Source organism: bacterium (assembly GCA_016716565.1).
GTDB lineage: Bacteria > Bacteroidota > Ignavibacteria > Ignavibacteriales > Ignavibacteriaceae > IGN2.
In genome coordinates, this window is sequence record JADJWC010000002.1 from 173,014 (window position 1) to 403,699 (window position 230,686).

A 230,686-nucleotide genomic window follows, 5' to 3' on the forward strand; every position below is an offset into this window, starting at 1 on the left:
ACTTACACTTTACGCTTTGTTTCTGCTTTTTGTTTCGGGCAGACTTGTCGATGCGATCATTGATGGCTTTGATTATGCTCGTGCTGCATATATAATCTCTGATAAAAACGATGAAATTGCCAAAGTAATTATGAAGGATTTTAGCAGAGGAGCAACGGCTGTTAAAGCCCGTGGTCTTTATAGAAATGTTGACAGAGAAATTATTTTTACCGTTGTGGCTTTAAGAGAACTCGGAAAACTTACACATACAATTAAGCAAATTGACCCTCAAGCTTTTGTTACAGTCAATAATGTTCACGAAGTATTGGGAGAAGGATTCAGAAGAAGAATTTAGTTTTTTATATCCAACGGAACATACTTCTCTCGCAAACGTCTGAAATTTATAATTCTATTTTGTCTTTAACAATCGGAGGATCAAATGGGAAAATTTTATCTAAAATTAATGCTTGGCTGCCTTAGTTTATTCTTCATCTTCACTAACGCAAATGCACAGGAAAACCTAAAAGAAAAATTAAACAAAATTGAAGGTTCAGTCGATAAGATCACTATCACAGCCGATGGCAAAGAGTATTCATTTGAAGGTGATGAGGCTGAAAAACTTTTTAAAAATTTAAAGCGGAGCTCAAATCACAGTTTTATGTGGAATACTTCGGAGGACAAATCGGGAAAGAAAAAAGTAATAATACTCGATGCAGATTCAGATAGTGATGAAATAGAAATTGAGAGCGATGATGATAACATAGTAATCGTAAAAACTGATGGTGATTTTGATGATGTGTCAGACGGTATTCAGAAAAAAGTAAAAGTAGAAGTTGAAGACGGAAATAAAACCGTTACTGTAACGACAAAAGAAAATGGCGAAGAGAAAACTGAAGTTTATTCAGGAAAAGAAGCTGACGAATATATCGAAAAGATGAAAGCTGAGAACAAGGATTTTGATATCTCAATTGAGAAGAAAACTGACGGTAAAAAAGTGAAGAAGATTATAATAGAAACCGATAAGGATGTAGAATAATTTTAGAAATCAATTAAGAGGCGGAAACTTTTTTAAGATCTGTCATCACGAGTCCGGTATTTACCGGACGAAGTGATCTCTAATATGAATATTAAGCAAAAGATTGCTTCGGTCGTTCCTCCCTCGCAATGACAGATTAAACGGAAACCACTCGCACACTCAAAACGTAAAATGCTTTATGTGCTCGCCCTTTTCACCGATCTCGGTCATTGCTTCAATTCCAATTTCAAGATGAACATCCGAATATTTCTGAGTTACTTCTTTATCTGATTCTTCCGTCTTGATTCCTTCAGGCAGCATCGGAACATCCGAAACTAAAAGCAAAGCACCACGCGGAATTTCATTTACCAATCCAACGATAAAAAGAGTTGCTGTTTCCATATCGATTGCAATAGTGGAAAGTTTGCGCAGATAATTTTTGAATTCATCATCCCATTCCCATAATCTTCTGTTGGTTGTATAAACAACTCCTGTTCTGTATTCAAATCCTCGTTGAACAATTTTATCCGAAACAAATTTGTGCAGTTTAAACGAAGGCAGTGCGGGAACTTCCGCTGGTTTGTAATCATTGCTTGTCCCCTCGCCTCTTATTGCGGCTGTTGGAAGAATAAAATGTCCAAGCTCAGTTGATTTTTTTAAGCCGCCGCATTTACCAAGAAATAAAACACCTTTTGGTGCTCGTGCAGAAAGTAAATCCATAATAGTCGCGGCGTTTGCCGAACCAATTCCAAAATTTATTATTGACAAACCATCTGAGTTTGTTGCTGTCTGCATTGGCTTACCGAGACCTTTAATATCGGTCTTAAATTTAATTGCAAACTTCTCTACATAATCATCGAAGTTTGTGAGCAGCATATAATCGCCGAACTCATCTATCTTTGTTCCCGTGTAACGCGGAAGCCAGTTTTTTGCTATGTCAAGTTTTGTTTTCATTCTGAACGAAAAATAAACAAAATTAATCTAATCCTTGCTTTTACAATTATTATTTATTTAGTTTGTAAAAAAAACTTGGGGTCAGAAGTGAAAACATTGAGTTATTTATCACTTGTTACAATCATTTTAGTCTCTTCAGAATTATTCTCACAGTCTACCTATCTTGGGTATATGTTCATACCGACCGAGTACGGAAATTACTATTATTCAGAAATTATGGGCGGAACAATCAGTTCTGCAACAGGATTTGATGGAGCGGAAAATATAGACCTACCTTTTCCTTTTGAATACATGGGGGTTACATATTCTACTGCGAGAATTTCTGTCAATGGTTGGATTGAGATGGGACAAACTTACACTGGTCCTGGTGCATTTAATGAACTTGAGAGTACTGTGAAGAAACCTTTGATTTGCCCATTATGGAGTGATTTGTATGCTGATGCACAAAGTGAGATAAGATATGAAACTATTGGAGAATATCCTGCTAGAATATTTGTTATTCAATGGAAAGACTTAACCTGGTATGGGAGTAGTACATCTAGGAAAAGTTTTCAAGTTAGGATTTGGGAATTGGATGGAACAATTGATTTCGTGTATGGTCCGGGAACCTCAGCCAGTTCTTTCTTTTCAGTTGGAATGAATAATCATATCGGTGGTATGGAAACTTCATTAGCGTTACACCGATGCCATTTCCCTATGGTTTTACTGTATCAACTGTAACTGCCAACAATTCTAACTACGACCTTTCTCTTTTACCAGAAAACTTGATTATTAGCTTTGTACCTCAACTATATCACTATTACGGATCAAAAGTACCCAAACGCCGGATAGTGTTTTTGTTGGAAATCTAAATCAGAAAATTCTAGCAATTATAATTCCAAGTCATGACGGAGGAGTGTTGACTCCACCACAAGTATTAAAATTTTACTTAAGTACCTACGGAACAAACAATCTAAATGATATTGTTAATGCCAAATTATTCTCTACAGGTTCATCACCTTATTTCAACACCAATCATCAGATAGGTGAAACCTTTGCAAACCCAACTGGTTTGTTTGAAATAAATAATATGACATATGAATATCTGATTAATAATGAGCCCAATTATTATTGGTTAGCTTACGATATTTCTGTTGATGCAACTGCTGGCAACTATGTTGACGGGAATTGTTATAGAATTGATTTGACCGGACCGCAAATTTATCCGGATTCTTTACTCACGGGTCCAAAATTGGTTGTCATTGAAAATACACTTCCAACCAATTTAACAGTTGGATTAGGAGGCAATTTCAATAGCATAACAGAAGCTTTCCAAGCTTTAGAGAATCAATCGATTAGCTCACCTACGATTTTAGAAATATTAAGTACATACAATCCCACAAATGAAATTTTTCCAATAGAGATTCCTTTAATAAATGGAAGTTCACAGAATAATACTATCACTATTCGTCCAGCCATAGGTGCAACTAATATTAATCTCATTAGTAATTCAACAATTTTACTTTTCACAATAGTACTTTTACAACAATTGATGGCAGGTCGGGTGGAACTGGTGAAGAGAAGGAATTATCACTTATAAATACATCCTTAAATTCCAGTACAATTCTTTTCCTCGATGGCTCTTCTTTCAACTCAATTATGTATTGTAACATTCTCGGTAGTGATACAAGTTCAACAGATGGTGTGGTTTCATTTAAACCTTACAATAACACTAATAACACTTTAGCAAATTGTCTAATTGCAAATTATGATAATAACTTACCTTCGTTTGGGATAAAAATCTTTAATGATTACCAAAGTGGTCAGGGTGGTTCTCATCAAACTGTAATAGATTGTGAAATTAAAAATTTCAAAAAAGCAGGAATAGAAATTCACATAGCAGATAATTCGTCGTTAATCGGGAATATTATCCACAATGAATTAGAAGTATCAAGTAATTCATTATCAGGAATTAATTGTTACGCTAGGCATGTGACAATAAGTAAGTGTAAAATCTATGATTTGATTTCCAGTGAATTAAATTCAAATGATGTATATGGGATAAAGATTTTGAGAGGTTGGGGCGGAGTTGTTGACAATAATTTTATTTCTCTCTCAGGTAATGAACAATCATCTATTACTGGAATTTATTTAAAGGGAGAATTATTTATTGGTTATTATTTCTACTATAATTCAATTAACATTTTTGGAAATTGTGAAAATTCTGAGGGTAGTAGTTGCCTTAAAAGGGATTGGACTTTGACTGAAAATCCTTCTTTGTACCCACCATGGTATTTACTCAATAACATTCTTGTAAATAAAAGAGTGAATACATCAGGTAATGGAATACATTTGGCTATTGATTCTAATGATCCTTATTATTCAGCAGATTATGACTACAATAATTACTATGTAGCACCTTCAAATAATTATATCGGGAAGTGGATAAACACTTATGCTTCAAATATCGAAGAATGGAAAATATTGAGTAACCGAGATCCGAATTCAGTGAGTACGGATGTAATTTTTATTTCTGATACCGATTTGCATTTGACTGGGAGTTCTATTGGAGACAGTTTGTTAATTGGAATTCCAATAAGCGGAATAACTCATGATATAGATGGTGAATTAAGAGATCCCATTTCACCATATAAAGGTGCTGATGAAGTGGATAGTCCAGTCGTTATTACAGAGACTATTAAAAAACCATCGAATTATTCTCTTTTTCAAAACTACCCTAACCCATTCAACTCATCTACAACAATTGCTTATGGATTGCCTAAAGCAACATATGTTTCGCTAATCATTTATGATTGCTTGGCGAACAATGTTAGAACATTAGTTAATGAAGTTCAAGCAGCTGGGACACATTATGTAGTTTTTGAATCAAATAATCTTTCCAGCGGAATATACTTCATGAGAATTCGAGCAGAGAATTGGGATGAAACGAAACGAATAATTATCTTAAAATAAGAGTAAGGCGCTGAATAAATCTTACTCTTTCTCTTACTCATACGCTGAGTGCTTTACTCGGTATACTGTTCAATTACTTTTACAATGTGTGCTTCACAAACTTTACAGAATGGTCGCTCCCCTTTTGAGAACATAATGCAATCAAGCATTGGTCGATACATTCCATTCGCAACATAACCTGCACCTTCAAAAGCACCAACTTTGCCGTAGTTGGCATTTTTCCTGAGGTATGAATCAACAAGATCGGAATGTGCCTTATCTTTTCTTGCGTAAGCATCTTCAGCAGCTTTTATTAAATCAGCAGATTGGCGTTCTCTTTTTAACTGTGCAGTTCTTTTATTCATCTCTCTTCTTTCTGCCTGCCATTTGTAATCCATTGAATCGTATTTTGCTTTGTCCCATCTGGATGGAATTTCAATTCCCGGAGTTAAAAATTCTTTCCACTTGATATTTACAGGATCAATGAGTGCAGTAATGTTTGGCTCTAGCGGATCAAGTCCAACCGGATAAAAATCATTATACTGAACATCTGACGTATAATATTCATCGGCAAGTCCAGAAAACGAATGACCAAACTCGTGAAGGAAAAGATAATCTCTGAACTGATTATCAGTGGTAAACGTGCAGAAGAAATTATAAATACCTCCGCCGCCGTAACGTGGATGATTCACCATAATATAAATTGCATCGTACGGAACGTGAGCAGCTAAATCTCTCACAGCCTTGTTATCTTCAGTCAGAATATATCTTTCCGATCCCATTGAATTAAAAGTACAGTTCAAAATAGTATTGCTGTACTGATCTGCAGGTGGTTCATCAATACCGCTGTCACCCGATGGTTTGTAAACACCATGAATATTAAACTTGTTTTGATTTGAATTGTATGGTTCTAAACCAAAGAAAACGTTTGTAAAATATTTGAGGTCCTTTTCGAATTTAGTTTTCTCATCAATTGTATAGCCTTCTCCGAGAATTACAACATCAACCCTGTTATGCGGATCGCCATTTGTTTCCTCATTGTAGACTGTCACCATCTTGTCTTTTATCTGATCCCTGATGATCATAATGTTAGCCGGATCGATTTCTTTTTCAAAAAATTCAAAAAGATTTTGTTTAGCATCCCGTCTTTCCATTACAAAGATGATTTTATTTTTTGGATAAGGAATAATTGCTGATTCGTGGAAAGTTTTTTTGATACCCTCTAATCCTTCTGTGCTGGTTTTGTATTCGCCGAAGTAACTATCGAATCCTTTTGAGTAAATTAATTGATTCGAAGCAGCATCGTAAATTTTGACGCAATATCTTCCAAGATTCATTTCATCAATGAGATGAACTCTGCTACCTGCCCAGATACCGTATTTGTAAATCTGATCGAGAGTGATGAACTCATCTTTGGCGTCACCAACGTGGTGGTAATCAATCCGCATCGTTTCATCCAAAAAATATTTATTGAATTTTGCGAAATCCTGACTGATTGAAGGTGAAATTAAAATTGAAGTTAGGAATGCAATTATGATCAGCTTTTTCATTTTTGTTCCTCTCTCTTTGATAAATCGATTTTGATAATGCAAAGATATTGAAATTAGTTGAGATGAATACTTGATACCGGACCTTGCCTACCGGCAGGCAGGTTCCTGATTCCGTATGTTGGAATGCGTTTAAGTTCTGAATTCGCATAAAAAATAATTTCATAATTCTGATTCTGAATTCTGTCTCCTGACTCCTCAAAAAAGCGGATTTTCTCGCCAAAAAGCCTTAAATTTGACAATGATTTTATAAGATTTAATCCAACCAAAAAACCAAAGGAGATTCTTTATGGCTCGCAAAAATGTTTTGATTATGGGTGCGGCTGGTCGCGACTTTCATAACTTCAATGTGTTCTTCAGAAACAACAGATCATACAACGTAGTTGCTTTCACTGCAACTCAAATTCCGAATATTGAGGGAAGGACTTATCCCAAACAGCTTTCCGGAAAACTTTATCCCAAAGGAATAAAAATTTACGAAGAGAAGGATCTCGAAAAATTAATTAAAGATTTAAAAGTTGATGAAGTTGTGTTTTCATATTCAGATGTTCCGTTTGATTATGTGATGGCAAAAGCTTCGATTGTAAATGCTGCTGGAGTTTCATTCAGACTTCTTGGTGCAGGAGAGACACAAGTGAAAAGTAAAAAACCAGTTGTCGCAGTTTTAGCTGTTAGAACTGGCGCGGGAAAATCCCAGACTTCCAGAAAAGTTGTAAAAGTTTTAACCGAAGCTGGAAAGAAAGTTGTTGCAATCCGTCATCCAATGCCTTACGGCGATCTAGCAAAGCAAAAAGTTCAACGCTTTGCAACTTATGCCGATCTTACAAAACATAAATGCACAATAGAAGAAATTGAAGAATACGAACCGCACGTTGCCCGCGGCGGTGTTATCTATGCAGGAGTTGACTACGAAGCAATTCTTCGCGAAGCAGAAAAAGAAGCGGATGTTATTTTGTGGGATGGAGGAAATAATGATTTCTCATTCTACAAAGCTGATGTAACTTTCACTGTTGTTGACCCGCACAGGCCGGGACACGAGCTTTATTACTATCCGGGAAATACTTCATTAAGAATGGCTGATGCCGCCGTTATTAATAAAATTGATTCGGCAGATAATGATGACATCCTCGAAGTAATTGAAAACACAAAGTTGATAAATCCCGATGCAACAATTATTGAAGCAGCCTCGCCGATTACTGTTGATAAACCATCGGTAATAAAAGGAAAAAAAGTTCTGGTTGTTGAAGATGGTCCAACATTAACTCACGGTGAAATGCAGTACGGTGCCGGAACAATCGCTGCGCAAAAGCTTGGTGCCAGGGAGATTGTTGATCCGAGACCATACACAGTGAAAACAATTTCAGATACATTCAAAAAATATCCGAATATCGGTACGCTTCTTCCTGCAATGGGTTACGGACCTGCACAGATGAAAGATCTTGAAACAACTATTAATAAAACTGACTGCGATTCAGTTGTAATCGGTACACCGATAGATTTGAGCAGGTATATCAAGATAAACAAACCATACACTCGGGTTAATTATGAGTTGCAGGAAATCGGGCAAAACACGATTGAAAGCGTACTCAGAGAAAAGAGAATAATTAAATAAAAATGGCATTCAGGACGGTCCGGCAATTGCCGGATCGATCCGTAACTATTCTTTATAAACTAGCATTCAACAACTTATAACTCCACTCATCAAAATCTTTTTCCGAACAATTGTAATTAAACATCTTTCTGCTTTAATTTATCACAGTTTAATAAACAATTTTCCTACAATCAGTAAATCAATATATCATACAATACTTCCTGCTGATGCACTTCTGCAGCGGAATATTTTTTCATCAATAATTTCGGATTACTTCTATGCAAAAGTTATTTAACATTTTCGTGTCAATAATTTTCCTTGCACTCTCAACAAGTCTGTTTTCTCAGGAGAGTAGTGGATCAGATTCACTAAAAAATATATCACTTACCGGACTTTCATTCAGAAGCATTGGTCCTGCGGTAACCGGAGGACGAGTAGTCGACATCGCAGTAAATCCTTTTAACTTCAGTGAGTATTATGTTGCTTCGGGACACGGTTCACTTTGGAAAACGACCAACAGTGGAGTTACATTCTCTCCTGTGTTTGATGCGAATAAATCTTATGCAATCGGTTGTGTTAAAATTGATCCGACAAACACAAATGTAGTCTGGGTCGGAACCGGTGAAAATAATAACCAGAATAATGTGATTTTTGGTGATGGTATTTACAAAAGTGAAGACGGCGGGAAAACATGGAATAATATGGGTCTGAAAGAATCACATCAGATTGGTGGCATTGCAATCGATCCGAATAATTCAAACATTGTTTATGCAGCTGCTTATGGTTCATCGAGAGTCTCAGGCGGTGACAGAGGTATTTATAAAACAACTGACGGCGGAAAAACATGGGAAAATGTATTGAAGATTAGTGAATACACAGGCTGTTACCAGGTTCATATGGATCCAAGATTCTCAAATATTTTATATGCAGTTGCTCATCAGAGGATGAGAAATTTATACACAGGAGTTTATGGTGGACCTGAAAGCGGTATATACCGAAGTCTTGATAATGGAGTAACCTGGGATAAATTGAAAGGTGGTTTACCTTCGGAAGATGTTGGAAGAATTGGAATGGCAATCTCACCGGTGAATCCTGATTATCTTTTTGCAGTTGTTGAAGCGACTGAAAAAAATAAAGGGACTTATAAAAGTACTGACCGTGGTGCAAGCTGGACGAAACTAAATAGCTACAATGCATCGGCTGGGTTTTATTATCACGAACTTTATTGTGATCCTATTGACTTGGAAGGAGTTTACAGCGATGATACATTCCTTCAGGTTTCTGTTGATGGAGGAAAGACGTGGAAAAATCTTGGTGATGATAAAAAGCATGTTGACAATCACGCACTATGGATTAATCCAAACGATAACAAACACATTCGTGCTGGCTGCGATGGAGGAGTTTATGAAACTTTTGACCAAGCTAAAAACTGGGATTTCAAATCAAACATTCCCATTGCTGAAATTTATAAGGTCACAACCGATAATGCCGAACCATTTTACAATGTTTATATCGGGACACAGGATAACAATAGTCTCGGCGGGCCTTCACGAACAATAAGTTCTGCCGGTATTGTGAATTCAGATTGGCTATTCACAAATTCAGGTGATGGTTTTGAAACACAGGTTGACTGGAAAGATCCAAATATAATTTACTCGCAGTCACAGTTTGGTGGACTTGTCCGCTTTGATAAACGAAGCGGAGAAAATCTTTTCATCCAGCCTCAGGATTTTGCGGATACCGCTTATCGTTTCGATTGGGATGCAGGATTTATTCTTTCAAAGTTAGATAACAAAAGACTTTACTTTGGTGGAAATAAATTAATGCGAAGCGATGACCAAGGAAGTACGTGGAAAGAAATTAGTCCGGATTTAACCAGAGGTGTTCCTCAGGAAATGCAAAAGTTAATGGGACAAAGCTGGAGTATTGATCAGCTTGCACGTAAAAGTGCAATGGCACAAATTGTAACTATAGCTGAATCTCCTCTCGATGAAAATATTTTGTTCGTCGGTTCCGGTGATGGATTAATTCACGTTACAAATAACGGTGGAACAAACTGGACAAAAGCAACTACTTCAGGGTTGCCCGAGTACACAAGAATACATCACATCGTTGCCTCAAATTTTGATAAGCTGGTTGCATATGCTGCCTGCCATAATTACGTTGGCGGCGATTATAAACCTTATATTTATAAAACTTCTGATGGTGGTAAGAGCTGGTTTTCGATCAATAACAATCTTCCTGAACTTGGAAGCACTTATTCAATAGCCGAAGATCACGTCGATAAAAATCTCCTATTTCTCGGAACTTTGTACGGAGTTTATTTCTCTAATGATTGCGGAAAGGAATGGATACCTATAAATAACGGAATGCCTCCGGCCTGCGTAATGGATCTTGATATTCAGAGAAGAGAAAGTGATCTGGTTGTTTCCACATTTGGAAGAGGTGTTTTTATACTTGATGATTATTCCCCACTTCGATTTATGTCAAAAGAAACTTTACAAAAAGAAGCCGAAATATTTCCGGTTAAAGATGCTCTAATGTTTATTCAGTCAAATCCATTGGGATTCAGAGGTGTTGCATTTATGGGTGCAAGTTATTATTCAGCACCAAATCCGGAGGTGGGAGCTGTATTTACTTATTATCTGAAAGATGAATTTAAAACTCTCAAAGAGAAACGAAGAGATGAAGAGAAGAAGAAACAGAAGAATAAAGAAGACATAAAATATCCTTCGTATGAAACATTAAAAGCTGAGCAGGAGGAACCGGAAGCTTATCTTCTATTTACAATTTCAGATGAAACAGGAAATGTTGTTCGTAAAATAAAAACTGATGCTGTAAAAGGTGTTAGCCGAACTGTTTGGAATTTCAGATATACTTCTCCTACTCCAATTTCACTTGAACCATTTGATGATTCTGTTCCGTGGATTGAAGCTGATAAAGGTTATATGGTTGTTCCGGGCAAGTATTTTGTTTCACTATCAAAGTTTCAGGATGGGAAATTCACTGAATTAGTTGCACCAAAAGAATTTATTTGTAAATCGCTCAACAACACTTCTCTGCCTGCTGAAGACAAGATTGCTCTTGACGCATTCAATAAAAAAGTCGCTGAACTAACAAGAACTATCACAGGTGCAGATGCATTCAGAGGTGAGCTTGTTGATAAAATCGCTTATCTTAAAAAAGCAGTTTTAGATGGAGCGGAAGTGCCCGCATCAACTTACAATAACATTATTAGTTTAGAAGCTGATCTTAGGGATTTAAATAAAAAAATAAATGGCGATCCTTTAAGAGCAAGATATGAAGGAGCCTCTCCAACTTCTATTAAAGGCAGAGTCAATTTAGTTACTGCTGCACTTTGGAGTACGACAGCAGCGCCGACGAACACTTTTATAAAATCTTACGATATTGCAGCAGCAAAGTGTGAAGAAATTTTAGGCGATTTAAAATCAATCGATGCTTCGATTAATCAAATAGAATCTGAATTAGAAAAATCAGGAGCACCATATACACCGGGAAGAATTCCTGAATGGAGAAAAAATTAAAAGTAAATTCGTGAACCTGTCCCGACTCTTGACGGGATTAGTAGCAATAAAATTAGCCACGAATGCACGAATAATAGACTGGAATAATATTTAATTACTTAAAAATAAATTAAAAGAGGGTAAAATGAAAAATCTGATTGTAACTTTCCTGCTAACGATGTTGATTACATCATTGTCTTTTTCGCAGACAGTAGATGAAATTTTAGAACAGCACTTTGCTGCTATTGGTCAGGAAAAACTGCTTGCAACAAATACAATGTCAGCAAAAGGAAAGATTGTTCAGGGACAATTTGAAATTCCTTTCACATCATTCCAGAAAAGACCATTCAATTTCAGATCGGAAGCTGAGTTCCAGGGAATGAAAATTTCTTCAGGTTTTGATGGAATGCAGGGATGGTCAATCAATCCAATGATGGGCTCGACTGATCCTCAGCCGATGACTGAAGAGCAAGTTGATCGTATGAAAATTCAATCGGATTACGATGGTCTATTCTACAATTATGCAGAAAAAGGTTACACGGTTGAATTCACAGGCAAAGAAACAATTGATGATATTGAGTCGTACGTTTTGAAACTGACAAGACCTAATGGTGATGTTATTACTTCATACATTGACGCTGAGAATTTCGTCATGCTAAAGATGAAATCCAATTTGAAAATGCAGGGAGTAGAAACAGAAGCTGAAACTATTTTCAGCAACTACAAGTTTGTTAATGATGTACTTATCGCTCATTCAATGGAAACTAAAATGAACGGTGAGACAATGATGCAGATGGTCCTTGAAGAAATAACATTCGACTCGGAGATGCCGGATTCATTATTTATGATGCCGGAAGTTTTAGCACCATCGGATTCGACAAAATCTGAATAAAATTTAAGGTGAGTAAAATGAAAAGAATATTTGTTTTTGCTTTATTTGCAATGCAGGTCATTGCTTTTCAAAATTTACACCCACAAACCACAAAACTTACTCCAAGTTTCTTTGGTTCGATGGAAGCAAGAGAGATTGGTCCCGCAGTAATGAGCGGAAGAATTACTGCAATCGATGCTTTCAATGCAGATTATAGAGTAGTATACGTTGGTGCTGCCAGCGGCGGTTTATGGAAAAGCACAAATGGCGGAACAACTTTCAAAGAAGTGTTCAAAGATCACGTTCAGACAATCGGTGCAGTTGCTATCAACCACAAGAATAAAGACATCGTTTGGGTTGGTACCGGTGAAAGTCGCACACGAAACAGCATTAGCATCGGAAACGGAATTTATAAAACTACAAACGGCGGTGAAAAGTGGGAACACCTTGGATTAGAAAACACTGAGCACATCTCTAAAATCGTCATCAATCCTGAAAATACTGATGAAGTTTATGTTGCTGCACTTGGAAAAGTCTGGGGTCAGAATGAGGAACGTGGTGTGTTCAAAACAACAGACGGCGGAAAAACCTGGAACAAAATTCTATTTGTGAGTGACGGAACGGGCTGCGCTGATCTTGCTATGGATCCTTCCAATCCAGATGTTCTTTATGCAGGAATGTGGGATTTCCAGAGGAAGGCTTACACTTTCAGATCAGGCGGACCGGGAAGTGGTTTGTATAAGACTACTGATGCGGGAAAAACCTGGAATAAAGTTGATGTCGCATCAGACAGAGGCGAACTCGGAAGAATCGCCATTGCATTCTCTCCAGTTAATCCTAAAATTATTTATGCTTTAATTGAATCAAATAAAACCGGACTTTATCGCTCGACTGATTCCGGCCAGACATGGGAACTCAGAACAACTGCGCAGGTAGTAGCAGACCGTCCATTCTATTTTTCGAATATAGTTCCCGATCCTGTTGATACAAACAGAGTATATAAACCTGGATTCTTTCTTGTAGTTAGTGATGATGGAGGATTTTCTTTTACTTCTCCTTTTATTGAAGGCGGAAATGTTCACGGGGATCTTCACGCACTCTGGATAAATCCAAAAAATAATTCTCAGATGTATCTCGGTACTGATGGTGGTCTCTATATCAGCTATGATAAAGCAAGCACTTGGGTTCATGCACAGAATTTACCTATCTCACAATTTTATCATGTCGCAGTTGACAATGAAAAGCCATACAATGTTTACGGCGGATTGCAGGATAATGGTTCATGGGCTGGTCCTTCTGAGGGAATTGGTGGCATTTCAAATTCTGATTGGCAAAGCGTTGGATATGGAGATGGTTTTAATGTTATACCAGATCCTTCAGATAAAAATATCATCTACTGGCAGTATCAAGGTGGCAACCTGATGCGTTATTATAAAAATACCGGTGAAATAAAAGAAGTAAAACCTTTCTCAGAAAATGCTGATGAGAAACTTAGATTCAACTGGGATACACCGATCGCCTTCTCACCAACCAATGATGGAGTTATGTATGTTGGTGCTCAATATCTTTATCGAACTTCAAACAGAGGCGATTCCTGGCAGAAGATTTCTCCTGATCTCACAACAAACGATCCTGAAAAACAAAAACAGGAAGAATCAGGCGGTCTGACTATTGATAACTCGACAGCTGAAAATCATTGCACAATTTATACAATCAGCGAATCGCCAAAAGACAGTAAGATAATCTGGGCAGGAACTGATGATGGAAATCTTCAGGTAACTAATAACAGTGGTGAAAACTGGAAAGTTGTTACATCAAATATTCCCGGACTTCCGAATAGCACCTGGTGTGCAAAGGTTCAGGCAAGCAATCACGATGCGAATACAGCCTATGTTGTTTTCGATGGTCACAGAAACGGCGATAAAAATGTTTACGTTTATAAAACAACGGACCTCGGTGAAACCTGGATATCACTCGCAACAGAAAATATAGAAACATTTGCAAGAACAATCACTGAAGACTTCGTTAATCCAAATTTATTATTCCTCGGAACTGAATACGGTTTGTATGTTTCTATCGATGGAGGAAAAGAATGGGTACGTTTTGAAGGAAAAGTTCCAAAAGTTCCTATTTATGAAATGGTAATTCATCCAACTGAAAATGATTTGGTTATTGCAACTCACGGAAGGGGCATTTTAATTATAGATGATATTGAACCATTACGTTTATTAACTCCGGAAATACTTGCTTCAGAATTAACTGTATTTCCATCAGAAACTTTCACAATTTCCAATCCGAGATATGCAACCGGTTTATCGGGTGATCAGGAATTCTGGGGAAGCAATCCAAAATCTTCAGCACTGATAACTTATTATATGCAGAAGCGTCACGTGTTTGGTGATATGTCTGTTGAGATTTATAACTCAAGCGGCGAACTTATTAAAACACTTCCAGCAGGGAAAAACAAAGGCATTAATTATGTTGAATGGGCTGTAAGAAAAAAACCACCGAGAGTAAAAGCAACTTCTCCAACACTTGCTTTCAGGACTGCATTCGGACCAACATTTCCGCCGGGTGAATACACAGTGAAAATCAAGAAAGGTGAAAATGTTTACGAAGGAAAGATAACGCTTCAAACTGATCCATCGACAGGACACTCAGCAGAAGATATGAAACTTCAATATGAGACTCTAAACAAAGCATATTCTCTTCTCGAAGATATTTCATTCACTGATCGACAAGCAACTGACTTGATGGAAAAGCTCAATAAAGCCAAAGAAAAAGTTTCTTCAGATGAATTGAAAAATTCAATGACTGATCTGGCAAATAGACTTGATAAGATGCACAAAGAATTGGTTGCTACAAGCCCGAACCGATTATCCGGGGAAGTAAAGTTAGCTGAAAAGTTGCAGATATTTATTCAGGGATTATCAGTTACTCGGGCAAACCGACTGATTCTCAGATGCAGGGTTTGAATTTATACAGCGGAGTTTATGACAATTACCGTGATCAGATGAATAAAATACTTAGCGAAGACTTGATGAAGATTAATTCAGAACTTAATAAATCAGACTTAGAAGAAATAAAAGTTATCACAAGAGAAGAATACGATAAGAGTTAATACTTATTCGTAACATAAATATTCACAATATATTATAAGAGTTACTATCCAAACGGTAACTCTTTTTTATTTATATAGTAACAGGCAACAGTTTATTATTGTTAATTGAAACTTCAATAAAAATATAATAAGTTAACATTGCAAGCAGTGAATTATTTTCACAGCTAAATTCTTGCATAACTTGTAAGTTAAAATTATAGGAGGCAAAAAATGTTAAATAGAAATTTAACTTTGCTTTATTCTTTCTTCTTAGTTCTCACCATTTCTTCTATCCAGATTTGTTTTGCACAATTGCCGGATACAATCTGGACAAAAATATACGGCGATACCGATAATGAGTATGGATATTATGCGGAGCAGACTAATGATGGCGGATTTATTTTAGTAGGATACATGGATATTTCCGGGAATGACGACGTATGGCTTATTAAAACCGATGCTAGTGGCGATACTCTTTGGACGAAAATGTACGGAACTTACCATTACGACTATGCATCTTGTGTTCATCAAACGGCCGATGGAGGTTACATCATTTTTGGTGAAACTGATTCGTTCGATCCAAATTTTTGGGAAGGCTGGCTTATCAAAACAAATTCTTACGGCGATACTATCTGGACAAAACATTTAGGCGACTATGCATATTACTTTATTGATGACGGTTTAGAATTGCCTGGAGGAGGTTATGTTTTTGTTGGATCCACAAAAATTAGTGCAGGTGCTCCTGAAGATATTTGGCTCGTTAAAACTGATTCTTACGGCGATACCATCTGGACAAAAACTTTTGGTGGTTCCGAAAATGATATTCCCACATCCATTTGCAGAACTTCAGATGGCGGTTTTATGATCGGCGGAGTTACTAAATCATTCGGTTCGGGAAATTATGATGCATGGTTAATAAGAACAAATTCTGATGGAAATCTGGTCTGGACAAAAACATACGGAGATGATAGAAGTAATCATGCCAGTGATGTTAAGCAAACAGATGACGGAGGATATATTATCGCCGGCTCAACAGAGGCATCAAATCACTATAACGATGCCTGGCTTGTTAAGACTGATTACAATGGTGATACTCTTTGGACGAGAAACTGGGGTAGCGATGAGCACGATGGAGCAATGTCAGTTGTTCAAACTTCAGATGGTGGTTATGTCTGGACAGGTTATAGAAAAATAAGCACTTTCACCCAGGATCTTTGGATTCTTAAAACAGATGAAGATGGAAATACTTTGTGGTCAAAAACTTACGGTGGAACTTTTAACAATATCGGCAGATCAATAAATAAAACCAGTGATGGTAGTTTTATAATTGCAGGTGATTATTATTCAGAAGACACAAATACACGCGATGTCTGGCTGTTAAAAGTTGATCCGGATATAAGTGATGTTGAACGAGATGAGCAAGCAGAAATTCCGGAGACAATCATTCTAAAGCAGAATTATCCTAATCCTTTTAATCCTTCAACAACTTTTGAATTCGGAATACCTGAGATTCAATTTGTCTCGTTATCAGTTTACAATCTGCTTGGTGAACAAGTTGGATTATTAGTAAATGAAATTCTTTCTGCCGGAAATTATCGAGTAGATTGGGATGCAGGTGATTTACCAAGCGGAATTTACATTTACAAACTAATTGCTGGAGAATTTAGTTTATCCAATAAAATGATTTTAATGAAGTAAGGAATTACATTTCGGTAAGTAGTGATTGAAACAGTTTTGGTTTTGTCATTCCGTGCTTGACACGGAATCCATATAAGTAACTAATTTATAGATTCCGGTTCTTCGCTTTGCTCGACCGGAATGACAAACTGCATCTAATCTCTACTCTGATTCGCTCTTCTTCTTTCGTTCGGATCGAGATAAAGTTTTCGCATTCGAATTGACTTTGGTGTTACTTCAACAAGCTCATCATCTTTTATGTACTCAAGTGATTCTTCAAGACTGAACTTTATTGCTGGTGCAATCTTCGCGGCTTTATCGGAACCGGATGCACGCATATTCGTCAACTTCTTTCCGCGTTGAACGTGAACTTCAATATCATTTTCTTTGTTGTATTCACCGACAATTTGTCCCCGGTAAACAACATCTCCCGGATCAATAAAAAATTCACCGCGATCCTGGAGTGAATCAATTGCATAAGCTGTTGATTGTCCTTCGTGCATTGAGATCAAAACTCCATTCGATCTTTGCACAATAGAGCCTTTAAAATATTCGTACTGGTAAAAACGATGATGCATAATTCCCTCACCGGCAGTTACAGTGAGAATTCTATTCCTCAATCCCATCAAGCCACGTGATGGAATATGAAACTCAAGCGTAGTCAGACTCCCTTTCTGCTCCATCTTCGTCATCACTCCCCTTCTCTGTCCAACAAGCTCAATAACTTTTCCAGTCATATCATTCGGCACATCAACAACAAGTATTTCAATCGGCTCTGCTTTCTTTCCGTCAATTTCTTTATAAATAACTTTCGGCGGACCGACAGCAAACTCGTAACCTTCTCGCCTCATATTCTCTATTAGAATTGAAAGATGAAGCAAACCTCTTCCGGAAACTTTGTGTGTATCGGGCGAGCCGGTTTCTTCCAATCGCATCGCAACATTTTTCTCAAGCTCTTTGTATAGTCGGTCACGGAGGTGACGCGATGTAACATATTTCCCTTCTTTCCCGTAAAAAGGAGAAGTGTTCACAGTAAAGTTCATGCTTATTGTCGGCTCATCAATATCGATGATTGCCAGTGGCTCAGGATTTTCTGCATCCGAAATTGTATCGCCGATATCAATATCTTCAACTCCAACTATTGCGCAAATATCTCCCGAAACAACTTCATCAACTTCTTCGCGTTCAATTCCTTCAAACACAAAAAGCTGTTTAATATTTATTGGATGAATATTTCCATCTCGCTTGATGATACAAAGAGAATCAGTTTTTCGAAGTGTGCCGCGGAAAACTCTTCCGATACCAATTCTTCCGACATAATCGTTGTAGTCAAGAGAAGTAATTTGCATCTGCACAGTTCCTTCTTCAACTTTTGGCGGAGGAATTTTTTTAACAATCTTTTCGAGAAGCGGAACCAAATCTTTTCGTTCATCTTTAAGATTTTTAACTGCCCAGCCGTTTCTTCCGCTTGCATAAACTACCGGAAACTCAAGCTGTGCATCGTCTGCACCGAGATCGATGAACAGATCATAAATTTCATTAAGCACTTCTGCAGGACGGTTATCCGGTCTGTCAATTTTATTTATCACAACAATCGGTTTCAAATGAAGATGCAAAGCTTTCTCAAGAACGAATCTTGTCTGTGGCATCGGTCCTTCAAAAGCATCGACTAAAAGCAGAACTCCGTCTGCCATTTTAAGAACGCGTTCAACTTCACCGCCGAAGTCTGCGTGTCCCGGTGTGTCGATCAAATTAATTTTTACATCTTTGTAAGGAATGCTGATGTTCTTTGCAAGAATAGTAATTCCTCTTTCACGTTCGAGGTCGTTTGAATCGAGAAAGCAATCCTGCACAACCTGGTTTTTTCTGAAAACGTTGCTTTGTTTTAGAAGCTGGTCAACTAAAGTAGTCTTGCCGTGGTCAACGTGAGCAATTATGGCTATGTTTCTTATTTGTGTCAATTTTTCCTTTAATAATCATTAAAAAGTGAGGCGTAAATATGTGGTTATTTGGAGGAGAATACAATGGAAAATACAGGTAGAATTGAAGCTTTAGTCGATTTGATTTAAGTTTCAGTTGTTATTCAAAACGAATATGGGAAAGCAATGAAATATTATACAGATCTTTTCTCCCCAGAAACATACCAAGCATTTTCAAATTCCGATAGAACTATTTCAGGTTTTAGAAAAAGACAAAAAAGTTTTGTTCAAAGATTGGAGGTTGGTGACAAATTAATATGCTATGTAACAAGAATTTCTAGGTGGTTTGGTGTGCTTGAAGTTATTAGTGAGTGGTTTGAAGATGATAAACCATATTTTGTTGGGCAAAATGATCCATTCGTTATGAGAGTAAAGGTGAAACCATTGGTTTGGTTACCACTTGACCAATCTATCCCTATTCATGAAGATTTTATCTGGAACGAATTAAGTTATACTAAAGGACTACCTAAGAATTCAACTCATTGGACAGGTATGATGCGAAATAGCTTAAACGAATTAAAAACGAGAGACGGTTCTTTTCTTTTAAAAACGTTGATTGAACAAAGTTCATCAACTAAAAATTATAAATTAAATGATAATGATTTGGCAAAGATAAAACGAACTACGGTGAGAACTCACGATAAAGAAATTGATGTGGTTGTCCCAGAAGATGATGAAAAAGTCGAAGATGAAAAAGAGACACCCGAATCGATTAGAATTCAAGCTACTATTGCAAAAATAGGTGAAAGAATGGGACATAAGATTTGGTTACCTAGACGGGATAAAGGAAGGGTTATGCAACACTGGTCTCCAGATAAAGAAGAAAGTCTATTAGAAAATTTACCACTTAACTATGATGATACCACATTAAAGACGATAGAAAACATAGATGTTATATGGATCAAAGGAAGATCAATAGTTAGAGCATTTGAGGTTGAGCATACGACTTCAATCTATTCAGGAATTTTGCGAATGGCTGATTTGATGGCACTTCAACCAAATCTAAATATAAAGGCACATATTGTTGCACCAGAAGAACGAAAAGATAAAGTACTAGATGAAATCCGAAGACCTGTTTTTTCACTTTTAGAAAAGGGTCCACTCGCAGAGTCTTGCACCTATCTATCGTATGATTCAATTAAAAAAATTGCGAATGATAGAAGCCTTGGTCATCTGAAAGATACTGTGTTGGAAGATTATGAAGAAATAGCTGAAGAGTTCTAATTATTATAATTGAAGAGTAAACTAAATGAATGACATTTCAACAAAAATTGCGTTTCAAGAAAAAGTATATGAGACACTTCATAATCTAATTTCATCATCTGACAACAAGGCAACTCTCGCACTGACGATTCAGACATTTTTATTAGGGTCTATTATTGGGACTTCAATTATTACTGATATAATAGAAAAGAATATTTGTGTTAATTTTCTTTTTATCGATATCAGTTTAAAATCATTGATCATTCTATTTGGCATTTCATCTATGGTTGGCATTGGAATTTCCATTTTAGTACTCTATCCAAGAAAACCTAAGGAAAAAAACGAATCAACGAGACAAGGTCTAACATATTACTTGCATATATCTAATTATGAATCTTCCACGGAATATTCTACAAAATTGAAAAATCTAAATAACGAAGACATCTTGGAAGAATATAATAGACAGAATTTTAACCTAGCTCATATAGTCAAAAAGAAAATGCTATTAGTTAGAATAGTATTTATCTTAATTCTACTGAACATAGCACAATCTATCATCATTATTTTTTTAATATAAATTTTGGAAATATCAAATATGGGATTGCTCACTGATCTTAATAAAGAAGTTGAACAAATCTTGAAAGAACAATGGAAAACAAGAGAAGGCCAAGTTGTTCCTGAATCTGAAGACTTAAAACTTTCAAATGATGCTGTAATCCTAGAAGGAACTGTTCTATATGCCGATCTTTCAGGATCAACATACTTAGTAGATAATTACAAGCAACACTTTGCAGCTGAAATATATAAAGCTTATTTGCATTGTGCAGCAAAAATTATAAGATCTGAAGGTGGAGTTATTACAGCATATGATGGGGACAGAGTTATGGCTGTTTATATTGGGAATACTAAAAATACTTCTGCTGTGCGAACTGCACTAAAAATAAATTATTCCGTACAATACATAATTCCTCCAGCGATGAAAAAAGTCTACCCCGATGAGAAATACACAGTCTCACAAGTTGTTGGCATAGATACTAGTAACTTATTTATAGCACGTACAGGTATTCGCGGATCAAATGATCTTGTTTGGGTTGGACGAGCTGCTAATCATGCTGCTAAACTAACCTCATTGTCAGCAACCTATTCGACATATATAACAAAAGAAGTTTATGATGTCATGCTTGATTCAGTAAAGACTTCAAATGGTCGATCAATGTGGGAAATTGTTCGTTGGTCTGAAATGGATAATAAAACTATTTATCGATCCAATTTTTGGTGGACAATCGAATAAATATTGTCTAATAAATTTAGGCTAATAGTTGTATTACTTCACCAAATACAACGGTCCATCTGGCCCTAATGGCAAACCGAGAAGCATCCAGATAATTAATAATATTATCCAGAAAACTAAAAAGACAACCGTGTAAGGTATCATAGTTGAGATGATTGTGCCTATGCCGTACTTTTCATCGTACTTCTGTGCAAATGCAACAATGAGTGCAAAGTAGCTCATCATCGGTGTAATAAGATTTGTAACGGAATCCCCTATCCTGAAAGCAGCCTGCGTTAATGCAGGATGATAATCGAGAAGCATAAACATCGGCACAAAAACCGGAGCCATAATTGCCCACTTTGCAGAAGCGCTTCCCATAAACAGATTTATAAATGCAGAGACAAACACAAAAGAAACGATCAAAGTAATTCCTGTAAAGCCAATGCTTTTTAAAAATTGTGCGCCGTCAATTGCAATGATAAGTCCAAGCTTGCTGTAATTAAAAAATGCAACGAACTGTGCAGCGAAAAAAACAAGCACAACATAAGTAGCCAGTGTACTCATTGATTTGATGATGTGCTTCATCATCTCCGAATCGTTCTTAATTGATTTAGTAACTATGCCGTAAACAAGTCCGGGCACAAAAAACATAATGAGAATACCTGCAATAATGCCATTTAAGAATGGTGAATGACGCCAATCTTTGGTTTCGGGATTTCTGAGTAATCCATCTTCGGGAATAATTGTGATTGCTAATGCGACAATAAGGATAAAAAGCCATATCCCTGCCCACTTTAAGCCTTTCTTTTCAAGTGAAGAAATTTCGTCAACAGGGATTTTATCTGCGTTGCCTTCGTATTTTTTCAATCGAGGTTCAACTATCTTTTCTGTAACAAGGGTTCCAAGTATTACAATCATTATTGCTGAGACGAACATAAAATAAAAGTTTACAACAGCATTGACTTTCATAGTTGGATCGATAATCTGTGCAGCTGATTGAGAAAGCCCGGCAAGAACAGGATCAATTGAACCAACTACGAAGTTCGCACCGAATCCGCCGCTTACTCCGCAAAAAGCCGCTGCAAGTCCAGCCATCGGGTGTCTTCCCAGAGCATAAAATATTACAGCCCCAAGTGGAATAAGAACTACATATCCAGCCTCAGAAGCTACGTGAGAAAGAACTCCAGCAAACACAACTGACATTGTTATCAACCTTTTGGGAGCTTTCAAGACCAGTGCTCTTATCCCTGCATTAAAAAGTCCTGAACCTTCTGCAACACCAATTCCTATCATAACTGCAAGTACATATCCTAGTGGAGGAAAATTTACGAAGTTGTGAACCACATTTTCGTAAATCCATCTTAAGCCATCCCCGTTAAGAAGATTCTGAACTTTAACCACTGAACCATCTGCAGGATGAATTGCTGTCAATCCAACCCAGCTTCCAATCACAGAAATTATTGCAACGATGACAGCAATCAATGCAAACAATGTGGCGGGATGTGGTAGTTTGTTACCAACTTTTTCAATGTAGTCAAGCGATTTGTTGAATATTCGTGAAGCAAGAGACTTCAATTTTTCCTCCGATATCTGAAAAAAATATTGGCAAAGATAGGGGTGTGAATTTAGAATAAAAAGAAAAAATTAGTGTTATTGGACCGTCATTCCTGCGGACGCAGGAATCCATCACTAAGTGGATTCCCGTTTTCACGGGAATGACAAAACGTTGTTGTTAAAGTTTAAGAGTAAGATTAAGTTTAGCAAAAAGAATTAAGGAATAATTTTATGAACTACTACGCACTTAATTATCATCTTACCGATGATTATATGCAAAGACGACCACAATTCCGCGAAGAACATTTGAAGCTTGCAAAAGAATCAAATGAAAAAGGTGAAATGATTCTCGCTGGTGCTTTCAGCGATCCACCGGATAAAGCATTGCTCATCTTCAAAGTTGCAGACAAATCTGTTATTGAAGATTTTGTAAAAAAGGATCCTTATGTTAATAACGGTTTGATAGCGAAGTGGGAAATCAGACCGTGGACGGTAGTTATTGGTAAATAAGCAAATCGTCATTCCGGCTTGTCCGGAATCTGAGGCTAAAGATGGTTATCAGATTCTGGACTCACTCGTTGATACGAGTTCGCCAGAATGACACAAATTATTTTTTCATTTAATGCAAAAATAAATATGATGGGTAAAAAAAAACTTTAAAAGATGGCAGAGAACACTAATAACATTCCGGGTATATTTAATTACTGCGACCGATGGTGTGAGCGATGTGCTTTTACTTCACGGTGTTTGAATTTTCAGATGAGTGAAGAAATGAGAGAAGGAAAAGAAATCAATGATTTAGAAAATGAAAAATTCTGGGAGGATATGGACAATATTTTTAACATCACTCACGATATGCTCGATGAAATGGCAGAAGAACAAGGAATTGATTTGACGGAGATCGAATGGACTAAAGAAGATAAAGAGCACGAACAGGAACTTGAAGAATCGGTAAGGAAACATCAATGCGTAATTGCATCTAAAAAATATTATGAGTTTGTCAGCGGATGGTTTGAAATAAATGAAGGAATCTTCAAAGAAAAAGAAGATGAGTTGAACGAACAATTGATGCTTGAACTTTCCTCCGCCGAACCTAAAAAAGAAGCAATTACTCTTAAAGATGCAATCGAAGTAATTACATATTACCTGCATTTTATTAATATAAAATTAATGCGGGCTATTCACGGACAAATTGAAGACAGATACGAATTGCCGGATGATCTTCCCAAAGACTCAGATGGTTCTGCGAAGATTGCACTTCTTGCTATTGACAGATCAATATCTGCATGGGGAAAATTATTAAAACATTTAGAAGAAAGTGAAGACGAAATTTTAGAATTTCTAGTACTCCTCGAGCAGCTGAGGAATATGACTGAAAAAGAATTCCCTGATGCGCGGAAATTTGTAAGACCGGGATTTGATGAGTAAATCTCTGTGGTGCTGTGTGCTACTTGGTGATCTCTGTGTAACTTTTTTCTTACACAGAGAACCACTGAGAAAACACCGAGAACCGCAGAGAAAATTATTCCATAAAAAATCCGCTCACTATTGCATAATTATTCCGGAGGCCTTAACTTACAATTAAAATTTCGGGACTAACTCTTCCGTCATAGCTTTGTTTTCTCTCGCATCTCCGAATGCGTATGAAATAGGTCACAAAATCTTCATTTCAAAAACATAAGGAGGAATAGTTATGTTCCAAACAATTTACAAATCCGCATTTTTTTTAATTGCGGTAATTCTACTAAACTCATCGGATATTCACTCTCAAAATCCTGATTGGATTGTCTTCGATTCATCAAACTCAAATCTGTTGGATGATCGTATACTGCAAATCGCAGATGAAGGTAACGGTAATAAATGGCTCGCAATGGCTTTTGCTGGGGTCAGTGTATTTGATGGAGTTAACTTTACAAATTATACTACTGCTAATTCAGGGCTGCCATCAAATGCAGTTTATAATGTCGCTATTGAAAGTAATGGTGTTAAATGGTTTGGGACTCTTGGCGGCTTAGTAAGTTTTGATAATTCAACATGGACGGTTTACAGTACATTAAATTCAGGCTTACCTGAGAACTCGGTCCTGGCACTTGCTGTTGATGCAAATGGAAATAAATGGGCAGGCACAGATAGCGGCCTGGTAAAATTTGATGGAGTCAACTGGACTGTTTATAATACGTCAAATTCGGGTTTACCTCATAACAGCGTTTTTGCAATTACTATTGATGCAAACGGAGACAAATGGATTGGAACTTTTGGTGGTGGTATTGCCAAATTTGATGATGTAAATTGGACAGTTTACAATACCTCCAATTCAGGATTACCAAACAATTTTATTTGGTCGATCGCAATAGACAGCAATGAAGATATCTGGTCTGGTAATACTAATAGTGGATTAGTCCACTTCAATGGCACAGACTGGACGATATATAATACTTCCAATTCCGGGTTACCACAAAACCAGGTAAGAGCAATTAATTTTGATGATAATGGTAACAAGTGGATCGGAACTAATGGCGGTGGCGTAGCAATGTTCGATGACAATAACTGGACAGTCTTTAGAACTTTTAATTCAGATTTGCCCAATGATTACATTCGTGATTTTTACATCGATTGGAATGATAATAAATGGATAGCAACACACGGTGGTGGGCTTGTAGTTTACAGAGCAGGTGGAGCAACATCTGTTGAAGAGATCTCTGATAATGTTTTGCCAGAACAGTTTTATTTAGCACAAAATTATCCTAATCCATTTAATCCATCTACAAAAATTCAATTTCGAATTGTGGGATCAGGATTTGTTAGTTTGAAAGTATTTGATGTATTGGGTAATGAAGTTGCAACACTAATCAGTGAAGAGAAACCAGCAGGTGCTTATCAGTTCAACTTCGATGCATCTAACTTATCAAGCGGCGTATATTTTTATAAACTGACGAGCGGTAACTTATCCGAGACCAGGAAAATGATATTGTTAAGATAATTTTTATTAACTAATCTCTGAGGTTCTTTGTTGACTCTGTGTTACTCCCTCTTTTTGTTACACAGAAAACCACGGAGATACACAGAGAATCTCAGAGGTGATTAATCCAGATAAATCCTTGGAACACGAGTGTTAATGTTAGTGAGTATTTCATAAGGAATTGTTCCAGCCCATTCTGCAAGATCTTCAGCAGTAATAGAATTTTTTCCATCAGTTCCGAGTAATAATACTTCGTCACTATTGTAAGCTGAATCATTCTCGATATTCACAACGATCTGATCCATTGAAATATTTCCAACAACCGGATAAAGTTTTCCGTTCAACAGAACTTTTGCTTTGCGCGACATGCTTCTGAAATATCCATCTCCATATCCAACAGGAACAGTAACCGCTCGAATGTTATGATCTGGTTTCCACGTCAATCCGTAACCTACAGCATTTCCTGCTTTAATCACTTTAAAGTAAACAACAAGTGATTTCCAGGTTAATGCAGGTTTAACAGGAATTGCTTTCTTAATATTCTTCGACGGATAAACCCCAAACAACATTATTCCCGGGCGCACCATATCAAAATTTGCTTCGGGTTGTTGAAGAATCGCACCGGAATTTGCAATGTGTTTGATTGTTGATTTTATTGAATGTTTATTAAAATGTTCCAGAACTTCATTAAATCTTTCAAGCTGAAGTTTGGCAAATGTCAAATCATCGGATTCAGCAGTTGCAAAATGCGAGTAGATTCCTTCAACAAAAATATTTTTATAAGAAAAAGCTGCATCAAGAAACTTTTCTGAATTATAGTAATGAACACCAATTCGTTCCATTCCCGTATCGATCTTCAGATGAACGATCGCTTTCTTTTTCATTTGTCCTGCAGTTTCATCAATCTGTTTTAGCTTATCGATGGAAGAGGCAGTGATGGTCAAATTATTTTTCAGGAATAATGGGATCTGATTTCCCCAAACTCCTCCCAAGACAAGTATTGGAATTTTGATTCCCATCTCACGAAGCAGAATTCCTTCTTCAACAACAGCTACTCCAAGATAATCAGCTTTTAATTCTTCATAAAGTTGTGCAACTCGCACAAGTCCGTGTCCGTATGCATTCGCCTTAAGAACAGGCATCATTTTGGATTTGCCAACGTGAGCTTTTATTGCTTTGAAATTATCAGCAAGAACCTTTAGATCAACTTCGACTCTCGTTGGGCGAACAATCTCATCAACACTAATTACAGGATGGTTTGTATGTTTCTTCACTTAATATTCAAAGAATAATAATAGTTTGTGCTCCAAAGATAAAATATTTAACAGTTAAAATATCAGATACTCATTGATGATTTTATCTATTTTGTTTACGTTATTATCAGTAATAATTTTTTATTAATTCTATCCCCTTCCGGAAGTAGTTTAACAATTAATAAACAGGGAGTAAATTATGATCGAAGTAGCATTCACTTATGATTTCATTCCAAATTTTGATGTGGCGGCTTACACCAAAGTTGCAAGAAGTGCAACCCAAATTATGGTTTCATCAAAAGGATTTATAGAATTCCGGGCTAACAGAAATATTATGGGTTCGCCTAATGTCCGGAGAACTTCTGTCTGGCAGAGTCTTTCTGATTATGCAGCGATGGCTCAGACACCGGAATTTCAGAAAATCACAGAAGATTTCAGAAAGTTTGTTACGAATATTGATGTTCAGATATGGGGTCCGTCGCCTATTAGTCCTGAACCGATTCGTCCCTGAATAATTTTCAAAGAAATATCAGATAAACTGCAGCATTTTATTTTTCACTGGCTGCAAGTTGAAAAATTATCTAAAAATTTCCAGCAAGAAATTTATTTTGCAATAATATGCCGACAAATCTTCCACCGGAATATTTCAGAGCCGAGCAGACCTTTAGAGAAGCTGAATCGACTTCTTCTAAAGTTGCAGCGCTTGAAGAAATGATGAGCACAATTCCAAAGCACAAAGGAACTGACAAGCTACGGGCTGAACTGAGAAGAAAAATATCAAAGCTGAAAGAAGATCAGCAAAAGAAAAAAGGTGCGGGCAAACACGAATCGGAATATCACATTGAAAAAGAAGGTGCAGGAAGAGTCGTTTTAATTGGTTTTGAGAATACAGGCAAATCATCCATAGTTGCTGCACTGACTCACGCAGCGCCAAAAATTTCCGAAGCACCGTTTACAACCTGGCAGCCTATACCCGGAATGATGGAATTCGAGGATATCCAGATACAACTGATTGACACTCCGCCAATAAGTAAAGAACATTCGCAGCCGGAATTATTTGATTTAATCCGCAGCTCTGATTTAATTCTAGTTATCGTTGATCTGCAAACAATTCCATTCCAGCAGCTTGAAGATTCGCTTAGTATTTTAAATCAACACAAAATCATCCCGAAACAATGGGAAGATAAAACTAACGATGAAAGAAGAATTGAGTTTATTTCTGCTGTGGTCATTGTTAACAAGGATGATGATGATAAGTTTGATGAGGATTTCATTGTTTTTAAAGAGTTGACGGAAATAGATTTACCGCTTTTACCTATCTCCGTAACGAATAAAAGAAATTTCAGTAAGCTTAAGGATGAAATATTTGAAAGTCTCGGTATCATCAGGATATATTCAAAACCACCAGGAAAAGAACCTGATTTATCAAAACCTTTTATCCTGAAAAAAGGAAATACAGTAGATGAACTTGCAGGTAAAGTACATCACGATTTTATTCACAACCTAAAAACGGCGAGAGTTTGGGGCAAAAATGTTTTTGACGGACAGATGGTTGGAAGAGACCATATTCTCCACGATAAAGATATTGTTGAGCTTCATTTGTAACAATGTTACAAATGTTATTCCTTGCTTGACACGGAATCCAGAAAATAAATTACTAAATAGATTCCGGTTCTTCACCCGATAAATCGGGATCGACCGGAATGACGAGCGAGCTAAATAAATTTAAGTGAAACTATTTGAACATTATTATTATTTTACTTACGTTTTGAGTGAAATAACGGAGGACAAAGCAGATGGGGATAATAAAGAAGTTTATAGGTCCATCTTCAAAATATGATGACAGCATTCCCTATACTTACATTGCAAAAGTAAGAATTATTGACCGGGATGATAATCTTGTAAACCACTACTTTTCTGATACAATTTGCGGTTTGGTTGAATACCTGAGCAACAACAATATTCTGCCAGAGGATGCTGAGTTATTCGCGTGCTATCAGAAAAAAGAAATCCCGATAGATAAAAAATACTGTCTATCTGAAAAAGGCAAATGGCTGGAGCGACCTGAAATCTGTCATTCACTTGAAGAGCATTACAAACAAACTATGGAAGAACAATTCAAAGGTCATGTTGAGCTTGGTGAATGTTCTTTCGAAGACCGAGACCGTGAAGGAAGCGGTCCGTATTAAATTAATTTCAGCAGTGAATATTTGGAAACATTTACTTCAATACTTCTAGGAATAGGACTAAGTGCTGCGACCGGATTCAGGATATTTGTTCCGTTTCTTGTTGCAAGTATTGCTTCAATTACAGGATATCTTCCCCTTTCATCTTCATTTGAATGGATTGGTACCTATCCAGCGTTAATTTTATTTGGCGTTGCAACTATCATTGAGATTGGTGCTTACTACATTCCATGGCTGGATAATTTGCTTGATTCTATTGCAACACCTGCAGCTTTTATAGCAGGTGCAATTTTAATGGTTGCAGTTGTAAGCGGATTACCGCCATTAGCAAAATGGGCATTGGCAATTATTGCAGGAAGTGGTGCTGCAGGAATTGTCCAAACCGGAACAACAATAACTCGAGCAGCATCAACAACTACCACGGGAGGATTAGCCAATCCTGTTGTGTCGACTGTTGAAGCCGGATCATCATTTGGATTGTCATTGCTAGCGATAATGCTTCCAGTCGCTGCAGGCTTGATAACTATCGTACTGCTTGTCTGGTTAAGCAGCAAGGTGATAAAGAAATTTATAGCAAAGAAAATCTGATTTCTTTTTAAAATATCTATCAGTAGATCATATCTCAGAACAGAATTTCCGAAATATTTGTCATTTATCAATTATATTTTTAGTTTCCCTTCGCAGACTCATCAGATAATATAAATTCACATCTGAGGGCTTAATAATTCACTAACAAAATTATAGGAGGCATTTATATGCTTAAGCAAAAGCTTATTTACTCACTACTTGCCGGGTTACTGTTTTTTTCTGCTTTTACACTAGCTCAGGAGGAGCCGAAGGATCAGCTATACTGGGTTCGGGAAGAAGTTGCTAAAGTAGATATGTGGGATCAATACGAAAAAACTTCAAAAGAGTGGGTTGAAATGATGACTGGTGCTGGTTTGGATCTACCCTACATGTGGGCGTCGCAAAGAGATGACGGACATTATTATTATCTTTTTCCATTAGATAATTATGCGGCAATAGATAAGCTATCAGGAGTATTTGGTGCTGCCATTGATAAAATCGGAAAAGACAAATGGGCAAAATTTATTGCAGAGAATGAAGCAAGTATGGAAACCCATAGAGATTTTATTGTGACAAGGTCAGCTAAATATTCATACTGGCCTGAAGAACCAAGACTAAAACCTGAAGAAAGAAAGTTTATCCACTGGATGTTTTTTCATTACAAAATGGAAAATCGAAAAGAGGTAATGGATATAATGACAGAATGGAAACAATTATATCAGGAAAAGAATATTAAAAACGGGTACACTATCTGGCTTATGGAATTGGGTCGCGATAACAACATGATAGTTCTGACAGAAAATTACAAAGATGGTGCTGATTTCTATGCTGAGATGGAAAAAGATAACGCAAGCATGGAGGAAGAAGCCAGTGCACTATGGGCAAAGATGTCAGTCTTTATAACTTCTGTTGAAAATAAATATGGTAATCAAAGACCTGATTTAGGATTTGTAAAAGAATAATATTTTATTTCAAAAACATTCTTAAGCCCTCTGATTGAGGGCTTTTTAATTCTTTCATACCGATCGAATGGTAGAGTTAAGATTTTACACTTTTCAACAAATAAAATTCATTTATGTTTGTAGTTAGAAAAACGGATTACTCTCAACAGTTTTATAAATAATGACGTGGAGATTATTCTAATGAAAACTTCATCATTCCTCACCTGCATCGCTTTTTTAAACTTATTTTCAGTCACTAACTTTGCGCAGGGAGAAGCAGCAGTCCCATTTTTGTTGCTAAATCCATCACCATCTCTTAGTGCAATGGGTGCAACTGGAACAGCATTACCGACTGAAGACCCATTTGCATTTCTTTGGAACCCGGCACAGTTGGGATACACAAGCCAGACAAATAATCTTTCATACATTTTCTATCCTGCAAAATTAGAATGGCTTCCAGCTTTTAACTTAGATTTAGAATTAAGATCAATTGCATTCAACGCTGGATATAATTTCAAAGACTTAGTTGGCTTGCCGCTCAGTTTTGGTTTTGGTTATTCAAATTTTGAAGTCAATTTTGGGGAATTTGTCAGAACTGATGAAAATGGAAATGTTATTGGCACTTTTGAAGCGAAAGATTATTACGATGCATATTCTTTTGGATTGGGTTTTGATATCGGCGTGCAGTTAAGTGTGGGATACACGATAAAAGATGTAACCTCAATCCTCTCCGATCAACCTACTGGTGAGGAACAAGGCACTGGAATGGCTGAAAAAACTGTAAATGATTTAGGTTTACTATTAACTGTTCCGGTTCTAAAATTAATCGATGATAAAATGCAGGTTCAGTTGGATGAAGACCTTTTCGCTCAGCCCAAATTTAATTTTTCTTTAGGCTATTCAAAATCCAACATTGGTGATTCTATTTCATATATAGATCCGGCTCAGGCTGATCCGCTTCCACGGGTAGAAAGAACCGGTTATGGCATCGCAACGGGTTTTGATCTAGTCACTGATGACTTTAGTATAAACGCATTTAATCTTTCATTTACTGTCGAAGCAGAGGACATTCTGGTTTCAAGAAGTTCAATGAATCAAACTCATTGGGAATATCAGGATGATCTGGATTTCTGGAAAAATATTGTGCAGATTGAAGGTGATGAGAAAATTGTTTCCCGGACAGGAACAAAGCTAGAATTTGCAGAGACAGTTACTTTAAACTTTGGACACTTTTCTGGTAAAGGCTATGGTCAGAGAAAGACAAATGGATATGAATTCAGATTAAAGGGTTTGTTAAAAGTAGCAGCTTTGTGGGCAAACGAACCCATAATGGATTTTATAAAGGACCACTTTGACATCCGATATTACAACACAAATTATTTTGCCGATCACGACTTGGAAACAAATATGACCGGGCTGGCATTTTATGTTCATAATTTGAATGAGTTGTTTTAAGTTAAAATCAAAGTTTGTTCAATCAAGTCAATTAAGATTTTCAAGGAGAATCTCGATGAAAACTAGATGCTCTTTAACCATCCTTATTCTATTCCAATTATTTTTAGTTACAAACTTTGCGCAGGGCGAAGCTGCAGTTCCATTTTTATTGCTAAATCCTTCTCCATCACTTAGTGCAATGGGTGCAACCGGAACTGCATTACCAACAGATGATCCATTTGCATTTCTATGGAATCCAGCGCAATTGGGATACACAAGCCAGACCAATAATCTCTCTTACATTTTCTACCCATCAAAAGTAGATTGGCTTGGATTTGGTTGGCTTGAATTAAATGGAATAGCATTTAATGTAGGTTATAATTTTAATGATATAATTGGATTCCCTCTGAGTTTTGGTTTTGGGTATGCAAATTCTGATTTTGATTATGGCTTCCAAGGAATATTCGAACCTCCTTTAGGAGAAGTCAAAGATTTTTATAATTCATATTCAATCGGTTTAGGAATTGATTATTTCGTTCAAATTAGTATTGGATATTCTATTAAAGAAGTAAGTTCAACAATAGTTCCAGATCTTGGTGAACCAAGCAGTCTAACAAGAAAAACAACTGTGAATGACTTTGGGATTCTATTAAGTATTCCCGTATTAAGATTAATCGATGAAAAGCTACAGTTTCAGTTAGATAAAAGTTTTTTTGCAAAACCAACTTTTGACTTTTCACTTGGCTATTCGAAATCGAATATCGGAGAAGAATTTTATTACATTGATAAGAATCAGGCTGATCCTCTTCCTAGAACGGATAGACTGGGTTATGGAATTTCAACTGGCTTTGATTTGGTATCAGATGATTTCAGAATTAATGCATTCAATCTTTCATTTACAGTCGAAGCAGATGATATTTTGATTAAAAGAGAATCAATGACAAGTGATTGGGAGTATCAACCAACTTTAAGCGATCTGAAATTCTGGAAAAACATAGTTCAAATCGAAGGCAACGAAAAAATCGTAACACGTACAGGAACCAGGCTCGATTTTTTTGAAACATTCACTTACACTTTTGGTCACTTTTCTGGTCGGGGTTATCCTGATCTACAAAAAACAAATGGATACGAGATAAGAGCAAAAGGATTGCTGAAACTCTATGCATTGTGGGCTCGAAATCCTATCACAGATTTTTTAAGAGATCACTTTGATATTAGATATTATAATACAAACTACTTCGCTGATGCATGGAATGAAACAAAAATGACCGGGCTTGCATTTTATGTTCACAATTTAAATAAGTTGTTTGAATAGGAGATAAATGGAACCTGTCATTCCCGTGAAAACGGGAATCCACTTTATTTCTTAGATTCCTGCTTCCGCAGGAATGACACAGACCTACTGCGGCGCATCAGCAGTGTATTTCTGTTTGATTTTTTCTTCCGCTTCGATATCCTTCACACCTGATATTCTTTGAGCAAGTGACTTACCATCCAGTTTATGAAATTCAAGAACTTCAAGCGGAGTTCCGCATTCGGGATATTCTTTTAATCCGAAGTTTATAAATTCTTTGCCACTAATTGCACGAATTGACACTAATTCGTTTAGTAATCTATCTCCTAATCCACCAACAGCAGAATGATCTTCCAATGCAAATATTTTCTTTTGATCACTGACAACTTTCTTCAGCCATTCTTTATCAATTTTATTAAGCCATGGCATATTAACAACCTTCAAACTGAATCCAATCTTTTTCAAATAATCTGCAGCAACTAAAGCTTCGTGAAGCATTACCGGTCCGTATCCAAATAAAATTGCATCGTTGCCTTGAGTTAATTCAGCACCAACACCGACTTTGAATTTATAATCTTTCGGTAACTGAATTCTTTCTGGTGAAGGACCAATTACCAATCTAAGCACACAATTTTCTTCTGAAATATTAATACAATAATCGGTTGCCCACTCTGTTTCTTCAGCATTGCACGGTTGAATGATCGTAACATTAGGCAAAGCTCTAAACAAGGAAATATCACGTACACTTTGATGCGACTTTCCCGGTCCTGCTGGAATCATCCCTGAAAAATGACAGGTGTAAATAATTTTAGTTTTCTCACCTGCGTTATTATAAATCTGCTCATTGGCCCTTGCCGCAAGAAAGCTGGCAAATGTATTCACAATCGGTATCAATCCCATTCTTGCTAATCCGCCAGCCATTGAAACCATATCCTGTTCAGCAATTCCATTTTCAATAAATCTATCCGGATAAGTTTTCTCGAAGTTACGCAGTTTGCAATCCGCAGAGAGATCACCGTCGAGCACAACAAATTTCTTGTTTGTCTTTGCAAGTTCAACCAACGCTTCACCATAAGCTTCTGTGACAAATTCTTTATCGAGCTTTGTTATTGGTTTACCCTCTGATTTGTTCTCCGGAATCTGAATTTTTCCAACTCCAAGTTTTTCAGAAAGTTTGTTAATTGTTTCAGTCAGTTCAGCCAGACCCTTTTCATAGCTTTCATCATCCGGTGCACCTGAATGCCATTTGTAAAGAGTCTTTCCCTGGAAAGTTTCAGTAAGAGGTTTTTCCATAAAGGAAACTCCCCTTCCCTTAATTGTATCTGCAATAATCATTTTTGGTTTATCAGTTAACTTCTTCATCGCATTGAATGTATGCTTGAGCATATTATAATCGTGTCCATCAATTCGAACTACATACCAACCAAATGCTTTAACTTTTTCAACAACATCTTCAATATTATTTACATCTGCAACGAGCATATCAGTTTGATACTTGTTATGATCCATAATTGCAATTACATTATTGACTTTTTGGTGTGCAGTTGCCTGGAGAGATTCGTAAATCTGTCCTTCCTGGAATTCACCATCACCTGTTAAAACATAAACGTGACCTTTGCTCTTGTTATAATTTTTTGCCCAGGCCATTCCTTTTGCTTTAGAGATTCCCATTCCGAGTGAACCGGTACTTGCTTCAATTCCTGGCTGACGAACTTCAGGATGACCGTCAAGACCATGCAATCTTCTGAGCATTAATAATTTTTCTTCAGGAATAATTCCGAGTGCATAAAAGAGAGAATATAATCCTGGTACATCGTGACCTTTCGATGAGAAATAAATATCTCTGTCATGCGAATCGAGTCCAACTTCTAAAACGTTCATTTCATTTAAATAAAGATAAGTTGTAATATCCATCGCACTGAGTGAAGAGCCAAGATGACCTGAACCGGCTTTCTTTACTGCAACGAGAGTGTTGTATCTGCACATATCGGCAAACAATTCCATCCTCGTTGCCCAAGCACTGCTGGATGATTTTACTTTATCGAATTCTGATTTTTTTATGAGGTTAAAATTCATTGAAATGCTCCAATAAAATCGTCTGTTTTGTAGTTAAAAGTTGAATAAAAACGCTTCGTAAAATTACCATAATAGACGGTTAAAATGTAATCTTTGTCGCTTTAACAGATTGTTAAGTTGCTGAAAATCACTTCTGGTTAAAATATTTACTCCTTGTGATCTGGTATTCTAATTGTCTTCATTAAATAATATATAAAATGGAGAAAGCATATGAAATCAAAATTACAAATCATATTAACGATTGCTCTAATTGCCAGCTTAAGTTTCACCACTTATTCAACGAATTATTATGTTTCAGAATCAGGAAGTAACAGTAATAATGGATTAACTCCTCAGACTGCATTTGCAACTCTGCAGTATGCAGCGGATATGGTTTCTGCGGGAGATTTCGTCTTAGTGCTTGAAGGAAATTATGTTGGTTTTGATATAAGAACAGATGGAACTCAAAACTCACCAATAGTTTTTAAAGCGATTGAATATAATGTTGTAATCGATGAAAGAAATTCTGTCACCCCCGATGGAATAAACATTGAAAATGCTGATTGGATTGTAATTGATGGATTTGAAGTTATGGAACAACCAAGAGCAGGAATAAGAATAGTACTTTCAGATTTTGTTGTAATCAGAAATAACGACTGCCACAACAACTATCGATGGGGAATTTTTACTGGATTTACAGATGATATCATAATCGAAAATAATTCGTGTTCTTTCTCTGAAGATGAACATGGAATTTATCTTTCCAACAGCAGTGACCGGGCAATTATCAGAAACAATCATTCATTCAACAATAATGGATGCGGCATTCATATGAATGGAGATATATCTATGGGCGGCGATGGAATTATCAGTAATGCGGTTGTTGAAGGCAATATTATACACGATAACGGATATGGCGGCGGTTCAGCAATAAATATGGATGGAGTTCAGGATTCCGAGATTTTCAATAACCTGATTTACAACAATCACGCAACAGGAATTGCAATGTATCAGATAGATGGTGGTGATGCTTCGAAGAATAATAAAGTTTATAACAACACTGTCATTCAGCCTTCCGATGGAAGATGGTGTATCATTTCTGTTAATGGTTCAACCGGAAATACACTCTACAATAATATTTTAATTAATCATCACAGTTTCAGAGGAAGCATTTCTGTGGACGCTGCTTCGATGAATGGATTTACAAGCGATTATAATATTCTTGTAAACAGGCTGAGTGACGATGACGGAAATTCAAATATGAGTTTGTCTCAATGGCAATCGCTAGGATATGATCTACATTCAATGTTAGCTGATCCGGAAGATCAAATATTTACTGATCACGCGAATGGCAATTATCATCTACTGCAAAACTCGCAAGCTGTTGATGCAGGGACAAATTTAGTTTTACCGACAGTATTCGAAGATCTTGATAAAATTACACGTCCCCAGGGAAGTGGATTTGACATTGGCTGTTACGAATACACAAGCACTACAGAAATTATTGAAGAAAATTTTCCTCAATCATTTCAGTTATATCAGAATTATCCTAATCCGTTTAATCCCAGAACAGTGATCGGTTATCAGTTATTGGTGAGCGGTAATGTAAATTTAAGTGTTTATGATTTACTTGGAAATTGCGTCGCAACTTTAGTAGATGAATACAAACCTTCTGGTAGTTATAAAGTTGAGTTTAATGCTGTTGATCTTCCAAGCGGGATTTACTTTTATCAATTAAATTGCGGAGATTTCAGACAGACAAAAAAAATGTTATTGCTTAAATAAGCAATCATCAAATTATTAAAGATACTTTACTTTGAAATTTTCACGCATAAGTTTTCATTTCACAATCTGGGTACTATCCATTTCGATTTTGGTAACTGGTTGTCATACATATTTCACTATACCAAAAGATGATTACAATAAAATCGAATCAATGGAGGATATTAAAATTGTCTATATGAACGGAAAAGAATTCGTTGTTGAGAAAAATGATACTAACTATGTGAAAGTAATTAGAGATTCATTAACAGTGCATAAAGGGATCGAAGAGACCTCTATAGATATGGACGAAGTCGATAAAATAAAAGAAATGAGATTTGATTTGGGCGGAACCATTACTTTAGTATTATTAGGACTAACACTGATAGTGATTGGGTTCTACTCAACTTTTGATACAGGAGGCTAATTAATTTTTGCATATTTGAGCTAATGATCTCCAACAAGTATCGAAGTACTCTTCTTTAATTGATATTCACCGCAATAATTACATCACCACGCTATTCTTTCTTTGCTTCACCTAACAGCTGACTTTCAAAAATTGTGTTTAAGGATGATTTTCACACGAATTACTGTATCAAAATAAGCAGCAAAGCTGGTATTGTTATTGAATAAAATTGCTCGTGGTTGAGTAATATTTTTTAAGAAGAGAACAAGGATGCGGGTTTCCCGTAAATTAATTTCATTCTATTTATTCTTTGTTTTAATTCCTGCGATTGGAGTTTTAACAGCAGAAAACAAGATTCAGAACAATCCAATTGAACCTGATTCAAATTCCTTTTCATTTTTTTCTTCGGAAGAATCCGGATTAATTTTCGAAAAGGAATTTACTTACCGCTCAGATGACAGTTCTTATACTGATATAATTCAATTAAAAAATCTTACAGGTTATGCCCACGCCATTCAGTTTCGAATTCAAGTTAATAAAGTTGAAAATGATAGTACAATTCTGGTTTTTCAGGATTTAGAAAAAGGTACGGACCTTCAACATATAGGGTGGATATTAACTTATAATATTATCCGGGGTACAATTTTAGAGAATGGTGCTTCCAAGGACGAAGTATTAATCCTGATTTATAATTTAAATCAAAATGGCTCACTGCAACCAGGAGACTATAATGAGCTTGTTAAAGTAAATTATAGAGTAGCTAATATTGCGGTATTAGAAGATAGCGTAAAATCATCAATGAGAATCACTGATGCTCTGGCAAGCACACCTCAGGGTCAGCCAATTGACATAACTCCTTCAAGAGATGAATTCAAAGTAGTTATTAAAGGGATTCCAACTATACCGACCCAGGGATTAATTTTTGTAGAAGATACTGTTTATCGGCTAGAAGATGATTCATATGTAGATCTTTTACAACTTAAAGGATTATCCTATAAAGCTCAGGCAATACAATTCAGATTATTAGTTAACCAGGTCATCGATGATAATGTAATTCTCACATTCCAGAATATTCAGAAAGGTGCTGATGTAATTGATCCGAGCTGGGTGCTAACTTACAATGTCATCCGTGGACCTCTTACCGGCAATGGAGCATCGGTTGATGAAATTCTGGTTCTATTGTTTAATCTCAACCAGAACAACGGATTGCCTCCAGGTGACTACAACGAACTGCTGAAAGTTAAATATCGGGTAGCTGATTTGCCTGCGTTGCAGGATAGCGTTAAATCTTCAATAAAAATTTCTGATGCAGAAGCCAGTACTTATCAGGGTTTTCCGATTGATATAACTCCATCAAGAAATGAATTAACGGTAATCGCACTTAACAGAGTAGCTGCTTATGGTGATGTTAACGGCGATGGTTGTTTAGATATTCTTGATATAATTTTAGTTGTTGACCACATTGTAGGAAGAGATTCTCTTGATGCTGATGAATTTATCCGGGCAAATATAGCTCCATGGATTCCGGGAGAACCAGCTCCAAACCCGGATGCTTACGTCAATGTGCAGGACCTTTCCCTGCTTCAAAATATTATTTTAAATGGTGTTTATCCAAATGGCGTTTCTATAAATGCATGTTCATTTACAAGCCTGCCTAAATCGAATGGAGAAGAATATAAAGTAACATTTTATATTCACGATAATGGTATTTCTGCTTACCTAAATTCAACCGTAGATGTTAGAGCCGTTCAAGTCGAGTTTAATGGAAATTTTCAGGTGTTGAACAATATGGAAATCAAAACTGATCTCGGGCATGGCTATTATACCAAGGATGATGATCTTTTGAGAGTTTTACTTTACGATAGAAAAGGATTAAAAACCATAAAATCAGGAGAAAATTTTATTTCTGATATCCCATTATTTATAAGCAATCCTGCCGAAGTAAGCATTGAAAAACTAATTTTGATCGATATCAACAGACAAAGGATTTTTGATGCTGAAATCGAAATAGTTTATGGAACTCCGCTCTATATTCCTCTGGATTACATTCTTTATCAGAATTATCCGAACCCGTTCAATCCAACAACAAGTGTTAAATTTGAAGTACCCGTTGACAGTAAGGTATTAATAAAAATTTATGATATACTGGGACGGGAAATAAAAACATTATTCAATGATGAAGTGCAAAGAGGCCAATATACAATGGAATGGAATGGACTAGATGAATCCGGAAACCAGATGAGTTCGGGAACGTACATTTATAGAATGATTGCCAATGAATTCGTACAATCGAAGAAGATGCTTCTCCTAAAGTGATCAGATAAGTTTTTTCGAAGTTATATAATCTAATAGCACTTTATCCCTGTCATAAACATCCGCTCTCAATTGTAAAACTCCATCTTCGTTAATCCAGGCAGTGTAATAATCGATGTAGAGAGATGTTTTTTGTGCAAGCATAACGTCCGTAGTTTCACCAAGACTTGCATATTTTCGCAACGACTCCCGTTTCTGCCAATATTCTGAAACGATTGTTTTATCATTGACCTTTTGTCCAATCTCAATTTTCAGATAATCAATATTCCACTTTGGATGATTTCTCAAGAGGAATTCTGCCAGATGTAATGGTTTTTCAACTCGCACACAGCCGTGGCTCACTGCCCTGTTTGATAAATTGAACGGAGGTCTGTTGGGAGTATCGTGAAGATAAATACCAAATGGATTGTTAAACATGAATTTAATTTTTCCGAGAGCATTTCCCGCACCCGGATCCTGGATAATTCTATATGGAATTTTATCGGAATACAATTCATCTAACGTAACTTCGAGAGGATTTATTTCAACTCCATCTTTATATACTTTAAAATTTTTATCAACTAAATACGTGGAATCCTTTTTTATTTTATAGGCGATCTCTTCTCTCATTATGCTAGGCGGAACATTCCATGTCGGATTGAGAACCAAATACGAAATTTCTCCGTACATATTCGGAGTTTCCCAATCGTCAGGTTTATCTCTCCAGCGTTTTGTTTTTTTGTAGACCTTCATTCGCTCCTGAAAATGAATGGAACGTTTTGAACCTGTACATACTTTTGTGCTGAAGATTTTTTTACCATTATCAACTATAAACAGCATAAAATCCGGGATGTTCACTAAAATATATTTTCCGGTATCGGCATATTCATTCCATCTGAATCTTTCAAGGTTCAATTTTATTGTTTCCAGATATTGCTGCGGTGAGATGCTAAAACGCTCGATAGTATTTTTCCCTATAATTCCATCGTCTACTAAACCATTGTTCCGCTGGAAAGCTTTCACTCGTTCGACAAGTACTGAATCATAAAAAGTAAAGTCACTGATTTTAATTTTGGAAGTATCAAGATACTCCAGTGCAATAAGTTTTTCTATTATCTTAGATACAACTGAGTCTTTATTCCCAGGTTCAATCTTTTTCGCAGGAATTGGAATGATAGCCCATTGAAGATCTTTGAATTTACTGTAATGTGTCAGAGCTGTTTGCAGTTCCGTATATCTCTTGCTTTTAGGTTGAATATCAGCCAGGTATTGTAAAATGTTTTCCTGCCTGAGAGGTTGGAACAAGTCTCCTTTTGAAGAATCATCCAGTGGCAGGTAGTAAGAGTCAGAAAATATTTCCTTTGGATTGACTGCACCATATCGAAGGTGATAGCTGTACTTTAATACTGCATCACTCAATAATACTTCTACATTAGCTAGCTGTGAATATCTTAAATTGTTCGGCAATGTGTCTATTGCATTCGTAAACTCACTTGATATGCTGCTAAAATGATATTGTTCGGGATTTAATCCGTGTTCAGGAGCTTTTTCTAATACAGATAATATTGAATAAACAATATCAGCATCATCAAAATTTTTTACAAAGAGTGGTTCAAAGTTCCTTGAGAGGTAAAAGCTTCTAAGAGTATCGTAGTATTGGATAAGTGTATCAAGCTTAAAGAGACTGGAATCAATAGCGATCAACTTTTTTCTGAAAGCTTGTGAATATTCAGTGCTATTAAAATTTAACTTTTCATTAAGAGTCTTACTTTCTTCCGATACTTCTTTAGTACAGGAATATAGAAGAATGAACAGTAAAATGGTTAAAACGGAATATTTTGTAAATGATTTTATAATTATACCCTGATACGATTACTGTAATTTCAGAAATTAAATGACACGCAGGAAACACTAAAACAACACTAAGTAAAAATACTAAATTCCTTCGAATGAAGTTTTGATATTGGACAATCTCCTTGAATACCGATTTAAAAAATAAAGGCTCACTACAGAAGTGAGCCTTAAAATAACACAGCAAACTAATTTAACGTAGTAAGACCATCTTCATAACATTGACATAATTACCGGCACTTAATCGATACAAATAAATGCCGCTGGACAATTGACTACCCGCATTATTCTTTCCATCCCATTGAACCTGATAATATCCGTTTTCCTGTATTTCATTTACCAGAGTTTTAACTTTTTCACCGAGTGAATTATAGATTTCCAGAGTAACAAATTCACTCTGCGGAATCTGATAAGAAATTACCGTTGACGGATTGAATGGGTTTGGATAATTCTGTTTTAAATCAAATGTTATCGGTAAAGTTCCTTCATTGTCGCCCTCAACTCCAACAGGTTGATCTGAAACATAGGCAGTAACCATAATATCTACATTCGTCATTTGAACCCAACCACCTGAGTTTGTGTAATACATACTTCGTGAATCTATTGGAGGATCAGCATCTGCACCAATACCAGGAGCACCCGGAGTAGCTTCTAACCAATTTATGAGTACCCAAAAATCACCTTGAGTGATTTCCGGTGGATCTATACCAGGAATATTTTTAATTATAGTACCAACTGTTGCAGGACTTGTATCAAATACTCGATATGGTCCAGCAATAATATCTCCTGGAATACCGCTATTATCTTTATTGATTGTAAAATCAAATGGATCATTACCATTTACAATTGTTTCGAGTTTTCTTACGTAAGCCGGATAACTGGTTGGTGTAAATCGAATTCCGAATTTATTTTCATACCATGTAAAATCAACGACATAAAATACATCATATTCACCATCATCATAACATATTGGAACAAGTGTTGGGTCCTGACAAGCATAAGCCCCAAACGGTGCTGTCATTGGACCGTTTAGTGTATCGCTTCCACTAATTATATAGGCTTCGAATTGGTACTCATACCAGGCAACACAATAGACATCGTTATCAAGATATGATTCAACACCAGTTTGGAATGATGTTATGAATTCACCGTTCTTATACATATTAATCGTAGGTGAAACTGTTAACGGGTCATTATTTATTCCTAGTGTCGGATCGTCCCACGTAATTAGTAGATCCTGACCTTGTCGTGTTACAGAAATATTGGACGGAGGTTGTGGTGCTGCCAGCAATGAGACATCAATACCAACATCACCGAAGTATTGCGGATTAAAAACGGTATTCATAGTCTGTGGCCACCAACCGCTGTAAACAGGAGTTGTTCCTTGTCTCGCAATAAGAAATGCTCCTAATCCAACAATTTTATCTGGACCAAAAACCTGAAGTTGATAGCCTTCTATAAATCCCATAGGAATACCGAATTCGCCTTGCAGATGACCATTCACATCTGAAAACTCTACTTCAGCATCAAATAAGGGAGTGATGATGTATGTCGGAATTTCTCTGAAACGGAGATCAGCTCCACCCGGATGCCAGTATGCCCAGAAATTTCCTTCCCTGATAAATGGTGGTTGGCCATCAAAAACATTATTATTGTTGTCATCGATATATAAACCAAAGCCTTCATTATCATCAAGCGTTGGGTTAAGAAAATCTTCACCAGCTACATACAGCATATCGGTTGCATCATCAAATTTTAAGTAGAGATATGCCGAACCCTGCGGTCTTGGTACACCACCACCATAACCAAATATATCTGAAATATCAAGCTTGAATGCATCATCCCATTCGCCGGGTGATAATACTCCATCAATGTTTGGAATGGATGCTTCAGGAACTTCGAGACTAAAAGTTAGCAGAGAATCACTGACTTTTCCCATAGCTTCATTTGAATATATGCTTTGACCTGTTTCATTAAAAACATTTATGACATAGTAATAATTTCTAAGTGCAAATACATCCATATCATTATAACTTGTTTCTGTTGCAGGAACTCTTGCAATTCTTTGATATGGTCCTCCTGAAACTAAGCTTCTGTAGATAGCGATACTATCTGCTAAAATTGCATCAGGTAACTCGCTGATAAAATTAATTTTGTTTTCTTGCTGAAGTATTGATCTGGTATCAGATTGTAACAAATCCATTCTCTCTGTATCACCAACCATGAGTGCAATTTCTTTTTCTCTTTCAAGATTTCTAAATAATGAGCTCCAACTAAGTAATATCGTCTCTGTGAGATTTGTTGAAGCACTAAGTGTTGGTGGTTGAATGGTAAACGGAGTCAGTGACATGTTTACTCCCGAAGTTGTTCCTCCTTCAGTTACAACAACATTTGCAACAGATCCAAAATTGTATCCGGGTTTTTCTGCGTGAACTGTATATGTACCTGCCGGAACGTTTTCTAGAATATAATTTCCACTCATGTCAGTAATCGCAGTACGAGTTGTTCCTACCGCTTTAACTAAAACACCGCTGTCGTCACCTGTATTTGTCAGATTTACTGTTCCGCTGATTGTTCCTCCACCGAGTAGTATTTCACAGAGATATATTCTTCCACCACTTCCCATTTCACGTGCATGGACTGCTTTTCCTCCAGCGAACATTCGCTTACCGTCCGGGCTTAGATCACAAGTAAAAAATGAACCTGGTGTAACTACATTAAATGTTAATTCACCAGTTTGCGTATCGAACACCATCAGGTCCGGGCGTGTATGTGCCAAATCACCCCATGTAACTGCAGTTGCAACCTTCCCATCATCGGAAACTTTTATATCATCTACGAGATCTCCTCCACCAGCAAAAACCCATTTAGGTAAGCCATCACCATAAGTGTCAAAGCATATAACAGTACCATCATATACATTGTTTGCAGGATCGACAAAAATTAAAGAACCAGCAACAATGGTTTTTCCATCAGCAGAAATCCCTACTGAAGAGGCCCAGTTCGTAAATGCACCAACAGGAACACGATATTGCCAGAGTTTAAAGTATTCATTTGTTAAAGAATCAAAATGCCAGGTTTGAACGAAGCCACTGTTATCAGCTGTGGCCACAACTTTACCATCTCCACTAATTGCAGGCGCTGATTCTGTGTTATCAAGAAAGTGTTTCCAGATCAATTACCATCAATGCTATTAAACATATAAAGATGATATCGACCTGTTACTGCAACATTAGAACCATCCGCTGAAAAGTTAGCACCTGCCCAATTAGTAATTTCACTTCCCGGTACATCATAAGTCCACTTAATTGATGGTGTGCTTCCTCCAAGATCAAATGCATACGCTCTATAGGTAGTAGAGCTCCCAGACGCATTTGCAAGAACGACAGCCAGTAAACCATCACGGGATACTGTCACCGATGAAGCATAAAAAGAATCAGGCAATTCGAATTGATAATCAATATTTCCATTTGCCGGGTTTAGCAGATAAAAATCTGAGCCTGCAGTAGCTGCTATTATTGATCCATCACCTGAGATATCTATGTAAGGATCAACTTGTCCGGTTGGAAATTCCCATATTGGATTGGAATTAGCATCAGAGTAAAGAGAAACTCTCATATTATTCAGTCCCCATCCCGTTAATGCCGAGGTACCAGCTGAATTAATTCCAACAACATTAGCTATCGCTACAGCATCCTGTGTAGACCAGATAACATTTCCACCGAGAACATATTTATCACCCTGAGCTTTATTCATACCATATATATGGTCATTGAGGTTCTCTAGCGTACCAATATTTTTTTCAGGGATTGTTTCAAAGGCAAGATTGCCATCCTGATAGATTGATTTGGTACCTATAAAATTTTTATCCTGGGTAAATGCATTGTTGGTGAGAAATGAAAATACTGCAATCCCTACTGCAACAACTAAGAAATGTACAGATTGAGATTTCATACGAACCTCCATAAATTGAATTGAGAATTTGTGAGTACGCAGAATTTATTTAATCGACCTTATCAAACTTATATTTATTCGTTATAAATTAAAACCGAAAGCAGATATATCGGATATGTCTTCCCTGCTTAATATAATGTGATTCAAAACTTGTTTTTATATTATGCGAAAATTCTTCCGCACGATCTTGATATAAATTGCTACTTGTAAATACAATTTTGCATCCAAATTCCGAGATTGTCTTTAATGCGTAATCATATAATTCTTTATTGTCTGTTTTGAAATGAATTGTTCCGTTTGGTGTTAATAATTTCTTATAAATTTTGAGAAAATCCGGAGAAATTAGTCTTCTATTATGATTCGCTCTTCGAACATGTGGATCGGGGAAAGGTATATAAATTTCTTCAATGGACTTTTCGGGAAAGATTTCATTTAAATTTTGAGCTCGGGCAACAACAAAAGCTACATTATCCAGTTTAAGATTTATTGCTTTTAATGCTCCGTTATAAATTCTGGCCGCTTTTACATCAATTCCAATAAAATATCTCTCCGGGAATCTCAAAGCTAATTCAACAGAATACTCTCCGCTTCCACAGCCTATTTCAAGTGTGAACTTTCCTGATTTATTAAAAAAATCGTTTAGAGATTGTCTTATATCATGATTTCTTGTGTTGAATACATTCTTAAGTTCTTTCGCAGCTTCTATTCTTTTATATTTTGTTCGTGCCATCAGTAAGGATTTAGCATTAACTCAGATGCATGATTATATTTTTTATTAATAAGTATTGCAAAAACAAATATAAATTCTAACTTTGTATTAATAGAATATCAGATTTCATATCTTTTAGACAAAATAAATTCCTTAACTTAAATAGCGGGAGGAAACATGTCATTCAAAATAAGAAAAGTGGATTATTTTTATTGCTCAGTTGTAGACCAGCCCGGAGAAGCTTATAAATTGCTTTCTCAACTGGAACAAAGCGGAATTAACCTGCTTGCATTTACAGCAATACCTGTTGGACCTAACAGAACCCAGCTTACACTTTTTCCTGATACTCCCGATAAACTCGTTGCTGACGCAAAGAGAGCGGGACTATCTCTTGACGGGCCGCATCCCGCAATTCTGGTTCAAGGAGATGACGAACTTGGTGCTTTAGCTGAGCTTCACCAGTTACTTTACCGTGCAAATGTTAATGTATACGCATCTAACGGTGTGACTGATAACAGAGGCAGTTTCGGGTATCTGCTGTATGTGAGACCAGAAGAATATGAACGAGCAGCTGCTGCATTAAAAGTGTAGCCTTACCTTATTCATCTCTATAAATATTTATTATTTATTCACTAAAGGATTCTATGAAAAACAGAACCCCCTTCCCTTTCGTATTCTGGATTGCAAATGGAATAGAAGTGCTTGAAAGGTTTGCTTATTACGGAATCTATCTGGGATTTGGCATTTATATGGAATATCTGGGATACAGCAAAGGTCAGCTGGGGATAGTTCAAAGTATATTTTTATTATTTTCTTATGCCACTCCAATATTCTCAGGAACATTTGCAGATAAATATGGATTCAAAAAAGTTCTGATCATTTCTTACCTCGCCTATTTACCGACGATTCTTTTACTCATAGTCACAAAATCATTCACAGGTATCGCACTTACAATGCTTGGGATAGGATTAGCTGCTGGAATTTTCAAGCCGCTTATATCGAGAACTGTTAGAGTTACAACGGATTCAACTAATAAAACACTTGGCTTTGGAATTTTTTATGCAATGGTAAATATCGGTGCATCATTTGGACCTGTGGTCGCCGGAAAATTAAGAGCAATATCCTGGAATCACGCTTTCATTGCTGCTGCAATCGGGATTGGGTTGATGCTTCTGATTACAATCTTTTTTTATAAAGAACCAAACCGGGATATCGGAAATGTAACACTTAAACAAAAATTCAAGGATATGTATGTTGCTCTATCAGATGTAAAATTCCTCATCTTTTTGATTTTACTCGGACTGATGTTCTGGCTGCCGTTATGGGCATTCTTCAACCTGGTTGCAGTTTATATTGATAGAAATCTTGATACCGTGCGATTGTTCATAATTATAGATAATATTTTTCCAACGTGGTTTTCAAATATACTTTCTGCGGAAGATGAGAATGGGACAAGAAGACTATTAGGAGAAACCATTGCACATACGGGATATATAATTATGATATTCCAGATTTTCATCTCGAGAATTTTTGAAAAGTTTAAACCAATACCATCATTTAATATTGGATTGTTTGTCGCCGCACTTGGAATGTTCACGATCGGGTATGCTTATTTATCTGTTCCCGAAGTAGTCTTTCTCGGTATTTTTTTATTTGCAGTCGGAGAAATGATTTCATCACCACGTATTCAGGAATATATAATGTGGCTTGCACCAAAAGAAAAAGCGGGATTGTATATGGGCACAAACTTTTTAGCTACCGGGCTGGGTGGTGCATTAAGCGGGGTAATTTACACTTCCTTATACGGATATTTCAGGGATACAGGCAATCCTGAGTATGTGTGGTTTTGCCTTGCTGGAAATTTTATTTTAGGGATAATATCTATTTATATTTTTACAAGAACTGCTGGTGAATTCAAAGAATTGGAACACTAATTAAGGATTTTATTTATGCCTAATATTATTTCAACACCAACAATAATTGAAGCTGCCGGTAACAAACCAAAAATCATTCAGGAATTTTTTGGAAGAGTTAACTCGAAGACAGGAAACGTAAGCATTGCTAAAATGACGAGTCCTGCCGGTTGGGAAGAACCCGGACAAACTCCTGAGTTCGATGAGTATACACTTGTATTGAAAGGAATGTTAAGAGTTCAAACTAAAAATCAAACATTTGATGTAAAAGCAGGACAAGCAATTCTAACCCAGGCAGGTGAATGGATAAAATACAGCACACCAGATCCTGAAGGTGCAGAATATATTGCTGTTTGCATTCCTGCATTTTCACCGGATACAGTTCACAGAGATTAATTAATTCATTTAATCATTATTAAGGAGAAGCTATGAAAAAAATAATTCTTGTTTCGATTCTTTTACTTCTTGCATTTGCAGCATCATGTTCAGAAAATAAGATACAGAATTCAAATTTAGTTGAACAGGAAGTCGAATACGTTTCGGATAGTACAGTTTTAAAAGGATTCCTGGTCTACGATAATAAACTGGACGGGAAGCGACCCGGAGTTCTGGTAGTTCACGAATGGTGGGGTCATAATGAATACGCACGCAAACGTGCAAGGATGCTTGCAGAATTGGGATATACAGCTCTTGCCATTGATATGTTTGGTGATGGCAAACAAGCTAATCATCCGGAAGATGCACAAAAATTTACCTCGGCTATTTTCAGTAATGTGAAAATGGGCGAAGACAGGTTTTTAGCAGCATACGATTTCCTGAAAAAACAAGATACAGTTGATCCGGAAAAAATTGCTGCTGTTGGCTACTGCTTTGGTGGTGCTGTTGCTCTACATATGGCAAGAATCGGTACAGATCTTAAAGCTGTTGCAAGCTTCCACGGCGGAATTCAACCGATAGTACCCGCAGAGGAAGGTAAAGTTAAAGCATATTTACTGGTTTGCAACGGGGCTGATGATCCATTTGTCACTCAGGAACAAATAGATGCATTCAAGCAGGAAATGGCTAATGCAAAAGTACAGTATGAATTTATCAATTATGAAGGAGCCATTCACAGTTTTACAAATCCGATTGCAGATAGTGTTGGAAAGCAGTTCAATATGCCGCTTGCTTACAATGAGAAGGCAGATAAAGAATCCTGGGAGGAAATGAAAAAAGTTTTCAGTCGGGTTTTCTCTAAATAAGACCAGGTAATTGCAAACGTGAAAAAATCGGCAAAATCTTAAGCGGAATTATTTGTTTGTAAAAAGTTGCGTCGAGTAAATTAATTTGTTGACGAAATTCTGCCTTTATTATTAATACTTTTTCACCAATATTTGGATTAGAGAAAAATAATTCTCCTCCCAAGGGTCTGATTACCTCTTTTTATAAAGAGTAGCCTCCTAGTAATCAGATTCGGGCGGTCGGGAAACTTTCCAACAATGTTATGCCCTCACTTTCATTGTGATAAAAATTTCCGACCGCCCATTTTTATTTCTTATCACTTTTTTGTTCAAATATTGAATCCGGCAATCCTTTGTTTACCTTATAATTGGAATAAGTGAGATAAACTTTTCCGGTTTCAACCTTTTTTGAATCATCTTTCTTCTGTTTGTCATTTGAACCCCGGTCATCTCCAAATCTTTTTGGTAAACCGGAACCATCGATTGAAAACTCAAAAAGAATTGATGATGGCAGCCAAAACCCATCCGTGGTTTTCAGATAATCGAGATTGACAACAAAATTACCCTGCGGCTTTCTTGACGATTCAACTTTAAGAATAATATTTCTTTGAGTATCAACCCAGAGTGTGCTGATTATAACCTCAGCACTGCCTTCCAGCGGAATTACTTTTATTACTGAGACAGGATTTCCTTTGATTGTATCCTCTCTTTCGTAGAAAGCTGTGTATTTATAATTGAGAAAACCGAGTGGTGAGAAATTCAGTCCTGACTTCGGAAGCATAGCAAAATTTTCTGTATCGATGTGAAACTTATCCGGTTTTTTATAATAGATTGTTGCTTTCCTGTCAGGCATTTTCAGAAAGCTTACATCAATTTTTGTCTGAACATCAACCTGGTAATCTTCTACTTTATCGAATTCAGCTTTAACTTTTTCCAGAATCGCTTCCGGATTTTTTGTCTGGTTGAATACTGTTGCATATAAAACTAAGATCAGTATAAATATTTTATTAGTCATTTGTCTATTGAATTTATTAGCTGAGAATATCTTTTTTATTAAATATGAATGAGGTTGCTGAAAAGAACACCACTATGTGACCAGCAAGAACAAATACTGATTTCATTATTTCGCTATAATTCATTGGATCATCAAAAAAATCTCTCCAATTCATCATATAACTTGTGAAAAGATACGGTTTTAATTCCCTGAGTATTTCAACATCAAATGCAGACAGAATAATAAAAATGATGATTACTGCCATTGTTGCAACTATCGGACCGATGGCATTTTCGACAAGTGAAGAAAAGAAGATTGCAAGACTTGCAACGACCATCATACTCAAAATTGCAAATCCATAAGCTAAAGCAAACCTCCACAAAATATCGCTTTTCTCGAAAATTATAATTGCCTGGCTTCCTGCAACAATCAATTCCCCGCTGCCGAAAATGATTAGCCCGATTACGAGACTCATAAATGCCAGGAAAAGGATTAATGAGCTTGTATAAATCAACCCTCCAAGAAACTTTGAGGTTACAATCTGCATCCTTGATACAGGTCTTGTAACAAGCAATCTGTATGTTCCGGCTGTAGCTTCGCCGGCAAGCAGATCACCCGCAACCAATGTTATTAAGAAAGGAATATGAATAGTTAATGCATTCAGTATTATGTACGAAATCCAGTATCCGTTAAGAAGATTCCCCACCAGCACGAATGAATCCCGCAAACCTCTCGTGACAAAATTTATTGATTCTTCCCCTTCCAGATACATTGCCAGATGAAGTAAAGGAACAAGAATTCCGATTGCGATAAATCCAATGTAGGTGCGCCATTTCCTGAAAATTTTTAACAGCTCAATTCTAACAAGTGTGTTAATCATTTGGCACCGGATGTTATGCTGAGGAAATAATCTTCAAGCGAACGAACAGGAACTAGTGCATTTACCATAATTCCGTTTTCAACGAGATATTTATTGATGATCGGAATTTCATTTTGTTCAAGATTTAAACTGATTTTATTTCCGGTGAATGTTTCAACTTGATTTATCCATTTAGTTGTCTCAAGAATTTTCTTCACAGATTCAACGTTTTCAACTTCGATTGTTACTTTAAGCTTGTTTGAATTAAGAAGTTTGCTTACTTCTCCCTCAACAATCTTTTTACCTTTGTTAATAATTATCATACGGTTAGCAACGAGCTCAATCTCAGATAAAATATGCGATGAAAGGAATATTGTCTTGTTTTCTTCTTTACTTAAACGAATAATTAAATCTCTGATTTCCTTCATCCCTTGTGGGTCAAGTCCGGTTGTTGGTTCATCAAGAACTATAAGTTCGGGATCGTGCAATAAAGTCTGAGCAATCCCTAATCTCTGCTTCATTCCGTGCGAATAAGTTTTGACTTTGCTTTTTGCCCTGTCTTTTAATCCGACAAGTTCCAACAATTCCATTATTCTCTTTCGGGATACCTCTTTTCCTGAGATTTTAGCCAATATTTCAAGGTTTTTGATCGCAGGCAGATATAGATAAAAATCTGGTTTTTCTACTATCGCACCGATGTTAGTGAGAATCTCTTTTCGATTTTCTAAAAGAGATTTTCCAAAAATATTAATAGTTCCCGATGTTGGAGAGATTAATGAAAGAATCATTCTGATTGTAGTGCTTTTACCAGCACCATTCGGGCCAAGAAATCCGAACACGTCTCCTCTGTTTACATTTAAATCCAATTCATCAACAGCGAGTACGTCTTTGAACCTTTTACTTAATGAAGAAATCTCAATTACTTTTTCAGATGAACTCAATTATTCACTTAATATTATGGATGTCAATTCAAAACTAATGTAAAATTTTCTGGCACGAAACTAATTTTAGATGAGCGGCAAACGGTCTCCATAAAAATTTTAGATTCAAATCAAAATTTAAAACGAGAAAACAGAAAAAAAATTTTTCCAAACGTGGCAAATTTAATTTGCAATTTTTAAAAAATATTATGAAGTTAGCATTGCCTTGTTGGAGTAAAAAAATTTTGAAAACTTGTTATGCTGTTTCTTCTTCAAAGAAGTTTTACTTCCTTTAGACTCCAACTCAAAATCAATTTAATAGTTTTTTTGTTATTTTAAAATAATTACTTATTAAGTGAATATCCTTCTTCTTTTAAATAACTTTTATTCAATAATTTTTGACCAACTAAAAACCGGGAGAGTTTGATGCAGGTAAAAAGACTTTTCACTACAGCTGGTAAAGACCCTCTTTCAACAATCAAATTTGCAAAGCGCAGATCCGAGATAAAAAATCCCGATGGCTCAATTGTATTTAAAATGGAAGATGTATCTGTCCCTGAAAGCTGGTCACAGGTAGCCACAGATATCATCGCACAAAAGTATTTCAGAAAAGCCGGCATCCCGAAACTCCTGGTAAAAGCTTTTGAAGAAGGTGTTCCTGAGTGGCTGCAGCCATCAGTAGCTGACAAAGATCGACTTAATACTCTCCCCGAAGATGACCGTTTTACCTCCGAGCGTGATTCCCGCCAGGTTTTCCACAGATTGGCTGGCTGCTGGACTTACTGGGGCTGGAAAGGCGGTTATTTTGATACAGAAGAAGATGCCAAAGCTTTTTATGATGAACTAATGTATATGCTTGCAAACCAGTATGCCGCTCCAAACAGCCCACAATGGTTCAATACGGGCTTAAATTGGGCTTATGGAATTACCGGACCTTCTCAGGGACATTATTATGTCGATTACCAAACCGGTGAATTGGTTTCATCGACAGATGCTTACACTCACCCTCAGCCGCACGCCTGTTTCATTCAATCTGTGAGTGATGACTTAGTAAATGAAGGCGGAATAATGGATCTCTGGGTTCGTGAAGCCAGGCTATTTAAATATGGTTCCGGAACTGGTTCAAACTTTTCCGATTTAAGAGGAAATAACGAGCCTCTGAGCGGCGGCGGCAAATCCTCAGGTTTGATGTCATTCCTGAAGATAGGTGATCGCTCTGCTGGTGCAATTAAATCAGGCGGAACAACCAGAAGAGCAGCAAAAATGGTCACACTTGATCTTGATCATCCTGATATTGAAGAATTTGTTAATTGGAAAGTGGTTGAAGAACAGAAAGTTGCTTCACTTGTTGCAGGATCGCAGCTCGCTAATTTCCATTTAAATAATATTATGTCAGCCTGCCATTCCGAGCATCCTGAAAATGACAGATTCAACAAGCATGTAAATAAAAGATTAAAAGCAGCAGTTCTTGAAGCCCGCAAAGCAATGATACCAAATAATTACATTGAGCGGGTTATCCAGCTTGCAAAACAGGGTTTCAAATCAATTGAATTTCCTGAATATGACACTGATTGGAATTCAGATTCTTATGCTACTGTTTCAGGACAAAATTCAAATAACTCCATCAGAGTTACTAACGATTTTATGAATGCAGTTCTTGATGATAAAGATTGGAATTTGTACTGGAGAATAGAAAAACGAAAAGCAAAAAATGAAAACCGGAATCCAAAGCCATGTAAAACTTTAAGAGCAAGAGATTTATGGAATGATATTTCATTCGCTGCGTGGTCTTCTGCTGATCCCGGAATCCAATTTCATAATAACATTAATGATTGGCACACCTGTCCTGAAAGCGGTGAAATTCGTGCATCAAATCCTTGCAGTGAGTATATGTTTCTTGATGATACTGCGTGCAATCTCGCTTCACTCAATCTTGTTAAGTTCTACAATATCAAAGAAAAGAAATTTAGTGTTGATGAATACCGTCACGCTTCGAGGATATGGACAATAGTTCTTGAAATCAGTGTTACGATGGCGCAATTCCCGAGCAGAAATATTGCAAAATTAAGTTATGAGTACAGAACTCTTGGTTTAGGTTATGCAAACCTCGGAACTTTACTTATGCTTCAGGGAATTCCTTATGACAGTAATGAAGGATTTGCGATCTGCGGAGCTTTGACTGCAATAATGCATATGTCAGCCTATACCGCTTCCGCAGAAATGAGCAAAGAACTTGGATCTTTCCCGGGTTTTAAGCAGAATAAAAAACATATGCTTCGTGTAATCAGAAATCATAAACGAGCAGCTTACAATGTTCCAAATGAGGAATATGAAAACCTAAAAATTTATCCGGTTGGAATTAATCCCAAACACTGTCCATCAGATTTGTTGAAAGCAGCAAGAGAAGATGCTGACAGAGCGCTGGAACTTGGTGAGCAGTTCGGATTTCGTAATGCACAGGTTACCGTTATCGCTCCAACAGGAACAATAGGACTTGTGATGGATTGCGATACTACCGGTGTTGAACCAGACTTCGCACTTGTGAAATTCAAGAAGCTTGCCGGCGGTGGTTATTTCAAAATTATCAATCAGTCCATTCCACCTGCCTTGGAAAGATTAGGATATAATAAAGACCAGATAAACGAAATTGTGAAGTACGCAAATGGTCAGGGAACGCTGCAAGGTTGTCCATATATCAACCCGGAATCATTGAAAGCTAAAGGTTTTACTGAAGAAGCCATTTCCAAAGTTGAAAAGACGCTACCAACAGTATTTGAAATCAGCTTTGCTTTTAATCAGTTTACGTTGGGAAGAGATTTCCTTCTCAACAATCTTGAAATTGATGAATCTAAAATTGACCGCTTTGATTTCAACCTTTTAGAAGAAATTGGATTTTCCCGGCAGGAAATTGCATCTGCAAACGATTACGTCTGCGGGACTATGACGATTGAAGGCGCTCCATTCCTAAGACACGAACACTACCCTGTTTTCGATTGCGCTAACAAATGCGGAAAGAAAGGGACAAGATTCATTCGTGCATTGGCACATATTAAGATGATGGCTGCAGCACAGCCGTTTATTTCCGGTGCAATTTCAAAGACAATCAATCTTCCTAACCAATCAACAATTGAAGATGTAAAAGATGCTTATATGCAATCCTGGAAGTTGGGAGTAAAAGCTAATGCGCTTTACAGGGATGGTTCAAAGCTTTCGCAGCCGTTGAATACTTTGAGTGAAGAAGATGTTGAAGCATTGATTGAAGACAAAGAAAAGCACGATATGGTAAAAGTTGCGGAAAGAATAATACACCGCTATATAGCAAAGAGGAGAAGGTTACCGGACAGAAGATCTGGTTATACACAGAAAGCAAAAATTAACGGGCAATCCGTTTACATCAGAACCGGTGAATATGATAACGGACAGATTGGTGAAATATTTATCGATATGCATCGTGAAGGCGCAGCATTCCGAAGCTTGCTGAACTGCTTTGCAATTTCAATTTCGCTTGGATTGCAGCACGGCGTTCCATTAGAAGAGTTCGTGGATGCATTTGTATTTACAAGATTTGAACCGAGCGGAATTGTAACCGGCAACGAAAAAATTAAGATGGCTACTTCTGTAATTGATTATATATTCAGAGAGCTTGCGGTTACTTATTTAAATCGATTTGATCTCGCACATATTGAGCCTGAAGAAATTAAATCAAAAGCTTCTCCGGGGATTGTTAAGAAGTTTGCTGAACCTGATTTTATAAGCGAAGAAATCGTAAGTGAAAGACTTGTCGAGCTTGATAAAGATAATGTGGATGATTTCTCTAAACCCACAAGACCTCAAAACTCACACTTAAAGCGTGATATGCCAACTGCAACTAGTAAAAAAGCTGAATTGAATACACAAGTTAAAATGGCAATTGAACGCGGTTACACTGGCGATATCTGCACAGAATGCCAAAGTATGACAATGGTAAGAAACGGAACCTGCCTGAAATGTATGACCTGCGGCTCTACTTCGGGTTGTAGTTAATTTCTAAGAAATATTAGTTACGTAAAAGCCATTCTCAAAAGGAATGGCTTTTTTATTAACGGTGTTGTGCCTAAGCTGCTGCCCATAACAAGAATGCAGAACTAAAACACAACAGCCAATGATTAAGCAAACTGTGCTTATCTTTCTTTGCAAGCACGGTTTGCAAGTTAATTAATTAGAACGAACACCTTGAACAGCAAACTTTACACGAAACGACAAACCCGAAAACCTCTAAAATGCCAAATGCGAATTGGCAGTCAGCTTGAGGCACGGGTTAGGTGTTTATTTAATATAACCGTTTCCATTCTATACAATTAAAAATTTCTGTTAATCGTCCTACATAGTTTAAGCCAGTTTCACTACTATCTACCACGTTTGATGGGTTTGGTAAATAAGTTAAATCTTTATTTAGGTTGTTTACTAATACACAGATGACTTGCTTATCAAAGCAATCTGATTTGATTTCATCGACAGTTTCGTAATATGTGTAAGTCACACCTTTTTGATGATCAACGCTATTAGGATCATAAACTAAAACGTATTTACCTGTTGTATCATTTTTAAATTTTTCAATCTCAACTGTTCTTAATGCAATACAACTATTTAATTCAACCGTGTCTAATTAAGTCTTACTATTGTTATTTTGTAAAATATCATTTGATAATGAATTTATTGAATCAACAATAATAGAAAAGTCTGATTGTGATAAACTGGCTATGCCCTTGTAAATGAATTTACCGTGAGATTCAGTGGCTAGATTAAGTATAAAAAGAGAATCTTTTTGTTGTGCTAAAACTGTCGTGAATTTTGAGAAAATACCATAAGGACCTAAAAGTGCAGCAAAAAGAATGTGTTTATCATTGTAAAATGTATCAATAAATTCATACTCATTCGGATAATATTGATTTGGCAAGTATGAATCCAAATAACATATTTTATCAGTTGGTTCCGCGGTTCTGATTTCATCAAACCAGTATTCTTTAATTTCCTTTTCGGTTTTAGAAGAAACCATATTACCTATTCTCTTAAAAGTACAACAAGCAGAAATTAGAACTGAAATAAGAATTAAAATTGAGATTGGTATTTTCATAAACACCTAACTAATACTTATACTGCAATGATTTATTGCTTAAAGAACGTAGATATGCGTACAGTTGCATATCAACGTTCCATTTGTGTTAAAATTTCCTCAAAATCTTAATATTTAAAAATAGTTCGTGCATATCTATCATCCGGATTAATTTCAGTAATACAAACCAAATAATCAATTTGAATTTACAATACCCATCATTGCGTTTTCTCCGTCAACCCATTCGATTCAAACCGTCTCGCACCCATATAGGTTCTTGAGTAATAATCATAATCAAGCGCAGTTATAGTTACACCTTTTTTTGTGCTTGCGTGCGCAAAGAGATTATCGCCAATGTAAATACCAACGTGCCCGGGCTTTACTCTTTTTCGTGTGTTAAAAAATACAAGGTCACCAACTTTCAGCTCTTCGCCTTTATCAATTACGCTTCCCTGTGTGTACTGTAATCTCGCAGATCGTTCGAGTGGAAGATTGAAAACATCCTTAAAAATTATCTGAGTAAATGCAGAACAATCCATTCCGGCTTTTGTGTTCCCGCCATATTTGTATGGAGTTCCTAGGTATTTGATAATTTCCATTAGCATCTTTTCCCTAATAGTCGTATAATCATATCCCGGAACATCAAATGTGTATTCAGTTTCTTTTACTGCGAGAAGACTTGAAACGTCAACATCCGGTTCTTCTAATGGTAGTTCGCTTGGATCTTTTAAATCCAGGTTAAGATCTACGATCATTGAGTCATCTTCGGAAGTAAACCTTACAGAAGATTTATCTTTGTCTTCGTCGGGAGTTTTTTTACCAAAACGGATAGTGTTGCTTGATGAGCAGGAGAAAATAAGCAGCAATGAAAAGAAGAAAATGAATATTTGCGCAATTGGGATTCTCAACTTCAGCCAAGATATTTTTTTAATTCCTTGCTTCGGGTTGTATTTCGCAGCCGTCGAATGGCTTTTTCTTTGATCTGGCGGACTCTTTCACGAGTCAGATTGAACTTTTCACCAATCTCTTCCAGAGTTAGCGGTTCATCACAATCTATTCCGAAATAAAGTTTTACCACTTCTGCTTCTCGCGCTGAAAGCTTGGATAAAGCTCTCTGAATTTCTTCTCTGAACGATTCATTCATTAAAGTGTCGTCGGGTGAAGGTTCGTCCGGATTTTCAAGTACATCAAGAAGACGATTTTCTTCGCTTGATGAAAAAGGTGCATCCATTGATAAGTGTTTTGCTGACAAATTCATTGCTTCAGAAACTTCCTCAACGTCCATTTGGAGTTCTTCTGCCAACTCTTCGGGACTCGGTTCTCTTTCGAATTCCTGCTCCAGATTACTGTATGCTTTACCGATTTTATTTAAAGCACCGACACGATTCAAAGGAAGTCTTACAATTCGTGATTGTTCTGCAAGCGCTTGCATAATTGATTGGCGAATCCACCATACAGCATACGAAATAAATTTAAAGCCGCGCGTTTCATCAAATCTTCTCGCAGCTTTAATTAGTCCGAGATTGCCTTCATTTATCAAATCGCCAAGTGAAAGCCCCTGATTCTGATATTGCTTTGCAACACTAACCACAAACCGCAAATTTGCCTTGGTTAATTTTTCGAGAGCACCTGCGTCGCCTTCTTTGATTTTTCTTGCAAGCTCTATCTCCTGCTCGGCAGTAAGCAGAGTAACTTTCCCGATGTCGTGGAAATATTTATCCAGCGCCTGCGAATCTCTTTGTGTAAATTGCTTTGTGATTTTCACGACTTGCTCTTACCCGATTTTTCAGAGTTAACTGAATCAACAATTCCAACAATTGATGCGTCAACTGGAGCCATGTCAACAGGCAACGGAATCACAGCTTCAGATGCTGTTATGTAATAAATAATTTCACCTGGACCTGAACCAACTGTATCAACAGCAATAATCGGATCTCCGGTTTTCTCCAGTTCACCATTTAACGGTTGTACTATCATCAGCTTAAAATTGCTCAATGACGGATGCTTCCGCGTTGCCCAGATATTTCCAATTACTTTTCCGAGGAACAATTTCTGCTCGCTAAATTTTAAATTTATTTTTCTGCCACATCAAGCTTATCTACAATGCCCATAATTACTGCATCAACAGGCTTATCTTTCGTAAAGCTGGTCATTCTTGAGGAACTTCCTGTTGCAACCAGAACAACTTCTCCTTCTCCGGCACCAACACTGTCTACTGCAACAACGAATCTATCTTTCTCTTTCAAATCAATAGTAAGTTCACGGACAATTAAAAATTTTGCACCAACAAGATTTTCATCTTTTTTTGTTGACCAGACGGTCCCAATAACTCTTCCAAGAAACATTTAAGCTCCCACTTCTTGTGGATGAATGATTTTTAAACCTGTTTTAATGTACCGATCTGGATTTAAAGTTACAATCGGCAGTTTATTTATTGACGAAACAACAGCAAACAAAGCATCACGATCATTAGTGGTTTTACCGGCAAAATCCGGAACACTTAACGCATATCGTGAATGCAGACCAAGCACCTTTAATGAATCCAGAACGCTACGAACTGCAGATTTCTCTTCATCGATTTTGCAGACAGCTAAAATTTCAGCAGCATTCAAAACGGTAGTAAAGCAAATTCCGGTCTGCATCAGGTTCATTAAATAATTATTTTCATTTGATACCAGATAATCAACCAACACATCAGTTTCTAATAGATACTTAGTCATTCAGAAACCGGTCTTTAAAGCTGCTTTCTCTCAATGAACCTGCAGCAAGAATTAATTTAATTATAACCCAATCCGGTAAGTCCTGGATTTCTTTTATCTTTTTGAACTGAATCAGATCCAATTCAATTTCGTTCTCTTTTTTTTGAAAAGTAGACCTGATACCCAGCTTTACTGATTTATAACCAGAGCTTATTAAATCACCAATTCTTTCGGAAATAGTATTATCAGAGCTTTTATCATCTATATCAATGAACAATTCCTGCTGTTGCATTCATTCCTACCTATTCATTTAAGAAACTGACGCCATTCAGATTATTTTTAACGCTAAAAAAATCTGCTGCTGTTTTTGCTACGTCCGAAAACGTTTTTCTTACACCAAGATTTTTTCCTGTAACACCTTTTTTGTAATAAAGCAAGGGAACATACTCCCTGCTGTGATCAGTACTTGGAGTAGTCGGATCGTTACCATGGTCAGCTGTAATAATCAGTCTGTCACTCTCATCAAGCTTATCTAAAAATGCTGGAAGAAACTGATCGAATTCCACCAGCTTTTGCGCAAAACCTTCCGGATCATTTCTATGTCCGAAATACACATCGAAATCTACAAGATTTGCAAAAATAAAACCACCCTTTGATTCGACTGCACATTTCAATAGTTGTTCACAGCCTTCTTCGTTTGACTTCGTCAACAATTGTTTCTTAATTCCTTTATAGTTGAATAGATCGTTTATCTTACCGATACCTACTGTGGTAATATTATGAGTTGAAAGAATATCAAGAATTGTTGGCTCAGGTGGATCCAGTGAAAAATCTTTTCTGTTTTTAGTTCTGGTAAAATTTCCGGGAGTTCCTATAAAAGGACGAGCAATCACTCTCCCGACTTGCAAAGGATATTCTAAAACTTTTTCACGAGTAATGGAACAGATTTCATAAAGCTTCTTGAGTGGAATGACTTCTTCGTGTGCTGCGATTTGGAAAACAGAATCTGCTGAAGTATAAATTATCGGGAAACCAGTCCCGATATGTTCCTCACCAAGTTCATCAATTATTACAGTTCCGGAAGCAGGTTTATTGCCTAAAATTCCTTTGCATCCAGTCTCCTTTATAAATCTGCTAACAATATCGCTGTTAAAACCTTTTGGGAAATAAGAAAAATCAGTAGTAACGTGGAGTCCGGCAAGTTCCCAATGACCTGTTGTTGAATCTTTTCCTTCAGATATTTCAGCCATTTTGCCGAAAGATGCTTCGGGTTTGGTAACTGTTCGGATACCTTTTACTCGCTCAATATTTCCAAGACCGAGTGATTCCAGATTTGGAAGATGTAAACCATTGACCGCTTCAGCAATATTGCATAATGTGTTGCTGCCTTCATCTTTGTATTTATGAGCATCAGGAAGTTCGCCGATTCCAACTCCATCAAGAACAATTACAAAGAAGTTTTTCATCTCAGTGAACGAAATATTTAATTTACATTGAGGACGGCGTTTCCGCCTTTTTCGAGAGCTTTAGTAAGAGCGAGATTAGCATTGTGCAGCACTTCATCGACATTATCTTTATTTGTAGTTGAAGCAATGCCAATAGATACTGTGAAAGTTGTTTGTTTGGAGACTACTGCTATTGGTTTGCGGGCAATCTTAACACGAATTTTTTCAGCCCAGACGAACACATTCTTTGTTGAAGCATTAAAAAAGTAGATGGCAAAAATCCTGTCATCAAGTCTTCCAAAAAGATTCAAGGGAGTCATTTCATCGGAAATAATTTCTGAAATTGTCGATACTACTTTTGGCAGCGGGTTATCATCGAAGAGAGATTCCTGTTCAATAAAGTCATCAATTTTAATCAAAGCAATAGTTCCAGGGACTTCCAGCTGTTTTGATTTTATTAAATCAACAAGTAATCTTTCTTTGAAAGAAGAGGCATTGAGTGCTCTTGTTTCAAAATCAACCGAAGTCAGGTTCTTCAGCAGCTTTTGAGTGGAATGCGTGTAAATAATGTAAGCCAGAACATTGAGAGATTTTTTGAGGAACTGAACATCATTATTACTGTAAGCATTTTTCTTTAAGCTCTCAAAACAGATTACACCATAATTCTGTTTATTGTATATCAATGGTATTGTAAGAAATGAACCATCAAACGAAACATCTTCTGCGCGAGAGAACCTCTTATAGTTCCCTGTTGAAGTATCATCAATTTTCACCGGAATGCCTGTTACAATTGATTTACCTACCAAAGTCCCGTTAATATCAATCTGTAATTCAGTCCCTATATATTTTAGTGCGGTTGTGTTTTCAACTTTTATAGTTTTAAAGATTTTCTCAATAGGTTCAAAATAGATAAATACGAATGCATCCCATTTGATCATGCTTTTCAACGCTTCTGGAAGTGCATTAATCATTTCCTTTTCATCTTCAAATTCATTCTCAGGTCCTAAGATTTTCAACAGCCCTTCAAGTCTCTTCTGTGAAATCGTATCACTGTATTTTTCTTCAAAGATTCCAATCAGCATTGTTATTAGTCTTATAAACCTGCCGAGAGAATAAATAGTTTCTATACCAAATGCATCTTCAACTTTAGAATCAATTGCTATTATTGCTACCAGCTCATTATTGTAGAAAACCGGCACACCGGCAAAACTTTTTATTCCCTGCGGTGCGTCATAATACCTGATAACATCGGCTTCGGCAGCACGTGATATATCCGTTAATAGTTCTGGTTCACCTGATTCAACTATTTTACTAAGTACATCATCCTCGATATCAAATTTTCTTTTTGTAAGCTGGTTGGAAGATGATATTGATTTTTCGATAATTAATTTTTCTTTTTTCTTATTATACCAGAAGTATATCGCGGAATGAGCGTTATAAAGTTCTGTCATTACCGTGAGCATTCTTTCAATCACAAAGCCAAACTGCTCATCGTGGCCGGTACCGGGAGGCAGTGTTTCTTTTACTATTTCGTCAAATCGCTCTTTAAGATCATGAGGTTTTAAAGTAGTCTTGGAAACACCGTATTCAGGTCTATATGTCTCATCAGTTATTACATCAATGTTTCTGTTCTTTGACACGATTTTAAAAGACTCTTCGTGATCAGAATGACCTGTCGGTACAGTTTCTGGAATTGTCTCTTCGGCTTCTGAGATGGAATACCCGCCAGAAAATCTAATTGAGTCACGTAAAAAGATTATAAATGCAACATAAATTACGAGCAAACCAATTATGATCAGACGGATGATAAGATCGTCACTAAAGAAAAGACCGGACGCAAGTATAGGAATTACAAGGAAAATTAAAATTCTTTTGCGTTGTCTTTTATCCAGCATGTGACGATTAAATAGGAAAAAATAATTTGTAGAATAAATTTAACAACTAAATGTTAAAAAATAACATTCACTTCAAATTAAAAGAACAGTTCGGCAATTTTTTTTTGAACCGGCTTCTTCCACTTACCGGTTACAGATGAATAAAGAAACAGATTTTTATTAAGCTCAAGCTCGGGGAAAACAGAAATAATTTGTTTAACCGCTCTATGATTTTCAGACTGGTTGAGCTTATCTGCTTTGTTAAGAATTACAGAATAATCTTTTCGGGCACTTTTCAGCCATAAATTCAGTTGCTTATCCAGCTCTGTTGGTTTATATCTCGGATCAATCAGGTGAAAAGCATGATGTATTTGCTTCGATTCAAGTATGTATTTTGAAACAAGTTTCCCCCACTTTTCTCTTTCCTTCTGACTGGTTTTTGCATAACCAAAACCAGGTAAATCAACGATTAGAAAAGTTTTGTCCGCTTCATAAAAGTTTATTGATCGTGTCTTGCCCGGAGTTGAGCTTGTCCTGGCAAGTCCTTTCCTGTTAGATATGCTGTTAATGAATGAAGACTTGCCAACATTAGATCTGCCACAGAGTATCAGCTGAGGTAATTCAATCTTCGGCAAATCAAAAGTTTCAAATACCGATTTTACAAAATGAATATCTTTAAACATTATTAATAAAAAAAGAGTAACCGGAAATTCGATTACTCTTATAATACAAAAAATATGTTAAATTATTTTTTAGGAACTTCAGCAGCTTGTTCTTCAAGCATCTGATTTTCTTTTTCAGACTTCGCTTTTGCTTCTTTCTCTTTAGCCTTTGCTTCACGTTTCTCTTTCTGCTGCTCCGCTCTGGCTGTAACTACTTCATTGTAGTCAACAAGTTCAATTATCGCCATCTGAGCTGCATCACCCATCCTATGACCTAATTTAATAACCCGTGTATATCCACCGGGTCTTTCACCAATCTTTGGAATAATTTCAGAGAATAATTCTTTAACTACCTCTTTATCCTTTATTATATCCATCACCTGCTTCTTTGATGCAAATCACCTTTGCGGGCTTTTGTTACAAGCTTCTCAGCAAAAGTTCTGGTCTCTTTTGCTTTGGCAAGCGTTGTCTTTATTCTTTTATGCTTTAAGAGAGAAGTTATAAGCGAATTAAGAGTAGCTTTCCGATGGCTGGCAGTTCTACCTAATTTTCTTCCCTTAACATTGTGTCTCATCTGATTACCTTTATCGTTTTATTTAGCTTCTGCTTCTACTTTAAGATATTTATCTACATCCATTCCGAATTCAATTCCGAGGTCTTCAACAATTTCCATAAGTTCAGCCAGAGATTTTCTTCCGAAATTTCTGAACTTCAACATTTCAGCTTCATCTTTTTTAACCAAATCTCCGAGTATTTTTATGTTTGCTGCTTTCAGGCAGTTATGCGATCTCACACTCAATTCGAGATCATCAACGGGTGTAAGAAGGATCTTCTTGATTCGATCAAATTCAGTATCCTTTTGAATAACAGGCTGCTCTTCTTCCTGTTCAATATCGAAATTAATAAACAACTGCACATGTTCACGGAGAATTTTTGCTGCCTGTGTAAGTGCGTCATCAGGAGTGATTGAACCATCAGTTGAAATTTCGAGCATAAGTTTTTCGAAATCATTCTTATCGCCAATTCTAACATTTTCAACTGTCATCTTCACATTTCTAATCGGGGTGAAGATAGAATCAATCGGGATAACACCGATTGCCTGATCAGGTGAAGAATTTTCAACTGCAGGAACATAACCGGTTCCTTTACCTACCCGAAGTTCGACGTCGAACTTAGCACTCTTACTTAATGTGGCAATATGAAGTTCAGGATTAAGTATTTCAATTTCGTTGCTTGCTTTTTGAATATCAGCTGCAGTCCAGTTTGTATCGCCATTAAATGATAGATCAATCTTATTAGGCTTTTTTGTTAAAAATTTCATTCTAACCTGTTTCAGGTTCAAAACGATTTCAGAAACGTCCTCAACTACACCCGGAATGGTTGTAAATTCATGCAAAATTCCACTGAATTTAACTGAGGTGATTGCAGCACCAGGCAGAGATGATAGAAGCACTCTTCTTAAAGAATTACCTAAAGTAACTCCGAATCCTCTTTCCAGCGGTTGAAGTGAAAATCTACCAAATGTATTTGAGTAGTTGGCTTCATCTAAAACCACTGACTCCGGCATAATTAAATGTGATGTATTCATTAATAAATCCCTCTAAGATTTCAAAAATTAATTATTTAGAATAGAGCTCTACAACCAATTGTTCATTGGCGTTTAGAGGAACATCTGCTCTTTCCGGAACCTGAAGAAATGTTCCGGTCAATGTTGCTTTATCGATAGTAAGCCAGGGGTACGCACTTTCTTTCACACGCTTAAGTGAGTTATGAATTGCGTCGAGTTTCTTACTTTTGTCTTTTACTTTAACAATGTCACCTTGTGATACGAGATAAGATGGTACGTCTACAAGTCTTTCATTAACTATAAAATGTCTATGCTTTATAAGCTGTCTTGCCTGACTTCTGGAAGCAGCAAATCCCAGCCTGTAAACAACGTTATCCAATCTTCTTTCAAGTATCTTAATCAGGTTTTCACCAGTAATACCTTTTTGCTTATTAGCTTTCTCAAAATAATTTCTGAATTGAGTTTCCAGCAAACCGTACATTCTTTTGATTTTCTGTTTTTCTCTCAGCTGTAATCCATATTCAGATACTTTTGCCCGTCTGCTGAGGCCATGCTGACCTGGTGCATAATTTCTTGATTCAATCGGGCACTTTTCAGTATAGCATTTCTGACCTTTAAGAAAAAGTTTTTGTCTTTCTCTTCTGCATAATTTGCAAACTGAATCTGTGTGTCTTGCCATTTAAAAATAACTCCTTCTTTAAACTCTTCTACGCTTTGGTGGCCTGCATCCGTTATGAGGTATTGGTGTTACGTCCTTAATAGATGTAATTTCCAATCCGGCAGTATGCAAAGATCTGATTGCCGCTTCTCTTCCTGAGCCTGGTCCTTTTACTTTTACTTCAACTTTCCGAAGACCAAGATCATATGCTTCTTTAGCTGCAGCTTCGGCAGATACCTGTGCTGCAAATGGTGTATTTTTCCTTGATCCTTTAAAACCATTTTTACCTGCAGATGACCAGGATAATGTATTTCCATAAATATCCGTAATCGTGACAATAACATTATTAAATGTTGCTTTAATATGAGCAACACCGTTCAGGTCGACCTGCGTTTTCTTCTTTACTTTTTTTACCGATTTAGCCAATCAAAATCCTCCGATTAACAAAAATTATTTCTTAGTTGGTGTTTTCTTTTTGCCGGCAACAGTTTTACGTTTGCCTTTCCTGGTTCTCGAGTTTGTTCTGGTTCTCTGACCTCTTGCCGGAAGTCCTTTTCTATGTCTTATTCCTCTGTACGCTCCGATATCCATCAAGCGCTTAATGTTCTGCTGTACTTCTGAACGAAGTGCACCTTCAACTTTAAACTCAGATGTAATAACAGCTCTGATTTGAGCAACATCTTCTTCTGTCAGATCACCAACTTTTTTGTTCGGATCTATCTTTGCTTTCTCCAGAATTTCAGAAGATGATGTCGGTCCGATTCCATAAATGTACTGCAGACCGAATAAAACTTTTTTATTTTTAGGTAAATCAACACCTGATATACGAGCCAAAATATAACTCCTCTTTTAAAATTTAACCTTGTCTTTGCTTGTGCTTTGGATTAGAGCAAATTACTCTAACAACGCCTTTGCGTCTTATTATTTTGCACTTATCACATATTTTTCGCACTGATGATCTAACTTTCATATTAACACCTGTTATTTATATCTGTAAGTAATTCTTCCCTTGGATAAATCATAGGGAGACATCTCAATTGATACTTTATCACCAACCAGAATTTTTATAAAATGCATTCTCATCTTGCCCGAAATATGAGCAAGTATTTCGTGGCCGTTATCTAACTTTACCCGGAATGTAGCATTCGGTAAAGTTTCAGTTATTACGCCATCTATTTTTATCGGACCTTGTTTTGCCATTAACAAACAGTTAATATTTCCGGTGAATTATCCATTATCAAAATTGTATGCTCAAAATGTGCTGATGGTGAACCATCTGCAGTTAAAACAGTCCAGCCATCCGAAGCAGACATAACCTCATACCCACCAGCATTAACCATTGGCTCGATTGCTATCGTCATTCCTTTTTTCAGTTTTGAGCCTGTGCCTCTTTTCCCGAAATTTGGAACTGCCGGATCTTCATGTAAAAACTTTCCGACTCCGTGACCACAGAGGTCTCTGACGACTGAAAATCCATTTTGCTCAACATAATCCTGAACGGCTGCTGATATATCGTGGATTCTGTTTCCACTTTTGGCTTGCTCAATTCCAAGGTACAATGATTTTTCCGTTACTTCAAGAAGTTTTCTTTTTTCCTCGGAAATATTTCCCACTGCAACTGAAATAGCCGCATCGCCATAAAAATTATTTTTAAGAACACCAACATCCAGAGATATTATATCTCCGTCTTCAAGCTTTACCTGTCCCGGAATTCCATGAACAACTGCATCATTGATTGAGGTGCAAACTGATCCCGGAAAACCAGGCAAACCTCCCTGCGAATATCCTTTAAATGCAGGGCTCGCATTATTACTTCTTATATAATCTTCAGCTATTTTATCGAGTTCAATTGTCGTAACACCAATTCTAACCTGACTTTTAACTAATCGAAGCGTTTCAGCAACAATTCGACAACTTTCCTTTATAAAATCAATTTCCTTTTGAGTCTTTAAATAAATCACAAGTGCTAACTAAGCTCTGCGTCCTCTGAGTTTACCGGACTTCATAAAGCCATCATAATGTCTCATCAGCAAGTGCGATTCTATCTGCTGCAAAGTATCCAAAGCAACACCAACGATAATCAGCAAGCTTGTTCCTCCAAAGAACTGTGCGAACTGTGGTGATACGTTGAATCCGGATATGAATGCCGGTAAAATTGCAACAATTGCCAGGAAGATTGAACCCGGCAGAGTAATTTTCGTTAAAATATTATCAATGAACTCAGAAGTCTGTTTTCCGGGTCGGATACCTGGAATGAAACCTCCCTGCTTCTTCATGTTATCGGCAACGTCTTTCGGATTAAATGCGATTGCTGTATAAAAATAGGTAAAGAACACAATCATCAAAGCATAAATCACGGAATATACCGGCGAATCATAAACAAAATAACTTGATAAGTTCTGTAAAAATTCGTTCTCAGGAAAAAATGATAAAACTGTATTTGGAATAAACATTATCGATTGAGCAAATATTATCGGCATTACGCCGGCTGTATTAACTCTTAAAGGAATATACTGGGTAACACCACCGTATATTTTTCTTCCGACAACTCTTTTTGCATATTGAACAGGTATCCTTCGAGTACCCTGAGTGACAAGAACAACTCCAGCAATAATGAAAAACATAAAGATCAGAATAATTATCTCAATAATAATTGATCTCTGTCCAACACTGATTAATCTAATTTCATCAATTATTGAGTGCGGAAACCGAGCAATAATTCCAATAAAAATTATCAAAGAAATTCCGTTACCTATTCCTCTTTCTGTTATCTGTTCTCCCATCCACATCATGAAGATAGTTCCTGATGTAAGAATAATTATTGTAGAAAGAACCCAGGCAAATCCATTAACAGCCTCAGGAACAATCGGTAAACCCTGAACTTGAATATTTAATAACCTTATCGTTACTCCCCAGGCTTGCATACCCGAAATAGCTACGGTCAAGTACCTGGTCCATTGGGTAATCTTCTTTCTTCCTTCTTCACCTTCCTGCTGTAATTTCTGCAGATACGGCCAGACAGCACCCAGCAACTGTAAGATAATAGAAGCTGAGATGTAAGGCATAATACCAAGTGCAAATATAGCTGCATTTGAAAATGCACCACCAACAAACAGATCATACAAACCAAAGAGGTTGTCGCTGGTTGCATTTTTCATGCTCTCAGCAAGGAGTGTTGTATCAACACCCGGGATAGTAATATGTGCACCTAATCGAACAAGAAACAACAAAGCCAGCGTATAAAAAATCCTCTGGCGAAGTTCATGTATCTTGAAAATGTTCCGGAAAGTTTCTGTAAGTCTCGACATTTAATACCGCATTAAATTAACTTTATTGAACCGCCAGCTGATTCGATTTTTTCTTTAGCGCTTTGACTTATAGCATTAACCTCAAGGTTTAGTTTTACTTTAAGCTCGCCTTTACCTAAAATCTTAACGGGTTTTTTCGTTGTTGAAATCAGACCTAAGTTCTTCAATTCCTCAATATTTATAACGCCATCAAGTTTACTATCGCTTGCAACTCGTTGCAAAGCATTAAGATTAACTACCTGATAGGTTTCCTTAAAAATATTCGTGAATCCGAATTTCGGAATTCTTCTTTGAAGAGGCATCTGACCACCTTCAAACCATGGTTTTTTCTTTGAGCCAGAACGTGAACGCTGACCATTCATACCTCTTGTCGCCTGACCGCCGTGACCTGAACCTTCACCTCTGCCGACTCTCTTACGTTTTTTCTTTGATCCTTCAGCGTATTTTAAATTACTTAAAATGTCCATCTTTTAGTTTCCTTACTCCTTAACTTCTTCAACTCTAACGAGATGTGTAACTTTGTTTATCATTCCCCGGATCTGCGGAGTATCGTTATGAATTCTTTCCCAGTTTGGTCTTCCCAAACCCAACGCTTCGATAATCCTTTTCTGTTTCTCGGGTCTGTCGATTACACTTTTAGTTTGTATAATTTTTAACTTTGCCATAAATCCTCTATTAAGAAGCAAAAATTTCCTGAATAGTTTTTCCTCTTTTATCTGCCATAGTTTTTGCATCAATCTGCATCATCAATCCATTTAATGTCGCTTTAACCTGATTATGCGGATTGCTTGATCCTAATGATTTTGTTAAAACATCCTGTACACCTGCAGCTTCAAGAACTGCTCTGACTCCACCGCCAGCAATAAGCCCGGTACCTGGGGAAGCTGGTTTTAGTAAAACTTTCCCGGCGCCGTATCTGCCGATAATTTCATGCGAAACTGTTCCTTTACGCACTGTTACCTTAACAAGACTTTTCTTTGCATCATCAATGCCTTTTGAAATGGCATCAGTTACTTCGTTAGCTTTGCCAAGCCCGACTCCAACGGTTCCGTTTCCATCGCCAACAACCACAATAGCATTAAAGCTGAACCTGCGTCCACCTTTTACAACTTTTGCAACACGATTGATGTGAACAACTTTTTCTTTTAATCCTTCTATCTCAGTGGATTTAACTCTTTTCAATTTATCTCCTAAAAAAAACTTTCGTTAATTGTATGGAAGCTGCCGGGAGAGGATTCGAACCTCTACAGACGCCTCCAAAGGGCGTAGTCCTACCATTAGACGACCCGGCAAGAATCATTAGAATGCAAGTCCTCCCTCACGGGCACCATCAGCTAAAGCTTTTACACGACCATGATATCTAAAGCCGCCTCTATCAAATACAACTGATTTGATATTTTTTTCCAATGCTTTCTTTGCCAGCATTGTTCCTATCAGCTTACTCTTATTTATTTTACCTTTGACCGAATTTACTTCAGCTTTAGCTTCTTTATTTAAACTTGACATTGCAACCAATGTAGTTCCTGTTGAATCGTCAATGATCTGAGCATAAATGTTATCAAGACTTCTGAATACTGAAAGACGTGGTTTTTCAGTAGTTCCCGAAATCTTTTTCCTGATTTTTATTTTTGCTCTTTCTCTTGATGTTTTCTTTTTCATTACAAAATAAACTCCTAAAAATTATGCACCAGCAGTCTTACCGGCTTTCCTGATGATTCTTTCATCAGAATATTTAATTCCTTTACCCTTGTATGGTTCTGGTTTCCTGAATGATCTGATCTTTGCAGCAACAAGTCCGACTAATTCTTTATCATTTCCTGAAATGTTGATCTGTGTCGGTGCCGGCACTTCGAGCTTAACTTCATCCGGCGGAACGAAATAAATAGGATGAGAATAACCTATAGTTAGAAGTAAATTCTTTCCTTTTAATTCTGCTTTATAACCAACTCCAACTATTTCAAGAGATTTTTTATAAGAATCTGTTACACCAACAACCATATTCTGGACTAACGCACGTGTTAAACCATGAAGAGATCTTGTTTCCTTCAGATCATCAGGCCTGCTAAACTTAATTTCGTTATCCACGATTTCAGCTTTGATAGATGGATGAATTGATCTATGCAATTCGCCCTTTGGTCCTTTAACTTTAATCGTCTGACCATCCAAAGTTATTGTAACACCCTTCGGAATCTCTATTGGTTTTTTACCTATTCTGGACACTCTTTAATCTCCGACTTTAAAAATTTACCATATATAACAAACTACTTCGCCGCCAACGAGGTTATTCCTTGCATCCTTATCGGTCAATAAACCCTTCGGAGTAGAAATAACAGCAGTGCCTAATCCGTTTAAAACTTTAGGCAGCTTATCAGCTGATCTGTAAACACGAAGACCCGGTTTACTAATTCTCTTCAATCCATTAATAGCTGGTATTCCGTTTTTATACTTGAGAACAATATTCAACTTTTTCTGCTTATTATCATCAACAACTTCATAATCTATGATGTAACCTAAATTCTTCAGAATTTCTGATAATCCTATTTTAGTTCTCGAAGCCGGAATTTCGACACGTACTTTTTTAGCTTTAGTAGCGTTTCTTATTCTTGTTAAATAATCTGCAATGGGGTCTGTAACTGGCATTTACACTTTCTCCGTTTACCAACTTGATTTTTTTACGCCTGGAATTTCACCTCTGAGAGCCATCTCTCTGAATACCAATCTTGAAACTCCAAATTTTCTATAATAGCTCCTGGCTCTTCCTGTAAACATGCAACGATTTTTCAATCTGGTCGGAGAAGAGTCACGTGGGAGTTTTTGCAGCGCTTCGTAATCACCGGCTGCTTTCAAATCCTCGCGAATTTTCTTGTACTTTTCGTAAAGTCTGTGTCTTTTATCTTCTCTTGCTATTAAACAGGTCCTGGCCATTAAAATCTCCTAAGCTTTTTTAATTTCTTTTTTAATGAAAGGCATTCCGAATGCTTTTAAAAGCTCGTAAGCTTCGTTGTCACTTCTCGCTGAAGTAACTATTGTAATATCCATTCCGAGAACACGTGTTATTTTATCGACATTGATTTCTGGGAATATAATCTGCTCTTTTACACCGAGAGTATAATTACCTCTTCCGTCAAAAGATTTATCTGATAAACCTCTGAAGTCACGTACTCTTGGTAAAGCAACATTTATGAGACGATCAAGAAATTCGTACATTCTGTCTTTACGAAGAGTTACCATTGCACCAATGCTGATTCCTTCACGTAATTTAAAGTTTGAAATTGCTTTCTTTGCTTTCCTGATGCTCGCTTTTTGCCCGGTTATTGATTCCAACTCTCTAACGGCTTCTTCAAGAATTTTCGGTTCGGCAACCGCAGCTCCAACACCCATATTGACAACTACCTTTTCAATCTTCGGAACCTGCATCGCATTTTTATAACCGAATGTCTTTTTAAGACCAGGAACTACATCACTGTGATAGAAATTAAAAAGTCTGCATGGAATTTTAACATCCTTTACAGCGGATGGTTTTTCAGCATCTTTTTTTGGTTTCTCTTTTTTCTCTTTTGATTCTTTTACTTGCTTTTTTTCTGCCATCTTACTAACAATAATTTAAATTCTTATTGAATCATTTCGCCGCTTGCCTTAGCAACACGGGCGATTTTCTTTGTACCAGTTTTTTCATCAAGAATAACTCTTGAACCAATACGAGTCGGTTCATTAGTCTTAGGATCCAAAATCATCACATTTGAAGCATGAATTGATGCTTCTTTTTCAAGAATTCCGCCTTGCGGATTTTTCTGATTTGGTTTTGTATGCTTTTTCCTGAGATTTATTCCTTCAACTATAATACGATACTTCTGAGGAAATACTTTTAAAACTTTTCCGGTTTTACCACGGTCGTTGCCGGATATAACCATTACCATATCATTTTTTCTGATTTTCATTTTAAACCTTTTACAATACTTCGGGTGCTAATGAAACGATTTTCATAAATTGTTTATCTCTAAGTTCACGAGCAACAGGTCCGAAAATTCGTGTACCTCTTGGTTCATTCTGCGGATTAATCAATACTGCTGCATTTTCATCAAACCTGATATATGAACCGTCTTTTCTTCTTACTTCTTTTTTAGTTCTTACAATCACCGCACGGGAAACTTCACCTTTTTTACTGTGCCGTTTGGCATTGCAGTTTTAACGCTAACCACAATTGTATCTCCAACAGTAGCATATCTTCTTCCGCTTCCGCCCAAAACACGAATGCATCTTACTTTTTTTGCACCCGAGTTATCAGCTACTACCAGATTTGTTTCTTCCTGAATCATCGCCGTAATTCTCCTGCCTACTTGGCTTTTTCAATAATTTCAACTAATCGCCATCTCTTCTTTAAGCTGAGCGGGCGTGTTTCCATAATTTTTACTTTATCACCAATGCCGCATTCCTTCTTTTCATCGTGAGCCATAAGTTTTGTAGTCTTCTTAAAATATTTTTTATAAATAGGATGAGCTACTTTTCTTTCGATGGCAACAGTGATAGTTTTATCCATCTTATTGCTTACGACAACACCGATCCTTGTCTTTCTTAATCCGCGTGTTTCCATTTTTTTAAGCGTTTACTCCTTTCGCTGAAGTATCTGCAGCTTGAAATTCTCTTTGCTTAAGAACGGTCTTCAGTCTTGCAATATCTCTTTTAACATTTTTTATTTTTGAAGTATTTGTCAACTGTTTCAATTGATGAGAAAACCTTAAATCTACTAAGTTGCGTTCTTCGTCTTTTATTCTTTGAATTATTTCTTCAGTTTTCATTTCTTTTATTTCATGAATCTTCATTTCAATATCCTTGCTTATTCAAAATCTGGTCTGGAAACCACTTTAGTTTTAATGGGTAACTTGTGCGAACAAATTGTAAGCGCATCATTTGCAACTTCTCTGGTAACGCCGGAAACTTCGAAAAGAATTCTTCCCGGTTTAATTACAGCTACCCAGAATTCCGGGGCTCCTTTACCCTTACCCATTCTGGTTTCCAAAGGTTTTTTAGAAACTGGTTTGTCTGGGAAAATTCTAATCCAAACACGACCATCTCTCTTCATTTTTCTTGAAAGAGCAACACGGCAAGCTTCAATCTGCCTGCTGGTTATCCATGCTGGTTCGAGAGACTTTAATCCAAAATCTCCAAAAGCAACCGAACTGCCACGTTTCGCATTACCTTTTCTTCTACCTCTATGTGCTTTTCTAAATTTTACTCTTTTCGGCATTAACATATTGTTAGCTCCTGCTCAAAATTATTCACTAGCTCTCTTGCCGAGAATTTCACCACGGCAAATCCACACTTTAATTCCAATTGAGCCATAGATAGTTTCTGCTCTGCCATTTGCATAATCTATATCAGCTCTTAATGTGTGAAGCGGTATTCTTCCATCTTTATATTGTTCAGTTCTTGCGATTTCAGCGCCACCTAATCTTCCAGCACACATAACACGTATTCCTTCAGCACCCATTCTCATTGAAGCTGTAATCGCCATTTTCATGGCTCTTCTAAATGAAACTCTTCCTTCAATCTGACTTGCAATATTTTCTGCTACAAGATAGGCATCGAGTTCGGGTCTTTTTATTTCCGAAATCTGAATTTTAACTTCTTTGTTAGAAATCTGTTTTAATTCTTCTTCAAGTTGAGTGATTTCTTTACCACTTTTACCAATTACAACACCCGGTCTTGAAGTGTGAATATTCAGTATAATACTTTTTGATGTTCTGTCAATTATAATTTTCGAAATTCCTGCCTTCTTCAATCTGTTCCTTACATAATCACGAAGCTTATTATCTTCTTTCAACTTTGTAGCATAGCTTTTACTTTCATACCAATTCGAATTCCAGCCTCTTATCAAGCCTACTCTTAAACCTACCGGATTAGTTTTCTGTCCCAAAAATTCCTCCTGAAATTATGCTTTTTTTGCTACAACAATTGTTAAATGACAGGATCTTTTTCTTATCCTGTATGCTCTGCCCTGCGGTGCAGGTGATATTCTTTTCAAAGTCGGGCCAACATTTACATAGGCTTCTTTTACAAAGAGATCGGCTGGCTCAACTCTCACAGTTTCTTCTTTATTATTAATCAGATTTGAAACTGCTGATCGTAAAGTTTTTTCTGCATCCTTTGACGAATGTTTTGGAGAGAAGTGAAGTATCTCCAATGCTTTATCAACTGATTCACCTCTTATTAAATCGATTACCAATCTCATTTTTCTAGGAGATGATCCAATAAATCTGTTTCTTGCTCTTGCTTCCATCGTAAATAATCTTTCTTAATTAACCTGCTTTTACAGCTTTTTCTGCTTTAGTTCCCGGGTGACCTCTGAAAATCCGGGTGGGTGCAAACTCGCCTAATTTGTGCCCGACCATATTTTCAGTTATAAAAATCGGAATCATTTTATTTCCATTGTGAACTGCAATTGTGTGACCTACAAAATCAGGAGTAATAATGGATGCACGTGACCATGTTTTTACTATTTTCTTCTGATTTGCATCATTAAGCTGCTTGATTCTCTGTAACAGCTTGTAATGTATAAACGGTCCCTTTTTTACCGATCGTGGCATAGGCTAAACCTAACTTTTCCTTCTTTTAATAATGTATTTATTAGATGGATTTTTTCTCTTTCTAGTTTTCAATCCTTTTGACTTTTGACCCCAGGGAGAAACAGGATGTCCGCCGCCTGAAGTTTTTCCTTCACCACCACCCATTGGATGATCAACAGGATTCATTGCAACACCTCTAACATATGATCTTTTACCAAGCCATCTCGTTCTACCTGCTTTACCAAGACTGATATTTTCGTGCTCTGAATTTCCAACCATACCATATGTTGCGAGACAGTTAACGTTTATAAGTCTAACTTCTCCGGAAGGCATTTTCAACTGTGCAAAGTTTCCTTCTTTTGCCATTAGCTGAAGAGAACTTCCGGCACTTCTTCCAAGCTGACCACCTTTACCCGGTTTAATTTCTACGTTATGAACAAAACTACCCAATGGCATTTCCTTTAGAGGCAAAGCATTGCCAACTGAAATTTCACTTCCAGAACCTGAAGAAATTTTGTCGCCAACTTTCAATCCATTTGGTGCAATGATATATCGCTTCTCGCCATCAGCATAATGCAGCAATGCTATTCTTGCTGACCTGTTAGGGTCATATTCTATTGAGAATACTTTTGCAGGGATACCATGCTTATTTCTTTTGAAGTCAATAATCCTATAGCGTCTTTTATGACCGCCACCTATGTGACGTGCGGTAATTCTTCCAAGGTTATTTCTTCCGCCAGATTTTCTTAAAGCAACAGTAAGAGATTTTTCAGGTGTAGATTTAGTTATCTCTTCAAAAGTATAGTCGCTTTTGAATCTTGTTCCTGGTGTTACTGGTTTTAATTTTTTAATTCCCATTTACTTACCTGTTCCTATCAGCTATACTGCTTCAAATAGCTCAATTTTTTCCCCTTCTTTAAGGGTGATAATTGCTTTCTTATATTTTGCCGTTTTTCCGGTGAACCGTCCACTTTTTCTAAACTGCGTTTTGGTTTTCCCCTGATGATTAATAGTCTTTACATCGGTAACATGAACATTAAACTTCTCTTCAATTGCTTTTGCAATCTGAATTTTATTTGCTTTTGGATTAACGAGAAATCCATACTTACCTTTATCAGCAGTTATATTCGTCATCTTTTCAGTAATGAGAGGACTGATTAATATTTGGTGCATTAGTTCACCGCCTTTTCTTCTTTTTCACTGAATGTCTTTGAAATAGCATCAACAGCCGTCTGCTGTAAAACCAGAATTTGGTTATTAAGTATGTCATAAGTTGAAGCTTTGCTCGCTTCCATCACACTAACCTTACTAATATTTCTTCCTGATTTATAAACATTGGTCTCATTTTTACCCGTCAACAAAAGAATTTTTTTACCGCTGAGTTTCAAAGCATTCATCATTGACACAAATTCTTTTGTCTTTGGTTTATCAAACGAAAAATCCTCAACTACGATTAACTGTTCATCTTTTGCTTTATAGCTCAATGCAGATTTACGAGCAAGTTGCTTTACTTTTTGAGGAAGCTTCTGACGGTAATCTCTTGGGCGAGGTCCGAAAATAGTTCCGCCACCAATCCAAAGAGGTGAACGAATCGTACCTGCTCTTGCAGTTCCTCTTCCTTTTTGTCTCCAAGGTTTTTTACCACCACCGCGTACTTCAGATCTCTCTTTTGCTTTGTGAGTTCCCTGTCTCTGATTTGCAAGGAATGCTTTTACAGAAAGATAAATCGCATGATCGTTTGGCTGAATACCAAAGATTTCATCATCAAGCTTTACTTTCTTACCTGAAGGTTTGTTATAAATATCTAAATTCATTTTTGTTCAGTCATTAATTCTTTATCAGTTCAACTATCGAATTTATTGAGCCAGGTACAGCGCCCTTTACCATTATCAGATTATCTTCGGGGATTATTTTAATCACCTTAAGATTGCGGACAGTAACATTTTCAAATCCTTTTCTTCCAGCCATTCTCTGTCCTTTAAATACTCTTGAAGGCCAGGAACTTGCACCAATCGAACCAGGAGCTCTTAATCTATCGCTTTGACCGTGTGTGGTTCCACCAACACCGCCAAAATTGTGACGCTTCATTACACCCTGAAATCCTTTTCCCTTGCTCTTTCCTCTAACCTTTAATGTATCACCTTCCCGAAATATATCGACTTTAATATCATCACCAACTTTGAGGCTTTCAATATCGAATCCTTTAAATTCTCTCACAGTTTTTTGAGGAGTAACATTGCTTTTCTTAAACTGTCCTAAAACAGGTTTACTTACATGTTTTTCTTTCTTCTCTTCAAATCCCAATAGAGCAGCAGAGTAACCATCTTTTTCTTTGCTGCGAAGAGAGACAACTTTGCAAGGGCCCGCTTGAATTACAGTTACTGTAACCAAATCACCTTCAGCATTAAAGATGCTTGTCATTCCTATTTTTTTACCTAAAATTCCAGGCATATCAAACTCAGCGTTATATTATAATTTAATTTCTATATCAACACCCGCCGGAATATCAAGCTTGCTTAATGAATCGACGGTTTTGTTATTTGAGTTATGAATATCAATTATTCTTTTGTGAGCGCGCGTTTCAAATTGCTCACGTGATTTTTTATCAACGTGCGGAGATCTGAGAACAGTATAAACTGTCTTTCTGGTCGGAAGAGGAATTGGTCCTGAGACCACTGCTCCTGTACTCCTTACAGTTTTAATGATCTTTTCTGTTGACTTATCAATCAATATATGATCGTAAGATTTCAACTTAATTCTTATTTTCTGACCAGGCACTTAGAAACTCCTTTAATTTTACAAATGAAAAGGGAGATAAGGTCTCCCTTTTCTTAAAAGAATATTTGTTTATTATTTATAAATTTTAGTTACTACACCAGCACCAACGGTTCTTCCACCTTCACGAATAGCGAATCTTAATCCTTCTTCCATAGCGATTTCAGAAATCAATTCAACTTTAAGCTTAACGTTATCACCAGGCATAACCATTTCGGTTCCTTCAGGAAGAGTAGCAACACCGGTTACGTCAGTAGTTCTGAAATAGAACTGAGGTCTGTAACCATTAAAGAATGGTGTATGTCTTCCACCTTCATTCTTTGACAGAATATAAACTGAACCATCAAATACTGTATGAGGAGTAATCGATCCTGTTTTAGCCAGAACCATTCCTCTTTCAATTTCATTTTTATCAACACCTCTTAAAAGAATACCAGCGTTATCTCCAGCCATTGCAGAATCAAGTTCTTTTCTAAACATTTCAATTCCTGTCACAACTGTTTTCTTGTGAATACCTAATCCAATAAGTTCAACTTCCTCTTGAATTTTCACTTCACCTCTCTCAACTCTACCTGTAGCAACTGTACCACGTCCAGTAATTGAGAATACGTCCTCAACAGGCATTAAGAATGGTTTTGTAGTTTCTCTCTGTGGAATAGGAATATAGGAGTCTACAGCTTCCATAAGTTTCCAAATGCAATCAAGTCTAGGATCATCAATTTTAGTTTCATTACTTGATGCAGCTTCCAAAGCTTTCAATGCAGAGCCCTGAATAATTGGTATATCATCACCAGGGAATTCATAAGAAGTAAGAAGGTCTCTAAGTTCAACTTCTACAAGTTCAAGTAGTTCAGGGTCATCAACCATATCAACTTTATTCATGAAAACAACAATTTTAGGAACACCAACTTGTCTTGCAAGGAGAATGTGTTCTCTGGTCTGAGGCATTGGACCATCTGTAGCGGCAACAACCAGGATTGCACCATCCATTTGAGCAGCACCTGTGATCATATTCTTAACGTAGTCAGCGTGACCAGGACAATCTACGTGAGCGTAGTGTCGATTTGCAGTTGAATATTCAACGTGTGCGGTAGCAATCGTAATACCTCTTTCCCTTTCTTCGGGTGCATTATCGATACTATCGAATGTTCTTACCTCTGATAAACCCTTCTTATTGAGGGCCATAGTGATGGCGGCAGTTAAAGTGGTTTTACCATGATCGACGTGACCAATTGTTCCAACGTTAACGTGCGGCTTACTCCTGTCAAATTTTTCTTTTGCCATCGTATTCTCCTTTTAGTTTTGTTCCTTTTTTTGTTTATTCTTTTGTTAATTAAACTGCTGTTGACTTCTTACCTAATGATTTTTCAGCGATCTCCTCTGCTATTGATTGAGGAACCTGCTGATAATGATCAAACTGCATTGTGTAAATTGCTCTTCCCTGTGTCATAGAGCGAAGTATTGTAGCATATCCAAACATTTCAGAAAGAGGGACAAGTGCTTTAATAACCTGTGCATCCTTCCTTGCATTAAATCCTTCTATTTTTCCTCTTCGTGAGTTAAGATCTCCCATCACATCACCTAAGTAATCTTCAGGAGTTACAACTTCAACCGACATAATTGGTTCGAGTAAAATTGGTTTGGCTTTTTGAGAGCCACTCTTGAATGCCATTGAACCAGCTACTTTGAAAGATAATTCATCGGAATCAACATCGTGATAAGATCCATCGTATAGTTTGGCTTTAATGTCTACGACTGGGAAACCAGCAACTACACCGTTACGCATTGCTTCCTGTATTCCCGCAGATACTGCAGGTATATATTCTTTAGGTACTGTGCCACCGACAATCGCATTAATAAATTCGAATCCTTTACCTGGTTCATTTGGTCCAAGTTCAATTTCAACATGACCATATTTACCACGTCCGCCAGATTGCTTTATAAACTTACCTTCTACCTGAACAGTATCAGTAATAGTTTCTCTATAAGCAACCTGAGGCTTACCAATATTTGCTTCAACTTTAAATTCTCGCTTCATTCTGTCAACTAGAATTTCAAGGTGAAGTTCTCCCATTCCACTTATCAATGTCTGACCTGTTTCCTGATCAACATTCACACGGAATGTAGGATCTTCATCTGAAAGCTTTGCGAGTGATTCAGATAATTTATCCTGATCAGCTTTCGTCTTTGGTTCGATTGCGATTTGAATAACTGGTTCCGGGAACGACATTTTTTCCAGAATTATTGGATCATGCTCATCACATAAAGTATCACCAGTCCGTGTATGTTTTAACCCAACGGCAGCGGCTATGTCACCAGCTTTAACTTCATCGATATCCTCACGATGATTTGCATGCATCTGCAAAAGTCTTCCAATACGTTCTTTCTTCTGGCTTACTGAATTATAAATATATGAACCTGCTTTCAGAGTTCCAGCATATACACGGAAAAAGCATAATTTGCCAACGAAAGGATCATTCATAATTTTAAATGCCAAAGCAACAAACTTTTCCTTCTCATCAATTTTTCTTGTAACTAAATCATTTATTCCGATGTGATGAGCTTCTATTTCCTTAAAATCAACCGGTGATGGAAGAAGTTCAACTACATAATCGAGTAATTTTTGAACACCTTTATTTTTAAATGCAGAACCGCACAGTACCGGGATTATTTTTAGTTCAATGGTAGCTCTTCTTAATACTTTGAGTACTTCATCCGCAGTAATTTCTTTACCTTCAAGATATTTTTCGAGTAGCGTATCATCAACATCAGAGACAGCTTCCAGCATTTGAGTTCTGTACTTTGTAGCAACTTCCATCAAATCTTGAGGGATTGCTATCTCATCGTATGTTGCACCAAAAGTTTCTTCGTGATACATCCGAGCATTAAAATGGATAAGATCGATTACACCAACGAACATATCACCCTGACCAATTGGTAAATTTATCGGAACTGCGTTCGCTTTTAATCTATCTTTCATCATTTGAACGGCGTTATAAAAATCAGCACCGATTCTGTCAACTTTATTAATAAAGGCAATACGTGGCACACCATATTTATCTGCCTGTCGCCAAACTGTTTCGGATTGCGGCTCAACGCCACCAACTGCACAGAATAGTGCAACCGCTCCGTCTAATACTCTCAGTGAACGTTCAACTTCCACTGTAAAATCAACGTGTCCAGGTGTATCAATAATGTTTATCTGATGATCGTTCCAGTAACAAGTAGTTGCAGCGCTGGTAATTGTAATACCGCGTTCTTTTTCCTGTTCCATCCAATCCATAACTGCAGCACCATCGTGCACTTCACCTAATCGATGAAGTTTTCCGGTATAAAACAAAATACGCTCAGTCGTTGTGGTTTTACCCGCATCGATATGCGCCATTATCCCAATATTTCTTACTTTTTCTATTTTTACTTTCTGAGACATAAATTCTTAGCTTATTCTTACCATTTAAAATGAGCAAAAGCTTTATTAGCTTCAGCCATTTTGTGAGTATCATCCTTTTTCTTTACAGCCGATCCTTCATTGTTAGATGCTGCGATTAATTCTTGAGCTAGTTTCTGTGCCATTGTTTTATCACCACGCTGACTTGCATAAGTTTTAATCCATCTCATTGCAAGAGCTGTTCTTCTTTCAGGTCTAACTTCACTCGGAACCTGGTAAGTTGCTCCACCAACTCTTCTGCTTCTTACTTCGATAATAGGCTGAACATTTGAAAGTGCCTGTTTAAAAACTTCCAGCCCTGGTTTTTTAGTTTTGCCTTCTATTAAATCAAACGCACCATAAATAATTTTTCTGGCTGCGGATTTCTTTCCTTCATTCATCAATACATTGATAAACTTAGAAACTGTAATATCGTTAAACTTTGGATCTGGTTTTATATACCTTTTTTCTGCTCTTCTTTTTCTCATACTTCATTAAGATTTAGGTTTTTTAGCACCGTATTTTGATCTTCCTTTTTTTCTGTCTTCAACACCACTTGTATCAAGAGTTCCACGAATAATATGATATCTTACTCCGGGCAAATCTTTTACACGCCCTCCCCGTATCAACACAATCGAATGTTCCTGAAGGTTATGTCCTTCACCGGGGATATAAGCAGTCACTTCCATATGATTAGTAAGCCTGACTCTTGCTACTTTTCTTAAGGCTGAGTTTGGCTTCTTAGGAGTCGTTGTATACACACGTGTACATACTCCACGCTTTTGAGGGCAAGCACTCAAAGCCGGAGCTTTATTCTTTGATAATATCTGAACTCGTCCTTTTCTGACAAGTTGATTAATAGTTGGCAATACTTTCTCCTAAGTTTTATTCATATTAAAAAATTCGGATTTCAAATATACTTGTTGATAACTATTAAGTCAAGAAAGACAGTTAATCAAGGTGCTATTCAACACCGCTTTCCTCAACTTTTATTTCTTCTTCCTTAACCTCAACCACCGGTTCTAACTCACTTGATAACTTCAAATTCTTATATTTCTTCAATCCAGTTCCAGCCGGTATTAAGTGTCCCATCACTATATTCTCTTTAAGACCAATCAATCTATCAATTTTAGCCTGAATTGCTGCGTTTGCAAGAACTTTCGTTGTCTCCTGAAACGAAGCTGCCGATAAGAAACTTTCGGTTGAAAGGGCAGCTTGAGTAATTCCAAGAAGTACGTGCTCAAAAGTAGCTGGCATTGCATCTCGTATTTCCATCAACTTTTTCTCTCTCTTCTTGAGATCCACGTTTATTTCCCGTGCTTTAGTTTTAGGAAGGATTGAGCCATTCTTTAATCTAGAATCACCTTTTTCCTCAACTACGACGAGATTCGACATTTTATTGTTTTCTTCTAAGAATTCTATTCGATCAACCAAATCTTCCTCAAGAAACCTAGTATCACCCGGCGATACTACCCTAACTTTCTGAAGCATTTGTCTAACGATTACTTCTATATGCTTGTCGTTTATCTTAACACCCTGCAATCGATAGACATCCTGAATTTCATTTACCAGATATTCTTGTACTGCACTTGTTCCTTTAATTCTAAGAATATCATGAGGGTTCATTGGACCGTCGGTAATTTTTTCACCTGCCGGGATATCATCACCTTCCTGAACCAATATATGTTTCCCTAAAGGAACAGCATATTTTTTTTCATCAGATTCATCATGAGCTATAACTGAGATTTCTCTTGAGCCTTTCTTTCTACCACCAAACTTAACCAGTCCTTCTATATCCGAAACAATCGCCGGATCCTGAGGGCTTCTTGCTTCAAATAATTCTGTAACTCTTGGTAAACCACCAGTAATGTCTCTTGTCTTTGTCGTTTGCTTTGAAATTTTTGCAAGCACAGTACCGGCAGTAATTGATTCACCTTCTTCCACAGCTAAATAAGATCTGGTTGGAAGATTAAACGATTTCTTATCTCCATTCTCAGCAACGATAACTATACTGGGTGTCAGAGTTTTATCTTTTGAATCGGTTACAACTTTTTGTACGTGACCTGTTTGCTCATCCGTAACTTGCTTCAGTGTTGATCCATCCACTAAGTCAACAAAACCAACTTTACCTGGTATATCAGAAATAATTAATGCGTTGTACGGATCATGATGATAAAGAGCTTCGTTTCTTTTAACAACCTGACCATCATTTACAGTAAGTTCGGCACCGTAAGGCACATCATATTTCTTTAACTGCCTATTATTTTCATCATAGATTCCAATCGCACCTCTTCTTCCTGTGACTACTTTTACCGAAAAATCTTTCCCGGAAAAAGGGTCCTGAATAACTTTTTCTACAAAATTTACTTTTTCAAATTTTGCCGTTCCTTCAATATTTGTTTCAACTTGCGATTGAGTTGCAATTCTTGATGATGTACCACCAAGGTGAAACGTTCGAAGTGTAAGCTGAGTACCTGGCTCGCCGATAGATTGTGCAGCAACAATTCCAACAGCTTCACCTACTTCAACGAGTTTGCTTGTCGTGAGATTTCGGCCATAACATTTTGCACATACACCTTTCTTCGATTCGCAAGTTAATACAGTTCTAATATAAACCGAATCAATATTTGCATCTTCAATTTTTTCAGCGATATCTTCAGTGATTATTTCACCAGCTTCGATAATTAATTCTTCAGTAATTGGATGATAGACATCTTCCTGAACTACTCTTCCGGTGATACGTTCGCCCAAAGGCTCTCTTTCCTGTTCGACATCTTTAAGTGCTTTTACTTCTATTCCGAGAATTGTCCCGCAATCAATTTCAGTTATAATCACATCCTGCGAAACGTCAACTAATCTTCGCGTCAGATAACCAGCATCTGCTGTTTTGAGAGCAGTATCAGCAAGACCTTTTCTTGCACCGTGAGTTGAAATAAAATATTCAGATACGGTCAATCCTTCTTTAAAATTAGCAACGATTGGATTCTCGATAATTTCGCCTGCTTGACCGGATAATGTTTTCTGAGGTTTCATCATCAGACCTCTCATACCAGCAAGCTGTCGTACCTGTTCCTGCGAACCTCTTGCGCCAGAGTCAACCATCATATGCAAAGAGTTGAATCCGCCTTCAGCTCTTTTAATTTTTTCCATCAATGCCCGGGATACATCATTCGTAGTATGAGTCCAAACGTCAATTATTTTATTATATCTTTCTGCATCTGTAATTACACCTTGCTCGTGTTCATTTAGAATTCCATCAACCTTTTTGTTAGCCTTACCAATAAGATTTTCTTTTTCTTCAGGGACAACCATATCTGCGTAGCTAACGGATAATCCACCTTCGCTCGCGAATTTAAATCCAAGATCTTTCAGATCATCCAAGAATTTAGCAGTTACTTTGTTACCCAATTGGATATACATTTTTCCAATTATTCCACCAAATACTTTTTTGATAAGAAGCTGGTTGATGTAACCCATTTCTTTTGGAAGTATTTGATTGAATATTACTCTTCCAGTAGTAGTCTCTATAAAATTCCCATCTATTTTCACTTTAATCTTTGCATGCAGACCAACCTTTTTATTATCATAAGCGATAATCACTTCCTCCGGTGAATAGAATACCATTCCTTCACCTTTATCACCTTCTCTTTGTTTCGTCAAATAGTAGCATCCGAGAACTATATCCTGAGTAGGGACAACAATCGGACTTCCATTTTGTGGAGAAAGAATGTTATGACTGCTCAACATTAATAATGCAGCTTCGAGCTGAGCTTCGTAGGAAAGAGGAACATGCACTGCCATCTGGTCACCGTCGAAGTCAGCATTAAAAGCAGTACATACCATGGGATGTAACTGAATAGCTTTCTCATCAATTAATATCGGCTGGAAAGCCTGAATACCGAGTCGGTGCAGCGTGGGAGCTCTGTTTAAAAGAACAGGATGTGCCTGGATAATTTTTTCAAGTATATCCCAGATCATCGGGTCTTTTCTGTCGACAACTTTTCTGGCACTTTTAACTGTTTTGTTATGTCCTCTTTCAATTAATTTTCTAATTAAGAAAGGTTTGAATAATTCAACAGCAATATCTTTTGGAAGACCGCATTGATGAAGTTTTAATTCGGGTCCAACAACAATTACAGAACGTGCAGAGTAATCAACTCTTTTTCCCAACAAGTTCTGACGAAATCTTCCCTGCTTACCTTTAAGCATATCACTTAAAGATTTTAGAGGACGATTACTGTCACTTCTAACTGCACTTCCTCTTCTTGAATTATCAAAGAGAGCATCGACTGCTTCCTGAAGCATTCTTTTTTCATTTCGAAGAATTACTTCCGGGGCTTTGATATCCATCAGTCTTTTCAGACGATTATTTCGAATGATGACCCTTCTGTACAAATCATTCAAATCACTTGTGGCAAATCTTCCGCCTTCAAGTGGCACGAGTGGTCTTAGTTCAGGTGGTATTACGGGAATAAAACTTAATACCATCCACTCTGGTTTATTTTCAACTTTGATGTTTTCTAATTTGAAAGCTTCGATAACTCTTAATCTCTTAAGAAGGTCAGCCTTTTTTTGCTGAGATGTTTCTACTTTGACTTGCTCACGAAGTTCTTCAGATAGTTTTTCAATATTCGTATTCTTAAGAATTGTCTTTACCGCATCGCCACCAATTTTAGCAACAAATTTATCGGGATGAGTATCTTCAAATCTTTGGTTTTCAGAAGGCAAGGAACTCATCACTTCAAAGTATTGATCTTCAGAAATCAGATCACCTTTTTTCAAGCCGGTTGGTCCGGGATTGAGTACGATATACGATTCATAATAAATAACTTTCTCAAGCTCTTTAAGGCTTAAGCCGATGATGTTTCCGATCTTAGATGGCTGTGCTCTGAAGAACCAAATGTGTACTACAGGAACTGCAAGACCAATGTGTCCCATTCTCTCGCGACGCACACTCTTCTGAGTTACTTCAACACCGCAGCGATCGCAAATGATTCCTTTGTACCTGATCCTTTTATACTTTCCGCAGAAACATTCCCAATCACGTGTTGGTCCAAATATTTTTTCACAGAAGAGTCCGTCTTTCTCCGGACGGAATGACCTGTAATTAATAGTTTCAGGCTTAGTTACTTCCCCATAAGATCTTGATAAAATATCATCGGGACTTGCAAGACTAATAGTAATGCTGTCGATATCCATCATTGCGTGTTCTTGGATTCTGAAAGCCATATTTTATCTCCTAAGTTCTATTAAAATTCTTTTTAAATAATTCAATTAGTTAATCGTAACATCGAGCCCTAATCCCTGGAGCTCTTTAATTAAAACATTAAACGATTCAGGGATATTCGGCTGCAACAGGTTATCACCTTTAACAACTGCTTCGTACGCTTTTGCTCTTCCAGCAACGTCATCACTTTTAATCGTGAGGATTTCCTGCAATGTATATGCAGCACCGTAACCTTCAAGTGCCCAAACTTCCATTTCACCAAAACGCTGACCGCCAAATTGAGCTTTCCCACCAAGCGGCTGCTGCGTAATTAATGAGTAAGGTCCAATTGAGCGGGCGTGAATCTTATCATCAACGAGATGGCTTAGTTTCATCATATAGATAAATCCACAGGTAACTTTCTGATGGAATTTCTCACCTGATCTGCCATCATACAAATCTGTTTTTGAACCCAACTCGAGCCCAGCTTTTCCAAGCCATTCTTCGACGTCTTCAACTTTGGCACCGTCAAAAATCGGAGTTGCAAATTTTACTCCGAGTTTGTGACCAACCCATCCAAGTGCAGTTTCGTAAAGCTGACCGAGGTTCATTCTGGATGGTACACCAAGCGGATTCAAAATAATATCAACCGGTGTTCCATCTGGTAAGAAAGGCATATCTTCAACAGGAACTACTTTTGCTACTACACCTTTATTACCGTGTCTTCCTGCCATCTTATCACCAACGGAAACTTTTCTTTTCTTAGCAACATATACTTTTGCAAGCTGAACTATTCCTGGTGGAAGTTCATCACCGCTTGCAATCTTAATTTTTTCGCGCTTGTAGTCTTCACCAATCTCGGCAGATTTATCGAAATAATTTTTAAATAAAGTCTTTATATGCTGATTGGTTTTTTTGCTGTCGAACCAATCAAGAGTATAATCGAGCTTTGTTACATCTTCGATAGCAGAGAATGTGGTATCTTTTATTGTCGTATTAGCTCTTAGCGCAACAGTACCATCGAGATCTCTTATACCTGTAGTAACTAATCCTTCGCAGAGCTTAGTAAGTTTTTCAACAAGTTTTGCGTAATGTTCTTTTAATCTGTGATTGTGTTCGTGTTCGAGACTATCGAGCATTGCTTTCTCGGCTTTCTTCGATTCAGCATCTCTTTTCTTTCTGCTAAATAGCCGGGTTTTAATTACAGTGCCTCTTAGCCCGGGAGGTGCTTTCAATGAAGCATCTTTCACGTCGCCGGCTTTATCTCCGAATATTGCTCTTAGTAATTTTTCCTCCGGAGTTGGATCCGATTCACCTTTCGGAGTAATTTTTCCTATTAGTATATCACCTTCTTTAACTTCAGCACCTTCTCTAACAATTCCATATTCATCAAGATTTTTAACAGCTTCTTCGCTAACATTAGGAATTTCCCTTGTTAATTCTTCTTCACCGCGTTTGGTCTCGCGAACCTGAAGCTCGAATTCTTCAATATGCAGAGATGTAAAATCATCATTCTTAACAAGATTTTCGCTGAGTATTATAGCATCTTCAAAATTGTAACCACGCCAGGGCATAAATGCTACGAGAACATTCCTACCAAGTGCTAGTTCTCCTTGGTCGGTTGCCTGACCATCGGCTAATACATCACCTTCTTCAACTCGTTGTCCTTCTGAGACATAAGGTTTTTGATTTATGGATGTTTCCTGGTTTGTACCATGAAACTTTATAAGATTATAAGTAACTCTTCTGACATCATTGAAAGAAGTAATTGCTTCAATGCTGTTTGGATTAATATCGTATCTGACGGTTATTTTTGTAGAATCGACAAACTCTATTACGCCACTGTTTTCAGCAACGATTATTGTTCTTGAATCACGGGCAACTCTTCCTTCCATACCAGTACCAACGATCGGTGTCTGTGGTTTTAACAGAGGAACGGCCTGACGTTGCATATTTGATCCCATCAATGCTCTATTCGCATCATCGTGTTCAAGAAAAGGAATAAGTGCAGCAGCAGGGCTTACAATTTGTGCTGGGGCAACATCCATGTATTCTACCTGATCGGGAGCTACTATCGGAAATTCACCTTTTAATCTTGACTTAACTCTTTCTCTAACAAATCTTGACTGTTCATCTAGTAATGCATTTGCCTGAGCAATTGTAAAAATATCTTCCTGCTCAGCACTTAAAAATTCAACGTCCTTTGTTACTTTACCTTTGCCAACTTTTCTGTAAGGTGTTTCAAGGAAACCATAACGATTAACTCTTGCAAAAATCGTCAATGAAGAAATCAGACCGATGTTTGGACCCTCAGGTGTTTCAATTGGACATAGTCTGCCATAATGTGTGTAATGAACGTCTCTTACTTCAAAGCCTGCTCTTTCTCTTGTCAATCCACCCGGTCCTAATGCTGACATTCTTCTCTTATGTGTAAGTTCAGCCAATGGATTTGTCTGATCCATAAACTGCGAAAGCTGGTTCGTACCAAAGAAAGCATTTATCACACTCGTAATAGTTCTTGCATTAACAAGATCCTGAGGAGTAAAGTTTTCGGTATCACGCATGTTCATTCTCTCCTTGATCGTCCTTGCCATACGCGCCATTCCAACATTAAATTGTTGACTCAATTGTTCACCAACAGTTCGGACTCTTCTATTTCCTAAATGATCAATATCATCGACTGGCTCTAAACCATTTTTCAATTTGATCATATATTTTATTATTTCGATGATATCCTGTACAGTAAGAACTGTTGTTGTTTCGGGAATATCTAATTTCAATTTGTCATTCATTCGATGACGACCAACATCACCTAAATCATATCGCTTATCGTTAAAAAATAATTTTTCGATCAACTGTTCAGCAGTGTCAAGATCCGGTGCTTCACCTGATCTGAGCTGTCTGTAAATAGCATACAGAGCTTCTTCCTTTGACTGGGAAGTATCTTTCTTTAATGTATTTACAATCAGGTCCTGTTCCGGTGATGTATCACGCGATAAAAATCTTATAGTTTCAATTTCGGCTTCTGTAAGTCTTTCAAGATCTTCTTCTGTTAAATAACTTCCGCCACTTAAGAAGATTTCACCGGTTGACATATCAAATACATCGCTGGCAATTGCTCTTCCGATGTAAGATGTTAAATCAGTTTTATTAACTTTTACTTCTTCAACAAGATTAAAGAGATTGAATATCTCATCGTTGCTTGTATAGCCAAGTGCTCGAAGCAAAGTTGTTGCGGGGAATTTCTTTCTTCTATCGATATAAACATTTAACACATAATTAATATCGGTAGCAAATTCAACCCACGAACCACGCAGAGGTATTATTCTTGCTGAATAGATTGGAGTTCCGTTCGGGTGAACGGTTTCCGAAAAAGCAACACCAGGTGATCTGTGAAGCTGAGACACAACAACTCGTTCAGCACCATTAATAACGAAGGTACCTTTTTCTGTCATGAAAGGAACACTTCCTAAATAAACTTCCTGTTCAACACTGTTTACAAATTCTTCTGTGTCAGGGTCTTTTGCTGATAATCTTAATTTTGCTTTCAGAGGAGCTGCAAAAGTCAAGCCTCTTTCCATGCATTCTTCAACTGAAAACCTTGCTTTCTCAACGCTGTAATTGATAAAATCCAGTCGATAATTTTCTTTATTATCGAAAATCGGGAAGTTATCAATAAATACTTTTTGAAGACCTTTATTCTCTCTATCTTCAGGGAGTTTATCGAGCTGAATAAATTCTTCGAAAGTTTCAGTCTGGATATTCAGTAAATCGGGCACATCCATAACTGATTTGATAGCTCCAAAGGAAATGCGGTTATTGTTCAATTATCCTACTCCTTTTGTTAAAAAACTTGTTTTTTTTAAGCATAAAATTGCAACATCCTAAACGCAAAAAGCGATAGAACGGAAAACCGTACTATCACTCTTTACAAAAAGGATTTAATATCGGCTGTAAAATGATTATTTCAGTACTACTGTAGCGCCGGCTTCTTCAAACTCTTTTTTGAGCTTTTCAGCTTCGTCTTTTGAGATACCCTCTTTAACTGTGTTTGGGGCACCATCAACCAGATCTTTTGCTTCTTTTAATCCTAAACCGGTATGAGCTCTTACAACTTTAATAACGTTTATTTTCTTCTCACCAGCATTCTGTAAAACTACTGTGAATTCTGTTTTTTCTTCAACAGCAGCTGCTTCGCCAGCACCACCACCCATTGGTCCAGCCATCATCATTGGTGCTGCAGCAGTTACTCCGAATTCATCTTCGAGAGCTTTCTTTAATTCAGCTGCTTCCATAAGGGACATACCCTTAATTATATCTAATGCTTGTGTTACTTTTTCTGACATTTTATACTCCTGATTTTTAATTTCTATAAAAATTTATGCTGCTTGCTTTTGAGAAATTTGTTCGACGACACTGACAAGATCTCTCATTACTGCATTGATGGCTCCGACAATTCCTGATACAGGCGAATTTAGAGAGCCCATTATTCCTGCTATCAATTCATTCTTGCTTGGAAGTGTTGCTAATGCTTTTAGCTGGCTTCCATCGAAATACTCGCCCTCAACGTAGCAGGCTTTGAGAGAAAGTTTTTCTTTATCACCAAAATATTTACTGATGATTTTTGCCGGTGCGAGCGGATTCTTTGTAGCAAAAGCAAATCCGGTCATTCCAGTTAAGTGATCTGCAATTTTATCGTACTTGCCTGATTCATCAAGAGCTCTTTTAACAAGAGTATTTTTAAATACCTTATAACGAACTCCTTCGTTTCGAAACTGCGTACGAAGCGAACTAATATCTTCGACATTAATTCCGTGATAATCAGTTAAGTACACTGCAGAAGAACTCTCCAGGAGTTCTTTTATCTCAGAAATTATTTCTGACTTTTCGTTTCTGTTCATTTACTCCCGTTTTCATTAATAAGTTTACGTGTCGGTTAGAAGCATTTATTTTTTGAGTGCGTAAAACTTTTTAAGCCTGACGAACGGTATATTCATCCTTTGAAATTCTTAATCCCGGTCCCATTGTGCTGGACAAGAATAAACTTTTAACATATTGTCCTTTAGCTGAAGCAGGTTTCATCTTTATTATAGTATTGATGAAAGCTTTCGCATTGTCAACCAGTTTATCATTTTCAAAATTTAATTTACCAACAGAAGTATGGACAATTCCTGTCTTATCCACTCTGAATTCAATTTTACCAGCTTTAATTTCTTTCACAGCCTGAGAAACATCCTGAGTAACTGTTCCACTTTTCGGATTCGGCATTAAACCTTTTGGCCCCAGAATTTTTCCAAGTTTTCCTAGTTCACTCATCGAATCAGGTGTTGCAATAATCACATCGACATCTGTCCATCCACCTTTTATTTTTTCAAGATATTCTTCAAATCCTGCGTAGTCAGCTCCTGCGTCCAGAGCATCCTGAGCTTTAGCACCTTTTCCAATAACCAGTACTGAAACTTGTTTGCCGGTACCATGCGGAAGCGAAACTGTTCCTCTAAGCATTTGATCAGCCTGACGCGGATCAACTCCGAGACGCATAGCACAATCAAGCGATTCAACAAATTTTACTTTTGAGGCTTCTTTAAGAAGAGCTACAGCTTCCTGTAAAGTGTACTCTTTATCGCTTTTTACTTTTGTTTGAAATTCTTTTTTTCTTTTTGAAGTTTTCATGTTAGAACTAAAAATTTATTAAATTATAATTAATCTTCGACTGTAAGTCCCATACTCCTAGCAGTTCCTGCAATCATACTCATTGCATGATCAACATCGAAAGCATTTAAATCTTTCATTTTAATTTCAGCAATTTCCTTGAGCTGTGCTTTGGTAACTTTGCCAACTTTTTACGATTGGATTCGGCAGATCCTTTTTCTACTTTCGTCAATTTCTTAAGAAGAACTGCAGCTGGAGGAGTCTTTGTAATAAACGTGAAGGACTTATCTGAATAAACTGTTATTACAACCGGAATGATCATTCCATCTTTATCCTGAGTTCTTGCATTGAACTGTTTACAAAACTCCATAATGTTTACACCTTTTTGACCAAGTGCTGGTCCAACCGGTGGAGATGGATTAGCTTTGCCTCCGGGTATTTGCAATTTTATAAAACTATCTATTTTTTTTGCCATAACGTATTACCTTATTCGAATAAAATTTATTTCTCTAATTCTGCTTGAACGAAATCGATTTCAACAGGAGTTTTTCTTCCGAAAATAGAAACCATAACTTTCATTTTCATTTTCTCTTCATTTACCTCCTGAACGGTTCCGCTAAAATTGTTGAATGGTCCATCAATTATTTTGACTATATCACCATTCCTGAAAATTGTTTCCATTCTTTCAGTGGATTCGTTCTGAGTAATTCTTCCTACAATTCTTCTTACTTCTTCCGGTTGAAGAGGATTTGGCACATTACCCGTTCCTAAAAAACCCATTACGGATTGTGTTCTTAAAATGAATTCTTTAACCTGATTGTCAAGCTCAGCTTGAACGAGTATATATCCCGGGAAAAAGTTTTTTGTTTTACTCCGTTTCTTTCCATCTTTCACTTCAAATACTTTTTCCGTAGGAACAAGGATTTCCTTGATCTTCGACTTTAACTGTTCGTTCTCCTGAAGTTCAGTTTCGAGCATTTGCTTTACTTTATTTTCATGCCCGGAAAAAGTCCTGACAACATACCACTTTGCTTCCATCAACATTACCTGTTAAAAAATTCCTTGCATTACCTGACTAATGAGCATATCAATTACATAAGCAAATCCAGCTAAAATAAGGCAAACAACAATTACAATTTTTGTTGATTCCATTAATTCTGCTTTTGTTGGCCAGGTAACTTTTTTCATTTCCTTAACCACATCTTCAAAAAAGAGTTTTATTTTTTCTTTCATATCGAATTACTCTGATTATTGCTCGCACGTCAGGAGGGACTCGAACCCCCAACCTGCGGTTTTGGAGACCGCTGCTCTAGCCAATTGAGCTACTGACGTATTATTTAGTTTCTTTAAATATTACGTGCTTACGAACCACAGGGTCATATTTTTTATATTCAACTCTTGCAGGATGAGTTCTTTTATTCTTGGTTGTAGTATATCTATAACCAGTTCCTGCTGTGCTTTCTAATGTTATAATTTGTCTGATGTTACTTTTCGCCATAAAAAACTCCTACTTTTTTTTTGAGCTGACGACCGGGATTGAACCGGTGACCTCATCCTTACCAAGGATGTGCTCTACCAACTGAGCTACGTCAGCGATGGTGTAGAGCGGGAGACGGGACTCGAACCCGCGACCAACAGCTTGGAAGGCTGTGACTCTAGCCAACTGAGTTACTCCCGCCTGGAAATAAACAAAGAACCAAGCATTCAAAAGAAGGAATTGAGCACAAAAATTTACCTCAAAAAATAAATTTTGAGAAAAAATAAAATTCAATTCAGTTTTGAAGCGAGTAAAAGGAGAATTAAAAATTTTGTGTAAAAAATACACTCAAAAACTCCGTGGGCGGCGAGGGATTCGAACCCCCAAAGGCATTCGCCAACGGATTTACAGTCCGCCCCGGCTCTCCAACTCCGGCGTCCGCCCGATTTTTCAAAAATCGAGCATCAAATATATTTCATGGGTTGTAAAAATGCAAATAATTCGCAGTTCATTATTTAATCGCTTAGTGTTTCCACAATTCCCTGTCTAAACTGCGATATTGGATTGCTTCACTAACATGTTGGGGTTGGATATTTTCTGAGCCGTCCAGATCTGCAATGGTTCGACTAACCTTCAAAATTCTATCATATGCCCTCGCAGATAGCCCTAATTTGGTCATAGCCATTTTTAGCAATTCTTCACCAGAACTGTCTAATTTGCAATATTTTCTAACTTCTTTGGAACCCATATCTCCGTTATTAAAAATGTGTTTTAATTCCTGAAATCTTTCAATTTGAATCTCACGGGCTTTAAGAACACGATCTCTGATTACTTCAGATTTCTCTGCAGATGATTCTGTTGCTAACTCTTTATATTTAACCGCTGGCACTTCAATATGAATATCGATCCTATCTAGCAATGGTCCAGAAATTTTTGCCATATATTTCTGGATCGAAGGAGGTGTGCATGTGCATTCTTTATTAGGATCTGTAAAGTAACCGCAGGGACATGGATTCATCGCAGCTGCTAACATAAAATTCGCAGGAAATTCCAATGATAATTTTGACCTACTAACAGTTACACGAGAATCTTCCAGCGGCTGTCTCAATACCTCTAAAACATTTTTCTTGAATTCCGGTAATTCATCAAGGAATAAGACTCCGTGATGTGCAAACGATACTTCTCCTGGTCTTGGAAAACTTCCACCGCCAACAAGTGCTGCATCTGAAACAGTGTGATGCGGACTGCGAAATGGACGCTCTGTAACAAGTGCAGTATCTCTCGGCAATATTCCTGCAATGCTGTGAATTTTAGTTGTCTCTAATGCCTCATCGAAAGAAAGAGGTGGAAGAATAGTTGGTAAACGTTTCGCCAGCATTGTTTTTCCGGAACCGGGAGGTCCGATCATCAGGATGTTGTGCGCACCTGCTGCGGCAACTTCGAGGGCACGTTTGACATTCTCCTGCCCTTTTACATCAGAAAAATCCAGATGGTATTTGTTTACTCTCGAAAATATTTGCTGTCTGTCAGATTTTACAGGGACAAGATCCACTGATCTATTGAGAAAATCTACAACTTCATTCAATGTAGAAACGCCAAACACTTCTATCTCATCAACGATGGAAGCTTCAGCCGACGATTCAACGGGTAGAATAATTCTTTTGATTCCTTTCTTTCTAGCTTCAACTGTAATAGGTAAAGCTCCTTTTACAGGTCGAAGTTTTCCATCAAGCGAAAGTTCCCCTAAAAAAACTGTGTCATCCAATTTATCTGATTCGATCAGTCCAGTCGCTGAAATCAAACCGATTGCAATGGGAAGATCAAATGAGCTGCCCTCTTTTTTAATATCTGCCGGAGCCAGGTTAACAGTGATTTTCTTCAGCGGATAGTCGAGTCCGCTATTCTTAATAGCTGCAGTAACTCTTTCTCGGCTCTCTTTTACAGCACTATCCGGGAGACCGACAATAATAAAACCCGGTATCTGTTTTTCTACATGAGTTTCAACCTCAACAAGATATGGATCAATTCCATATGTAGCACTTGATAATATTTTCGAGAGCATTAAACGGTGTTAGTTATTTTAAATGAAATTCTGGTGTTTGATTATTTAGCTAATATCATCTTTCTTGTTTGAGATGATAATGTAGTTTTAATCTGATAAAGATATATACCGGACGGAAGGCCTGTCGCGTCAAATTTGAATTTGTGGGAACCCGAGGATAAAAAACCTGTATAGAGTATTGCAATTTCTTTACCGGCTAGATCATATATTATTACTTCCACATCGGAATCCTGCAGAAGATCAAACTCAATTGTAGTAGTTGGATTGAATGGATTAGGGTAGTTCTGACCTATTATTAAATCTTCAATTAATCCCTGACCAACTTTAACAACTTCAGAGCAAACAATAGACCCATCCTTATTCACCTGCTTGATTCTGAAATAAATTATTTCTGTTTGATCAATATGTTCACTCAAAAGCGAATAAGTTTTTTCCCTATCGTTGACTGCATCGACTTTACCTGTTTCTGTAAAAGCACCGTTGCCAACTGCTTTCTCGAGCACATAATAATCGGCATCACTGAAACTTCCACCGCTCCATTCGACTTCGTAAAAATTATTCATCATTTTCACATTGGCCTTTGGTCCTCTAAGGAAAACCGGTGCATCAGACTTTATAAATTTGATTTGTTCATATGATATTTGTTTATCAGTTCTCAATTCATTCATTTCAGTTTCTGAAAAATCCATCTGGAAAATAACTTTAGAACTATCATCATAATAATCTTCATAATTACTGTTCCTGACAATTCCGGAAGAAGATCCATTACCTTCAACTATGCGAAACTGCTCCAACAATATCTCTCCTGATGATTCATTATTCTGAAAATGAAAGACAAGATTATCTGGATTTATATAGTTCCTGATTCTCGTTTGAGAAAGCTGAGTACCATTAATGTAAAAATTGAGTTCATTTGTAATCCTGTTAAGGCTTAAGTGAAAATGGTACCAGATATTATTTGATACGAAGTATGGTTTTATGGGAAGTAATTCTTCATCTTTTGAGTCTATAGCTAAAATCTGATTATCATTAATTGAGATTGAGTACTCAACCCAATTCGTTTCCCAATCTATTATTTTGAAAAAATCTGATCTGAAATTTTTTGCCTTCAACCAAAATCCTATCTCTAAAGTTTTTTCGAAATTATACATCTGTGCGATGTTCAGATAAGAATTGTAACCTAAAGAGATAGCATTTTCTGCAATGGATGATTTTTGATAGTATTGAAGCGAAAGAATGTAAAAATCTGAAGTGTTAAAGTCTGTCTCTAAATCTGAATTAACCAGCCGTCCAATGACCTTTTCATCATTAACATATTCACCAAAAAATTTAAGTGAGTTAGATTTTGTGTTTCCTGGTTTTAAAAATAAAACCAACTGGAAAAATTTTTCCTGATTGAAGATGCTGGTATCTGAAAATTCCACCGTCATCTTTTTGAATTGTTCAGAATAATCTGAAATTAATTCACTGGTTATTGGAAGTTCCCTTTTAATATTGTCAACCCAGAATTCAATTTTAGTTATAGTCAGATTTTGTTCTGCGAGAAAGTAAATATTTAATTTATCAGCTTCGGAAAATTTATTTGATGTGATGATGGATACTTCAAAGCCGGCTCTTTCAGGAATGAACTTTGGAATAAAAATTTTAAAATTATCCTGAGAAGATATTGTATCAAAAGCGAAGATAACAGAAAGCCACAGTATTATGTTTATTCGTTTAAACATACTGCTAAAGTTAACTTAATTAATTTGATTAGTCCAACTACTTGTATTGACGCAGGAAGTCAATACGATCCTGCAGCTGTTTTACAGGCACTAAAAGCTTATCTTTTCCATAGATTGCATCTTCCCGGTTGGTAAATGCTAATTCATAATCTTTACTCATTACAATCGCTTCTTCCGGACAAACTTCTTCGCAAAATCCACAGAAAATGCATCTTAGCATATTTATTTCAAACTTTTCCGGATATCTTTCCTTTTCCAATTCAGTTTCAGAAGCCTGAACTTCAATGGCCAAGGCCGGACAAACTCTTGAACACAAACCGCAGGCAACACATCTTTCAACTCCGTTTTCTTCCTGAACAAGTACAGGTCTTCCGCGGTACGAACCCGATGGTTCGAACTTCACTTCCGGATATTCCATAGTGAATTTCGGTCTGAACATAGTTTTCAGAGTAAGTGAAAGCCCTTTAACGATTTCCGGGATATAAATCTTTTCCCAGAAATTTAAGTTTTTAATGCGTCGTCTTTTTGTTTTGGTTTCCATATTGAATTATAATTTTTTCAATTATATAATTATTTAGTCATCAACTCAATACAATAATTTATTACTAGCCAAATATCATAATTAGTACAGCGACCCAGACAATATTAATAAGTGAAAGAGGAAACATTACTTTCCAGCCAAGATTCATTAGTTGATCGTACCTGAACCGGGGTAAAGACCATCTTACCCACAAGAAGAAGAAAAGTAATGCAGCCATCTTAAATAAAAATGCACCGAAACTTAACAGAGTGAAAACGATTGGTGGTAATCCTAATTTTTCAAGATAAGGAATTTGCCATCCGCCTAAATAAAGTGTAACAATGAATGCACTTGCAATGATCATATTTGCGTACTCTGCAAGGAAGAATCCTGCAAACTTCATACTGCTGTATTCGGTATGAAATCCACCGACAAGTTCTGGTTCAGCTTCGGGCAAATCAAATGGTAGTCTGTTAGTTTCCGCAAATGCTGAAACAAGAAAAGTTATAAATCCTATGGGTTGAACAATTGCATTCCACATCCAACCTGATTGCGATTCAACAATTGCTACTGGTCTAAGTGATTCAGATAAAAGCAGAACTCCGGCAACTGAAAATCCCATTGACACTTCATAAGAAATCATCTGTGCAGAGGAACGAATTCCACCAAGTAAAGAATATTTACTGCCTGATGACCATCCCGCAAGTGTTATTGCATACACACCGAGCGATGTTAAAGCAAGAATAAATAAAACTCCAATGTTTACATCAGCGACGACCATCGATATATTATATCCGGCAATTTCCAAATCGGGTCCGAATGGAATTACAGCATATGTGGAAAGTGCAACAAGCAATGCAATGATTGGTGCAATTGCATGAATTCTTCTGTCAGCATTGTCAGGCACTATATCTTCTTTAAGTACAAGTTTAAAGAGATCAGCAAACGGCTGAAGTGCACCATGCCAGCCAACTCTGTTTGGACCAATTCTATTCTGTGCCCAGGCACTTACCTTCCGCTCAAAGTAAACGAGGTAAGCAACAGAGACTAGCATTACACTTACAATGAGCACTATTTTTATTAATGCTACAATTAGTATTTCAAGAATTTCCATTATTAAACTTTGACTTTATTTGAAATATCTGATTTTATTTTAGTACCCAGTTCACCGATCTGATCATAATCCAATCCCTTGAATGCATCGATTGAATTTGAGATTTCAGCAAAAACTTCCTCTGCCATATTAAACTTTATTTTGCTTCCCATAGCTTTTGAAATCGCTATTAATATTTTCCAGGTTGGAAGCGCATCTATTTTTTTACCCGAAGCCCATCGATCCCACTTGGTTCCAAATTTATCCAGCCTGCTCATACTCATTCCGTCAAGTGCACGATCCGCCTCAACAACAGAAACAGCAGGACGAATTCTTTGAACCATTCCATTCACATTTACGAAAGTCCCGTTCTTCTCAGCATAAGTTGCAGCAGGAAAAATAATATCAGCCAGTGCGGTACTTTTATTTTGATTTGTTGAATGCATAATGAATAGATCAAGTCCGGCAATAGCATTTTCAAATTCAGGATACGCTTCAATTATATCATCTTCAATTAAATAAAGAGCTTTTATTTTTTTCTCTTTGATTGCATTGAGAATTCCGTGAATATCCATTCCTGATTTTGATGGTTGAATCCCAATCAATTCTGCACCGAGTGAGTTTGGAGTTACATCTTCCGTTCTAAGGATATCATCAGCAAAAAGAGGATCAATGTGCCGAATGTAATCGAGATTAGCTGTCTGCAAAACTGTCCGCGCAAACTTCGCAACAAGATAATTATCTTCACAAGATGCATAAGGAGAACCGATGACAGCAATCTGATCCTTGTTGAAAGTTTTTAATCTTGCTACTGTTTCATTAACTGCTTCATCCATAGTAACATCGTTCAACTGTCCGTTTTTTCTGATTTGAGGAGAGGTGATCCTTGTATCGGCATTTACAAATTTGAATGTATTTAATCTTCCATGATCACACATCCAATAGCTGTTAACATGCTCGTTGTGGCGGGGAGTTAATCTTAAAATCTCATTATTCCTGACCCAGATTTCCGTATTGCATCCTCTTGAACATCCTATGCAAACGGAATTTGTTGATGACATATCCCATACACGCGCTTTAAATCTGAAATCGCGGCTTGTTAACGCGCCAACAGGACAGATGTCAATAACATTCATCGAGTATGGATTATCCAGTTCTTCACCGGGATAAGTTACGATCGTAACCTTGTCCCCTCTTTTCACAAATGTGAGTTCAGGATCTTTTGAAATTTCATCACAAAATCTGATGCAGCGTGAACAGGAAATACATCTTTCACCATCGAACATAACTCTCGGACCGAGTGCAACGCGTTTATCTTTATGAACTTTTTCTTCCACAAATCTGCTTTCACCTACACCATATTTGTAAGCATAATCCTGAAGTTTGCACTCGCCTGCTTCATCACAAATAGGACAATCGAGCGGATGATTGATCAGTAAAAATTCCATTACTGCATTTTGTGCTGCAATAACTTTCTCGGATTTTGTATGAACAACCATTCCTTCAGATGCAAGAGTTGAACACGCAATTACAAGCTTCGGCATCTTTTCAACTTCGACTAAACAAATTCTGCAGTTGCCTGAGACAGAAAGTTTCGGATGCCAGCAGAAATGAGGGATCTCAATTCCGTGATCGCGTGCAGCCTCAATTATTGTCTGACCTGATTTGAACTCGATGGTTTTTCCATCAATATTAATATTCGGCATAATATTTTTTGTTTGCTAAAATTATTTTGAGTCTGATTTTAAAATTACTTTAATAAGTTTTGAATCATTCAGCAATTCATTCGCTGTTTTCTGAACATCTTCAATTGTTATTTTTTCAATTTTCGAAAGATAATCTTCAACAGAAAAAATTTTATCGTAATACAGTATCGAGTTTGCGATTCTCATCATACGGTTGGTTGTGCTTTCAAGACTGAGAAGCACTCCGCCCTTTAAATATTCTTTTACTTTCTTCAGTTCCTTCTCCGAGATTGGAATGTCCTTCAACTTTTTGAATTCTTTATAAACGATATCAATTACTTTCGCATACTGATTCTGATTTGTTGAAAAATAAACTCCGAATGCTGAAGTATCGTTGTATGAATTCAGGAAAGAATTAATCTGATATGTGATTCCAAGCTTTTCTCTTACAGCTAAAAACAGACGTGAGCTGCTTCCCTCACCGAGTAAGGCAGATAAAAATCTTACCGGAATTCTTCTTTTATCATTATAACCAAAAGTAGCTCTGCCGATGATCGTATGAACCTGCTGAACATCTTTTTCTATAAAAGTGTCTTCAACTTTTTTTGTTTGAAAACGCTCTCTGTTCTGTCTTCGTTTTGTTTTTCCTTCAGTAACATATTTTTCAGTAAGCTTTATCAATTCATCGTGCTTTAAATTTCCTGAAGCGACTATCAGTAAGCCATCCGTATTATAATTTGTTCTGTGAAAGTTAAACAGATCATCAGAATTGAAATTTCTGATATTATTTTCTTTGCCAATTACGGGATAACTGAGCCTGCTTCCACTGAAAATAATTTCTTCAAACTTATCGTAAAGTAGCTCTTCGGGATTATCATCAATATCTTTAAGCTCATCAATAACAACTCCGGCTTCTTTCCTGATATGAGTTTCTTTGAAAAGTGGATTCTGAATTAAATCTGATAAAACACTGAACGTTCTTCCAAGATTTTGGGTTAATCCTTTTGAATAATAACAAGTGTGTTCTTTGGAAGTAAAGGCGTTGAGATAACCGCCGTAAGATTCAATTTCTTCAGCAATCATTTTTGCTGAACGCTTTTTTGTTCCTTTAAATAGCATGTGTTCAATGAAATGCGAAATTCCATTGTTACGCAGCGATTCATCACGGGCACCAACGTTGAACCAAAAACCAAGCGTAAATGACTGAACGTGCGGAATATATTCCGAAACAATTTTCGTTCCGCTGGGAAGTGTTGTTAGATAGTAATTGTCCACAAATTTGCTGATTAGTAATAGAATTTACGGGCAAATATAAGCACAAATGATATAACGGGAAACGGATTTATCAGCCAATTAGCTTCTTGATTTTTGCCGGGAGAAGGGTAGTAAGATTTGGATATATTTCCACCAATCGCATAATATCTGCCAAATCTTTTTGCCGCTTACTTTTCCTTCTTTCTTCATCTGAATAAGCCCAGATTTTGCCTTGTAATAAATCTTCCAATGAGGCTACTTTCATTTCGTATCCAAGGACTTTTTTAACTACAGCATTCTTAATAAACGGTTGATATATCTCGTCGGTCTGAATTTGAATTCGCAAATCTGAATCGGGATGCTCTAAATTTAAACTGTGAGAAAACTTCTTAATTGAAAATTTTTCTTTAGACAGTTCAATCTGATTCAGCAATTTTTCAATATCTCCAATTGTCAACACTAAATCCAGATCAAGGCTGGCAACAGGTTCAGCATATGCATTGACTGCAAGTCCGCCGATCACACAATAATCTAACTTAAGATTTTCCAGCATATCCAGAAATAACTGAATTACGTCGCTCTTTCCATTTGCAAGACTATTTAGAAATTTTTTGCCTGTCATTTAGCTTCCATTTTGACTGGATACTTCTTCATATACTTTTGCAAAAAATCTCCAATTGAATTGTATGCCTTCTCCAGAATTTTTTCATTCGGCAGAAATACAACTCTGAAATGATTCGTACCCGGAACTTGCCCGAATCCACTTCCGGGGACAACCACTACACCTGTTTCTTTAATCAACTCACTTACAAAATGTGCATCCGATTCAATTCCGTGTAATTGCGGGAAAGCATAAAAAGCACCCTCAGGTTTTACGCAGGAAATTCCGTCAATCGAATTCAACATTTCAACAGTCATATTTCTTCGTGAAGTTAATTTTGAATTTGCTTCAATGAGATGCGATTGATCACCTTCTAGAGAAATTTTAATTCCATACTGCTCAGGATGATTTGCAGAAAGTCGTGCTCGCAAAATTTTATTTATTGCTTCGATATAGTCAGATAGAATTTCTTTTCTGCCGCTGACAATTCCCCAACCTATCCTGAATCCCGGGACCATATAATTTTTTGAAAGTCCGCCAAAAGTAATACAAGAAACATCTTTATTCATAGATGCTATTGAGATGTGCTTCTTGCCATCAAATAAAAGTTTATCATAAATTTCATCAGCAAAAATTACAAGATCGTTTTCAAGTGCAAGATCAATTATTGCCTGAAGATTTTCAGTTGTATACAGTGAACCTGTCGGGTTGTTCGGATTTATGAGAATAATCGCTTTTGTTTTTTTGTTTATTTTACTTCTGATGTCATCAATATCTGGTAGCCAGCCATTTGATTCATTCAAATAGTATGGGTTTTCCATCATTTGCAACTTGCTTGCAATCGCAGTGTAAAGCGGATAACCGGGAGTCGGCGTTAAAACATTTTCCCCATCGTTTACAAGAGCAGTAAGACAAATATCAATCGCTTCGCTTGCACCGGTTGTTACAAAAATATCGTGGACATTCGATATTCCTTTTCTATGTGCTTCACCTTCAATTGCTCTAACGGCTTCTTTAATTCCTGAAGATGGGGCATAGCCATTGAAATTTTTTATCATCGCATCGTAAGTTGCTTTTACAAGATGCTGCGGCGGCTGAAAGTCGTAAAGATTCGGATCGCCAATATTCAGATAAAGCATTTCCTTTCCTGACTTAGCAACTTCATTTGCGAGAACGACTATGTCTCTAACTGCATACGTGATATTGTCTGTTCTTATTGCGGGAATTATTTTTCTTTGGTCCATGACAACTCCAGGTTTACAAGACTTGAATTAAATTCAGTACAAATTTAAGGGAAATAATTTAGTAATGCGATTAGCCAAATCACATCGGGCAGAATTAAAATTATTTGGAGAGCATCAACTAATTAAACTGTAATACTTATATTTGCCTCAAATTTTACTAAGGAGTAGAACAGACTAAATGAAAGTTCTTAAATTCGGCGGCACTTCGGTTGGTTCTGCAGAGAGGATGAAGGAAGTTGCCAGATTAATTAATAGAGAAGAAAAACAACTTGTTGTTCTTTCCGCTATGTCCGGCACAACAAACGCACTTGTTCAGATTGCTGAACACCTGTATTCAAAAAAGAATTCAAAAGCCAACCAACTGATCAATCAACTTGAAAAAAAATACAAGCAGGTTGTGTCCGAATTATATTCCGATCCTGTTGTCAGCAAAGATGCAACGGCACTGATCGATTCTCATTTCAATTACATTAGATCGTTCACACAGGATATTTTTACAATTCATGAGGAAAGAGCAATACTGGCTCAAGGCGAATTGATTTCGACGGCACTTTTTCATCAGTATTTAACTGAACAAAAAATTGATTCAATTCTACTCCCCGCTTTAAATTTTATGAGGATTGACACAAACGGCGAACCGGATAATTATTACATAAAAGAAAATCTCGAAAGAGAATTAACAAAACAACCGGATAAAAAATTGTTCATTACTCAGGGTTATATATGCAGAAATCTTTACGGTGAAGTCGATAACTTAAAACGTGGCGGAAGTGATTATAGTGCTTCGCTGATTGGAGCTGCAATCAGTGCAGAGGAAATTCAAATTTGGACAGACATCAGCGGTTTCCATAACAACGATCCAAGATACGTTGAAAATACTTATCCAATCGAACGATTGTCATTTGATGAGGCAGCTGAGCTTGCTTACTTCGGCGCAAAGATTCTTCATCCTTCAAGTGTGCTTCCAGCAAAACTTGCAAACATTCCGGTTCGCTTAAAAAATACAATGAAGCCAGAGGATCCCGGTACCTTAATTTCCGCTGAATCAAACGGATCAGGAATAAAAGCTGTCGCAGCAAAAGACGGCATCACTGCGATCAAAATTAAATCAGGCAGGATGCTTCTTGCTTACGGATTTTTAAGAAAAGTTTTTGAAGTATTTGAGAGATTCAAAACACCGATTGATATGATTACAACTTCGGAGGTCGCTGTATCGGTCACAATAGATGACACAACTTATCTCGCCGAAATAACGGAAGAACTAAAATATTATGGTGCAGTTGAAGTTGATTCGGATCAAACAATAATTTGCGTTGTTGGAGAAAATCTGATCGAGCAAAAAGGAATCATCAACAAAGTTTTGGAGTCATTAAAACGTTTTAATCTGAGAATGATTTCCTACGGAGGTAGCAGACACAGCATTTCAATTCTGGTCAATTCGTCAGATAAAAAAGAAGCCCTCATTTCATTGAATAAAATCTTTTCCAACTAATATCGACAAGAAAAATGTTCAATAAAGCATTAGTTGAAAAATTTGAAAAGTTGGAAACACCGTTTTATTACTACGATCTGGAATTGCTTAATTCAACTTTATCACTTTTAATTAAGGAAGCATCAGCGAGAAATTATAAAATTCATTATGCACTTAAAGCAAATTCGAATGACAAGATTCTGAAAATAATCAGTGATTCAGGTTTAGGTGCTGATTGTGTTAGCGGAAACGAAATCACAAAAGCCTTCTCAACAGGTTTTAAAAATGATAATATAGTTTTTGCTGGTGTAGGAAAATCGGATAAAGAAATACTAACCGGACTAAACAAAAACATTTTCTGCTTCAATGTGGAATCTATCCAGGAACTGGAAGTAATAAACTCATTCGCGTCTTCACAAAATAAAATGCACCATTAGCAATTAGAATTAATCCGAATGTCGATGCAAATACACATCACTACATAACAACAGGTCTCGAGGAAAATAAATTCGGAATAAATACCTGGGAGCTTTCAACAATTATTGAGAAACTTTCATCATTAAAAAATATTAATTTGATTGGATTACATTTCCATATTGGTTCTCAAATAACTGATCTTAATGTCTTCAAGGGATTGTGCGTACGGATAAATGAAATTCAAAATTGGTTTGACGAACACCATCTGAGATTGAAGAATATAAATGTTGGCGGCGGATTAGGAATCAATTACGAGGATCCCGACGCCGAATTGATTCCGGACTTTAAATCATACTTTGATGTATTTGAAAAATTTCTTGAAATTCGTCCACAGCAGGAAGTTCATTTTGAAATTGGAAGAGCAATAGTTGGGCAGTGTGGTTCATTAATATCAAGAGTGCTATACATAAAGGAAGGTGTCAGTACAAATTTTGCGATTCTTGATGCAGGGATGACAGAATTAATCAGACCAGCATTATATCAGTCATATCACAAGATAGAAAACATTACTAAATCCGAAACCTTGCCTACCGGCAGGCAAGCCAACAATCCGAAATCCGAAATCAAGAAATATGATGTAGTTGGCCCGATCTGCGAATCATCCGATACATTCGGTAAATCAATCCTTCTTCCGGAAACAAAAAGAGGAGATTTGATCGCCATCAGATCAACAGGCGCGTACGGTGAAGTGATGTCATCTGGATATAATCTTCGAGATAGGATTCAGACCTGCTTTTCTGATCAACTGTGAAATCAAACTATTTTCTTCCGAATCATGTAAACCACCAGGTAAACGTAAATATATTCATACAACGTATCAGTTTAATTTGTTCAAAATTTTATAAGTCCAAAATTGTCGCCTTACGAATTTATTGACGGCTGAAATCAGTCACTATTATCCACAAAATTTGATTTTTCGTAAATATTACAAACGAACTTATTATTTCATTTTAATTTTTAGTAATAATAGTTGACCTACCTTGGCATAGATGGTGCATAATCACATAATAATTGACGACAAAGACAAGAAATAAATAACAATGGATCTTTTCGAACGACATAGAATTTTTATATCAATAACACTTGCAATGGTAATACTTGCAGTTGTCGGTGTTACCGTTTCAAGTTTCTCGCCTTCAAAAAAATCTGAATACTTCCGGGAGTTGAAAGAGATTTATACTACCGTTAATAATTATGACAAAGTAATCGACAGCTGGGAAAGTGCAAGAAATACTTTGGTTGATTTGAATTATTGGTTTGATTTTATTCCGAGATATGATGCGATTAGTGAGGAAGACAATGATGTTCTAATTATGCAGGAAAAGGTTAAAGAATTAGCTATAAAACACCAACTGAGATTTCTCCCTGAAATACGGAAATATTTTGGTGAATATCTTAGCGATAGATTAAACGGTCTAGATTACAAGATAACAATCCTGAATGATGAACGGAATAAGATTGTAGTCTTCACGCATGACAGTTTTACAAAACGCAATCTGTTAGAAAAATTTCACAACACCGTTACAAACGATTTGAGAGTACTTGGTTTCAGGCAGATACGTTACAAGTGGCATGAACTGGAAAAATTGCAGGATGAAAAGTATATACTTTACAACTTCAGCGACCTACCGGATAACGAAATTAGAAAGTATACAATCACTGCAATAAAAAACTAATTCCCCTGAACTTCTAAATTACTCATTAATTTTTTTTCTTTTGTCCAAAAACTCCTTCAATAATTCTATGGAATTACAACAAGGTATAATCCCCAGGTTGTACTTCCCCAGGCAGTAACTGATTGTAATATTGAACCTGATAAAACTGCATCATCAATGTTAAAACCTAAGCCTCCATTCCAAGTACTATTGATGTTTTCATTAACAAATTCTACCCAGGATTGACCATCCCAGTAATATACGATCATATTTTCGACAATTGTGGTATTTTCATCAACATCAACGTAATCATCTCCATTACTTACAAAGTGACTGCCTTTCGGATTAAGCGAAAGAGTACCAACTCTAACAATTCTTGATTGACCATTATTTTCATCTGCGTTATATGATAAAGTTCCTGTACCAAAAGTTACTTTACCATACTTATCAATATGAACATCAACCTGTGTAGTTTCATCAAATGATGGAAACTCATTAGTAAACCTCAATTGTAAAAATCCATCGTATTCAACATTAAAAACCTGAGGTGGACCGGCAGGGTCCTCCTCCGAGCAGGCAATTGCAAACAATACAGGAATCATTAATAGAATCAGGATTACCTTTTTTGTAAACATTTTTTTTCTCCTAACTTTTTTATTAAGACCTTTTCATCAAATTGACGATAATAGACAAAGTACTGATGTGTTGTTTTTCGTTGCTATAATTCTCTGCATTAAAATCCCGGCATTTCCGAAAATTTTATGTTCTTCGGTATTTCAAAATACTTGGAATCAACAGGCACGTTAGTTTTTATTGACGTAACTTCCTGACGTGATTTCATTCCGCCATAGTTCATGTCCATCAACATAAGTATTCCGTTCCAAGTTAATACCTTTCCCATATCACCTTTGAAGCAGACACAATCTTTATCCAGAAATTTTTCGTTAGCCGATCTTTTCATACCCATTTTTGAATATAGATCCTCTGCTACTTTATCATAATCCTGTTTATCCATTTTCATCAATGATTCAATCATTGGATTTTTCATCTTTAAGCCTTCGTCAGGTTTTGAAGGATCGAATATGTACTGATATTCTTTATATGAGATTACCCAACCTTTATTTAATTCTTCTCCCCTTTTAGTATCGAGATTCATTGCTGTTTTCGTTCCATATTCATCGAAATACATAACACCTTTTCCTGTTTCGGAGCCGGTATATTTATATTCGATTATTCCTGATTTGATACCGTATGGTTTAAGAGAAATTTCTTGTGCATGCAATTGAGTCCCAATAATGAATGCAAACAAGTGGAATAGTATTGCTACAGAACATTTTGATAAATTTTTCATTTTAATTTCCTTCCTTTGAAATTATTTTTTAATCAGTTCGACTCTTCTGTTTTTTGCTTTACCCTCTGCGGTAGAGTTATCAGCAATCGGTTTTTCCTCTCCAAAGCCTGCCGAGCTTAATCGTGCAGCATCAATACCTCCTTTAGTGATCGCTTCCACAACTGCCTTAGCGCGTGCTTCAGAAAGTTTTAAGTTGGATTCATTACTCCCCTCTGAATCCGTATGCCCCTCCACACTTATTTTAATATCAGCAGCCTGTTTCATCATTTCAATTATCTGTTCAACAACAGGCATTGATTCTTTTTTTATCGTTGATTTTCCTGAATCAAAATTGATATAAAGAATTGCTTTCCCTGTTTCATTGAGTTCTTTGAGAATTGCATTTGCTGTTATTTCCTGTTCAACCTCGCCTTTTTCAACTATTGTCAGATCATAATAATAGTCGCCTGCATAAACTTCTGCCCATGTTTCTTTATTCCCCTGCTTTAAAAACATATAACCACGGTTTTTGAAAGGTTCATAAATTTGCCCGCCAATATTTTTCATTGCATTAGTAAAGTTCCTTACAATCTTTAGCGGAGCTTCTTCGCAATCGCACTCATAATGAATTGTAGTTAATGTGCCTTCAACAATACTCTCAGTTTCACCATCCAGTGTAAACGTGTAAGTTCCGAATTCTTCAACATTATATTCCGTAATATTGAATCCGGATATTCTGTTGAACATAGGATGATCTTTACTGCCGGAAATATCTTGTGAGAATGATGGTGAGTAAAGGAGAATAAAAAATAGACAGATTAAAACAGTGATTCTCTGTTTCATTTGATGACCTCCTTAAAAATGTTGAAAAAGTTATTTTCAAAACTTCTGTTTCGGAAGAGCTGGCTGGAACTGAATCTCTACTTGTCCTCCCGAAGCAGAGAAAAATTATCACTTGTTAAAATGATATTTTTTTGATAAAAGTCAAGCAGAATCGATTTGTAATTAGCAAACAAAACTGCTTCAAGCATTTACTGAAAGGAGTTTAAGCATAAAATTATTTCGCTCTTATTTTAAAAGTATCATCTTCTTCGTTTCTTTAAAATCTCCCGTCTTGACTTGATAAAAATAAACTCCACTTGTTAAGGACAAGTCGCAACCTGTCCCTACAGCATTAAATTTAACTTCATAACTCCCTGCTGGCTTGTACTCATCAACGAGTGTCGCGACTTCATTTCCCAACAGATCATAAACTTTCAAACTGACATATCCGCCATCGGAAATCCGAAATCCGATATTTGTTGTTGGGTTAAAGGGATTTGGATAATTCTGATGCAGAACAAAATTTTCAGGAGATTTTTCTTCGTTAACAACAAATACAGGATCGCTTGTGTTAAAGAATAAATAATTTCCTTTGTTCTGATCCCAGTTTGTAACTCCCATATCAATATCCCATGAAACTACTGCTTCAACAGTTATCACTGCCCCGGAATCAGGTTGTTCGGCAAGCATTATCCATCCGTTCTCAAGATCGTAACAATATTCGTTCAGTTGGAGAGTATCTTCATCGACAATCACCTGATGGATTGCCTGAACTGGTGTACGCTGCAGGTAAAATATTTTCTTTGTGCTGTCACTAATAAATACTTCCTGAATATTTTGAAGCGCATCGTTATCAGCATCACCCATAACAATAACTTCAACGACACTTGTGCTGGTCGATGTGTACTGCGGAGTTGCTGAGAATGTACCGCTATTGTTCAAATAGATTCTTATTGGCTGCCACCATCCGCCTGTTATTAAATCCAGATCGAGATCATTATCAATATCTGCAAGATTGATACCTGAGCCATATCCGGAAAATGATGATGTCCAGTATGGAGTTGTGCTTAAAGTGCCGTTGTTATTCAAATAAATTTTGAATTTACCCGAGCCGCCAAGCTGATTATTATCTGAAATTGCCAGATCAAGAAATCCATCGTTATTTACATCACCCACAAAAAGAGAATTTGCGTACTGACTTGCATCAGTTGATTGCCAAGTTGGAGTTGTGCTTATCGACGTTCCCGAGTTCGCAAAAATAAAATTTGGGTTGCTTTCTCCGGCAAAGACTACATCAAGATCTCCATCATTGTCAAAGTCTGCCCAATTTACATCATAACTATAAATCGAAGCAGTTCCTTTCCACGAAGGTAGTGTTTCAAGCATACCACCATTGTTGTAGTAAATTCTTGGTTGAGCAGGATTGTTGTAGTATGCTTCACCACCTGCAACTGCAAGATCGAGATCACCGTCTCCATCAGCATCTCCAAATGCACAACTGAAAGTATAAAAAAGGTCACCTGAAATCCAATCGGGATTTGATGATAGAGTTCCGTTGTTGTTTAAATAAAGTTTTACTTTTCCCGGAGTACTGAAACCTCCTGTTCCGATATAAACGGAAACTGCAACATCAGGCCAGCCATCTCCGTTGATATCGCCAAAATCAAGATGACCGTGATAATCTGAATCCGTTGCTTGCCAGTTTGGAGTCGAAGGAAAAGTACCATTTCCGTTATTGTAATAAACGACAAGTTTTTGAATTGAAATATCATTTCCGTTTGCAACAACAAAATCCAGCCAGCCATCTTTATTAATATCTGCGAAGGCACCGCCGGTAGATACACTTAAAATATCAGTCGATATCCAATCAGGATTTTGCGGGAAAGGTACTTGTGAATAATTGTATGAATACAGAAGCAGGAATGAAATAACCGAAGTGAACTCTTTCATTTTAAACCCCGAGTTGATGTTTAATCTGAAATCTAATTTAATCCAATGGTAAATTAGTGATTTTCTGTATTAAACTCATTTAAAAATAAAAAACCCCTCCTTTTGGGAGGGGCTGATCAAAAAAATGCAAATTATTTTATGATTATCATCTTCTTAACATCGACAAATTTATCAGCTTCAAGCCTGTAGAAGTAAATACCTGAAGTTAACGAAACGGCATCAAAATCTACTTCGTGATATCCTTCTTTCAATCTGCCATTCAAAATTTCAGCTACTTCCTGACCAAGTGTGTTATAAACATTTAACCTTACATCTGTCTCAACAGGAATCGAAAACCTGATTGTCGTACTTGGATTGAATGGGTTAGGATAATTCTGCTCAAGCGAGAAGGTGCTCGGGGCAGTTACTTCCACTTCAATAACATTCGAATAGCTGAATGAACCATCGTAATCTATTTGTTTTAATCTATATGAATAATTACCTGAACCTGGTTTTGAATCAGTGTAAGAATATGATTTTGGTTCAGTGGTTGTTCCATATCCAGGAACAAATCCGATCATCTCAAAATCACCTGAAGAAGTTATTCTCTCTACTTCAAAACCTTTGTTGTTAGTTTCAGTTGCAGTTGTCCAGATCAATTCAACATCTGCCCCAAGTGCGTTTACTGTGAATGCAGCTAATTCTACAGGAACTACATATTCTAGGCACATATTATCCCAGTAGACATTATCGTAATTAAATGAGTATCCATTGTAAGTAATTTCAATTTGCGTATTTGCCGCTCCTGAAGCTGGAGTTGTAAAATTACCACTCATAACAATTGGTCCAATGTTCCCAGTTGCATCAGGCTGGTTGTAGAGAATTGTACTTGTTGCACCACCATCATAGGTTACACCAACTGTGATGGTTCCGCTTGGATTAGCATACCAATCAAAGTAATAATTGAACGAATAAGTCATCGATTGATTATCAGGTAATGGAATAACAACCGATCTTATTTTCGAAACACCAGTAAATGAAGGCGTCCAAGTCAATCTCAGTTCCGGAGCCGTTCCTCCTGCAGAACCAGAGTTATTTGCAGACCAGTTCGTTGTACCGAGTGGACCAACAATTGTCCAGTTATTCATATTTGTAAATGCATCACACCACTGTACTAAATTTGGATCCTGAACTGTTGTAAAGCTCCATACAGGACCATTTGTAGAACAAGTATCTCCAATTTCAACAACTCTCCAGTAATAAGTTGTTCCATAAGTAAAAGTCACACCGGTTATTGTCCAGCTTGTTGCAAGTGTACCACTCTGCACAAGATTTAATGAAGAAGGATTTGTACCAAAGTAAAGTTCATTGGTCACCGCACCCATCCCGTTAAGCCAGGTTAACTGAGCTAAATTAAGAGGAACACCTGTTGTGCCATTTGGAGGACTAGGATCAGTAGGTGGTTCGACAGGGCATCCACCAGCTCCCTGGTCTACTGCTGCCCAAAACGCAGTGTGAAAAAGACTTGTTCCGTTATTGTTTCCACCGCTGGATGTACAGCCTCCGTGTGTATGAACACCAACTGCTACATTTGTTAAACCATCAATAACAGGGCTGCCTGAATTTCCACCCTCAGTATCTGTAACATATCTCATCGTAGTTCCACTAGAACCAGCATTTGGTCCAATATGAGTTTGCTGGGTTTGATTAGCGGTACCATCATCAACTCCATAACCAGTAATCCTGATTGAATCCGGGCCTAAATCCTGAACCAGAGGCCAGTAAGCATTCTGTGCCTGCTTTGGCATCAATCCAGTTATAGAGTTCGGAAAAACTTCGAAAACTCCCCAGTCATTACCTACACCACCGTTAGTAAAAATTTTAGTTGATACATTTACAGAATACTGATCTTCCGGACCCGGATGCTGAAGTGTTCCGTTTGGTAAAGAGAGTGGAACGTTAAATTCAACTACTGTTGAACTGCTTCCGTCCAGACAATGACCTGCTGTAGCGAATTTCCCATTTGGAATAATCCAAGCTGTACAGCCAACACTTAATAATCTTGCAGTTGCAGGCTGATTGGAGGCTGTACGGTCATCAGTCGGACCGCACTGTGATTCAGTCGGATCACCTTCAAACCATTCACCTACGACAATCTCATCAATTTTTATATAAACCTGCCTGTCAGTTTGTGCAAGGAATAATTTTATTTCAACAGCATTACCGTTAAAGAACGCGCTGAAATTATTCCATTGTTTCATTGAAACAGCATCGAGTTTCTGCCACTTGTCATCGTAGAGCGATCGTATTATCAAATAACTTTCATTTCCAAGGTTCACATCAGAAAAATGCAGCTGCAACCATGGAATATTGTGTAGTTCAATTTCACCTATTATAATCTCTGATGGATTTGATCCCACAGTTCCGTTCCCATCATAAATTTGAGATTCGAATTGATAAGATTGAATGTAATATTGTAGCGGAGCTGTCTGAGCAAAAATATTCCCTATAAAGAGAGATGAAAAGACCAGAACTACCGCAAAGCTAAAGGATAGTATAGTTTTATTCATATTTTACCACCTGTATTTAGTTGATGAAAAAGATATGATTAATTGCTTCAAAAAAGAATGAATTTGATGCTCAAACTAAAAAAATATTTCGGCAGTATCAACTTTTTTGAATTAAAAATTATTTGATCAGAACCATTTTTTTTGTTTGAACAAAATCACCAGCACGAAGCTGATAGAAATAAATTCCGGAAGATGGATGATGGTTGATGGATGATGGAATAAACTCAACTTGATATTCTCCTGCAGGTTTTTCTTCATTTACAAGAGTCGCAACTTCATTACCAAGTACATCATAAACTTGCAATGTAACATTACTGATTACAGATAACTGATAACTGATTACCGTATTCGGATTAAATGGGTTCGGATAGTTTTGAAACAGTTCAAAACTCTTAATTACATCCTCGTCTGATGTAACTTCAACTACCGTCTCATTAAATTTTAATGAACCAATCCAGGTACCCCACGTATTGGTTGCCTCAACATATTCAATGCTGATCCAAATGCTTAAACTATCACGAGGATCTATCCACGCACCACTATAGTCACCCCACCTGCTTCTTCCTGAACCATTATCCCTGTTGAAATAACTATTCCCGCCCTTCAATTCATGAATTCCGGATGGCATCCCGGTTTTTTTCGAAATTAAAGTATAAAATCCTCCTGCAAATTCTGAAGATGCTGAACAGCTGTAAGAAATAAGAACATTATTATTCTTATCAACTGCTAATGCAGGATAGAAAAAAAATTTTTCACTGTTTCCTATCGCTATATCTTTTAAAACAGTATTTTGGATCGGATTAACAGCTAAATAGTGAAGACTTGACAATTCCGAATTATTTGGATTACGAATACAGTGAACAGCGTGAAGAACACTATCCTTAAAAAAAGGTTCATTTCTCAAGGCAGAAAACCCACCCTGTATCAACACATCACTGCCGCGCTGTTCTGCATCCGGAGAAATTGAATAAGGAATCAACTGATAGACAGCAGCATTTAATATCGGATTTGTGAGTACATCACTTACTGTGTAAACTGCACAAAAATTTCCGCCTGCATTCGGAAGATAGAACAAATAAAAAACGTTTGACGAATCAAACATCCTCGCAGGCCTTAAATAAGAAGCAGAATTTGAACTGCCGGGAATGCTGATATTCCAGAAATCTGTCCAATTCACACTCAGAGGATTTGAGCTTACATAGATATCATCTTTTTTAATTACCCTTAATTTTACATAATTGAAGACACCGCTGAAACTGAATTGGTTTGAGGTTATATAAACTGCTTTATCATCAAACCCTACGCCCGGGTAATCTCCCCAATTGTTTGACGGATTGTTTCCGTTCACGTCGGAACGTAATGCCCAATTATACCAGATCCCATTCGGGTTATCGTCATCCGAAACGGATAAAAAAAGGTAAGATCTTAATTGAATATGATCTACATAAATCCATACCATCAACCATCGATCGTGAAAATGATCGTAGAGAATTTTTGGATCGACAGGGTTTGCATTTCCAACCAGGTTAGAGTACCACTCAGCTGCATTAATCGTGTTGAGTATGTTTCCGCTTTTATCGAATATTCTCAATAAATTATTTACTACTAAACCAACGTGCTCGGGTCCCACGGCTATATAATCATCCGGCGGATTGTAATTTGTTTGCGGAATACCCGGAAAAGATTGAAGCAAAATGAGACTGTCCGACTGGCTTTGTCTGTCAGATTGCAGATTGTAAAAAGTCCTTTCAATATCAGATGATTCATAAAAATTGATGTTTTGATAAATTAATTCAGGTTCAGAATTATCAATACTTCTGTATTCTGGTTGTGATTTAACGCTGAACGAAAAATCATCAGTATTTAAAATGATGCCTTCCGGAGCAGAACCTCTTTCCGGACCATCGTAAGTGATTTGTCCTTCAGCAGAATTAGATGTTACAGCAATAATAAAGAACAATCTTAAGAAAGCACCGATTAATTTATGTGTAAGTATATTCAAAACTAGCTCATATCAATTTCTATTATTTGATTAATAACATCTTCTTACTTTCAACATATTCACCGGCTTTCAGCTGATAGAAATAAATTCCGCTTGGTAAATCACTTATTCCAAACTGACCGGAATGACTAATCGTGTTAAACTCAACTTCATAAATACCAGCTGGTTTTTCCTCATCAACGAGTGTTGCAACTTCCTTACCTAAAACATCATAAACTTTTAAGGTCACGAGTTGAGATTGCTTCACTCCGCTCGCAATGACAGATGTAATTGAAAATCTGATTATTGTACTCGGATTAAACGGGTTCGGATAATTCTGATAAAGTGTAAACTCCTCAGGAAACTCGTTTCGTTTCTCTTCTGAAAAAACCGGCTCACCGATTATGAAAAATCCTGCAGAAGTAATTGATGAAACCGTGTCAGTGCTGGTGTAAACTGTATATCTAATTCTGCAAGTATCGGTTGATGCCGCTGATTCAGGGATAATCCACTGAAAGTGACCGTTGTTCGGAAGATCATCAGCAATAACATTCCACGGACCACTTGTATCATTAGCTGAGATTTCCAGTTTTACAAGCGATGAAACTCCTGCTGGCACTTCGCTTATCCATTTTATAGTCTGGACACTTTGAACATTTATTTTTCTGTTGGGAGAAGGATAAACCGGCGTTATAGTCAGACTGTCCGCTGGTGAATTTTCTTTAAAGAAACGAAGATGATTCTGATAATTAATCCATGTTCCTTCTTCATCAACAAGAACGATATCAGGATAGCCGTTATGGTCGGCATCACCATCAATTCTGAAAGCTTTATAATCTCCGGGCGAAGATAATGTGAATTGTGCTGCTTGAGTCCAATTGCCAGCACCATCTCCAAGCCAGACTGTTACTATTCCATTTCCAAACCCGACAACATCAGTGTAGCCATCTGAATTCATATCATAAATTTGAGTAGCTTCATATCCACCTGAAACTGGCAAGCCATTCGACATTGAAGTCCAGATAATTCCAGAGCTCCATTTCCAAATTTCGACACCACCATTGTTATTTGCGATTGAAAGTTCATCGGTACCATCGTTATCAATATCTCCGAGGTCGGGGCCATCGCTATAACCGGCACGCGCTACTGTAAAATTTCTGTTTGATCATTTATGTAAACCGTTCCGTTCTGCTGCGAAACTGTAAAATCGGGATAGCCATCATTATTCACATCGCCGAAAACAAAATCCATCGAAGAATTCCCGCCAGTGAATCCGAATGACTGAGTCCAGCTTCCATTACCATTATTTAAATAGATATGAACACCGGCACAACAGCCAAAAGAATTTGCACCAATATCCAGATCTCCATCGCAGTCTACATCAGCAAAATCTGTACAGAACATTCCCCAATCTTCTCCGTTTGTTGCGAGTCCGTTATCCCACGGAGTCCATGCAGTTCCTGATCCATTACCAAGTGCAACTTCAAGTATCTGATCGCCAAGATCTTCACCGGAATAGTTATGATGTATCCCATAACCTACATCAAGTTTTTCGTCGTTATTTACATCGCCGATTGCAACTCCGCCGTAGCCAAAATTTCCGATTTGTACAACCGACCAATTTGCACCGGTTCCATTTCCAAACCAGATCATAACTCCGTGTTCTCCGGTGTTGATGTAAGGTGAGCCATGATCGCCGACTGAAACAATATCTAGATTACCATCACCATTCATATCTGCAAGTTCAACTTCTGTTCTTCCGCCTTCAAGAAATGGATTGTTCAATCCGCTTGAAGATTCAACATAAGTTGGTATGTATTGCGGAAAGATTGTTGAAATACTGAATAAAATTAATAGTAATAATTTTTTCATCAATCCTCCTATTTGAGATAGACCATTTTTTTTGTTTGAGCAAAGTTATCTGCACGAAGTTGGTAGAAATAGATTCCGGATACCAGGTTCCTGATACCAGATGATGCATCGAAAATCACTTCATATTCTCCGGCAGGTTTCTCTGCGTTAATAAGCGTTGCAACTTCATTTCCTAACCCATCGTAAACCTTCAATGTTGTAAAGACGACCCGCCGGGTCGTCTCTACTGATGGAATAGTAAATTTTATTTTTGTGGTTGGATTGAATGGGTTAGGATAGTTTTGTGATAATGCAAACTCAACCGCATTAAGCTGATTTTCTTTAATTGAAGTAACACCACCATTTTCTGTAAATAAAATCTTTCCGCTGTCACCAACAGCCCATCCGGTTGTATCATTTATAAAGAAGATTGAATTCAATACTCCATTTCCGGCGTACTGCTCATTCCAGTTAATGCCTCCATCTACAGTCTTTAGAATAAATGCTTCATGAGGGTTTGGTGGAATAAACATTTTAAAACCTGCAGCATAAACTGTAGAATCATTCGGACACGAAATTGAATGGATATATTCACCGGGGGCAAACTTTTGGTTAAACCAAGACATACCTCCATCGGTGGATTTTGATATATCATAACTACCGAGTGTGTTACTGCTAATCCATCCTGTCTGATGATTTGCAAATCTTATACACATTGGAGAACCAGCAAGATTTGCTGTATTCTGTGTCCAATTCGTTCCACCGTCCGTCGTTTTACTTACAGCCCAAATTGTTCCAGCCCATCCATAATTCTCGTCTATAAAAAACATAGCATCATAATATTCATCAGGAAGATTATATTGAACCGACCAGCTAGTTCCCCCATCGGTTGTTTTGCTTATAAATGTTGCAAGATCGATTATATAGTAAAGCTGCCAACCTGTATTTGCATTGATAAATTGCAGTGCAACTAAATTTTCAGGAGGTCCAAATGGTTGAGCAGACCACGTTGCACCGCCATCTGTTGTACTGACTATCAGATGATACTGATAAGCCCACCCATAGTTTTCATCAACAAAAAGAATTTCTCTAAGATCTTCTGTAGTTGTTGAATTCTGTTCAAACCAATTTTCGCCGCCATTTGTTGTTTTTAAAATTACACCTTCATTTCCACAAGCCCAACCTGTATTTTCATCGATAAAAAAGACTGATTGAAGATGGAAAGTGGTTCCGCTGTTTTGCTGATACCATTGTGCAGATGCGGCAACTACCGGAATAAAAACCAGAAAGAATATTTTATGGATTTTCATAATAACATCCTTTATTATTAAATATTTGAATTTATTTCAATAAAACCATCTTCTTAGTTTCTGAAAATTTTCCTGATTGCAGCTTATAAAAATATATTCCGCTTGGCAGATTCCGGACAGAACCGGAATGACTACTTGCATCGAATTCAACCTGATGATATCCTGCTTCCATCTCTTCATTAAGTAGTGTCCTAATTTCATTTCCGAGAACATCAAATACTTTTAGCGTTACATTTTCTTTCTGAGGAATTGAAAATTTAATTGTAGTACTCGGATTAAATGGATTAGGATAATTCTGCGCCAGTTCAAAACCAATTGGTGAACTTATTTCCACTACTTCATCCAGATCATAATATTTATATATGCCATCGAAATCAATTTGCTTTAATCTGTAACTATATCTTCCCGGATTTAAGTTCTCATCAATAAATGAATAAGATGATATTTCTGTAGTAGTTCCTCTCCCCGGCACAAAACCTATTTCTTCCCATCCTGACTCCTGACTTCTGACTCCTAACTTCTGTCTCTGAACCTCAAATCCCTGATTGTTAGTCTCTGTTGCCGTTGACCAGACAAGTGTAACTTTATTTTGCTGAACATTCGCTGTAAAGTTTGTTAGCTCGACAGGAATATTATCAGGTTCCGTATACTTTAGAATTACTCCGCTGTTACCAACAATCCACGCGTGAGCCGCATCTGTCATATAAATATCATCAAAAGTTGAAATTGTATAACGTGGTTCCAAAGCCCAATTCATTCCACCATCGGTTGATATGTAAACATAACCACTGGCACAAGCTGTCATTCCAAGAGTTCCAAGTACAGGTGATTCAACAAAATGAATACCCCAGACAGTATTATCAGGTGGTATTGCTGCAGAAAGCCAGTTTACTCCGCTGTTCGTTGTGTAGTATGTATTACCTCCGGTTCCACCTGCAATACCTCTGTCACGATCAATGAATGAGATTCCATAAGTTCCCAATCCACCAACTGCAAGCTGCTGCTGCCAGGTAACTCCGCCATCAGTTGTGCGGGAAATTCTTTCACCGGTCCCAGCAACCCATCCGTATAGTGAATCAACCATATCCATATCCCAGGGATTGTAACCCGTGATAGTCGAAATAATATTCCAATTGAATCCACCATTAGTTGATTTCGCAACGGTACCGTTATAAGCAGCTACTATTCCATAATTATCATCAACAAAATCAATTGCGAGTATATCCGAATTTGTTCCTGTGATTCCTGTTGCAATTAAATTCCAGTTGTTTCCTCCGTCAGTTGTAACGATAACATTTCCCGCATCGCATCCCGCAATTGCATGATTCGGTGATGGTGCAACAACTTCATTTACATCGCCTGTGTAAGGAGAAACCTGCTGTGTCCAGGTAAATCCGCCGTCAGTCGTTCTTGCAGCGAAACCTGTTCCCACCACATAACCATTTAGTGTATCTGCAAAACTTACATCCCTTATTCTGCTACTCGTAAATCTATATCCGAGTTCATTCCATGTTGCGCCGCCATCGGTAGATTTAAAAAAGTATCCGCTACTTCCGGAAAGATAAGCCGCATTATCAGCACCAAATCTCACTGAATAAAAAGTTATTCCCGATGGAAAACCAGCGACAGGTAACCACGTATTGCCTCCATCTGTAGTTCTGAGTACTGTGCTTGTAGCTCCACATGCAAGTCCAAACTGGTTAAAATCATCAAAGTCAATTGCCCAGAGCTGATTTGTTCCACCCGGATCGTATACTGGAGTCCAAGTTGATCCAGCATCTGTTGTTTTTGCAATCCTGTTTCTATGACCTACAACAAATCCTGTGAATCCTGTAGCTGTTGGTGGAAAATGTACTCCGCGATAATTGGTTGATGTAGCAAATATCATCGGAACCGAACTCCACGTTGTTCCACCATTAGTTGTTTTGACTAATGCATCATTGCTGCCGACAACGTATGCTTGGGATTCATCAGTTGCATAAACTCCGTACAGAGTTTCATCGGTTACTGAAGTATTCGACTGTGAGAACCAGGCGTCTCCGCCGTTAGTTGTTTTGATTATAAATCCATTAAAACCTATTGACCAACCAATATTCTGATCTATGAAAAACACATCATACTTTGTTGTATCCGGTGCATTGCTTTGCCACGTCCAAGTTAATCCTCCGTCAGTTGTTTTATGAAGACGTTCTACAAAGGAACCAACAGCCCAGCCAGTATTATCATTAATAAAATAACAGCTTCTGTAAATCCCATCACCGCCGATTTGAACTATATCCCAGTTTTGTCCTCCGTCGTGTGTAACAATTGCTTCACCCTGACCGGTAACAGTTATGAATCTGTTTTCAGATGGCGCTGAACCGATGTATGATGTATTTGGAGTGGGATGCGGATTCATTATTCTCCACTGTGAAACAGCAGATATTGAAAGCAATATTACGAGTGCGAACGGTAAAAAAACTTTTTTCATTTGTTTTTCCTTTGTTTACTGAATTGATGGATGATAAAATTTATTTTAAGAGAATCATTTTTTTAGTTTGAATAAAATCTCCTGCGTTAAGCTGATAGAAGTAGATTCCTGATATCAGACCTTGCCTACCGGCAGGCAGGTTCCCGATACCTGATAAAGCATCAAATTCAACTTCATATTCTCCGGCTGCAAGTTCTTCGTTAACGAGTGTTGCAATTTCATTGCCAAGGATGTCGTATACTTTTAATGTTGTAAAGACGACCCGCCGGGTCGTCTCTACTAATGGAATTGTAAATTTTATTTTTGTTGATGGATTAAATGGATTAGGATAGTTTTGCTCAAGTTTAAATTCTGATGCAATTGGATATTCTTCGTCATCAACTCCTACTGCTGTTGTATCGCCGTAAACTACTCCGTCAATTATGCAACCTTTTAATACATAGGTATCATAATTATTATAATCCCAATCGAAAAACATACTATCCAGCCCAATGTCCTCTGTTAAAGAATATGTGGGTTTGGGAATACCAGAACCTATTTCCTGAAATAATCGCTTGGTTTTTGTAAGTCCCCATTTTTCAAACAGAGTGTCTCTAATCACTAGCGTAAATGAACTACCCGGAAGATAGAACCTGAAGCTAAGGACAGTATCTCCAGGTTCAGCAAGTAAATCATCAATTAAATATTCATCATCGGGCAATCCGAGGCTTTCATCATATTTGTAAATTTTTGAAGTTGATGAATCAATTCTTTCATATAAGATGCTGGCCCCAGGATAGCCAGGTGTGTATGTTTTCCAGATATAATATAATTTATCATTAGGCTGGAGGTAGATTCCGTCGACTTCCATCATATACAGATTTTGGTGAGTGTTCCCATTATTGAAATGATATCCATCATAGATCCATTTATTGCCAATTGAGAGTGGATAGAGATTTAATATTTCATTTGACATTAAGTTACTTTTAACCTGCTGATCTTCCATCCCCTTGAGGTTGGAGAATTGCGCTGAATTATTTGTCTGAGAAAAACTATTTGTTAATAAAATAACAAATAAAAAAACTTCATACTTTTTCATAACTCCTCCTATTTTAAGAGAATCATTTTTTTTGTTTCTGAAAATTGACCAGCCTTCAATTGATAAAAATAAATTCCTGAAGATGGAAGATGTTTGATGGATGATGGATCAAATTCAACTTCATATTCTCCTGCCGGAAGTTCTTCGTTAACGAGCGTTGCAATTTCATTTCCTAATACATCGTAAACTTTTAAGGTTACATTACTGGTTACCGGTAACTGATAACTGATTACTGTACTTGGATTGAATGGATTCGGATAATTCTGCTCTAGTTTAAATTCTGAAGCAATTGGGTTTTCCTCGTCATCGATGCCGGTGAGTGTTGTATCTCCATATAGAATCCCATTTAATAAACAACCTTTTAGTGTACGTTCAGAATACATTGAATATCCAATTAAAGTCGAAACCCAATAGTCCATACCAATATCTTGAGTATATGAAAAACGGCTAAAAGAAGGATAAGCATATCGAATGAAATTTTTTCTAAGCTTTGTTAATCCCCATTTATAAAATGTATCAATACTAGTTACAATTAAATATGCAGGAGAAGGACCAGATGGATTAAAAGTAATTAATGTATCTCCTACTTCCCCCGTTAAATTCGCAACAACATATTCGCTTTGAGGAAGATTTGGATTCTCATAATAACGATATACTTTTCCTTCTACAGTGTCGATTCTTTCCAGAGAATGGTAATTGTTTTCCTTCAAATGATAATACATTTTACCATTTGCAGCGATTGAATCACCTATAACTTCATTCAACGCAACACCGTATGTTATATTTGGATTAACTACCGTTACAGTAAGATAAACCCACCTGTTACCTATCGCAAGTGGATAGAGATTTACTATCTCACTGGTTAATACATTACTTTTACCCTGCTGATCTTCCTTCCCCTTCAGCTCAGAGAATTGCGGCGAGACGACTGTCTGTGAGAGAGTATTTGTAAAAAGACAAGCAATTATTAAAACTACATACTTTATCATAACTCCACCTATTTTAAGAGAATCATTTTTTTCGTTTGAGTGAATGAACCGGCTTTAAGCTGGTAGAAATAGATTCCGCTGGTCAGATTCCGGACTTCGCCGGAATGACTGTAGAATGTTACCTCGTATTCACCGACAGGTTTTTCTTCATTAACTAAAGTTGCGATTTCATTTCCGAGTACATCATAAACTTTTAGTGTTACATTACTGGTTACCGGTAACTGATAACTGATAACCGTACTCGGATTAAATGGATTCGGATAATTCTGCTCAAGTTTGAATGCTGTTGGATTTGGATTTTGCTCATCTTCAACACCGACTGTAGTCGTATCACCATACACAACTCCGTCGATTATACAACCTTTTAGAGTCGTAAAGTTTTCTCCGAAATCAAAACTACTGTATATTGAATCCACTCCAACACCTTGAGAGAGTGAATAAGTATATCCGGTCAAATCAAAAATGGTGAAAATTTTTCTACCTCCCTGGATTCCCCATTTATCGAAAGATCCTTCGCCGACACAAATGAACGGAAAATAATCCTGATACTGATGTCTGCTGCTCCAAATGGTATCACCAACTTCAGCAAAAAGATCATCAATGAGATATTCATCGCTAGGCAATCCCAAAGTGTTATCAAATCTGAATACTTTTCCGGATGAGGAATCAATTCTTTCGAAGATTATCGGAGGATAATTAAAAGTAGTCAGATCATATATTTTATAATATAACTTCCCATTCGCCAATAATGTATCCCCTATAACCTCACGATAGGTTATTCCGCTAAACCCATGCCATGTTGTATCAGCCCACCAACCCCAGTAATCATAAACCCATTTATTACCAACTGCAAGCGGATAGTAGCTCAATACTTCCTGTGGAACTGGTAAGCTTTTAATCACCTGAATTGTATCTGGTGTAATTTCATAAATTTTATATTTTGTTGCAGCGTAAAGTTTGTCAGAGTTAGGCTTTTTGTTGATGCCAACTATTTTTCTTTCAAGAGTTTTGTAAATGCTGAAGTTGTTACCGTAATCAGTCGATACTAAAATGTTTTTCTTATCTGCTAAATAAATTGTTCCTGAAGTTGATTCATCAATGCTAATAAAAATTTTAGAATCACTTGAATATTTTGTTTGCCAGGAGAATGCTTCCCCTTTGTCTGAAGATACTCTTAATGTTTGATTACCAAATAATCTGTAAATATGTAATTGGTCAGAATCATATAAGATGAACAATGAACTCGCAGGTTGATTCAGCACATCGACTAAATGAAAAGTATTACCGCCATCAATCGACCTGTACAGAAAACCAATATAATTTTCTGCAAATAATAAATTATCATCAAAAGGATTTAACGATAAAAACATTAGTGTGTCGCCAACTGGTATCCAGTTGAATCCGCCATTAGAACTTTTAATTGTTCCATCATCAATAAATCCTCCGGCATAAATCAGGCTGTCATCAAAACTTGAAATATCTATATGATTGACTTCACAGCAAAGATAATTAAGCATTACATAATCACTATCGAATCTCTTTATATACGGTCCTGGTTCCCAGGAGCCCATCGAACCACAAAAAATATATTTTGAAAAATCATCATCCCAGAAAGTGTAATCTTTTACCGTTCTGAAGTATGACATGACCGGATCTGAGTGACTATAATCTTCCAGAAAAAGTGAATCTGACGAAGTCGTTAAATCGAAATGATAAATATCATTAGTCATATTATAGAATGGATCGTTTGTATAGGATGTATAAATCCTGTAAAACAGATGTGTATTACCAAACTGGTCTTCCATCCCATTGAGTTCGGAGAATTGCGGTGAGATGCTTGTTTGTGAAAAGTTATTTGCTATATAACAAATAAAAAAAAGTACTACCCATTTTTTCATAACCTCTCCTGGTTATTATTGCGAAACGTAAGGAATTATCGGCAGGAAATCAACCTGGAATTATGGCCAATTAATAAAAATGTCATTTCTGCGATACATCATCTGGCGGAGAGTTTGAAATATTCTGCTCAGATTTTTCAGATTCTGGAATTCGACGGAATAAACAAGGTGAATAGTCATTCCCGCAAGTCCTGATTTTAGTCAGGACGCGTCGGGAATCTGGAATTCAATTTTGCTTGTAGATTCTGGACTCGTTCACTTTCGTGAACTTCGCCAGAATGACATAACAATTATCGTCATTCCTGTGAACGGAGTGAGTCAAAAATCTGACTTAATTTCCTTGCCAGATTCTGAACTCGTTCACTTTTGTGGACTTCGCCAGAATGACTTAACGATTATTGTAATTCCTGTGAGCGAAGCGAATCAGGAATCTGACGCTGGCGAAGGATTTCAAAAAGCAGTATACCCGTTGCAACGGATACATTGAGAGATTGGATTTTACCAGTCATCGGAATCTTCACAAGAAAATCGCACTTACTTGCAGTAAGCTTTCTGATTCCTTTTTCTTCATTTCCGACAATTAGTGCAATTGGAATTTTGTAATCGACATTGGTGTAGTTCTTTGCATTCTCTAATGATGATCCAACAATCCAAAATCCTTTTTCTTTCAGCTCATCGATTGTCTGTGAGAGATTATTTACCTGGCAGATTTTTACATGCTCAGTTGCGCCAGCAGAAACTTTTGTGACTGTCGAAGTGATTGTTGCACTGTTGTGTTTGGTGAGAATAATTCCATTTACTCCGCTGCACTCTGCCGACCGGAGAATTGCACCAACATTATGCGGATCCTGAATTTCATCCAGAATTAAAATTAGCGGGTATGAAGATTTTTTCGCTTCAGAAAGTATTTCATCGAATGAAGTAAATTTAAAATCTTGTTTAAGCGCGATTACTCCCTGAGCGTTTTGTGATGGTGTGTACGATCTGAATCGTTCAAGTGGAATCTGGTTGCACTTTATTCCCCTCTTCTTTGCGGCAACACGGATTGCGTTGATTATGTTCCCCTGCTGTCCGAAAAGAAGATAAACCTGCTCTATTTCTTCGTTTGAATTTAGTGCTTCAAGTACAGGTTTTCTGCCAATGATAATGTTCATCTTTTAATTGCAATGGAACGCTGATAACGCAGATTTTTTATGATCAGCGCAGATCAGTCTCATCAGTGTCATCTGTGTTCCATTATTTTTTTATAGTGGATATTAATTCGTGGATTTTTTCCAAAGGTATATTCTTTTCAGAGCTATCACTCATATTTTTCAATTTAAACATTCCTTGTTTGTATTCATCGCCACCAATAAATAAAACATACTTTGCATTCAGTTTATTCGCTTCTCTCATTTGTGCTTTTACGCTTCTCTGCAGATAATCAAAATCAACAGAGATATTTTCCTTTCTTAATTTTCCAGCAAGTTCGCTGACGACTGATTCTAAATCGTTATCAATCCTGATTAGATAAGCATCAATTGATTGTTCCGGCAAAGCAAAACTTTTTTCATTTTCGCAGGCGAGAAGAATTCTTTCTATTCCACCTGCGAATCCCGTTGCGGGAGTTGGTTTCCCTCCAAGTATTTCGATAAGCAAATCATATCTTCCACCACCGCAAAGTGCTGTTTGTGCACCAACGCTTCCACTGTCGATTTCAAAAGTGAGTTTTGTGTAGTAATCCAATCCTCTGACAAGCGCGGGATCGATTACAAATGGGATTCCCGATTTTGCCAGCTGATTTTTTACAATCTCAAAATCATTTTTACTTTCTTCATCGAGATTATCAATAAGCTTCGGTGCATCTTTTATTATTTTCTGATCGGATTCAACTTTGCTGTCAAATATGCGGAGTATGTTTGTTTCAAATCTTCTTCTGCTGTCTTCGGAAAGATTGGATTTTTTATCTTCAAGAAAAATTTTGAGGACCTTTTTGTAATTCTCTCTTGTCTCTGGTGTCCCAAGCGAATTTATTTTAACAGTAAGATTTTTTAGTCCGAGTGATTTCAGAATTTCATAAGCCATCTGTATCATCTCAGCATCAAGTAAAGGAGATTTACTTCCGATTGCTTCTGCACCAAACTGATGAAATTGTCTGAATCTTCCTGCCTGCGGTCTTTCCTGCCTGAACATCGGTGACATATAAAATAATTTTACCAATGACTGCTGTGCACCGAGTGAGTGTTCAACAAAGGCACGAACTACTGCAGCAGTCATTTCTGGTTTGAGTGTAAGGCTCGTATCACTTCTATCTTTAAAGGTGTACATCTCTTTGCCAACGATATCCGTTTCCTCACCAATGCCTCTGGCAAACAGAGCAGTCTCTTCAAAAACAGGTGTGCGGATTTCTTTGTAATTAAAATTATTGAATACTCTTTGGACAATATTCTCGAGATATTTCCAGCGTGAAATATCGGATGGCAGGATATCTTTTGTGCCTGTTACAGCTTTAATCATTTTAAAAACAGAAGTGAATTTGAGATGTTTTGACTAAACATCGGAATAACTCTGCTCTTCATCCTGGAAAATTTTCAAAATAGATTCCGGACTTTCAGCTTCAATCAACTTTTTCCTGAACTCTTCATTGTTCATCAGTCGGGAAATTCTGCTCAGAAGTTTAATATGCTTTGCAAGAAGAGTTTCTTTCCCGATAAGTAAAAAGACAAGATGCACTGGTTCGCCGTCAAGTGAATCGTATTCAATAGGTGTTGAGCTTTTTCCAAATGCCGCAAGAATATCGGTAACCGAATTCGTTTTGCCGTGCGGGATTGCAAAGCCTTTTCCAACCCCGGTTGACATTTTTTCTTCTCTTTCAAAAACACATTTTCTTATCTCATCAAGATCAATAACACGCTCATCACCTTTTAACAGATCAACCAGCTCATTAATCACATCTTGCTTATTAATGCTTTTAAACCCGGTAAGAATATTTTTCGTACTTATAAGTTCGTGAACTTTCATAATCAATCATTAATTAGAATAATTTGAATTGCAGTTGTGAATTTAGTTATCAGGTATACCTTTCACAAACTATTTCTTAAAATTAATTTTTACTGATGATCTTCGTGAAATTTCTTCAACCGTTTTTCTAAATCAGGGAATTGATCTCTCTGGACAAGTGAGACACATGCTCTGATTCCTTCCAATCGCTGACTTCCTGTTATTGCTAAAGAGATTGCACTGATTCCGTAGTACAGCATTTCTTCGAGTAATTGTTCACCCGAGAAATTTGGATATGCATATGTAAAATAGAATCCATCAGCAATCGGATCGTTCTCATCTTTATCATACACAATATAAAATCCATTATCAGTAAAAAGTTTTTTCATAATTTTAGCCTTAGCGCCGTACTCTTTTACAATATCGACAAAATTAAATTGACTATCATTAGCTGCCTTCAGCATTGCTGCAACTGCATATTGAGCTGAATGAGTCACGCCCGCACTAAGTGCATATACTGTTCCGAAGATCATAGCTCTTCCGAAAATATCAGTTGTGTAAAATCTTTTTAAGTCGGGACATTGTTTTTCGTATAACTTATCCGACATAATCATCAATCCAATTCTCTGACCTGCATAGCTGAATGCTTTTGAGCTGGAGATAAATAAAATATAATTGTCCGTATAACGAGCTGCTGTAGCCTGGTACGGCGGTTTGCCGGGATGATACAAATCTTTTCTAAAGTCCATAGCAACGTAAGCGAGGTCTTCAAGAACTACAACATTGTGTTTATCTGCAAGTTCAGCTATGATTTTTAACTCCTTCTCAGTAAAACAAATCCAGGATGGATTATTTGGATTAGAATAAAGCATTGCTGCAATATTTCCTTTAGAAAGATAAGATTCGATTTTTGCTTTAAGTTTGTCACCTCTGAAATCATAAACGTCAAAAGTTTCAAATTTTCGTCCGAGAACTTTAAGCTGTTGTTTGTGAACCGGAAATCCCGGATCAAGAAAGAGAATTGTATCTTGTTTTTCATACATTCTGCTGGTTGTAATAAAAGATGCAAAGCTTCCCTGCATAGAACCAACAGTAGGAATACATCCTTCAGGATTTACATCAATGTTCAAAAAAAGTTTTACAAACCTTGAGGCTTCATTTTTCAGTTGAGGAATTCCCTGAATGTCCGGATATGTGTTAGCAATCCCTTTTTTAAGCGCTTCTATTTCGGCATTCACACCAATATCTGCAGCGGGTAAACCCGGTATTCCCATTTCCATTCTTATAAATTTTTCGCCGGTTTCTTTTTCAATATCATCAACTAGTTTCTTTAATTCACGGATTGTGGCCTTCCCAATGTTCTCAATACGGCTTTCTTTTATTTTTCTTGAAACAACTTCGTAGTTAATAGGTGTGTTTTTCATTAGAACTCTCAGAATAATACTGACAATAATTTTACATTTAAATTTAAGCAGAAATCGGCTCAAAAGCTGTAATCCTCTTTAAAAACCTGAAATCTGGATTTGTTTAATTGATATAAATGCTTATAATCACACCCAGAATATTTCACAATTAAAAGAAAAAACCACTTATAGAATTTTAGCTTACCGAATTATCTCTCAATAATTCAGCCTTGATCAAGGTTTAACTAACAATTTATTTCTGAACTAATGCCAAAATTTTATGCTAAACAGTAGAAGCAAAATTTTCTGGACCACATTGTTTTCAGCGATTTTAATTTTATCCAAGCCGATAAATATTTATCCTCAAGTTTCGGATAATGATCTTTCAGAAGTGAAGATACCACTTCATCTTCAGACACAAATAAGTTATCAGCATCAAAGTGATTTTTCATTGTTTATGGAGGATGGAGTAAACCTCGCTACTGCACCATTCAGTTTTACCTCAACTGATTGGTTGAAAACCGGTGCTCTTGTTTTGGCAACAGGTTTAGCTTTCTCGCTTGATCCAAAAATTAAAGATCAGGTCAATTCCCAACGTTCACCTTCTCTGGATAATGCAACTGGCTTCGGTGAAAAATATGGTAGTACCAGCTACGCAGGAATTTTTGCAGGTGGAATGTATCTGACAGGAAAAATTTTTAACAATAAAAGTATCGCAACAACAGGCAGAATGCTAACCGAATCAATTCTGTACTCGGGATTAGCGGTTTCAATACTTAAATATACAGTTGGAAGATCCCGTCCTTACACGAATGAAGGACCGGTTACAATGTTTACTTATTCATTCCAGGAAGCGAACGTTTCATTTCCATCCGGTCATACAGCTACAGCATTTGCTGTTTCAACTGTCTTAGCAAATCGTATAGATAATCCGTTTGCTACGGTTGCTTTATATGGATTGGCAGGTTTTACCGGCTATCAGAGAATTTATGATAATAAGCATTGGTTTTCCGATGTATTCGTTGGTGCTGCAATTGGGTATTTCATTGGCAGCAGCATTGTAAATTCGGAAGAGGACAGAGAAAATGAAAATTTTTGGGGAAGTTTAGATGTAATGCCTTCAGTTAATTCAAGCGGACTGGGATTAAGTTTGCACATGGATTTTTAATTTTACACATTCCGATGTTCACAGTTTGAACTCTGAGCCGATTTTTCAATCTGAATGGTTGAATGTTCTATTCCAAAACGGTTGTGCAGCTCCGCACAAATTTTTTTCAGGAAGAAATCATCTTTGGTAGCATACGGAATTACAAGGTGAGCTGTGAGTGCAGTTTCAGTCGTACTCATCGCCCAGATATGCAGATCGTGGACTTCTTCAACTCCATCAATTTCTTTCAGATACTTACCAACTTCTTTCAGATCAATTCCTTTCGGTACTGCATCCATTGAAAGTTGAAACGAATCTTTCAGTAGTCCCCAGGTTCCAATTGTTATTACGAAAACAATAACGAGACTAATTGCAGGATCCACCCAAAGCCAACCAGTCGATACAATGATTAATCCGGCAAGCACAACTCCCAGAGATACTCCGGCATCGGCAGCCATATGAAGAAATGCACCTTTAATATTTAAATCTTTCTCTCTTCCTTTCATAAACAGAAGAGCAGTAATTGTATTTATTAAAAATCCGATGCCTGCAACAATCATCATGGTTTGTCCGTTAACAGGTTCGGGATAAATAATTTTCCTGATTGCTTCAATTGTAATTGCGCCAACCGCAATCATTAAAATGATAGAGTTGAAAAATGCTGCGAGGATCGTTGACTTTCTTAAACCGTAAGTTCGTTTTTCCGTTGCAGCAGTTTTTGCGAGATATGAAGCACCCCAGGCTAAAAGCAATCCGAGGACGTCACTAAAATTGTGTCCAGCATCTGCAATCAAAGCCATTGAATTAATTAAAAATCCATATACAAGTTCAACAATGATGTAGAGAACATTCAGGATGATTCCAATAATGAAGGCACGATTAAAATTTTGGGAGTGGGAATGATTATGATTGTGATGCGACATTTAATAATTTTACTTTGAATTCAAAATTGGTGATTTGTTCTCAGATTCACAGTCATCACAATTACACATTAAATTTCCGCTTTTCACTTTTTCAAATGCTTCTCTTCCCTCTTTGAAAGCAAAGTAAGCAATTCCTAATGATCCTAAAATATCGAAGTAAGCAATATCAAATAATTCGTACAATCCACTTGATGCAAGCAGAATAAATGAAAGATAAAAACAGGTTTTTGTACAATTCGCATCTGCAATGATTGCATCTGAGCTTAATGCTTTACCAACTTTTAATTTTGAAGTCATCAGCCAATACATTGTTGCAATTGATATCACAGCGATAATTATCCCAGGAAGTGTTGTCGAGGGTTTTACATCATTAAAAATATTGAGAACTGAACCTGCTATTAATCCGAGCACTAAAAGATAAAATACACTTCCTGTTATTCTCAATGCAGTTTTTTCAAATTCATCACGAGTTTGAACTTTCGAATGCTTCATTCTAAAAATCATATGAGCAATTCCTATTCCTGAAATCACTTCAACAAAACTGTCAACACCGAAACCAAGCAATGCAAGAGTTTCATCCCCAGCGCCGAAATAGACAGAGATCAATCCTTCTGCAATATTGTAGAAGATTGTTATCAGACTAAGTATAAATGCTTTTTTAATTAAATTATTCATCGATAGTACTAAAATAAAAAAAGGGATGCATTAAAGTACATCCCTAACTTAACTATAAATGACGACTAACTTTTTATGAACTTTGATCCATCCTCATTGAGGTTTTTCAAATAAGTTTCAGGGTTTTTTATAAACTTTGAAGTACAATCTTCACAGCAAAAACCGATAAGCATCCCATTATACTCAGTTGAAGGTGAATCTGACTTTACTTTACTTCCTTCGACAGGACATACTTTATTCCAGATTTGAACGACTGCTGCGTCTTCATTCGTTTCCAAATTTGCTTCACTTTTGCTTTCCTTTGTTCCGCAGCAGCTATGAGAGCATTCCTTCTTTTCTTTCTTTTCTGTTTCAGGTTTTTCCTGTGCAAAAGAAATCACACCGAGAAATGCGATTACTGAAAAGATGATCATGAGTTGTTTGAGCATTTTGTTTTTCCTTTTATTTATGAGTTAATTCATTTGTCATTGCGAGGATCCGCTAAAAGCGGAGACGAAGCAATCTTACTACATTTTTTTTGCAGATTGCTTCGCCCCGATTAATCGGGACTCGCAATAACGTTTGTCGTTTATTTTCTTCCTATAAACCTTGTTCCGTCTTCATTTAAATTCTTTGAATACTTTTCGGGATTCTTTTCGAATTTTGCATCACAGCCGGGACAGCAGAATCCATAAAGCTTACCATTGTATTCAACAGTTGGTCCGTCAACGTCAACTTTGTTGCCCATAACCGGACAGACTTTATTCCAAATCTCTAATTCAGCTGAATCTTGAGTTGAACTACTGTCAACGGGTTCTTCTAAAGTTGTTACTGAATCATTCTTTGCTTCCTCATTCATTTCCTGAGGTTTTTCCTGAGCAATAATGAATGAACTGACAATTATGAATATTGATATTATTATTAATATTTTATTTAACATTTTGTTACTCTTAATAAATTGATTGTCACATTGAGCTTGTCGAAATGTGACTGCTTAAAATTTGATTGTCATCCTTCGACAAGCTCAGGATGACTAAGCATAATTACAAAACACTGAGTCTCAAACCAAGATAAAACTTTCTTCCGTCAACCGGTCCCCAAACAAGTGATGCATCAAAGTATTCACCGAATGGATCGTCAGATGCAATTATAGGATTATCTTGTGTGAAATCCAGAAGGTTTTCAACACCAAAGTATAAATCAACGATATCAATCTTCTTTGTAACCTGAGCATTGATATTTACAAATTCGGAAAAAGATTCTGATCTCCGGTATTGTTCTGGATTATCTTCAGTAGATGGAACTCTTCCGTCTCCATTCAACAAGAATGATGTATCAAAAAGCCAATCACGCTCCTCAGTTGCATACGAAAGGGTTAGTAAACCTTTATATTTGCTGATGAGAGGTTTTGTTAAAAGTTTTTCTCCATATTGTGTTTTTACATCAGAGTATCTGAATGCAGCAGTAAGATCCAGTCGTTGGATTAATTCGTACGCAAGTTCAATCTGATAATTATTTGAAAATGATTTACCATCAAGATCATAAAATCTTACCTGCCTTACATCACTGTCAATATCGACAACTGTCTGCTTACTGAAATCTGTCCGATAAAAATCAGCTGTAATCCTTAAGTCGCGATTGTTGATAGAGAAATATCTTGTCAGATTGAAACCATAATTCCAACCTTCCTCATACGTTGGATTATTGATTACAACGAACTGACGCGAACTCGCAAGGTAGTTCATATTTTCAGCAAAAAGATTTACCGAACGATATCCTTTTCCTCCCGAAATTCTTAAAGTTGTGTTTTCATCGATACCGTACTTCACATGAAGTCGTGGTGTAAAGAAAGTTCCGTACAAATTATGAAAGTCAACTCTGGCACCGGGAACAACGGCAATCTGTGGAAGTGGGGAAAAGTTATACTCAGCAAAAATTCCCGGTCTTGATTCTTTTCTGAAAAAATCAATTCCATTGTATTCTTCTTCATATTGATCGAAAACGTAACTACCACCAAGCGTTATTGCATGAACTTCGTCTTCAGTTTTTGCTTCAAAAACAAGCTTTGAAGAAAATGATCTTAACTTCGAATCATATTGCCTTAATCCAAACAATGAATTCTGGTCTTGATACTGTCCATTCAAAATTAAACCCATACTTGCATAAGGCTCACTGTTGAATACGTATCCATTTTTAGCATACACTTCATATCGTTTTGTATCAACATCGATATCATACAAGTGACCAGAATGACTGCTTGAATGAGATTCAGAAATTTGCCCGGCATTTCTTTGTTCATTAATTACCTGTATACCAAATTGCGATTCATATCCGGTGAAGGACTGATAATGCCATCTATTCATAAAATTAAATTGCTTTACTTCAGGCTGATCGGCAAAGAAATCATGATTATGATCAAAAGTTTTTGTAACAAAATCGGAATGCGCTAACAACAGAGTTGAAAGATTTTCCGATATCTGCAATGCAGCATTTGCGTTCAAGTCAGTTTTATAATGCGAACTTTGAAAAGCATTAAAATAATATCTTTCGATATCGTCCGGCTTTTTATAATCAATGTTAATTTGTCCTGTAATAGATTCATATCCATTTACAACAGAACCAGCACCTTTAGATACGCTGATCGCTGTCATCCAGGGTCCAGGGACATAACCAAGTCCGAATGTATTTGTAATCCCTTTCAATGTCGGAACGTTTTCAAACATTATGTTTGTGTAGATTCCAGCCAGTCCTAAAAGTTGAATTTGTTTTGCACCTGTCACTGCATCCTGAAACTGAACATCAACACTTGCATTAGTTGTAAAGCTTTCCGATAAGTTGCAGCAAGCAGCTTTAAGCAATTCTTTGCTCGTTATAATTTCAGTTGGTCTTGCATCAAGCTCATCAAAATATTTTGACAACGATGTTCCTGTTACAACCACTTCTTTCAATTCTCTGTTTACTGACAGAACAATTTCAATACTCTCCATATATGATGAGATTTCGACAGTATCAGGCTGATAGCCAATATAACTAACAATCAAATGAAGGTGATCAGAATCTATCTTCTCCAGAAAAAATATTCCATCATCATTTGTTGTCGTTCCAATTTGGGTACCTTCCCAGAAAACATTTGTCCCGACCAGCGGTATCTTTTGTTGTTTCTCATCTAACTCGTAAACTATTCCTTTAAATGTCTGAGTAAATCCATAGTTTGCCGAGAATAAAATGAGAATCGCAAATAATAGTGATTTCATTTTTTTACCTATCTTATTTTAATTCATACTAAGCAGCGGCACAAAGCCGCAAGAAAAAATTCTTCAATAATTGAAGAAGATTAACAGACAGGTAAATCTATTTTAAGTTGATGGATTGTCTTTAGGAGCTGCTTACCAAATTGGGGGGGTGGTAGATCGTAATTAAAACTATTTGAATATTTTTTTTCTGATTCATTATCTGCAGCAGTAATATTTATTCCGCTTACAGCTGTGCTGAATGACGTAATTAATGTTTGATGACTTTGTGAAAAATTATCTTCAATCTTTTTATAATCGAATTCATCAATGCAACATTTCGACTCTGAATCTGTTATAAGAAGTTTACTTTCAGGAATTGGTTCAGAGCAGCAGGATGTTTCTTTTATTTCCTCGGTTTCTAACTTGCACATTTCACATTCAGTCAGAGATTTCTTACCCATCATCTCACAATAGTGGTAAAACAGTGGAAGACCTGTTGTGGAAACCAGGAAAGCAAAAGTAAGGGTTAATATGAATATTCTTTTTAATTTCATCTCGGGACAAACTTATACATTTAGTTGATATTAAGCAATGATGATGCCGGGTAAAATGTTGCAGAATTTTAATTTTATTTAATATTTAATTTGCTCATTTCCCATTATCAGGAAGCAATTTCCCGGACTTCAAAACACTATTGTCAGAAAAGTTTAATCATCATTGATTTTGTACTCAAATAAATATCCCTGTCTTTTTCTTGCTTCCTCATCCCACTTTACTGTAGTAGTTTTAAGAAACTCTAGTTTATCAGATTTCATCTTTTCAGGATTAAGTCCGATAAATCGTTGTGCTTTGTCCTTTGTAGAAATATCAGGGAGATCAACAGGATACTTCCAGCCCTGTTTGACAAACAAATGTGCCAGTTCTCTTCTTGCCTGTTCACCTTTTTGAATGGAAGTTCCGAGAACTCTCAATGCTTCAACAGGTGCATGGAATCCAAGTGCGTTTGCTGCTGCAACCCAATCCCATCTCCATTGTGCGTGACGAATGAGCGTTAAAATCGTTTTCATTTGAGTTTCAGTTGCACCGTTATCCCACGCTACTTTTGCTTCGATGTGAGCGGCAGTTAAAGTTTTTTCTGCAATTCTTCTTATCTCTTCAATTTTATCCTGTCTGTCGTACACGTCTTGCATTAATCTATCTGTATCCTCACGATGACAAACCTGGCAGGTGTTCGCAACATTGTTTAAAGGAGACTGAATATGATGATCTGTGAACTTAACTCCACCCTCACTTTTATAAGGCATATGACAATCCGAACAAGACACACCACGGATCGCATGAATCCCCGTCATAAATAATTCATAATCAGGATGCTGAGCTTTTAACATCGGAGCTCTGCTCAAAGCGTGAGTCCAGTCTGAGAATTCTATATTGTCAAAATACTCTTCCATATTATCGGCACTGAATCCTTTATCCCAAGGAAATGTTAAATATTTTCCTTCACCTTTGAAATAGTACTCAACATGACATTGAGCGCAAACAAGCGAACGCATTTCCTGTCTGTTAAAACTATTGATATCTTTCCCCTGTCGTTGAAATGCTTCAATAAGTGCAGGACGAGAAATTCTTAAGTTCATTGTTTTCGGATCATGACAATCCTGACAGCCAATCGGGTTTACAACTTGTGCTCCAAGATCTTTCCATTTCCCTTTGTAGAAATTTTCAGTTCCCATTTCCCGTAAAAGTCTTGGAACGTCTGTGCTTTTGCAAGTCCAGCAAGTAGCTGGCTGAGGAGAAAACTCATTGTCACCTGTTCTTAAAATATTTCGGATGTCTTCTATAGCATGTGCATGACCTCTTCCCTGATTGTATTCTCTTGAAAATGCATAACCAGCCCAAAGCACTACCAATTCTGGATACTTCTCAAGATAATCAATCATAACAGAACCGCCGTGCTTACTCGCAAAATCTGTTTTCAAAGTGTTCAGGTAGGTTTCATATTCGCGAGGAAAATTTTCACCCCAGACTTCATTTCTTGGTTCCCAATCGTTGATCGGTTTCATCATCTGCAATGTATAAAGTGCTTCACCTCTTCGTTCAATTATAGTTGATGCCAGAAGTCCTATTAAAAATACGACAACAATGGTTGCAAGAAATATTGCCCAGGCAACCCAAGGTTTTTCTTTAATTATTTCATTGATTGATCTCATGTTCTATCCTTAAAGATTATTGCTTTAATAAATTTTTCATCCATTCCGGGTACGGTGCAGATAACTGTGGCGTCCTTGCAAAAGGTGTTGAGGTTAAGCTGTTCACTCTTCCGTGAGGAGTTTCACGATGACAATCCCAGCAATAACCTTCACCATGTTCCTGTATTGATTGTGCTGTAATTGCTCTTACAGATATCGGATGTATCTGTTCCGAATGGCAGCGAATACAATTTCTCTGAACAGCATTTCTTCCGGCTTCGTGAATTTTGATTACCTGAGGCTCAAGTCTGAATGTAAACATATACGAATGTCTTAATCCATCAGAAGCTTTAAAAAAATATTTTTCAAAGATATTATCCTGTGGGACATGACAGTCATTACATACAGTGAATCTTCCGTGACTGCTGTTCTGCCAGGTAGCAAAGTACGGAGCCATAACATGGCAGTTCACACAAGCTTCCGGTTTATCGGAAAGATAAGATGTAGCCCGCCCGACATGTAGCGTAAAAAGTATGAGTCCTGTAAAAACTCCCATCAGTATAAGAACAACAAACCTCCAGGTAGCCGGTGGTGCAAATGCTTTGAGAAATTTTATTGGTCCCATAAGTTATTATTGTTTTCTGGATTCAGTTAATTTTTGTGAAATATGAGATAGCTCAGCTTCAGTCAAAATTTTTTCAATCTCGACAAATAGTTCGCGTTCCTCGGTCCTGATATGTTTCTCAAGAAGAATTCCGAACTCATCAAGGACATCTTCAAGATTGTTTGTTTGTTCTAACTCATTCACAAGGATTTCCATCTTTCTATGTTCTGAAATAACTTTTTCTACCAAGCTGTCAACCGATTCATTTCTCTTACTGACTGATGGGAATAGAATTTCTTCTTCGTCCTTGAAATGTTGAATAAGATCTGATTTGTAAAATTGAAGTGTATATTCTTTTTTGTCTTCCAAAGTTGAGGGCATCCCTTTGTATTGAGGAGCGCCCTTTTTCAATTGCTGTGCAAGAATAAGTCCCTGGTGATGATCGTGAGAAAGCGTATGTAAAGCAGGATGTCTTTTCATAAGAAATAGTTTTTGAGAAGAATAATTTATAATTGCAAGTTAAGACATCTTGCTTTTTATATCAACTGAAACAATGAAAAATCCAGAGAACTACTTAATCATTGTCAGCAGCATTTTGGATTTTAACGCAGCCTTTAATCCATGCGGAATGTTTGCCGGCATTATAAGAATTTCACCAGCTTTTACATTATAGGGTGTACCACCAATCGTGATTTCCATCTCGCCATCAACCATATAAACCACCGCTTCAAATGGTGAAGTGTGCTCTGTTAATGTTTCATCTTTGTCAAATGCAAACAAAGTAATATTTCCATTTGGCTTTTTTATTATTTGCTTGCTAACTATTGAACCATTCTGATAATTGACTGCATCAATGAGCAGTTCTTTATTTACAATTTCTGACATTTTATTTTCTTCTAAAAAAATTATTAATGTTTGTGTTCGTGGTGAGAATCCATAGCTTCTTTACCTTCAAAGAGTGATTCAACATAATGAATGAAATGAACATAAGCTTCGACATATTCTCTGCCGGCTTTCAGGTCATTTACATCATAATCTTTTTTTGATTGCACATCGTTAAAGTATTCTTTGATTTTTGGATTTTGTTCTTCATCAAGATGAGCATAAATAGGAACTAAAGAATTTTCAGCAATCGCAACATCTGCAGCTTCTATTCCTTCTTCGGGTTGATAACCGGCTGGCTTCAATCCTGTGTAGCCAACGCCTTCGCCCATTCTATGAACTCTTACAACAGTTTCAAAGAAATACATTTCAGCAAGTTCTTTAGCCTTTGGACTCAATGTTCTGACTTCATTTACTTTGTAGAATAGAGTGGTTATTTCAGGTTCGTCATCTTCTCTAATCCATACTAAAACATAATTAATGTTTCCTGTTTCAAGTGCTTTTTGAGAAGCTTTCACGACCGGACCTTCCATGCTGTCGCAATGAGCTGAGACATCACTTATAGTAATAATCACTAAAGTTAAAATAACAAATAAAAAAATATTGCTTTTCATTTCAGGAACCTCCTTGAATTAATTTTTATTACCTAGTAATTCTGCTTCAAGCGCAATTGATTTCGGAAAGAGAATATTGTTTTCGAGATGAATGTGCTTGTGCAAATCTTCCTCAAACTCTTTTAATTCTGAATAAAGTGCTTTAAATGTATTGCAGGCATCATCAGGATGGACATAATTATTGCTCAGTTCTCGTATCTGATACAAAGCATCGCCAGCACTTGTGTGTTCGTATTCCATCATTCTAATTGGATTCTGAATAGTGCCAAACGGCGGTGGAAAGAACTGACTGTTTTCATTTTGTATTAACATCATCTGATTTATCTGCGGAAATAAAATTCTTTCCTCTTTCATCATATGCATTTCAAGTTCTTCCCGGACAGCAAGGAATAGATCAGCAATCTTTATTGTTTCAGGATGATTTTTTCCGTGCACTGATGCGACTTTATCTGCATGCAGTGAAATTATTGGAATCATTCTTCTTACATACTGATGATGGTTATTCATGATGTAGTCAACGAGGAAATCGAGATGCCAGTCGTTCACATTCTGAGTTCCGTTTCCATTGCCTGAAAGATTTGTTAACTGATTTATCACATTACTCACGTCAACATTTTTTTCTGCACAGGCGTCTTTCAATGTGCGATTGCCTCTACAGCAAAAGTCCAGACCAAATTCTTCAAACACAATTGCTGAACGGATATTATCGGTTACTAGTTCAGCTAAAGTTGTTGTTACAAGATTTTTTACTGTTGTTTCTGTCTTAGTTAGTTCGTTCATTTTATTTACCTCTTTTATTATTCGAATTATTATTTTCTTCTTTCAACGCATCTTCATTAAACTTCTTTACTGCCTCTGTTCCAGTTGGATGACCAAACGAATCCATTTCTTTGTAAAGTTCAAGGTATTCTTCTCTCGTAATACTATTCTGCCATTTACCGGTGATCATTCCGTATCCCGTTACCAGCATAAAAATTGAAACAACTCCGATTGCAACATATTTTTTATTAACCTTTTTCTTTGCACCAATTATTTCAAGCTGCAGAGTATCAGCAACAGGACAAACATCAACACAATTCAGACAGGATGTACATTCATCCGAAATAACAGTTTTAACCTTATCAACTTTTATGAAAGAAGGACAAGCTTTGTTGCAAAGTCCGCAATCAATGCAGCTAACAGGATTTCGTTTGATTTTGTTTGGACTGAGCAGCGAAGTAATCCCAAGTAATGCACCATATGGACAAAGATATCTGCACCAGAATCCTCTGAGCACAATTGAAAGCAAAAACAAAATTCCAATAACTATCAAAGAGAATCTTGAAATGTCGGCAAAGAAGTAATACATCTTTACGTCAGAAACGAGATTATATGGACTATCAAGAAATGCCTGAAGAGCAGTCGTACTCATTAAAAAGAAAACAGAGTAGAATAAAAATCCAAGTAACAAATATTTTAAACTTCGGAATGGGTAGTCCAGCAACTTCGGAAGCTTCAAATCTTTTCCGAAAATTTTCTTTCCGAAATCGCCGATCAGCTCGGATAAAAAACCAACCGGACAGAGCCAGCTGCAGAATGCTTTTCCAAAAACGATAGAGACAAGAACAATCGCAAAGAAAATAAAAAAACCTGCTGGATGTGCCGAGTGTATTTCTCCGGTCATCAGAAATAAATAAAAACTCATAAAAGAACTTATCGGAAGAAATCCATCAACTCCCGGAGGTCGAGATGAAAAAGCTTCTGCACCATTTGTTTCCAGGAACTGAATGAACTGATAGAACTCAACTCCAATCCAGATGCAAAGAAGCGCAAACAAAGTCTGAACTATGAACCTTACTTTTTGAATCCCCTTCTCTTTGTTCCGAATTACTTTTTTCTTCTTTACTTTTGCCATTCTGGCGAGTGGAACGAGTCCAGAATCTGGGTCGTCAGATTCCTGACAAGCTGGAATGACATTCGCTCTATTACTTCTGACTTTCTCACCTGTCATTCTGGGGAGCGAAGCGACTCCAGAATCTGTGAGGTCTGATTCCGTAACCGTCTTCACTTCCTTTCGACGAGGCAAGCAAGCCGGAATGACTTCATTTTCAACAGCTCGAAAATTTACTTTGCCATTTATTGTATCATTCATATCGGATATATTTGTCTGATTAAACCATAAAAAAATATTAAAGACTGCTGATCTTGTGTAAAGTTTTTTCTTTCAGCTTGTCAATCGTTTCTGAAGTAAGCATATCGTAAGTCTGGTTACGTAATGATCCCCAGGTATTATGAACCGGACAAGGATGAGTTGGTGAACATTCCGGAAAACCGAGCACGCAGCTATCAAACATATCAAGTCCATCAATCGCAGCAACGACATCAATCAGCTTGATTCGTGAAGCTGGTTTGGCAAGTGAAAATCCGCCTGACTTCCCTTTGCTCGAAGATATCAATCCGCTTTCCCGTAAACTCTGGAGTATTTTAGAAATAAATTCACGCGGAATCTTCAGCACTTTGGAAATGTCTTCAGCAGAAACTAAAGTTCCTTTTTCCTGGGCTGCGAGGTAAAGTATCGCCTGCATTCCGTATTCGCACTTTTTGGAGAAAATTACAGTCATTTATTAAATCAGATAAATTTGTCTGATTAAATATATAATATTAAAATGAAAGATGCAAGCGAGCTTTCGATTATGGTTTTAGCTTTGCAAATCACTATCTCTTTGACCCTACTATTTAATTGATTATTTAATTTAGCTCTACAAATACTCCCTCAATATCCCAACACAATCCAAGTTTTCTATATGAATGTGATGATCAGGTAATCCGGGATTTAATTTCATTAACAAACTCTTCACTTTTATTCTCTCTCTATCCGTAAAGTTTAGTGCTGTTCCAAAAACACTCTGGTGTTTTGTCATAATATTCACCAACCCAATTGCCTCAATATTTTCCTTAGAATAACCAAATCCCAAGAAGAAAATCCTCTCCGCTTCAATAATTATTTTTTTAATCTCTTCCAGTCTTGGATTTCTCTCATCATATATTATTTGAATATTTTCTTTTGCTTTATCCGCTAAGTCTAAAATTTTGTTCGTCTGATATTTTTCACCTTTCTCGGTTTGTTCCCATTGTAAATCATAAATTTTTCCATATGCGTGAAAGACTTTTATCCATTCCGAAATCTTAGTTACATCCTCGCGGTCTCCAGAAAATGAAAAGAATAAACTTCTCCATAAAAACTCTTCAAACGATCGATCATAATTAAAAGTAATTACATTCAATTTATTATCTCTAAATTTTTCGAGGTCAGTACTCTTTATCATATCATCTGTTATATAATTATAAATCAATGTGTACCAATCAGACTCTTGCCGTTCTATATCTTCATTAAATTTACTCATCAGTTCAAAATAAAGAATGCACCAGGCCAAAATAAATTTACCCTGTTCATAGTACTTTTCTTTATTCCTGGATAAAAATAAATCAAAGGACTTCGTGGATGACTGTTTGAATGATTCAATTAGGTAAGAATACTTAGCTATTTCAGTTCTGATATCATCTTCGTTGGATTTATTATTTCCTCTTAGACGATCTGTGTACCTTCTTCTAAATTCTTTGATAATAAACTTTCTTAATTCTATTGCAGTAGGATAACCATAAGGGACACTCGCTCCTGCTCCTAATATGAAGACAGTATTATTGGTAATCATTTCAATTTTTCCTAATGATATTTATTTTCGAAGCAATTGATCTTTTTTTGTAATAGAAATGTATTCTTCAGATTCAAAATTACCAAAGTAAGCCAAAAGAATACAATAAAGGAAGAAAAGTTTTCTGGATATGCTTCTCCTAAAATTTGCTAAACAGTAGATGTAATCAGTTTCTTCTTCTTCAAAGTATTATCAACTGACAAAACACCTGCTCCAAAAGCAAAGTGAATAATCAGCAGTACAAACACAAGGATTGAAAGCTCCAGTGACTGACCGACAGATAACAATCCCTGCTTGAGATGAACCAAAAACACAGCGCCAAATAAAACCGGGATTTGAAGCAGTGAACCAAGTCTTGTAAGAAATCCGAAAGCGAGTGAAAATCCGCCTATAATGTGTGCAACTGTGATATAAGAATACCACCAGTAAATTTTATCTTCGCCGGCAAGAGTTGTAATCACGGCAGGATCTGATGCAAGAATAACTCCACGAATAAAAAGTGCAACTCCCAAAAACGAACGGATGAGTGCATAAGCAAGATTAGTTTTGTTATCAAACCATAAAATTAAGTCGGTAAAAAAATTCATATTGGCTCCTAAGAAATTTTTGATAAAAAATTAAAAATCCTTTTTTCTGAAAAACCTGCTGCTGAAAAAGAATGGAACGATTATCCAGATGAACAAGCATACAAAAGAAATAATCACACCAGAAGAACTACCGAAAAATCTTTGAAACACAGCACCGGTGTAACCCATCAGCGCTGCAATGTCAAACTTCATTAAAAATAAAATCCGTCCGAGGTCAATTGGATTGAGTGAACTCAGAATTATCATCGCATTTTCAAGCGGGTAATCCTGGAAAGAATAAATTATGATTAAAACAATTCCATCGTAAACAATTGCAAGTATTAGCCAGATTAAAATTGCTAGTCCAAGTCCTTTTGATTTGTCATCCTGCTTTACTGAAATTAAAAAAGAAATTGCAATGAAGATAAATGTGAGCAATACACCAATAAAAAGTAGCAGTATAAACCCATCGATCTGTTCACCAACTTTTCCAAACAGAAGAAATGGAATTGAAAATCCCAAAGCAAATCCGGCAGACAGTGGAATTGCTGTTCCCAGATAGATTCCGAAAAAGAGAGATTTTCTGTCAATCGGCTGGCTCAGCATCATCTCGATAAACTCCCGCGAGTTATAAAAATATATAGAACCGAAAATGATTGACACAAGAGGAATGACGATGATGATGATATTCAGTAAACTGATGTACGCTTTGTTAACATCACCGCTAAATGTGAACAAACCATATCCAACAAGAAAAAAGAAGAAGGTATATAGTATCACCCACTTGCTTCTTATCGTGTTGTGGATTTCGTAGAGTAATATTTTTTTAACGAGTTTCATTTTTCTCTGTGATTCTGTGTCTCTGTGGTAAATATTTTGCCACGAATTCACGAATTTAATTTTTATTCTGGCTCATCAACTCAGCAATTGCTCTTTCAAGCTTAGTTTCTTTTTTATCTTCAAGCAACGATTGGACACTGCCTTTAAATTTTATCTCACCTTCTAAAAGAAAAACAATTTCATCAGAAAGCTCTTGCACTTCATTCATCAAGTGGGAAGTAAGAATAATCGTTTTCTTCTGTTCCTTCTGCTTCATCACCAGATCTTTGAAGTAACTGCTTGAAATCGGATCAAGACCAGCAGTTGGTTCATCGAGAATTATTATTTTCGGATTGAATGCAAATGCAATCAACGCAGAAATTTTCTGCTTTGTCCCGCCTGAAAGATTTTTAAAAGGTTTCTCCATTTCAGGAACAAGCTTTAGCGATGAAAGAATTTCTTCATCATTGTATTCATTACTTTCCCTTATAGATTTTATCAATGAAATAATTTCATTGCCAGTCAAATTTTCCGGATATCTTGCTATCTGAGGCATATAACCGATTTTATTTCTGTAGAGGTAATCTTCTTTCACTTGCATTCCATCAACTTCGATAATTCCGGATGTTGGTCTGACAAGTCCAAGTATTGATTTAATGAGTGTGGTTTTCCCTGAACCATTCGGACCAACGATTGCAGTAACCTTCCCTGACTCAATTGTTAAATCAATATTTTTCAGGACACGATTCTTACCAAAGTTTTTTACGAGGCTGGCTACAGTTATCAATTCATCATCCTCATTCGTGGTTTGGAATCAGTAAGTGCTTCAGGAGTTATTGCAGGAATAATGCTTTCTGCTACATTAAGAATATCGATGAACAAGCTGTGAAGCAGAACAAGTGAAGTAGGATGAGATTCAATCATCATCGAAAACATAGTAACAGGTCTGAATGGAACATCACCGTAACCATCTTTATTTAGATCATATCCATCATATTCCGCCCAGTAATTTTTTTCGAATGTATTAAAATTCTGCCGGCTGTTTGTTGATATATCAAACGAGTTCGCTACAAAATTATTATTATAAAAATAATTTTCCATGGAGTTTGCCATAAGCTTAAGCGCCCAGCCGTTTTTGGTAAAATTATTTTTTCCTACTGTTACCCTGCTGCATCCCTCCATATAAAGTCCGATTGAATTCTCATCAAAAATATTTTTTTCAATTTTGCTGTCAGAAATATCTTTCAATAAAATTCCGTAAGATGCTGCACCCCAGTTTTTTAGAAAATGATTTTCAAACATCAGGACGTTTTTCGTGTACATTACAGCAACACCAGCTCCATTATTTTGAAAAGTGTTATTTGAATACGAACAGCTGTCAGAAAACATAAAGTGAAGTCCGTACCTGAGATTTCTTTCGCTATGGTTGTTAATTATTTTTCCGTTTCGGACAAACTCAAAATAAATACCATCACGATGATTAAAGACTTTGTTGTTTTCAATGACAACATCACGACAATACCAGAGGTGAATTCCGTTACCGGAATTTGCTTCTCTTTTTCTTTCTCCTTCGATGTAATTATTTGATATTATGCAGTCAGAAGATTTTGCAAGATAAATCGCAAAGAAATTATTGATGAATTTATTACCGGTAGCAGAACAATTACTAACCTCTTTCATTTTTATACCGGCATGCTCTTCGAGAAAACTCACTCCTGAATTTTTAATCACCAATCCTGAGATATGAACATCAGTGGATATAACAGTAAATATTTCACCAGATCCTTTCCCATTAACAACAGGAAAATCTTCTCCGATGATAGTGAGTTTTTTATTTACGATGATATTTCCTTCTGAATACACACCGGGTTTTATCAAAATAGTATCGAAGTCGTTTGCTAGACTTATTGCTTCTTTAATTGTAGTGATTTGGCTGTTAGCAGCTACAATAATTGTCTTACCGAGAGAGCAAGTCGAAAATAAAACGAGAATAAACAAGATTAGAAAAAGAAAGTATGTCGCTGAAAGTTTTAGTTGCAGAGGTGAACTCACCCTAAATCCCTCTCTTAAGAAGAGAGGGACTTCAAAATTCCCTTTCTCTTTGTAAGAGAAGGGGTTGAGGAATGAGTTAATAATTTGATGGATATTTTCCACACACTTTTACTCAATTTAGAAATTACATACTTCTTTGTTTTACAAGCTCAATCACATCTACCCAATTTAAAATATGTCCGTTATTTTCTGCAACAATTTTCTGTCTGGATATTTCACTATCGAATGCCATTACATTTAGTCCCATCGGACTCCTGAAATTTTCATTGTGAACGTAAAAAGCTGAATTCGCATCGATAAAAGTTTCAGGAACCGCAAAATCTGTTACAAGGAATTTCTGATTTGCATCACCGATTAAATTTTTCACCATCGCATACTCAATCATACATCCGGCTTCGTCAAATTTAAAAACTTTTCCTTTATCAGTTATTATTTCAGATCCGTAACGATTATCAGAGATTTGCATTCTGCAAAATTCACATTCGTCTTGTCCGTAGTTTATTGGCTCAGGACCGCTTTTACAACCGAATGAAGTGAAGAGTAAGATTAAGAGAAAGAGTAGGAGTAAGATTGATGTCAATTTGTAATTATGCATTTGATACCTCAAAAGTTTTATTTTTCTTATCAAGATACAAAGCAACAGCAGCCAGAACAACAGTAAGAACCAATATCCAGGATCCAATATGCGGCATCGAGATTGCATTAAAATTCAGAAGCATCTTTGAACCGATCAACGGCGGCTGGTAAGCCATTCCCGGAACTTTTATCGCTGCATTCGGATCAAGATCATGTCCGTAATCATATCCCCATAAATAAAAATCATAAAGTCCAACTGCAGCCATCACAACGAAAAGTACAATCCATATATAAACAAGACTTCTCTTTCCGAGTATGCCTGAAACTAGTCCAAACACTATCATAAAAATAATTACGAAAGGCATAATTGTTAATTCCGGAATTGCATTCGGCTCAATCCTTTTCATTCCAATGTAATGATTAAGACCATTGATATTATCCAGATCATTTGGATTTTGACCAGTGATTTTACTTAACCAGATTTCCAATCCAATACCTTCAGGATATTGTGGAGCTTCAAGATCTATATACCATATCGGGAAGAAAAAAGTTAATATTAAAAGAAGTGAAGCAACGATGATAATTATTTTTGATCGAGTTTTCATTTTTCTAAGTATATAAAAAATTCGGGGGACTTTCGTCCCCCATAATTCATAAAATTTTATTTACCTGTTCCATACATAATTGCAACATTTGAACCTCTCAGTGACACTCTAATATAACCAGACATTTCTTGATGAAGTGCAGAACAGAAATCAGTACAATAGAACGGGTATATGCCTTCTTTTTGTGGAGTCCACACAATCGTCTCCGTTGAGCCAGGCATAATTAGTAATTCGGAATTCTGCATTCCTTTAACTGCAAAACCATGAGGAATGTCCCAATCCTGTTCAAGGTTGGTAACATGGAAATAAACAACATCACCAACTTTTATTCCCTCAATGTTATCAGGAGCGAAATGAGTTCTTATCGTTGACATATAGACGTGCACCACATTTCCTTCTCTCACAACCTTTGCATCTTTCTCTGCTTTTATTCCATAAGGATGTTGATTTTCTTCAATCGGATAAATCTTTTTAGAATTTTTCATTAGAATGTCAGCTGGAATTGCCTGTGCATAATGCGGCTCTCCAATTGTAGGAAAATCAAGCAACAGTTTCATTTTGTCACCTGTGATGTCAATCAATTGTGCAGATTGTGTGAGCTCAGGACCTGTTGGTAAGTATCTGTCTTTTGTGATTTTATTCAGTGCAATTACATATTTGCCCCAAGGTTTTCTAGTATCTCCACCGGGCACACACAAGTGACCTATGGAATAGTAAGCAGGAATTCTATCAACAACTTCCCACGTACCGATTTTCCACTTTACTATTTCAGAAGAAATAAATGATGATGTGTATCCATATCCATTTCCATCGAACTCTGTATGCAATGGTCCTAATCCCGGATTCTGAACTTCTCCTCCGATAACCGATTCATATTTCAAAACAGGAATTCCATCTATAGTGGTTTCGAATTCTTTGTTCTCAATTGCCTTTAACATTTTGCTGAATGAATGAACAACAATAACTGAAGCAAGTTTTCCACCTGCTGCTATATATTCGCCTGTTGGATCGACATCAACACCGTGAGGAGATTTTGGTGTTGGCAAATAATAAATCAAACCGGGACAATCTTCAGGCAGTAGCACTTTTACAGTATTCTTCTGCTCTGAGAATCCCATATGTTTCTTTTCATCAAAATAATTTCTGAAATAACTTGCATTGAAAGTTTTTACTTTACCCTGTGCTACATACTCTTCAGCTTTTTTCCAGTTGACTGCAGCGATAAAATCTTTGTCATTCTGTGATGCATTCACTTCAAGCAGAGTGTTTGCCTGCTCAGTGTTGTAACTTGTAAAGAACGCCCAACCATGCGAAGGTCCTTTACCAGAATGTGCAAGATCATAATTAAATCCCGGAACCAGAATTTGGAAAGCGACATCCATTGCGCCTTCTTTGTCAACACTGATAAAGCTGATAGTTCCCTTAAAGTTTTCTTTGTATGAGCTGATTGGTACATCTTCATTTGGAATGGGAACGCTGAATCTTGTTGAGGCTACAACATACTCAGTATTTTCAGTGAGGAATGGAGAACCATGATTTCCACCTGAATTAGGTATTTCAATTATTTCTGCTGTTTTAAAACTTGCAAGATCAACCCGTGCAACACGCGGGGTATTGTTTGCATTTATGAAAATCCACCTTCCGTCAGCTACGCCATCAGTTTGGGAAAGTTTTGGATGATGAGCATCATCCCATGGAATAAAACCATGTGAAGTCATAAACATAGGTTTTGATTCTTCAGAATATCCCCATGCTTTTTCAGGATCCTGTGAAAAAATCGGAATCACCCTGAACATCCTACCGCTCGGTAAACCATAAACACCAATTTGACCGCTGAATCCGCCTGAAGTAAAGAGATAGAATTCGTCGTATGTACCAGGTGCTACGTATACTCTGCCAGCCTCATCACCTGCTGTGAGATCTTTTGATTCCTGGCAACCATAATGTAAAACCACGAATGCAACAACTACTGCAGCTGCAATTAAAAAAGCTCTGATATATCTGCGGTTCATATAACTATTCTCCCTATTGTTTAGTTTGATTTGTTTTTACTTTTTAGTTCTTCATCAAGAATTCTGAAATACTCAAGCAATGCGCGTGCATCTTTAAGTGTTACATTTTGATTTGTCATTTTAGTCATATACTCAGCAAGCATTTTTTTGCTGTGAGGATGCTTTTCAAGATTTTCATCAGGGTTTAAAACTGTATTCATAAAAAATTCGGGTGTAACTCTTTGCAGAACGTCTCTCTGTGCAGGACCAACATATCTCTCATCAAGTTTATGACAGGATGCACATTTAGATTCAAAAATTTTCTCACCTTCCGAGGCCATGGATTTGTCAATCGGTCCGAGGTTTAATTTTTTCTTAACTGGACCAAAACCGTTTTCAAGTTCCCAATCAGAAAGCCCGGTGGTATTGGATTTGTCAACAGTCTGATTCTGGTTTGAAGTGCTGTTTTCATCTGAATTACCACCACAGGTAGTGACGAGCATCAGTGAGGTAATAATGGTAAGTAGAAATAATAAACTACTTCTGAGGTTTTTTGTTTTGTATCGGAACATTTTTCACTCCTTAAATTTATAATCGGATTTTTTGTCTGATTAAAAATAATAATTATAAAATCATTTGTCAATAGTAAATTTTAATTATTTACGAAAGATTAAATTTTGGAATCAATTGGAAGTTTATCTGGGTCTTTTTTATTTCTTTTTATTCTTTCTTCAAGCCTCTCATCAAAAAGCTTAGCAATTTCTGCACCTAGAATAAAAACGGCAGCTGAATAATAAATCCAGAAGGCAACAACAATTCCAAGAGCATAAGCTCCGTAAATTCTGCTGAAAGTTGTAAACTTTGAAAGATAAATTCCGAAAAGTATTTTGGCTGCTACCCAGAATATTGATGCCCAGACTGCACCAATTGCAACAGATCTCTTATGAATTTTAACAACAGGCATAAATTTGTAAAGCGATGCGAACATTAAAAACATCATAAAGAATGAAAATGATGCAGTAAAAACTCTCTCAAATATTGGTTGATTAAAAATCTGCAGGTAAGGAGTTGATTGTGCAAATGATACAAAAAAGTCTAACATTGGCAGAAGGAGTATAAGCACAAGGAATATCAGCACGATCACGATAATCACTAAAAAGTCACGCAGCTTCCCTAGAAAAATATTTATATCAAGATCTCTTCCATAAACTCTGTTTAATACAGTTCTTAAGCTACTTGCAAATCCACTTGCGGCAAAAAATAACCCGATAATGCCAACCCATCCCGCAATATTTCGGTATTCAATCACTTCCTGGACTCGATCAAATATTATATCTTTAGCAAAATTCGCATATTCGCTGTAAGGTATTATTGTATCAATAAGCGTGTTTATCTGCATTTCAACTTCAACGGAGTTCAAGAATTTTCCAAGGAGCCAGAATATTATTAACGTCATTGGGATGATGCAAACGAAAAGAGAAAATGCTAATCCGCCTGAGAAAAGAAATAAATGGTGGCGATCAGTACGATCGTACAGTCCTCCAAAATAATGTTTTGAAAAACCAACGAACCAATTCCACGCAGGAACTAAATGAAGATAATACCGTAGCTTTCTGAATAATTCATAAACTTTAGAATTCCGTATTTTCTCCAGTAGTTTATTAATCACCGGTCATAATCCGCGGAATTGTGTTGTAATATAATTCTGAAAGTTCAGTAACTGTAATTGAAATATCATCATTGATTTTTAATACCGAACCAGATACTATCCCTGAAATGATGAATGGTTGATTAAATGACTGCAGAACTTTTTCAAATTTATCTTTTTTATCTTTGGCTACGCTCACGATAATTTTGGATTGGGTCTCCGAGAAATATGAAAAATCTTTTCTTGATTTGATCGGGATGTTAACTTCTGCACCAAGCATTTTTTCTTCGTTGATGATGCAGCATTCTGCTAGTGCACAGACAATTCCGCCTTCTGAAACATCGTGAGCTGAATTAATTAATTTCTTTTTAATTAATTCGAGAACTGTATCCTGAAGTTTCTTTTCAGTCTGAAGTTCAATCTGTGGAGAATTTCCTTCGACTTTTTTGTGAATGACTTTGAGATATTCGCTTCCGCCAATTTCTTCTTTGTCCTCACCCAAAACGTAAATCAGGTCACCTTCATTTTTAAAATAAGAAGTTGTTACGTACGAAAGATCTTCGACTAGTCCGAGCATACCAATTGTCGGCGTTGGATAAACAGCACGATCAGGTGATTCATTATAAAAGCTGACGTTACCGCCTGTAACGGGAGTATCAAAGAATCTGCAGGCTTCACCCATTCCAGCAATTGCTTCAGCAAACTGCCAATAGATTTCGGGTTTGTATGGATTTCCGAAGTTTAGGCAATTTGTAATCGCTAGAGGGATTCCACCCGAGCAAACAATATTTCTTGCGGATTCAGCAACTGCAATCTTTGCACCTTCTCTTGGATTTAAATAAACGTATCGTGCATTACAATCTGTTTTCATTGCCAGAGCTTTGTTTGTTCCTTTAATATAAATTACTGCTGAATCACATCCGGGACCGACAATTGTATTTGTTCTTACCATTGAATCATATTGTTCGTAAACCCATTTCTTGGAAGCAATGTTTGGTGAAGAAAAAACTTTCAAAAAAGCTTCCTGAATATCCTTTGGTTGAGGCAGTTCAGAAAAATCAAATTTTCTTTTTTCTTTTATATAAGCTGGCTCTTTTTGTTCTCGAATGTAAACCGGTGCTCCTCCTCCAAGTACTAAATCAAAAGGAGGAAGTTCCGCTTCTAATTTTCCTTTGTAGTTGATAAACAGCTTATCTTCATTAATTACTTCACCGATTATCTCACAGTGCAAATCCCATTTTTCAAAAACTTCTCTAACTCTGTCTTCATAACCTTTCTTCACCACGCACAACATTCTTTCCTGACTTTCGGAAAGCATAATTTCATAAGCACTCATTCCTTCTTCACGTAACGGGACTTTATCAAGATTTATTCTCATCCCGGAGTTTCCTTTTGCACTCATCTCAGTTGTCGAGCAGGAAATTCCAGCTGCGCCCATATCCTGAATTCCAATTAAATATCCTTTGCGAATTATTTCGAGAGAAGCTTCGAGTAAAAGTTTTTCTGTGAAAGGATCACCGACCTGAACAGAAGGTCGTTTCGATTCTGATTTTTCCGAAAGTTCTTCTGATGCAAAAGTGGCTCCGTGAATTCCATCTCTTCCAGTTGATGAACCTACTATCATAACAGGATTTCCTTCACCTTTAGCAACAGCACTTGCGAAAGTATTTGTCTTAACAATTCCAACCGCCATTGCGTTTACTAAAGGGTTGAGCTGATATGATTCATCAAAATAAACTTCCCCGGCAACAGTCGGAACACCAAAGCTGTTTCCGTAATCACCGATACCTTTTACAACTCCGGCAAAAAGATATCGTGTTCGTGCATCATCAAGAGTTCCAAATCGAAGTGAGTTGAGAGAAGCAATTGGTCGTGCGCCCATTGTAAAAATATCTCGCATTATTCCACCGACACCTGTTGCTGCACCTTGATATGGTTCGACGGCAGAAGGATGATTGTGACTTTCAATTTTAAATGCAACTGCAAGTCCATCACCAATATCAACAAGCCCTGCGTTCTCTTCTCCAGCACCAACTAATAATCTTCCTCCGCTTCTTGGAAGAGTTTTTAGTTGAGCAATTGAGTTTTTATAGCTGCAATGCTCACTCCACATTACACTAAAAATTCCAAGCTCTGTGAAGGTTGGAGTTCTGGCGAGTATCTTTAAAATTCTTTCATATTCTTCTTTGTTAAGTCCGTGTTCAATTGCGAGTTCGAGAGTAACTTCTGGCTGTTTCATCAAATATTGATTCTAAAGTTTAAGCGTGAATTTTTAGTTAGGAAATATAATAAAAAGTTTCCCCTCCCTTTATGGGAGGGTTTGTAAAATTTATTTGAGGTTAAGATATTTTTCCCAAATATTAAATAATTGGTACGTCGCGTAAATATCCTTCGAGCAATAAACTGCAATATCTTTTATTCGTCCAGCTTCATAAAGATTTTTTACTTCCATTCCTGATATGTCTTTTGATTTGGGAGATTCAATTCCAAATGACTGGCAATAAAAATCAAGATTAAATTTTCTTGTTGATCCATAAAAAGTAAATTGCTCAAGGAGATCTATGTGCTCATCACCGTATCTGTAACCCATTAAATTTTTTGTAACCTTTACTCTAACCATCGCAGAGCGCATCATTAAAAAAGGGACATCAAAATTTCTTCCATTAAAAGTGATGAATTGGTCAACTCGTTTTGCAACACGCCAGAATGATTCAAGAATTTCTTTTTCAGATAATCCTTTGTATTGAACCTTTCCTCCGCCTGTGGCGGACTCGCTTGTCCACTCTTCTTTCTTTTGGCTTTCGTAATAGACATAAGATTTTTCTTTCTCGACATCATAAATACCGATCACAATACATTTTGAAGTGTATGGATAAAGACTTGTGTAGCGAATTGCATCGTCAATCATCATTTGACGTTTTTCCGGATCGGGTTCTTTATCAGCGTATCTTAGAAGATATTCTCTCTGACTTTCAGAAAGAGTTTCGAAAGGATAAGCGCAAGTTTCTATATCGAACACTATTCTTCGCATTTTGCCTCCTAAAAATTGTGTGAAGAATTTTAACTTAAATCCCGCTCAGTTGGGATTCGCAATGACAAGATAGTATTAATCTCTCAAAATTTTTACTAATGGTTCAAAAGATTTAACTTTTTCTATGAAATGATCTGGCAATGACGTTGATTTTCTACTTTTGGGATCGACAAAAACTACAACACCTTTTCCGTCAACTATTAGTTCACCCGTTTTCTGTTTTACAATTAAATGATCGTAACCAAAAGAAGAATTTTTTATGTATGAGATTCTTGAATAAACTTCCAAGACATCATCGTAATAGGCATGGCTTCGGTAATTAATTTCATTTCTAACCATAAAAAATATTTTTCCATCTGAGAAAATTCCTTTTTCAGGCATTAACCCGGCAGCTTTTATGTATTCAAGTCTGGCTGTTTCAAAAAAATTAATGTAGACAGCATTGTTGCAAACACCGAGCATATCGACTTCGTGAAATCTTACTGTTACTGTGTATTTGTGTTTGAAGTCGTATGGAGTTAAAGATTTCTCAGTCATAATAGTTCTTTTTGTTAACATAGAAATTGATTTATTGTTTCATTGTTATATTGTTAAAAATATTCGCGCCTCAACAATAAAGCAATAATAACAATGCAACAATTATTTAAAAATATTATCGAGAATATCGGCAGCCTTTTCAATATCATTATCAGTAACATCAAGATGAGTAACTGCTCGCAGTGAATCAATTGTTCCCGGTGTAAGTATCAATCCCATTTCCCGGCATTTTATCAGACCTTCTTTTGGAGTCACCTTCACTGGCTTGAAGAGAAGAATATTTGTTTGGACTGCAGCCATATTTATTTCAAGATTTGGGTTTAGCTTAATTCTTTCAGCCAGATGTTTTGCTCTCCAGTGATCTTCCTTTAATCGTTCTCTATTATTCTGAATAGCATACAAAGCTGCTGCCGCAAGAATTCCAACCTGTCTCATTCCTCCACCCCAGGCTTTTCGTACACGATAGGCTTCCTGAATAAATTCTTTGGAACCAGCAATTGCCGAACCAACAGGTGCACCAAGTCCTTTTGAAAAACAGCAAGATACAGTATCAAAGTGTTGAGCATAATCTTTTGCAGACAATCCGGTTTCGACACAGGCGTTCCAGACTCTTGCTCCATCAAGATGATAGTAAAGTTGATGTTTCCTTGAAAGATTTTTTAGTGCAATAATATTATCAAGTGGCCAGATTGTTCCGCCAGCACGGTTGTGAGTGTTTTCAACTTCAATAACTTTGGTTCGGGGCATATGATAGGCAGTTGTACGAATATAAGGTTCAACCTGATCTGCTCGTAGAATTCCAAGTTCACCATCAAGAGGATAAAGTTGAATACCACTTAATCTTGCTGGAGAAGATGATTCGTAATTAAAGATGTGAGCTTCGCGATCGCAGATAACTTCATCACCGGGCTCGGTTAGAACATTCAGACAAATCTGATTTCCCATTAAGCCGCTTGGAACATATAAAGCTGCTTCTTTTCCAAGAAGTTCAGCAACAAATTCTTCAAGCTTGTTTACTGTTGGATCTTCTTTGAAAACATCATCACCGACTTCAGCTTCGTACATTGCTTTACGCATTTCAGGTGATGGTTTTGTTACTGTATCGCTTCTTAAGTCTATAAATTTCATTTTGCATCTTAATGTCATCCTGAGCCTGTCGAAGGATGACTTTATTGGAAAGTAAGGTGTCACACTTCGACGGGCTCAGTGTGACAGAAGAATTCACATTTTAAATTTTTTCTTCAGCCAAATTAAAATATTCATCCCAAATATCCAGAACGAAAAAACTGAAGAGAGAATTGGCACAATTAAAGGATTTGCTGAATAAAAAGTTTTTTCAGTCTGAACCGGAACTTCTCCAACCAGAGTAGTTTTCACGAACATATCCGTTTCGGATAGAATTTCTCCTTTTGCATTGATGATACAACTTACACCTCCGTTTGCACAACGCACAACTGATCTTCTGTTTTCAACTGCACGGAGTATCGCAAAATCTTTGTGCTGATATGGTCCGCTCGATTTTCCATACCAACTATCGTTTGTGACCACAGTGATTAACTCTGCACCCTTCTGAACAAATGAAGTAACAAAAACAGGATCAACTGATTCATAGCAAACGAGGCCACCAACTTTAACTGTATCAAGTTCATCATTGTAAATTGAAAAAATTGTCGTATCCTTTCCAATATTCCATCCGGTAATTCCAACACCCCATTTCAACAAATCACCAAGAAAAGCAAACTGATCAACAAAAGGAACTCTTTCACCAAGCGGGACAAGTTTCATTTTTCCATAGCGTTGAATCTCTCTGGTTCCAGGATTCAATCCAAGCACAGCATTATAAGTTCTATAAAAATAATTTCCTTGTTCAGAGAATTTTGAATCTACTGGAATATTATTTTCATTTAGGTCATAAATTATATCCGGCATTCCTGTAAGAAGTGATACATCATTACTATCGAGGAACTTATAAATTGAATTTTCAACGATAAGAAAAGATCCTCCGAATGCATAAACAGGAAGTGCTGTCTCAGGCCAGAGAATAACCTGTGCTCCTTCATCAACACATTTTTGTGAAAGGCCAAGATATAAATTCAGGAGATCACCAAGATTTCCGGTTGACCATTTATCCCAGGGATTCAAATCAGGCTGAACAATTCCAACTTTAACTTTTTTTTCTGAAATCTTGAAAGATGAAACTTTATAGATACCATATACAACCAGGCAAAGAAAAATTATAACAGCAAAAACCAAAGGTTTAGCATTTAGTTTTTGGTTTTCTTTCCTTTCAAAAAAAGATTTGAATAAAAGAACATTGGTGTAAGCAACAACTAATGACAACCCATTCGTTCCGATTATATCGGCAGCTTGAATAAATAAGTTGAACTTTGCAAGTCCGTGTCCAAGTAAAAGCCAGGGAAATCTTAAATCTGTTAAAGTTAAAAGATATTCAAGTGTTACCCAGAAAATCGGGAAAAGCCAAAGCGCATCAAACTTTGGAAATACTTTTTTTGCCAGGTAAAAAAGCGTAGATGGAATCATCATCACACAGGGATAAACCAGAAGCAACGCAACACCTGATAGCACTAAATAAGGATCGGCTTCAGCTTGCCAACTGCCAACCCAGTAAATTGTGATGAGACTAAAAACCAGGGAAAAGAGAAATGTTGCTTTGCTTATTGAGGCTAGCGAATTTTTTTTTGTAATGACCGTAAAATATGGAATGAGTCCAACAAAAATCAGCAACGTGAACGGAAATGGAAAAGGAGGAAATGAAATTCCGAGTATAATTCCACTTACGATTAACAGAAGCCTTTCTTTTCTCCGCTGTCTTTTTTCTTCTGGAGTTAGATGTATTCTGTATTTTGATAAAAACTTCAAACAGCAGATTTCCTTTTTCTAAAAAATAATCGAACGATAAAAAATAAAATTACAATCGCAGTAACAACGATAACTATGTTACTATAGGTTGTCAGGTATTCATCGACTTTAGCAACATTATCTCCAAAAATAAATCCAAGGTATAACATAATCGCATTCCAGAGTAATGCAGAGATAAAACAAAGAGTGATTGTTCTCTTCGGATCAAGATTGCTAATTCCTGCAAAGAAAGAAATGACCGCTCTCGTGCCGGGCATAAATCGATTTACAACAACAATAAGGTAACCGTACTTTCTAAACCATGCTTCAACTCTGTCAAGTGATTTAACAGGAATATACTTGAATCTACCGGAGTGAATTAATTTTTTATCAACAGTTGCACCGATGTAGAACATAAGAGCAAAACCTAAAATGCTGCCTACTGTCGCAAATGAAAGAGCGAGAAGAAAATTAATTGCTCCCGTACCAACCAGTGAACCGCCGACAACCGTCACAACATCACTTGGTGATGGCGGAAAAACATTTTCAATGAATGCAAAAAAGAAAAGTGTGATGTAAATCCAGAAAGGAGGAAAGGTTGCAATCCTGGTAAGTATATCTTCAAACATTATTTTCTGACTACTGTTGCAACAGCCATTACAGAAATGCCTTCCTCTCTTCCAACAAATCCAAGTTTTTCAGTCGTTGTTGCTTTGATTGAAATTCGGTCAGAGCCAATATCCAGTATCTTTGAAATCTTTTCTTTCATTTTCTGTGTATAAGGTGAAATCTTGGGCAGTTGAAGCATTACCACAACATCGATATTATTAACATAAAATCCCCTGTTACGAATAAGTTCGTGAGCTCTTTTCAGGAAGACGGTGCTGTCTGCATTTTTATAGCGTGGGTCATCATCAGGAAAGTGAGTACCGATATCACCAAGCGAAAGTGAGCCAAGCATTGCGTCGGTAACAGCATGAAGTAGTGCATCAGCATCTGAATGTCCAGCTAATCCTTTGTCGTAAGGGATTTCTATTCCGCCGAGGATAAGTTTACGTCCTCCAGCAAATGCGTGAACATCAAATCCGATTCCGGTTCTTAAATCTATTATCAAAATCTCACCTCAAAGTCTGTGAATTCATTTTTTGGTTCCTGCCAATCTACTTTACACAATTTAACAGAAGCATGTATTGGGCCCACCTTTAACTTATTAATTAATTCATCAACTATTGCTTTTTCTCCTTCAACAACTGTAAGCACTTCACCAGTATAAAGGTTTTGAGTGAAACCTTTCAATCCGAGTTTTTGTGCTTCACGAACTACGAAATACCTGTATCCAACTCCCTGAACCAAGCCGTTAACAATGATTTCCGCACGAACTTCCATTTATAAGAAAAATTCTTTGAGAATTTATTTAAAAATTTAGATAAACTTTGCTTTAGTACAAAGATAAGCGGATTTAGTCCTTTTTATCATACCCAAAACTCTTAAGCAAGTTTTCATCGCTTCGCCATTTTTTTCTAACTTTCACTCGGAGTTCGAGAAAAATTTCACGCTGCAAGAACTCTTCGATTGATTCTCTTGCAACTTGTCCAAGCTTTTTAATCGCTGTTCCAGCGTTACCAATTATTATTGCTTTCTGAGAATCTCTTTCCACAACTATTTCAGCGCTGATAAAATTTTTACCCTCTTCTCTTTCTTTGAATTCAATTATTAAAACTTCACTGCTGTAAGGGACTTCATCGCGATACAGTTCAAGTATCTTTTCGCGGATAATTTCGGAGACAAAGAATCTTTCATTCTCATCTGTCACCTGGTCATCCGGAAAAAGTTTTGGTCCTTCGGGAAGAAAGCGAATGATTTCTTCTTTCACTCTTTGAATATTAAAATAATGAGAGGCTGAGATAGGAATTACTTCTTCAAACATTTTCTGTGTTTCAAAATGTTTGATGAGTTCTTTAACCTTTTCCTGAGTAATCAAATCGACTTTGTTGAGCACAAGAAGTTTTGGTTTCCTTGATCTGGCAACCTGCACATTAACAAATTCCTGTGAGAACAAGTTTTCAGCTAAGGGATCTTCTTTAACATCGCTAATAAGAACAATCACATCCGCATCATCAAGTGAAGATTTTACATCCTCCATCATTTTTTCCTGGAGAAGATAAGAAGGAGAAAGTATTCCCGGTGTATCGAGAAAAATGATCTGGTAATCTTCTTCACTTAAAATTCCGAGAATTCTTTTTCGAGTGGTTTGTGGTTTTGAAGTGATTATCGAAAGTTTCTGTCCGAGCAGTGTGTTGAGTAAGGTTGATTTGCCCGAATTAGGTAAACCAAGAATTGCAACATAACCGGTTTTATCATTCATAAATAAAAAATTAATATTTGTAAGATAAATTACTTTGGACGCGATTTAAATGAAAGGAAGTACGGGGAGGTTTATTATTTGCTGATTGCAGATTTAGTCCGCTTTTGCATTTCAAAAAGAAATAACCTGATATCAGAATGATCAGAGAAAAGATTGATCCGACAATTGACAAACCCGCACCACTAAATAAATTCTGGATGGTTCGCACCAGTCCCTCGCTTAAACCCGATACAGAATCAAAAACAGATTGAGAGTCGCTAGCTGCTGAGGTTGTTGCCGAAATCATAGCTGAAATAGAAAAACCAAAAATTACTAGGCAAAGCAATATGATAAATGTCACGACTGTAGCAATAAAGTACTTTTGCTGTTTTGGAACTGTTGATCTTTTTATAATCTGTTTCATCAACTTTTCAGTAAAGCCAGCGGAAACTTCATCCTCTTTAATTGCGAATAAATTATCATGAACTAACTTCAGTGCATTAAACTTTCTTTGCAACTCTTCTGAATTACGAATACCAGATTTTACCTGTTCAGCTTCTACGCTGCTCAATTCACCGTCAAGATATTTATTTAATATTTCATCTGTAATCTGAATCATTGTAATTCTTTAGCTAGTTTGGTTTTTAAGATTAAATCGCGTAATGCATTTCTTGATCTGTGAAGCATTACTTTCACGTTCGAAACAGTTAATCCCATTACGTCGCTTATCTCATCAATTGTCATTTCATTCAAATAGAACATTGTAATAATTGCTGAATATCTTTCCGGCAATTTACTAATTGTTTTATGAATCAGATGGTTAACATCCTTCTTTTCAATTTCGTCCGAACTATATTCACTTTCGAGATTGAAATGATCCTCAACAGATGTCATTTCGGTTTCTGTTTTTCTTTTTTGAGATGATAACTTCGTCAGTGCTGAATTATAAACTATCCGGTAAAACCAAGTCGAAAATTTTGATTCACCTTTAAAATTCACCAACGAATTATACGCTTTCAAAAAACAATCCTGCAGAACTTCTTCTGCTTCTAATTCATTCTTCAGCATTCTTTTTAACATCGAAAATGCTTTATTCTTGTATCGATTCACTAAAATTGAATAATCGGAACTATTGCCTTTTCTAACCGAATCGATTATTTCCTGATCAGAAAGATTTCTCATTCAATTCTTAGACTAACATATTGTGATTTTAGTTACACTACATTTAATTCTACTAAAAAATATAAGGTGATTCCTTAAAAAGCAAAAAATGAGCAGAAAATCTATATTATTATCCTAATGAAACTGTAACCTGTCAGTTGAAAATATTGTCTCAACAATTAAACAACAGAAAGGATAATAAAATGCAGGAAGAAGTAGTTGCTGTATTTATTCCGATAGTAATGTTTCTAATAATCGGATTAATATCGGTTACAGCTATCTATTACAGATCTAGAGAAAGACAGATGCTTATCGATAAAGGTCTCTCAGCAGAGGATATGAAAAAATTCTTTGAACAGAAGAGAGATCCATTCTGGCTGATGAAAGTCGGAATAATCTGCATATTCTTTGGAATCGGACTTGGTATCGGGTTGATGTCTGGAGCAGAAGAAACGAGAGAAATTGTAACTCCAACTTCAATCTTCATATTCACTGGAATTGGATTTGTGATCGCAAACATTTATGGAAACAAGATGAGGCGTGCATACGATTTAGAAAAAAAGGCTGGCAATTAAAATCGGATGTTAGTTTTGAGTAGCACAGATTGGTAATCTGTGCTACCAAAAATTATTAATGTTCCTGTGCCTCAAGCCATCTTTCTGCATCAAGTGCAGCCATACAGCCAGTACCTGCAGCAGTAACAGCCTGACGATATTTACTGTCACTCACATCTCCGGCTGCAAAAATTCCCTCAATATTTGTGTAAGTTGAACCAGGCTTTACTTTCAGGTAACCTACTTCATCCATATCAAGCTGACCTTTGAAGATTTCAGTATTCGGTTTGTGGCCGATTCCGATAAATAATCCGTCAGCATTATACTCTTCTGTCGAATGATCACGCGTATCTTCCAGGATTACACCGGTCATTCTTTTTATTCCATTCTGCTCAACACCAACAACTTCTTTAATGGTTTTATTTAACATGAATTTAATCTTAGGATTTTTCTGTGCACGGTTAAGCATAATGCTCGATGCTCTGAATCCTTCCCTACGATGAATGATTGTTACTTCTGAAGCATGGTTAGTAAGATAAGTTGCCTCTTCCATCGCAGTATCACCACCGCCTATCACAAGAACTTTCTGATTCTTAAAAAAGAATCCATCACAAGTTGCACATGCAGAGACACCGTAGCCCATATATTTTTTTTCACTTTCAAGTCCGAGTAATTTTGCCGATGCACCGGTTGCTACAATAACCGCATCAGCAGTATAAACTTCATCGTACGATTTTAAAACGAAAGGTCTTTTTGAAAAATCAACTTCTGTAATTTCTTTGTAAATGCTTTCCGCACCGAATCTGTGAGCTTGTTTTCTCATTATGTCCATCAATGCCGGACCTTGAATACCATGCTCATATCCGGGATAGTTCTCTACTTCAGTAGTAATTGTCAACTGACCACCTGGCTGCATTCCTTCAAATATCACTGGTTTCAGATTTGCTCTTGCATTATAAAGTGCAGCAGTAAATCCGGCAGGTCCTGAACCTATAATTATTATTTTGTGATGATTATCCGCCATTACTTTTCCTTAAATGAATTATAGTTAAAAATTAATTTGCCTGGGTTTGATTATGCAAATTTACAAAAGATTCAGTTTAGACTAGTTGAGAATATCTATAAGTTATTTATCTCTAAGATAAGCAGCATTTCGTTTCAGGCCACTCAGTTTTGCTCTTTTAATAGGTGAGTTTTTAAATTTCTCTTTGAATTTTTCTTCTGTCATTTCAAGAATATCTGTCAGATTTAATTCCTTATTCTCAGGATGAAAATCTTTTATCATTGTTTCAACCGGGAATTTTTGATTCCACGGACAAACGTCCTGACAGATGTCGCAGCCAAAAATCCAATCATCAAATTTTCCTTTAAACTCTTCAGAAATGGTTCCTTTATTTTCGATCGTTAGATATGAAATACATTTGTTCGCATCCACAACATATTCTTGAACTATCGCTTTGGTTGGACAAGCATCAAGACAAGCAGTACAGCTTCCGCAAAAGTCTGGTATCGGTTCTGAATATTCAAACTCACAATTTGTAATAATGTTAGCAATGAAAAACCAGCTACCAATTTCCCGATTGATTACGTTCGTATGTTTCCCAAGCCAGCCAATTCCCGCTCGAACAGCCCATGCTTTATCCATCACGGGACCGGTATCAACATAAGAAATCGATTCGAATGACGGATCATTCTTTTTTAATTCTGATTCAAGTTCATCAAGCATTGACCAGATTATATGATGATAATCTTTCCCCAGGCATAACGTGAGACTTTGCCATTTGCTTTTCATTTGAATATTGGTGAGGAGTGTAATAATTCAATCCTAACGAGATCACAGATTTTGCATTCGAAAGAATTTGTTTAACATCTTTTCTTTTTTCAAAATTCCTTTTCATGTAATCCATACTAGCCTGATAATTATTATCGAGCCATTGCTGAAGATGTTCAGATTCTTCTTCCAAAATCTCTGCTTTTGCAAATCCAACCAAATCAAAACCAAGTTGTTTTGCTTTTTCGATTACTATTTCATTGGTGAGTCTCATATAATAAAATAATTGTTAGCTGGTAGTCATTCCCACGAAAGTGGGAATCCAGATTTGCACTGACTTGTGGATTCCTGCTTACGCAGGAATGACATATAATTTTACCACTGCATTTGTCTTGGTAATACTTTCACATAAACCTTATCGTCAACTACTTCAACCGGATAGACCTGCAAGCCATTGCTGCCTGTATCTTTTTTCCCCGTTCGAAGATTGAACTTCCAGCCGTGCGCGGGACAGACAACAAATTCGTCTTCAATAAATCCATCATAAATCAACCGCGTTTGCTGATGTGGACAAATATTGCTAACCGCGAAAACTTCATCATTGATTTTAAATACAGCTATCTCAATATCATTTACTACAAATCTTTTTCCTGTTTCCTCTGCTAAATCACTCCACGAGCATAGAAATGAGAAGCCGTTTTCCTGAAGCTTATTCAAATGATCTGAATTTTTCATCGACAATATATCCTTCACCAAATTTTTTAACCGACGCAAATGCAATTTCGGGATCATGGCCAAAAAATAATTTCCAGTTTTCTTGCAAAGCAATGTTTAAATACTTTTTCTTTTCCTCAAGAGTGACAAGTGGCTGTAAATCATAACCCATTATGTAATGCAGCGGTATGTGCGAATAAAATGGTATCAGGTCAGCACAATATAAAAACGTATCTCTTCCGTCTGAGATTTTCACCATTTGCTGGCCAAAGGTATGTCCGTTGATGACAAAAAACTCAATCCCATCATCAAAAATGTCATTACCATCAATCAAATGAAGCACTCCTTCTTCCATCAACGGTAAAAAATTTTCTTTGATATAACTACCTTTGTCTCTGTCAGATGGATTTACGGCCCATTCAAAATTCTGCTTTTGAACATAGTACTTTGCATTCGGGAATGCAGGCTGAAGCTTGCCATTTATTTTTAGTGTTGATCCGCCGGTATGATCAAAATGAAGATGAGTAAGAATTACGTCCGTTATATCATCTGATTTTAATCCTTTATTTGAAAGTGCAGAATCCATGGAATGCTTATCATCAACAGCATAAATATTTTTTGCTTTTTCATCCCACTTGTCACCCATTCCTGTATCAATTAATATTTTCTTCGAATCGCTTTCTAATAATAAATTTCTAGTTGCAAGTCTAACTCGATTTGAATCATCAGCGAGATTTGTCTTTTGCCAGAGAGGTTTTGGGATAATCCCGAACATTGCTCCGCCATCAAGACCGAAAGAACCTGATTCGATAATGCTTAGTTTGTATTTTCCAATTTTCATAACTGAAAAGTTAATTAGAATTAATGCTTTACTTCTTAAAATTAAAAAAGATGGGAGTCAATTCACAGGAGAGAGAGGCTTTAAAATAAAAAAACCCCGACATTGCCGGGGTTAATCAGTTAAAAATTATTACCTGCCTAATCCATCAAGATAATCTTTCCTTGCAAGAAGCTGCTCTTCAGTTTCAAACATGCTTCGGATCGGGAACACAACAATCAACTGGACAAACAGCCGCACACTGTGGCTCATCATGAAAACCTTTGCACTCAGTACATTTATCGGGTACTATATAAAAGAATTCCGCAGAATAAAATCCGCTTGCACCAGATGGAGCAGCATCACCGTCACCATAAGATTTACCAGCTAATTCCCAGTTAACACCACCTTCATATATTGCAGTATTCGGACATTCAGGTTCACAAGCACCACAGTTGATGCATTCCTCAGTTATCATTATCGCCATATCATTACTCCTTTAATTTTTAATTCTATTTTTGAATTCCTATTCATTTGAACAGAATAATTTTCTTAAAAGTTCATCGGAAATTTATAAAAAATACATTGCTCAGCAAGTTAAAATTAGATTTTAATGGTATTTTATTTTGCGGTCGTGACTTTTTGCACAATATCAACGTTTAGTATCCCGCCAATATTGAACGAAATCAGCAGAATAATCACCGGAAAAACTTCATAATAATCACGAAGTTCATCGAAGAAACCGAACAAAAGAGTCAAGATTAACAGTGGAATTCCAATCCAGAGAGAATCTTTCAGAAACTTTGGTTTCTCTTTCCATCTGCTGAAGACTGAAAGAATGATAATCAGTAATACCACAAAAGTAGCTAATGAATATCCGTTGAAAAGAAGGTAGTTTCTGTCAATCAAGTGGAACTCAACAAAGCCACCGGGATTATTAATGAACAAAATGAACAACAGGATTTTTACGAATCCGAAAATCAAAAGTTGAATAGCCATAAATTGATAATAAAATTTTCTACTGATTTCTTTGTTACTATAAAAATGAATTGCAAAAATCATTGTCAAAAGAATAATCGTTTCCTTGTTGAAGCAGGCGATGAAGAAGAGAATTAAAAAGTGATTCCATTTTCTTTGTTTGAGAAATAAAAGTCCGAGCGTAAATAAAAACAATGAAGGAAAATCGTATACATAGTTCGAGTAATTAGGTTGGAACATAGCAGGTATGGCAAAAAGAAGAATTATTGAGATAACATTCTTGAACCACAAAGGTGTCATGTAGATTTCATCGAATAATTTTCTGAATGCATAAACAAATCCGAGCAGTGAAAGATACATCAGTATCATCGCAATTAAATATTCAGTTATGAACTCACTTTCCCAAATTAGTTTTTCCAGTGCAAGCATAAGAAAGCTGCTGCTTTCAACTTTTTCTGTGAGAGTTTCGTGAATGCTTTCCGGGATGACTTCACTAATTATTCTTACAGTAGTTGGCAGAAGTGTCCTGTAAACAAATGGTTTCCACGCTGTACCGTAAACCATTTCAGAAAACATTGATTGTTCGTCCCCGTTAATTGGCGGAAGTTTTACAAATGCAATTAACACATAAAGAGATACTAGCGCTAAAACTGATTTGTAAACAACCGGAATTTCATAAAGGTTTTTCATTGCAACACTATTTATTTCTAATCAAATAATTTGTATTGATACCATTTTTTCTTCTCCACTCAGCATAGTCTCTGTGAATATGCATAAGTAATGACTTACTTTCACTCAACCGGACAGAATTTATTATTCTAAAAATATTTATTGTAGACCCACAACATCATTTATGACCAAAATTACCGGGAGAATTGACCGTTTTCACTAATTTAATCTCAATTCATTCAAGTTTGACAGATGATTTTACCAAGACCCCGAAAAGTATTCACACACATTAATTGCTCATTTGTTCTTTGAGAGAGAAATAAAATTTGTCCAAACTAAATTGCCCTCCCCCAAAGACTTCTTGGGACTGAATAACCACCTGGTAAAGATTTGCCAAGAAAATATTTTTTTTGTTTCTGTTAACTGGTAAAGAATAAATTAAATAGTTTATGAAAGAGTTGTAAAACCAACCCAACAAAGACTGAAATCCCAATATTTTTTTTGCAGAATGATAAGGGATCATCCCGCAGATTTATTTTACGAGGCCTGAACAAGCTAACAATAGTGGTTTAACCACAGAAGAGGAAGTTATATCGACCTTGCTTTTTATGCGCAAAATTTAATGGTCGCAATTTTTGACTCACACAAATTGGAAACGTTAACCAAAAGTTTTTTTTAATAATTTTTTCATTAAGATATAAGAGTGAATTTTTCAAGGTTTGACTCCATTATATTCATTTTGAAGATATCGAAGAGCTGCATTTGTCTTTGCAAGATTTTTTTCAATAGCAAACTTTTCTGCGTTTTGTAAATTTCCCGAATAGAATCTCCACCACAATAGCGAGCCGACGACAAAACCATCAAACACTCTGTCTTCTATAAATGCATTTATTGTAAGATAACCCCAAAGAACATTCCAGCCAATCGAAATTAGTCCATTGACATATTCACCGGAATAAAATTGTCCCGCACCGGGAACAATTGATAAAGCTTTTGCTAGAGCGGGGTCGTACAAATCGTTAGTGATTGAATCACAAAGAACTGCAAGTTGGTGATCGGGTTTTATTTCTGAAAAGGATTGTGATGCTTTTTCCCAATCGTCTGAAAAGATATAAGCCCATCCACGCCAATAATTTATTTCATCAGCTTTATCTTTAAATGCCAGGTTGCTCTGTAAAGAATCAAGAAGAGTTAAAGCTCTTGTCGTTGTTCTTCTTAAAATATTCACTTTTATTATTTCAATTTTGGCTTCAAATATTTCATCATTTGTAGCAGCATTCATTTCTGCGATAGTAAAATATCTCGCAGCATCAGAATATTTAGCTCCGTACTTATAGCTTAATCCAATGAGTAAATTCGCTTCATAGTCGTATGATTTTAACTCATCAAAAAATAGAAGACGTTTAAACTCGGTTATTGAATCAAAATATTTTTCTTCACTGTATAAATTTTTCGCAAGTTCGAATTGCTGCTTCAATGTATTCTGTGCAATCGACTGATGAGTTAATACTATTATTAAGACAGCAGAGAATAATATTTTATTTGCAGAAATCATTGTCAGGTACAAAATAATTTTTTTCTTCGAGAAATAATTTCAAACCATTGCTGAATTCAAAATTAACCTCGCATTAAAAATCTGTGCTGAGGCAATTGAGCCATATATGTTTCCGGCATAGAAAAATGCACCAAGTCCGGTAAAAATCCAGGCGCGTGTCTGGTGATCAGCTTGAAAATTATCATATGCAAGGAAAGCAAAAAGGCTCGTTATGACTAATGCAGTTACCCCATCTCCCCATTCTCCGACATACATTTTTCCGCTTCCCGGAATAATCGCCGACATGACTCCTGCAAGTGCGGGATTTTTGTACGGCGGATTCGTTTTCAAATCATAAAACATTGCAACAGTTTGTTTTTCACCTTCATCAAATGGTTCGATAAACTTTTCTTTCGATATTGAAAAATTCTCATCATATAATTTTGAGATGATGGTAAGCTTATTAATTCTTTCTTCGTAGTAACTATCATAGGAGAGTTTATCATTGGGAAACAGCAACTTTGGTTCAATTAATAATTTGTTCTTTAATGATAGTAAGTACGCATCGGGAAAAAATTTTGATTGAACTGAAATACTACCTAAGATTTCATTCGAATACTGATAGAGATTCAATTCAGAATATCCGAGCATCATTTTAAACTGAATTGTGTCATTGAGCAGCTGATTATCAAGTAATTCGTATTGCTCAATTGCACGCAAATAATCACCTTCGCAAAAAAGATAATCAGCGAATTTTTTTATGTTTTCAGGTGAATGAAAATCAAATGAAGGTGATTGAGGAAAAACTGGAAGAGCAATAAGAAAAATAATTGTTAATAGGATTCTCATTCATCATCAACAATGGATGAAGGAGGCAGATAATTAATTCTTCCCTGATTCAAAGTATAATTCTGCGGTGGATCATAAAAATGACCGGAACTGACTCTCGGATAATGGTTATGACCCTTTGCCAAATTCATATCACGAGTAAATCGATCAAAGAACATCAACGACGCCTGGAATATGTTTGTCTCTTTAGCTGATTGAAGAAGAAAAGCAGAACAGGTTGGTCTGAACGGACAATTCTCTCCATCAACATCTGAAATAAAAAACCAATAAGCATTCGCAAGAGACTTAGCCATAAACTCACCAGCATTTTCTGACTCGAATGAATAGTTTCTTTTATTGTAATGGATTTGTTTTTCGTAGGAGACATCTGCCTTTTGCCATTTGAGACTTTCAATCTGACAAAAAGCAGATGTTGTAAAAAGTAGGGAGAGAAGATTTAAAACTAGTTTACTTTGCATCAAGTAGTGACCTTGCTATCACTATTCGCTGAATTTCCGAAGTTCCTTCATAAATTTCGGTGATCTTCGCATCACGAAGATATCTTTCAACCAAATATTCCCGCACGTAACCATAACCACCGTGCACCTGAATAGCTTCCAGCGCACATTCAACAGCAATCTTTGAAGCGTAAAGTTTTGCCATAGCAGCTTCTGCAAAATATTTTTTGTGAGCATCTTTTAACGCTGCGGCTTTCAGAGTTAATAATTTTGCAGCGTCAAGTTTCATTGCCATATCAGCAATTTTAAATTGTATTGCCTGAAGATTTGCAATCTCTTTTCCAAAAGCTTTTCTTTCTTTTGAGTATTTGATAGCAGCTTCGAGTGAAGCTTCAGCAATTCCCAGCGCCTGTGAGGCAATTCCGATTCTTCCGCCATTGAGAGTATTCATCGCAAAATTGAATCCCTTACCTTCTTCCCAGACAATATTTTCTTTTGGCACTCTGCAATTTTCAAATGTCAATGAACAGGTATCTGAACTTCTGATACCAAGCTTATCTTCTTTTTTCCCGTGACCGAATCCGGGAGTTCCTTTTTCAACAAGAAATGTTGTAATCCCTTTGTGACCTTTTGATTTATCAGATTGTGCCATAACCAGATAATAATCGGCAGTTGTTCCATTCGTAATCCAGTTCTTCATTCCATTCAAAACAAAATGATCTCCATCTTTATCGGCTAATGTATGCTGTTGAGTCGCATCGCTTCCAGCTTCCGGTTCTGACAAAGCAAACGCACCGAGCTTTTCACCTTTTGCAAGCGGAACCAAATATTTTTGTTTCAGATAATCTGATCCGTATTCTTCCAATCCCCAGCAGACAAGTGAATTGTTGACGGACATTATCACTCCGACACTCGCATCCACTTTGGAAATTTCTATCATTGCAAGAACATAACTGATTGTATCCATTCCTGCACCGCCGTAATCAGGAGAAACCATCATTCCTAAAAATCCAAGTTCTCCCATTTTCTTTATTATCTCAGCTGGAAACTCTGCATTGATATCACGCTCAACGGCTGAAGGTGCTATTTCATTCTGCGCGAAATCACGAGCGGATTCCTGGATCATCAATTGTTCTTCAGTAAAATCAAAATTCATTTTTTACCCCGTTAATTTTTATTTGACAAGTTAGATGCATTCTGGAGATGAATTATTTTCCGTGTCAAAAATAATGTAATATGAAATCTCTGGCAAAGAATATTTGTGAGAAATCACGGCACCGATAATTTTGTCAGTAGGATACAGATGGACTATTTTTGGAATATGACTAAAGAAAAACACACGATTAAGGGACTTACACTCAAAGAATTAAAAGAATATTTTATTTCTGAAGGTGAGCCTGCATTCCGGGCCGAACAGGTCTTCAAATGGATGTACGGGGATATGGTCGATAGCTTTGATTTAATGAGCAATCTTCCAAAATCTTTGAGAAGTAAGCTTGAAGAAAATCTATATACGGATACGCTCACTTATCTAACGAGTGAAGTTTCTCCTTCAACTGGAACAAAAAAATATATCTTTGAAACAAGCGAAGGAAACAAAATTGAATCAGTTGTTATTCCTGAAAAGAAACGAACAACTCTTTGCATCTCAACACAGATTGGCTGTCCGCTTGATTGTAAGTTTTGCGCAACAGGATTGATGGGTTACGAAAAAAATCTAACAGCCGGAGAAATTTTCGATCAGTTTAAACTCGCCAGTAAGGATTATAAAGAAAGCGAGATAACAAACATCGTTTATATGGGTATGGGTGAACCTCTTCTGAACTTTAAAGAAACGGTAAAGTCGCTTGAAATTTTTGCAGAAGAATTAACGACAGGAATCAGTCTGAAAAAAATTACTGTATCAACTGCAGGTATTGCACCTAAAATAAAGGAACTCGAGGAAACAGGATTAAAAGTGAAACTCGCATTCTCCCTTCACTCGTGTTTTGAAGATATCAGGAATAAAATAATGCCGATAAACAAAAAGTATTCTCTCAAAGAAAACATCGATGCATTAAAAAGTTATGCGGCAAAGACAAATACTCGAATAACTTTCGAATACGTTATGCTGGATGGAATAAACGATCGTGACGAAGACATTAAAGCACTTGCAAGATTGATGAGCACAATTCCGAGTAAGCTGAATATTATTCCTTTCAATTCACTTGAACATATGAATCCTTCCGGATTAGCTGGAAAACTCCGATCAACACCGATGGAGCGAATCCACACGTTTGCTGATAAGTTAAGAGAAAAAAACATTACCGTGATGCTGCGAAATACTCAGGGTGATGATATTGCAGCAGCTTGCGGACAATTGGCAACGAAGTTTCAAATCTCATGAAAAAACTTACTCACGATGAAATAGCAAAGAACAGAAGCACACTTGATTCTATCCACAAAGTTAAAAAGCTCCCTGTTTATGTTTTGCTGAACAGCATCAGAAGTTCTTACAACGTCGGTTCAATATTCAGAACATCCGATGGAGCAATGATTGAAAAACTTTTTCTCTGCGGTTATACTCCATATCCTCCTCATCCTGATTTACCAAAAGGCAATAAAGATGTATTGAAAACTTCACTCGGTTCAACTGAAAGTGTAAAATGGGAATATATGAAAGATCCGAAAGAAGTTGTCCGCCAAATGAAAGAGAATGGAATCAAAGTTTGTGCGCTTGAATTAACAAGTAAAAGTTTTCCCTACTATGAATTGAAGAAAGATGTTTTCCCGGTTTGTCTAGTAATCGGAAATGAAATTACCGGTGTCTCACAGGAAATTCTGGATATGTGTGATTTTTCAATCGAGATTCCACAGTTTGGGATAAAACAATCGTTAAATGTTGCAGTTGCGTATGGAGTGACGATTTTTAGATTGAGAGAAATTTTTTAGTTGTGATTTAGTTTTTTGTGATTTGGAATTTACTCTACGCTGCTGCCGTAAAAAACTCTTCACCATTATCTTTTGTATGAATTAAAAGAAGATTTGCACGAACCATTTTTACGAGTGTTCGTGAAGCTCTTCTTTCCGAAATGTTAACAAGATTACTTAATTCTTTAACAGAAATTCTTTCGTACAACGATAAATACTCAAAAACTCTTTTTTCAACATCTCCTATCTGGTATTTTTTTAATGCAAGATTTGAAGAATTTGCCCGAAGGATTCTTACCATCTCTTTACTTGCTGTAACACTTTTATCATTCAGACGGACGAGAACAACTGCTTTGTTAATATCAAATTCATTTTCATAATCCTGCAATCGATGCGGCTTGTAATCTGACTCAGGAATGCTGACTACAACAACTTCTTTCCCGTATACTTCAATAAAATCGATTGAATATTTTAGTGGTGGTTCACAAAAATTGTCTGCGGCATCTTTTATCATTTCCGATTCCGCTTTCTCACTATCTACTCCGACTACCTCCCTGTCATCATCAACACCAAAGATCATATACCCGCCTTTTGTGTTTGCAAAAGCAATCATCTCTCTTGCAATCTTTTCTGGTGTTGTAAAATGACGTTTGAATTCGCATTGAAGATTCTCCCCTTCTTCAATTAACTCTAACAGATGGCGACGGTTCATGGTTCAATTAAAATAGATATATGAGATGAACAGTTTTAGATATTAAGATAAACTATTAAAGTCAAAAGATTATTTTTTTACTTTTTTCTTTGATCTTGGAACTATCTTCGTCTACGTGGATTCCAAACAGGTTCTTTGTTAACAGGAAGTTTCTTCTGCTCTGTAACTGTCTCTTTCTGCTCGACTGTCTGCTGTTCATCCTCCAAAGCAACCTGAATTGTATCCTGCTGCGGTACCAAAATTTCTTCAGGAATTATATTATTTGCCTCCATTGAATCAGATGAGGTCAACGCATTGAGTGAGTCCAGCAAAGCTGTTTCCTGTTTTCTTTTTTCCTGTTTATATGCTGTGACTTTTGGAGCGACAATCCTTACATACTCTGAAGCGGGGTATTTTGCTATTAAAGTATCGTATGACGTTACTGCCGCTGAATAATCTTTAAGTTCATTTTCTTCAATCCATCCGGAAGCATAAATTGCTTTTGGTGCAACTGTAGATTTCGGATACTGCTTCGGGATTTCTTTTAGTTTATCAATTGCCGAGTAATAATCTCCTTCCAGCAGAAACTCCTCTGCCAGTTTGTACTCGTCGACTGCAGGATCATAATTCAAATCAATAAGAGGTTTATTCAATTTAACTGCTGCTGCGTTCACTATGTTTTCATTTTTATAATTTTCGTAGATGATATTAAAAAGGCTGTCTGCACTTTTTTGATTATCCACGGTAAGATAGTAGCTGCCCATCGCAAACATCGAAGTCGCATAAAAAGAATTATCGGGGTACTCAGTAAGATTACTGTGGTAATATTTGTATGCTGAATCAGGCAAATCAAATTCGGAGAGAAACAGATTCCCAAGCTCAAGCTGATTTTTTGCCAGAAGAGTTTTGAGAGAATCCTCGCTTATTTTAGGTTTCCTCGGAGGATTATTTTTAAACTTCAGTGTATCCGGTAGTGCGGCGATTAACTGGTTTGCAAGTGCTTCACGCTCACGCTTTTTCTGTTCAAAAATGACTTTCGCGTTCGGATCGAATGTCCTGTTCGTAAACATACTGTCAAATTGCGCAACAAGCAGAGAATCTTCCGGCAAGGGATTTCTGATTTTGCTGAAAATTGTATCCCTGTTGATGTACTCAAGTGAATCTTTGAGATATACAATCAGCGTATCAGCTACTTTGAGAGAATCCATGAAAAACCCGGTTGTATCACTCTCACCTAAAAGTAATGTTTCAAGTCCCGACCAGCTTTCCTGAAGTTCTTTAACTTCTGCAATCTCCTCGGCAATTGCTAATGAATCCTGTACATATTTCATTGAATCAAGTGAGAATTGATCCGGGTTCTGTAAATAAAACAGTTGCTTGCCATATTTATTCAAATCATTTTTGATTAGTACATACCTACTGAAGAGTCTTTGCTTTTCTTTTGCGGGAAGAATATATTCTTTTGGTAAAGATGAAGTTGATGCTTTCTGATAGAAGACAGCAGCGCTATCGAGCAACTTTATACCGTGTTCGTAAACATTTCCAATTTCATATTTAGCTGCACCAGCGACTGGTGTATTTTTATAAGTCGTATCGACCATTATCAGTTGATTAATCGCAGCTTCATAATTACCAAGAGCATTCTCTGTAATTCCTATTTCAAGATCTATATCTGAATATTTATCAGCGTACTTATCTTCTGATCTCATATTAGTGAAAATCTCATAAGCTTTTTCGGTTTCACCGATTGTACGGAGTGCACTGCCAAGCTTGAGATTAGCGGAGACCTCAAGATCATATGATGGTGAATGCTCGAATACATTTTGAAATGCAACTACTGCACTTTGACTATCACCGATCTGCATATTCAGGTTTCCGACTTCATACCATAGCTCAGCATTGATAGTTTCATTCTCTGATATTTCCAGAAATTCATTTGCAACCTGTATAGCTGCAGGAATATCTTCAATTGTTTTTCTGTACACAATCTCTTCGATATAAGCCTGTTCCATAATTTCTTCTTCATCTTCTTCGATGGCTATATCTCGCACTTCTTTTAATTGCGCCAGACCATCGGCATAATTTCTTAATCTCATATCACACTTACCGATCCACAATTGTGATTCAAGAGCATACTCTCCTTCAGGATCGGCAGCAAGAAGCTCTTTAAATTTTTGTTGTGATTTTAAATAGTTCCTCTGGTAATAAAACGCTTTGCCTAACATCAAAAGTGCTTCATCAACATAAGAAGTAGTTGAATGAAATTGAAGAATTACAGAACACTTCTCAATTAATTTCTGTACATCTGCATTCGCTGCGGGTGGTATTGCCGGCGGTTCTATTGAAAACAGATCTTTTTTCTGATCTGTTATCTGCTTTTCAATTTTAGTGTAGAGTTCGTTAGCGTTGTAATAAAGATTAAAGTAGGTAATGAAGTTATCCCAAACACCGCAGCCGGTAAGCAGAATCAATAAAGGCAGTGTCAGTAGAATTTTTTCTTTTAAGAGATTGGTGAACATCGCACCCGAAACTATCAAAGATTAAATAAAACAAAAAGGCAATTTACAGGGCGTCCTTACCCGATTCACCGGTCCTGATTCTTACCACATCTTCAACATTGTAAATGAATATCTTGCCATCGCCAACCTGACCTGTTTTAGCCGTTTTTAATATTGCATCGACAATTTTTTCAACTTTCGAGTCTTCGATTACAACTTCAATTTTTATTTTCGGAACGAATTCAATCCTGTATTCACTTCCGCGGTAAGTTTCTGTGTGACCTTTCTGTCTGCCGTAACCTCTTACTTCTGAAATTGTAAGTCCACGTATTCCAATTTCAACAAGAGCTTCTTTTACTTCTTCAAGCTTGAACGGACGGATTATTGCTTCTATTTTTTTCACAGAGTTCTCCTATTTGCCGTGACACTGTTTATATTTTTTCCCACTACCGCAGGGACATGGATCATTCCTTCCGACTTTTTCAGCAATCTGAATCGGCTGCATTTTCCCGGCAACCTGAGCAGAACTTGGTTTTTGCTGAAGACCAATATTCGTCGTAACTGCTTTACTTTCTGTCATTCTTGTTACAGGCTGCCTTCTCTGCTGCTGAACTTCTCCCGGTGCGTGCGGGAAAAACTTAAATGTGAACGATACAACATCATTTCTTATTTGTTCAAGAAGAGAAACAAAAAGTTTGAATGATTCACCTTTGTATTCAACAAGCGGATCCTTTTGTCCGTAAGCACGAAGTCCAATTCCTTCTTTCAAATCGTCCATTTCGCGCAAGTGTTCTTTCCATTTTGTGTCGATTACACTAAGCATTGCGTATCGTTCAAGTCTTGCCATTAATTCAGAACCGAGCATTTGCTCCTTTTTATTATAGAATTCTTTTGCAGCGTTCAGGAGTTTTTCTTTCAATCCATCTTTACCGAGCTTTTCAAATTCTTCCGGTTCAACTTTAACATCAACGAGCAGCTTCATCATCAGCTCTTCTCTGATCTGGTCTGCTTCAACATTTTCAAAATACATATCGACTAATGCGGTGATGTATTCATCGAGCAAATCGAAAACTTCACTCTTAAGTCTATCGCCCTGCAGAGCACGGTTACGCTTTGTGTAGATAACTTCCCTTTGCGAATTCATTGTGTTATCATATTCAAGCAAACGTTTGCGTATTGAGAAGTTATTCTCTTCAACTTTCTTCTGTGCTCTTTCAACTGAACGGCTGATCAAAGGATGCTGGATTACTTCGCCTTCTTTCAATCCCATTCTTTCCATAACGGACGAAATACGATCTGAGCCGAATAATCTCATCAAGTCATCTTCAAGCGATAAAAAGAATTTGGAAGTTCCCGGATCGCCCTGTCTTCCTGAACGACCGCGAAGCTGACGATCGATTCTTCTTGACTCGTGTCTTTCGGTTCCGAGAATATAAAGTCCACCTCTGTCTCTAACTCCTGCACCAAGTTTAATATCAGTTCCTCTCCCTGCCATATTCGTTGCAATAGTAACAGCACTTATCTCACCTGCGTGTGCAACAATTTCTGCTTCACGTTGATGCTGTTTTGCGTTCAAAACATTATGCTGAACTCCTTTTCGCTTCAGCATTCTGCTGATAGTTTCTGAAACTTCAACCGAAGTTGTTCCAACAAGTACAGGTCGTCCTTCTTTTTTCAGTTCTTCAATTTTTTCTATTACTGCGTTATACTTTTCTCTTTTTGTTTTATAAATCGAATCATCTGTATCATCTCTAATACAGGCCTTGTGAGTAGGAATCACTACTACTTCAAGATTATAAATCTGGAAGAATTCATTCTCTTCAGTTTCTGCGGTACCTGTCATACCGGCCAACTTTTTATACATCCTGAAATAATTCTGAAGAGTAATCGTCGCAAGCGTCTGCGAATCTCTCTGAACCTTCACATTTTCTTTTGCTTCAATCGCCTGATGTAATCCATCACTATATCTTCTTCCGGGTAAAACGCGACCCGTAAACTCATCAACGATTGCAATCTTTCCATCCTCAGTTACAACGTACTCAACATCTTTGTCGAATAAAGTATAAGCCTTCAAAAGCTGGTGAAGTGTGTGTATCCTTTCACTCGCTTCAGAATATCTTGAATAAAGAGCATCTTTCTTTTTAATTTTTTCTTCTTCAGATAGATTCGGATCGTTTTCAAACTTGCTTATTTCTGTTCCGAGATCGGGAAGTACGAAGAAATCTTTTTCCATTCCGCTTCCCTGCGCAAGCTCTTCCCGTCCTTTCTCTGTAAGGTCAATACTGTTGTTCTTCTCATCGATTACGAAGTAAAGTTCATCATCAATGATGTGCATATTCTTTGCTTTTTCCCGAAGATATTCAAGCTCAGTTTCCTGCATAAGTTTTTTGTTGGAAGCTTCACTAATTACTTTCATCAGTTTGTTGTTCTTCGGCAAGCCTCGATATGCTCTGAAAATATGCACGCCTGCTTCAGGAGTTGCACCTTGTTCTTCGAGAATTTTTTCTGCTTCAGCTAACATGCTTGCAACTAAATTCTTCTGCTTTTTAAAAATCCTTTCAATCCTTGGTTTCATTTCCATAAACTTATGATCGTCAACATCAACCGGACCGGAGATGATCAGCGGCGTTCTTGCCTCATCAACCAAGACCGAGTCAACTTCATCTACAATTACAAAATTATGTCCGCGCTGAACCTGTCCTTCCTTATCAATTGCCATATTATCACGAAGATAATCGAAACCAAATTCATTGTTGGTTCCGAAGGTGATATCGCGGTTATAAATTTCTTTTCTTTGTCGCGGATCCATCGTGTTGAGAATACAGCCGACTGTGAGTCCGTGAAATTTATAAATCTCACCCATCCACTCGCTGTCACGTTGGGCAAGATAATCGTTTACAGTTACAAGGTGAACTCCTCTGCCGGTAAGAGCATTAAGATAAACTGGAAGTGTTGCGACAAGAGTTTTACCTTCACCGGTGGCCATTTCAGCAATCTTTCCCTGATGCAAAACCATTCCTCCAATTAACTGAACATCATACGGAATCATGTCCCAATGAATTTTGTTTCCGACGACTGTCCAGGTTTTACCAACCAATCTTTCGCAGGTTGATTTTACAACTGCAAAAGCTTCCGGAAGTATTTGATTTAGTATCTCTTCATATTCTTCGTCGAGTTTTTCATTCAATGCATCGAGTTCATCATAGACTGCAATTCGATCAAACTCCTCATCACTCTGGAGTTTTTCTCTTAGTTCAGCAATTTGTTTTCTTGTCTCAGCGGTGTGTTCATTTATTTTATCTTTGAATTCCTGTGTTTTTGCTCGTAATTCATCATCGGAAAGTGGCTTAAGCTTCTCATATTCCTGGTTAATTTCCTCAACGACAGGCCAGAGAACCTTCAGATTTTTCTCGTGCTTATCGCCGAATAATTTCTTAACAATATTTAACATTCAGTGTCTAACTCCTTAATTATAGTGCGTTTAACATACTTATGTAAGTTTTGAAATGCAATTTAAGAAATTTTGGTTAGAATAGATCGCATACTAATTTAAGTAAGTGTAATTATCCATTTGTTGTTTTTTAGAAAATGAATTCTGAGATTACAAATGAAAAATATTTTTTATTGACTAATTATGGGGGAAATATGAAATATCTTGCTATAATCTTTAGTTCGATCTTCTTATTTCATTACTGTTCAGATTCAGTGATAGAGCCAAACGAATATTCCTTAAAAAGATTGAAAGGACAATTAGAGAATTATAATTTAGGTGATAGTGTAGTAATACGTCTCGATAGAGTATACATTATAAGACCGACCGGCGATTCTATTATAGTAATTTCATCTGGTGCAATTGAGTCAGACGGTAGTTTTGAAATCGAACTTGAAGAACCCCCAGATTTCCTTCTTAACAACATTAATGGATGTACTACAAACATAATCAGTGATAGTTCCGCTCTTATCTATCCTCATTCATCTTATATCCTTTATAAAAATAATATTAAAATTGGATTTATATATTGTTCCGAAAAGTCTTTTGATGAATATCCAGCTGGCGGAGAATATATAACTAGCTTACTTTACTCTGACAGAGAATTAACAGTTACCGGAGATTGTATTAATCAAGGAGGAACAAAAACAAGCATTAATAAAATTAATTGTCATTATTTAAAAGGTTGGAATTTCAGAGTACATTCTCTGATTGAGAATTCAGATACACTTTTTATTAATGAAACAACAGTCGATAATACATTTAAAGGCAATTGGTATTTTGGATTATATAATTAGATAATTCTAAAATTTTATTCTAAATTCAAACAGCTTCTCGAGAATACATCATAATAATGTACTAACAAGCCCATTTATCCTTAAATTTGAGTAATAATTGATTATTTGAATTTAAGAGTTCAATTCATTTGCGATTAAAAACTTTATCTGATGATTTCATAAATAAGCTTGCCGGCTTTTCTGCCGGTGCACTTCCGCCGCAGGATTTTGAACGCCTGATAAAACTTTTCTCTTCAGAAATAAAAAAACATTACTTCACACATTCATCTGAATCAAACTTGCTGAGAATAATCAATGGAATGTTTGACAAATTCTTTTTCCTCAGCGAATGTCTTCGTTATCCTCATTATGTTGAAATACTTGTAAGCATTGCCTCTAACAGTAATTATTTGAGCGATATACTCGTTATCAATCCGGAGTTTTTTATCTCGTTACTGATTCATCAATTCTTAATTCAATGCTGGATAAAGAAGTATTTGATGCTGAAGTAGAAGAAAGAATTTTACGATATAATTCACTCGACGCAAAAACTCACGCACTCAATTCTATCAAGAGAAGAGAAATACTCAGGATTGGATTGAAAGATATTTTTGGTCAGGCAGAAGTTCAAGAAATAACCTCTGAACTTTCAATTCTTGCAACAACTTTAACCAGTAAATTATTTGAAAGCTGCTACCAGCTCATTCTCAATAAATACAAAATTGCAAAAGTAAAGCAAGAGTATTGTATAATTTCACTCGGTAAGCTCGGCGGTGGTGAATTGAATTATAGTTCTGACATTGACATTATAATCTTCTACGATGAAGATAGCGAAGTTGGTAGTGGGTTGTTGGGGGTTGGTGGTCGGAAATCCTTAAAAGAAAAAAAGTTTGTTGGGAGTAAATATTATAGTGAAATTCTATCGGAGACAATTCAGTTATTTCTTGAGAAGTGTACATCATCAGAAGCGGGAAGTTTGTACAGAATTGATCTTCGATTAAGACCTGATGGTAAAAGTTCATCGTCATGCAGAAGTCTGCAGGAATATCTTGATTACTACGAAAGCAGAGGAAGCGATTGGGAGAGACAGATGTTAATTAAAGCAGGATTTCTTGGAGGAAGTGAAAAGCTTTATTCGCAATTCATAAAATACATTGACAGATTTATTTATCCTGCCGTTCATTTTGTTTCACCAATTGAGCAGATGAAAAGGCTTCGAAAAATTATTGAACGTGAAAGCGAAGAGTCAGGAAACATTAAAACAATCGCTGGTGGAATAAGAGATATAGAGTTTGTTGCTCAGGCACTTCAACTTTTGAATGCCGGAAAAAATCCATCTCTAAAAACGGGTAACACATTGATTGCACTGGAAAAATTAGAGAGTTCAAAACTTCTAAAAAAATCTGAGAATAAGACGCTCCGCGAAGCATATATTTTTTACAGGAGAATCGAGCACTTCCTGCAATTGATGAATAATACTCAAACGCACACCATTCCGGAGAGTGGAGAAATCGTGGAAAAGTTAAGTCATTTTCTCGGTTTCAAATCACTGAAAGAATTCAAGGACCAAGTTCAAACTTTTAGAAAAGATGTCCGGGATATTTATAATTCTATTCTCGGAGAAACAAAAAAATCCCAGGATAAACAATATATTTTCAGTCAGATCAAATTCATTAATCCTCAGAGAGCAGAATCTGATGTTACTTTTTTGAGAGAAGGAAAAGGTTTAACAGTAAGTCGTAAATTTGATAAATCAACGCTAGAAGCATTCGCTAAGATTGAAGAAGTCATTAATAACTTTTTACTCAAATCGAATAACCCTGATCTGTGTCTTTCAAATTTTGTTCGTGTAATAAAGCAAGCCGACTTTCCTTCTATCTGGTATAAAGAATTCACTAATGAAAATTTTCTAAAAATCTTTTTGCAGTTGTGTGAAAATTCGCAGTTGGTTATCGATCTTTTTGCAGAAGATAAAATTCTCAGAGAAGGATTTTTGAGCAGGGATTTTCTGAGCGAAGTTATATTGAGTGAAGCCAAAACAATCCGTTTAAAAAATAGTTTGTTCAGACTCGCAGTGCAATTAGCAATTAAACTCATCGAACCTGAGATCGCATCAAAATTGTTGAGTGAATCAGTTAGGCAAAAGATAAGCTCGGTCTCAGATGAATTCAGTAAAAAGAAAAAGTGGGAAGAAGATTTTTTGATTATTGTTCTCGGAAGCACAGGAACAGAAACAATGACATTTGCTTCAGACGTTGATTTGATTTTTGCTGTAAAGAATTCTGGCAAGTACTTAAAAGTCCAAAATGATTTTCAGGAGCTGCTTGCTAAATTAAAAACAGAACTTGCACCATTTTCAGTTGATTGCAGATTGCGACCCGAAGGTGCAAGCAGTCAGCTCGTGTGGGATTTTGATAAATACACTGAATACCTGGACATCCGGGCCAGGATCTGGGAACTTCAATCATTTCTGAAAGCAAGTTATGTAAGTGGTGATGAAAAGCTTTTTATGAGACTTCTGAAAACATTTCAGAAAAGAGTAGCAAAATTAAATCCTGAGGAAATCATTAAAGGCATAAACGATATCAGATCAAAATCAATATCAAGTTTTCCTGCTGAAATGGGATTGGTTGACCTTAAGAAAAGTGCCGGTGGCTTGAGTGATGTTGAATACATTGCGCACTATCTTATTTTGTCAGATTCTGGATTGGCAGCATTGTTTACCGGTAAATCCATTTCAACAATCTTAGATACACTTTCGGGTAAATCGAAGCATAAAAAAGTTTTAAATGAGCTTGCCGATAATTACATTTTCATTAAGAATTTAGAAATTTTTAATCAGCTTGCTTTCAGCAGCAGTTCGTCAAAGTTATCGACTGAAGAAAAAAAGTTTGATAAGCTTGCTCGGTTTATGAAAATTGAAAACGGTGCATCGTTAAAGAAAAAAATAAATTCTGTTCTTCAATTCAATAGAGAGAGTTATTCTGCAATCATCCGGAAAAAATAGAAAATGAATTTTGTAAAGAAATATTTCTACCTCGTCACAGCACTTTTTACATTTATAGTTTACTTGTTCACGCTTGCACCTTCAGTTGTGCAGATAGATTCCGGTGAGCTTTCGGCGGTTCAGGCCACACTTGGAATCGCGCACCCGACCGGTTATCCATTGTTCACGATGATTGGTTATTTATTTTCGTTGATTCCTCTTCCCTTTTCAAAGATATTTCAGCTGAATATTCTTGCAGCAATTTATTGCAGTGCCGGAGTTGGAGTTTTCACTTATACAATAAAATATTGTCTTGATAATCTTGCTGTATTCAAAAAGAAAAGTTCATCTAAAGAATCAACAAAGAAGGACAAGAAGAAAGCGAAAGATCAGACTATTACTGAGAAACAAATTGACATTCCAGAAAACTTCAAATTACTTGCAGCAGTATTTGGAGGATTGACGCTTGCATTCAGCAGGACATTCTGGTTTCAGAGCACTTCGGTGGAAGTTTATTCGCTCCACTTGCTTCTGATTTCTCTCATCATTCTTTTTCTTTTGAAAGCATACGTAAATTCTTTTGAGAATGATAAGCTGACGAACTGGCTACTATTTGCTTTCTTCCTTGCTCTTGGGTTTACAAATCATCTTACAACTTTGATGATACTTCCCGGAACAGCCTATCTGTATTTCTCGAGATACAAATTCAATTCAGCCAGCTTCAAAAAATTAACATTGATGATTGCACTTTTCATTGTCGTTCTTGTTGTGGTTTATTCCTATCTGCCATTGAGAGCTTCGCAGAATCCAATATTGAATTGGGGAAATCCAATTGATTGGGAAAGAATTTATCGTCACGTAACCGGCAGACAATACCAGGTTTGGTTGTTCACTTCGTTCGATTCAGCCGGAAAACAGTTTAGCCATTTCTGGAGTATTCTTCCATTTGAATTTTTCGTTGGATTAATACTCGCATTGTTTGGATTGTTTGTTTCTTTATTCAAATCAAGATCTTTAGGCTTATTTATTCTGATAACATTTCTCTTCACTTTATTTTATTCAATTAACTACGATATCCACGATATCGATTCGTATTTTCTCCTCGCCTTTGTGATGATTTCATTCTCAGCGGCATTTGGTGCGCTCAAGTTTTTAGAAATGAAAAATATTCCGAAGAATTATGCACTCACCGGGTTAGGAATTGTTCTTGCGATTCAACTCTTCTTCAATTTCAGAGAAGTCAATCAAAGCAATGTTTACACTTATGAAGATTACACAAAAGCTGTTCTGAATACCGTTCCTGAAAACTCGATTATCTTCAGCTACCAGTGGGATTACTTTATTTCGGCTTCTTATTATTATCAGTTTGTTGAGGATTACAGAAGAGATGTTACGGTTATCGATAAAGAATTACTGCGAAGATCTTGGTATTACAAGCAAATTGAAAATCAAGATCCGGATATTTTAAAGGGTGTTCAAAACGAAGTCAATCAGTTTCTTGTCGCACTTCAACCGTTTGAAAGAGATGAAAATTTCAATCCCACACTTTTAGAGAATTTGTACAAAGCAATAATGAGCAATCTAATCAAGACAAATGTGAGCAGCAGGGATTATTTCATTGCCCCTGAACTTTTTGATCAGGAAATGCAGCGCGGTGAATTCAGATTACCGGAAGGCTATACACTCGTTCCTCATTTATTTTTCTACAAAGTTGTTCAGGGAGATGAATATGTTCCGGCACCAGATCCTGATTTTCAAATACGGTTCTGGTCTAACAGAAATGTTTATATTGAAACAATAGAAAATATGGTTGGGAAGATGTTATCCAACCGTGCTTTTTATGAAGTTAAATTCGGAAGAACAGACAGAGCAAAAATTTATCTGAAAAAAATCCAGAAAGATCTTCCGGGATTTAAGCTTCATCCCGCTCTGCTGGAAGTGTTGAAGAATTAGTCTTCAATTGCTTCGAGTAATTCTGTAATTCTCTCCTTTGTAAGTTCAGCTTTAGTTCTGAATGATTGAAGCGTAACATCCATCTGCTGGATAAGGTTTCGTTTGTAATATCTCGGCGCATAAATAGAACCATCGATCATATAAATCCGCTGAGTATTTTCGTCATAGAAAAAATAATTTACAAAGGGTCCGCCCATTCCTTTAATATTAAGTTCCCATAAACCCTGGGTGAACAGAGCATACCGACCGTTAAAATTAATTTCATTTACTACAAAATTATCTGATGCAACTACCACGTGCGATGCATCATCGCTTGTTTGATAATATTTTTTCGTTACCCTGTTCCTGATAACCTTTATCGAATCCTGTGACATATAATCCGGAGTCGCATTATCAATCCAGTGAATGAATATCCAGCGTTCCATTTCTGTGCCCGGTGATCTTCTAAGCCAGATAAATTTATCTTCGGGTTTTTCAACTGCAACAACGTAATCGGCTTGAACATAAATAACCCAGCCGTAATCACGCAGAAATTTTCCTTCAATGTCTTCACGCTCGTATGTCGGGTTGTATAAATTATTGAATAATCTTTCATCAGATTTTTTTTGAAAGTTATATAGAATATCGTCTGCATTATTCAGAATCTTTTTATTAAGCTCCTCAATTGTGTTTGCAGAAAGCACTGCTACAATCTGACTCTTAGCCCAAAGGTCATATTTATAAGCTACAAAATTTGAATCGGAAGCCAACTTGTTTTCTACAGATGAATCAACAATAGCCTGAATATACTGAGAGGTTCTGCTTCCGGAGTTTAGCGGTGCAGCAATAATAATATTTTTAGTCCGCTGATTTTTTTCAATTTGAGATACATTCATTCTTTTTAGGGTGAATAATTTTTCAGGTTGAGGCGTGTAAATTTCTTTTTCAAAAGTCGCCTGCAAAGCGGGAAGTAATTGTTCATATTCCACTGAATCTGCCACAACATATATTTCATCTTCGAAACCTTTGGCTGGCTTCTGCGAATCACAGGAAATCATCAGAGTTAAAATTGTGACTATCATAATTAACAAAATTTTTTTCATAACTACCTCGGTACGTTTGAAAGAGTTAATTCCAGGTTCGGCAGCATAGCAAGGTACAATCCCCACATTGTGAATCCAACTGAAAGCGGGATTGATAAATTATCATCAACTAATTTGAATGAAATATTTTCCACTATTGAACCAACAAACGCAGCAATAAAACCTATTATATATTCTTCTGTGAAGCTGCCGATTTTAGGAGTAAATAAAATCACAATACATGCACTAATAAAAAAGGTTAAAGTTCCCTCCAAGCTTTTGGAGAGGAATTTATGTCTGCCGAATTTTCTGCCTATCAACGCCGCAGCCGAATCGCTTATTATCAATATTGAAAATGCTGTGATGAAAATAACTTTGGGAAATATCAACACGCTTATAAGTGCGGAAATTAAAACATATGTAGCACCGTTTAGATTTTTCTTTTTGTGATCGAGTTCATGCTCGCGCAGTAAAAAGCCAAAAATCTTGTAGAAAACTTTTCCTGTTTCAGGATGAAGGTATCTGCCGAGATCAATTATTAAAGCAACTACTGCAAGAATAGCAAGAATGGTAGCCGCAGTTTCGACAGTAATGAAATAATAAACAATGGGAATTGACAGCGAAGTAAGATGAATCAGTTTACGGAATAATTCATCTCTGTACTGAATAGTACCGTTATCAATTGGCGTCATCTTTTACAGGAGCATCCTTCTGCTTTCGCTGCTGCATCATCACTTTAACATGCTCTGGAATTTCGTCTTCCTTTTTCGGCTCTTTAATTTCCGGTATAGGAGGAAGCTCTTCGCCTTTTATAATTCTTTCAATTTCCTCGGAATCGAGAATTTCGCGTTCGAGAAGTTCCTTTGAAAGTTTATGAAGTAGGTCGATATTTTCTCTCAAAATTTTCTCGGCACGGCCCATTGCATTATTTATGATACCACGTACCTCTTCATCAATTTCGATTGCAGTCTTTTCGCTGTAATCACGATGTTTCTGTATTTCTCTTCCAAGGAAAATTTCTTCCTCTTTCGCACCGTAGCTCATCGGTCCCATCTTATCGCTCATCCCCCACTCACATACCATCTTACGTGCAATGTTGGTAGCTTTTTCAATATCGTTTCCAGCACCGGTTGTGTAATGATCGAAAACAATTTTTTCAGCAGCACGGCCGCCAAGCGCGTAAGTGATTACTGCTTCAAGATATTCTTTTGAGTAAGTATGCTTTTCATCAATCGGGAGGTAACTCGTAACACCGAGCGCACGACCTCTCGGAATAATTGTTACTTTGTGAACAGGATCAGCTTCGGGAATCATTCTTGCAACGAGAACGTGACCAATCTCATGATATGCAGTGGTTTTCTTTTCTTCTTCGGAAATAATCATACTCTTTCGTTCCATTCCCATCATCACTTTATCTTTTGCTTCTTCGAAGTCTGACATTTCAACTTTTTTCTTATTCTTTCTTGCGGCAAGAAGAGCTGCTTCATTAACAAGATTGGCTAGTTCTGCACCTGCTAATCCGGGAGTTCCCTTCGCAAGCACTTCAAGATTTACTTTTTCCTCAAGCGGAATATTTCTTGTATGAACTTTGAGAATTCCTTCTCTTCCTTTTACATCGGGTCTGTCAACAACAACCTGACGGTCAAATCTTCCCGGTCTTAACAATGCTGGGTCAAGAACATCCGGCCTGTTTGTAGCAGCAATGATTATAACACCGCTGTTTTGTTCAAAACCATCCATCTCAACAAGCAATTGATTGAGAGTCTGCTCTCTTTCATCATGACCTCCGCCGAGACCTGCACCACGATGTCTTCCAACCGCATCAATTTCATCAATAAAAATTATACAGGGAGCGTTCTTTTTTCCCTGTTCAAAAAGATCACGAACACGACTTGCACCAACACCAACAAACATCTCAACGAAATCTGCACCGCTGATTGAGAAAAACGGAACGCCGGCTTCTCCTGCAACGGCTCGTGCAAGAAGAGTTTTACCTGTTCCCGGAGGTCCAAGTAAAAGTACTCCACGAGGAATTTTTCCTCCAAGCTTCTGAAACTTGGAAGGCTCTTTTAAAAATTCAATTATTTCCTGCAACTCAACTTTTGCTTCATCTGCACCGGCAACATCACGAAAGGTTACACGCTGACTGGACTGACTTATCAACTTAGCTTTACTTTTCCCAAACGAAAAAATTCCTCTTGAGCCACCGCTTTGTCCCTGCATCCTTCTCATAATAATTATCCAGATTGCAATGATCAGAAGCCAGGGAAGAAATCCGAGAAGGATATTCAGCCATTCACTTGACTGTTTGTCAAATGAATATGTTATTCCTTTTTCTTTCCAGAGAGTTTCCTCTTCTTTGATTATCGGCTCAGGTATGTAAACAGAAATTGCGGTTACTTTTGTGGCCGTTCCATTAATGTTGATTGAAGTTTCTGAAGTTAATTCAGCACGGAAGAAATAATCATTAATATCAGACTTAGTGATCGTAGCTTCTTTTATTTTATCCGTTTCATTCAGCAGGCGGCGGTATTCAGCAAAAGGAATATCAACAAATTGTTCCTGCGTAGTTCTGAAAACCTGCATAACAATTATTGCCGCAACAATTACTGCGCCCCATCCAAAAACCATGCGTAGCACTTTCGACCAATCGAAGTTATCATCCGGTTTGTTAGGACCTGAACCCTTCGGTGGTTTTGGAGGCTTTTTATTTTCGTTGTTATCAGCCATAAAAAATTTCTTAAAATCAATATTCATTAAAAAGTTTATTCTCCTTTATCATTTAAAACGTAAATTCCACGTAAATTCCGGTATTTCTGAGCAAAGTCCAGACCATAACCAATTACGAATTTATCAGGAATTTTGAAGCCAATATAATCAATTTTCACGTCAAATTTCAGGCTTCCGGGCTTCACTAGAAGTGAGACGACCTTCATGCTATTCGGGCTTTTTTCGGAAAAAAGTTCCTCGATATACTTGATTGAAAGTCCAGTATCAACAATATCTTCAACAATGATAATGTCCCGGTCATTCACTTCACAATTGAGCTCTTTGAGCAGCTTCACATTTCCGGATGAGATTTTTGCATCACCGTAACTCGAAAGCTTGAAGAAATCAATTTCGCAATCGATGTTCAGATATCTAATCAGATCGGACATAAAAAGAAATGAACCATTTAATACACCAATGAAGACAGGCAGAGTCGATTTATAATCTGAAGAAATCTGTTCCGCAAGCTCTTTAATTCTGTTTTGAATCTGCATTTCGGTCAGAAGCGGGACAAACTCATCTTTGCCTATCACAAGTTTTTCAGGTGAAGTCATTTTTTTGATAAAGTTAGTTTAAGAATCTTTTTTGTTTTCGGAGTTACCTTAAATCTCTCGTCAATGCGAAGACCAATTACCCAGACAATTTTTCCTAAGCTTGTTAAAACAAGATGATCTTTCTTTTCTGCGGATGATGTTTTTATATCTGAAAGAAAATCAGAAATTTTTTTTCTGCCTTTCATACCAAACGGCTGAAACTTATCACCGGCTTTCCATTTTCTAATTTCAAACTTTTCTTTCAATCCATCGCCGGAAATAAACTCAACTAATTTGTTGCTGGTGAACTTAATCATTTTCCTGTTTACTTCTTCAATTGAAATTATTTTTCCGTTAAGCTCAACTTCCTGTCCGATAGTCATAACAACTGGAGTATTTTTCTTCGTGATGAGTTTTCTTCCGATAACCAATTCATCTCTTTCCCTGAATGCAGATACTTTTTCTTTTAGATGGATTGATTTTCCGGTTTGCGACCTAATCAGATTCAGAAGATCGTTTATGTTCTTTGAGGATAACTCAATATTGAAATTTTCTTCAATAACATATTTAAAGAAGATTCCAAGAAAACTTTTATCACGTTTTGAAATTGCCTTTAGATTAATTCGAAGATCTTCCTTAATATTCTTCACAGCAGTTTTGCTCAACCTTTTTACTTCATTATCAACGAACGCACTTATTTCAGAAATTATTTTAGATGTGCTGCTGACTTTCTGTTCAAGGTGAGGATTAATTTTTCTTTTCAGTTTTGGAATGATTTCGTTCCGTAGAAAATTTCTTTCATATTCAGATTCAAGATTACTTTCATCCAGCCGGAAAGTAATTTTATTATGATGAAGATATTTTCTGATCTCATCTGCACTGATGCAAATAATCGGACGAATAATATTTTCTCTTCTCAAAGGAATGCCGGACAATCCCTTTAATCCCGCACCTTTAAATAAATTCAGAAGTATAGTTTCAACCTTATCGCTTGCGTTGTGCGCAGTTGCAATTTTATTGCAGCCAAGTTTAACGGCAGCTTTTTGTAATTCCTGATAACGGATTTTTCTTGCAGCTTCCTCGATTGATAATTTCGATTGCTTTGCATTTGCTTTCACATCTTTTGAAACACTTACAAACGGTACATTATTTTTCGCACAAAAATCTTTGCTGAATTTCTCATCGGCGTCAGCGGATTTACCGCGAAGTTTATGATTCAAATGGAATGCAGCTAATTCAATTCGGAATCGTTTTTTAAATTTCAGTAGAAATGAGAGAAGGAAAACAGAATCTGCCCCACCGCTTAGAGCAACAAGAATTTTATCACCTGGTTCAATCAGATGATTTTCATCAATAAACCTGAGCGCTTTTTGTTCGATGGTTTTTGTCATTAATGTGGAAATGAATTGAACTCACAATCTTATGTAAATAGAATTTTCAAAGATTTTTAATATTTACGTCATTCCAGCGATCCGGCAATTGCCGGAGAGTCCGGAATCTGATTCGATATATTGTCAGATTCTGGGCAACCTGCCTGTCGGACAGGCAGGGAAAGAACGACAAAACACTTTTAACGATTAATAATCTTGAAAATTCAACTTATTTCTAAAATCTGATAATCAAGTATACCTGCAGGTGCCTGAATTTTAACTTTATCACCGGCTTTAGTGCCGAGCAAACCTTTTCCTACAGGCGAAGTGATGGAAATTTTTCCTTCCTGGAAATCCGCTTCTTCGGGAGAGACGAGCAGGTAATCAAATGTTTTTCCGTTCTTCAGGTTTTTGATTTTTACCCTGGACAGAATGTGGACTTTTCCTTCTTCGAATTGTGAAGGATCAATTTCTCGCGCACGTGAAAGCATATCTTCCATCTTTGCAATCTTCAGCTCGAATAAACCTTGTTCTTCTTTTGCGGCATCGTATTCAGCATTTTCAGAAAGATCACCGTGGGCACGGGCTTCAGCAATTTTTTCAGCCATTGCTTTCCTGCCGTTGGTTTTCATTTCTTTTAATTCTTTTTCAATCTCGACAATTCTTTCCCGTGTGAGATATACAAAGTTTCCTTCTGCCATTTCTATCCTTTTGATTTGATAAAAAAAATAGCCACCGTCCCGATTATTGAGACAGTGGCAGAACAAAATTAAGGATTTGATTTTATGAAATCAAGACACGATTATTTTAATAGTATCATTTTCTTTGTGTCAGAAAAACTGCCGCTTTCGACTTTGTAAAAGTAAACGCCACTGTTCAGATTGCTTGCATCAAATTCTACTTTGTGCTTGCCAGCTTCAACCTGTCCGTTTACAAGTGTTGCAACTTCATTCCCGAGAACATCGTAAACCTTCAGCATAACATTACCGGTCACAGGTAACTGATAACTGATCACCGTATTTGGATTGAAAGGATTCGGATAATTCTGTTCAAGACTATAACTGAATGGCTGGTTTATATCTTCAACTTCAGTAATGATCGTATTGTTTTTCAGAATCCAGTTACCGGGATCAAATACAATTGACCCCGGATTTCCAACAACCTGGAATTGAAAATTCTGAGTCTGCGCATTGTTAAACAAAGTAACGGTTGTATCTCCGAGAGTAGTATTAATCCTGATCTGCACAGGCATTGTAAAGAAAGAAGGATTTGAATTTACAGCCTGGTTAATATTCAGTGAAATATTATAAATATCACCGCTTACAAATGATTTATTCCAGCCCACGGAATAAGTCGGTTCATTTTCACCATAAACCCATTCCTGGAAGAAATAATTTAAACTCTGACCATAAACACTTTCAGCAATTGCCTGGAAGTCTTCAGTTGTCGCAACACCATAAGATACTGACGGATCAGAACTATAAGCTCTCATAATATCAAAGAAAGTTGAATCACCGACGACACCTCTCAGCATATGAAGAACGCAACCGCCTTTAGCGTAAGTTCTGTTCCCATCAAAAATTTCCCATTCATCTTCGATATTCTGAACCCATAAAGTTCCCTGAGCGTTTCTTGCTGCATTCATATCTCCGATAATTTGGGTATTGTATGCTGCCTTTCCGCTTTTTGCTTCGACATAAACTGCTTCGGAGTAAGTTGCAAAGCCTTCATTAAGCCAGATGTTATGCCAGTCAGCGCAGGTAATCATATCACCGTACCACTGGTGAGCAAGTTCGTGAGAAATAACTCCCGATCCCCAGAAACCCATTGAAGTACAGGTTTGATGTTCCATTGCCCCGCCCCATTGAAATTCTGCGTGTCCATATTTTTCCTGGATGAAAGGATACTCACCATACCGCTGAGCAAATACTTCTATCATCTCGTCGGTTTCATCTACAAATGGTTTTACGTAATTAAAATTTTCAGGATAGATAAAATTCGTTATTACCATCGAATCTGATTGTCCGTAATGGTAGTAAGTATCGTACTGTGTATAGTTTGTGATTGCGAGAGAAATCAGGTAGTTGGCAATCGTGTAATGATTTTTCCAGTGATATGTGTGAGTGCCGTTTCCATTGTTCACAATACTCTCAAGCGAACCATTGGAAACAGGAACTAAGTTATCAGCAACTGTAATCCAAACATCTGATGAATCGGCTTTGTCGCCGGGAGTATCTTTCTGCGGCCACCAGTACGGACCGCTGTAAGATTCACTTAAAGATCCTATTACAGGTGTGCCTTGATGTGTTCCAAAGAAGAATCCGCCGAAACCAGTACCGTCGGGAACACCGCGATAATATACTTTCAGAGTAAAGGGTTCTCCCTGAGTATAAGTATGATCTAATGTAATATTAATTTTATTATTAGAATGTGTGTATTGTGCAGTAGTATTGTTTAATAATACCGAATCAACAATAAGAAAGCTTCTCAGATCGAGGAAGCAGTTGTTGAGTGAAGATGTATCCGACTTTACACCAATAGTTACATTTCCAGAAATATAGTTTGGGTTGTAGGTTACCTTTAAGTCCAGTCCGTAGTAAGTGACATCAATTTTGGTATCGCCCGGATACATAACTTTTGCCATTTGAATTGATCGTGAGTGTCTTTCCCTTTCGCTTTTAATCCAGGGTCTGTAATTTTCCTGAGCGATAAGAAGAGAAGATAACAAAAGAACAACAGTGAAGATTTGTTTGAACATTTTATTCCCGCTTTTTAAAAATAATTGTGAAGCCAAAAATAAGTGATAATCAGTCAATTCAAACACCGATTCTTTACCGAATGTCAGAAGTTGACGATTACCATCGAAGGAAGAGGCTTTCGCAATAATTTCGTTGTCATTCCGTGCTTGACACGGAATCCAGGAAAAACTTTGGTATTGGATTCCGGTTCTTCGCTTCGCTTGACCGGAATGACATACAGTATTTATTATAATTTACCGTTTAAAGACTATGACTTTTTAAATTATAATAAACCTGGCAATAATTAAGCTTGCTAATTGACAAACAAATTTGCGCTAGGTATTTTGCCAACAGTTTAATTCAAATTATAATTTATTAATCAGGAGAATCAATGCGATTAAAACTTTCCGTCAAAAGCCTTTCATATTTTTTGATAAGCATATTTATGATTTCCACAACTGCAGTAAATGCTCAGCAGAGCTTTTCCGAATTGTGGGATGATATTTCTGAAACAGGATTAGTTACGAATGGAACACGATATATTATTCCGGAATCATACAGAACACTTGAACTTGATTTGCAGAGTCTATTAGCTGCTCTGGCTCAAGTTCCACAAGAGAGTTCAACAAGTGTAAGTAACTCAGGATTTTTGCTAAGCTTACCATTGCCCGATAATTCATTCGCAACTTTCAGAGTTGTTGAATCGCCTGTCATGGAAGAAGAGCTTGCAGTTAAATATCCGCAGATAAAAACTTTTCTTGGACAAGGAACTGGTAAAGATTCTGATGCACGGGTTCGTTTTGATATCACACCGGCAGGATTTCACGCAATAATTTTTTCTACTGAAGGCACAGTTTATATAGATCCATATTCACTTGGAGAAACACGTTATTACATTTCTTATTATAAGAAAAATCATATCCCAACAGAAGAAAGATTAAGTCTTGAATGCACACTTTTAGGAGCTGATTCAGAATTTGGTGATCATATCAGACAATTAGTTGCAGAAAATCCTTTTGTAATGACTGGTCCCCAATTGAGAACTTACCGGACTGCAATTGCAACTACAGGTGAATATACAATTTTTCACGGCGGTACCGTTCCACAGGGATTGGCTGCTGTTGTTACTGCTCTAAATCGTGTTACAGGAGTTTATGAAAATGATTTTGCTGTAAGAATGATACTCATTGCAAATAACGATCTTATCATTTACACAAATCCTACTACTGATCCATATACCAATAATGATGGATTTGCAATGCTCTCTCAAAATCAAACCAATCTCGATGCAGTTATTGGAAGTGCAAATTATGATATTGGACACGTGTTCAGTACCGGCGGTGGTGGTGTTGCTTATTTAGGTGTTGTATGTGCAGGAGGATTTAAAGCAAGAGGAGTAACCGGTTTACCGCAGCCAATCGGAGATCCGTTTTACATAGATTACGTTGCTCACGAAATGGGACATCAGTACGGTGGAAACCATTCATTCAACGGAAGCGCAGGAGCGTGCAGCGGTGGAAACAGAAATGCTTCGACAGCTTATGAACCGGGAAGCGGAAGTACAATTATGGCTTATGCAGGAATCTGTTCACCGCAAAATCTTCAGAACAACAGTGATGATTATTTTCATAATATTAATTTTGTGGAGATTGTGAACTATACAACAGTTGGAAACGGAAATTTCTGTCCGGTCATAACCAATACAGGAAACGGTGAACCAACCGTTACAGTTCCTGCTGGAGGATTTACAATTCCAATCAGCACCCCGTTTATGCTGACAGGTTCAGCAATAGATCCAGATGGTGATCCACTAACTTATTGCTGGGAAGAATTTGATCTCGGACCTGCAGGACATCCGAATTCACCTTCAGGCAATGCACCGATATTCAGATCTTTCGACCCGGTTGATGTTCCTTACAGATATTTCCCGAAACTTTCAAACATATTAAGTAATACACAGACTATCGGAGAAATTCTACCAACGTATACTCGCACGCTGACTTTCAGATTAACCGTTCGTGATAACCGAGCTGGTGGTGGTGGAGTAAATTATGCTCAGATGCAGGCGATAAATGTTACAAATACAGCTGGACCTTTCCTTGTCACACAGCCAAACACAAATGTTAACTGGCTTGGTAATACAGTGAACACTGTAACCTGGGATGTTGCTAATACTAGCGTTGCGCCTGTTAATGTAACTCAAGTAAATATCTTGCTTTCAACTGACGGCGGAAATAATTTTACTGAAGTTCTCGCAGCAAATACTGCAAACGATGGCTCAGAGGATATTTTCCTTCCGAATATTCCGACAACACAGGCAAGAATAAAAGTAGAAGCCGTTGGCAACGTTTTCTTTGATCTTTCAAATACAAATTTTACGATTGAAGATTTTATTCCGGTTGAACTGACTGCATTCTTTGCGTTGAATACTCAGAATGGAATACTTCTTAAATGGACAACTGCCACAGAAAACAACAACTCAGGATTTTCTATTGAGCGAAGCACAGATAAAATTAATTTCCATGAAGTTGTTTTTGTAAACGGAAAAGGAACAACAACAGAAGTCAACGATTATGAATATGTTGATAATATCAATATAGCAGGAACATATTATTACAGGTTGAAGCAAGTTGATTTTGATGGCTCGTTCACTTATTCAAATATAGTTGAAGCTGAAGTTGAAGGACCGCAGGTGTTCAATCTTTCGCAGAACTATCCAAATCCATTCAATCCATCTACGATGATCAAGTTCTCACTGCCGGTTGATTCCCGTGTGGCAATTGAATTGTTCAACACATTGGGTGAAAAAGTTGACGAGCTGACAAACAGAGACTATAGTATCGGAAATCACGAAATAAACTTTGATGCATCTGATCTTTCGAACGGAATTTATTATTACACAATCAGCGCTAATGGTGTTGATGGCAGTTCGTTCGTTTCAACGAAGAAGATGGTTTTAATCAAGTAAGAAAACCTCACCCTGTTTCCCTCTCCTTGCTAAGGAGAGGGACTAAGGGAGAGGTCAGTAGAAGCGAGTTAATCACTTACCTTTTTATTTCCTTCAATATTTTAACTCAATCCACTTCCTGAATTCTGCAGATTCTTTTAAAATCGCAGAAGCGGCAAACTTTAGCTTCCCGGTTTTGAAGTGTTGAAAGATGAAATTTACCTCGTGAAATATCTCCGGTGAATTTATCAACCATTTCCAGACAAATTTTTATCATTTCTTCGGCAGAGGAAATGTTCTCTTCAGTGTTTTCCGTTTTAGATCTTTTTGATTTCAAGTTGATATTTTTTTTGCCAAAATCACCTTCACTAAACTTTAAAGAAAATATTTGTGCACCAGCGGGTCGGTATTCGCTTTGAAGTTCACGTTTAATTAATTCTTTGGCAGCAAAAAGATACAGCGGAAGTTGCAATGAAATTCCACTGGAGAGTTCCTCAGAAGTCGGCTTTGTTCCTCCAAGTTTGTAATCAACAACCTTTAATGTTTTGTTATCTCTGTTGATATCGATCCTGTCTATTTTGCCTCTCAGTTTTATTTTGCCTGTACTTATTGCTTCTTTGGATTTTTCGGGACTTCCCTCCTCTTTACGAACATCTCCAAAGCTCATTTCAAAAAATTCAGGTACGTAGCCGCCGTCACTTTTTCTTTCCTCTTCCAAAAATTTATACAGAATAGATTCTCTTTTGATACCATTGATGCCGAGAAGCTTCTCCCGCTCATAAAAAGAAACTTCAGGATTAAGCTGGAGCTTATCAAATCTGCTTTCCGCTATTTTAAAGAGAAGCACTTCTGCTTTTTTAAAGTCTTCTTCAGAACAATTGAACAATGCAATCCCATTTTTCTTCAATGCCGAATAAAATTCATAAAGAATTGAATGAATAAGACTGCCGTACTCAAATGCTTCAAGCTCTTCCACAGGTTCAACTACAGTTTCGAGCTTGAGAATATTCTCGACAAAATATTTATAAGGACACTTTGCATAATTCTCAAGCTGAGTTGCAGAGAATTCAGCTTCTGTTACTTCTGTCAGTTTCTTTTTGACTTCTTCATTTATTTCAGGTGAGATAAATCCTGTGTACTCGGATTCACCAAACGGATCTTCAAATCTTCTCCTGTCAATTTTTATTTCATTATCAATTGCCGTTATATCTAATCCCGTTTCATCAGCAAGGCTTAGTTTTATTCTTTCTTCTTCGGGGAGAGTTCCAATAAATTGAAGCAGCTCTTCTTTTGAATAAATTTCATTTTTAAAATCATCACTGCTGATCAATCTTGATTCAAACAACGAATTAAAATCCTGCAGGAAACTTGACTGGACAAGTTCTCTTTTGCCATCCGTCTGTGGATAACTCAGATATAATTTTTTCTTCCAGGTACACAAAGCCTGGTAAAATAAATATCGCTGCTCAACCTGATGGCGAATTTCCTCTCTTGCAAAAGAACCTGAGAAAAATATTTCAGGTGTAAATCGTGTCGGCAGATCGCCGTCGTTCAATCCGCCGATAAAAAGATGATCAAAGTTTAGTCCGCGGATTTCATTTAGTGTTGTTATTTGAACTCCGTAACCCGGTTTTTCAGAAATATTATATCTTGTAAAAGCTGCAGTGGTTCTTATCTGATTTAGATAAAAATGCAGAGAAAATTTTTCTTTACTGCCGTACTCTAGCTCAATCAGGCCGGTTATTTCATCAATCAATTTAACAAAAGAATTAAATGCGATAGTATCATACTCAACAACATCAGATGGAGCGTTGAGCAGTATTGCAGGCAAATCCAGATTGAAAATCAGCGAAAGAATATTTTCCCGGAATTCAGTCGGAGTAAGTTTTAATGCGAATGGCTTGAGCTGGCTATTTATTTTTTCAAGTTCACTAAATGCAGATTTATAATTTTTAATCTTTGTTTCAGATTTGACTGACGGATCATCTGCAGAAATCATTTCAGTGATTTTCGCATTAATTTTATTCGACCAGGTTTCGTATCCGGAAACAATTTTCAGTTCTGCTGAAATTTTAAGCAGGTTGGATACATCAACTTTCAATCCTCCCAAAAATTCACTGCTTAATGCACGGAAAATATTTTTATAGTAAAAATCGTTCTCGAGGATTTCGAGAAAACTAACCAGTGCTTTAACAGGAGGTGAAGTGCTAAGAGAAAATCGGTCGGTCAGGTTAAAAGGAATTCCATAGACATTGAACCTGTCCCTGATAATTGCAGAATAATTTCCAATCAGGTTAAAGACGACACAAATTTTTTCCGGTTCGACTTTTTCATTAACCAGCAGTTTTTTGATTTCCTTTGCAATGAGCTCAACTTCTTCTTCTCTATTTAAAGAGTTGATACAACTAATTGAATCTTTGAAGTCATGTTCCTTTTTCTCAGGAATTCTTATCGATAAATTTTCTCTAACTATGTTTAAAAACCTTGATTGAGTTGTTGGTGAAATATCTTTGACTTCTTTAAATCCTTTGGCGACAAAATTATCATGGCAGGCATTCAGATGGGAAAAGACCAGCGGGTTGTATTTGTAATAATCAAGGATAACAAAAAGTTCAACATCGGCGACACCTGAAGCAGAGTTAATAATTTCAACTTCAGGTGCAGTGAATTCATCAAATCCGTTAACTAATACATATTTGCAGCTAGAGTAATTGAAATAGAATGCATCATCAAAATATTTTTTTTCTTTACTGTTCAGAGATGAATAAACATCGCCTGCTTCCATCAAATTATTTTTCAGAAGTGTTTCCTGATAATCATTGTAAACTTCTGTCATGTCAATTGCTTTTAGTTTTTCTCCGCCAGAAAGGTTTTTAGCTTCCTGCTTAAGTCGCTCAGGAGAAATCCCGTGCCTTTTGTATTCTGAAATTACATTCTTCACTCGCTCGAGCGTACCGAATGGAATCTGGTCTCTGTATTGTGAAAAATATTTCAGGTTTGTCTTTTTGAAACTGTGATTCAGCAAAAGAATTGCAGCCTGTTCGCTTACCTGGTTAATATTGCCTTCAACTTCTGTAAGCATCTTTTCCGAAAAAGAACCGATGGTTTCTATTTTTAATCCCGAAAGCGAATTACCCGGGCTTAAAGAAATAAGATCGCGGGTCAGGTAACGGATTTTCCGTTTTGTCGGTACGATGAAAAGTACTTCATTTATTCGTCCTTCGCTCAATTTAGAATTGATTAAAAAATCAACATCGACTTTTTCTATTTTGTGTTTTGTAAGAATCATTTTGGTAGAAGTTTATAAAAAATCATTTTGTGTTGAGAATATTTAATTTAACCCAGTAATTTGCTGTTGATTCTGAAAAAAGGTTGATTATTTTAGAATCAGAAATTTAAGATAATATGCACCGTTTAATATTTTTAATATTGTTCATAATTCCAACTACTTTTCTGTTTTCACAGGAAATTGGAGAACTCGTATCATCAAAGCCGCCTTTGAATTTTCCGAATAATGCTCTTGGATTCGATTTGCTCATCGGTGAAAGCGGGTTTGGCTTTGGCGGATTTTACAGAAGACAAATCAGTACAAATTTAACTGTGTTCGGTGATGTTTCCATTTCAGAAGCTAAAGATGAAAGAGAAGTCGAATACATCGATATTTACGGACAGACATTTACTTTTGGTAAACAAAACCGAGTATTCCAGATTCCGTTTACAATCGGTGCACAGTACAGATTTTTCGAAAAAGAATTAACCGATAATTTGCGTCCTTATATTAGTGCTGGCATTGGACCGACAATCGCATTAACAACTCCATACGCTGAAGAATTTTTCAGAGCCTTTTCGTACGCACAACCTCATTATGCTGTCGGAGGTTATGTTGGATTTGGAGCTAATTTTGGTCTGGATCAAAAAAATCTTATCGGTATTAACATGCGTTATTACTACACACAATTCCTCGATGAAGGTGTGGAAATTCTCAAAGGCAGATACAAAAGCTATCTTGGAGGTTTCTTCATCACGATCAACTTCGGCTTTATGTATTAAATTTTTTTCAGCTTTTTACTTCTTCCATTTAATCGTACATCCAATAGTAAAAGTTTCGGGAACAGAAATTTCCTTGCCGGCTAAAAGCTCGTCGAGTGCGTTTCTTAAATAATGATTTTGAACTTTACCTGGTTCCTGCCAGTTATCGTCAATCTTTCCGTGGAAAGCAAGTTTTCTTGCTTTATCAAAAAGAAATATTTCCGGTGTGTGAGTGGCATCATAAGCTCGGGCTGCTGATTGGTCTTCATCCCTCAAATACGGAAAATTAAATTTCTGTTCATTGGATCTCTTTTTCATGTTATCAAAGCTGTCTTCGGGATACCCTCTATCTTCATTTGAGTTGATTGCAACAACAGCTACTCCTCTATCACGATAGTCATTCTGAATTTGCTTGATTCTTCCTTCATAAGCCTGAACATATGGACAATGATTGCAGCTGAAAATAATTATCACCGCTTGTTTATCTGAAAAAGATTGTTGTGAATAATTTTTGCCATCAACACCGATCAAATTAAAATCAGGTGCTTGTGAACCAATCTTAAGAGTGTTCGTTGCCATATAAAAACTCCCTTCTGATTTTAGTAAATAACACTGCTAATAATTAAATTAAAATCGTTATGAAAAAATCTCTTTTAACACAGCGTAATAATTCGTTCCATTTAATATTCTTTATCATTTTATTTTCAGGACACATTATGGCACAGGAAAAACAGATTGCCTGGGATCTTTATCATTCGTACGAAAGTTTCAACGAAAAAAGTTTGATCAACAGACGATTTAAACATTCGGACATTGTTCCGTTAATCGAACAACTGAAAAATAAAAATATTTTTAAGGTTGATAAAGCCGGAAAGTCTATTGAAGGAAGAGATATTTATGTAGTTTCATTGGGAACAGGTAAAACGAAAGTCTTTCTATGGTCGCAGATGCATGGGGATGAACCAACAGCGACCGCAGCGTTATTTGATATGTTTAATTTTTTTAATGATGATCATTCATTCGCTGATTTTAAGAAATATTTACTCTCACATCTGACTATTTACATAATACCGATGTTAAATCCTGACGGTGCAGAACTTTTCCAGAGAAGAAATATTGTTGAGATTGATTTGAATCGTGATGTCATAAGACAGCAAACCAACGAAATGAAAATATTGAAAACAGTTTTTGATAACATTAAGCCCGACTTTGGTTTTAATCTGCACGATCAGGGCAGAGATTATTCCGCCGGAATTTCTTTTAATCCCGCATCGATATCATTTCTTGCTCCTTCCCCGGATTACGATAAAAGTCTGACCGAGCCAAGAGAAGAAGCAATGAAACTTATCGGAAACTTATTCAATATTTTGAATGAATTCATCCCAGGTCATATTGCAAAGTACTCAGATGATTACGAACCGAGAGCAGTCGGAGATAATTTCACAAAATGGGGAGCGAGTGTTGTTTTACTGGAAAGCGGCGGTTGGCGCGGTGACCGCGAGAAGCAATTTCTTCGGAAAATTAACTACATAACAATTTTATCTGCACTTAACAGCATTGCAAGTCAAACTTACAACACAACCGAATTAAGTGCGTATGAAGCAATTCCGCAGAATGAAAAATTTATGATGGATGTAATTCTCAGAAACCTTCAGGTTAAAAAAGATGAAATTGAATATACCATCGACATCGGGATAAACTTCGAAGAAAAAAATATTAATGGTGCAAAAGATTTTTATCTCGAAGCAGAGATTGCAGATATTGGAGATCTTTCCGTATTTAGTGGTTATGAAGAGTTTGACTTTTCCGGTCATTCCGTTGAACCGGGAAAAACAAAAAAAAATATTTTTCATTCGTTGGATGAACTGAAAAAAACCGATCCGGCTCAACTCTATCAGGAAGGGTATACAAATGTAATTCTGAAGAATGATAATTTTCATGGTGAATATTCACATTTACCTTTCAATATTTTTTTGAGTGAAAAAAACATCTCGGAGGTTTCCATCAAAACAGAAGAACCAGCTAACTTAATTATAAAAAAAGATGGGAAAGTCAGATACGCAATTGTGAATGGATTCATTATTGACGTTAATAATATCGAAAACTGGAATGGTAATTCTATTGTTTATGAAAAGTAACAGGCTGATTTAATATGCGTTCGAAATATTTAAAGGATCGGTTTAATACAAGCAAAGAAGAACTTCAGAGACTCGGAAATGAATTTACAAACAATGCACTGCCATTAGTAGATAAGCTTTACAATTTAACTTACTGGATTTTGCTGGATATTAGATCAACAAAAAAAATAATTCAGCAGGTATTTAAAGAAACTATCGAAGACTGCGATATCACAAAAAATGAAGCTGACTGGCAAAGCTGGATCGAAAGAATCTGGATGCGTGAGATACTTGAATACTATTCAGAAAAAGAAAATGATAGAAACACTGATTTTGGTTTCATCGAAAACTTTGAGACAGAAATTAATTCCGCTCGAACTTTGCTTAGCTCTGATTCAGCTTCAAAAAGAATTATGGAATTGCTACAAAAACTTCCGGCTGTATTGCGAATCCCACTGATGATGAGAGAAATTGCGCAATTTAATTATGAAAAAATTTCTGATTTAATTGATGTGCCTGTTGGTGTCGTTGCCACACGTATTCACCGTGCAAGAAAGTTACTATACCTTTTTCTACTTAATAATTTCAATTATGAAGCTGAGAAAAGGAACTGGTCAGACGCAAAATCTTCTAAGTCAATTTTTGAATTAAGAAAATGTTCCTTAATGATTGATGAAGAGCTATCGGATGATGAAAAGATTACATTTGAGGAATTAAGGAAGAAAAGCATCATTCCGGAAACTGAACTTTTCATTCAGAGTGAAATAAAGGAGTTGCTTCTTACTTTAACAAAGCAAACTTATGACGTCCATTCGATTATGCGAAAAATCACAAAAAAAGCTTCAAAAAAATTTAACATCAGCTAAAAGTGACACTACAGTTTGTAAGAGATACAAATTCAATATTCCATCAATATTAACAGTTTTCAAAGAAAATATTTAATCATTAACTGCGAAACTATTTTATAATCCCGAAAATTTGACTATCGGATGGGTTAAGCTTAAATTTGTAGCCTGAATTAATTAAGAGTTGAGTATGGCTAGGATAAAAAACATAGAGGCATTTTGTAATTCGTGCGGTTCTGTTCAAAAAATGGAAATAACGAGCAGTGTAACCGGCGAGGAATCCGAGTATAAAAAATGGGCAAAATGCAAATCCTGTAAGCAGGTAATGATAGTAGACATTAGCGATATTTTGAAAAGCAACAGCGCTTCCCTTGAAGGTATCGAAAATCAAGATTGTAAAAAATATTCTCCGCTGAGCACATTTGAGATTGGAGAAACGATTTATCACGAGAATTGGGACGATTTCGGTAGAGTTCTTTCAAAAGAAACTCTCTCTAACGGAAAAAGCTCAATTTCTGTGGAATTTCAAAAATCAGGTTTAAAAAAATTAATCGAATCACTAAATAACCAAGAAGCGAGGTGAAATAATTTGGTTGGCATTTCTATTGGAGAAAATGAATCCATTGATAAAGCATTAAGACGTTTTAAGAAGAAATATGAAAGGTCAGGAGTTCTTAAAGAGTATAAGAAACGTACTTTTTTCGTAAAGCCTTCTGTGAAGAAACGTATGGAAAAAATCAAAGCCGCCCGTCGCTTCCAGCGAACTGATGAATATTGATTTTGAAACCCCTCTTCGAGGGGTTTTTTATTACCTAAGATGCAGAACAGGTTCTATTACTGCAGGTTCTTTTTCTTTTGAATAATATTTTTTAAGATGTTTTATAACTGAATCGTATGCTTCATCAATTGTATCGCACATCGAAAATACATTTAAATCAGATTTGCTTATCATTCCCATCTCAACCAATGCATCGAAATTTAATATTTTGCTCCAGTACTTTCTGTCATAAATAATTACAGCAAGTTTCTTCCTTACTTTGGCAGTCTGGACTAGCGTTAATATTTCAAATAGTTCATCCATCGTTCCGAAACCACCAGGAAAAATAACCAGTGCTTTTGAGAGATACGCAAACCAGAATTTTCGCATAAAGAAATAATGAAATTCAAAACTCAAATCGGGTGTAACATAGTTGTTAACAAATTGTTCGAATGGTATGCTGATATTCAAACCGATTGAATATCCACCGGCTTTCTTTGCACCTTTATTTGCGGCTTCCATAATGCCGGGTCCACCGCCTGTACATATTATAAATCTGTTTGCTGTGGTTTCGAGATTCAACGACCATTCAGTTAATCTTCTGGACAGTTCAACTGCATCTTCGTAGTACCTTGACATATCAAGATACAACTGTGCTTCCCGCAGCTGCTTTGCAAAGTTTTCGGTTTGTTTTGGATTGGAATTCTTGATTTTGTTATAATCTTTCAGTGCATCTCTGCGCGACTTAAGACGAGCGGAACCAAAAAATACGATGGTGTCCATCACTTTATATTTTTTGAACTTGCTTTTAGGCTGAAGATATTCCGTAAGAATTCTGATGGATCTTCCATCAGAAGAATTGAGAAAATCAATGTCCTGGTACGCTTTGACTGTTTTACTCATTTTACCTTTTGAAATAATTTGATAGTTAAATATTGAATGTTTACGAACGGGATTATTTATTTGTAGGTAATAATTATTTCCGTTTTTGACGAAGGAAATATAAACATATTGTATATTATCCACATTTAAATTTGATAAATATTACTACCAGGGCTTAATGTATTCTTACATAAAATTAGTTTTAATTCTTCTATGTTTTTCAAAACCACACGCTGAAACTCCGGATAGAATAATTCAGCAATTAAATGACATGATTCAAGAAGTACCGGCAAGCACCAAAATGGCAATCATGATCTATGACCCGCTGACTCAGGATACTTTGGTAAGCATTAATCATACATCGTCAATGATTCCAGCTTCTAATACGAAGTTATTTACCACAGCAACCGCTCTTGAGCTAATGGGCGGGGATTACTTAATATCAACAAAAATTTTTGCTGATGATGAAGATTTTTCTGACGGTGTATTAGATGGTAATATCTACATTAAAGGTTTTGGCAATCCCACTTTCACAACAGAAAATCTTGAAGATCTAGTTAACAAGCTTTACCAGGCAGGTCTTCGAAAAATTACAGGGAATATTTTTGGCGATGATACCTACTTCGATAATATTTATTCAAGAGATGACTGGATAAGTGAAGAAAGAGCAAATGTAAAACTCCCTCCAATATCAGCACTCGTCATTGACAGAAACAGAACAGTTGTAACAAAAAAACGCAAAGGCAGATACAGAAACTACTTTGTAAACGTTAAAGATCCACCTTCGTACGCAGCTAAAATGTTGAAAGAAAAATTAAAGGTATATGGAGTTGAAGCTGAAGGAAAGTCTCTATCTGGTAAGACACCAGATAATTCGATATTATTATTAGAATCTTCTATCGAACTTAGAGAACTAATAAAAGAAATCAATAAAAGCAGCGATAATTTTTATGCTGAATGTTTATTTAAAACTCTGGGTTCATACTACAGTGGTCAACAAGGAAATTCATTCTACTCAACACAGGCAGTACTGAATTTTATTGAAGATAACAGCATTTATTCAACAGGAACAAAAATAGTTGATGGTTCAGGTATTTCACGATTTGACCAGGTTACCGCGGGAGCAATAGTAGGTTTATTGGAGAAAGTTTATTTCAACATAGAACAATTCGACGACTTTTATAACTCTCTCAGCATAGCTGGAATCGATGGAACTCTGCATAGACGCATGATAGGAACCACTGCAGAAAATAATTTCAGGGGAAAAACCGGTACTTTGAATGGAGTGTCTTCTTTGGCTGGTTATGTCACTACTGCAGACGAAGATGACTTAATTGTCTGTATTATATTTGAGTTTGTTGAAGGAGGTGCAAGCAAGCACAAAAAAATACAGGATAGAATTGTTGAAGCATTGGCCGACTGGAAAAAATAAAGCCCTGATGAAAATCCATCCAGGGCTTATTTAATTTAATTAAAATTACGGTTGTTCCGGTAGTTGCTGCTGCGGGAGCGTTGGTGTTTGAGGAATATTCTGTCTGCCGGATTCCTGAATAATACTTCTTTGTTCCTGAGTTACTTTTCCAGGCAAAAAGAAAAGATTAGCGACAATAGCAAGCACAGCTACCACACCGCCTAACCACCAGGTTGCTTTACTCAAAAAATCTGCTGTTCTTCTTGTCCCGAACATTGAGCCCATATTACTTGCACCACCAAATGTTCCGGCTAAACCTCCACCTTTACTCGCTTGCATTAGAACTACAATTATAAGCAGGACTGCTGCTATCGATGAAATTAAAACTAAAATACTATACATAAGATTTCCTTTTTTCTTTCAAATTGACTTAATGTAGCGGGGGAGGGATTCGAACCCCCGACACGTGGATTATGATTCCACTGCTCTAACCGACTGAGCTACCCCGCCAAAATTCGTATTTTCTAAATCGGGACGCAAATATAGCCACAATAGCATATATTTTCAAAAATCATTATTAATTGTCAATGTGATGTGAATAGCGAATTTGCTTCGGCGGTTATTGCTCTTTTTCTATATTTTGCCAAAGAATATCAAGCAATTCATTCAAGCCAAGTCCCGAGGCAGATGAAAACACAATGGGTTTTTCTTTTATCCCTTTGAATTTCAGTGATGATAATTTCTTAAAAATGATGTTATCAATTAAATCAGCTTTTGAAATAGATACAAGCATTTTTTTCTGAACTAATTTAGGACTGTAGCTCTTCAATTCCTTCATTAAAATATTGAAATCAGATTGCAAATCTTCAGAGACAGATTCAATTAAAAAGAGGATTACTCTTGTTCTTTCAATGTGTCTCAAAAACTGAATACCAAGACCTTTTCCTTCTGACGCGCCTTCAATAATTCCAGGGATATCTGCAACTGTAAAACTTTTAAAATCTTTATACTGAACAATTCCAAGATTCGGTTCAAGAGTGGTGAATGGATAATCGGCAATTTTTGGTCTTGCGGCCGATATCTTCGAAATCAAAGTTGACTTACCGGCGTTTGGAAATCCGACAAGACCAACATCTGCAATCAATTTCAATTCAAGAATAATTTTTTTATACTCGCCAGGATTTCCATCCTCAGCAAAACGGGGAGTTTGATTAGTCGGAGTAGCAAACTTGCTATTTCCTTTTCCCCCTTTTCCTCCTTTTGCGAGGATAACTTCTTTGCCATCTTTATCCAGATCAAATAAAATTTCTTCTGTTTCCGAATCTTTAATAATTGTTCCAACGGGAACAAGTACGATTACATCTTTTCCGTTTTTACCATCTTTTAACGAACTGCCGCCGTTCTCACCATTACTGGCAACATATTTTTTTTTATATCTGAAATCGAGAAGTGTATGAAGATTGCTGTTTGCCTTTAATATGACGTTGCCACCTCTGCCCCCATCACCGCCTGACGGACCTCCTTTAGGAACATATTTTTCTCTTCGGAATGTAACAGCACCATCGCCCCCCTTTCCGGAACTGATTTCGATCAGAGCATAATCAATAAACATCAGGCTTGCCTGAAGTAATTAGATACCGCGTTTGTGAAAGTTATTGCTTCTTTTGAATAAGGACTGATTTTATAAGATGTGAAAACTGCTTTCAAAATTTCGGATGCTTCTTTGTAGGAGTGACAATCCATTATACGTTCAACGGTATTCGTAAAATCTTCTTCATCATTAGCAAAAATGAATGAGACAATTTTTTTAATTTCTTTTCTTCGCAAGTAACTAAATAAATCCTTCGGTCTGATGTTCCGTGGCTTAACAACAGGCTTTTCAACTTTTTCAGCAGAAGGTACAACATCTTCCTGAATTTCTGTTTGTTGCTTAACTTTACTGAATTCATTTTTTATTTGTGTGCTTTTTTCAGTCTTCTTAGCTGAAGTATCTGTAAATACAACTTCGTCAATATTCTTCAGATAATCATCGAAACTGTCAGTTTCAACTTCTTCCTTCTTCGTCTCATTTTCCATCTCAAAATTTTCTATGAAAGATGAAACATCTTCAGTTTCTTGAAATTGTTTTCCCTTTTCAGGTAGAGTAAAATTAATATTATCGAGGTCTTCAAAAATATTTAAGAGATCATCTTCGAGTGATTTAATTTTATTTTCCTTAACCTCAGGTTGTAAATTATCCGGGATAGTATCAGTCTTGATTTCAAATTCATCCGTATCGTCAACTTCTGAAGAAACCGTTTCTGTCTCTATATACATATCTTCTATCATCTCCTGAACGATTTCTTTTTCTACTGAAGTAACTGACAATTCACTATCTATATCTGATTGGTTTAATTCAGAATCTGTAATTTCAGTTTCTTCAATGTTCTCAGGAATGGTCTCTTCAGTATCAACACTTTCTGACGGCATATCTTCAGTTATTGCATCAACTAATTTGTTCACTTCTTCATCAGTACTAACAACTTCCTGCTCAGTATTTTCAAAAATTTCCTGCCCGGATTCTCGTTCGTCTAAATCAGAAAGCCCTGCGGATTCAGGTTCATCGCCTATAATATCATTCTCGAAATTAATTTCACCGTCCTGATTCGTATCTGAAAGACTAACTACTTCACTTTCCTCCTCGATAATAATATTTTCTTCAGCGGTATTAATTTCTTCGTTTGAAATAATATCAGAACTTTTTGACTCTTCACTGTAAAGAGAGAGTAATGCTTCCTCCTCTTCCGGACTTAAAAAGGTTTCAAGGTCAGCTTTCTGCATTTCATCATGTTCTGAAATCTCATTCTGTTCCTTCTGAGCAGAATTAATCTCATCGGCATGAATTTTTTCTATCATCTCGTCTGTTGTTATTTCTGTTTCAACAGATTCCAGATCAAGGTCTTTTAAGTGTTTATCAGGCGCGAATAATATCCTTTCGATCTCAACTCTGTCATATCGTCTTTTAATATCATTCGGAATAACTTTCCGAAGTTTAACGAGTAAGTCCAGAAGATTTTTTTCTTTACAAAATATTTCCACTGCGGTTAATGGAAGAAGATTCTTATCAACACCTCCGATATTAAAAAAATCACCTATTGATATAAACGAATTTGACACAACCTGTTTTTGATTTGAACTTATTAGCTCATTATCGATCTTATCAAGAATAATTTCGAACTCTGTGGAGGAAATCTGCATCAGATTTCTTTTATCTATATAACCCGTAAGAACCTTTTTGAAATATTCATAATAGTACAGATAATTGAACATCATCTTCATTTCTTCAGCAGAAACAACCGGTTGCTCATTAAAAATCAGTTTGGTAAGTGACCATCTGGGACGAACAAGATAGTTAATATTGAAAGATACAGCCTGGAAGATCAATTTCTTAGAATCATCGATGGATACTTTCTTATGCTTCTTTATCTCATTTGAAATTTTCTGGAAGTGGTCAGATATTTCTCTGCCGGTGTAATCGAAGTAAGATTGCTGGAGTAATTTTTGTCTGTCAGAATATATCATATATTCCAACTCTGCTGAAATATATTGAACAACAGCAGGATGCATACCTGAAGTAATTATTTTATCCAGAGTAAAGGTGTTACCGAGACTTCTAACCTGGTTAAAACAAAAGTCACCAATAAATTTTATTTCTTTTTCAAACATCACAATTCTCTCTAAATTTCAAGTCTCAAATTAAGAAACCATAGTGCTTTAGGCAAATTTAATCTAATTATTTCCCAAAATTCAGGCCTATGAAAAATCCCGCATTTGAGCGGGATTTTTTAGAATATCTAAGTATGATTCGGTTATTTTATACCACTACCTCTTTAGATTTTACTTTGGATATGATAAAATCTCTGTTCATTCTTGCAATATTTGTTACTGAAATTCCTTTGGGGCATTCAGCTTCGCAGGCATAAGTATTCGTACAGCTTCCGAATCCAAGTTCATCCATTACTTTTACCATTTTTTCAACTCTCATATAACGTTCCGGCTGACCTTGAGGTAGTAATGCATACTGGGATACTTTTGCTGATACAAATAACATAGCCGATGCATTCTTACAGGCAGCAACACAAGCACCGCAACCAATGCAAGCTGCGGCGTCCATTGCCAGACTTGATATTTCTTTTGGGATAGGAATTGCATTCGCATCAGGAACTCCTCCTGTGTTTACTGATATGTAACCGCCAGCCTGAAGTATTTTATCAAACCCTGATCGATCTACCATTAAATCTTTAATAATTGAAAACGCTTTTGCTCTGAATGGTTCAACCCAAATTGTATCTCCATCTTTGAAGTTTCTCATATGGAGTTGACAGGTAGCTATCTTTGCCAGAGGTCCGTGTGGTCTGCCATTAATCACTAAACCACAGGTACCGCAAATTCCTTCACGGCAATCGCTTTCAAAGTGAACAGCTTCTTCACCTTTTGCTTCCAAAGTGTTATTCAACTCATCGAGCATTTCAAGGAAAGAAGCATCAGGAGAAACCTAATCTTATAATCAACGAAGCTGCCTGCCGATTTGGAATTTTTCTGTCGCCAGATTTTAAGTTTTAGATTAATTTTTTTGCTTCCATTATTTGTAACTCCTTATCGCTGGTTTCACATATTCAAATTCGAGCGGTTCTTTATGAAGATTCCATTTGTTCTCCTCAGCAAACTCCCATGCAGATACATAAGAATAGTTTTCATCATCACGCTTGGCTTCACCATCTTCAAACTGATATTCAGTTCTGAAGTGTCCGCCGCAAGACTCATTTCTGTTAAGCGCATCCAGGGCCATCAATTCACCAAGCTCGAAGTAATCGACTAATCTACCGGCACGTTCAAGTGTCTGATTAACATCATCGCCACTTCCCGGGATTGTAACATTTTTCCAGAATTCAGTTTTCAATTCTCTTATTTCTTTAATCGCTTCTTTCAAACCTTTTTCATCACGAGCCATTCCTACTTTATTCCACATTATTCTACCAAGCTGCTTGTGAATATCATCTACGGTTCTTTTTCCTTTTATTGAAAGAAGCTTATTTGTAATTGCTTTTACTTCACCAGCTACTTTTTCAAATTCGGGATGATCCGTTTTTACTAATGTTGGTTTATCTTCTGCAAGATAATTTCCCATTGTGTAAGGGATGACAAAATAACCGTCAGCTAAGCCTTGCATTAAAGCAGAAGCTCCTAAACGATTTGCACCGTGATCTGAGAAGTTTGCTTCACCAAGTACAAACAAACCAGGAATAGTGCTCATCAGGTTGTAATCAACCCAAAGTCCACCCATTGTGTAATGAGGCGCAGGATATATCATCATCGGAACATTGTATGGATTTTCTCCAGTTATAGTTTCATAAATTTCGAAAAGATTACCATATCTTTCTTCAATCACATGTTTTCCAAGTCTGTTTATCGCATCCTTAAAATCAAGATATACAGCTTCACCACCTCTTACTCCCCTGCCTTCATCACAAACCTCTTTGGCAGCACGTGAAGAAATATCGCGCGGAGAAAGATTTCCGAACGAAGGATATTTTCTTTCAAGATAATAGTCTCTTTCATCCTCAGGAATATCGTTGGGATTTCTCATGTCCCCTTTTTTCTTCGAAACCCAGACCCGACCGTCATTTCGCAATGATTCACTCATCAATGTTAACTTTGATTGTGATTCGCCATGAAGTGGTAAACATGTAGGATGAATTTGAGTAAAACATGGATTTGCAAAGAAGGCTCCGCGTTTGTGTGCTCGCCAGATTGCAGTTACATTACAGTTCATAGCATTTGTTGACAGAAAGAATACGTTTGAATAACCACCGGTTGCAAGCACAACTGCGTGACCAGAATATTTTTCTACTTCTCCTGTTAATAGATTTCTACAAACTATTCCTTTAGCAACCCCATCCACAACGACAATATCAAGCATTTCGCGACGAGTGTAAAGTTTTACACTTCCCTTGCCGACCTGTCTGTTCAATGCACTAACAGCTCCGAGCAACAGCTGCTGTCCAGTCTGACCTCTTGCATAAAATGTCCTTGATACCTGTGCACCACCAAATGAACGATTATCAAGTAAGCCGCCATATTCTCTTGCGAATGGAACTCCTTGAGCAACACATTGATCTATGATATTACTGCTTACTTCGGCAAGACGATGTACATTTGCTTCACGTGCACGAAAGTCACCACCTTTTACTGTATCGTAAAAAAGTCTGTAAGTAGAGTCACCATCATTTTGATAATTTTTTGAGGCATTGATTCCACCCTGTGCAGAAATGCTGTGCGCCCTTCTTGCACTGTCGTGAAATGTGAAAGCCAGAACATTGTAACCAAGCTCACCAAGAGAAGCGGCAGCAGATGCGCCCGCTAATCCTGTTCCAACTACAATGATTGTGTATTTTCTTTTATTTGCTGGATTAACCAACTTCATATTGAATTTGTGATTTGTCCATTTTTCAGAAACGTGTCCTGCAGGAATTTTTGATACTAATTTTGTCATTGGTTACCTCCGTAGAAGAAGAAAAAATAAAGTGGCATTGAAGCAAATCCTGCAGCCATAATCACGGCATAAACTGTTCCCAATTTCTGAATGAATGAAAAATATTTTTTATGATTCCATCCGAAAGTTTGAAACGCACTTTGAAAGCCATGATTAAGATGGAAACCAAGCAAAACCATTGCAATGACATATAGTATTACATACCACCAGATTCCAAAGAAATAAACTACTATATCAAAATATTGATGCACATTTGCTAATCCCATAGGATCGTGAACATTAAATCGCCAGAAAAAAGTCCCGAGGTGCGTAACAAGAAATATGAAAACAATAGAACCGGTTAGAAACATAGTTCTTGAGAAGACATCGCTGTTTTCAGCAGAACCATTAACCTGATACTTAATTCCTTTTGCTTTTTTGTTTTCCAGCCAGAGTTTAAATCCATTATAAATATGAAGAACAAAAGCTGCTAGAAGAACGACTTCAATTACTCTTATTAATGGTTTAACAACATCAAGAGTACTGACATAACCATTGAAAGCTGTAGGTCCAAAAAAGAGTGTAATATTCCCGATTAAATGGACGATCAGAAAAATCAGCAGGAAGCTGCCCGTCACAGCCATCATCAACTTCTTACCGATTGATGAATTAAGAAAGACAGTTACAGAACTCATACGCGTACTCCTTCTTCATCCGATAATTAATGAACTTAATAATTGAACAAGCAAAAAATTAATTTGGCTCATAAGATTACGGAGAGATTATTTTATAGTTTGTAAACAATTTTAGAGATGCAGTTTCTAAAAGAAGAAATTTCTTAGCCAAAATTATCACTAAGAACAAATAAAATCAATTTAAAGCAGTGATTGTTGCATGATGGCAAAAATTGTGTTGATTGTTATTCTTATTAAGATTAAGTTTAGATAAGAATAAAATATTTTTTTGTTACATGGAGTCAGTATGGAAAAAAGATTTATGAGTTTTCAAATTTATTTGATGGTACTCTTTTTCGTCTTTGTAGAAACACCAATAAGTCAGACGCAAACTTCAGCGACCGAAGAACAGCACCACAGTACAAGGATCGATTCGTCTTTTATCAAGATGAATGATTTCCCTCAGGTAGATATAATCGGAAAAAAGCCCTCCCTGATTAATAGAATCCCAGGTTCAGCAAATATCATCACTGAGACTTCACTCAGACAAGATAAACCAATCACAGGAAATGAAATGTTCCGTAAAGTAACCGGACTCAACGTGGTTGATGAAGAAGGTGCTGGGTTAAGAACGAATATAGGAATAAGAGGTCTCGACCCTGATAGAAGTCGAAATGTTCTGATGATGGAAGATGGTGTGCCAGTTGCGTTGGCACCATACGGTGAACCGGAAATGTATTACACTCCTGCGATCGACAGAATGAAAAGTGTGGAGGTACTTAAAGGAAGCGGTTCAATTCTGTATGGGCCACAGACTATTGGAGGGGTAATTAATTACATCACTAATGATCCACCACTTGACCCAATGTTTTCATTGCAGCTGAGAGGCGGAGATGGCGGATATTTAAATGGACAAGCATTATATGGGACTACATTTGACAATGTTGGTTTTCAAATAGGCTACTTGCACAAGCAAGCAGACAAATTGGCCGTAACAAGATTTGACATAAATGATTTAACCGCAAAAATAAAATTTCAGACTTGCCAAAATTCCGTTCTTGGTATTAAGCTGGCTTACTATGATGAAAATTCAAATTCAACTTATGTGGGATTGACTCAAAGTATGTATGATGATGGTGAATACTTTCCTGTAATTGCACCAAATGATGAACTTGACATCAGGAGATATTCAGCAAGTCTCACCCACGATTACATTTTTTCAAATAGCGCATTTCTGCGAACGACGGTTTACGGATACACAACAACAAGAAATTGGCTAAGACAGGATTTCAGCAGAAACCCAACATCCAATTGGACAGGAGTTGTATGGGGAGATACATCGATAGCAAATGGTGCAATTTATATGCGGAACAGCACTGGAAACAGAAACAGACAATTTGAAGTTGCCGGAGTAGAACCAAGAGTAAGTTATAATTACACAATAGGTAATCTGAAAAATGAACTTGAAGGTGGAATCAGATTTCACTATGAGAGAGCATTCGAACAAAGAATAGACGGACAATCAGCAGATGCAAAATCAGGTAATCTTCGTGAAGATGAAATCAGAACAGGATACGCCGAGAGTTTTTTTGCCCAGAACAGAATTTACCTGACGAACAGATTTACAGTGATTCCCGGTTTACGTTTGGAAAACTTTCACTACGAACGCGATATTTTCAGAATAAATTATCGTGATACAAGTATCACAAATGATGATGATTTATTCACACCAGTTCCGGGAATTGGATTTAACTACAATTTCGAGAATGATTTTTCACTTTTTGCAGGAGTGCATAGAGGATATGCACCTCCAAGAATCAAAGACGCTATTACAAATGATGGCACTGCACTTAACCTTGATGCAGAACTTAGCTGGAATTATGAAATTGGATTCAGAACAAATTTAACTTCTTTCATATATATCGAAGCTACTGGATTCTTAATGGATTTTTCAAACCAGGTTATTCCGGTATCCGTTTCTTCGGGCGGAACAGGAACCGGATTAGTTAACGGTGGTGAAACCAAGCACATAGGTGTTGAAGGTGGACTTCGATTTGATTTTCATCGAATTGTAAAAACAAATTATTCAATTGTGCTTTCAGCTTTCTCAACATACGTAAATTCAAAGTATGATAATGACCGATTCATAACTGTGCAGAATGAAAGTGTGAATTTAAGAGGTAATAAACTTCCTTATGCACCTGATTTTACATTTACAGGAGGTTTTGAAATCACCGCACCATTCGGACTTGGAGTGAATTTGTCTGCGACCTATGTTGGAAAACAGTTTACAGATGAACTGAATTCCGTTGAACCATCAGCAAGTGGTGAAACAGGTCAAATGCCATCTTTTATCACGGCTGATATTACAGCAAATTATTTCATTTCAGACATCAACTCGAATCTATTTTTCTCAGTTAAAAATCTTTCTGATGAAAGATATATTGCCAGCCGAAGACCACAGGGAATAAAGGTTGGTTTGCCACGATTTATTTCCGCAGGTATTGATTTGACATTATAACTCATGAAAAATAATCTTTAAAGTTAAGGCAGTGTATTATTACTACTGCTTTTTGATTTTCACACAATAAAAATATTTACCAAATTATTTTCAATCGTGAATTCAAAGAAAAGCATTATCTTTGTTTTCCAATGAATAAAACAGTTCACAAAGCATATGTTGGATTATTCTTTATTGTTGGAATAAGTGTAACCATATTGCTGGCAGTTTATGGTTATGATTATTATTCAACACCACTTGAAGAGCGTTTTTTCAATTCAAATCATGATATGCTCAAACCTAGCGGAGTATGGGGTCACGGCTTTGGAATCATCGGAACTTTAATGATGATTGTTGGTGTGAGCACATATATGATCAGGAAACGATTTCGGAAACTATTTAGCTTTGGTTATCTGAAGCACTGGCTTGAATTCCACATTTTCCTTTGCTCGCTGGGTCCGGTTCTCGTTCTTTATCATACAGCTTTTAAATTCGGTGGAATTGTTTCTGTAAGTTTCTGGAGTATGGTTTTAGTTGTACTTAGCGGAGTCGTCGGCAGATTCATCTATTTGCAAATCCCAAGAACGATTCAGGGACAGGAACTGAGCATCGCTGAATTGAGCTCAATGAAAGAAAATCTTGCCAAAAGAATTAGAAATGTTTTAAGCGAGGATTCTTCAACACTGTCTGAATTTGAAAGAGTATCAACAGGAGACCGGTACAAATCATTTAATTTTCTTACGGCAGTTGGATTTTTCATCAGGGATTACTTTGACATTAGAAAAGTACTGAGATTGCTGCAGAAAAGAATGGTATTACTTGGCTTAGGTAAAACTGAACGCTTTGAATTGCTCAAAGTTGCAAAATCGGAAATTATAGTTGTACGAAGGATTGCTCTTCTCAGAACTTTTCAGAAACTATTTCACTGGTGGCATATTTTTCATCTTCCTTTTGCGATTGCTATGTTCGTTATTATGATCATTCACGTGGCCGTCACAATAATTTTCGGCTATAAGTGGATATTTTAAAATCAAATAAATAATTGGAATAAAAATGAAGTTTAAACCCATTTATCTTTACGGTTTGGTAGCTCTTATTGCAATTATAGTATTAATTGTGGTAGCCATTCAGGAAAATTCAGATTCAACTACTACATCTATGAACAACGAACAGGTTATGCCTGATGATGATGTTCACAAGCAATTGAGAAACCAGATGGATACTTCACCTGGCAAAGAAAATGTGTCTGAAGAATATAGAAAAAAAATGGCTGAGCTTGAGAAGGCGGTTAAAGAAAATCCAAAGGATACAGCAGCTATAAAGAACTATGCTGATTATCTTTCTGCTTCTCATAAAATGGACGAAGCTGTTACTTACTATAAAAAAATTCTGGAAATTGATGCCAAAAGGTCAGATGTGTATTTTGCACTGGCACTGATTTATTATAACCAACAAGATTTTATCAAGTGCGAAGAAGTTAATATGAAGGTACTTTCTTTCGATCCGAATAATCAGATGGCACTTTATAATATCGGAGCAGTTGCCGCAACCCAGGGAAATAAAGAAAAAGCAAAAGAATTCTGGAATAAGGTATTATCTATTAATGCTGAGAGTGAAACAGGTAAGCTCGCAAAGCAATCATTAGGTAAGCTTTAATCTCTTTCATAAAATTAAGCGAACTTTCTCTTTCGAATCCGATTAATTGTCAAATAAGCTCCACTGACGAGAAGAAGGAATAGTAAAATCTGTACGATACCAACTGTTGCTGCCCGTTCTACTTCGATTGAAGAAGTATTACCCGAAAGAACAAACGCAGACCAGTAGTACGGATTTGCAGAATGTTTCTTAATGAAATTTATTTTAGCAATTCTTAATGCCTCTGATTTTGATTTTCCATCTGCAAGTTGTGTATAAAAATCTTTCATAAAATAGGAAGTGTATTTATCATTCACATCCCATAAAGACACCAGTACACTTTTACTTCCGGCATCAAAGAAAGCTTTTTGCATTCCGATAACTCCTTCAGCTTCATCAATTTTGCCTAAACCTGATCGGCATGAACTAAGCACTACTAACTCACTATTTAAATTAAGCTGTACTATTTCACCAAGTTCTAAAAATCCGTCATCTGTATCATCATTCTGCTTCGCAAACAAGATCAGCGGCTGATCTTTTATTAGAAACGAATGTGTGGAAATATGAACTATGTTGCTTTGATGCACATTCTTTTTGAAGTTTGTCTCGGTTGCTTCATCGGATAAGAAAATGAGATTACCATCAATAGTATTATCGATACTTTCAATTTCATCTTTTGAATATTTAAGAGGAAACAACGAAATATTTCTTTGCTGAGATGTTGACAAATCAACCAATCCGCTCCTCACACTCAATGCGTATTCTGATTCCATAATGTATGGATCTCCAAACAGTAAGTTTTTACCACTTTGATTTTCGCTCTCATAGTTCTGCATAGCAAAAATAATTGATGAAGGAGTATAGGAAATGTTAAAATCATTTAGAAGAAAATTCTTATCACTGTATAAGTATGGACTCTCTCCCTCTCTCCACTCCGTAACCAGCATTTCAAATGGAAAATTCAAAAGTTCGGGGGGAAGACTGAAAATCAAATTAGATCTATTTGGAATTGAAGAAAGGAAATCCTTGAACAATGTTTTGTATAATTTATGCGAAGCTAATGCATTAAAAGCAAACAAATCTTCATTGATATAAATTTCTTGATTTTCAGGATTTGAACGATAGATTGATGAAACCTGTTCAAGCATGGATATTAGACTATCAGCACCAATGCTCAATGTGGTAAATCTGAAATCTTCTGAACTTAGACTAAATATTGTTATTGAATTCTTATCGACATAAATTGAAACAATATTATCGCTTTTATTAAGTTGTTTCATGATTTCGGATATGCTTGCTGAGTAATTTCGTTTCAATAATAAATCAAGCTGCTTTGACCGGGAACTTAATTCACTTTTTAGATTTGATAATACTTGATTTAGTGAATCCGTCACGGAATCATCATACAAACCGGAATTCGTCATCCATTGTAAGTCGATTAATTGTTCGTACTCACTTTCATTTTTAAGATGCGAAAGTAACTTTAGCCTGTCAAGATTAGATTTAGTGTTACGAGATCTTGATTTATCAATCACCAGAAATGCCTCTTCTCCTCTGCCCTGCTTTACGTATAATTCAGCAAGAGAATTATAAACTGAATTCACTCCGGAAAAATGAGCAATCTGAATTTCCTGATTGAGTGTTAACGGTGATGTTATTTTTTCAATTACCTGGATTGCATTTTTATACCAGATTTCAGCTTCCGATAATTTTCCTTGCTCATCATAATTTTTACCTAGCAAGTATGCAGCTTCTATTTGATTGCTATAATCATTTACACTTTCACTAATACCAAAAGCTTTTTCAAAATTTTTTGATGAAATAACGTCATCGCCTTGAGCAAGGTATACTTTACCTCTGTACAATTCCTGAACACCAAGCAATTGAGTTAATTCATAAGTTCTTGACAAATCCTGAACTTCAGTAAGTAGTTTCAAAGCGTCCTGATATTTTTGTTGAAGAATAAACGTGTGCGCAAGTTCAGTCTTTATCACTAATGAACTATAAATATCACCAACCGCATCAGCGAGCTTGAGTGCTTTGCTAAAATACTTTTCCGATTCAGTTAAACTATCTACTGACGTTAGAATTGTACCAATCTTCGAATACAGTTTTATTGTCTCAAAAGGTGAATCCTGTAGCGTTTGTGATGATTCAGAATCTCTCAAAATTTTTAGTGCTTCAAAAGGTCTGTTCACATTAAAATAGAGTGCCCCAATTCCCTGGTCTATTTTAATTTCCGAGGAAACATCATTGATCGAATCTGCAATTGCTTTTGCAAGTGTGTAGTATTCCAGAGCCTTCGCATAGTTTGATTCGTTCGAATAAACATCACCTAATCCCATCAGATTTAATATCCTTCCGAGTTTATTTTCTCCAGCTAATGATAAACCTTTTCTATAGTATTCATGTGCAGAATAATAATTTGAAATCTGCAGGTATAACGAACCAATATTACTTGACAAGTACGATAACCGCTCTTTATTCTTCAAACGTTCGTATAATTCCAGACTTCTCTCATAATTTTGACGGGATTCGATCAGATTATTCGTGTAAGTATATGATACTCCAAGTTCAGAATAAAGAAATGCAAGCAGTTCAACATTCTCAATTACTTCTGCCATTTCAATTGCGCGTTGAAAATCTTCTCTTGCTTCATAGATTTCACCATATTGATCTTTAATGATTGCAAGATTTGCGATTGATTTAATTTCTTCAATTTTATTTCCGGTATTCCTGGATTTCGCTAATGCGTTTTCGTACTCAGCTTTGGCTTTGTCGTAATCACCTGATAAGAAATAAATCGTTCCTTTCAAATTAATAACCTTAGCCAAATACGGGTCATCAACTTCACACACTTTTTCTGCTTCTATTATGTTTCGAAAAGATTTTTCATAATCACCAATAATTCTATAACCACTAGCGAGTTGTAAGTAAACTTCTTTTAATCTAAAAACTTGTTCAACCAGTTTTTCTAACTTTGCAACTCCATCTGAAGTTTTTCCAGTTTGAAATTTGTGCAAAGCTTCGAGATACATATAATATGAGTTGTCTGATCTATCTTCATTTGAATTCAACCATTCACCCACTTTATTCAAATTATCAGACAGTTTTGCTGAAAGAGTTAGTTCCTCATAAAACACTGGAATAGTTGGTAAAGTCGAAGTAAGTGCAAAAAGTTTCTCGAAATATTCTTTATAGTTACCTGACCTTTTTTCGATCAATGCAGAGAGAAATTCGCGCTCAAAATGGGATTGAATCGAGTTAATCTCTGATTGAATTTTTTGTTTATCTATTGGTTTATTCTGAATCAGATTAAGATAGTGACTGAATTTTTCAGATAGAATCGACTGAGGATAATTTTCAGTAACTGTTGTTGATGATTCTACTACTTTTGATATGGTTTTATCAGGACCAGATATTCCTGTTAAGATTAGCAATACTGAGATCAGACAAATTGCAAAAACAATGAATTCCTTTAAATGAAGCATCTCTCAATTTTTCTCCAGACCGGAAATTATTTTTTGAGCTTCAGCAGCAAACCTTCCTTTACCTTCAATAACCTTATTAAAGTTTGATTTTGCTGATTCATTGTCATCAATAAGCAGATAAGATCTGCCGAGATAGTAGTAAGTATCAAGTTTCAGATTTTCATAACTGCCCGAATTATTTTTTTCCAATGCAGTTTGAAAATTGGAAATTGCCAAGTCAACATTCTCTGAGCTATATGATTTGAATAATCCCAGGAATTCAGATTCGGAAATTTTCAGATATGTTAATCCAAGAATATAGTGTGAATAGAAAATTGATCTTTCATTCTGATGTTCGGTGATATCCTGTTTTAAAAATTCTATCGCCTGCGGAAAGTCCTTCTCTTCAATGGCATTCATTCCCTGCTGAAATAATGAGGATGCTCTTCCCCGCGTCAGATTGGAATTTTCAAATTCATTCTGGAATAAATTCTTTTTGTAGTCAGGTGTTATTGATGATGATACAACAAACAATCCGATGTAAGCAACCATAATCACTGCTATAACTGCGAAGGCATATTTAAATGCACCGGTTCTTTTTACTAAAGAGTTAACAATAATACTGCTCTGCTTTAATTCTGGTTTTTGAGAAATGGATATACTAACGTGATTGCTTATCACAGAATATTCATTCTTCAACTCCTCATATTCCTTTTTGCATTCACTGCATCCAGTAAGATGTTTGCTGACTTTACGATTAAGTATTTGAATAATCTTATCATCAGATGCATCGCCAGCTTCATACATAATTAAAGAAGCAAGTAAATCTGCTGGAATATGCTCTCCTTTCGATAATGATGACTCAAGCTTTCTATAAACAGTCACGAAAGATTTTATCTCACTATCAGATTCGGAATATTGATGAATCAATTTCATCTCAATTTCGGATAAATTATCCTTTTCCAGAAGTTCTAATATTTTTTCAAATTTTTCCATGCTACCATTTTTAGTTTTTATCAACCATGTAGTATCTCAATTATTTATTTCGTGACATTCATTCTAACTTATCTTTTAGCTCGAGCAAAGTTCTGTAAAACATCTTTTTTACTGCAGCCTCATTTTTGTTCAATTTTTCTGCAATTTCATTGAATTTCAAATCACCCCAAAATCTTAGCTTGATAATTTCCTGCTTTTCTTCGCTAAGTGTGCTCATAAGATTTAGAATGCTTTCTGCGTCTATTACATCAGAAGCTTCTGTTAATTTATCCGGAGCGGGGATATTTTCTTTTAGATTTGTGAATGTTCTGCTTTTTTCTGTTTTGTACCATCTTACAAAATTTAAAAACAGCACTCTTCTTAGCCATTTCTCCGGTTCAATTATATTTTGATACTGTTCGGCAAAAGAAAGGTAAACACTTTGTGTCAGGTCATCAACATCATCAAGATTTGTAATTCTCTTCTGATTGTATTTTGATAAATAGTAAGAATAAGAAATCTGGCGAATGTATCCGGAAAGCTTTGAGAAAGATTGAGAGTTGCCCTCTTTCGATTTCTGGAGGAGGAGATTTAATTCATTGCCGGAAATATTTAAATAATCGATTTTTTTCTCTTTAATTTTGTCACGAAATTACTAAAGTTGATACTAAGTTAAAAAAAGTATCCGTTTATGAGATTTTCACCTATAATATTATTTCTTTTTGCAGTAGCATTATCATTTGCTCAACCCAGGTTGGATATCAAGCCGAACACGGTTGAGTTTGAAGATTTATTCAACCGTATCGAGCATGCTTTTTTGATTAATGATGGCGATGCGATTTTAACCATAGACAGTCTCACCTATAACGACTCATTATATATTATTGATTTCGAAGATAACCTGCAATTACCATTTTCGATTGTTCCTGAAGATTCAATAAGAATAAATGTTGCCTTAAGTGGTTTTTATTTTGTTACTCTAAGTGATACTTCCGACACTATATTCGTTCACAACAATGGTGAAGAGAGCCCGGAGCCGCTTAGAGTAAGGGTCAGATTCTTCGAAGATGAATACGGAGAATTCAATGGTACAGTTGAAGACAGTTTGAATCCGGTAGATAGTGCGATTGTTCATTTCTTCTATAATGGTATTTATTTGCTTGATACAGCGAGAACTAACTCTTCCGGATTTTACAACAAGATCCTGCCCGAAGGAGAGTATACAATCGGCGTTGAAAAGGAAGGATACTATGTTGTGTTTCATGACAGTACTTACGATCCCTTCTTCGCTGAATTTGTGGAACTCGATTCGGGCGATGTTAAAACCATAAATTTTAATTTAAAGAGGATTGATAACCCTGGACTTTCAGTAAGTGGACAAATTATAGATTCAATAAATGGTATAAATGTCAACAAAGGAATAATAATTGTTCGAACCGGTACTCACGTACCGACTCCGCTGAACAAAGGAAATTCAATTCTGCTGGATACAATAAATACTTTTGCCGGATTTGTCAGAGCTGATGGATCATATTCTGTAAACATTCAATCACCTGATTATTATTACTTGCAAGCCTACACCAATAACTTTCTTCCCGGTTATTATAATGATGAGGGAATTGCATCCGTCTATTGGCAGAATGCTGATTCAATCTTAATCGATAATAACATCACCGATAAAAGCATATCTCTGGTCAGGGATTCTTCATATGGTGCAGGCAGTATCGGTGGAACAATATCGTTTACATCATTTACAGATCGATCAGATTACGAAGGGATTACAATTCTTGCAAAGAATATTCAAAATGGCGCTTTGTATTCATATAATTTTGGAAAAGATCTGGGCAGCTTCAAAGTTTCAAACATTCCTTACGGTACTTACGAGTTAGTTGCTCAGAAGATAGGATTAGATAATGCATTTAGTCAAACCGTGGTTATTGATCCATTAAATAATCAGATTACAGGTATCAATCTTAATTTCATTATTAATAGTGTTAATGAAGATGACATATTACCAGGTGAATTTATTCTTTATCAGAACTATCCAAATCCATTTAACCCTGCAACTAATATTTCTTTTTACTTACCATCGAATTCAAACGTAAAATTAAAAGTGATAAATATTCTTGGAGAAACTGTTGCAAATCTGATTGATGATGAACTAACTCAGGGGATGCATTCTGTTATTTTTGATGGGAATAGTTTGGCTTCTGGTGTTTATTTAGTTGTACTTGAAACCAGTCAATTCAGGTTTAGCAGAAAAATGATTTTACTTAAGTAATTAGAGCTTGCCTGTAACTCATTTCTATTCTTATTTCAACTAAATAGCTCTCTGATAGTTTTATTACTAATAAGTAAATTTACTTTTGAATTAATAATATTATTTAGAGTTGAAAGAAAAATTACAAAGCAATAAAAGTTTTATTAAGCGTGGACTAAAGACAACGCTTATTGGAATCATCGCCAGCCTGGTTCTCGCCGCAGTTAAAATATTCACAGGTATTGTTGGAAACTCTTATGCTCTCATAGCTGATGGCATTGAATCACTTACAGATATTTTCACTTCTTCAATTGTTCTAACCGGATTATATTTTGCCGCTAAACCAGCCGATGAGGACCATCCGTACGGTCATGGAAAAGCAGAACCTTTTGCCGGGATAGCTGTTTCATTTGGTATTTTTATCGCTGCAATGGTGATTGTGGTTCAGAGTGTTTATGAAATAATTACACCACACCACGCACCGGCACCGTTCACTCTTATCGTACTCGTACTTGTTATAATCATTAAAGAAGCACTGTTCAGATTTGTAATTAAAGTTGGAACCACCGTCAATAGTATTGCTGTTAAAAGCGATGCCTGGCATCATAGGAGTGATGCGATAACTTCCGCAGCTGCATTTATTGGGATATCAATTGCACTTATCGGTGGTGAAGGTTATGAATCGGCAGACGATTTTGCTGCCCTCTTCGCATCGGTGATAATTATTTTAAATGCTTACAGGATTTTCAAGCCAGCTCTGTTTGAATTATTGGATACTGCACCTCCGGCAAAAACGATTCAAAAAGTCCGCGACGTTGCTGTAAAAGTTGAAAATGTAATGGGTATCGATAAATGCCATGTAAGAAAAATGGGTTTTGATTATTTCGTAGACATTCACGTTTTAGTTGATGCCAACCTTCCGGTTTTTAAAGGACATGAAATAGCACACAAAGTTAAAAATGAATTGATGAAAGAGTACTCCAACATAAGCGATGTTTTGGTGCATATAGAGCCATACTTTAGTGATAGCAGATCCCCCTCTTTAAACTGATTATTTACTGATCCTAAATTTTCTTCCTGCTCTTTTCGATATCATTTAATATTTGATTTTTCTTGATTGTCACTTTTATAGTATAGCGATTACTATATATGTGTTATGACACTTAAAGGAAAAACAATGAAAAAAATTAAAGTATTACTCGTGCTTTCAGCATTTCCGATTATTCTATTTTTTGGCTGTTCTGAGGAAAGTACTACTGAACCAACACCAACCGTTACTGCACCATTAAGCAAATTAAGTGACATTCAAGACAAAGTATTTAATACAAATTGTGCTCTTTCTGGATGTCATGGTACTTCAAATACACAAGCAGGATTATTACTGACTGCCGGCAACTCATTCTCGAATCTTGTGAACGTACAGAGCGTTCTCTTTCCGCAATTTAACAGAGTTCAACCAAATAATAGTGCAAATAGTCTGCTTATTAAAATTTTGAAAGGTGAAGTATCACCAAGAATGCCTTTTAACAGAAATCCACTATCAAATGCAGTCATCGATTCCATTGCAAAGTGGATTGACAATGGAGCTTTAAATAATTAATAACAATTCATAAACAAAATTCACGGAGGAAAAAATGAAAAACTTTTTCTTAACCAAATTTCAATATGTGATTTTCACATCGTTGATGATCACAACATTAACGATTGCTCAAAACTGGCAGAACCAAAACTCGAATACCAGCAATCAGCTAAAAGGAATTCAGATGATCAGTGCAAATGAAGGCTGGGTTTGCGGAGATGCAGGAACTATGCTTCATACAATAAACGCAGGCAGTACATGGTCAACTATAACTCTAACCGGAGCCGATCTGCATCAGGTTTTATTCAAGGATGCAAGCAACGGGATAGTTGTCGGCGACAATGGTGCTGTTTTTACGACTACAAATTCTGGAACAAACTGGATTTCAAAAAACAGCGGTACATCATTACAATTACGAGGAGCTTGTTTTGCCGGAAGTTCTACCTTTTTCGCAGTTGGTGATGATGGTGCCGCAGTTAAATCAACAGATGATGGAAATACCTGGACTACTCTGAATTCCGGAACAACTGAAAGACTTCTTTGTGTTGCTGCTGTTGGTCAGAATGTTTGGGTTGGTGCGAGAAATGGTCTGATGTTATTTTCAAGCAACGGAGGAACATCTTTCACTTCGATGATTAATCCTGCTACCGATGATATCAAGGACATTCAGTTTATTGATGCATCTATTGGTTTTGCCTGTGGAAGTAATTCATTCTTTATGTTCACCAGCAATGGCGGCGCTAATTGGACTTCAAGATCTTCAGGAATACAGGTTGGATTGAATGGATTACATTTCGTAGATCAAAATAAAGGTTGGACAGTTGGTGGTGCTGGGACGTTATACACAACTACAAATGCAGGATTGAATTGGATTCTGGAACAATCGCAAACCGGTCAGGATTTAAATTCCATACATTCATTTGATGGTGACAATGCCTGGTCCGTTGGAAATCTTGGTGTAATCGTTACCAACTTTACGACACCAACAAGTACAGAAATAGAAAATAAGCTACTAACTGACTACGCTCTTGAGCAAAATTATCCCAACCCATTTAACCCTTCAACTAATATCAGATTTAGAATCGCAACTGAGGAATTTGTTAATCTCAAAGTATTTAACATTCTGGGTGTAGAAATAGCAACTCTAGTGAACGAAGCTCTTCCCGCAGGTTTTTACAATATCGAATTCAATGCAGAACAGATTAACAGCGGAGTTTATTTCTACACTTTGAGTACTGATAATTTTAAGAGCACAAGAAAAATGATTCTCACGAAGTGACAAAAATAGAATTATTACTTCACGCCCTCTTGGCATTCTTCGCTGAGAGGGTTTTTTAATGGATGTTCATTTTTCAATAATTAAATCTTAATACTCGTGCTTTCATCCTATTGGTCGTTCTTAATTGTAAAAATTTGATTTCTCAATGTTGATAATTGCTCTGAGTGAATTATTCATTTTTCTGTTGATTTTAGCCAGATGCTCGGGAAAATTGAGACAATGGAAAGCAAAATAATAGGCATACATATCGAAGTATGCATTAAAGCTCCGTTCTTGAGGAATTACTCTTGCAAAAAAAATAATGTCACGAATGTTTAATGGTTGACACTAATTGATAAAGATCAATCCATAGAAAGGAAATTGTAATGCTGAATAATTACATTAACTCTAAAATTCTTATGATAGTAAAAATGACTGTAAAACGACTTCAATCAACGCTTTTCTCTATACTTGTTTTATTTACTATTTCAATTTCCGCTCAATGGGATAGACAAAGTCCATACCCGACTCATCTCGATGTCAGAGGAGTTGGCGCTCCAACATCTCAGAGAGTTTTCATAGCTACCGACGATGATTTCTTTGATGACGGTGGTGCTCTGTTTGAATCTAATGATGGTGGATCATCCTGGACACAATTGAATATACCGATCAGTTTATCTGATGGTTTTAATGGATTATATTTTCTCGATAGTCAGAATGGATGGGCTTTTGGTAATGACAATTACCGTACTACTGATGGAGGAACAAACTGGACACAACTTCCATTTCTTGGCTCAACTTATTTTATGAAATTTTATACTTCAACATTCGGCGTTGCAACAGGTAATTTTGGTATTCAGATCAGCAAAGATGGCGGAGTTTCGTGGGAAGTATCTCCAAACAATTTATTTCAATTTGATTTTATTAATGAAAACATTGCCTTAGGTGTTTCTGAAACGGGAATCTACAGAACAACAGACGGTGGAAATTCTTTTATTTTAGTCCAAGCTGGTGTTGCAGAAGCCGTAACTTTTCTTTCCGTTT

210 protein-coding genes, 6 tRNA genes and 6 pseudogenes (1 of these 222 cut by a window edge) are annotated in these 230,686 nt (G+C 36.6%); 57 read left to right on the forward strand and 165 right to left on the reverse strand.

Annotation, left to right across the window (positions count from 1 at the left end; all coding sequences use genetic code 11):
• Nucleotides 1-334: the 3' end of a YitT family protein gene (locus IPM14_07455; GenBank protein MBK9097942.1), read on the forward strand. The gene continues 608 nt to the left of window position 1, outside the view; 334 of the gene's 942 nt are visible here — the last part of the coding sequence; its start codon lies off the left edge, out of view; the stop codon is at nt 332-334.
• Between the two features lie 84 nt (nt 335-418).
• Entirely contained in the window at nt 419-1,015 is a 597-nt protein-coding gene (locus IPM14_07460) for a hypothetical protein (GenBank protein MBK9097943.1), read from the forward strand.
• A 159-nt stretch (nt 1,016-1,174) separates the two neighbouring features.
• Here the strand turns inward: IPM14_07460 and IPM14_07465 are convergent, their stop codons facing one another.
• Nucleotides 1,175-1,948, reverse strand: coding sequence for an AMP nucleosidase (locus IPM14_07465; protein ID MBK9097944.1), 774 nt, complete (start codon nt 1,946-1,948; stop codon nt 1,175-1,177).
• Nucleotides 1,949-2,035: 87 nt separating this feature from the next.
• Here IPM14_07465 and IPM14_07470 point away from each other — a divergent pair, with 87 nt between their 5' ends.
• The 3 genes from IPM14_07470 to IPM14_07480 all read left to right on the forward strand — a co-directional run bounded on the left by IPM14_07470 (nt 2,036) and on the right by IPM14_07480 (nt 4,900).
• On the forward strand, nt 2,036-2,668 hold the full coding sequence (locus IPM14_07470; GenBank protein ID MBK9097945.1) for a hypothetical protein: 633 nt from the start codon (nt 2,036-2,038) through the stop codon (nt 2,666-2,668).
• A 178-nt stretch (nt 2,669-2,846) separates the two neighbouring features.
• Entirely contained in the window at nt 2,847-3,527 is a 681-nt protein-coding gene (locus tag IPM14_07475) for a hypothetical protein (protein ID MBK9097946.1), read from the forward strand.
• A 59-nt stretch (nt 3,528-3,586) separates the two neighbouring features.
• The gene (locus tag IPM14_07480) at nt 3,587-4,900 is read left to right on the forward strand and encodes a T9SS type A sorting domain-containing protein (GenBank protein ID MBK9097947.1); all 1,314 of its coding nucleotides are present in this window, start codon (nt 3,587-3,589) and stop codon (nt 4,898-4,900) included.
• Between the two features lie 53 nt (nt 4,901-4,953).
• Here IPM14_07480 and IPM14_07485 read toward each other — a convergent pair whose 3' ends face one another.
• On the reverse strand, nt 4,954-6,429 hold the full coding sequence (locus tag IPM14_07485) for a peptidase M64 (protein ID MBK9097948.1): 1,476 nt from the start codon (nt 6,427-6,429) through the stop codon (nt 4,954-4,956).
• Nucleotides 6,430-6,715: 286 nt separating this feature from the next.
• Here IPM14_07485 and IPM14_07490 point away from each other — a divergent pair, with 286 nt between their 5' ends.
• From IPM14_07490 to IPM14_07515, 6 genes are all read left to right on the forward strand, one after another.
• Complete coding sequence (locus IPM14_07490) at nt 6,716-8,038, forward strand: GTPase (protein MBK9097949.1); 1,323 nt, start codon at nt 6,716-6,718, stop codon at nt 8,036-8,038.
• Between the two features lie 248 nt (nt 8,039-8,286).
• On the forward strand, nt 8,287-11,562 hold the full coding sequence (locus tag IPM14_07495) for a glycosyl hydrolase (GenBank protein MBK9097950.1): 3,276 nt from the start codon (nt 8,287-8,289) through the stop codon (nt 11,560-11,562).
• A 124-nt stretch (nt 11,563-11,686) separates the two neighbouring features.
• Nucleotides 11,687-12,433, forward strand: coding sequence for a hypothetical protein (locus IPM14_07500; GenBank protein ID MBK9097951.1), 747 nt, complete (start codon nt 11,687-11,689; stop codon nt 12,431-12,433).
• 17 nt (nt 12,434-12,450) lie between these two features.
• Nucleotides 12,451-15,387 carry a glycosyl hydrolase gene (locus tag IPM14_07505; GenBank protein MBK9097952.1) on the forward strand — a complete coding sequence of 979 codons (2,937 nt, stop codon included), beginning with the start codon at nt 12,451-12,453 and terminating at the stop codon, nt 15,385-15,387.
• Complete coding sequence (locus IPM14_07510) at nt 15,384-15,533, forward strand: hypothetical protein (GenBank protein MBK9097953.1); 150 nt, start codon at nt 15,384-15,386, stop codon at nt 15,531-15,533. The genes IPM14_07505 and IPM14_07510 overlap by 4 nt, the downstream gene beginning before the upstream one ends.
• Nucleotides 15,534-15,743: 210 nt before the next feature.
• Nucleotides 15,744-17,210, forward strand: coding sequence for a T9SS type A sorting domain-containing protein (locus IPM14_07515; GenBank protein ID MBK9097954.1), 1,467 nt, complete (start codon nt 15,744-15,746; stop codon nt 17,208-17,210).
• 134 nt (nt 17,211-17,344) lie between these two features.
• On the opposite strand, the gene typA is transcribed toward IPM14_07515, so the two are convergent.
• Complete coding sequence (gene typA, locus IPM14_07520) at nt 17,345-19,150, reverse strand: translational GTPase TypA (GenBank protein ID MBK9097955.1); 1,806 nt, start codon at nt 19,148-19,150, stop codon at nt 17,345-17,347.
• Between the two features lie 144 nt (nt 19,151-19,294).
• Here typA and IPM14_07525 point away from each other — a divergent pair, with 144 nt between their 5' ends.
• Genes IPM14_07525 through IPM14_07535 form a run of 3 tightly spaced genes read left to right on the forward strand, consistent with a single transcriptional unit; the run spans nt 19,295 to nt 21,662 of the window.
• A complete protein-coding gene (locus IPM14_07525) occupies nt 19,295-20,392 on the forward strand; it encodes an EVE domain-containing protein (GenBank protein ID MBK9097956.1) in 1,098 nt (365 codons plus the stop codon).
• A gap of 25 nt (nt 20,393-20,417) precedes the next feature.
• A complete protein-coding gene (locus tag IPM14_07530; GenBank protein ID MBK9097957.1) occupies nt 20,418-20,948 on the forward strand; it encodes a hypothetical protein in 531 nt (176 codons plus the stop codon).
• 18 nt (nt 20,949-20,966) lie between these two features.
• Nucleotides 20,967-21,662 (forward strand): adenylate/guanylate cyclase domain-containing protein, encoded by a 696-nt coding sequence (locus tag IPM14_07535; protein MBK9097958.1) that lies wholly within the window; start codon nt 20,967-20,969, stop codon nt 21,660-21,662.
• 33 nt (nt 21,663-21,695) lie between these two features.
• Here the strand turns inward: IPM14_07535 and IPM14_07540 are convergent, their stop codons facing one another.
• Nucleotides 21,696-23,234, reverse strand: coding sequence for an AbgT family transporter (locus tag IPM14_07540; protein ID MBK9097959.1), 1,539 nt, complete (start codon nt 23,232-23,234; stop codon nt 21,696-21,698).
• 195 nt (nt 23,235-23,429) lie between these two features.
• On the opposite strand from IPM14_07540, the gene IPM14_07545 reads away from it, so the two are divergent.
• The 3 genes from IPM14_07545 (at nt 23,430) to IPM14_07555 (ending at nt 26,178) form a co-directional block, all read left to right on the forward strand.
• Entirely contained in the window at nt 23,430-23,708 is a 279-nt protein-coding gene (locus IPM14_07545; protein MBK9097960.1) for a YciI family protein, read from the forward strand.
• Nucleotides 23,709-23,957: 249 nt separating this feature from the next.
• Nucleotides 23,958-24,626 carry a hypothetical protein gene (locus IPM14_07550; GenBank protein ID MBK9097961.1) on the forward strand — a complete coding sequence of 223 codons (669 nt, stop codon included), beginning with the start codon at nt 23,958-23,960 and terminating at the stop codon, nt 24,624-24,626.
• Nucleotides 24,627-25,728: 1,102 nt separating this feature from the next.
• Nucleotides 25,729-26,178: a T9SS type A sorting domain-containing protein gene (locus tag IPM14_07555; protein MBK9097962.1), complete on the forward strand. Its 450-nt coding sequence runs from the start codon at nt 25,729-25,731 to the stop codon at nt 26,176-26,178.
• A 101-nt stretch (nt 26,179-26,279) separates the two neighbouring features.
• Here the strand turns inward: IPM14_07555 and alr are convergent, their stop codons facing one another.
• On the reverse strand, nt 26,280-27,431 hold the full coding sequence (gene alr / locus IPM14_07560; GenBank protein ID MBK9097963.1) for an alanine racemase: 1,152 nt from the start codon (nt 27,429-27,431) through the stop codon (nt 26,280-26,282).
• Between the two features lie 178 nt (nt 27,432-27,609).
• On the opposite strand from alr, the gene IPM14_07565 reads away from it, so the two are divergent.
• From IPM14_07565 to IPM14_07595, 7 genes are all read left to right on the forward strand, one after another.
• On the forward strand, nt 27,610-27,921 hold the full coding sequence (locus IPM14_07565; GenBank protein ID MBK9097964.1) for an antibiotic biosynthesis monooxygenase: 312 nt from the start codon (nt 27,610-27,612) through the stop codon (nt 27,919-27,921).
• A 107-nt stretch (nt 27,922-28,028) separates the two neighbouring features.
• Nucleotides 28,029-29,015: a 50S ribosome-binding GTPase gene (locus IPM14_07570; protein MBK9097965.1), complete on the forward strand. Its 987-nt coding sequence runs from the start codon at nt 28,029-28,031 to the stop codon at nt 29,013-29,015.
• A 191-nt stretch (nt 29,016-29,206) separates the two neighbouring features.
• On the forward strand, nt 29,207-29,599 hold the full coding sequence (locus IPM14_07575; GenBank protein MBK9097966.1) for a hypothetical protein: 393 nt from the start codon (nt 29,207-29,209) through the stop codon (nt 29,597-29,599).
• 21 nt (nt 29,600-29,620) lie between these two features.
• Complete coding sequence (locus IPM14_07580; GenBank protein ID MBK9097967.1) at nt 29,621-30,184, forward strand: DUF4126 domain-containing protein; 564 nt, start codon at nt 29,621-29,623, stop codon at nt 30,182-30,184.
• 167 nt (nt 30,185-30,351) lie between these two features.
• Nucleotides 30,352-31,125, forward strand: coding sequence for a hypothetical protein (locus IPM14_07585; protein MBK9097968.1), 774 nt, complete (start codon nt 30,352-30,354; stop codon nt 31,123-31,125).
• Nucleotides 31,126-31,305: 180 nt separating this feature from the next.
• Nucleotides 31,306-32,559 (forward strand): hypothetical protein, encoded by a 1,254-nt coding sequence (locus IPM14_07590; GenBank protein MBK9097969.1) that lies wholly within the window; start codon nt 31,306-31,308, stop codon nt 32,557-32,559.
• A 55-nt stretch (nt 32,560-32,614) separates the two neighbouring features.
• On the forward strand, nt 32,615-33,853 hold the full coding sequence (locus tag IPM14_07595) for a hypothetical protein (protein MBK9097970.1): 1,239 nt from the start codon (nt 32,615-32,617) through the stop codon (nt 33,851-33,853).
• An 84-nt stretch (nt 33,854-33,937) separates the two neighbouring features.
• On the opposite strand, the gene IPM14_07600 is transcribed toward IPM14_07595, so the two are convergent.
• Nucleotides 33,938-35,908 (reverse strand): 1-deoxy-D-xylulose-5-phosphate synthase, encoded by a 1,971-nt coding sequence (locus IPM14_07600; GenBank protein MBK9097971.1) that lies wholly within the window; start codon nt 35,906-35,908, stop codon nt 33,938-33,940.
• 210 nt (nt 35,909-36,118) lie between these two features.
• On the opposite strand from IPM14_07600, the gene IPM14_07605 reads away from it, so the two are divergent.
• The 3 genes from IPM14_07605 to IPM14_07615 all read left to right on the forward strand — a co-directional run bounded on the left by IPM14_07605 (nt 36,119) and on the right by IPM14_07615 (nt 40,370).
• The gene (locus IPM14_07605) at nt 36,119-37,672 is read left to right on the forward strand and encodes a right-handed parallel beta-helix repeat-containing protein (GenBank protein ID MBK9097972.1); all 1,554 of its coding nucleotides are present in this window, start codon (nt 36,119-36,121) and stop codon (nt 37,670-37,672) included.
• Between the two features lie 31 nt (nt 37,673-37,703).
• On the forward strand, nt 37,704-38,075 hold the full coding sequence (locus IPM14_07610) for a hypothetical protein (protein ID MBK9097973.1): 372 nt from the start codon (nt 37,704-37,706) through the stop codon (nt 38,073-38,075).
• 249 nt (nt 38,076-38,324) lie between these two features.
• A complete protein-coding gene (locus tag IPM14_07615) occupies nt 38,325-40,370 on the forward strand; it encodes a T9SS type A sorting domain-containing protein (GenBank protein ID MBK9097974.1) in 2,046 nt (681 codons plus the stop codon).
• Here the strand turns inward: IPM14_07615 and IPM14_07620 are convergent, their stop codons facing one another.
• The 4 genes from IPM14_07620 to trmB form a co-directional block, all read right to left on the reverse strand.
• Nucleotides 40,371-42,050, reverse strand: coding sequence for a L,D-transpeptidase family protein (locus IPM14_07620; GenBank protein MBK9097975.1), 1,680 nt, complete (start codon nt 42,048-42,050; stop codon nt 40,371-40,373).
• A 340-nt stretch (nt 42,051-42,390) separates the two neighbouring features.
• Nucleotides 42,391-45,375, reverse strand: a complete 2,985-nt coding sequence (locus tag IPM14_07625; protein MBK9097976.1) for a carboxypeptidase regulatory-like domain-containing protein — start codon at nt 45,373-45,375, stop codon at nt 42,391-42,393.
• Complete coding sequence (locus IPM14_07630; protein ID MBK9097977.1) at nt 45,372-46,151, reverse strand: PQQ-like beta-propeller repeat protein; 780 nt, start codon at nt 46,149-46,151, stop codon at nt 45,372-45,374. The genes IPM14_07625 and IPM14_07630 overlap by 4 nt, the downstream gene beginning before the upstream one ends.
• An 88-nt stretch (nt 46,152-46,239) precedes the next feature.
• Entirely contained in the window at nt 46,240-46,881 is a 642-nt protein-coding gene (gene trmB, locus IPM14_07635) for a tRNA (guanosine(46)-N7)-methyltransferase TrmB (GenBank protein ID MBK9097978.1), read from the reverse strand.
• A 156-nt stretch (nt 46,882-47,037) separates the two neighbouring features.
• Between trmB and IPM14_07640 the strand changes: the two genes are divergently transcribed.
• Genes IPM14_07640 through IPM14_07655 form a run of 4 tightly spaced genes read left to right on the forward strand, consistent with a single transcriptional unit; the run spans nt 47,038 to nt 50,014 of the window.
• The gene (locus tag IPM14_07640; GenBank protein ID MBK9097979.1) at nt 47,038-47,451 is read left to right on the forward strand and encodes a hypothetical protein; all 414 of its coding nucleotides are present in this window, start codon (nt 47,038-47,040) and stop codon (nt 47,449-47,451) included.
• 53 nt (nt 47,452-47,504) lie between these two features.
• Nucleotides 47,505-48,794, forward strand: coding sequence for an MFS transporter (locus IPM14_07645; protein ID MBK9097980.1), 1,290 nt, complete (start codon nt 47,505-47,507; stop codon nt 48,792-48,794).
• 15 nt (nt 48,795-48,809) lie between these two features.
• Nucleotides 48,810-49,169, forward strand: coding sequence for a cupin domain-containing protein (locus IPM14_07650; GenBank protein ID MBK9097981.1), 360 nt, complete (start codon nt 48,810-48,812; stop codon nt 49,167-49,169).
• A 32-nt stretch (nt 49,170-49,201) separates the two neighbouring features.
• Nucleotides 49,202-50,014: a dienelactone hydrolase family protein gene (locus IPM14_07655; protein MBK9097982.1), complete on the forward strand. Its 813-nt coding sequence runs from the start codon at nt 49,202-49,204 to the stop codon at nt 50,012-50,014.
• A gap of 286 nt (nt 50,015-50,300) precedes the next feature.
• Here IPM14_07655 and IPM14_07660 read toward each other — a convergent pair whose 3' ends face one another.
• Genes IPM14_07660 through IPM14_07670 form a run of 3 tightly spaced genes read right to left on the reverse strand, consistent with a single transcriptional unit; the run spans nt 50,301 to nt 52,787 of the window.
• Nucleotides 50,301-51,008 (reverse strand): hypothetical protein, encoded by a 708-nt coding sequence (locus IPM14_07660; GenBank protein MBK9097983.1) that lies wholly within the window; start codon nt 51,006-51,008, stop codon nt 50,301-50,303.
• Nucleotides 51,009-51,024: 16 nt separating this feature from the next.
• Complete coding sequence (locus IPM14_07665; GenBank protein ID MBK9097984.1) at nt 51,025-51,867, reverse strand: ABC transporter permease subunit; 843 nt, start codon at nt 51,865-51,867, stop codon at nt 51,025-51,027.
• Entirely contained in the window at nt 51,864-52,787 is a 924-nt protein-coding gene (locus IPM14_07670) for an ABC transporter ATP-binding protein (GenBank protein MBK9097985.1), read from the reverse strand. Before IPM14_07670 ends, IPM14_07665 begins: the two co-directional genes overlap by 4 nt.
• Nucleotides 52,788-53,192: 405 nt before the next feature.
• Here IPM14_07670 and IPM14_07675 point away from each other — a divergent pair, with 405 nt between their 5' ends.
• Nucleotides 53,193-56,789, forward strand: coding sequence for a vitamin B12-dependent ribonucleotide reductase (locus tag IPM14_07675; protein ID MBK9097986.1), 3,597 nt, complete (start codon nt 53,193-53,195; stop codon nt 56,787-56,789).
• A gap of 622 nt (nt 56,790-57,411) precedes the next feature.
• Here the strand turns inward: IPM14_07675 and IPM14_07680 are convergent.
• The 66 genes and pseudogenes from IPM14_07680 to IPM14_08005 form a co-directional block, all read right to left on the reverse strand.
• A complete protein-coding gene (locus IPM14_07680) occupies nt 57,412-57,879 on the reverse strand; it encodes a hypothetical protein (GenBank protein MBK9097987.1) in 468 nt (155 codons plus the stop codon).
• Between the two features lie 197 nt (nt 57,880-58,076).
• Nucleotides 58,077-58,766 (reverse strand): C40 family peptidase, encoded by a 690-nt coding sequence (locus tag IPM14_07685; protein ID MBK9097988.1) that lies wholly within the window; start codon nt 58,764-58,766, stop codon nt 58,077-58,079.
• A 2-nt stretch (nt 58,767-58,768) separates the two neighbouring features.
• The gene (locus IPM14_07690) at nt 58,769-59,623 is read right to left on the reverse strand and encodes an RNA polymerase sigma factor RpoD/SigA (protein MBK9097989.1); all 855 of its coding nucleotides are present in this window, start codon (nt 59,621-59,623) and stop codon (nt 58,769-58,771) included.
• A complete protein-coding gene (locus tag IPM14_07695) occupies nt 59,620-59,907 on the reverse strand; it encodes a EutN/CcmL family microcompartment protein (protein MBK9097990.1) in 288 nt (95 codons plus the stop codon). The genes IPM14_07690 and IPM14_07695 overlap by 4 nt, the downstream gene beginning before the upstream one ends.
• A 23-nt stretch (nt 59,908-59,930) precedes the next feature.
• Entirely contained in the window at nt 59,931-60,203 is a 273-nt protein-coding gene (locus IPM14_07700; GenBank protein MBK9097991.1) for a EutN/CcmL family microcompartment protein, read from the reverse strand.
• On the reverse strand, nt 60,204-60,578 hold the full coding sequence (locus IPM14_07705; GenBank protein ID MBK9097992.1) for a hypothetical protein: 375 nt from the start codon (nt 60,576-60,578) through the stop codon (nt 60,204-60,206).
• A complete protein-coding gene (locus IPM14_07710) occupies nt 60,571-60,849 on the reverse strand; it encodes a hypothetical protein (GenBank protein MBK9097993.1) in 279 nt (92 codons plus the stop codon). The genes IPM14_07705 and IPM14_07710 overlap by 8 nt, the downstream gene beginning before the upstream one ends.
• A gap of 10 nt (nt 60,850-60,859) precedes the next feature.
• Nucleotides 60,860-62,023, reverse strand: a complete 1,164-nt coding sequence (locus IPM14_07715; protein ID MBK9097994.1) for a phosphopentomutase — start codon at nt 62,021-62,023, stop codon at nt 60,860-60,862.
• 17 nt (nt 62,024-62,040) lie between these two features.
• Entirely contained in the window at nt 62,041-63,894 is a 1,854-nt protein-coding gene (locus tag IPM14_07720; GenBank protein MBK9097995.1) for a GAF domain-containing protein, read from the reverse strand.
• 80 nt (nt 63,895-63,974) lie between these two features.
• On the reverse strand, nt 63,975-64,559 hold the full coding sequence (locus tag IPM14_07725) for a YihA family ribosome biogenesis GTP-binding protein (protein ID MBK9097996.1): 585 nt from the start codon (nt 64,557-64,559) through the stop codon (nt 63,975-63,977).
• Nucleotides 64,560-64,621: 62 nt separating this feature from the next.
• Nucleotides 64,622-65,112, reverse strand: a pseudogene (gene rplQ / locus IPM14_07730) (50S ribosomal protein L17).
• A gap of 18 nt (nt 65,113-65,130) precedes the next feature.
• Entirely contained in the window at nt 65,131-66,126 is a 996-nt protein-coding gene (locus IPM14_07735) for a DNA-directed RNA polymerase subunit alpha (GenBank protein ID MBK9097997.1), read from the reverse strand.
• Between the two features lie 31 nt (nt 66,127-66,157).
• Nucleotides 66,158-66,784: a 30S ribosomal protein S4 gene (gene rpsD / locus IPM14_07740; GenBank protein ID MBK9097998.1), complete on the reverse strand. Its 627-nt coding sequence runs from the start codon at nt 66,782-66,784 to the stop codon at nt 66,158-66,160.
• An 18-nt stretch (nt 66,785-66,802) separates the two neighbouring features.
• The gene (gene rpsK / locus IPM14_07745; protein MBK9097999.1) at nt 66,803-67,189 is read right to left on the reverse strand and encodes a 30S ribosomal protein S11; all 387 of its coding nucleotides are present in this window, start codon (nt 67,187-67,189) and stop codon (nt 66,803-66,805) included.
• 24 nt (nt 67,190-67,213) lie between these two features.
• On the reverse strand, nt 67,214-67,597 hold the full coding sequence (gene rpsM / locus IPM14_07750; protein MBK9098000.1) for a 30S ribosomal protein S13: 384 nt from the start codon (nt 67,595-67,597) through the stop codon (nt 67,214-67,216).
• Between the two features lie 22 nt (nt 67,598-67,619).
• On the reverse strand, nt 67,620-67,733 hold the full coding sequence (gene rpmJ / locus IPM14_07755; GenBank protein MBK9098001.1) for a 50S ribosomal protein L36: 114 nt from the start codon (nt 67,731-67,733) through the stop codon (nt 67,620-67,622).
• 11 nt (nt 67,734-67,744) lie between these two features.
• On the reverse strand, nt 67,745-67,963 hold the full coding sequence (gene infA / locus IPM14_07760) for a translation initiation factor IF-1 (GenBank protein MBK9098002.1): 219 nt from the start codon (nt 67,961-67,963) through the stop codon (nt 67,745-67,747).
• Nucleotides 67,963-68,724, reverse strand: a complete 762-nt coding sequence (gene map, locus IPM14_07765) for a type I methionyl aminopeptidase (GenBank protein ID MBK9098003.1) — start codon at nt 68,722-68,724, stop codon at nt 67,963-67,965. The genes infA and map overlap by 1 nt, the downstream gene beginning before the upstream one ends.
• 9 nt (nt 68,725-68,733) lie before the next feature.
• Nucleotides 68,734-70,071, reverse strand: coding sequence for a preprotein translocase subunit SecY (gene secY / locus IPM14_07770; GenBank protein MBK9098004.1), 1,338 nt, complete (start codon nt 70,069-70,071; stop codon nt 68,734-68,736).
• A gap of 11 nt (nt 70,072-70,082) precedes the next feature.
• A complete protein-coding gene (gene rplO, locus IPM14_07775; GenBank protein MBK9098005.1) occupies nt 70,083-70,538 on the reverse strand; it encodes a 50S ribosomal protein L15 in 456 nt (151 codons plus the stop codon).
• A gap of 12 nt (nt 70,539-70,550) precedes the next feature.
• Nucleotides 70,551-70,736: a 50S ribosomal protein L30 gene (gene rpmD / locus IPM14_07780; protein MBK9098006.1), complete on the reverse strand. Its 186-nt coding sequence runs from the start codon at nt 70,734-70,736 to the stop codon at nt 70,551-70,553.
• A gap of 10 nt (nt 70,737-70,746) precedes the next feature.
• A complete protein-coding gene (gene rpsE, locus IPM14_07785; GenBank protein MBK9098007.1) occupies nt 70,747-71,253 on the reverse strand; it encodes a 30S ribosomal protein S5 in 507 nt (168 codons plus the stop codon).
• 39 nt (nt 71,254-71,292) lie between these two features.
• Nucleotides 71,293-71,363 (reverse strand) — tRNA-Gln (locus IPM14_07790).
• 7 nt (nt 71,364-71,370) lie between these two features.
• Nucleotides 71,371-71,730 (reverse strand): 50S ribosomal protein L18, encoded by a 360-nt coding sequence (locus IPM14_07795; protein ID MBK9098008.1) that lies wholly within the window; start codon nt 71,728-71,730, stop codon nt 71,371-71,373.
• Between the two features lie 21 nt (nt 71,731-71,751).
• A complete protein-coding gene (gene rplF, locus IPM14_07800; protein ID MBK9098009.1) occupies nt 71,752-72,291 on the reverse strand; it encodes a 50S ribosomal protein L6 in 540 nt (179 codons plus the stop codon).
• A 24-nt stretch (nt 72,292-72,315) separates the two neighbouring features.
• Nucleotides 72,316-72,711, reverse strand: a complete 396-nt coding sequence (rpsH, locus tag IPM14_07805) for a 30S ribosomal protein S8 (protein MBK9098010.1) — start codon at nt 72,709-72,711, stop codon at nt 72,316-72,318.
• Between the two features lie 15 nt (nt 72,712-72,726).
• The gene (rpsN, locus tag IPM14_07810) at nt 72,727-72,996 is read right to left on the reverse strand and encodes a 30S ribosomal protein S14 (GenBank protein ID MBK9098011.1); all 270 of its coding nucleotides are present in this window, start codon (nt 72,994-72,996) and stop codon (nt 72,727-72,729) included.
• 9 nt (nt 72,997-73,005) lie between these two features.
• Nucleotides 73,006-73,659 carry a 50S ribosomal protein L5 gene (rplE, locus tag IPM14_07815; GenBank protein ID MBK9098012.1) on the reverse strand — a complete coding sequence of 218 codons (654 nt, stop codon included), beginning with the start codon at nt 73,657-73,659 and terminating at the stop codon, nt 73,006-73,008.
• 23 nt (nt 73,660-73,682) lie between these two features.
• Nucleotides 73,683-74,009, reverse strand: coding sequence for a 50S ribosomal protein L24 (gene rplX, locus IPM14_07820; GenBank protein MBK9098013.1), 327 nt, complete (start codon nt 74,007-74,009; stop codon nt 73,683-73,685).
• Between the two features lie 10 nt (nt 74,010-74,019).
• Nucleotides 74,020-74,387, reverse strand: a pseudogene (gene rplN / locus IPM14_07825) (50S ribosomal protein L14).
• A gap of 17 nt (nt 74,388-74,404) precedes the next feature.
• The gene (gene rpsQ, locus IPM14_07830; protein MBK9098014.1) at nt 74,405-74,662 is read right to left on the reverse strand and encodes a 30S ribosomal protein S17; all 258 of its coding nucleotides are present in this window, start codon (nt 74,660-74,662) and stop codon (nt 74,405-74,407) included.
• Nucleotides 74,663-74,666: 4 nt separating this feature from the next.
• Nucleotides 74,667-74,891 carry a 50S ribosomal protein L29 gene (rpmC, locus tag IPM14_07835; protein MBK9098015.1) on the reverse strand — a complete coding sequence of 75 codons (225 nt, stop codon included), beginning with the start codon at nt 74,889-74,891 and terminating at the stop codon, nt 74,667-74,669.
• Between the two features lie 14 nt (nt 74,892-74,905).
• Nucleotides 74,906-75,322 (reverse strand): 50S ribosomal protein L16, encoded by a 417-nt coding sequence (rplP, locus tag IPM14_07840; GenBank protein MBK9098016.1) that lies wholly within the window; start codon nt 75,320-75,322, stop codon nt 74,906-74,908.
• 21 nt (nt 75,323-75,343) lie between these two features.
• Nucleotides 75,344-75,985, reverse strand: coding sequence for a 30S ribosomal protein S3 (rpsC, locus tag IPM14_07845; protein ID MBK9098017.1), 642 nt, complete (start codon nt 75,983-75,985; stop codon nt 75,344-75,346).
• Nucleotides 75,986-76,000: 15 nt separating this feature from the next.
• Nucleotides 76,001-76,348 carry a 50S ribosomal protein L22 gene (gene rplV / locus IPM14_07850; GenBank protein ID MBK9098018.1) on the reverse strand — a complete coding sequence of 116 codons (348 nt, stop codon included), beginning with the start codon at nt 76,346-76,348 and terminating at the stop codon, nt 76,001-76,003.
• A 19-nt stretch (nt 76,349-76,367) separates the two neighbouring features.
• A complete protein-coding gene (gene rpsS / locus IPM14_07855) occupies nt 76,368-76,655 on the reverse strand; it encodes a 30S ribosomal protein S19 (protein ID MBK9098019.1) in 288 nt (95 codons plus the stop codon).
• 9 nt (nt 76,656-76,664) lie between these two features.
• On the reverse strand, nt 76,665-77,492 hold the full coding sequence (gene rplB / locus IPM14_07860) for a 50S ribosomal protein L2 (protein ID MBK9098020.1): 828 nt from the start codon (nt 77,490-77,492) through the stop codon (nt 76,665-76,667).
• Nucleotides 77,493-77,513: 21 nt separating this feature from the next.
• The gene (rplW, locus tag IPM14_07865; GenBank protein MBK9098021.1) at nt 77,514-77,807 is read right to left on the reverse strand and encodes a 50S ribosomal protein L23; all 294 of its coding nucleotides are present in this window, start codon (nt 77,805-77,807) and stop codon (nt 77,514-77,516) included.
• The gene (gene rplD, locus IPM14_07870; GenBank protein MBK9098022.1) at nt 77,807-78,448 is read right to left on the reverse strand and encodes a 50S ribosomal protein L4; all 642 of its coding nucleotides are present in this window, start codon (nt 78,446-78,448) and stop codon (nt 77,807-77,809) included. The genes rplW and rplD overlap by 1 nt, the downstream gene beginning before the upstream one ends.
• Before the next feature lie 13 nt (nt 78,449-78,461).
• A complete protein-coding gene (rplC, locus tag IPM14_07875) occupies nt 78,462-79,085 on the reverse strand; it encodes a 50S ribosomal protein L3 (GenBank protein ID MBK9098023.1) in 624 nt (207 codons plus the stop codon).
• An 18-nt stretch (nt 79,086-79,103) separates the two neighbouring features.
• Nucleotides 79,104-79,412 carry a 30S ribosomal protein S10 gene (gene rpsJ, locus IPM14_07880; GenBank protein MBK9098024.1) on the reverse strand — a complete coding sequence of 103 codons (309 nt, stop codon included), beginning with the start codon at nt 79,410-79,412 and terminating at the stop codon, nt 79,104-79,106.
• A 72-nt stretch (nt 79,413-79,484) separates the two neighbouring features.
• Nucleotides 79,485-80,693: an elongation factor Tu gene (gene tuf / locus IPM14_07885; protein MBK9098025.1), complete on the reverse strand. Its 1,209-nt coding sequence runs from the start codon at nt 80,691-80,693 to the stop codon at nt 79,485-79,487.
• Nucleotides 80,694-80,742: 49 nt separating this feature from the next.
• Complete coding sequence (fusA, locus tag IPM14_07890; protein MBK9098026.1) at nt 80,743-82,839, reverse strand: elongation factor G; 2,097 nt, start codon at nt 82,837-82,839, stop codon at nt 80,743-80,745.
• Nucleotides 82,840-82,856: 17 nt separating this feature from the next.
• Nucleotides 82,857-83,324, reverse strand: coding sequence for a 30S ribosomal protein S7 (gene rpsG, locus IPM14_07895; GenBank protein ID MBK9098027.1), 468 nt, complete (start codon nt 83,322-83,324; stop codon nt 82,857-82,859).
• Nucleotides 83,325-83,330: 6 nt separating this feature from the next.
• Nucleotides 83,331-83,705: a 30S ribosomal protein S12 gene (locus IPM14_07900; protein ID MBK9098028.1), complete on the reverse strand. Its 375-nt coding sequence runs from the start codon at nt 83,703-83,705 to the stop codon at nt 83,331-83,333.
• 94 nt (nt 83,706-83,799) lie between these two features.
• Nucleotides 83,800-88,065, reverse strand: a complete 4,266-nt coding sequence (gene rpoC, locus IPM14_07905) for a DNA-directed RNA polymerase subunit beta' (protein ID MBK9098029.1) — start codon at nt 88,063-88,065, stop codon at nt 83,800-83,802.
• Between the two features lie 45 nt (nt 88,066-88,110).
• The gene (gene rpoB, locus IPM14_07910) at nt 88,111-91,869 is read right to left on the reverse strand and encodes a DNA-directed RNA polymerase subunit beta (GenBank protein ID MBK9098030.1); all 3,759 of its coding nucleotides are present in this window, start codon (nt 91,867-91,869) and stop codon (nt 88,111-88,113) included.
• A 135-nt stretch (nt 91,870-92,004) separates the two neighbouring features.
• The gene (gene rplL / locus IPM14_07915; GenBank protein ID MBK9098031.1) at nt 92,005-92,388 is read right to left on the reverse strand and encodes a 50S ribosomal protein L7/L12; all 384 of its coding nucleotides are present in this window, start codon (nt 92,386-92,388) and stop codon (nt 92,005-92,007) included.
• A gap of 33 nt (nt 92,389-92,421) precedes the next feature.
• Nucleotides 92,422-92,943, reverse strand: coding sequence for a 50S ribosomal protein L10 (locus tag IPM14_07920; protein ID MBK9098032.1), 522 nt, complete (start codon nt 92,941-92,943; stop codon nt 92,422-92,424).
• A gap of 70 nt (nt 92,944-93,013) precedes the next feature.
• Complete coding sequence (locus IPM14_07925; protein ID MBK9098033.1) at nt 93,014-93,715, reverse strand: 50S ribosomal protein L1; 702 nt, start codon at nt 93,713-93,715, stop codon at nt 93,014-93,016.
• A 29-nt stretch (nt 93,716-93,744) separates the two neighbouring features.
• Nucleotides 93,745-94,169: pseudogene (rplK, locus tag IPM14_07930) on the reverse strand (50S ribosomal protein L11).
• Nucleotides 94,170-94,195: 26 nt separating this feature from the next.
• Complete coding sequence (nusG, locus tag IPM14_07935) at nt 94,196-94,732, reverse strand: transcription termination/antitermination factor NusG (protein MBK9098034.1); 537 nt, start codon at nt 94,730-94,732, stop codon at nt 94,196-94,198.
• A 12-nt stretch (nt 94,733-94,744) separates the two neighbouring features.
• Entirely contained in the window at nt 94,745-94,927 is a 183-nt protein-coding gene (gene secE / locus IPM14_07940) for a preprotein translocase subunit SecE (GenBank protein ID MBK9098035.1), read from the reverse strand.
• 25 nt (nt 94,928-94,952) lie between these two features.
• A tRNA-Trp gene (locus IPM14_07945) sits at nt 94,953-95,026 on the reverse strand.
• Between the two features lies 1 nt (nt 95,027).
• Nucleotides 95,028-95,177: a 50S ribosomal protein L33 gene (gene rpmG / locus IPM14_07950; protein MBK9098036.1), complete on the reverse strand. Its 150-nt coding sequence runs from the start codon at nt 95,175-95,177 to the stop codon at nt 95,028-95,030.
• A gap of 38 nt (nt 95,178-95,215) precedes the next feature.
• Nucleotides 95,216-95,288, reverse strand: a tRNA-Thr gene (locus IPM14_07955).
• A gap of 10 nt (nt 95,289-95,298) precedes the next feature.
• Nucleotides 95,299-95,372 (reverse strand) — tRNA-Gly (locus tag IPM14_07960).
• Nucleotides 95,373-95,531: 159 nt separating this feature from the next.
• Nucleotides 95,532-95,615 (reverse strand) — tRNA-Tyr (locus IPM14_07965).
• Between the two features lie 79 nt (nt 95,616-95,694).
• Nucleotides 95,695-97,233 carry a YifB family Mg chelatase-like AAA ATPase gene (locus IPM14_07970; GenBank protein ID MBK9098037.1) on the reverse strand — a complete coding sequence of 513 codons (1,539 nt, stop codon included), beginning with the start codon at nt 97,231-97,233 and terminating at the stop codon, nt 95,695-95,697.
• Nucleotides 97,234-97,274: 41 nt separating this feature from the next.
• A complete protein-coding gene (locus tag IPM14_07975) occupies nt 97,275-98,957 on the reverse strand; it encodes a T9SS type A sorting domain-containing protein (GenBank protein MBK9098038.1) in 1,683 nt (560 codons plus the stop codon).
• A 37-nt stretch (nt 98,958-98,994) separates the two neighbouring features.
• Nucleotides 98,995-99,498, reverse strand: coding sequence for an NADH-quinone oxidoreductase subunit NuoI (gene nuoI, locus IPM14_07980; GenBank protein ID MBK9098039.1), 504 nt, complete (start codon nt 99,496-99,498; stop codon nt 98,995-98,997).
• A 64-nt stretch (nt 99,499-99,562) separates the two neighbouring features.
• A complete protein-coding gene (gene nuoH, locus IPM14_07985; protein ID MBK9098040.1) occupies nt 99,563-100,591 on the reverse strand; it encodes an NADH-quinone oxidoreductase subunit NuoH in 1,029 nt (342 codons plus the stop codon).
• Between the two features lie 2 nt (nt 100,592-100,593).
• A complete protein-coding gene (locus tag IPM14_07990; GenBank protein MBK9098041.1) occupies nt 100,594-102,276 on the reverse strand; it encodes a (2Fe-2S)-binding protein in 1,683 nt (560 codons plus the stop codon).
• Nucleotides 102,277-102,297: 21 nt separating this feature from the next.
• Complete coding sequence (locus IPM14_07995; GenBank protein MBK9098042.1) at nt 102,298-103,530, reverse strand: insulinase family protein; 1,233 nt, start codon at nt 103,528-103,530, stop codon at nt 102,298-102,300.
• A gap of 70 nt (nt 103,531-103,600) precedes the next feature.
• On the reverse strand, nt 103,601-104,131 hold the full coding sequence (locus IPM14_08000; GenBank protein MBK9098043.1) for a nucleotidyl transferase AbiEii/AbiGii toxin family protein: 531 nt from the start codon (nt 104,129-104,131) through the stop codon (nt 103,601-103,603).
• Entirely contained in the window at nt 104,128-105,354 is a 1,227-nt protein-coding gene (locus tag IPM14_08005) for an aminotransferase class I/II-fold pyridoxal phosphate-dependent enzyme (GenBank protein ID MBK9098044.1), read from the reverse strand. The genes IPM14_08000 and IPM14_08005 overlap by 4 nt, the downstream gene beginning before the upstream one ends.
• 178 nt (nt 105,355-105,532) lie before the next feature.
• Here IPM14_08005 and IPM14_08010 point away from each other — a divergent pair, with 178 nt between their 5' ends.
• The 3 genes and pseudogenes from IPM14_08010 to IPM14_08020 all read left to right on the forward strand — a co-directional run bounded on the left by IPM14_08010 (nt 105,533) and on the right by IPM14_08020 (nt 108,978).
• Entirely contained in the window at nt 105,533-106,846 is a 1,314-nt protein-coding gene (locus IPM14_08010) for an aspartate kinase (GenBank protein MBK9098045.1), read from the forward strand.
• 14 nt (nt 106,847-106,860) lie between these two features.
• Nucleotides 106,861-108,053, forward strand: a pseudogene (lysA, locus tag IPM14_08015) (diaminopimelate decarboxylase).
• A 289-nt stretch (nt 108,054-108,342) separates the two neighbouring features.
• Nucleotides 108,343-108,978 (forward strand): hypothetical protein, encoded by a 636-nt coding sequence (locus tag IPM14_08020; GenBank protein MBK9098046.1) that lies wholly within the window; start codon nt 108,343-108,345, stop codon nt 108,976-108,978.
• Between the two features lie 65 nt (nt 108,979-109,043).
• Here IPM14_08020 and IPM14_08025 read toward each other — a convergent pair whose 3' ends face one another.
• The 17 genes from IPM14_08025 to IPM14_08105 all read right to left on the reverse strand — a co-directional run bounded on the left by IPM14_08025 (nt 109,044) and on the right by IPM14_08105 (nt 131,588).
• Complete coding sequence (locus tag IPM14_08025; GenBank protein ID MBK9098047.1) at nt 109,044-109,592, reverse strand: hypothetical protein; 549 nt, start codon at nt 109,590-109,592, stop codon at nt 109,044-109,046.
• Between the two features lie 98 nt (nt 109,593-109,690).
• A complete protein-coding gene (locus tag IPM14_08030; protein ID MBK9098048.1) occupies nt 109,691-110,308 on the reverse strand; it encodes a hypothetical protein in 618 nt (205 codons plus the stop codon).
• 21 nt (nt 110,309-110,329) lie between these two features.
• A complete protein-coding gene (locus IPM14_08035; protein MBK9098049.1) occupies nt 110,330-111,130 on the reverse strand; it encodes an OmpA family protein in 801 nt (266 codons plus the stop codon).
• Between the two features lie 225 nt (nt 111,131-111,355).
• The gene (locus tag IPM14_08040; protein MBK9098050.1) at nt 111,356-113,059 is read right to left on the reverse strand and encodes a T9SS type A sorting domain-containing protein; all 1,704 of its coding nucleotides are present in this window, start codon (nt 113,057-113,059) and stop codon (nt 111,356-111,358) included.
• 131 nt (nt 113,060-113,190) lie between these two features.
• Entirely contained in the window at nt 113,191-115,608 is a 2,418-nt protein-coding gene (locus IPM14_08045) for a T9SS type A sorting domain-containing protein (protein ID MBK9098051.1), read from the reverse strand.
• 118 nt (nt 115,609-115,726) lie between these two features.
• On the reverse strand, nt 115,727-116,236 hold the full coding sequence (locus IPM14_08050) for a T9SS type A sorting domain-containing protein (protein MBK9098052.1): 510 nt from the start codon (nt 116,234-116,236) through the stop codon (nt 115,727-115,729).
• 1,396 nt (nt 116,237-117,632) lie between these two features.
• Nucleotides 117,633-118,601 carry a T9SS type A sorting domain-containing protein gene (locus tag IPM14_08055; protein MBK9098053.1) on the reverse strand — a complete coding sequence of 323 codons (969 nt, stop codon included), beginning with the start codon at nt 118,599-118,601 and terminating at the stop codon, nt 117,633-117,635.
• 131 nt (nt 118,602-118,732) lie between these two features.
• Nucleotides 118,733-119,461: a VCBS repeat-containing protein gene (locus IPM14_08060; protein MBK9098054.1), complete on the reverse strand. Its 729-nt coding sequence runs from the start codon at nt 119,459-119,461 to the stop codon at nt 118,733-118,735.
• Nucleotides 119,462-119,469: 8 nt separating this feature from the next.
• Nucleotides 119,470-120,750 (reverse strand): T9SS type A sorting domain-containing protein, encoded by a 1,281-nt coding sequence (locus IPM14_08065; protein MBK9098055.1) that lies wholly within the window; start codon nt 120,748-120,750, stop codon nt 119,470-119,472.
• Between the two features lie 31 nt (nt 120,751-120,781).
• Nucleotides 120,782-123,220 carry a T9SS type A sorting domain-containing protein gene (locus tag IPM14_08070; protein ID MBK9098056.1) on the reverse strand — a complete coding sequence of 813 codons (2,439 nt, stop codon included), beginning with the start codon at nt 123,218-123,220 and terminating at the stop codon, nt 120,782-120,784.
• A gap of 40 nt (nt 123,221-123,260) precedes the next feature.
• Nucleotides 123,261-124,070, reverse strand: a complete 810-nt coding sequence (locus IPM14_08075) for a T9SS type A sorting domain-containing protein (protein MBK9098057.1) — start codon at nt 124,068-124,070, stop codon at nt 123,261-123,263.
• A 236-nt stretch (nt 124,071-124,306) separates the two neighbouring features.
• Nucleotides 124,307-124,717, reverse strand: coding sequence for a T9SS type A sorting domain-containing protein (locus IPM14_08080; protein ID MBK9098058.1), 411 nt, complete (start codon nt 124,715-124,717; stop codon nt 124,307-124,309).
• A gap of 578 nt (nt 124,718-125,295) precedes the next feature.
• On the reverse strand, nt 125,296-126,657 hold the full coding sequence (locus tag IPM14_08085) for a T9SS type A sorting domain-containing protein (protein MBK9098059.1): 1,362 nt from the start codon (nt 126,655-126,657) through the stop codon (nt 125,296-125,298).
• Nucleotides 126,658-127,580: 923 nt separating this feature from the next.
• Nucleotides 127,581-128,339, reverse strand: coding sequence for a 23S rRNA (guanosine(2251)-2'-O)-methyltransferase RlmB (gene rlmB / locus IPM14_08090; GenBank protein ID MBK9098060.1), 759 nt, complete (start codon nt 128,337-128,339; stop codon nt 127,581-127,583).
• An 82-nt stretch (nt 128,340-128,421) separates the two neighbouring features.
• On the reverse strand, nt 128,422-129,681 hold the full coding sequence (locus IPM14_08095; GenBank protein ID MBK9098061.1) for a histidine--tRNA ligase: 1,260 nt from the start codon (nt 129,679-129,681) through the stop codon (nt 128,422-128,424).
• A 33-nt stretch (nt 129,682-129,714) separates the two neighbouring features.
• Nucleotides 129,715-130,185: a PTS sugar transporter subunit IIA gene (locus IPM14_08100; protein MBK9098062.1), complete on the reverse strand. Its 471-nt coding sequence runs from the start codon at nt 130,183-130,185 to the stop codon at nt 129,715-129,717.
• Nucleotides 130,186-130,274: 89 nt separating this feature from the next.
• On the reverse strand, nt 130,275-131,588 hold the full coding sequence (locus IPM14_08105) for a pyridoxal phosphate-dependent aminotransferase (protein ID MBK9098063.1): 1,314 nt from the start codon (nt 131,586-131,588) through the stop codon (nt 130,275-130,277).
• A gap of 259 nt (nt 131,589-131,847) precedes the next feature.
• On the opposite strand from IPM14_08105, the gene IPM14_08110 reads away from it, so the two are divergent.
• Nucleotides 131,848-132,735 (forward strand): phosphatase PAP2 family protein, encoded by an 888-nt coding sequence (locus tag IPM14_08110; GenBank protein MBK9098064.1) that lies wholly within the window; start codon nt 131,848-131,850, stop codon nt 132,733-132,735.
• 2 nt (nt 132,736-132,737) lie between these two features.
• Here the strand turns inward: IPM14_08110 and IPM14_08115 are convergent, their stop codons facing one another.
• From IPM14_08115 to IPM14_08285, 35 genes are all read right to left on the reverse strand, one after another.
• Nucleotides 132,738-133,637: a cation transporter gene (locus IPM14_08115; GenBank protein ID MBK9098065.1), complete on the reverse strand. Its 900-nt coding sequence runs from the start codon at nt 133,635-133,637 to the stop codon at nt 132,738-132,740.
• A 9-nt stretch (nt 133,638-133,646) separates the two neighbouring features.
• Entirely contained in the window at nt 133,647-134,312 is a 666-nt protein-coding gene (locus tag IPM14_08120) for a cation transporter (GenBank protein MBK9098066.1), read from the reverse strand.
• 65 nt (nt 134,313-134,377) lie between these two features.
• A complete protein-coding gene (locus tag IPM14_08125; GenBank protein ID MBK9098067.1) occupies nt 134,378-134,725 on the reverse strand; it encodes a YHS domain-containing protein in 348 nt (115 codons plus the stop codon).
• 155 nt (nt 134,726-134,880) lie between these two features.
• Nucleotides 134,881-135,150 (reverse strand): YHS domain-containing protein, encoded by a 270-nt coding sequence (locus IPM14_08130; protein ID MBK9098068.1) that lies wholly within the window; start codon nt 135,148-135,150, stop codon nt 134,881-134,883.
• 184 nt (nt 135,151-135,334) lie between these two features.
• On the reverse strand, nt 135,335-137,545 hold the full coding sequence (locus IPM14_08135; protein MBK9098069.1) for a TonB-dependent receptor: 2,211 nt from the start codon (nt 137,543-137,545) through the stop codon (nt 135,335-135,337).
• Nucleotides 137,546-137,625: 80 nt separating this feature from the next.
• The gene (locus IPM14_08140; protein ID MBK9098070.1) at nt 137,626-138,078 is read right to left on the reverse strand and encodes a hypothetical protein; all 453 of its coding nucleotides are present in this window, start codon (nt 138,076-138,078) and stop codon (nt 137,626-137,628) included.
• Between the two features lie 153 nt (nt 138,079-138,231).
• Entirely contained in the window at nt 138,232-139,734 is a 1,503-nt protein-coding gene (gene nrfA, locus IPM14_08145; protein MBK9098071.1) for an ammonia-forming cytochrome c nitrite reductase, read from the reverse strand.
• A gap of 16 nt (nt 139,735-139,750) precedes the next feature.
• Entirely contained in the window at nt 139,751-140,338 is a 588-nt protein-coding gene (gene nrfH / locus IPM14_08150; GenBank protein ID MBK9098072.1) for a cytochrome c nitrite reductase small subunit, read from the reverse strand.
• A gap of 6 nt (nt 140,339-140,344) precedes the next feature.
• Nucleotides 140,345-140,797 (reverse strand): hemerythrin domain-containing protein, encoded by a 453-nt coding sequence (locus tag IPM14_08155; protein ID MBK9098073.1) that lies wholly within the window; start codon nt 140,795-140,797, stop codon nt 140,345-140,347.
• Nucleotides 140,798-140,887: 90 nt separating this feature from the next.
• On the reverse strand, nt 140,888-141,202 hold the full coding sequence (locus IPM14_08160) for a cupin domain-containing protein (protein MBK9098074.1): 315 nt from the start codon (nt 141,200-141,202) through the stop codon (nt 140,888-140,890).
• 23 nt (nt 141,203-141,225) lie between these two features.
• Nucleotides 141,226-141,813, reverse strand: coding sequence for a hypothetical protein (locus IPM14_08165; GenBank protein ID MBK9098075.1), 588 nt, complete (start codon nt 141,811-141,813; stop codon nt 141,226-141,228).
• An 18-nt stretch (nt 141,814-141,831) separates the two neighbouring features.
• Nucleotides 141,832-142,593, reverse strand: coding sequence for an iron-sulfur cluster repair di-iron protein (gene ric / locus IPM14_08170; GenBank protein ID MBK9098076.1), 762 nt, complete (start codon nt 142,591-142,593; stop codon nt 141,832-141,834).
• Between the two features lies 1 nt (nt 142,594).
• Nucleotides 142,595-143,707, reverse strand: coding sequence for a 4Fe-4S binding protein (locus IPM14_08175; GenBank protein ID MBK9098077.1), 1,113 nt, complete (start codon nt 143,705-143,707; stop codon nt 142,595-142,597).
• Between the two features lie 274 nt (nt 143,708-143,981).
• Nucleotides 143,982-144,413: an Rrf2 family transcriptional regulator gene (locus IPM14_08180; GenBank protein MBK9098078.1), complete on the reverse strand. Its 432-nt coding sequence runs from the start codon at nt 144,411-144,413 to the stop codon at nt 143,982-143,984.
• A gap of 138 nt (nt 144,414-144,551) precedes the next feature.
• Nucleotides 144,552-145,505: a hypothetical protein gene (locus IPM14_08185; protein MBK9098079.1), complete on the reverse strand. Its 954-nt coding sequence runs from the start codon at nt 145,503-145,505 to the stop codon at nt 144,552-144,554.
• 149 nt (nt 145,506-145,654) lie between these two features.
• Nucleotides 145,655-146,092, reverse strand: a complete 438-nt coding sequence (locus IPM14_08190; protein MBK9098080.1) for a DoxX family protein — start codon at nt 146,090-146,092, stop codon at nt 145,655-145,657.
• 30 nt (nt 146,093-146,122) lie between these two features.
• Nucleotides 146,123-146,911, reverse strand: a complete 789-nt coding sequence (locus IPM14_08195) for an ABC transporter permease subunit (protein MBK9098081.1) — start codon at nt 146,909-146,911, stop codon at nt 146,123-146,125.
• Between the two features lie 55 nt (nt 146,912-146,966).
• Nucleotides 146,967-147,677: an ABC transporter ATP-binding protein gene (locus tag IPM14_08200; GenBank protein ID MBK9098082.1), complete on the reverse strand. Its 711-nt coding sequence runs from the start codon at nt 147,675-147,677 to the stop codon at nt 146,967-146,969.
• On the reverse strand, nt 147,674-148,930 hold the full coding sequence (locus IPM14_08205; GenBank protein ID MBK9098083.1) for a nitrous oxide reductase family maturation protein NosD: 1,257 nt from the start codon (nt 148,928-148,930) through the stop codon (nt 147,674-147,676). The genes IPM14_08200 and IPM14_08205 overlap by 4 nt, the downstream gene beginning before the upstream one ends.
• Nucleotides 148,931-149,066: 136 nt before the next feature.
• The gene (locus IPM14_08210) at nt 149,067-149,537 is read right to left on the reverse strand and encodes a nitrous oxide reductase accessory protein NosL (GenBank protein ID MBK9098084.1); all 471 of its coding nucleotides are present in this window, start codon (nt 149,535-149,537) and stop codon (nt 149,067-149,069) included.
• The gene (locus IPM14_08215; GenBank protein MBK9098085.1) at nt 149,530-150,123 is read right to left on the reverse strand and encodes a hypothetical protein; all 594 of its coding nucleotides are present in this window, start codon (nt 150,121-150,123) and stop codon (nt 149,530-149,532) included. The genes IPM14_08210 and IPM14_08215 overlap by 8 nt, the downstream gene beginning before the upstream one ends.
• Nucleotides 150,124-150,179: 56 nt before the next feature.
• On the reverse strand, nt 150,180-152,135 hold the full coding sequence (gene nosZ, locus IPM14_08220; GenBank protein ID MBK9098086.1) for a Sec-dependent nitrous-oxide reductase: 1,956 nt from the start codon (nt 152,133-152,135) through the stop codon (nt 150,180-150,182).
• A gap of 20 nt (nt 152,136-152,155) precedes the next feature.
• Nucleotides 152,156-152,686: a c-type cytochrome gene (locus IPM14_08225; GenBank protein MBK9098087.1), complete on the reverse strand. Its 531-nt coding sequence runs from the start codon at nt 152,684-152,686 to the stop codon at nt 152,156-152,158.
• 98 nt (nt 152,687-152,784) lie between these two features.
• Entirely contained in the window at nt 152,785-153,783 is a 999-nt protein-coding gene (locus IPM14_08230) for a YihY/virulence factor BrkB family protein (protein ID MBK9098088.1), read from the reverse strand.
• Nucleotides 153,776-156,001 carry a phosphoribosylformylglycinamidine synthase subunit PurL gene (gene purL / locus IPM14_08235; protein MBK9098089.1) on the reverse strand — a complete coding sequence of 742 codons (2,226 nt, stop codon included), beginning with the start codon at nt 155,999-156,001 and terminating at the stop codon, nt 153,776-153,778. The genes IPM14_08230 and purL overlap by 8 nt, the downstream gene beginning before the upstream one ends.
• Nucleotides 156,002-156,091: 90 nt before the next feature.
• Nucleotides 156,092-156,793, reverse strand: coding sequence for a ribonuclease H-like domain-containing protein (locus IPM14_08240; protein MBK9098090.1), 702 nt, complete (start codon nt 156,791-156,793; stop codon nt 156,092-156,094).
• A gap of 75 nt (nt 156,794-156,868) precedes the next feature.
• A complete protein-coding gene (locus tag IPM14_08245; GenBank protein ID MBK9098091.1) occupies nt 156,869-157,330 on the reverse strand; it encodes an acyl-CoA thioesterase in 462 nt (153 codons plus the stop codon).
• Between the two features lie 102 nt (nt 157,331-157,432).
• Nucleotides 157,433-158,458, reverse strand: coding sequence for an aminotransferase class I/II-fold pyridoxal phosphate-dependent enzyme (locus IPM14_08250; GenBank protein ID MBK9098092.1), 1,026 nt, complete (start codon nt 158,456-158,458; stop codon nt 157,433-157,435).
• A 93-nt stretch (nt 158,459-158,551) separates the two neighbouring features.
• The gene (gene lnt, locus IPM14_08255) at nt 158,552-160,186 is read right to left on the reverse strand and encodes an apolipoprotein N-acyltransferase (protein ID MBK9098093.1); all 1,635 of its coding nucleotides are present in this window, start codon (nt 160,184-160,186) and stop codon (nt 158,552-158,554) included.
• A gap of 20 nt (nt 160,187-160,206) precedes the next feature.
• Nucleotides 160,207-160,818, reverse strand: coding sequence for a DedA family protein (locus IPM14_08260; GenBank protein ID MBK9098094.1), 612 nt, complete (start codon nt 160,816-160,818; stop codon nt 160,207-160,209).
• Complete coding sequence (locus tag IPM14_08265) at nt 160,818-161,297, reverse strand: 2-C-methyl-D-erythritol 2,4-cyclodiphosphate synthase (protein MBK9098095.1); 480 nt, start codon at nt 161,295-161,297, stop codon at nt 160,818-160,820. The genes IPM14_08260 and IPM14_08265 overlap by 1 nt, the downstream gene beginning before the upstream one ends.
• Nucleotides 161,298-161,299: 2 nt before the next feature.
• Nucleotides 161,300-161,575, reverse strand: coding sequence for an acylphosphatase (locus IPM14_08270; protein MBK9098096.1), 276 nt, complete (start codon nt 161,573-161,575; stop codon nt 161,300-161,302).
• A gap of 73 nt (nt 161,576-161,648) precedes the next feature.
• Complete coding sequence (gene era / locus IPM14_08275) at nt 161,649-162,554, reverse strand: GTPase Era (GenBank protein MBK9098097.1); 906 nt, start codon at nt 162,552-162,554, stop codon at nt 161,649-161,651.
• 10 nt (nt 162,555-162,564) lie between these two features.
• Nucleotides 162,565-163,152, reverse strand: a complete 588-nt coding sequence (locus IPM14_08280) for a hypothetical protein (GenBank protein ID MBK9098098.1) — start codon at nt 163,150-163,152, stop codon at nt 162,565-162,567.
• On the reverse strand, nt 163,149-163,715 hold the full coding sequence (locus IPM14_08285) for a sigma-70 family RNA polymerase sigma factor (protein ID MBK9098099.1): 567 nt from the start codon (nt 163,713-163,715) through the stop codon (nt 163,149-163,151). The genes IPM14_08280 and IPM14_08285 overlap by 4 nt, the downstream gene beginning before the upstream one ends.
• Nucleotides 163,716-163,897: 182 nt before the next feature.
• On the opposite strand from IPM14_08285, the gene IPM14_08290 reads away from it, so the two are divergent.
• Nucleotides 163,898-164,269: a hypothetical protein gene (locus IPM14_08290; GenBank protein ID MBK9098100.1), complete on the forward strand. Its 372-nt coding sequence runs from the start codon at nt 163,898-163,900 to the stop codon at nt 164,267-164,269.
• Between the two features lie 55 nt (nt 164,270-164,324).
• Here IPM14_08290 and trxB read toward each other — a convergent pair whose 3' ends face one another.
• The 10 genes and pseudogenes from trxB to IPM14_08340 form a co-directional block, all read right to left on the reverse strand.
• The gene (gene trxB / locus IPM14_08295; GenBank protein MBK9098101.1) at nt 164,325-165,272 is read right to left on the reverse strand and encodes a thioredoxin-disulfide reductase; all 948 of its coding nucleotides are present in this window, start codon (nt 165,270-165,272) and stop codon (nt 164,325-164,327) included.
• A gap of 102 nt (nt 165,273-165,374) precedes the next feature.
• Nucleotides 165,375-166,293, reverse strand: a pseudogene (gene queG / locus IPM14_08300) (tRNA epoxyqueuosine(34) reductase QueG).
• 101 nt (nt 166,294-166,394) lie between these two features.
• Nucleotides 166,395-166,754, reverse strand: coding sequence for a Rieske (2Fe-2S) protein (locus IPM14_08305; GenBank protein MBK9098102.1), 360 nt, complete (start codon nt 166,752-166,754; stop codon nt 166,395-166,397).
• Nucleotides 166,729-167,574, reverse strand: a complete 846-nt coding sequence (locus tag IPM14_08310) for an MBL fold metallo-hydrolase (GenBank protein MBK9098103.1) — start codon at nt 167,572-167,574, stop codon at nt 166,729-166,731. The genes IPM14_08305 and IPM14_08310 overlap by 26 nt, the downstream gene beginning before the upstream one ends.
• A gap of 184 nt (nt 167,575-167,758) precedes the next feature.
• Entirely contained in the window at nt 167,759-168,037 is a 279-nt protein-coding gene (locus IPM14_08315) for a 4Fe-4S dicluster domain-containing protein (protein MBK9098104.1), read from the reverse strand.
• Between the two features lie 134 nt (nt 168,038-168,171).
• Nucleotides 168,172-169,218, reverse strand: coding sequence for an EpsG family protein (locus IPM14_08320; protein MBK9098105.1), 1,047 nt, complete (start codon nt 169,216-169,218; stop codon nt 168,172-168,174).
• Between the two features lie 691 nt (nt 169,219-169,909).
• Complete coding sequence (locus IPM14_08325) at nt 169,910-170,764, reverse strand: hypothetical protein (GenBank protein MBK9098106.1); 855 nt, start codon at nt 170,762-170,764, stop codon at nt 169,910-169,912.
• 27 nt (nt 170,765-170,791) lie between these two features.
• The gene (locus tag IPM14_08330) at nt 170,792-171,580 is read right to left on the reverse strand and encodes a hypothetical protein (protein MBK9098107.1); all 789 of its coding nucleotides are present in this window, start codon (nt 171,578-171,580) and stop codon (nt 170,792-170,794) included.
• Nucleotides 171,577-172,038 carry a membrane protein insertion efficiency factor YidD gene (gene yidD, locus IPM14_08335; protein ID MBK9098108.1) on the reverse strand — a complete coding sequence of 154 codons (462 nt, stop codon included), beginning with the start codon at nt 172,036-172,038 and terminating at the stop codon, nt 171,577-171,579. Before yidD ends, IPM14_08330 begins: the two co-directional genes overlap by 4 nt.
• On the reverse strand, nt 172,028-173,173 hold the full coding sequence (locus IPM14_08340; GenBank protein ID MBK9098109.1) for an acyl-CoA dehydrogenase: 1,146 nt from the start codon (nt 173,171-173,173) through the stop codon (nt 172,028-172,030). The genes yidD and IPM14_08340 overlap by 11 nt, the downstream gene beginning before the upstream one ends.
• 165 nt (nt 173,174-173,338) lie before the next feature.
• Between IPM14_08340 and rlmN the strand changes: the two genes are divergently transcribed.
• Together rlmN and IPM14_08350 are read left to right on the forward strand one after the other, a co-directional pair.
• Nucleotides 173,339-174,403 (forward strand): 23S rRNA (adenine(2503)-C(2))-methyltransferase RlmN, encoded by a 1,065-nt coding sequence (rlmN, locus tag IPM14_08345; GenBank protein ID MBK9098110.1) that lies wholly within the window; start codon nt 173,339-173,341, stop codon nt 174,401-174,403.
• Entirely contained in the window at nt 174,400-174,948 is a 549-nt protein-coding gene (locus tag IPM14_08350) for an RNA methyltransferase (GenBank protein MBK9098111.1), read from the forward strand. The genes rlmN and IPM14_08350 overlap by 4 nt, the downstream gene beginning before the upstream one ends.
• Nucleotides 174,949-174,982: 34 nt before the next feature.
• Here the strand turns inward: IPM14_08350 and IPM14_08355 are convergent, their stop codons facing one another.
• The 4 genes from IPM14_08355 to secA all read right to left on the reverse strand — a co-directional run bounded on the left by IPM14_08355 (nt 174,983) and on the right by secA (nt 181,567).
• Nucleotides 174,983-175,639, reverse strand: coding sequence for an ATP-binding protein (locus IPM14_08355; protein MBK9098112.1), 657 nt, complete (start codon nt 175,637-175,639; stop codon nt 174,983-174,985).
• Between the two features lie 101 nt (nt 175,640-175,740).
• Entirely contained in the window at nt 175,741-178,137 is a 2,397-nt protein-coding gene (locus IPM14_08360; GenBank protein MBK9098113.1) for a tetratricopeptide repeat protein, read from the reverse strand.
• A 43-nt stretch (nt 178,138-178,180) separates the two neighbouring features.
• Nucleotides 178,181-178,519 carry a P-II family nitrogen regulator gene (locus tag IPM14_08365; GenBank protein MBK9098114.1) on the reverse strand — a complete coding sequence of 113 codons (339 nt, stop codon included), beginning with the start codon at nt 178,517-178,519 and terminating at the stop codon, nt 178,181-178,183.
• 9 nt (nt 178,520-178,528) lie between these two features.
• The gene (secA, locus tag IPM14_08370; protein ID MBK9098115.1) at nt 178,529-181,567 is read right to left on the reverse strand and encodes a preprotein translocase subunit SecA; all 3,039 of its coding nucleotides are present in this window, start codon (nt 181,565-181,567) and stop codon (nt 178,529-178,531) included.
• A 194-nt stretch (nt 181,568-181,761) separates the two neighbouring features.
• On the opposite strand from secA, the gene IPM14_08375 reads away from it, so the two are divergent.
• The 4 genes from IPM14_08375 to IPM14_08390 all read left to right on the forward strand — a co-directional run bounded on the left by IPM14_08375 (nt 181,762) and on the right by IPM14_08390 (nt 187,321).
• Nucleotides 181,762-182,403 carry a hypothetical protein gene (locus tag IPM14_08375; GenBank protein MBK9098116.1) on the forward strand — a complete coding sequence of 214 codons (642 nt, stop codon included), beginning with the start codon at nt 181,762-181,764 and terminating at the stop codon, nt 182,401-182,403.
• Between the two features lie 128 nt (nt 182,404-182,531).
• Nucleotides 182,532-182,894 (forward strand): hypothetical protein, encoded by a 363-nt coding sequence (locus IPM14_08380; protein MBK9098117.1) that lies wholly within the window; start codon nt 182,532-182,534, stop codon nt 182,892-182,894.
• On the forward strand, nt 182,861-185,389 hold the full coding sequence (locus IPM14_08385) for a hypothetical protein (protein ID MBK9098118.1): 2,529 nt from the start codon (nt 182,861-182,863) through the stop codon (nt 185,387-185,389). The genes IPM14_08380 and IPM14_08385 overlap by 34 nt, the downstream gene beginning before the upstream one ends.
• A gap of 3 nt (nt 185,390-185,392) precedes the next feature.
• Entirely contained in the window at nt 185,393-187,321 is a 1,929-nt protein-coding gene (locus IPM14_08390) for a DUF2723 domain-containing protein (protein ID MBK9098119.1), read from the forward strand.
• Here IPM14_08390 and IPM14_08395 read toward each other — a convergent pair.
• From IPM14_08395 to IPM14_08425, 7 genes are all read right to left on the reverse strand, one after another.
• Nucleotides 187,318-188,403 (reverse strand): DUF4837 family protein, encoded by a 1,086-nt coding sequence (locus IPM14_08395; GenBank protein ID MBK9098120.1) that lies wholly within the window; start codon nt 188,401-188,403, stop codon nt 187,318-187,320. The two genes, IPM14_08390 and IPM14_08395, sit on opposite strands and share 4 nt — an antisense overlap.
• Before the next feature lie 2 nt (nt 188,404-188,405).
• Nucleotides 188,406-189,074, reverse strand: coding sequence for a dolichol kinase (locus tag IPM14_08400; protein ID MBK9098121.1), 669 nt, complete (start codon nt 189,072-189,074; stop codon nt 188,406-188,408).
• Nucleotides 189,061-191,139 carry an ATP-dependent zinc metalloprotease FtsH gene (gene ftsH, locus IPM14_08405; GenBank protein ID MBK9098122.1) on the reverse strand — a complete coding sequence of 693 codons (2,079 nt, stop codon included), beginning with the start codon at nt 191,137-191,139 and terminating at the stop codon, nt 189,061-189,063. Before ftsH ends, IPM14_08400 begins: the two co-directional genes overlap by 14 nt.
• Before the next feature lie 8 nt (nt 191,140-191,147).
• On the reverse strand, nt 191,148-191,705 hold the full coding sequence (hpt, locus tag IPM14_08410) for a hypoxanthine phosphoribosyltransferase (GenBank protein MBK9098123.1): 558 nt from the start codon (nt 191,703-191,705) through the stop codon (nt 191,148-191,150).
• On the reverse strand, nt 191,702-193,075 hold the full coding sequence (tilS, locus tag IPM14_08415) for a tRNA lysidine(34) synthetase TilS (protein ID MBK9098124.1): 1,374 nt from the start codon (nt 193,073-193,075) through the stop codon (nt 191,702-191,704). The genes hpt and tilS overlap by 4 nt, the downstream gene beginning before the upstream one ends.
• 203 nt (nt 193,076-193,278) lie before the next feature.
• Nucleotides 193,279-193,755, reverse strand: coding sequence for a transcription elongation factor GreA (gene greA / locus IPM14_08420; GenBank protein ID MBK9098125.1), 477 nt, complete (start codon nt 193,753-193,755; stop codon nt 193,279-193,281).
• Nucleotides 193,756-193,856: 101 nt separating this feature from the next.
• Nucleotides 193,857-195,812, reverse strand: a complete 1,956-nt coding sequence (locus tag IPM14_08425) for a T9SS type A sorting domain-containing protein (GenBank protein MBK9098126.1) — start codon at nt 195,810-195,812, stop codon at nt 193,857-193,859.
• 371 nt (nt 195,813-196,183) lie between these two features.
• On the opposite strand from IPM14_08425, the gene IPM14_08430 reads away from it, so the two are divergent.
• The gene (locus IPM14_08430) at nt 196,184-198,760 is read left to right on the forward strand and encodes a T9SS type A sorting domain-containing protein (GenBank protein ID MBK9098127.1); all 2,577 of its coding nucleotides are present in this window, start codon (nt 196,184-196,186) and stop codon (nt 198,758-198,760) included.
• Nucleotides 198,761-198,866: 106 nt separating this feature from the next.
• On the opposite strand, the gene IPM14_08435 is transcribed toward IPM14_08430, so the two are convergent.
• Nucleotides 198,867-202,028, reverse strand: a complete 3,162-nt coding sequence (locus IPM14_08435) for an exodeoxyribonuclease V subunit gamma (protein ID MBK9098128.1) — start codon at nt 202,026-202,028, stop codon at nt 198,867-198,869.
• 116 nt (nt 202,029-202,144) lie between these two features.
• Here IPM14_08435 and IPM14_08440 point away from each other — a divergent pair, with 116 nt between their 5' ends.
• A complete protein-coding gene (locus tag IPM14_08440) occupies nt 202,145-202,789 on the forward strand; it encodes a hypothetical protein (protein MBK9098129.1) in 645 nt (214 codons plus the stop codon).
• A 15-nt stretch (nt 202,790-202,804) separates the two neighbouring features.
• On the opposite strand, the gene IPM14_08445 is transcribed toward IPM14_08440, so the two are convergent.
• Nucleotides 202,805-203,347 (reverse strand): thioredoxin family protein, encoded by a 543-nt coding sequence (locus IPM14_08445; GenBank protein ID MBK9098130.1) that lies wholly within the window; start codon nt 203,345-203,347, stop codon nt 202,805-202,807.
• 137 nt (nt 203,348-203,484) lie between these two features.
• Between IPM14_08445 and IPM14_08450 the strand changes: the two genes are divergently transcribed.
• The 4 genes from IPM14_08450 (at nt 203,485) to rpsU (ending at nt 206,508) form a co-directional block, all read left to right on the forward strand.
• Nucleotides 203,485-204,906, forward strand: a complete 1,422-nt coding sequence (locus IPM14_08450; GenBank protein MBK9098131.1) for a peptidase M14 — start codon at nt 203,485-203,487, stop codon at nt 204,904-204,906.
• A gap of 14 nt (nt 204,907-204,920) precedes the next feature.
• Nucleotides 204,921-205,751 carry a hypothetical protein gene (locus tag IPM14_08455; GenBank protein ID MBK9098132.1) on the forward strand — a complete coding sequence of 277 codons (831 nt, stop codon included), beginning with the start codon at nt 204,921-204,923 and terminating at the stop codon, nt 205,749-205,751.
• Between the two features lie 169 nt (nt 205,752-205,920).
• Nucleotides 205,921-206,313, forward strand: coding sequence for a hypothetical protein (locus tag IPM14_08460; GenBank protein ID MBK9098133.1), 393 nt, complete (start codon nt 205,921-205,923; stop codon nt 206,311-206,313).
• 6 nt (nt 206,314-206,319) lie between these two features.
• Nucleotides 206,320-206,508, forward strand: coding sequence for a 30S ribosomal protein S21 (gene rpsU / locus IPM14_08465; protein ID MBK9098134.1), 189 nt, complete (start codon nt 206,320-206,322; stop codon nt 206,506-206,508).
• Between the two features lie 30 nt (nt 206,509-206,538).
• Here the strand turns inward: rpsU and IPM14_08470 are convergent, their stop codons facing one another.
• Nucleotides 206,539-207,390 (reverse strand): TIGR00730 family Rossman fold protein, encoded by an 852-nt coding sequence (locus IPM14_08470; GenBank protein ID MBK9098135.1) that lies wholly within the window; start codon nt 207,388-207,390, stop codon nt 206,539-206,541.
• A gap of 157 nt (nt 207,391-207,547) precedes the next feature.
• Here IPM14_08470 and dacB point away from each other — a divergent pair, with 157 nt between their 5' ends.
• A complete protein-coding gene (gene dacB, locus IPM14_08475) occupies nt 207,548-208,801 on the forward strand; it encodes a D-alanyl-D-alanine carboxypeptidase/D-alanyl-D-alanine-endopeptidase (GenBank protein MBK9098136.1) in 1,254 nt (417 codons plus the stop codon).
• Between the two features lie 45 nt (nt 208,802-208,846).
• Here dacB and secG read toward each other — a convergent pair whose 3' ends face one another.
• From secG to IPM14_08510, 7 genes and pseudogenes are all read right to left on the reverse strand, one after another.
• Complete coding sequence (gene secG / locus IPM14_08480) at nt 208,847-209,182, reverse strand: preprotein translocase subunit SecG (GenBank protein MBK9098137.1); 336 nt, start codon at nt 209,180-209,182, stop codon at nt 208,847-208,849.
• Between the two features lie 34 nt (nt 209,183-209,216).
• A tRNA-Met gene (locus IPM14_08485) sits at nt 209,217-209,290 on the reverse strand.
• Nucleotides 209,291-209,399: 109 nt separating this feature from the next.
• The gene (obgE, locus tag IPM14_08490; GenBank protein ID MBK9098138.1) at nt 209,400-210,392 is read right to left on the reverse strand and encodes a GTPase ObgE; all 993 of its coding nucleotides are present in this window, start codon (nt 210,390-210,392) and stop codon (nt 209,400-209,402) included.
• On the reverse strand, nt 210,392-212,485 hold the full coding sequence (locus IPM14_08495; GenBank protein MBK9098139.1) for a hypothetical protein: 2,094 nt from the start codon (nt 212,483-212,485) through the stop codon (nt 210,392-210,394). Before IPM14_08495 ends, obgE begins: the two co-directional genes overlap by 1 nt.
• Before the next feature lie 148 nt (nt 212,486-212,633).
• Nucleotides 212,634-213,388, reverse strand: a pseudogene (locus IPM14_08500) (succinate dehydrogenase/fumarate reductase iron-sulfur subunit).
• Between the two features lie 13 nt (nt 213,389-213,401).
• Complete coding sequence (locus IPM14_08505; protein ID MBK9098140.1) at nt 213,402-215,312, reverse strand: fumarate reductase/succinate dehydrogenase flavoprotein subunit; 1,911 nt, start codon at nt 215,310-215,312, stop codon at nt 213,402-213,404.
• Entirely contained in the window at nt 215,309-215,986 is a 678-nt protein-coding gene (locus tag IPM14_08510; GenBank protein MBK9098141.1) for a succinate dehydrogenase cytochrome b subunit, read from the reverse strand. Before IPM14_08510 ends, IPM14_08505 begins: the two co-directional genes overlap by 4 nt.
• A gap of 286 nt (nt 215,987-216,272) precedes the next feature.
• Between IPM14_08510 and IPM14_08515 the strand changes: the two genes are divergently transcribed.
• The 3 genes from IPM14_08515 (at nt 216,273) to IPM14_08525 (ending at nt 220,121) form a co-directional block, all read left to right on the forward strand.
• Nucleotides 216,273-218,486, forward strand: a complete 2,214-nt coding sequence (locus tag IPM14_08515; protein ID MBK9098142.1) for a TonB-dependent receptor — start codon at nt 216,273-216,275, stop codon at nt 218,484-218,486.
• A gap of 131 nt (nt 218,487-218,617) precedes the next feature.
• Nucleotides 218,618-219,493 (forward strand): hypothetical protein, encoded by an 876-nt coding sequence (locus IPM14_08520; protein MBK9098143.1) that lies wholly within the window; start codon nt 218,618-218,620, stop codon nt 219,491-219,493.
• 25 nt (nt 219,494-219,518) lie between these two features.
• The gene (locus IPM14_08525) at nt 219,519-220,121 is read left to right on the forward strand and encodes a hypothetical protein (protein ID MBK9098144.1); all 603 of its coding nucleotides are present in this window, start codon (nt 219,519-219,521) and stop codon (nt 220,119-220,121) included.
• 14 nt (nt 220,122-220,135) lie between these two features.
• Here the strand turns inward: IPM14_08525 and IPM14_08530 are convergent, their stop codons facing one another.
• From IPM14_08530 to IPM14_08540, 3 genes are read right to left on the reverse strand one after another with little or no spacing between them, the layout of a single operon-like run.
• Nucleotides 220,136-223,591, reverse strand: a complete 3,456-nt coding sequence (locus IPM14_08530) for a CHAT domain-containing protein (GenBank protein MBK9098145.1) — start codon at nt 223,589-223,591, stop codon at nt 220,136-220,138.
• 3 nt (nt 223,592-223,594) lie between these two features.
• Nucleotides 223,595-224,566 (reverse strand): hypothetical protein, encoded by a 972-nt coding sequence (locus IPM14_08535; protein ID MBK9098146.1) that lies wholly within the window; start codon nt 224,564-224,566, stop codon nt 223,595-223,597.
• A 58-nt stretch (nt 224,567-224,624) separates the two neighbouring features.
• Nucleotides 224,625-225,185, reverse strand: coding sequence for an RNA polymerase sigma factor (locus IPM14_08540; GenBank protein MBK9098147.1), 561 nt, complete (start codon nt 225,183-225,185; stop codon nt 224,625-224,627).
• Between the two features lie 51 nt (nt 225,186-225,236).
• Between IPM14_08540 and IPM14_08545 the strand changes: the two genes are divergently transcribed.
• The 4 genes from IPM14_08545 to IPM14_08560 all read left to right on the forward strand — a co-directional run bounded on the left by IPM14_08545 (nt 225,237) and on the right by IPM14_08560 (nt 229,663).
• Nucleotides 225,237-226,826, forward strand: a complete 1,590-nt coding sequence (locus IPM14_08545; GenBank protein MBK9098148.1) for a T9SS type A sorting domain-containing protein — start codon at nt 225,237-225,239, stop codon at nt 226,824-226,826.
• Nucleotides 226,827-226,935: 109 nt separating this feature from the next.
• A complete protein-coding gene (locus IPM14_08550; GenBank protein MBK9098149.1) occupies nt 226,936-227,856 on the forward strand; it encodes a cation transporter in 921 nt (306 codons plus the stop codon).
• 126 nt (nt 227,857-227,982) lie between these two features.
• Nucleotides 227,983-228,405, forward strand: coding sequence for a hypothetical protein (locus IPM14_08555; GenBank protein ID MBK9098150.1), 423 nt, complete (start codon nt 227,983-227,985; stop codon nt 228,403-228,405).
• 34 nt (nt 228,406-228,439) lie between these two features.
• Entirely contained in the window at nt 228,440-229,663 is a 1,224-nt protein-coding gene (locus tag IPM14_08560) for a T9SS type A sorting domain-containing protein (GenBank protein ID MBK9098151.1), read from the forward strand.
• Nucleotides 229,664-230,686 lie beyond the last annotated feature (1,023 nt).

Bases quoted from the DNA above. Each gene is read 5' to 3' on its own strand.
- IPM14_08240 (MBK9098090.1), bottom strand. From the start codon at position 156,793: ATGCGAAGAATAGTGTTCGATATAGAAACTTGCGCTTATCCTTTCGAA.
- rplW (MBK9098021.1), bottom strand. From the start codon at position 77,807: ATGCACCAAATATTAATCAGTCCTCTCATTACTGAAAAGATGACGAAT.
- rlmN (MBK9098110.1), top strand. From the start codon at position 173,339: ATGACTAAAGAAAAACACACGATTAAGGGACTTACACTCAAAGAATTA.
- IPM14_08430 (MBK9098127.1), top strand. From the start codon at position 196,184: ATGCGATTAAAACTTTCCGTCAAAAGCCTTTCATATTTTTTGATAAGC.
- IPM14_08180 (MBK9098078.1), bottom strand. From the start codon at position 144,413: ATGACTGTAATTTTCTCCAAAAAGTGCGAATACGGAATGCAGGCGATA.
- IPM14_08400 (MBK9098121.1), bottom strand. From the start codon at position 189,074: ATGACGCCAATTGATAACGGTACTATTCAGTACAGAGATGAATTATTC.
- rplL (MBK9098031.1), bottom strand. From the start codon at position 92,388: ATGTCAGAAAAAGTAACACAAGCATTAGATATAATTAAGGGTATGTCC.
- IPM14_08435 (MBK9098128.1), bottom strand. From the start codon at position 202,028: ATGATTCTTACAAAACACAAAATAGAAAAAGTCGATGTTGATTTTTTA.
- IPM14_08000 (MBK9098043.1), bottom strand. From the start codon at position 104,131: ATGACAGGCAAAAAATTTCTAAATAGTCTTGCAAATGGAAAGAGCGAC.
- rlmB (MBK9098060.1), bottom strand. From the start codon at position 128,339: ATGAACATTATCATTGGCAGAAAACCTGTACTTGAAGCACTAAATTCA.
- secG (MBK9098137.1), bottom strand. From the start codon at position 209,182: ATGTATAGTATTTTAGTTTTAATTTCATCGATAGCAGCAGTCCTGCTT.
- IPM14_07640 (MBK9097979.1), top strand. From the start codon at position 47,038: ATGTCATTCAAAATAAGAAAAGTGGATTATTTTTATTGCTCAGTTGTA.
- IPM14_07680 (MBK9097987.1), bottom strand. From the start codon at position 57,879: ATGAAAATACCAATCTCAATTTTAATTCTTATTTCAGTTCTAATTTCT.
- IPM14_07565 (MBK9097964.1), top strand. From the start codon at position 27,610: ATGATCGAAGTAGCATTCACTTATGATTTCATTCCAAATTTTGATGTG.
- IPM14_08050 (MBK9098052.1), bottom strand. From the start codon at position 116,236: ATGCCATCCGGAATTCATGAATTGAAGGGCGGGAATAGTTATTTCAAC.
- IPM14_08120 (MBK9098066.1), bottom strand. From the start codon at position 134,312: ATGAATAATTTAATTAAAAAAGCATTTATACTTAGTCTGATAACAATC.
- IPM14_08395 (MBK9098120.1), bottom strand. From the start codon at position 188,403: ATGAAAAAAATTTTGTTAATTATGATAGTCACAATTTTAACTCTGATG.
- dacB (MBK9098136.1), top strand. From the start codon at position 207,548: ATGTATTCTTACATAAAATTAGTTTTAATTCTTCTATGTTTTTCAAAA.
- IPM14_08095 (MBK9098061.1), bottom strand. From the start codon at position 129,681: ATGATTAAAGCTGTAACAGGCACAAAAGATATCCTGCCATCCGATATT.
- IPM14_07600 (MBK9097971.1), bottom strand. From the start codon at position 35,908: ATGAATTTTAACCTCATAAAAAAATCAGAATTCGATAAAGTAAAATCA.
- IPM14_07645 (MBK9097980.1), top strand. From the start codon at position 47,505: ATGAAAAACAGAACCCCCTTCCCTTTCGTATTCTGGATTGCAAATGGA.
- IPM14_08185 (MBK9098079.1), bottom strand. From the start codon at position 145,505: ATGATTACCAATAATACTGTCTTCATATTAGGAGCAGGAGCGAGTGTC.
- IPM14_07550 (MBK9097961.1), top strand. From the start codon at position 23,958: ATGAGTGAAGAAATGAGAGAAGGAAAAGAAATCAATGATTTAGAAAAT.
- IPM14_08285 (MBK9098099.1), bottom strand. From the start codon at position 163,715: ATGAGAAATCTTTCTGATCAGGAAATAATCGATTCGGTTAGAAAAGGC.
- IPM14_07925 (MBK9098033.1), bottom strand. From the start codon at position 93,715: ATGAAAACTTCAAAAAGAAAAAAAGAATTTCAAACAAAAGTAAAAAGC.
- IPM14_08375 (MBK9098116.1), top strand. From the start codon at position 181,762: ATGAAATATCTTGCTATAATCTTTAGTTCGATCTTCTTATTTCATTAC.
- rplB (MBK9098020.1), bottom strand. From the start codon at position 77,492: ATGGGAATTAAAAAATTAAAACCAGTAACACCAGGAACAAGATTCAAA.
- IPM14_08125 (MBK9098067.1), bottom strand. From the start codon at position 134,725: ATGATCATCTTTTCAGTAATCGCATTTCTCGGTGTGATTTCTTTTGCA.
- IPM14_08080 (MBK9098058.1), bottom strand. From the start codon at position 124,717: ATGGACTATTGGGTTTCGACTTTAATTGGATATTCAATGTATTCTGAA.
- IPM14_08560 (MBK9098151.1), top strand. From the start codon at position 228,440: ATGAAAAACTTTTTCTTAACCAAATTTCAATATGTGATTTTCACATCG.
- IPM14_08545 (MBK9098148.1), top strand. From the start codon at position 225,237: ATGAGATTTTCACCTATAATATTATTTCTTTTTGCAGTAGCATTATCA.
- yidD (MBK9098108.1), bottom strand. From the start codon at position 172,038: ATGCAAAGTAAACTAGTTTTAAATCTTCTCTCCCTACTTTTTACAACA.
- nrfH (MBK9098072.1), bottom strand. From the start codon at position 140,338: ATGGGACCAATAAAATTTCTCAAAGCATTTGCACCACCGGCTACCTGG.
- IPM14_07710 (MBK9097993.1), bottom strand. From the start codon at position 60,849: ATGCAACAGCAGGAATTGTTCATTGATATAGATGATAAAAGCTCTGAT.
- IPM14_08020 (MBK9098046.1), top strand. From the start codon at position 108,343: ATGGATCTTTTCGAACGACATAGAATTTTTATATCAATAACACTTGCA.
- IPM14_07990 (MBK9098041.1), bottom strand. From the start codon at position 102,276: ATGCCGAATATTAATATTGATGGAAAAACCATCGAGTTCAAATCAGGT.
- rplX (MBK9098013.1), bottom strand. From the start codon at position 74,009: ATGAAAATCAGAAAAAATGATATGGTAATGGTTATATCCGGCAACGAC.
- IPM14_07490 (MBK9097949.1), top strand. From the start codon at position 6,716: ATGGCTCGCAAAAATGTTTTGATTATGGGTGCGGCTGGTCGCGACTTT.
- rpoC (MBK9098029.1), bottom strand. From the start codon at position 88,065: ATGGCTTTCAGAATCCAAGAACACGCAATGATGGATATCGACAGCATT.
- IPM14_08025 (MBK9098047.1), bottom strand. From the start codon at position 109,592: ATGTTTACAAAAAAGGTAATCCTGATTCTATTAATGATTCCTGTATTG.
- rpsD (MBK9097998.1), bottom strand. From the start codon at position 66,784: ATGGCAAGACACACAGATTCAGTTTGCAAATTATGCAGAAGAGAAAGA.
- infA (MBK9098002.1), bottom strand. From the start codon at position 67,963: ATGGCAAAACAAGGTCCGATAAAAATAGATGGCGTAATAACTGAAACT.
- rpmD (MBK9098006.1), bottom strand. From the start codon at position 70,736: ATGGCAAAGTTAAAAATTATACAAACTAAAAGTGTAATCGACAGACCC.
- rplV (MBK9098018.1), bottom strand. From the start codon at position 76,348: ATGGAAGCAAGAGCAAGAAACAGATTTATTGGATCATCTCCTAGAAAA.
- purL (MBK9098089.1), bottom strand. From the start codon at position 156,001: ATGAAACAGCCAGAAGTTACTCTCGAACTCGCAATTGAACACGGACTT.
- IPM14_07480 (MBK9097947.1), top strand. From the start codon at position 3,587: ATGTATTGTAACATTCTCGGTAGTGATACAAGTTCAACAGATGGTGTG.
- IPM14_08245 (MBK9098091.1), bottom strand. From the start codon at position 157,330: ATGACTGAGAAATCTTTAACTCCATACGACTTCAAACACAAATACACA.
- IPM14_08450 (MBK9098131.1), top strand. From the start codon at position 203,485: ATGGCACAGGAAAAACAGATTGCCTGGGATCTTTATCATTCGTACGAA.
- IPM14_08055 (MBK9098053.1), bottom strand. From the start codon at position 118,601: ATGTCGAATGGCTTGCCAGTTTCAGGTGGATATGAAGCTACTCAAATT.
- rpsS (MBK9098019.1), bottom strand. From the start codon at position 76,655: ATGCCACGATCGGTAAAAAAGGGACCGTTTATACATTACAAGCTGTTA.
- IPM14_08165 (MBK9098075.1), bottom strand. From the start codon at position 141,813: ATGAAAAGCAATATTTTTTTATTTGTTATTTTAACTTTAGTGATTATT.
- IPM14_07595 (MBK9097970.1), top strand. From the start codon at position 32,615: ATGAAAACTAGATGCTCTTTAACCATCCTTATTCTATTCCAATTATTT.
- IPM14_08065 (MBK9098055.1), bottom strand. From the start codon at position 120,750: ATGAAAATCCATAAAATATTCTTTCTGGTTTTTATTCCGGTAGTTGCC.
- rpsG (MBK9098027.1), bottom strand. From the start codon at position 83,324: ATGAGAAAAAGAAGAGCAGAAAAAAGGTATATAAAACCAGATCCAAAG.
- IPM14_08135 (MBK9098069.1), bottom strand. From the start codon at position 137,545: ATGAAATCACTATTATTTGCGATTCTCATTTTATTCTCGGCAAACTAT.
- era (MBK9098097.1), bottom strand. From the start codon at position 162,554: ATGAATGATAAAACCGGTTATGTTGCAATTCTTGGTTTACCTAATTCG.
- IPM14_07585 (MBK9097968.1), top strand. From the start codon at position 30,352: ATGCTTAAGCAAAAGCTTATTTACTCACTACTTGCCGGGTTACTGTTT.
- IPM14_08100 (MBK9098062.1), bottom strand. From the start codon at position 130,185: ATGAAAGTTCACGAACTTATAAGTACGAAAAATATTCTTACCGGGTTT.
- IPM14_07675 (MBK9097986.1), top strand. From the start codon at position 53,193: ATGCAGGTAAAAAGACTTTTCACTACAGCTGGTAAAGACCCTCTTTCA.
- fusA (MBK9098026.1), bottom strand. From the start codon at position 82,839: ATGTCTCAGAAAGTAAAAATAGAAAAAGTAAGAAATATTGGGATAATG.
- IPM14_07590 (MBK9097969.1), top strand. From the start codon at position 31,306: ATGAAAACTTCATCATTCCTCACCTGCATCGCTTTTTTAAACTTATTT.
- IPM14_08075 (MBK9098057.1), bottom strand. From the start codon at position 124,070: ATGGAAGTCGACGGAATCTACCTCCAGCCTAATGATAAATTATATTAT.
- IPM14_08340 (MBK9098109.1), bottom strand. From the start codon at position 173,173: ATGAATTTTGATTTTACTGAAGAACAATTGATGATCCAGGAATCCGCT.
- obgE (MBK9098138.1), bottom strand. From the start codon at position 210,392: ATGTTTATTGATTATGCTCTGATCGAAATCAGTTCCGGAAAGGGGGGC.
- IPM14_07725 (MBK9097996.1), bottom strand. From the start codon at position 64,559: ATGTTTAAAGATATTCATTTTGTAAAATCGGTATTTGAAACTTTTGAT.
- tilS (MBK9098124.1), bottom strand. From the start codon at position 193,075: ATGACAAAAACCATCGAACAAAAAGCGCTCAGGTTTATTGATGAAAAT.
- IPM14_07525 (MBK9097956.1), top strand. From the start codon at position 19,295: ATGAAATATTATACAGATCTTTTCTCCCCAGAAACATACCAAGCATTT.
- rpsQ (MBK9098014.1), bottom strand. From the start codon at position 74,662: ATGGAAACACGCGGATTAAGAAAGACAAGGATCGGTGTTGTCGTAAGC.
- IPM14_08290 (MBK9098100.1), top strand. From the start codon at position 163,898: ATGCAGGAAGAAGTAGTTGCTGTATTTATTCCGATAGTAATGTTTCTA.
- rpsN (MBK9098011.1), bottom strand. From the start codon at position 72,996: ATGGCCAGGACCTGTTTAATAGCAAGAGAAGATAAAAGACACAGACTT.
- IPM14_08195 (MBK9098081.1), bottom strand. From the start codon at position 146,911: ATGAAACTCGTTAAAAAAATATTACTCTACGAAATCCACAACACGATA.
- IPM14_08270 (MBK9098096.1), bottom strand. From the start codon at position 161,575: ATGGAAGTTCGTGCGGAAATCATTGTTAACGGCTTGGTTCAGGGAGTT.
- nuoH (MBK9098040.1), bottom strand. From the start codon at position 100,591: ATGGAAATTCTTGAAATACTAATTGTAGCATTAATAAAAATAGTGCTC.
- rplE (MBK9098012.1), bottom strand. From the start codon at position 73,659: ATGGCAGAAAAAAAGCAAGTAAAAGAATCAAAAGAGAAAAAAGAGAAA.
- IPM14_08040 (MBK9098050.1), bottom strand. From the start codon at position 113,059: ATGAAAGAGTTCACTTCGGTTATTTCATTCCTGCTTCTGTATTCATAC.
- IPM14_07530 (MBK9097957.1), top strand. From the start codon at position 20,418: ATGAATGACATTTCAACAAAAATTGCGTTTCAAGAAAAAGTATATGAG.
- IPM14_08330 (MBK9098107.1), bottom strand. From the start codon at position 171,580: ATGAGAATCCTATTAACAATTATTTTTCTTATTGCTCTTCCAGTTTTT.
- IPM14_08215 (MBK9098085.1), bottom strand. From the start codon at position 150,123: ATGAAAACTCGATCAAAAATAATTATCATCGTTGCTTCACTTCTTTTA.
- IPM14_08070 (MBK9098056.1), bottom strand. From the start codon at position 123,220: ATGAAAAAAGTTTTTTTACCGTTCGCACTCGTAATATTGCTTTCAATA.
- IPM14_08110 (MBK9098064.1), top strand. From the start codon at position 131,848: ATGCTAAACAGTAGAAGCAAAATTTTCTGGACCACATTGTTTTCAGCG.
- IPM14_08530 (MBK9098145.1), bottom strand. From the start codon at position 223,591: ATGCTTCATTTAAAGGAATTCATTGTTTTTGCAATTTGTCTGATCTCA.
- IPM14_08310 (MBK9098103.1), bottom strand. From the start codon at position 167,574: ATGAAAATTGGAAAATACAAACTAAGCATTATCGAATCAGGTTCTTTC.
- IPM14_07735 (MBK9097997.1), bottom strand. From the start codon at position 66,126: ATGAATACATCACATTTAATTATGCCGGAGTCAGTGGTTTTAGATGAA.
- IPM14_07570 (MBK9097965.1), top strand. From the start codon at position 28,029: ATGCCGACAAATCTTCCACCGGAATATTTCAGAGCCGAGCAGACCTTT.
- IPM14_07705 (MBK9097992.1), bottom strand. From the start codon at position 60,578: ATGACTAAGTATCTATTAGAAACTGATGTGTTGGTTGATTATCTGGTA.
- IPM14_08525 (MBK9098144.1), top strand. From the start codon at position 219,519: ATGAAGTTTAAACCCATTTATCTTTACGGTTTGGTAGCTCTTATTGCA.
- IPM14_08460 (MBK9098133.1), top strand. From the start codon at position 205,921: ATGGCTAGGATAAAAAACATAGAGGCATTTTGTAATTCGTGCGGTTCT.
- IPM14_08035 (MBK9098049.1), bottom strand. From the start codon at position 111,130: ATGAAACAGAGAATCACTGTTTTAATCTGTCTATTTTTTATTCTCCTT.
- IPM14_08030 (MBK9098048.1), bottom strand. From the start codon at position 110,308: ATGAAAAATTTATCAAAATGTTCTGTAGCAATACTATTCCACTTGTTT.
- IPM14_07715 (MBK9097994.1), bottom strand. From the start codon at position 62,023: ATGAAAAACTTCTTTGTAATTGTTCTTGATGGAGTTGGAATCGGCGAA.
- IPM14_07555 (MBK9097962.1), top strand. From the start codon at position 25,729: ATGTTCGATGACAATAACTGGACAGTCTTTAGAACTTTTAATTCAGAT.
- IPM14_07650 (MBK9097981.1), top strand. From the start codon at position 48,810: ATGCCTAATATTATTTCAACACCAACAATAATTGAAGCTGCCGGTAAC.
- IPM14_08010 (MBK9098045.1), top strand. From the start codon at position 105,533: ATGAAAGTTCTTAAATTCGGCGGCACTTCGGTTGGTTCTGCAGAGAGG.
- IPM14_08115 (MBK9098065.1), bottom strand. From the start codon at position 133,637: ATGTCGCATCACAATCATAATCATTCCCACTCCCAAAATTTTAATCGT.
- rpsH (MBK9098010.1), bottom strand. From the start codon at position 72,711: ATGCCAGTTACAGACCCCATTGCAGATTATTTAACAAGAATAAGAAAC.
- IPM14_07505 (MBK9097952.1), top strand. From the start codon at position 12,451: ATGAAAAGAATATTTGTTTTTGCTTTATTTGCAATGCAGGTCATTGCT.
- IPM14_08425 (MBK9098126.1), bottom strand. From the start codon at position 195,812: ATGTTCAAACAAATCTTCACTGTTGTTCTTTTGTTATCTTCTCTTCTT.
- IPM14_07920 (MBK9098032.1), bottom strand. From the start codon at position 92,943: ATGAACAGAAACGAAAAGTCAGAAATAATTTCTGAGATAAAAGAACTC.
- IPM14_08005 (MBK9098044.1), bottom strand. From the start codon at position 105,354: ATGGACCAAAGAAAAATAATTCCCGCAATAAGAACAGACAATATCACG.
- ftsH (MBK9098122.1), bottom strand. From the start codon at position 191,139: ATGAATATTGATTTTAAGAAATTTTTTATGGCTGATAACAACGAAAAT.
- IPM14_08060 (MBK9098054.1), bottom strand. From the start codon at position 119,461: ATGAAAAAATTATTACTATTAATTTTATTCAGTATTTCAACAATCTTT.
- nosZ (MBK9098086.1), bottom strand. From the start codon at position 152,135: ATGAACCGCAGATATATCAGAGCTTTTTTAATTGCAGCTGCAGTAGTT.
- IPM14_07485 (MBK9097948.1), bottom strand. From the start codon at position 6,429: ATGAAAAAGCTGATCATAATTGCATTCCTAACTTCAATTTTAATTTCA.
- trmB (MBK9097978.1), bottom strand. From the start codon at position 46,881: ATGGCACGAACAAAATATAAAAGAATAGAAGCTGCGAAAGAACTTAAG.
- IPM14_07970 (MBK9098037.1), bottom strand. From the start codon at position 97,233: ATGCTCTCGAAAATATTATCAAGTGCTACATATGGAATTGATCCATAT.
- IPM14_07615 (MBK9097974.1), top strand. From the start codon at position 38,325: ATGCGGGTTTCCCGTAAATTAATTTCATTCTATTTATTCTTTGTTTTA.
- secE (MBK9098035.1), bottom strand. From the start codon at position 94,927: ATGAAAGAAAAAATAAAACTCTTTTTTGAAGATGTGGTTAAGGAAATG.
- IPM14_08155 (MBK9098073.1), bottom strand. From the start codon at position 140,797: ATGAAAAGACATCCTGCTTTACATACGCTTTCTCACGATCATCACCAG.
- nusG (MBK9098034.1), bottom strand. From the start codon at position 94,732: ATGGAAGCAAAGTGGTATGTTGTCAGGACTTTTTCCGGGCATGAAAAT.
- IPM14_07535 (MBK9097958.1), top strand. From the start codon at position 20,967: ATGGGATTGCTCACTGATCTTAATAAAGAAGTTGAACAAATCTTGAAA.
- IPM14_07460 (MBK9097943.1), top strand. From the start codon at position 419: ATGGGAAAATTTTATCTAAAATTAATGCTTGGCTGCCTTAGTTTATTC.
- IPM14_08105 (MBK9098063.1), bottom strand. From the start codon at position 131,588: ATGAAAAACACACCTATTAACTACGAAGTTGTTTCAAGAAAAATAAAA.
- IPM14_07605 (MBK9097972.1), top strand. From the start codon at position 36,119: ATGAAATCAAAATTACAAATCATATTAACGATTGCTCTAATTGCCAGC.
- IPM14_07660 (MBK9097983.1), bottom strand. From the start codon at position 51,008: ATGACTAATAAAATATTTATACTGATCTTAGTTTTATATGCAACAGTA.
- rplC (MBK9098023.1), bottom strand. From the start codon at position 79,085: ATGCCTGGAATTTTAGGTAAAAAAATAGGAATGACAAGCATCTTTAAT.
- IPM14_08140 (MBK9098070.1), bottom strand. From the start codon at position 138,078: ATGAAATTAAAAAGAATATTCATATTAACCCTTACTTTTGCTTTCCTG.
- IPM14_08470 (MBK9098135.1), bottom strand. From the start codon at position 207,390: ATGAGTAAAACAGTCAAAGCGTACCAGGACATTGATTTTCTCAATTCT.
- IPM14_07575 (MBK9097966.1), top strand. From the start codon at position 29,207: ATGGGGATAATAAAGAAGTTTATAGGTCCATCTTCAAAATATGATGAC.
- IPM14_08305 (MBK9098102.1), bottom strand. From the start codon at position 166,754: ATGAAAAATTCAGATCATTTGAATAAGCTTCAGGAAAACGGCTTCTCA.
- IPM14_07655 (MBK9097982.1), top strand. From the start codon at position 49,202: ATGAAAAAAATAATTCTTGTTTCGATTCTTTTACTTCTTGCATTTGCA.
- IPM14_08045 (MBK9098051.1), bottom strand. From the start codon at position 115,608: ATGAATAAAACTATACTATCCTTTAGCTTTGCGGTAGTTCTGGTCTTT.
- IPM14_08520 (MBK9098143.1), top strand. From the start codon at position 218,618: ATGAATAAAACAGTTCACAAAGCATATGTTGGATTATTCTTTATTGTT.
- IPM14_07500 (MBK9097951.1), top strand. From the start codon at position 11,687: ATGAAAAATCTGATTGTAACTTTCCTGCTAACGATGTTGATTACATCA.
- IPM14_08440 (MBK9098129.1), top strand. From the start codon at position 202,145: ATGCACCGTTTAATATTTTTAATATTGTTCATAATTCCAACTACTTTT.
- ric (MBK9098076.1), bottom strand. From the start codon at position 142,593: ATGAACGAACTAACTAAGACAGAAACAACAGTAAAAAATCTTGTAACA.
- IPM14_08315 (MBK9098104.1), bottom strand. From the start codon at position 168,037: ATGGCGATAATGATAACTGAGGAATGCATCAACTGTGGTGCTTGTGAA.
- IPM14_08160 (MBK9098074.1), bottom strand. From the start codon at position 141,202: ATGTCAGAAATTGTAAATAAAGAACTGCTCATTGATGCAGTCAATTAT.
- IPM14_08505 (MBK9098140.1), bottom strand. From the start codon at position 215,312: ATGACAAAATTAGTATCAAAAATTCCTGCAGGACACGTTTCTGAAAAA.
- IPM14_08210 (MBK9098084.1), bottom strand. From the start codon at position 149,537: ATGCATAATTACAAATTGACATCAATCTTACTCCTACTCTTTCTCTTA.
- IPM14_07465 (MBK9097944.1), bottom strand. From the start codon at position 1,948: ATGAAAACAAAACTTGACATAGCAAAAAACTGGCTTCCGCGTTACACG.
- tuf (MBK9098025.1), bottom strand. From the start codon at position 80,693: ATGGCAAAAGAAAAATTTGACAGGAGTAAGCCGCACGTTAACGTTGGA.
- IPM14_08175 (MBK9098077.1), bottom strand. From the start codon at position 143,707: ATGGCAAAAGTAAAGAAGAAAAAAGTAATTCGGAACAAAGAGAAGGGG.
- IPM14_08355 (MBK9098112.1), bottom strand. From the start codon at position 175,639: ATGAACCGTCGCCATCTGTTAGAGTTAATTGAAGAAGGGGAGAATCTT.
- IPM14_08555 (MBK9098150.1), top strand. From the start codon at position 227,983: ATGAAAAAAATTAAAGTATTACTCGTGCTTTCAGCATTTCCGATTATT.
- IPM14_08390 (MBK9098119.1), top strand. From the start codon at position 185,393: ATGAATTTTGTAAAGAAATATTTCTACCTCGTCACAGCACTTTTTACA.
- IPM14_08260 (MBK9098094.1), bottom strand. From the start codon at position 160,818: ATGTTTGAAGATATACTTACCAGGATTGCAACCTTTCCTCCTTTCTGG.
- IPM14_08495 (MBK9098139.1), bottom strand. From the start codon at position 212,485: ATGTTTGAAAAAGAAATAAAATTTATTGGTGACTTTTGTTTTAACCAG.
- IPM14_08250 (MBK9098092.1), bottom strand. From the start codon at position 158,458: ATGAAATTTATAGACTTAAGAAGCGATACAGTAACAAAACCATCACCT.
- IPM14_08515 (MBK9098142.1), top strand. From the start codon at position 216,273: ATGGAAAAAAGATTTATGAGTTTTCAAATTTATTTGATGGTACTCTTT.
- nrfA (MBK9098071.1), bottom strand. From the start codon at position 139,734: ATGAGATCAATCAATGAAATAATTAAAGAAAAACCTTGGGTTGCCTGG.
- IPM14_08445 (MBK9098130.1), bottom strand. From the start codon at position 203,347: ATGGCAACGAACACTCTTAAGATTGGTTCACAAGCACCTGATTTTAAT.
- rplD (MBK9098022.1), bottom strand. From the start codon at position 78,448: ATGAATTTAGATATTTATAACAAACCTTCAGGTAAGAAAGTAAAGCTT.
- IPM14_08455 (MBK9098132.1), top strand. From the start codon at position 204,921: ATGCGTTCGAAATATTTAAAGGATCGGTTTAATACAAGCAAAGAAGAA.
- trxB (MBK9098101.1), bottom strand. From the start codon at position 165,272: ATGGCGGATAATCATCACAAAATAATAATTATAGGTTCAGGACCTGCC.
- IPM14_07665 (MBK9097984.1), bottom strand. From the start codon at position 51,867: ATGATTAACACACTTGTTAGAATTGAGCTGTTAAAAATTTTCAGGAAA.
- rplO (MBK9098005.1), bottom strand. From the start codon at position 70,538: ATGGACATTTTAAGTAATTTAAAATACGCTGAAGGATCAAAGAAAAAA.
- IPM14_08320 (MBK9098105.1), bottom strand. From the start codon at position 169,218: ATGAAAAACCTTTATGAAATTCCGGTTGTTTACAAATCAGTTTTAGCG.
- IPM14_07630 (MBK9097977.1), bottom strand. From the start codon at position 46,151: ATGAAATCTCAATCTGTACATTTCTTAGTTGTTGCAGTAGGGATTGCA.
- IPM14_08385 (MBK9098118.1), top strand. From the start codon at position 182,861: ATGCTGGATAAAGAAGTATTTGATGCTGAAGTAGAAGAAAGAATTTTA.
- IPM14_08350 (MBK9098111.1), top strand. From the start codon at position 174,400: ATGAAAAAACTTACTCACGATGAAATAGCAAAGAACAGAAGCACACTT.
- IPM14_08360 (MBK9098113.1), bottom strand. From the start codon at position 178,137: ATGTTCACCAATCTCTTAAAAGAAAAAATTCTACTGACACTGCCTTTA.
- rpmC (MBK9098015.1), bottom strand. From the start codon at position 74,891: ATGAAGATTCATGAAATAAAAGAAATGAAAACTGAAGAAATAATTCAA.
- IPM14_07975 (MBK9098038.1), bottom strand. From the start codon at position 98,957: ATGTTTAAACGAATAAACATAATACTGTGGCTTTCTGTTATCTTCGCT.
- IPM14_08280 (MBK9098098.1), bottom strand. From the start codon at position 163,152: ATGATTCAGATTACAGATGAAATATTAAATAAATATCTTGACGGTGAA.
- IPM14_07545 (MBK9097960.1), top strand. From the start codon at position 23,430: ATGAACTACTACGCACTTAATTATCATCTTACCGATGATTATATGCAA.
- IPM14_08510 (MBK9098141.1), bottom strand. From the start codon at position 215,986: ATGAGTTCTGTAACTGTCTTTCTTAATTCATCAATCGGTAAGAAGTTG.
- IPM14_08085 (MBK9098059.1), bottom strand. From the start codon at position 126,657: ATGTTTTTATCGTTAAATCCTTTTGATGATAATTTATTATTTGCAGAA.
- IPM14_07795 (MBK9098008.1), bottom strand. From the start codon at position 71,730: ATGAAAAAGAAAACATCAAGAGAAAGAGCAAAAATAAAAATCAGGAAA.
- hpt (MBK9098123.1), bottom strand. From the start codon at position 191,705: ATGACTTCACCTGAAAAACTTGTGATAGGCAAAGATGAGTTTGTCCCG.
- nuoI (MBK9098039.1), bottom strand. From the start codon at position 99,498: ATGGAAACCAAAACAAAAAGACGACGCATTAAAAACTTAAATTTCTGG.
- IPM14_07515 (MBK9097954.1), top strand. From the start codon at position 15,744: ATGTTAAATAGAAATTTAACTTTGCTTTATTCTTTCTTCTTAGTTCTC.
- IPM14_07700 (MBK9097991.1), bottom strand. From the start codon at position 60,203: ATGTTTCTTGGAAGAGTTATTGGGACCGTCTGGTCAACAAAAAAAGAT.
- rpmJ (MBK9098001.1), bottom strand. From the start codon at position 67,733: ATGAAAGTTAGATCATCAGTGCGAAAAATATGTGATAAGTGCAAAATA.
- IPM14_08190 (MBK9098080.1), bottom strand. From the start codon at position 146,092: ATGAATTTTTTTACCGACTTAATTTTATGGTTTGATAACAAAACTAAT.
- IPM14_08225 (MBK9098087.1), bottom strand. From the start codon at position 152,686: ATGTTCCGATACAAAACAAAAAACCTCAGAAGTAGTTTATTATTTCTA.
- secY (MBK9098004.1), bottom strand. From the start codon at position 70,071: ATGTCGAGACTTACAGAAACTTTCCGGAACATTTTCAAGATACATGAA.
- greA (MBK9098125.1), bottom strand. From the start codon at position 193,755: ATGGCAGAAGGAAACTTTGTATATCTCACACGGGAAAGAATTGTCGAG.
- IPM14_08130 (MBK9098068.1), bottom strand. From the start codon at position 135,150: ATGAATGAGGAAGCAAAGAATGATTCAGTAACAACTTTAGAAGAACCC.
- IPM14_08535 (MBK9098146.1), bottom strand. From the start codon at position 224,566: ATGGAAAAATTTGAAAAAATATTAGAACTTCTGGAAAAGGATAATTTA.
- secA (MBK9098115.1), bottom strand. From the start codon at position 181,567: ATGTTAAATATTGTTAAGAAATTATTCGGCGATAAGCACGAGAAAAAT.
- rplP (MBK9098016.1), bottom strand. From the start codon at position 75,322: ATGTTAATGCCGAAAAGAGTAAAATTTAGAAAAGCACATAGAGGTAGA.